The sequence below is a fragment of the Streptomyces sp. NPDC046860 genome (assembly GCF_040645115.1).
In the GTDB taxonomy this organism is placed as follows: Bacteria; Actinomycetota; Actinomycetes; order Streptomycetales; family Streptomycetaceae; genus Streptomyces.
Genome location: NZ_JBEYXQ010000011.1, coordinates 56,257 through 236,971 on the forward strand (window position 1 = coordinate 56,257; position 180,715 = coordinate 236,971).

The 180,715-nt window shown below is 73.3% G+C and carries 146 protein-coding genes and 1 pseudogene; 69 read left to right on the top strand and 78 right to left on the bottom strand.

What is annotated here, in order from left to right; all coding sequences use genetic code 11:
• Positions 1-134 precede the first annotated feature (134 nt).
• Positions 135-560 carry a CBS domain-containing protein gene (locus ABZ898_RS17880; protein WP_361659141.1) on the top strand — a complete coding sequence of 142 codons (426 nt, stop codon included), beginning with the start codon at positions 135-137 and terminating at the stop codon, positions 558-560.
• A gap of 34 nt (positions 561-594) precedes the next feature.
• Positions 595-978: an SRPBCC family protein gene (locus ABZ898_RS17885; protein ID WP_361659144.1), complete on the top strand. Its 384-nt coding sequence runs from the start codon at positions 595-597 to the stop codon at positions 976-978.
• A 2-nt stretch (positions 979-980) separates the two neighbouring features.
• Here the strand turns inward: ABZ898_RS17885 and ABZ898_RS17890 are convergent, their stop codons facing one another.
• A complete protein-coding gene (locus ABZ898_RS17890; protein WP_361659147.1) occupies positions 981-2,345 on the bottom strand; it encodes a DEAD/DEAH box helicase in 1,365 nt (454 codons plus the stop codon).
• 261 nt (positions 2,346-2,606) lie between these two features.
• On the opposite strand from ABZ898_RS17890, the gene ABZ898_RS17895 reads away from it, so the two are divergent.
• Positions 2,607-4,670, top strand: coding sequence for a SpoIIE family protein phosphatase (locus ABZ898_RS17895; RefSeq protein ID WP_361659150.1), 2,064 nt, complete (start codon positions 2,607-2,609; stop codon positions 4,668-4,670).
• A gap of 54 nt (positions 4,671-4,724) precedes the next feature.
• Here the strand turns inward: ABZ898_RS17895 and ABZ898_RS17900 are convergent, their stop codons facing one another.
• The gene (locus ABZ898_RS17900) at positions 4,725-5,210 is read right to left on the bottom strand and encodes a phospholipase (protein ID WP_361659153.1); all 486 of its coding nucleotides are present in this window, start codon (positions 5,208-5,210) and stop codon (positions 4,725-4,727) included.
• 248 nt (positions 5,211-5,458) lie between these two features.
• Between ABZ898_RS17900 and ABZ898_RS17905 the strand changes: the two genes are divergently transcribed.
• A complete protein-coding gene (locus tag ABZ898_RS17905) occupies positions 5,459-6,991 on the top strand; it encodes an amidohydrolase family protein (RefSeq protein WP_361659155.1) in 1,533 nt (510 codons plus the stop codon).
• Positions 6,992-7,076: 85 nt separating this feature from the next.
• Here ABZ898_RS17905 and ABZ898_RS17910 read toward each other — a convergent pair whose 3' ends face one another.
• A complete protein-coding gene (locus ABZ898_RS17910) occupies positions 7,077-8,384 on the bottom strand; it encodes a SidA/IucD/PvdA family monooxygenase (protein ID WP_361659158.1) in 1,308 nt (435 codons plus the stop codon).
• Between the two features lie 98 nt (positions 8,385-8,482).
• On the opposite strand from ABZ898_RS17910, the gene ABZ898_RS17915 reads away from it, so the two are divergent.
• Positions 8,483-9,436 carry a methionyl-tRNA formyltransferase gene (locus ABZ898_RS17915; RefSeq protein ID WP_361659160.1) on the top strand — a complete coding sequence of 318 codons (954 nt, stop codon included), beginning with the start codon at positions 8,483-8,485 and terminating at the stop codon, positions 9,434-9,436.
• A 21-nt stretch (positions 9,437-9,457) separates the two neighbouring features.
• Here the strand turns inward: ABZ898_RS17915 and ABZ898_RS17920 are convergent, their stop codons facing one another.
• Genes ABZ898_RS17920 through ABZ898_RS17930 form a run of 3 tightly spaced genes read right to left on the bottom strand, consistent with a single transcriptional unit; the run spans position 9,458 to position 12,449 of the window.
• Complete coding sequence (locus tag ABZ898_RS17920) at positions 9,458-10,339, bottom strand: ABC transporter ATP-binding protein (RefSeq protein WP_361659163.1); 882 nt, start codon at positions 10,337-10,339, stop codon at positions 9,458-9,460.
• Positions 10,340-10,344: 5 nt separating this feature from the next.
• Positions 10,345-11,421 (bottom strand): iron chelate uptake ABC transporter family permease subunit, encoded by a 1,077-nt coding sequence (locus tag ABZ898_RS17925; RefSeq protein ID WP_361659166.1) that lies wholly within the window; start codon positions 11,419-11,421, stop codon positions 10,345-10,347.
• A gap of 2 nt (positions 11,422-11,423) precedes the next feature.
• Positions 11,424-12,449, bottom strand: a complete 1,026-nt coding sequence (locus ABZ898_RS17930) for an iron ABC transporter permease (RefSeq protein ID WP_361659168.1) — start codon at positions 12,447-12,449, stop codon at positions 11,424-11,426.
• A gap of 358 nt (positions 12,450-12,807) precedes the next feature.
• Between ABZ898_RS17930 and ABZ898_RS17935 the strand changes: the two genes are divergently transcribed.
• The gene (locus ABZ898_RS17935; RefSeq protein WP_361659536.1) at positions 12,808-34,551 is read left to right on the top strand and encodes a non-ribosomal peptide synthase/polyketide synthase; all 21,744 of its coding nucleotides are present in this window, start codon (positions 12,808-12,810) and stop codon (positions 34,549-34,551) included.
• Between the two features lie 48 nt (positions 34,552-34,599).
• Complete coding sequence (locus tag ABZ898_RS17940) at positions 34,600-34,815, top strand: MbtH family protein (RefSeq protein ID WP_361659171.1); 216 nt, start codon at positions 34,600-34,602, stop codon at positions 34,813-34,815.
• A 68-nt stretch (positions 34,816-34,883) separates the two neighbouring features.
• Here the strand turns inward: ABZ898_RS17940 and ABZ898_RS17945 are convergent, their stop codons facing one another.
• Genes ABZ898_RS17945 through ABZ898_RS17955 form a run of 3 tightly spaced genes read right to left on the bottom strand, consistent with a single transcriptional unit; the run spans position 34,884 to position 39,479 of the window.
• Positions 34,884-35,948, bottom strand: coding sequence for an iron-siderophore ABC transporter substrate-binding protein (locus ABZ898_RS17945; RefSeq protein ID WP_361659174.1), 1,065 nt, complete (start codon positions 35,946-35,948; stop codon positions 34,884-34,886).
• A 49-nt stretch (positions 35,949-35,997) separates the two neighbouring features.
• Entirely contained in the window at positions 35,998-37,779 is a 1,782-nt protein-coding gene (locus ABZ898_RS17950) for an ABC transporter ATP-binding protein (RefSeq protein WP_361659177.1), read from the bottom strand.
• A complete protein-coding gene (locus ABZ898_RS17955) occupies positions 37,776-39,479 on the bottom strand; it encodes an ABC transporter ATP-binding protein (RefSeq protein WP_361659180.1) in 1,704 nt (567 codons plus the stop codon). The genes ABZ898_RS17950 and ABZ898_RS17955 overlap by 4 nt, the downstream gene beginning before the upstream one ends.
• A gap of 149 nt (positions 39,480-39,628) precedes the next feature.
• Between ABZ898_RS17955 and ABZ898_RS17960 the strand changes: the two genes are divergently transcribed.
• Positions 39,629-40,078: an RpiB/LacA/LacB family sugar-phosphate isomerase gene (locus ABZ898_RS17960; RefSeq protein ID WP_361659183.1), complete on the top strand. Its 450-nt coding sequence runs from the start codon at positions 39,629-39,631 to the stop codon at positions 40,076-40,078.
• Positions 40,079-40,102: 24 nt separating this feature from the next.
• Here ABZ898_RS17960 and ABZ898_RS17965 read toward each other — a convergent pair whose 3' ends face one another.
• Positions 40,103-40,468, bottom strand: a complete 366-nt coding sequence (locus ABZ898_RS17965; RefSeq protein WP_361659185.1) for a DUF6479 family protein — start codon at positions 40,466-40,468, stop codon at positions 40,103-40,105.
• A gap of 163 nt (positions 40,469-40,631) precedes the next feature.
• Between ABZ898_RS17965 and ABZ898_RS17970 the strand changes: the two genes are divergently transcribed.
• The 3 genes from ABZ898_RS17970 to ABZ898_RS17980 all read left to right on the top strand — a co-directional run bounded on the left by ABZ898_RS17970 (position 40,632) and on the right by ABZ898_RS17980 (position 44,204).
• A complete protein-coding gene (locus tag ABZ898_RS17970; protein WP_361659188.1) occupies positions 40,632-41,021 on the top strand; it encodes a ferredoxin in 390 nt (129 codons plus the stop codon).
• 77 nt (positions 41,022-41,098) lie between these two features.
• Entirely contained in the window at positions 41,099-42,658 is a 1,560-nt protein-coding gene (locus ABZ898_RS17975) for an NAD(P)/FAD-dependent oxidoreductase (protein ID WP_361659191.1), read from the top strand.
• A gap of 52 nt (positions 42,659-42,710) precedes the next feature.
• Entirely contained in the window at positions 42,711-44,204 is a 1,494-nt protein-coding gene (locus ABZ898_RS17980) for a fatty acyl-CoA synthetase (RefSeq protein WP_361659193.1), read from the top strand.
• Positions 44,205-44,220: 16 nt separating this feature from the next.
• Here ABZ898_RS17980 and paaK read toward each other — a convergent pair whose 3' ends face one another.
• Positions 44,221-45,516, bottom strand: coding sequence for a phenylacetate--CoA ligase PaaK (paaK, locus tag ABZ898_RS17985; RefSeq protein WP_361659196.1), 1,296 nt, complete (start codon positions 45,514-45,516; stop codon positions 44,221-44,223).
• A gap of 236 nt (positions 45,517-45,752) precedes the next feature.
• Between paaK and ABZ898_RS17990 the strand changes: the two genes are divergently transcribed.
• The 3 genes from ABZ898_RS17990 (at position 45,753) to ABZ898_RS18000 (ending at position 47,628) form a co-directional block, all read left to right on the top strand.
• Positions 45,753-45,995 (top strand): DUF397 domain-containing protein, encoded by a 243-nt coding sequence (locus ABZ898_RS17990; RefSeq protein WP_361659199.1) that lies wholly within the window; start codon positions 45,753-45,755, stop codon positions 45,993-45,995.
• A gap of 162 nt (positions 45,996-46,157) precedes the next feature.
• Positions 46,158-47,060 carry a universal stress protein gene (locus ABZ898_RS17995; protein WP_361659202.1) on the top strand — a complete coding sequence of 301 codons (903 nt, stop codon included), beginning with the start codon at positions 46,158-46,160 and terminating at the stop codon, positions 47,058-47,060.
• A 70-nt stretch (positions 47,061-47,130) separates the two neighbouring features.
• Positions 47,131-47,628 carry a hypothetical protein gene (locus ABZ898_RS18000; RefSeq protein ID WP_361659204.1) on the top strand — a complete coding sequence of 166 codons (498 nt, stop codon included), beginning with the start codon at positions 47,131-47,133 and terminating at the stop codon, positions 47,626-47,628.
• 29 nt (positions 47,629-47,657) lie between these two features.
• On the opposite strand, the gene ABZ898_RS18005 is transcribed toward ABZ898_RS18000, so the two are convergent.
• Together ABZ898_RS18005 and ABZ898_RS18010 are read right to left on the bottom strand one after the other, a co-directional pair.
• Positions 47,658-49,625, bottom strand: coding sequence for a peptidoglycan recognition family protein (locus tag ABZ898_RS18005; RefSeq protein ID WP_361659207.1), 1,968 nt, complete (start codon positions 49,623-49,625; stop codon positions 47,658-47,660).
• Between the two features lie 266 nt (positions 49,626-49,891).
• Positions 49,892-51,028, bottom strand: coding sequence for an aminoglycoside phosphotransferase family protein (locus ABZ898_RS18010; protein ID WP_361659209.1), 1,137 nt, complete (start codon positions 51,026-51,028; stop codon positions 49,892-49,894).
• Between the two features lie 298 nt (positions 51,029-51,326).
• Between ABZ898_RS18010 and ABZ898_RS18015 the strand changes: the two genes are divergently transcribed.
• The gene (locus tag ABZ898_RS18015; protein ID WP_361659212.1) at positions 51,327-52,820 is read left to right on the top strand and encodes a hypothetical protein; all 1,494 of its coding nucleotides are present in this window, start codon (positions 51,327-51,329) and stop codon (positions 52,818-52,820) included.
• 12 nt (positions 52,821-52,832) lie between these two features.
• Here the strand turns inward: ABZ898_RS18015 and ABZ898_RS18020 are convergent, their stop codons facing one another.
• The 3 genes from ABZ898_RS18020 to ABZ898_RS18030 all read right to left on the bottom strand — a co-directional run bounded on the left by ABZ898_RS18020 (position 52,833) and on the right by ABZ898_RS18030 (position 56,702).
• Complete coding sequence (locus tag ABZ898_RS18020) at positions 52,833-54,125, bottom strand: SpoIIE family protein phosphatase (RefSeq protein WP_361659215.1); 1,293 nt, start codon at positions 54,123-54,125, stop codon at positions 52,833-52,835.
• 300 nt (positions 54,126-54,425) lie between these two features.
• Entirely contained in the window at positions 54,426-54,947 is a 522-nt protein-coding gene (locus ABZ898_RS18025; RefSeq protein WP_361659218.1) for a DUF4232 domain-containing protein, read from the bottom strand.
• A 105-nt stretch (positions 54,948-55,052) separates the two neighbouring features.
• Positions 55,053-56,702 (bottom strand): alpha/beta hydrolase, encoded by a 1,650-nt coding sequence (locus ABZ898_RS18030; RefSeq protein ID WP_361659220.1) that lies wholly within the window; start codon positions 56,700-56,702, stop codon positions 55,053-55,055.
• Between the two features lie 335 nt (positions 56,703-57,037).
• Here ABZ898_RS18030 and ABZ898_RS18035 point away from each other — a divergent pair, with 335 nt between their 5' ends.
• The 3 genes from ABZ898_RS18035 to ABZ898_RS18045 all read left to right on the top strand — a co-directional run bounded on the left by ABZ898_RS18035 (position 57,038) and on the right by ABZ898_RS18045 (position 59,705).
• A complete protein-coding gene (locus tag ABZ898_RS18035) occupies positions 57,038-57,799 on the top strand; it encodes a chaplin (RefSeq protein WP_361659223.1) in 762 nt (253 codons plus the stop codon).
• 196 nt (positions 57,800-57,995) lie between these two features.
• Positions 57,996-58,850, top strand: coding sequence for a GNAT family N-acetyltransferase (locus tag ABZ898_RS18040; RefSeq protein WP_361659226.1), 855 nt, complete (start codon positions 57,996-57,998; stop codon positions 58,848-58,850).
• A gap of 63 nt (positions 58,851-58,913) precedes the next feature.
• Entirely contained in the window at positions 58,914-59,705 is a 792-nt protein-coding gene (locus ABZ898_RS18045) for a GNAT family N-acetyltransferase (protein ID WP_361659229.1), read from the top strand.
• Between the two features lie 15 nt (positions 59,706-59,720).
• Here ABZ898_RS18045 and ABZ898_RS18050 read toward each other — a convergent pair whose 3' ends face one another.
• The 3 genes from ABZ898_RS18050 to ABZ898_RS18060 form a co-directional block, all read right to left on the bottom strand.
• On the bottom strand, positions 59,721-59,987 hold the full coding sequence (locus ABZ898_RS18050; RefSeq protein WP_361659232.1) for a GlsB/YeaQ/YmgE family stress response membrane protein: 267 nt from the start codon (positions 59,985-59,987) through the stop codon (positions 59,721-59,723).
• Between the two features lie 144 nt (positions 59,988-60,131).
• Positions 60,132-62,852, bottom strand: coding sequence for a sugar-binding domain-containing protein (locus tag ABZ898_RS18055; RefSeq protein ID WP_361659539.1), 2,721 nt, complete (start codon positions 62,850-62,852; stop codon positions 60,132-60,134).
• Between the two features lie 325 nt (positions 62,853-63,177).
• On the bottom strand, positions 63,178-63,783 hold the full coding sequence (locus ABZ898_RS18060; protein ID WP_361659234.1) for a sigma-70 family RNA polymerase sigma factor: 606 nt from the start codon (positions 63,781-63,783) through the stop codon (positions 63,178-63,180).
• Between the two features lie 102 nt (positions 63,784-63,885).
• Here ABZ898_RS18060 and ABZ898_RS18065 point away from each other — a divergent pair, with 102 nt between their 5' ends.
• Complete coding sequence (locus ABZ898_RS18065) at positions 63,886-64,899, top strand: MerR family transcriptional regulator (RefSeq protein ID WP_361659236.1); 1,014 nt, start codon at positions 63,886-63,888, stop codon at positions 64,897-64,899.
• Here ABZ898_RS18065 and ABZ898_RS18070 read toward each other — a convergent pair.
• Both ABZ898_RS18070 and ABZ898_RS18075 read right to left on the bottom strand, forming a co-directional pair.
• The gene (locus ABZ898_RS18070; protein ID WP_361659239.1) at positions 64,874-66,250 is read right to left on the bottom strand and encodes a deoxyribodipyrimidine photo-lyase; all 1,377 of its coding nucleotides are present in this window, start codon (positions 66,248-66,250) and stop codon (positions 64,874-64,876) included. The genes ABZ898_RS18065 and ABZ898_RS18070 overlap by 26 nt on opposite strands.
• A gap of 70 nt (positions 66,251-66,320) precedes the next feature.
• Entirely contained in the window at positions 66,321-67,877 is a 1,557-nt protein-coding gene (locus tag ABZ898_RS18075) for an SDR family oxidoreductase (RefSeq protein ID WP_361659242.1), read from the bottom strand.
• A 196-nt stretch (positions 67,878-68,073) separates the two neighbouring features.
• Here ABZ898_RS18075 and ABZ898_RS18080 point away from each other — a divergent pair, with 196 nt between their 5' ends.
• Complete coding sequence (locus ABZ898_RS18080) at positions 68,074-68,241, top strand: hypothetical protein (protein WP_202495896.1); 168 nt, start codon at positions 68,074-68,076, stop codon at positions 68,239-68,241.
• A gap of 25 nt (positions 68,242-68,266) precedes the next feature.
• On the opposite strand, the gene ABZ898_RS18085 is transcribed toward ABZ898_RS18080, so the two are convergent.
• A complete protein-coding gene (locus tag ABZ898_RS18085) occupies positions 68,267-69,298 on the bottom strand; it encodes an acyl-CoA dehydrogenase family protein (protein WP_361659245.1) in 1,032 nt (343 codons plus the stop codon).
• A gap of 99 nt (positions 69,299-69,397) precedes the next feature.
• Between ABZ898_RS18085 and ABZ898_RS18090 the strand changes: the two genes are divergently transcribed.
• Positions 69,398-69,793 (top strand): VOC family protein, encoded by a 396-nt coding sequence (locus ABZ898_RS18090; protein ID WP_361659248.1) that lies wholly within the window; start codon positions 69,398-69,400, stop codon positions 69,791-69,793.
• 78 nt (positions 69,794-69,871) lie between these two features.
• On the top strand, positions 69,872-70,942 hold the full coding sequence (locus ABZ898_RS18095; RefSeq protein WP_361659250.1) for an adenosine deaminase: 1,071 nt from the start codon (positions 69,872-69,874) through the stop codon (positions 70,940-70,942).
• On the opposite strand, the gene ABZ898_RS18100 is transcribed toward ABZ898_RS18095, so the two are convergent.
• Both ABZ898_RS18100 and ABZ898_RS18105 read right to left on the bottom strand, forming a co-directional pair.
• A complete protein-coding gene (locus ABZ898_RS18100) occupies positions 70,924-71,439 on the bottom strand; it encodes a DinB family protein (RefSeq protein WP_361659253.1) in 516 nt (171 codons plus the stop codon). The genes ABZ898_RS18095 and ABZ898_RS18100 overlap by 19 nt on opposite strands.
• 45 nt (positions 71,440-71,484) lie before the next feature.
• On the bottom strand, positions 71,485-72,387 hold the full coding sequence (locus ABZ898_RS18105) for a LysR substrate-binding domain-containing protein (protein WP_361659256.1): 903 nt from the start codon (positions 72,385-72,387) through the stop codon (positions 71,485-71,487).
• A gap of 141 nt (positions 72,388-72,528) precedes the next feature.
• Here ABZ898_RS18105 and mgrA (ABZ898_RS18110) point away from each other — a divergent pair, with 141 nt between their 5' ends.
• From mgrA (ABZ898_RS18110) to ABZ898_RS18120, 3 genes are all read left to right on the top strand, one after another.
• Positions 72,529-73,521: an L-glyceraldehyde 3-phosphate reductase gene (gene mgrA / locus ABZ898_RS18110; protein WP_361659259.1), complete on the top strand. Its 993-nt coding sequence runs from the start codon at positions 72,529-72,531 to the stop codon at positions 73,519-73,521.
• Between the two features lie 413 nt (positions 73,522-73,934).
• On the top strand, positions 73,935-74,345 hold the full coding sequence (locus tag ABZ898_RS18115) for a hypothetical protein (protein ID WP_361659262.1): 411 nt from the start codon (positions 73,935-73,937) through the stop codon (positions 74,343-74,345).
• 151 nt (positions 74,346-74,496) lie between these two features.
• Positions 74,497-74,955 carry an ATP-binding protein gene (locus ABZ898_RS18120; RefSeq protein ID WP_361659264.1) on the top strand — a complete coding sequence of 153 codons (459 nt, stop codon included), beginning with the start codon at positions 74,497-74,499 and terminating at the stop codon, positions 74,953-74,955.
• 205 nt (positions 74,956-75,160) lie between these two features.
• Here the strand turns inward: ABZ898_RS18120 and ABZ898_RS18125 are convergent, their stop codons facing one another.
• Positions 75,161-76,051 carry an RNA polymerase sigma factor SigF gene (locus ABZ898_RS18125; RefSeq protein WP_361659267.1) on the bottom strand — a complete coding sequence of 297 codons (891 nt, stop codon included), beginning with the start codon at positions 76,049-76,051 and terminating at the stop codon, positions 75,161-75,163.
• A 289-nt stretch (positions 76,052-76,340) separates the two neighbouring features.
• Here ABZ898_RS18125 and ABZ898_RS18130 point away from each other — a divergent pair, with 289 nt between their 5' ends.
• Positions 76,341-76,823 carry a VOC family protein gene (locus ABZ898_RS18130; RefSeq protein ID WP_361659270.1) on the top strand — a complete coding sequence of 161 codons (483 nt, stop codon included), beginning with the start codon at positions 76,341-76,343 and terminating at the stop codon, positions 76,821-76,823.
• 17 nt (positions 76,824-76,840) lie between these two features.
• Here ABZ898_RS18130 and ABZ898_RS18135 read toward each other — a convergent pair whose 3' ends face one another.
• Positions 76,841-77,743 (bottom strand): aminoglycoside phosphotransferase family protein, encoded by a 903-nt coding sequence (locus tag ABZ898_RS18135; protein ID WP_361659542.1) that lies wholly within the window; start codon positions 77,741-77,743, stop codon positions 76,841-76,843.
• Between the two features lie 134 nt (positions 77,744-77,877).
• On the opposite strand from ABZ898_RS18135, the gene ABZ898_RS18140 reads away from it, so the two are divergent.
• The 5 genes from ABZ898_RS18140 (at position 77,878) to ABZ898_RS18160 (ending at position 82,886) form a co-directional block, all read left to right on the top strand.
• Complete coding sequence (locus ABZ898_RS18140; RefSeq protein WP_361659273.1) at positions 77,878-78,672, top strand: VOC family protein; 795 nt, start codon at positions 77,878-77,880, stop codon at positions 78,670-78,672.
• A gap of 33 nt (positions 78,673-78,705) precedes the next feature.
• Complete coding sequence (locus ABZ898_RS18145) at positions 78,706-79,404, top strand: ribonuclease H (RefSeq protein WP_361659276.1); 699 nt, start codon at positions 78,706-78,708, stop codon at positions 79,402-79,404.
• 96 nt (positions 79,405-79,500) lie between these two features.
• The gene (locus ABZ898_RS18150) at positions 79,501-80,712 is read left to right on the top strand and encodes an FAD-dependent monooxygenase (RefSeq protein ID WP_361659545.1); all 1,212 of its coding nucleotides are present in this window, start codon (positions 79,501-79,503) and stop codon (positions 80,710-80,712) included.
• Positions 80,713-80,820: 108 nt separating this feature from the next.
• Positions 80,821-82,323: an MFS transporter gene (locus ABZ898_RS18155; RefSeq protein ID WP_361659278.1), complete on the top strand. Its 1,503-nt coding sequence runs from the start codon at positions 80,821-80,823 to the stop codon at positions 82,321-82,323.
• Positions 82,320-82,886 carry a TetR family transcriptional regulator gene (locus tag ABZ898_RS18160; protein ID WP_361659280.1) on the top strand — a complete coding sequence of 189 codons (567 nt, stop codon included), beginning with the start codon at positions 82,320-82,322 and terminating at the stop codon, positions 82,884-82,886. The genes ABZ898_RS18155 and ABZ898_RS18160 overlap by 4 nt, the downstream gene beginning before the upstream one ends.
• A gap of 1 nt (position 82,887) precedes the next feature.
• Here ABZ898_RS18160 and ABZ898_RS18165 read toward each other — a convergent pair whose 3' ends face one another.
• Positions 82,888-83,772 carry a LysR substrate-binding domain-containing protein gene (locus ABZ898_RS18165; RefSeq protein ID WP_361659283.1) on the bottom strand — a complete coding sequence of 295 codons (885 nt, stop codon included), beginning with the start codon at positions 83,770-83,772 and terminating at the stop codon, positions 82,888-82,890.
• Positions 83,773-83,940: 168 nt separating this feature from the next.
• Between ABZ898_RS18165 and ABZ898_RS18170 the strand changes: the two genes are divergently transcribed.
• Both ABZ898_RS18170 and ABZ898_RS18175 read left to right on the top strand, forming a co-directional pair.
• Entirely contained in the window at positions 83,941-84,825 is an 885-nt protein-coding gene (locus tag ABZ898_RS18170) for an SDR family oxidoreductase (RefSeq protein WP_361659286.1), read from the top strand.
• 64 nt (positions 84,826-84,889) lie between these two features.
• The gene (locus ABZ898_RS18175) at positions 84,890-85,378 is read left to right on the top strand and encodes a DUF6328 family protein (protein ID WP_361659289.1); all 489 of its coding nucleotides are present in this window, start codon (positions 84,890-84,892) and stop codon (positions 85,376-85,378) included.
• Here ABZ898_RS18175 and ABZ898_RS18180 read toward each other — a convergent pair.
• The 6 genes from ABZ898_RS18180 to ABZ898_RS18205 form a co-directional block, all read right to left on the bottom strand.
• Complete coding sequence (locus ABZ898_RS18180) at positions 85,375-86,028, bottom strand: DUF2238 domain-containing protein (protein ID WP_361659292.1); 654 nt, start codon at positions 86,026-86,028, stop codon at positions 85,375-85,377. The genes ABZ898_RS18175 and ABZ898_RS18180 overlap by 4 nt on opposite strands.
• 98 nt (positions 86,029-86,126) lie before the next feature.
• Positions 86,127-87,161 carry a hypothetical protein gene (locus ABZ898_RS18185; RefSeq protein ID WP_361659295.1) on the bottom strand — a complete coding sequence of 345 codons (1,035 nt, stop codon included), beginning with the start codon at positions 87,159-87,161 and terminating at the stop codon, positions 86,127-86,129.
• 126 nt (positions 87,162-87,287) lie between these two features.
• Entirely contained in the window at positions 87,288-88,280 is a 993-nt protein-coding gene (locus ABZ898_RS18190; protein ID WP_361659548.1) for a polyprenyl synthetase family protein, read from the bottom strand.
• 5 nt (positions 88,281-88,285) lie between these two features.
• Positions 88,286-89,326: a tetratricopeptide repeat protein gene (locus ABZ898_RS18195; RefSeq protein WP_361659298.1), complete on the bottom strand. Its 1,041-nt coding sequence runs from the start codon at positions 89,324-89,326 to the stop codon at positions 88,286-88,288.
• Positions 89,327-89,502: 176 nt separating this feature from the next.
• Positions 89,503-90,180 (bottom strand): AIM24 family protein, encoded by a 678-nt coding sequence (locus ABZ898_RS18200; protein ID WP_361659301.1) that lies wholly within the window; start codon positions 90,178-90,180, stop codon positions 89,503-89,505.
• 72 nt (positions 90,181-90,252) lie between these two features.
• Positions 90,253-91,458: a serine hydrolase domain-containing protein gene (locus ABZ898_RS18205; protein WP_361659551.1), complete on the bottom strand. Its 1,206-nt coding sequence runs from the start codon at positions 91,456-91,458 to the stop codon at positions 90,253-90,255.
• A 314-nt stretch (positions 91,459-91,772) separates the two neighbouring features.
• Between ABZ898_RS18205 and ABZ898_RS18210 the strand changes: the two genes are divergently transcribed.
• Entirely contained in the window at positions 91,773-93,569 is a 1,797-nt protein-coding gene (locus tag ABZ898_RS18210) for a M4 family metallopeptidase (RefSeq protein WP_361659304.1), read from the top strand.
• Positions 93,570-93,730: 161 nt separating this feature from the next.
• Entirely contained in the window at positions 93,731-94,939 is a 1,209-nt protein-coding gene (locus tag ABZ898_RS18215) for an SGNH/GDSL hydrolase family protein (protein WP_361659307.1), read from the top strand.
• A gap of 7 nt (positions 94,940-94,946) precedes the next feature.
• On the opposite strand, the gene ABZ898_RS18220 is transcribed toward ABZ898_RS18215, so the two are convergent.
• From ABZ898_RS18220 to ABZ898_RS18230, 3 genes are read right to left on the bottom strand one after another with little or no spacing between them, the layout of a single operon-like run.
• Complete coding sequence (locus ABZ898_RS18220; RefSeq protein ID WP_361659309.1) at positions 94,947-95,297, bottom strand: UBP-type zinc finger domain-containing protein; 351 nt, start codon at positions 95,295-95,297, stop codon at positions 94,947-94,949.
• Positions 95,294-96,799: an ATP-binding protein gene (locus tag ABZ898_RS18225; RefSeq protein ID WP_361659312.1), complete on the bottom strand. Its 1,506-nt coding sequence runs from the start codon at positions 96,797-96,799 to the stop codon at positions 95,294-95,296. Before ABZ898_RS18225 ends, ABZ898_RS18220 begins: the two co-directional genes overlap by 4 nt.
• The gene (locus ABZ898_RS18230; RefSeq protein ID WP_361659314.1) at positions 96,796-98,472 is read right to left on the bottom strand and encodes an FAD-dependent oxidoreductase; all 1,677 of its coding nucleotides are present in this window, start codon (positions 98,470-98,472) and stop codon (positions 96,796-96,798) included. Before ABZ898_RS18230 ends, ABZ898_RS18225 begins: the two co-directional genes overlap by 4 nt.
• Before the next feature lie 203 nt (positions 98,473-98,675).
• Here ABZ898_RS18230 and ABZ898_RS18235 point away from each other — a divergent pair, with 203 nt between their 5' ends.
• A complete protein-coding gene (locus tag ABZ898_RS18235) occupies positions 98,676-99,539 on the top strand; it encodes a universal stress protein (protein WP_361659317.1) in 864 nt (287 codons plus the stop codon).
• A gap of 15 nt (positions 99,540-99,554) precedes the next feature.
• Here ABZ898_RS18235 and ABZ898_RS18240 read toward each other — a convergent pair whose 3' ends face one another.
• Positions 99,555-100,301 (bottom strand): MBL fold metallo-hydrolase, encoded by a 747-nt coding sequence (locus ABZ898_RS18240; protein ID WP_361659319.1) that lies wholly within the window; start codon positions 100,299-100,301, stop codon positions 99,555-99,557.
• 64 nt (positions 100,302-100,365) lie between these two features.
• A complete protein-coding gene (locus ABZ898_RS18245) occupies positions 100,366-100,995 on the bottom strand; it encodes an alpha-ketoglutarate-dependent dioxygenase AlkB (RefSeq protein ID WP_361659321.1) in 630 nt (209 codons plus the stop codon).
• 123 nt (positions 100,996-101,118) lie between these two features.
• Between ABZ898_RS18245 and ABZ898_RS18250 the strand changes: the two genes are divergently transcribed.
• The 3 genes from ABZ898_RS18250 to ABZ898_RS18260 all read left to right on the top strand — a co-directional run bounded on the left by ABZ898_RS18250 (position 101,119) and on the right by ABZ898_RS18260 (position 105,035).
• On the top strand, positions 101,119-101,757 hold the full coding sequence (locus ABZ898_RS18250) for a TetR/AcrR family transcriptional regulator (RefSeq protein WP_361659324.1): 639 nt from the start codon (positions 101,119-101,121) through the stop codon (positions 101,755-101,757).
• 5 nt (positions 101,758-101,762) lie between these two features.
• The gene (locus tag ABZ898_RS18255) at positions 101,763-103,436 is read left to right on the top strand and encodes an FAD-binding dehydrogenase (protein ID WP_361659326.1); all 1,674 of its coding nucleotides are present in this window, start codon (positions 101,763-101,765) and stop codon (positions 103,434-103,436) included.
• Positions 103,437-103,622: 186 nt separating this feature from the next.
• Positions 103,623-105,035 (top strand): M1 family metallopeptidase, encoded by a 1,413-nt coding sequence (locus ABZ898_RS18260; RefSeq protein WP_361659329.1) that lies wholly within the window; start codon positions 103,623-103,625, stop codon positions 105,033-105,035.
• A 3-nt stretch (positions 105,036-105,038) separates the two neighbouring features.
• Here the strand turns inward: ABZ898_RS18260 and ABZ898_RS18265 are convergent, their stop codons facing one another.
• The gene (locus ABZ898_RS18265; protein WP_361659332.1) at positions 105,039-106,259 is read right to left on the bottom strand and encodes a saccharopine dehydrogenase C-terminal domain-containing protein; all 1,221 of its coding nucleotides are present in this window, start codon (positions 106,257-106,259) and stop codon (positions 105,039-105,041) included.
• Between the two features lie 141 nt (positions 106,260-106,400).
• Here ABZ898_RS18265 and ABZ898_RS18270 point away from each other — a divergent pair, with 141 nt between their 5' ends.
• Positions 106,401-107,123 (top strand): TetR/AcrR family transcriptional regulator, encoded by a 723-nt coding sequence (locus ABZ898_RS18270; RefSeq protein WP_361659334.1) that lies wholly within the window; start codon positions 106,401-106,403, stop codon positions 107,121-107,123.
• On the opposite strand, the gene ABZ898_RS18275 is transcribed toward ABZ898_RS18270, so the two are convergent.
• Positions 107,089-107,973, bottom strand: a complete 885-nt coding sequence (locus ABZ898_RS18275) for a LysR family transcriptional regulator ArgP (protein WP_361659336.1) — start codon at positions 107,971-107,973, stop codon at positions 107,089-107,091. The two genes, ABZ898_RS18270 and ABZ898_RS18275, sit on opposite strands and share 35 nt — an antisense overlap.
• 66 nt (positions 107,974-108,039) lie before the next feature.
• On the opposite strand from ABZ898_RS18275, the gene ABZ898_RS18280 reads away from it, so the two are divergent.
• Complete coding sequence (locus ABZ898_RS18280; protein ID WP_361659339.1) at positions 108,040-108,657, top strand: LysE/ArgO family amino acid transporter; 618 nt, start codon at positions 108,040-108,042, stop codon at positions 108,655-108,657.
• 102 nt (positions 108,658-108,759) lie between these two features.
• Complete coding sequence (locus tag ABZ898_RS18285; protein ID WP_361659342.1) at positions 108,760-110,061, top strand: MFS transporter; 1,302 nt, start codon at positions 108,760-108,762, stop codon at positions 110,059-110,061.
• 13 nt (positions 110,062-110,074) lie between these two features.
• Here ABZ898_RS18285 and ABZ898_RS18290 read toward each other — a convergent pair whose 3' ends face one another.
• Both ABZ898_RS18290 and ABZ898_RS18295 read right to left on the bottom strand, forming a co-directional pair.
• Positions 110,075-110,530, bottom strand: coding sequence for a cyclic nucleotide-binding domain-containing protein (locus tag ABZ898_RS18290; RefSeq protein WP_361659345.1), 456 nt, complete (start codon positions 110,528-110,530; stop codon positions 110,075-110,077).
• A gap of 261 nt (positions 110,531-110,791) precedes the next feature.
• Complete coding sequence (locus ABZ898_RS18295; RefSeq protein ID WP_361659348.1) at positions 110,792-111,055, bottom strand: hypothetical protein; 264 nt, start codon at positions 111,053-111,055, stop codon at positions 110,792-110,794.
• Positions 111,056-111,264: 209 nt separating this feature from the next.
• Between ABZ898_RS18295 and ABZ898_RS18300 the strand changes: the two genes are divergently transcribed.
• A complete protein-coding gene (locus tag ABZ898_RS18300) occupies positions 111,265-111,645 on the top strand; it encodes an ATP-binding protein (RefSeq protein WP_361659554.1) in 381 nt (126 codons plus the stop codon).
• Positions 111,646-111,753: 108 nt separating this feature from the next.
• Here ABZ898_RS18300 and ABZ898_RS18305 read toward each other — a convergent pair whose 3' ends face one another.
• The 9 genes from ABZ898_RS18305 to ABZ898_RS18345 all read right to left on the bottom strand — a co-directional run bounded on the left by ABZ898_RS18305 (position 111,754) and on the right by ABZ898_RS18345 (position 126,313).
• Positions 111,754-114,012 carry an FUSC family protein gene (locus tag ABZ898_RS18305; RefSeq protein WP_361659350.1) on the bottom strand — a complete coding sequence of 753 codons (2,259 nt, stop codon included), beginning with the start codon at positions 114,010-114,012 and terminating at the stop codon, positions 111,754-111,756.
• Between the two features lie 193 nt (positions 114,013-114,205).
• Positions 114,206-115,600 carry an NAD(P)/FAD-dependent oxidoreductase gene (locus ABZ898_RS18310; RefSeq protein WP_361659353.1) on the bottom strand — a complete coding sequence of 465 codons (1,395 nt, stop codon included), beginning with the start codon at positions 115,598-115,600 and terminating at the stop codon, positions 114,206-114,208.
• 234 nt (positions 115,601-115,834) lie between these two features.
• Positions 115,835-116,272: an ATP-binding protein gene (locus tag ABZ898_RS18315; RefSeq protein ID WP_361659356.1), complete on the bottom strand. Its 438-nt coding sequence runs from the start codon at positions 116,270-116,272 to the stop codon at positions 115,835-115,837.
• A 144-nt stretch (positions 116,273-116,416) separates the two neighbouring features.
• Complete coding sequence (locus ABZ898_RS18320) at positions 116,417-118,321, bottom strand: AMP-dependent synthetase/ligase (RefSeq protein ID WP_361659359.1); 1,905 nt, start codon at positions 118,319-118,321, stop codon at positions 116,417-116,419.
• A gap of 256 nt (positions 118,322-118,577) precedes the next feature.
• Complete coding sequence (gene glgB, locus ABZ898_RS18325) at positions 118,578-120,794, bottom strand: 1,4-alpha-glucan branching enzyme (protein WP_361659361.1); 2,217 nt, start codon at positions 120,792-120,794, stop codon at positions 118,578-118,580.
• Between the two features lie 5 nt (positions 120,795-120,799).
• Complete coding sequence (locus ABZ898_RS18330) at positions 120,800-122,164, bottom strand: maltokinase (protein ID WP_361659364.1); 1,365 nt, start codon at positions 122,162-122,164, stop codon at positions 120,800-120,802.
• Positions 122,165-122,195: 31 nt separating this feature from the next.
• The gene (treS, locus tag ABZ898_RS18335) at positions 122,196-123,914 is read right to left on the bottom strand and encodes a maltose alpha-D-glucosyltransferase (protein WP_361659367.1); all 1,719 of its coding nucleotides are present in this window, start codon (positions 123,912-123,914) and stop codon (positions 122,196-122,198) included.
• A complete protein-coding gene (locus tag ABZ898_RS18340) occupies positions 123,911-125,902 on the bottom strand; it encodes an alpha-1,4-glucan--maltose-1-phosphate maltosyltransferase (protein WP_361659370.1) in 1,992 nt (663 codons plus the stop codon). The genes treS and ABZ898_RS18340 overlap by 4 nt, the downstream gene beginning before the upstream one ends.
• 111 nt (positions 125,903-126,013) lie before the next feature.
• On the bottom strand, positions 126,014-126,313 hold the full coding sequence (locus ABZ898_RS18345; protein ID WP_361659373.1) for a DUF5133 domain-containing protein: 300 nt from the start codon (positions 126,311-126,313) through the stop codon (positions 126,014-126,016).
• A 302-nt stretch (positions 126,314-126,615) separates the two neighbouring features.
• On the opposite strand from ABZ898_RS18345, the gene ABZ898_RS18350 reads away from it, so the two are divergent.
• Both ABZ898_RS18350 and glgX read left to right on the top strand, forming a co-directional pair.
• Complete coding sequence (locus tag ABZ898_RS18350; RefSeq protein ID WP_361659376.1) at positions 126,616-127,122, top strand: pep a2; 507 nt, start codon at positions 126,616-126,618, stop codon at positions 127,120-127,122.
• A gap of 23 nt (positions 127,123-127,145) precedes the next feature.
• Complete coding sequence (gene glgX, locus ABZ898_RS18355) at positions 127,146-129,260, top strand: glycogen debranching protein GlgX (RefSeq protein WP_361659379.1); 2,115 nt, start codon at positions 127,146-127,148, stop codon at positions 129,258-129,260.
• A 97-nt stretch (positions 129,261-129,357) separates the two neighbouring features.
• Here glgX and ABZ898_RS18360 read toward each other — a convergent pair whose 3' ends face one another.
• Together ABZ898_RS18360 and ABZ898_RS18365 are read right to left on the bottom strand one after the other, a co-directional pair.
• A complete protein-coding gene (locus ABZ898_RS18360) occupies positions 129,358-130,170 on the bottom strand; it encodes a VOC family protein (protein ID WP_361659381.1) in 813 nt (270 codons plus the stop codon).
• A 203-nt stretch (positions 130,171-130,373) separates the two neighbouring features.
• Positions 130,374-131,165, bottom strand: coding sequence for an RNA polymerase sigma factor SigF (locus ABZ898_RS18365; protein ID WP_361659383.1), 792 nt, complete (start codon positions 131,163-131,165; stop codon positions 130,374-130,376).
• A 359-nt stretch (positions 131,166-131,524) separates the two neighbouring features.
• Between ABZ898_RS18365 and ABZ898_RS18370 the strand changes: the two genes are divergently transcribed.
• On the top strand, positions 131,525-132,049 hold the full coding sequence (locus tag ABZ898_RS18370) for a hypothetical protein (protein WP_361659386.1): 525 nt from the start codon (positions 131,525-131,527) through the stop codon (positions 132,047-132,049).
• 24 nt (positions 132,050-132,073) lie between these two features.
• Here the strand turns inward: ABZ898_RS18370 and ABZ898_RS18375 are convergent, their stop codons facing one another.
• Both ABZ898_RS18375 and ABZ898_RS18380 read right to left on the bottom strand, forming a co-directional pair.
• A complete protein-coding gene (locus ABZ898_RS18375) occupies positions 132,074-132,850 on the bottom strand; it encodes an NPP1 family protein (RefSeq protein ID WP_361659389.1) in 777 nt (258 codons plus the stop codon).
• Between the two features lie 119 nt (positions 132,851-132,969).
• Complete coding sequence (locus tag ABZ898_RS18380; protein ID WP_361659557.1) at positions 132,970-133,920, bottom strand: ATP-dependent DNA ligase; 951 nt, start codon at positions 133,918-133,920, stop codon at positions 132,970-132,972.
• A gap of 162 nt (positions 133,921-134,082) precedes the next feature.
• Between ABZ898_RS18380 and ABZ898_RS18385 the strand changes: the two genes are divergently transcribed.
• The 3 genes from ABZ898_RS18385 (at position 134,083) to ABZ898_RS18395 (ending at position 135,996) form a co-directional block, all read left to right on the top strand.
• Positions 134,083-134,457, top strand: coding sequence for a hypothetical protein (locus ABZ898_RS18385; protein ID WP_361659392.1), 375 nt, complete (start codon positions 134,083-134,085; stop codon positions 134,455-134,457).
• Positions 134,454-134,915, top strand: a complete 462-nt coding sequence (locus tag ABZ898_RS18390; RefSeq protein ID WP_361659395.1) for a peroxiredoxin — start codon at positions 134,454-134,456, stop codon at positions 134,913-134,915. The genes ABZ898_RS18385 and ABZ898_RS18390 overlap by 4 nt, the downstream gene beginning before the upstream one ends.
• A gap of 106 nt (positions 134,916-135,021) precedes the next feature.
• Entirely contained in the window at positions 135,022-135,996 is a 975-nt protein-coding gene (locus tag ABZ898_RS18395) for a TauD/TfdA family dioxygenase (protein ID WP_361659398.1), read from the top strand.
• Positions 135,997-136,005: 9 nt separating this feature from the next.
• Here ABZ898_RS18395 and ABZ898_RS18400 read toward each other — a convergent pair whose 3' ends face one another.
• Positions 136,006-136,671: a response regulator transcription factor gene (locus tag ABZ898_RS18400; RefSeq protein ID WP_361659402.1), complete on the bottom strand. Its 666-nt coding sequence runs from the start codon at positions 136,669-136,671 to the stop codon at positions 136,006-136,008.
• The gene (locus ABZ898_RS18405; protein ID WP_361659405.1) at positions 136,668-138,026 is read right to left on the bottom strand and encodes a histidine kinase; all 1,359 of its coding nucleotides are present in this window, start codon (positions 138,024-138,026) and stop codon (positions 136,668-136,670) included. Before ABZ898_RS18405 ends, ABZ898_RS18400 begins: the two co-directional genes overlap by 4 nt.
• Before the next feature lie 334 nt (positions 138,027-138,360).
• Between ABZ898_RS18405 and ABZ898_RS18410 the strand changes: the two genes are divergently transcribed.
• Positions 138,361-140,766: a M4 family metallopeptidase gene (locus ABZ898_RS18410; RefSeq protein WP_361659408.1), complete on the top strand. Its 2,406-nt coding sequence runs from the start codon at positions 138,361-138,363 to the stop codon at positions 140,764-140,766.
• A 60-nt stretch (positions 140,767-140,826) separates the two neighbouring features.
• Here the strand turns inward: ABZ898_RS18410 and ABZ898_RS18415 are convergent, their stop codons facing one another.
• From ABZ898_RS18415 to ABZ898_RS18425, 3 genes are all read right to left on the bottom strand, one after another.
• Complete coding sequence (locus tag ABZ898_RS18415; RefSeq protein WP_361659411.1) at positions 140,827-142,023, bottom strand: glycoside hydrolase family 64 protein; 1,197 nt, start codon at positions 142,021-142,023, stop codon at positions 140,827-140,829.
• 146 nt (positions 142,024-142,169) lie between these two features.
• Positions 142,170-142,925 (bottom strand): dienelactone hydrolase family protein, encoded by a 756-nt coding sequence (locus tag ABZ898_RS18420; protein ID WP_361659414.1) that lies wholly within the window; start codon positions 142,923-142,925, stop codon positions 142,170-142,172.
• Positions 142,922-143,566 (bottom strand): L-threonylcarbamoyladenylate synthase, encoded by a 645-nt coding sequence (locus ABZ898_RS18425; RefSeq protein ID WP_361659417.1) that lies wholly within the window; start codon positions 143,564-143,566, stop codon positions 142,922-142,924. The genes ABZ898_RS18420 and ABZ898_RS18425 overlap by 4 nt, the downstream gene beginning before the upstream one ends.
• Positions 143,567-143,826: 260 nt before the next feature.
• Between ABZ898_RS18425 and ABZ898_RS18430 the strand changes: the two genes are divergently transcribed.
• Positions 143,827-145,359 (top strand): helix-turn-helix domain-containing protein, encoded by a 1,533-nt coding sequence (locus ABZ898_RS18430; protein ID WP_361659420.1) that lies wholly within the window; start codon positions 143,827-143,829, stop codon positions 145,357-145,359.
• A gap of 116 nt (positions 145,360-145,475) precedes the next feature.
• Here ABZ898_RS18430 and ABZ898_RS18435 read toward each other — a convergent pair whose 3' ends face one another.
• Both ABZ898_RS18435 and ABZ898_RS18440 read right to left on the bottom strand, forming a co-directional pair.
• Positions 145,476-146,708 (bottom strand): serine hydrolase domain-containing protein, encoded by a 1,233-nt coding sequence (locus ABZ898_RS18435; protein WP_361659423.1) that lies wholly within the window; start codon positions 146,706-146,708, stop codon positions 145,476-145,478.
• 114 nt (positions 146,709-146,822) lie between these two features.
• Positions 146,823-147,929 (bottom strand): PP2C family protein-serine/threonine phosphatase, encoded by a 1,107-nt coding sequence (locus ABZ898_RS18440; protein ID WP_361659426.1) that lies wholly within the window; start codon positions 147,927-147,929, stop codon positions 146,823-146,825.
• 227 nt (positions 147,930-148,156) lie between these two features.
• Between ABZ898_RS18440 and ABZ898_RS18445 the strand changes: the two genes are divergently transcribed.
• Positions 148,157-149,065, top strand: coding sequence for a GNAT family N-acetyltransferase (locus tag ABZ898_RS18445; protein WP_361659429.1), 909 nt, complete (start codon positions 148,157-148,159; stop codon positions 149,063-149,065).
• Between the two features lie 53 nt (positions 149,066-149,118).
• Here ABZ898_RS18445 and ABZ898_RS18450 read toward each other — a convergent pair whose 3' ends face one another.
• The 4 genes from ABZ898_RS18450 to ABZ898_RS18465 form a co-directional block, all read right to left on the bottom strand.
• Positions 149,119-150,009, bottom strand: a complete 891-nt coding sequence (locus ABZ898_RS18450) for a Gfo/Idh/MocA family oxidoreductase (RefSeq protein WP_361659431.1) — start codon at positions 150,007-150,009, stop codon at positions 149,119-149,121.
• A gap of 44 nt (positions 150,010-150,053) precedes the next feature.
• Positions 150,054-151,037 carry an ATP-grasp ribosomal peptide maturase gene (tgmB, locus tag ABZ898_RS18455; protein WP_361659435.1) on the bottom strand — a complete coding sequence of 328 codons (984 nt, stop codon included), beginning with the start codon at positions 151,035-151,037 and terminating at the stop codon, positions 150,054-150,056.
• A 16-nt stretch (positions 151,038-151,053) separates the two neighbouring features.
• Entirely contained in the window at positions 151,054-151,245 is a 192-nt protein-coding gene (tgmA, locus tag ABZ898_RS18460; RefSeq protein ID WP_361659438.1) for a putative ATP-grasp-modified RiPP, read from the bottom strand.
• A 212-nt stretch (positions 151,246-151,457) separates the two neighbouring features.
• A complete protein-coding gene (locus tag ABZ898_RS18465; protein ID WP_361659441.1) occupies positions 151,458-152,324 on the bottom strand; it encodes a fructosamine kinase family protein in 867 nt (288 codons plus the stop codon).
• Positions 152,325-152,686: 362 nt separating this feature from the next.
• Between ABZ898_RS18465 and ABZ898_RS18470 the strand changes: the two genes are divergently transcribed.
• Positions 152,687-153,238: a hypothetical protein gene (locus tag ABZ898_RS18470; RefSeq protein ID WP_361659444.1), complete on the top strand. Its 552-nt coding sequence runs from the start codon at positions 152,687-152,689 to the stop codon at positions 153,236-153,238.
• 111 nt (positions 153,239-153,349) lie between these two features.
• Complete coding sequence (locus ABZ898_RS18475; RefSeq protein ID WP_361659447.1) at positions 153,350-153,988, top strand: class F sortase; 639 nt, start codon at positions 153,350-153,352, stop codon at positions 153,986-153,988.
• A 26-nt stretch (positions 153,989-154,014) separates the two neighbouring features.
• On the opposite strand, the gene ABZ898_RS18480 is transcribed toward ABZ898_RS18475, so the two are convergent.
• The 3 genes from ABZ898_RS18480 to ABZ898_RS18490 all read right to left on the bottom strand — a co-directional run bounded on the left by ABZ898_RS18480 (position 154,015) and on the right by ABZ898_RS18490 (position 157,387).
• Positions 154,015-155,193: a GDSL-type esterase/lipase family protein gene (locus ABZ898_RS18480; protein ID WP_361659449.1), complete on the bottom strand. Its 1,179-nt coding sequence runs from the start codon at positions 155,191-155,193 to the stop codon at positions 154,015-154,017.
• Positions 155,194-155,208: 15 nt separating this feature from the next.
• A complete protein-coding gene (locus ABZ898_RS18485) occupies positions 155,209-155,793 on the bottom strand; it encodes a WHG domain-containing protein (RefSeq protein ID WP_361659452.1) in 585 nt (194 codons plus the stop codon).
• A gap of 139 nt (positions 155,794-155,932) precedes the next feature.
• Entirely contained in the window at positions 155,933-157,387 is a 1,455-nt protein-coding gene (locus ABZ898_RS18490) for a glyceraldehyde-3-phosphate dehydrogenase (protein ID WP_361659455.1), read from the bottom strand.
• 172 nt (positions 157,388-157,559) lie between these two features.
• On the opposite strand from ABZ898_RS18490, the gene ABZ898_RS18495 reads away from it, so the two are divergent.
• The 4 genes from ABZ898_RS18495 (at position 157,560) to ABZ898_RS18510 (ending at position 161,189) form a co-directional block, all read left to right on the top strand.
• Positions 157,560-158,768, top strand: coding sequence for a hypothetical protein (locus tag ABZ898_RS18495; protein ID WP_361659458.1), 1,209 nt, complete (start codon positions 157,560-157,562; stop codon positions 158,766-158,768).
• 62 nt (positions 158,769-158,830) lie between these two features.
• On the top strand, positions 158,831-159,151 hold the full coding sequence (locus tag ABZ898_RS18500) for a hypothetical protein (RefSeq protein WP_361659461.1): 321 nt from the start codon (positions 158,831-158,833) through the stop codon (positions 159,149-159,151).
• A gap of 106 nt (positions 159,152-159,257) precedes the next feature.
• Complete coding sequence (locus ABZ898_RS18505) at positions 159,258-160,094, top strand: PP2C family protein-serine/threonine phosphatase (protein WP_361659464.1); 837 nt, start codon at positions 159,258-159,260, stop codon at positions 160,092-160,094.
• Positions 160,095-160,166: 72 nt separating this feature from the next.
• Positions 160,167-161,189, top strand: coding sequence for an MASE1 domain-containing protein (locus tag ABZ898_RS18510; RefSeq protein ID WP_361659467.1), 1,023 nt, complete (start codon positions 160,167-160,169; stop codon positions 161,187-161,189).
• 28 nt (positions 161,190-161,217) lie between these two features.
• On the opposite strand, the gene ABZ898_RS18515 is transcribed toward ABZ898_RS18510, so the two are convergent.
• The 6 genes from ABZ898_RS18515 to mgrA (ABZ898_RS18540) form a co-directional block, all read right to left on the bottom strand.
• Positions 161,218-161,637: an ATP-binding protein gene (locus ABZ898_RS18515; protein ID WP_361659470.1), complete on the bottom strand. Its 420-nt coding sequence runs from the start codon at positions 161,635-161,637 to the stop codon at positions 161,218-161,220.
• A 247-nt stretch (positions 161,638-161,884) separates the two neighbouring features.
• Positions 161,885-162,058, bottom strand: a complete 174-nt coding sequence (locus ABZ898_RS18520; protein WP_361659473.1) for a CsbD family protein — start codon at positions 162,056-162,058, stop codon at positions 161,885-161,887.
• Between the two features lie 86 nt (positions 162,059-162,144).
• Positions 162,145-162,783, bottom strand: a complete 639-nt coding sequence (locus ABZ898_RS18525; protein WP_361659476.1) for a DedA family protein — start codon at positions 162,781-162,783, stop codon at positions 162,145-162,147.
• Between the two features lie 60 nt (positions 162,784-162,843).
• Complete coding sequence (locus ABZ898_RS18530; protein WP_361659479.1) at positions 162,844-164,088, bottom strand: cation:proton antiporter; 1,245 nt, start codon at positions 164,086-164,088, stop codon at positions 162,844-162,846.
• 5 nt (positions 164,089-164,093) lie between these two features.
• Entirely contained in the window at positions 164,094-164,579 is a 486-nt protein-coding gene (locus ABZ898_RS18535) for a TrkA C-terminal domain-containing protein (protein ID WP_361659482.1), read from the bottom strand.
• Positions 164,580-164,705: 126 nt separating this feature from the next.
• Positions 164,706-165,752 (bottom strand): L-glyceraldehyde 3-phosphate reductase, encoded by a 1,047-nt coding sequence (gene mgrA / locus ABZ898_RS18540; protein ID WP_361659485.1) that lies wholly within the window; start codon positions 165,750-165,752, stop codon positions 164,706-164,708.
• A gap of 282 nt (positions 165,753-166,034) precedes the next feature.
• On the opposite strand from mgrA (ABZ898_RS18540), the gene ABZ898_RS18545 reads away from it, so the two are divergent.
• From ABZ898_RS18545 to ABZ898_RS18580, 8 genes are all read left to right on the top strand, one after another.
• Positions 166,035-167,579, top strand: a complete 1,545-nt coding sequence (locus ABZ898_RS18545) for an MFS transporter (RefSeq protein WP_361659560.1) — start codon at positions 166,035-166,037, stop codon at positions 167,577-167,579.
• A 236-nt stretch (positions 167,580-167,815) separates the two neighbouring features.
• Positions 167,816-168,193, top strand: coding sequence for a Dabb family protein (locus ABZ898_RS18550; RefSeq protein ID WP_361659488.1), 378 nt, complete (start codon positions 167,816-167,818; stop codon positions 168,191-168,193).
• Positions 168,186-169,163, top strand: a complete 978-nt coding sequence (locus tag ABZ898_RS18555; protein ID WP_361659492.1) for a DMT family transporter — start codon at positions 168,186-168,188, stop codon at positions 169,161-169,163. The genes ABZ898_RS18550 and ABZ898_RS18555 overlap by 8 nt, the downstream gene beginning before the upstream one ends.
• Positions 169,160-169,582 (top strand): DUF2000 domain-containing protein, encoded by a 423-nt coding sequence (locus ABZ898_RS18560; protein ID WP_361659495.1) that lies wholly within the window; start codon positions 169,160-169,162, stop codon positions 169,580-169,582. Before ABZ898_RS18555 ends, ABZ898_RS18560 begins: the two co-directional genes overlap by 4 nt.
• Before the next feature lie 89 nt (positions 169,583-169,671).
• On the top strand, positions 169,672-171,093 hold the full coding sequence (locus ABZ898_RS18565) for a phenylacetate--CoA ligase family protein (protein WP_361659498.1): 1,422 nt from the start codon (positions 169,672-169,674) through the stop codon (positions 171,091-171,093).
• Positions 171,090-172,055 carry a branched-chain amino acid transaminase gene (locus ABZ898_RS18570; protein WP_361659501.1) on the top strand — a complete coding sequence of 322 codons (966 nt, stop codon included), beginning with the start codon at positions 171,090-171,092 and terminating at the stop codon, positions 172,053-172,055. Before ABZ898_RS18565 ends, ABZ898_RS18570 begins: the two co-directional genes overlap by 4 nt.
• A gap of 128 nt (positions 172,056-172,183) precedes the next feature.
• Positions 172,184-172,861 (top strand): prephenate dehydratase domain-containing protein, encoded by a 678-nt coding sequence (locus tag ABZ898_RS18575; RefSeq protein ID WP_361659504.1) that lies wholly within the window; start codon positions 172,184-172,186, stop codon positions 172,859-172,861.
• Positions 172,858-173,847, top strand: a complete 990-nt coding sequence (locus ABZ898_RS18580; protein ID WP_361659507.1) for an ornithine cyclodeaminase family protein — start codon at positions 172,858-172,860, stop codon at positions 173,845-173,847. Before ABZ898_RS18575 ends, ABZ898_RS18580 begins: the two co-directional genes overlap by 4 nt.
• A 14-nt stretch (positions 173,848-173,861) precedes the next feature.
• Here ABZ898_RS18580 and ABZ898_RS18585 read toward each other — a convergent pair whose 3' ends face one another.
• Positions 173,862-175,082, bottom strand: a complete 1,221-nt coding sequence (locus ABZ898_RS18585) for an FAD-dependent oxidoreductase (RefSeq protein WP_361659509.1) — start codon at positions 175,080-175,082, stop codon at positions 173,862-173,864.
• 417 nt (positions 175,083-175,499) lie between these two features.
• On the opposite strand from ABZ898_RS18585, the pseudogene ABZ898_RS18590 reads away from it, so the two are divergent.
• Both ABZ898_RS18590 and ABZ898_RS18595 read left to right on the top strand, forming a co-directional pair.
• Positions 175,500-176,354, top strand: a pseudogene (locus ABZ898_RS18590) (glycoside hydrolase family 16 protein); the annotation flags it as partial.
• A gap of 117 nt (positions 176,355-176,471) precedes the next feature.
• On the top strand, positions 176,472-177,683 hold the full coding sequence (locus ABZ898_RS18595) for a beta-1,3-glucanase family protein (protein ID WP_361659512.1): 1,212 nt from the start codon (positions 176,472-176,474) through the stop codon (positions 177,681-177,683).
• Positions 177,684-177,758: 75 nt separating this feature from the next.
• On the opposite strand, the gene ABZ898_RS18600 is transcribed toward ABZ898_RS18595, so the two are convergent.
• Complete coding sequence (locus ABZ898_RS18600) at positions 177,759-178,211, bottom strand: hypothetical protein (protein WP_361659515.1); 453 nt, start codon at positions 178,209-178,211, stop codon at positions 177,759-177,761.
• A gap of 419 nt (positions 178,212-178,630) precedes the next feature.
• On the opposite strand from ABZ898_RS18600, the gene ABZ898_RS18605 reads away from it, so the two are divergent.
• Positions 178,631-180,046: a sugar porter family MFS transporter gene (locus ABZ898_RS18605; protein WP_361659518.1), complete on the top strand. Its 1,416-nt coding sequence runs from the start codon at positions 178,631-178,633 to the stop codon at positions 180,044-180,046.
• A 7-nt stretch (positions 180,047-180,053) separates the two neighbouring features.
• On the opposite strand, the gene ABZ898_RS18610 is transcribed toward ABZ898_RS18605, so the two are convergent.
• Complete coding sequence (locus ABZ898_RS18610; protein WP_361659521.1) at positions 180,054-180,479, bottom strand: ATP-binding protein; 426 nt, start codon at positions 180,477-180,479, stop codon at positions 180,054-180,056.
• Between the last annotated feature and the right edge of the window lie 236 nt (positions 180,480-180,715).

Genomic DNA, 180,715 nt, shown 5'->3' on the forward strand with positions numbered 1-180,715 from the left:
GCCGGGTGGTTCCCCCACCACCCTGACCGCGCGGCCGCGCGTTTGCACCCGGACACCACTTGGGCGGTGCGTGCCGGGGAACCCGGGGTACCCGGAGGGGCGTAGGAGGACGGCCGGACCGAGGAGGACAGGCGATGGACAGCGTGCGCGAGATCATGACGGGGAACCCCACGACGGTGGACGGCCGGGAGTCGGTGACCTCGGTGGCGCGGACGATGCGCGACGACGGGGTCGACGTGGTGCTCGTGGTGGAGGGCGGCAGTCTGCGGGGGCTGGTCAGCGACCACGACCTCGTCGTCCGGGCACTCGCGGACGCGGCCGACGCCGAGGCGATGACGGTCGCGGAGATAGTGCACGGCGGTCTCGTCACCGTCGACATCGACGACGGTCTCGACACCGCCGCCCGTCTGATGGAGGAGAACTCCGTCCGGCAGGTCGCCGTGATCGAGAGCGGGACGCCCGTGGGAGTGCTGGACGCGAGCGACCCCCGTCTCCAGGGCCGCTCGGGCCGCATCGACTCGCCCACCCCGGAACACGCCCGCAAGTCCGACATCCCGTAAGGCATGGCCTGGGGACACCGCTGGGAGGACAGACATGCGGCACACCGTCACGGTCGCGGGCCCCGCGGCGCCCGATGTGGTCTGGGAGCGGTACGCGCGGTACGAGAAGTGGGCGCACTGGGCGCCGCATCTGCGGGCGGTCCGGACGCAGGGCGACGTCATCCGTCCGGGCGCCCGGGGTGAGGTCCTGTTCGCCGGGTTCCTGCGCGGCGGCTTCGAGGTCACCGAGGTCGACCGGCCGCAGGGCGCCTGGACCTGGAAGGTCACGTTCCTCGGCATCCCCGTGCTGGTGGCGCACACCCTGGTGCCGCAGGGCACGGGCACCCGGGTCGCCGTCGATCTCACGGCGCCCCTGCCGGTGCCCCTCGTCTACGCCCCCATGGTCGACTGGGCGCTGCACCGGCTCACCCGCGTCTGACCTCAGCGGCCGCGCCGCACCTGGGCCGCCCGCCGGGCCTCGGCGAGCTTGCGGGCCTCCTCCGTCTTGCGGGAGGGGCGGCCGCCCGTGGTGCCCTTGCCGCTGCCCATGCCGCGGAAGGGAGCGTTCGTGTTCTTGGGCCGTGCCGCCGGACCTCCGTCGAGCGGGTCGCCGGACGGCTTGCGGGCGCCGGTGATCCGGGTCAGCGCGGCCTCACCGGAGCGCACCTTGGTGACGGTCGGCTCGATGCCGGCCTCGGACGTCACCTGGCTCAGCTCGCGCCGCTGGCCCGACAGCACCAGGGTGACGACGCTGCCCGAGCCGCCGCCCCGCGCGGTGCGGCCGGCGCGGTGCAGGTAGTCCTTGGCGTCGGCGGGCGGGTCGACGTTGACCACGAGGTCGAGGTCGTCGATGTGCAGGCCGCGCGCCGCCACGTTGGTCGCCACCAGGGCGGTGATCTGCCCGTCCTTGAACTGCGCGAGGGTCCGGCTGCGCTGCGGCTGGGACTTGCCGCTGTGCAGGCCCGCCGCGTGCACCCCGCTGGCGCGCAGGTGCCGGGTGAGCTGGTCGACCCCGTGCTTGGTGTCCAGGAACAGCAGGACGCGGCCGTCGCGGGCGGCGATCTCCGTCGTCACGGCGTACCGGTCCGGGCCGTGCACCACCAGGACGTGGTGGGCCATCGTCGTGACGGCGCCCGCGGACGGGTCGACCGAGTGCACGACGGGATCGTCGAGGTGGTCGCGGACCAGGTCGGCGACCTCGCGGTCCAGCGTCGCGGAGAACAGCATGCGCTGGCCGTCGGGCCGTACCTGCCGCAGCGCCTCGGTGACCTGGGGCAGGAAGCCCATGTCGCACATCTGGTCGGCCTCGTCGAGGACGGTGACGCGGACCCGGTCCAGGCGGCACGCCTTGCGCTCGATGAGGTCGTGCAGCCGGCCGGGGGTGGCCACGACCACCTCGGCGCCCTCGCGCAGGGCCACGGTCTGCCGCCCGATCGGCATCCCGCCGACGACCGCCGTCATCCGCAGCCCCAGCGCGTCCGCGTACGGGGTGAGCGCCTCGCAGACCTGCTGGGCCAGCTCACGGGTGGGCACCAGGATCAGGGCCAGCGGCTGCTTGGCCTCCGCCCGCCTGCCCGCCGTACGCGCGAGCAGCGGCAGGCCGAAGGCGAGCGTCTTGCCCGAGCCGGTGCGCCCCCTGCCGAGGACGTCGCGTCCGGCGAGGGCGTCGGGCACCGTGGCCGCCTGGATCGGGAAGGGCTCGCGCACCCCCAGTTCGGCCAGCTTGCGCTGCACCGCGGGTGGGAGGTCCAGCTCGGCGAAGGAGACGGCCGGGGTCTGGGACGCGCCGGACTCGGGGTGGTTCATGACAAGCCTTCCGTAGAGAGGACGTACCGAGGAAGGCCCGGTAGGACGCGGAACGGTGACCGGACGGACGGCGTCACCGACCGTCACTACCGTGCAAAAGTTTCACGCTAACACAAGGGGCCCCGGCGGGCGCCCCGGGGCGTGAGCGCTCCCGGGCTCGCGCAGGAGCGCTTCAGGGGCGCACGGCATAGTGGTATGAGCTGACGGAAAAGGCGTGGCCCGTGTGCTCATACCGGGCCGGTCGACGGGAAGGCGACAGGCATGGGTGGCAAGGACCCGCGGGACCACGGGCCGGCCGAGGACCGGTCCGCCCGGGTGCCCGGAAGCCTCCTCGACCTGCTCCATGCCTCGGCCGTGGTCCTGGACGCCGAAGGCCGGATCGTCCTGTGGAGCCCCGAGGCCGAGCAGCTGTTCGGCTACGACGCCTCCGAGGCCCTCGGCCGGCCGATCTCCACGCTGCTGGCGGAGCCCGGGGAGGCGCGGTGCCTCGACGACCTCTTCACCAAGGCGCGGGTCGGGACGAGTTTCGCCGGTGTCTTCCCCGCCCGGTGCAAGGACGGCTCGACCCGTTCGGTCGAATACCGCAAGGGCCGTCTGCACGACCCCGACGGGAACGTGCTCGGGCTGGCGCTCGCCGCCGACGTGGACACCGTGCGCCGGGTGGAGAGCGATCTCGCCCTGTCCGACCTGCTGATCAACCAGTCGCCGGTCGGCCTCGCCGTGTTCGACACCGAGCTGCGCTGGCTGCGGATCAACGCCGCCCTGACCACCGCCAACGGGGTGACCGAGGAGGACGTGGTCGGCCGGCGGCTGGAGGACACGCTGCCGGGCGTGGACTCGCGGGCCATCGAGGCCGCGATGCGGCAGGTGCTGCGCACCGGCGAGCCCATCCTCGACCACCGCACCACCGGCCGGGTCCCCGCCGACCCCGACCACGAGCACGCCTGGTCGGAGTCCTACTACCGGATCGAGGACCGGTGGGGGAAGGTGCTCGGCGTGGCGGTGTCGGTCGTGGACGTCACCGCCCGCCACCTCGCCGCCGCCGAGATCGCGGCGGCGCACAGACACCTGGCCACGCTCTCCGAGGCCAGCGCCGACATCGGCAGCACGCTCGACCTGCGGCAGACCGCGAGGGAGCTGGCGGAGGCCGTGGTGCCCCGGTTCGCCGACCTCGCCACCGTCGACCTGCTGGAGTCCGCCGCCACCGGACGGCGGTCCGCCACCGGCGACGAGCCCGGGTTCGTCACCGTCGCCGTGGCCCCGGCCCGCCCGGACGACGACCTGGGCGGCACCGCGCTGTGGGAGAGCCTCGGCTCCGCCGAACCGGCCCCGATGATGCGGCGCAGCGTCCGGGAGGCCGCGCCGACGATGATCTCCCGCGTGGACGGTGCCGCGCTGCGCCGGATCGCTGGCGGTGAACAGGCCGTCGCGGCGCTCGGCAAGGCGGGGGTGCGCAGCTACCTCGCGGCGCCGCTGGTCGCGCGCGGCACCGTGCTCGGCGTGCTCAGCCTGTACCGCACGGCCGACACCCGCCCCTTCGACAGCCGTGACCTGCAGATGGTGTGCGAGATCGTGGGACGGGCCGCCATCAGCGTGGACAACGCCCTGCTGTACGGCCGTGAGCGGGACACCGCGCTCACCCTCCAGCGCAGCCTGCTCCCGCAGACCCCGCCCGACCAGCCCGAGGGACTGGAGATCGCCGTCGGCTACCGGCCCGCGGGCAGCGGCACCGAGGTCGGCGGCGACTGGTACGACGTCATGCCGCTCGGCGGCGGCAAGGTGGGGCTCGTGGTCGGCGACGTGATGGGAAGCGGCGTCCGGGCCGCCGCCATCATGGGACAACTGCGGACCACCACACGGGCGTTGGCCCGGCTGGACCTGCCGCCGGCCGAACTGCTCGGCCATCTGGACGAGACCGCCGCCACCCTCAGCGAGTCCTTCGCCACCTGTGTCTACGCGGTCTGCGACCCCGGCCGCGGCACCTGCACCCTGTCCTGCGCGGGCCATCTCCCGCCGGTGCTCGTCCAGTCGGACCGCGGCGCCGCGCTCCTCGACATCCCCACCGCCGCGCCGCTGGGTGTCGGCGGGGTGCCCTTCGGCACGCTGGAGGTGAAGCTTCCCGAGGGTGCCCTGCTGGCCCTGTACACCGACGGCCTGGTCGAGACCCGGGGTGACGACATCGATGTCGGCCTGGACGCGCTCTGCCGGTCCCTGGAGGGCGCGACCGGCTCGCTCCAGCAGACCTGCGACATGCTGCTCGACACCCTCGACCGGTCCTCGGCGGACGACGTGGCCCTGCTGCTGGCGCGGTTCGGCGGGACGTAGGGGGAGGGGCTCCCTGGGGCCGGGCGCGCCGTGCCGCGCGCCCGGCGGCGCCGGTCAGGAGCGGGCGGTGTCCGCGCCCTTCAGGCCGAAGATGTCGACCGCGTGGTAGTAGGTCCACGCCGTCGAGTTGCAGGAGGTCTTGGTGGCGCCGGAGTAGTTGTTGCAGACCCGCTTGAGGTCCTCGTAGAAGGCGGAGTCGATGCGGGACTTGTTCGCGGAGAAGGTGCCGGCGGCCTTGTAGTTGCGGTAGCCGAAGTCGTGGCGGGCGCACGCCGTCTGGAAGGGGAACCCGAACGGGTTGTCGGGGGAGGAGCTGCAGTAGTCCGTCGACCAGTCGAACCCGTAGGCCGCCCAGGCGCCCTGGTTCGCCCGCGCGGAGACCCACGCGTTGTAGCTGGACGCGCTGGTCTGGGTCCAGGAGCTGAGCACCTGCGGCTTGTCGGCGGGGGCGGCCGAGGCGTCGCTCGCGAAGGCCAGCACCGCGGGCAGCGCCAGCGCTGCGGCGGCGGACGCGAGGGTGACGGCGTGGGGACGGCGCATGGAAGACCTCCGGAGTGTGGGGCCCAGCAAGCCTCGCGGGGTTTGCGAGGCGGGGTCAGCTTGGCCCAGACCTCCGCCGTATGAACAGTCCATGTCAAAGAATTCTTCGAGTGAATTCAACAAACTGTCAGCCGCATTCCGGCTCAACTCGCCTAAAAAGGCGGGGAGATCGCCAGGTGGTGACGGATGAGTAAGGTAAGGCTTACTTTGGTTCGCGTGAGACTGTCCCCGGTGCGGATGGAGGCTTCATGGCGGACTTCGAGAGCGTGGAACGGGAGCGTCCGGATCGTGTTCCCCGGCCGCGGCGGGCGTGGACGCTCCAGCGGGTGAGGCTCGGCGCGGGCGGACCGGTCGCCCGTGTACGCGTCGCCGACGGCCGGGTGACGCACGTTCACCTCGACGCGCACGCGCACGCGCACCCGGTCGAGGCCGGGGACCGGACGCTCGACCTGGACGGCCGGGTGCTCCTGCCGGGCCTCTGGGACGCCCACGTCCACCTCGCGGAGTGGGCCGCCGCCCGGCACCGGCTCGACCTCGCCGGGACCGGCTCCGCGCGTGCCGTCGCCGATCTCGTGCGCGCAGGCGCGGGCGACGAGGGCACCGCCGTCCTCTACGGATACGGCTTCCGGGACGGCCTCTGGCCGGACGCCCCGCACAAGAGCCTGCTCGACGCGGCGCTGCCCGGCCGGCCGGTGGCCCTCGTCAGCGCCGACCTGCACGCCGTCTGGCTGAACTCCGCCTGCCTCGCCCTCGCCGGCCGCCCCGGACATCCCACCGGCCTGCTCCGCGAGCACGAGGCCCACGAGACGCTGTCCGCCCTGCCTACGGCCCCGGCCGCCACGGTGGACCGCTGGATCGCCGACGCCTGCCGGGCCGCCGCGGCGCGCGGGGTCACCGGCGTCATCGACTTCCAGTACGGCGACACGGTCACCGACTGGGAGCGCCGCTCCGCCGCCCCGCCGGCCGTACGCGTCGCGGCCGCCGTCTATCCGAGCCGCCTGGACGCCGCCCTCGCGCGCGGGCTGCGCACCGGGGACGCCGTCGGGGCGAGCGGATCACTGGTGCGCGTCGGCCCGCTGAAGCTGTTCACCGACGGCTCCCTCAACACGCGTACCGCCCTGTGCCACGACCCCTACCCCGGGCTGGAGGGCACGGACGGCGCCCACGGCATCGAGGAGACCGCCCCCGCGGAGCTGACACGCCTGATGCGGCTGGCCTCGGCCCACGGCGTCGAGCCCGCCGTGCACGCCATCGGCGACCGGGCCAACACCGTCGCCCTGGACGCCTTCGCGGCCGTCCACTGCCGGGGCCGGATCGAACACGCCCAGCTCCTGGACCCCGAAGACCTGCCGCGCTTCGCCGAGTTGGGCGTCACGGTCGGCGTACAGCCCCGGCACGCCACCGACGACCGCGACGTGGCCGACCACCACTGGGCCGGCCGCACCGGCCGCGCCTTCGCCTACGCGGACCTCCTCGCCGCCGGGGCACGCCTGGAGTTCGGATCGGACGCCCCGGTCTCCCCGCTGGACCCCTGGCTCGCCATCGCCTCGGCCGTCACCCGCACCGACGACGCGCGTCCGGCCTGGCATCCCGAGCAGCGGCTGTCCGTGCCGGACGCGCTGGTCGCGGCCGCCCGGGGGCGGCGCGGCATCCGGGTCGGAGGCACCGCCGACCTCGTTGTTGTGGACGTGGACCCCCTGGCGGCGGACGCGGGCACCCTGCGCGCGATGCCCGTGCATGCCACGATGACGGACGGCCGCTGGACGCACGGACCGTACTGAGCGTGGACCGCGCCGGTGACGTGATCCGTCTCCGGCGTGGCCCTTCCGGGGCGGTCGCCGCCGGCCGTCCGCGTCGCCGCCCCGGTCAGGCCGGGACGCGGCCGGCCAGTACGGAACGGTGGATCTCCTCCGCCCGGACCGCGACCGTCGACAGCAGGGTGCTGGTCAGGCCGTGGGTGTGCTCGGTGCCGCCCTGGAGGTAGATGCCCGCAGTGACCTCCGGGGCCGTCTCCACCCGGTGGTCACGGCCGACCCGGATCTCGTCCTCCTCGTCCCGCAGGCACAGCTTGGCCGCCTCGCCGAGCAGCGGGGTCAGATCGCGGGGGCGGTAGCCGGTGGCGAGGACCAGCACGTCGGTGGCGAGCACCTGCCGCTCCCCGGTGGGCAGGAACTCCACGGTGACGTCCAGCGCGCCGTCCGTACCGCCGTCGACCGAGCGGACGCGGGAGACGTTGAGGAAGCGCAGCCGCTCCCGGCCGGACACCTTCTCCCGGTACGCGGTGGCGTACAGCGACTCGATCAACTCCATGTCCACCACCGAGTAGTTGGTCGAGCGGTGGTAGTCGAACAGGGACTGCTTGACCTCGGAGGGCGCCGAGAAGTACACGTCCACCGCCTCCGGGTCGAAGATGCGGTTGGCGAACGGGCTGTCGTCGGCCGGGGTGTAGCCGTACTTGGCGAAGACCGAGCACACCTCGGCCTCCGGGAAGGTGCGGTGCAGGTAGTCCACCGCCTCCGCGCCGCTCTGCCCGGCGCCGAGCACGACCACGCGCCTCACCGGGGTCCCGGAGTCGGTGAGCCGGACCGAGCGCGGGATCAACTGGCTGTTGTGCCAGACCCGTTCACCCAGTTCGAGGCCGGGCGGAACATGCGGCTCCAGGCCCATCGCCAGGCTGATGTTGCGGGCCCGGCGGGTCACCGTCTCCCCGGGACGCGCGGTGTCCCGGCAGGTGACGTCGAAGTGCGCCACCCGGCCGTCGTCGTCGCGCACCGGGTCCACCGCGACGGCCTCGCTGCCGTAGGAGACCAGGTGCGACACCCGCTCGGCCGCCCACTCGAAGTACTCGTGGAACTCCACGCGCAGCGGGAACAGCGTCTTCTGGTTCAGGAAGTCGATCAGCCTGCCCCGTTCGCGCAGGAAGCACAGGAAGCTGTAGTCGCTGGTCGGGTTGCGCAGCGTGACGAGGTCCTTCAGGAAGGACACCTGCATCGTGGCGTCGTCGATCAGCATGCCCCGGTGCCAGCCGAAGCCCGACTGGCGTTCCAGGAACAGCGCGTTGAGACGGCGGCCTGCCGAGAGGCCCGCGTTGTGTTCCTCAACCGCTATGGAAAGAGCGAGATTTGACGGTCCAAAACCGATACCGAGCACGTCGTGGACGACGTCGGAACCCATGCGCGGTGACTTCACCTTGGCATCGCCTCCCTCAGGCAGGCCCATGCTAGATAAGGTAAGGCTTACCTAGCAATGGAGTCTCTGAAGGGAAGGGCTGTATGCGGGTCGTCATGCTCGGCTACCAGACCTGGGGTCACCGCACGCTGCAGGCGCTGCTCGACTCCGAGCACGAGGTCGTCCTCGTCCTCACCCATCCGAAGAGCGAACACGCCTACGAGAAGATCTGGGACGACAACGTCGCCGAACTCGCCGAGAAGCACGGCGTCCCCGTACTGCTGCGCAACCGCCCCGACGACGCCGAACTCCTCGCCGCCGTGAAGGAGTCGCGCCCGGACATCATCGTCGCCAACAACTGGCGCACCTGGCTGCCACCCGAGCTGTTCGACCTGCCGGAGCACGGCACCCTCAACATCCACGACTCGCTGCTGCCCTCGTACGCCGGCTTCTCCCCGATCATCTGGGCCCTGCTGAACGGGGAGGAGCGCGTCGGCGTGACCGCGCACCGCATGAACGCCGGACTCGACGCCGGGGACATCCTGGTGCAGCGCTCCGTGCCGGTCGGCCCCGCCGACACCGCGACCGACCTGTTCCACCGCACCGTCGGCCTCATCGCGCCGCTGGTGCGCGAGTCGCTGGACCTCATCGCCTCCGGCCGGGACGCCGGCCGGTGGATGCCGCAGGACCGCTCCCGCGCCAGCTTCTTCCACAAGCGCTCCGCCGAGGACAGCCGCATCGACTTCACCTGGCCCGCCGAGCGGCTGGAACGCCTGGTGCGGGCCCAGTCGGACCCGTACCCGAACGCCTACGCCTACCACCGCGGGCAGCGGCTGCGGATCGTCTCGGCCGCCGTCTCCGAGGGACGGTACGGCGGCACGCCCGGCCGGATCTTCATCCGGGAGGGCGACGGCGTGGTCGTCGTGGCGGGCGGCGAGGCGCACACCGGGCACGGCCGGGGGCTGCTGGTGAAGCGGGTGCGCACGGACGACGGCACCGAGTACGCGGCCACCGACTACTTCCGCACCATGGGGGGTTACCTCACCTCGCGCCCCTGAGCCGCGAGCGGCGGCCGCCGGTCAGTCGACGGCCGCCGCGACGGCGTCCACCGTGCCGGGGCGGTCGTGGTGGTGCCGCCCCAGCGGGATGACCAGCGGGGTACCGCTGACCGGGTCGGGTGCGATCCGGCAGCGCAGCCCGAACACGTCCGCCACGGTCTCCTCGGTCACCACCTCGGCGGGCGCGCCCTCGGCGACGATCCGGCCGGCCTTCATGGCGATGACGTGATCGGCGTACCGGCACGCCTGGTTGAGATCGTGCAGCACCATCACGACCGTGCGCCCCTCGCGCCGGTTCAGGTCGGTGATCAGGTCCAGCACGTCGATCTGGTGGGCGAGGTCGAGATAGGTGGTCGGCTCGTCCAGCAGCAGCACCGGTGTGCCCTGGGCCACGGCCATCGCGATCCAGGCCCGCTGCCGCTGGCCTCCGGACAGCTCGTCCACCGGCCGGTCCGCGAGAGCGGTGAGCCCGGTCGCGGCGAGCGCCCCGCGCACCGCCTCCTCGTCCGCCGCCGACCACTGCCGCCACCAGGTCTGGTGCGGCGAACGCCCCCGGCCCACCAGGTCGGACACGGTCAGCCCCTCCGGCGCCACCGGGGTCTGCGGCAGGATGCCCAGCTTGCGGGCCAGTTCCCGCGTGGGCACCTCGCGCAGGGCGACGCCGTCCAGCTCCACCACGCCCTGGCGCGGGGTCAGCAACCGGGCGAGGGCCCGCAGCAGGGTGGACTTCCCGCAGGCGTTGGCGCCGACGATGGCGGTGACGCGGCCGGTCGGCACGGTGAGGTCCAGATCCTCCACGACCGTCCGCCCGTCGTAGGCGAGCCGCAGACCGCTGGCGCTCAACTCCGGGCCAGAAACAGGCGACTTGGTCGTGCGCCGGACGCGCGGTTCGGTGGTCGACATGTGCATCAGCCTCCAGAGCCCGCGCGGTTGGCGCGGATGAGCAGCCACAGCAGGACGGGCGCGCCGAGGGCGCCGGTGACGATCCCGACCGGCAGTTCCGTGCCGGGCACCGCCTCGCGCGCGAGGAGGTCGGCGCCGAGCACGGCGAACGCGCCGGTGAGACCGGAGACGAGGGCGGGCGGCGACGAGGTGCCCGCCAGCCGCTGGGCGATCTGCGGACAGGCCAGGGCGACGAACGCCACCGGCCCCGCGGCCGCCGTACCGAAGGCGACCAGGCCCACCCCGGTCAGCAGCAGCGCCAGCCGGACCGGCTGGACGGGGGTGCCGAGCCCGGCGGCCACGTCGTCGCCGAGCTGGAGCGTGCGCATCCAGCGGCCCAGCCCCAGCGTGAGCGGCAGCAGCGCGGCCGTGGCGAGGGCGAGGGTGTCGACCTGCTCCCAGGTACGGCCGTTGAGGTTGCCGACCAGCCAGCCGACCGCCTCCTGCGCCTGGAACCGGTCGCCCCGCGCCACCAGGAAGTCGGTGGCGCTGGTGCAGATCCAGGAGACGCCGATGCCGACGAGGATGATCCGGTACCCGGTGGCCCCGCCCTTCCACGCCAGCGCGTACACCAGCAGCGCGGTCGCCAGCGCGCCCAGCAGTCCCAGCGTCGACAGGCCGAGGCCGCCGGTCCGTCCGAGGACCACCGCGGCGACCACCGCCGTGCCCGCGCCCTCGGTGAGCCCGATCATGTCGGGGCTGGCCAGCGGATTGCGGGTCATGGTCTGGAACACCGCGCCGGACACCCCGAAGGCCACCCCGACCAGCAGACCGGTCAGCGCGCGCGGCAGCCGGAGGTCCTGGACGACGGTGACCGTGCCGGGGTCGCCCGTGCCGGCGAGCGCCCGGACCACGTCGGGGAGGGGCACCGGGTAGTCCCCGAGCGTCAGGCCCCAGCAGAACAGCAGGAACGCGCCGACGGCGACGGCCACGCCGGTCAGCAGCAGCCGGGGGCGCAGCATCCCGGAGACCGGCGGCACGGCGAGCCGGAAGGGCCGGTCACGCAGGACGGGGGACGCGGTGGTCTTCGCGGGGGCGGCCATGCTCACACCTCCGCGAGCTTGCGGCGGCGGACCAGGGCGATGAAGAACGGGCCGCCGAGGAAGGCGACCAGCACACCGGCCTGGATCTCGGTGGGGCGGGCCACCGTCCGGCCCAGGATGTCGGCGGCGAGCAGCAGCGCCGGCGCGATCGCGGCCGACAGCGGCAGCAGCCAGCGGTGGTCCGGGCCGATCCCGGCGAACTGGGCCAGCAGCCGGGCGATGTGCGGCACGACCAGGCCGAGGAAGACCACCGGGCCGATGACCGCCACCGACGCTCCGGTCAGCAGCACCACGGCGGTGACGCCCTGGAGCCGGACGAGCCCGAGCCGGCGGCCCAGTGAAGCGGCCACGTCGTCGCCCAGCGCCATGCTGTTGAGGGCGGGCGCCGAGGCCAGGGCCAGCACGGCACCCACCGCCAGGAAGGGCAGGATGCGCAGCAGTTCGCCGGAGTCCTTGTCGGCCAGCGACCCAGCCGACCAGAAGCGGTACCGGTCCAGCGCGTCCTGGTCGGTGAGCACCACGGCACTGGTCAGCGAGGACAGCATCGAGGTGACGGCCACCCCGGACAGCGCCAGCTTCACCGGCGTGGCCCCGGACCGGCCGAGCCGCCCCAGGAAGAACACCAGCACACTCGCCGCGAACGCCCCGGCGAAGGCGAACCACACATAGCCGTACAGCGAGCCCACGCCGAACACCGCGACCGCCACCACGATCGCGAACGACGCGCCCGCGCTGACCCCGAGGATGCCGGGATCGGCCAGCGGGTTGCGGGTCAGGGCCTGCATGAGCGCCCCGGACATGCCGAGCGCCGCGCCCGTGGTGAGGCCGAGCAGCGTGCGCGGTACGCGCACCGACCAGACGACGTTGTCCACCAGCCGGCTCGGCGGATGCCCGAGGACCGAGCGGACGACCTGGTCGAGCGGGACGCTGAGCGCGCCGAGCGCCACCGACAGCAGGGACAGCAGCAGGAGCAGTCCGACGACCAGGGTCACCAGCGCGGTGGTGCGGAGCCTTCTTCCTTCGGTCACGTACCGGTCTCCATACCGTCGTCCGAGGTGTCGCCGGACAAGGATCTGCGGCCCATCTCCCTTACTCGAAAGCCCAGTTGGGGAGTGTGGCGGCACCCCTGAAGGCGACTTGGGTGAGCATAACCTCAGGCGCCTCGGCGCGGGCCGCCGAATCTCCAAGGGGGACTGTTGAGTTAGGCAAACCTCACCTTACTATGCGAGCGGTCGCGGCTCCGCTGAGCCGTTCCACACCTATGGGGAGGCACGGGCGCCTGTGTCGGACAACTCGCTTCGTTCTCACATACCTTCCTCGGTACCGGACCCCGCCCGGGAGGCGTACTGGCGGGGGAGGTTCGCCGCACCGGCCCCCGAGACCCCGCTGCCGCTCGACCGGCCCCACCCGAACCGCCCGGCCGCTTCGGCACCCCGCGACCGGCGCACGGCCCGACTCGTCACCGGCGCGGGGGAGGACACCCTCCTCGCCGCCTTCGTCGCCCTGCTGCACCGGTACGCGGCGGCACCTGTCACCGAGGTGACGGTCGCCCACGACGGGCTCCCGCTGCGGATCACCGTGGACGGCGGTACCCCCTTCGCCGAGCTGCGCGCACGCGTCGCCGCGGCACGGGCCGAGGCCGAGGAACACCGGCTCCCCACCGCCGCACTGCTCCGGCTGCTCGCCCCCGAACCCACCCGACGTGGCAGGGTGTTGTGCGCCACCGGGTTCGGGAGCGCCCCCTGGACCGACGGCGGCCCGCTGGACCTCGCGCTGTCCGTGGCCGACGGGACGGTGGTGGCCGACCACCGTGCCGACCTGTTCGGACCGGGCACCGCCGACCGCGCCCTCGGCCACTACCGCACCCTTCTCGGCGCCGCCGAGGCCCGCCCGGACACCGCCGTGGCCGACCTCGGACTCCTCACCGACGACGAGCGGCACCAGATCCTGACCGGCTGGAACGACACCGCGCACGACGTGCCCGCGAGCACCTGGCCGCGCATGTTCGCGGACCAGGTCGCCGCCCGCGCCGGGGAAACGGCGCTCATCCACGGGGAAGTCCGCCTCACCTACGCCGAACTCGACGCCCGGGCAGCGCGGTTGGCCCATGCCCTGGTCGCGCGGGGTGCCGGTCCCGAGCAGGTCGTCGCGCTGGCCGTACCCCGCTCGGCCGACATGATCGTGGCGCAGGTCGCCGTCCTCAAGGCGGGCGCCGCCTATCTGCCCGTCGACACCGACTACCCGGCCGACCGCATCGCCTACATGCTCGACGACGCCCGGCCGGTCTGCCTGGTCACCACCGCCGAGGTGCTGCCCGACCTGCCGCCCGGCACCGGCCCGCTCGTCCTCGACGCCCCGGACACCCTCGCCGAGCTGGCGGAACGCCCCACCCACGACCCGGCCGCGGCAGCCGGATTGACGCCCGCGCACGCCGCGTACGTCATCTACACCTCCGGCTCCACCGGCCGCCCCAAGGGTGTCGTGCTCTCGCACGCCGGTGTGGCGGGGCTCGTCGCCACCCAGCGCGAGCGGTTCGGGATCGGCCCGCACAGCCGGGTGCTCCAGTTCGCCTCGCCCAGCTTCGACGTGGCCTTCTGGGACCTGTGCCTCGGCCTGCTCTCCGGCGGCCGTCTCGTCGTCGTCCCCGCCGACCGCCGACTGCCGGGCGAGCCCCTCGCGGAGTACGCCCGCGAGCACGGCGTCACGTTCATGATCCTTCCGCCCGCCCTGCTCGCCGCGATGCCCGAGGACGTCCGGCTCCCGCCGGAGGCAACCCTGCTGGCGGGCACCGAACGCGTCTCCCCGGAACTGGTCGCCCGGTACGCGGGCAGCCGGATGATGTTCAACGCCTACGGCCCCACCGAGGCCACCACCAACTCCACGCTGGGCCGCTGCGATCCGCACACCCCGCCCGGGACCATCGTCCCCATCGGCGTCCCCGACCCCGGCACCCGCGCGTACGTCCTCGACGACCGGATGCGGCCCGTGCCCGCCGGGGTCACCGGCGAGCTGTACCTCGGCGGCGCCGGACTCGCGCGCGGATACCTCGGCCGGCCCGGACTGACCGCCGAACGCTTCGTCGCCGACCCCTTCGGCGCCCCCGGCGAACGGCTCTACCGCACCGGCGACCTCGTGCGGTGGAAGGCCGACGGACGACTGGAGTTCCACGGCCGCGCCGACAGCCAGGTCAAGATCCGCGGCTACCGGATCGAGCCCGGCGAGATCGAGTCCGTCCTGCGCTCCCACCCGGCCGTCGACCAGGCCGCGGTCGTCGTCCGAGAGGACCGGCCCGGCGAGCGCCGCCTCGCCGCCTACGTCGTCCCCGCCCTCGACGGCACCCCCGAAGGCGGCGTCGAGGACTGGAAGGACCTGCACGAACTGCTGTACTCGGCCGCGGGCGCCGACGACTTCGCGGAGAACTTCGCGGGCTGGAACAGCATGTACGACGGGCAGCCCATCCCGCTCGCCGACATGCGCGAGTGGCGCGAGGCGACCGTCGCCCGCATCCGGGAACTGCGGCCCCGGCGCGTGCTGGAGATCGGCGTCGGCAGCGGCCTGCTGCTGTCCCGGCTCGCCCCGGACTGTGAGGCGTACTGGGGCACCGACCTCTCCGAGGAGGCCGTGCGCGCGCTGACCGCCCAGGTGGCCGGGGTGCCCGAACTCGCCGACCGGGTGACTCTGTCGGCACGTCCCGCGCACGACCTCGCCGGGCTGCCGGAGGGGTACTTCGACACGGTCGTCGTCAACTCCGTCGTCCAGTACTTCCCCGGCGGCGACTACCTCACCGGAGTGCTCCGCGACGCCGCCGCCCTGCTCGCCCCCGGCGGCTCCCTGTTCGTGGGCGACGTGCGCAACCTGCGGCTGCTGCGCACCCTGAGCGCCGCCGTCGAGGGGCGGCGGGCCGGGGGCGACGACAAGGAGGCGCTGAGGGCCGCCGTCGACCGGGCCGTCGCCTGGGAGGGCGAACTCCTCGTCGACCCGGACTACTTTGCCTCCCTCGACGGCTTCACCGCCGACATCCGCGTCAAGCGCGGCACCCGCCACAACGAACTCACCCGCTACCGCTACGACGTGGTCCTGCGGCCGGGCACGCCCCCGGCGCACGACGAACCGCCCGCGACGCCCTGGCAGGCCCTCGGTTCAGCCGAGGCCCTCTCCGAAGCCCTCTCCGGCCTGCTCGCCGCCACCGACCGCCCCCTGCGCGTCACCGGCATCCCCAACTCCCGGCTCGCCGAAGACCTCGGCGCCCTCGCCGCCCTGGACGACAGCAGCAGGACCGCCACCGGCCCCCACGACATCGACCCCGAGACCCTGCACGGGATCGCCGCCCGGCACGGCCACCGCGCCGACCTCACCTGGGACGGCGACGCCGAGGACGGCGCACTGGACGCCCTGTTCACCCCCGAGGGCACCCCGCCCGCCCCGGCCCCGTACCGCCCCGGCACCGGCCGGCCCCTGACCAACCGCCCGGCGCCCTTCCGCAACGTCACCGCGCTCATGGCGGACCTGCGCGCCCACGCCGCGGGGGCCCTGCCCGACTACATGGTCCCCGCCGCCTTCGTCCCGCTGGACCGGCTGCCGGTCACCCCCAGCGGCAAGCTCGACGCCGCCGCGCTGCCCGTCCCCGACCGCACCCCCGTCGCCGGGGGACGCCCGCCCGCCACCGCCCGCGAACGGCTGCTGTGCGAGCTGTACGCCCGCGCGCTCGGTGTGCCCAGGGTCGGCGCCGACGACGACTTCTTCGTGCTCGGCGGCGACAGCATCGTGGCCGTCCGACTCCTCGTCCTCGCCCGCCGCGCCGGACTGGAACTGACCCCGCGCGACGTGTTCCGGCACCGCACGGCCGCCGCGCTGGCCACCGTGGCCCGCACCGGCACCACCGGGACGGACGGCGAGACGGTGCCCTGGGCGGTCCCGGCGCCCGAGGAGATCGCGGCCGACCTCACCGTGGACGAGGTCCTCCCGCTCGGCCCGCTCCAGGAGGGCTTCTTCTTCCACGCCCTGGTCGACGGCGCCGAACACGACGCCTACGTGGTGCAGCAGACGATCGAGCTGACCGGCCCGGTCGACGCCGCCCTCCTGCGCACCGCCGCCCAGCGGCTCCTGGACCGGCACGCCCCGCTGCGCGCCTGCTTCCGGCAGACCCCCGACGGGCGTCCCCTCCAGATCATCGCCTCCGGGCTCGCCCTGCCCTGGCACGAGACCGACCTGACCGCCGAGAGAGACCCCGCCGCCCGGCACGCCCGCGCCGACGCCGTCGCCGCCGCGGAGCGGGTGCGGCGCTTCGACCTGGCGCGGCCGCCCCTGGTGAGCTGCGCGCTGATCCGGCTCACGGACGAGAGCAGCCGACTTGTCCTGACGTTCCATCACATCGTGGCCGACGGCTGGTCCCTGCCCGTCCTCCACCGCGAACTGCTCGCCCTGTACGGCGAGAATCCCGAGCCGCTGCCCCAGGTCACCCCCTACCGCGCCTACCTCCGCCGGATCGCGGGCGCCGACCGCGAAGCCGACCGGGCGGCGTGGGCCGACGCGCTCGCCGGGATCGAGGAGCCCACCCTGCTGGTGCGCGCCCCGGCCACTTCCGGGGCCGTCGAACCGGCCCAGGTGAGACTGGAGTTGTCCGAGCGCACCACCGCCCGGCTCACCGCCCGCGCCCGGGAGCGCGGAGTCACCCCGGGCACCCTCGTCCAGGGGGCCTGGGGGCTGCTGCTCGGAAGGCTGACAGACCGTCAGGATGTCGTGTTCGGCACCACGGTCTCCGGCCGGGACGCCGCCGTGGACGGCATCGAGTCGATGATCGGCCTCTTCATCAACACCGTGCCGACCCGCCTGCGCTGGGCCCCCGCCGACACCCTGGGCGAGGTGCTGGACCGGCTCCAGGACGAGCAGAGCGCCCTCCTCGGCCACCAGCACCTCGGCCTCGCCGACATCCACCGCGCGGCCGGCCACGCGGACGGCGGCGAACTCTTCGACACCCTCGTGGTGTTCGAGAACTACCCCGGCGGCGAGGGGACATCGGGGATCACCGATGCGGCCGCGACGATCGCGGTGACCGGACACGCCTTCCACGACACCGTGCACTATCCGCTGGCCCTCGTGGTCAAGCCCGGCCGACGCCTCGACCTCCGCCTCAAGCACCACACCGGGCGCCTCGGCGCCGACGCCGTGCGCGCCCTCGCCGACCGGCTCGCCCTGCTCCTGCACGCCCTCGCCGAGGACCCCGGCACCCGCGTCGCCGACGTCGCCCTGCTGACCCCGCGCGAGCTGGCCCACGCCCACCCGGCGGGGGAGGCGCGCCCCGTCCCGGAGACCACGCTCGCCGCCGCCGTGGCCGCGCAGACCGCCCGTACCCCGGACGCCACCGCCGTCGTGGCCGAGGGCACCACGCTGACCTACGCCGAACTCGACGCCAGAGCCGAACGGTTGGCGGTCCGGCTGCGGGCACGGGGCATCGGCCGGGAGCGGTTCGTCGCCGTCGCCGTACCCCGGTCGGCCGAGCTGATGGTGGCGCTGCTGGCCGTCCTCAAGACGGGGGCCGCCTATGTGCCGCTCGACCTGGACCACCCCGCCGACCGGCTGGCGTACACCCTGGCCGACTCGGGCGCGACCACCGTCCTCACCACGGTCGCGGACGCCGGCCGGCTGCCCGCGGCCGACGGGCTCGACGTGCTCACCGTGGACGGCGGTGCCGAGGAGCCGCCGCCGGATCTCCCGGCAGGGGACCCCGCCCGGCCCGACGACCCCGCCTACCTGATCCACACCTCCGGCTCCACCGGCCGTCCCAAGGGTGTCGTCGTCACCCACCGCGCCATCGTCAACCGGCTGGCGTGGATGCAGGGCGAGTACGGGCTCACCGCCGACGACCGGGTGCTGCAGAAGACCCCGGCCGGGTTCGACGTGTCGGTGTGGGAGTTCTTCTGGGCACTGTGCGAGGGCGCCGCCGTCGTCCTCGCCGCACCGCACGGCCACCGCGACCCGGCCTACCTGGCCCGCCTGGTCGCGGCCGAAGGCGTCACGACCCTGCACTTCGTGCCCTCCATGCTGGAGGCGTTCCTCGCCTCCGAGGAGGTCACCGCCGACCCCGGCTGGGCAGCGGGGCTGCGCCGCGTGTTCAGCAGCGGCGAGGCACTGCCCACGGCCGCCGCCCGCCGCTGGCGCGAGCTGACCGGGGTCCCGCTGCACAATCTGTACGGCCCCACCGAGGCCGCCGTCGACGTCACCCACCACGCCGTCGACGACGCCCCCGGCACCGTCGTGCCCCTCGGCCGGCCCGTGTGGAACACCGGCCTGCGCGTCCTGGACTCCTGCCTGCGCCCCGTACCCGACGGCGTACCCGGCGAGCTGTACCTGACCGGCGTCCAGCTGGCCCGCGGCTACCACCGGCGCCCCGCGCCGACCGCCGACCGCTTCGTCGCCGACCCCTTCGGCCCGCCCGGCACCCGCATGTACCGCACCGGCGACCTGGTGAGCCGCCGCCCCGACGGCACCCTCGACTACCTCGGCCGCACCGACCGGCAGGTCAAGCTGCGCGGCAACCGCGTCGAACCCGGCGAGATCGAGGCCGCCCTGAACCGGCACCCGGCCGTCGCCCGGAGCGCGGTCGTCGTCCGCGACCACCGCCTCGTCGCCTACGCCGTCCCCGCGCCCGGCGCCACCCCTGACCCCGCCGGGCTGCGCGCCGCCCTCGCGGAGGCGCTCCCCGCACCGCTGGTCCCGGAGGCGTACGTCGTCCTCGACGACCTCCCGCTCACCCCCAGCGGCAAGCTCGACCAGGCCGCGCTGCCCGCCCCCGAGGCCGAACGCGCCCTGCGCCGCGAGCCCTCCGGACCGGTGGAGCGCACGCTGACGGAGATCTTCGCGGCCGTCCTCGGCATCCCCGACGTCGGCCCGGACGACGACTTTTTCCGGCTCGGCGGCGACAGCATCAGATCCATCGGCGTCGCCGCCCGCGCCCGCGCGGCCGGGCTGGAGGTCAGCCCGCGCGACGTCTTCACCCACCGCACCCCCGCCGCCCTGGCCCCGGTGACCCGCGACGCGAGCGTCACCCCCTCCGGCGCGCCCCCCGCCTTCACCCTCACCGACACCGAACACGCCCGCGTCCGCGCGGTGGCCGCCCCCGCCGAGGTCGCCGACGTGTGGCCGCTGGCCCCGCTCCAGGAGGGCCTGTTCTTCCACTCGGCGTACGACGCGGGCGCCCTCGACGTCTACACCGTCCACGAGACCTTCGACTTCGCCACCCCGCTCGACACCGGCCGCCTGCGCGCCGCCGTACGCACCCTCCTCGACCGCAACCCCGGCCTGCGCGCCGGCTTCACCAGCGACGGCCTAGACCGGCCGGTGCAGTTCATCGTCGCCGACCCGGAGATCCCGCTGGAGGAGGTCGACCTCTCCCGGCTCACGGCCACCGAACAGGGCTCCCGCATCGCGGAGTTGACCGAGGCGGAGCGGGCCCGCACGTTCGACCTGTCCCGGCCGCCGCTGTTCCGCATGCTCCTGCTGCGGCTGGGCGACGGGCGCGGCGACCGGCTCGTCATCGGCCGCCACCTGATCCTCTGGGACGGCTGGTCCGCCTGGCTCCTCCTGGACGAGCTGTTCGGGCTCTACGAGACCGCGGGCGACCCCGGCGCGCTCGCCCCGCCCGGCAGTTACCGCGACTACCTCACCTGGCTCGCCGCCCAGGACGACACCGAGGCCACCGCTGCCTGGCGCACCGCGCTCGCCGGACTCGACGAGCCCACCCTCCTCGCCCCGGCCGCCCCCGACGGCCTCGCCCCCGTCGTCCCCGACCAGCTCGACACCCGGCTCAGCGCCGAACTGGGCGAGCGGCTGCGGGAGACCGGACGCGCCCACGGCCTCACCCTGAACACCCTCCTCAACGTGGCCTGGGGACTCACCCTCGCCACCGCGACCGGCCGCGCCGACGTCGTCTTCGGCACCACCGTCGCCGGACGGCCCAGCGAGGTCCCGCACGTCGGCGACATCATCGGCCTCTTCCTCAACACCGTCCCCACCCGCATCGTCCTCGACCCCGCCGAGCCGGTCCTCGCCCTGCTCCACCGCGTCCAGGACGAACGCCTCGACCTCATGCCCCACGAACACCTCGGCCTCGGCGTGCTCCAGGCCGAGACCGGGCACCGCAAGCTGTTCGACACGCTGTTCGTGCTGCGCGACAACGACACCGAGGAACGCCTCGACGCCCTCCGCACCCGGCACGGCGCCACCGCCGTCGCCAACGTGGACGCCACCCACTACCCGGCCAACCTCGTCGTCACCCCCGGCCGCCGCATCACCGTCACCCTCACCCACCGGCCCGACCTCGTCCCCGCCGACCGGGCCCGCGCCCTGCTCGACCGGTTCACCCTGCTCCTGGACCGGCTCACCACCGACCTCGACGCCCCGGTCGGCTCCCTCGACCCGCTGCTGCCCGCCGAGCACACCGCCCTGCGCCGCGCACAGGAGGCGAGCCAGGTCCCCGAGCCCGGGGACACCATCGCCGACCTCCTCGCCGCCCAGGCCGCCCGCACCCCCGACGCCCGCGCCCTGGTGTGCGGCGAGCGGACGCTGACGTTCGTCCAACTCGACGCCGCCGTCAACCAGATGGCCCGGCTGCTGATCGAGCGCGGCGCGGGCCCGGAGAGGATCGTCGCCCTCGGCCTGCCCCGCTCCCTGGACACGGTCGTCGCCCTCTTCGCCGTGCTGCGCACCGGCGCCGCCTACCTCCCCCTGGAGCTCGACCACCCCGCCGACCGGCTGTCCGGGATGCTTGCCGACGCCCGCCCGCTGCTCCTGCTCACCACCCGAGCCGTCTCCGCCACCCTCGACGCCGACACACCCCGAGTGCTGCTCGACGACCCCGGCACGCGCGCCGACCTGGCCGCCCGCCCCGACACCCCCGTACGGCGCCGCTTCGGCCTCGGACATCCCGCGTACGTCATCTACACCTCCGGCTCCACCGGCCGCCCCAAGGGTGTCGTCACGCCCTACCGGGGCCTGACCAACATGCAGCTCAACCACCAGAAGGAGATCTTCGACCCGGCCGTCGCCTCGGCGGGCGGACGGCGGCTGCGTATCGCGCACACCGTGTCCTTCGCCTTCGACATGTCCTGGGAAGAGCTGCTCTGGCTGGTCGAGGGCCACGAAGTGCACGTCTGCGACGAGGAGTTGCGCCGCGACGCCGAGGCCCTGGTCGCCTACTGCGAACGGCACCGGGTCGACGTCGTCAACGTCACCCCCACCTACGCCCGCCTCCTGATCGAACAGGGACTCCTCGAAGGCCACGTGCCCCCACTGGTGCTGCTCGGCGGCGAGGCCGTCCCCGAGACGGTGTGGACGGCCCTGCGGGACACCGGCGGGACGTACGGCTACAACCTGTACGGGCCCACCGAGTACACCATCAACACCCTCGGCGGCGGCACCCTCGACAGTGCCACGCCGACCGTGGGCCGCCCCATCCGGGGCACCCGCGCCCACATCCTCGACACCTGGCTGCGCCCCGTGCCCGACGGCGTCCCCGGCGAGCTGTACATCGCCGGGATCGGCCTGGCCCGCGGCTATCTCGACCGGCCCGCGCTGAGCGCCGAACGCTTCGTCGCCGACCCCTTCGGCGCGCCCGGCGAGCGCATGTACCGCACCGGCGACCTCGTGCGCCGTAACCCCGACGGCAACCTCGACTTCCTCGGCCGCACCGACGACCAGGTCAAGATCCGCGGCCACCGCGTCGAACCCGGCGAGATCGAGGCCGCCCTCAGCCGCCACCCCCGCGTCGCCCAGGCGGCCGTCGTTGTCCGCGACGAACGCCTCGTCGGCTACGTCGTGCCCGCCCCCGAAGGCAGCGCCGACCGCACCGCCGCCGAGGCCGCGCAGGTGGGGGAGTGGCAGGAGATCTACTCCGACGAGTACGAGGAGATCGGCACCGCCGTCTTCACCGAGGAGTACGCCGGCTGGGACAGCTCCTACGACGGCCGGCCCATCCCCTTCGAGGAGATGCGTGAGTGGCGCGAGGCCACCCTCGCCCGCATCCGCTCGCTCCACCCGCGCCGCGTCCTGGAGATCGGCGTCGGCTCCGGCCTGCTCCTCTCCCGGCTCGCCCCGGAGGCCGAGGCGTACTGGGCGACCGACTTCGCCGCCCCCGTCATCCGCAAGATCGGCCAGGAGCTGCGGCGGGACCCTGAGTTGGCGGCGAAGGTCGAACTCCGCTGCCAGCCCGCCGAGGACCTGACCGGGCTGCCGGCCGGCTACTTCGACACCGTCGTCATCAACTCCGTCGTCCAGTACTTCCCCAGCGTCGAGCACCTATCCACCGTCCTGCGCGGCGCCCTGGACCTGCTCGCGCCCGGCGGCGCCCTCTTCGTCGGCGACGTACGCAACCTGCGGCACGCCCGTGTCCTCCACACCGAGATCCAGCGCGCCCGGGGCACCGCCGACGCCGACCTGGAACGCGCGGTGGAGCGCGGGCTGCGGCTGGAGAAGGAACTCCTCGTCGACCCCGACTACTTCACCACCCTCGGGGTCGGCGTCGACCTGCGCACCAAGCGCGGCCGCCACCACAACGAACTCACCCGGCACCGCTACGACGTCGTCCTCCACACCGGTCGCCCCGACGTGGACCTCGCGGACCTGCCGACCGTCGGCTGGAACACCGCCCACGCCGTCGGCGGCCTCGTGCGCGGCGACCGCAGGACCGAGGACATCGGCGAGCTGGTCGCCGGCATCCTGGCGACCACCGGGCGCTTCGGCGACCGCCCGCGCGGCACCCGTCCCGAGGGCCTGCGCGTGACCGGCGTCCCCGACGGGCGGACCGTCGAGGGCGGTGTCGATCCCGAGGAACTGCGGCTGCTCGCCGAGGAGTCCGGGCAGCGGCTGCTGACCACCTGGTCGGCGGCCACCGGCACCTACGACGCTGTGTTCCTCACCGCCGAACCCCGCCTCACCGGCGGCCTGTTCCGCCCCGGCGGCGGCACCCCGCCCTACGCCAACGATCCCACCGCCGCCCGCGAGAGAAGCGCCCTGGTGCGCGCACTGCGCGAGGAACTGGGCCGCGAACTGCCCGACTACATGGTCCCGGCAGCCTTCGTCACCGTCGCCACCCTGCCGATGAACGCCAACGGCAAGCTCGACGTGCGCGCCCTGCCCGACGCCGAACCCACCGTCGCCCTCGGCGGCGGACGCGGGCCGCGCACCCGGCGCGAGGAAGTCCTGTGCCGCCTCTTCGCCGAGGTGCTCGGGCTGCCCGAGGCCGGGGCGGAGGACAACTTCTTCGACCTCGGCGGCCACTCACTGCTCGCCACCCGGCTGATCAGCCGCGCCCGCACCGAACTGAGCACCGAACTCGCCATCCGCGACCTGTTCGAGGCGCCCACCCCGGCCCTGCTCGCGATCCGCGCCGACAACGGCAAACCCGCCCGCCCCCGGCTCACCCCGGCCGCGGAGCGCCCCGAACGCGTCCCGCTCTCGGCCGCCCAGCGCCGGCTGTGGCTGGTCGACCGCCTCTCCGGACCGGCCGGGGCAGTGGCGTACAACTTCCCGCTCGTCCTGCGGCTGCGCGGCCCGCTGGACCTGCCCGCGCTGCGCGCGGCCCTCGGCGACGTCGCCGCCCGGCACGAGTCGCTGCGCACCCTCGTCGGCGAACACCAGGGCGAGCCGTACCAGCGCGTCCTCCCGGCCGAGGAGGCCGAGGTGCCGTGCGCGGTGGCCGACGCCACGGAGGACGGGCTGCCCGCGCTGATCGAGGCCGCCCAGCGCCGCCCGTTCGACCTGGCCGGCGAACTCCCCCTGCGCGCCCAAGTGTTCCGCCTCGGTCCCGAGGACCATGTCGTCGCGCTCGTGCTGCACCACATCACCACCGACGAGTGGTCCGACCGCCCCTTCCTGGCCGACCTGGACACCGCGTACGCGGCCCGCGCGGCCGGGGACACCCCGCACCGGGCGCCGCTGCCCGTCCAGTACGCCGACCACACCCTCTGGCAGGAACAGCTCCTCGGGCAGCTCGGGGAACAACAACTGGACTACTGGACGCGGACATTGAGCGGGCTGCCCGAGGAACTCCCGCTGCCGCTGGACCGAGCGCGTCCCGCCGGGCCCACCGGGCGCGGAGCGATCGTGCGCCGGACCGTGCCCGAGCGGACCGGGCGGGCGCTGCGCGAGCTGTCCGCCGCCACCGGGACCAGCATGTTCATGCTGCTCCAGGCCGCCACCGCGGCTCTGCTGCACCGGCTCGGCGCGGGCGACGACATCCCGCTCGGCGCCCCCGTCGCGGGCCGCACCGACAGCGCGCTGGACGACCTGGTCGGCTTCTTCGTCAACACCCTCGTCCTGCGCGCCGACCTCACCGGCGACCCCACCTTCACCGAACTCCTCGGCCGCGTCAGGGAATCGTCGCTCGCGGCCTTCGAGCACCAGGACATGCCCTTCGACCGGATCGTGGAAGCGCTCAACCCGCCGCGCGTGGCCGGACGCAACCTGCTCTTCCAGGTCATGGTGGGCTACCACCACCGCCCCGACGGCGACCCCGCCACCCTGCTCGGCCTGTCCGCCGAGTGGTACGACATGGACACCGGCGCCGCCAAGTTCGACCTGCACTTCACCTTCGTCGACGAAGCCGACGGCATCACCCTGCTGCTGGAGTACGCGACCGACCTGTTCGACCCCGCCACCGTCGGGCACCTCGCGGAACGGATGCTGCGCCTGCTGGAACAGGCGGCCACGGAACCATCGAGGCCCGTTCGGGACCTGGAACTCCTCGACGACGCCGAGCGGACGCGCGTCCTCACCGGCTGGAACGACACGGCCCTCCCGGTTCCCGGCACCACCCTGCCGGAGCTGTTCCGTGCCCAGGCCGCCCGCACCCCCGACGCCACCGCGCTCGTCTTCGAGGGCGAGCGGCTGACGTACGGCGAGCTGGACGCCCGCGTGGAGCACACGGCCCGCGTGCTCGCCGGTCAGGGCGCGGGGCCCGGCAAGACCGTCGCCGTCGCCCTGCCACGCTCGGTGGACCTCGTCGTCGCGCTGCTCGCCACGCACCGCGCCGGAGCCGCCTTCCTCCCCCTGGACCCCGACCACCCGGCGGACCGCCTCGCCCTCATGGTCGAGGACGCCCGCCCGGTGTCCGTGATCCGCGGCGCCCTGCCGACGGGGGCCGAGGCCGACGTGCCCACCGCGTACGACCCGCGGAACCCGGCCTATGTCATCTACACCTCCGGTTCCACGGGCCGTCCCAAGGGGGTGGTGGTTCCGCAGGCGGGGATCGTGAACCGGCTGCTGTGGATGCAGGACGCGTACGGGCTGACCGCCGAGGACCGGGTGCTGCAGAAGACGCCGTCGAGCTTCGACGTGTCGGTGTGGGAGTTCTTCTGGCCGCTCGTGACCGGCGCCACCCTGGTCGTCGCCCGTCCCGATGGGCACCGCGACCCCGCCTACCTCGCCCGGCTGATCCGCGAACAGGGCGTCACCACCGTCCACTTCGTGCCGTCCATGCTGCGGCTGTTCCTGGAGGAACCGTCCGCCGCCGCGTGCACCGGGCTGCGCCGGGTGATGTGCAGCGGCGAGGCCCTGCCCGTCCCGCTCACCCGCCGCTTCCACGAGACGCTGAACGCCGCGCTGTACAACCTCTACGGCCCCACCGAGGCGTCCGTCGACGTCACGGCGGCCGAGATCGGCCCCGGCGCGACCGCCGTCCCGATCGGACGCCCGGTGTGGAACACCCGCGCCTACGTCCTCGACGCCGGACTGCGACCCGTCCCGCCCGGCGTGGCGGGGGAACTGTACCTGGCGGGAGTCCAGTTGGCGCACGGCTACCTGGACCGGCCGGCGCTCACCGCCGAGCGGTTCACCGCGGACCCCTTCGGCGAGGCCGGCACCCGGATGTACCGCACCGGAGACCTGGCCCGCTGGACGGCGGACGGCGCGCTGGAATACCGGGGCCGCACCGACGACCAGGTCAAGGTGCGTGGCTTCCGGGTCGAGCCCGGCGAGATCGAGGCCGTCCTCACCGGCCACCCGTCCGTCACCGGGTCGGCGGTCGTGGTCCGGGACCAGGCGCTCGTCGCCTACGTGGTCCCGTCGGCCGGGACACCGGACCCGGCCGTGCTGCGCGCCCACGCCTCGGCCACCCTCCCGGCCCACATGGTCCCGGCCGTGTACGTCACGCTCGACGCGCTGCCCCTCACCCCCAGCGGCAAGCTCGACCGCCGCGCCCTGCCCGACCCCGACCTCACCACCGGGATCACCGGCACCGCGCCGCGCACCCCGCGCGAGGAGATCCTCTGCGCCCTCTTCGCCGACGTGCTGGGCCTGGACCGGGTCGGGGTCCACGACGACCTCTTCGCCCTCGGCGGCCACTCGCTGGCCGCGATGCGCCTGGTCAGCCGGGTCCGCGCCGTCCTCGGCGCCGAGGTCCCGCTGCGCACGGTCTTCGACGCCCCGACCCCGGCCCGGCTCGCCGCCCGCCTCGACACGGCCCGTACCGCGGACCGGCCCGCCCTCCGTGGCGGACGCCCGCACCCGGAACGGCTGCCGCTGTCCCCGGCCCAGCGGCGGCTCTGGCTGCTGCACCAGGTCGACGGCCCCGACCCCGCCTACAACATCCCGGCCCTGTGGCGGCTCACCGGCACCCTCGACCGGGACGCCCTCCAGGCCGCCCTGAACGACGTGGCCGCACGGCACGCCCCGCTGCGCACCCTGTTCCCGGCCGAGGACGGCGTGCCGTACCAGCGCGTCCTGCGACCGGACGAGGTCCACGTCCCGCTGCTCGTCGGCGGCGACCCGGCCGCCGAGGCCGCCCACCCCTTCGACCTGGCGGCCGAACTCCCACTGCGAGCAGTGCTGTTCGAGCAAGGGCAGGAGGAACACCTGCTGCTCCTCCTGCTCCACCACATCGCCACCGATGAGTGGTCCGAGCGCCCGCTGCTCACCGACCTCGGCACCGCCTACGCGGCCCGGACCGAGGGCGGCGCGCCCGACTGGGCCCCGCTGCCGACGAGTTACGCCGACTACACCCTGTGGCAGCACGAGCTGACAGCGGCCGCCGAGACCGGCCTGCTGGCCCACTGGACGGAGGCGCTCGCCGGAATCCCGGCCGAGCTGAACCTGCCCGCCGACCGCCCCCGCCCGGCCGAGTCCGGCGGCCGGGGCGGCACCGTCGGCTTCACCGTGCCGCCCCGGCTGGAGCACGCCCTGCGCGCCCTCGCCCGCGACCACGGCGTCAGCGTGTTCATGGTGGCCCAGGCCGCCGTGGCCGCACTGCTGCACCGGCTCGGCGCGGGCGACGACATCCCGCTCGGCACCCCGGTGTCCGGCCGCGCCGACGAGTCACTGGAGGACCTGGTCGGGTTCTTCGTCAACTCCCTGGTCCTGCGCACCGACCTGTCCGGTGACCCGACCTTCGCCGGACTGCTCGCCCGCGTGCGGGAGACCGGCCTCGCCGCCTACGAACACCAGGACCTGCCCTTCGAACGGCTGGTGGAGGCGTTGAACCCCGAACGCTCCCTGGCCCGGCACCCGTTGTTCCAGGTGATGGTCGTCCACCTCACCGGCCGGACCGAGGCGCCCCGCATGCCCGGCCTCACCGTCCGGCGCGAATCCGTCGGCCAGGACAGCGCCAAGTTCGACCTCAGCTTCGACTTCGTCGAGCAGGGCGAGGGCGAGGGAATCCAGGGCTGGATCGAGTACAGCGCCGACCTGTTCGACGAACCGACCGCCCTCCTGCTCGCCCGCCGGCTGGAGTCCGTCCTCGAACAGGCCGCCGCCGACCCGGACCGCCGCGTCGGCACGCTCGACGTCCTGCGCGACGACGAACGCGCACGGGTCCTCACCGGCTGGAACGACACCGGCCGGCCGCTCCCCGAGGCCACCCTGCCCGAGCTGTTCCGCGCTCAGTCAGCCCGTACCCCCGACGCCACCGCCCTCGTCTTCGGGGAAACCACCCTCACCTATGCCGAACTCGACCGGCGGGTGGACCGGGCCGCCCGCACCCTGGCCGCGCACGGCGCCGGGGCCGAGACCACCGTGGCCGTCGCGCTGCCGCGCTCCGTGGCCCTGGTCGTCACCCTGCTCGCCGTCCACCGCGCGGGCGCCGCCTACCTGCCGCTCGACCCCGCCGACCCCGCCGACCGGCTCGCCCGCATGCTGGCCGACGCCGCCCCGGCCTGCCTCGTCACCACCGAGGACACCGGCCTCCCCGACACCGGAACACCCCGGCTGCACGTGGACGCCGACGGCACGCCCGACCACCCGGCCGACGCCCCGCTGCCCACCGCGTACGACCCGCGGAACCCCGCGTACGTCATCTACACCTCCGGTTCCACGGGCCGTCCCAAGGGGGTGGTGGTTCCGCAGGCGGGGATCGTGAACCGGCTGCTGTGGATGCAGGACGCGTACGGGCTGACCGCCGAGGACCGGGTGCTGCAGAAGACGCCGTCGAGCTTCGACGTGTCGGTGTGGGAGTTCTTCTGGCCGCTCGTGACCGGCGCCACCCTGGTCGTCGCCCGTCCCGATGGGCACCGCGACCCCGCCTACCTCGCCCGGCTGATCCGCGAACAGGGCGTCACCACCGTCCACTTCGTGCCGTCCATGCTGCGGCTGTTCCTGGAGGAACCGTCCGCCGCCGCGTGCACCGGAGTGCGCCAGGTGATGTCCAGCGGCGAGGCCCTGCCCGCCCCGCTCGCCGCCCGGTTCCACCGCGTGCTCCCCGGCAGCCGCCTGCACAACCTGTACGGGCCCACCGAGGCGTCCGTCGACGTCACCGCCCACGAGGTCCCGGCCGAGCCGGCCACCGTGCCCATCGGCCGCCCGGTGTGGAACACCCGCGCCTACGTCCTGGACGCCGGGCTCAACCCCGTGCCCCCCGGCGTGGCCGGGGAACTGTACCTGGCAGGGGCCCAGTTGGCGCGCGGCTACCTCGGCCGGCCGGACCTGACCGCCGAGCGGTTCACGGCCGACCCCCATGCCGCCGAGCCCGGCGCCCGGATGTACCGCACCGGCGACCTCGCCCGCTGGACCCCGGCCGGTGAGCTGGAGCACCTCGGCCGGGTCGACGACCAGGTGAAGCTGCGCGGCTTCCGGGTCGAGCCCGGCGAGATCGAGGCCGTGCTCACCGCACACCCGGACGTCGCCCAGGCCGTCGTCGTCCTGCGCGAGGAGCGGCTCGTCGCCTACGTCGTCCCGGCCGGGGGCGCCCGCCCCGAGCCCGCCGGGCTGCGCGCGCACACCGCCGCGGCGCTGCCCGGTCACATGGTCCCGGCCGCCGTCGTCCCGCTCGACCGGCTCCCGCTCACCCCCAGCGGCAAGCTCGACCGCCGCGCCCTGCCCGCGCCGGACTTCGCCGCCGAGGTCACCGGCACCCGGCCGCGCACCGGACGGGAGGAGACGCTGTGCGCCCTCGTCGCGGAGGTCCTCGGTCTCGACCGCGTGGGCGTCGAGGACGACTTCTTCGCCCTCGGCGGGGACAGCATCGTCGCCATGCGGCTCGTCGCCCGGGCCCGCGCCGCCGGGCTGGCGTTCAGCCCGCGCGACGTGTTCCGGCACAAGACGGCCGCCCGGCTCGCCGCGGTCGCCACCGAGGCCGCCGGACAACGGCCGCAGGACACCCCGCTGCTGCCCGGCCTCACCGACACCGAGCGCGCCGAACTCGCCGCCCTGCCGACCGGCACCGAGGTCCTCCCCGTCTCCCCGCTCCAGGCCGGCCTGCTCTTCCACGCCGCCCTCGACTCCGGCGACGACGGGCCGGACGTGTACACCGTCCAGGTCACCTACGACCTCGACGGCCCCCTCGACGCCGCCCGGCTGCGCGCCGCCGCGCAGGGCGTGCTCGACGCCCACGAGAACCTCCGCAGCGGCTTCCGGTACCTGTCCTCCGGCCGCCCCGTCGCCGTCGTCCCGCGTACCGCCGTACTGCCCTGGCGGCAGCTCGACCTCACCGACGCGCCCGACGGCGAATGGGAGCGGCTCCTCGGGCAGGAGCGGCGCGGGTTCGACCCCGGACAGCCGCCGCTGCTGCGGATACTGCTGGCCCGGACCGGTCCCGGGCGGCACCGGCTCGTGCTGTCCCACCAGCACCTGCTGCTGGACGGCTGGTCGCTGCCGCTGCTCGCCGCCGAACTGTGGGCACGCCACGAGGGCCGCACCCCGGCCCCGCCCGCCCCCTACCGGGAGCACCTGCGGCTGCTGGCCGCCCAGTACCCGGCGGCCTCCGCCGCCGCGTGGGCCGACGCCCTCGCCGGGCTCGCCGAACCCACCCGGCTGGCACCCGCCGACCCCGACCGGACCGCTCTCGTCCCGCACACGCACACCGTCGAGCTGGACGCCGACCGCACGGCCGAGCTGGAGGCGTTCGCCCGGAGCCGGGGCGTCACCCTCAACACCCTCGTGCAGGCCGCCTGGGGCGTCCTGCTGGGCCGGCTCACCGGCCGTGACGACGTGGTGTTCGGAGCCACCGTCGCCGGACGCTCCCCCGAACTCGCCGGGTCCGAGACGATGATCGGCCTCTTCATCAACACCGTGCCCGTACGGGTCCGGCTCCGGGCCGGGGAGAGCACGGCCGCCCTGCTGGAGCGGCTCCAGGACGAGCAGTCCCGGCTCATCCGCCACCAGCACCTCGGCCTCGCCGACATCCAGCGGGCCACCGGACTCGGTGAACTCTTCGACACCCTGGTCGTGTTCGAGTCGTACCCCGTGGCCGACGACACCCCGGACGGCGCGGCGCTCCGCGCGACCGTCCGCGACCACCGGGACTCCACCCACTACCCGTTCGCCTGGGCGATCGAGCCCGCCGAACGGCTGCGCCTGACCGCCGAGTTCCGCCCCGACCTCTTCGACGCGGCCACCGTGCGCCGCGTCACCGACGCCCTGGCCCGCGTCCTCACCGGCATGGCGGCCGCCCCGGACGGCCCCGTCGGCAGGCTCGACCTCCTCGGGCCACGCGACCGGCACACCGTGCTGGAGCGGTGGAACGACAACGCCCTGCCCGCCGCCGAACGCCTCGGCACGGTCCCGGAGCTGTTCGCCGCCCAGGTCGCCGCCGACCCGGACGCGGTCGCCGTCACCGACGGCCGCACCACCTGGACCTTCGCCGAACTCGACGCCCGTACCACCACGTTGGCGCGCGTCCTCGCCGGACACGGCGCCGGACCCGAGCGCGTCGTCGCCCTCGCCCTGCCCCGCACCGCCGAGCACATCGCCGCCATCCTGGCCGTACTGAAGTCGGGCGCCGCCTACCTGCCCCTCGACCCGGACCTGCCCGAGGCCCGGCTGACCGGCATGCTGGCCGACACGCGCCCGGTCCTCGTCCTCACCACCGAGGACACCGCCCTGCCCGCCACCGACATCCCTGTCCTGCTCCTGGACACCCCGGCGGACGGCCTCCCGCAGGCCGAGCCCACCGCCCCCGCCCCCGACCATCCCGCCTACGTCATCCACACCTCCGGCTCCACCGGCCGCCCCAAGGGCGTCGTCGTCACCCAGCGCGGTCTCGCCAACCTCTTCCACAGCCACCGCCACGACCTGCACGCGGCAGCCCGCCGCGGCACCGGACGCGACCGGCTGCGTGTCGGCCACGCCTGGTCGTTCTCCTTCGACGCCTCCTGGCAGCCGCAGCTCTGGCTCCTGGACGGCCACGCCCTGCACATCGCCGACGACGAGACCCGCCGCGACCCCGAACTCCTCGCCGCCTTCATCCGCGACCACGGCATCGACTTCATCGAGGTGACCCCCTCCCTGCTCGCCCGCATGGCCGACAGCGGCCTGATCGGCCCCGACGGCGACTGCCCGCTCGCCCTCGTCGGCTTCGGCGGCGAGGCGGTGCCCGAGTCGCTGTGGACCCGGCTCGCCGCGCTGCCGCACACCGAGGCGGTCAACCTGTACGGCCCCACCGAGGCCACCGTCGACGCGCTCGTCGGCCACGTCCGCGACAGCGCACGCCCGGTCGTCGGACGCCCCGTCCACCACTCCCGCGCCTACGTCCTCGACACCGCCCTGCGCCCGGTCCCGCCCGGCGTCACCGGCGAGCTGTACCTGTCCGGACCCGGCCTCGCCCGCGGCTACCTCGGCCGCCCGGAACTCACCGCCGAACGCTTCACCGCCGACCCCTTCGGCGCACCCGGCACCCGCATGTACCGCACCGGCGACCTGGCCCGCTGGACCGAGGACGGCCTGCTGGAGTTCGCAGGCCGCTCCGACGACCAGGTCAAGATCCGCGGCTACCGCGTCGAACTCGCCGAGATCGAGGCCGCGCTGGACACCCACCCGGCCGTCGCGCAGTCGGTCGTCGTGGCCCGCGAACCCCGCCCCGGTATACGGCAGTTGATCGCCTACGCCGTCCTGCGGGACGGCACGCCGGCGGACCCCGCCGGGCTGCGCGCCCACACCGCCGCCACGCTGCCCGACTACATGGTCCCGGCCGCCGTCATGGTCCTGGACCGGTTGCCGTCGCTGTCCAACGGCAAGCTCGACCGGGCCGCCCTGCCCGCGCCGGTCTTCACCAGGGGCGGACGCGCCCCGCGGAACGACACCGAGCGCACCCTGCGCGACCTGTTCGCCGAGACGCTCGCCCTGCCCGCCGAGGGCGTCGGCGCGGACGACGACTTCTTCGCCCTCGGCGGGGACAGCATCATCGCCATGCAGCTCGTGGCCCGCGCCCGGAGCGGCGGAGTGCGGATCACCCCGCGCCAGGTCTTCCGGCACCGCACCGTCGCCGCCCTGGCCGCCGTGGCCGTCCCCCTCGACCCCGGTCAGCGGCACCTCACCCACGACGACGGGACCGGCACGGTCCCGCTCACCCCGATCATGCGGGCCCTGGTGGAACGCGGCGGCCCCATCGCCGCCTACCACCAGGCCGCTCTGCTCCGCACCCCCGCCGACCTCACCGAACCCGGCCTGCACGCCGTACTGGACGCGCTGGCCCGGCGCCACGACATGCTCCGCGCCCGGCTCGTCCGCACGCCGGGCCCCGCGCTCCAGGTGCCGCCCGCCACCGACACCCGCCCCTGGCTCACCCGCGCCGACGTGCGGGGCGCGGACGAGGCCGGGCTGCGGGCCGCCGTCGCCCGGCACGCAGCGACGGCCCGCGACGGCCTCGACCCCGAGAGCGGCGCGATGGTCCGGGCCGTCTGGTTCGACGCCGGGCCCGGTCACCCCGGGCGGCTGCTGCTCCTCGTCCACCACCTCGTCGTCGACGGCGTCTCCTGGCGCGCCCTGCTGCCCGACCTCGCCGACGCCTGGGCCGCCGTACGGGACGGCCGGGTGCCCGGACCCGCCCCGGTGGAGATGTCGTTCGCGCGCTGGGCCCGGCTGCTGGAACGCCGTGCCGCCGACCCCGCCACCGAGGACGAACTGCCCTGGTGGACCGCGACCCTGGCCGGGGGCGCGGGGCTGCCCTCGGTCCGCCCGCTGGACCCCGCCCGTGACACCGTCGCCACCACCCGGTACCTCTCCCTGACCCTGCCGGCCGAGATCACCGAGCCCCTGATCGGCCGGGCGCCGGCCGCGTTCGGAGCCGGTGTCAACGACGTGCTGCTCACCGCGTTCGCCCTCGCTGTGGGCGACTGGCGGGCCCGCGTCCTGGGTGCCGACCGCCCCGGCGGGCCGGTGCTGGTCGACCTGGAGGGGCACGGCCGCGAGGAGGAGATCGCCGGGGACGCCGATCTCTCCCGCACCGTCGGCTGGTTCACCAGCGTCGTACCGGTCCGGCTCGACCCCGGCCCGGACACCCCCACCGACGGACCGGAACTGGACGCCGCCCTGGCCCGCGTCCGGGAGCACCTCGCCGCCCTCCCCGCGGCCGGGATCGGCCACGGCCTGCTGCGCCGCGTCAACCCCGAGACCGCGACCCGCCTGGCCGGGCTCGAAGACCCGCAGATCGAGTTCAACTACATGGGCCGTTTCGACCGCCCCGAGGCCGCCGACTGGTCCTACGCGGCCGAGGAGTCCGCCGCCGACCTCGACGCCGACCCCGGCATGCCGATGTCCCACGCCCTGACCCTCAACGCCCTCACCGAGGACCGCCCGGAAGGGCCCGAACTGACCGCCCACTGGGCCTACGCGGCCGGAATCCTCACCGAGGACCAGGTCCGGGACCTGGCCCACACCTGGTTCCGGACGCTCGCGGCGCTGGTGCGCCGAGCCGCCGAGCACCGCCCCTGATCCGTCCCGTCCCACCCCGTCCCGACCGGAAGGCAAGGAGAGCCCGCCATGAGCAACCCGTTCGAGAACCCCGACGGCGTCTACACCGCCCTCGTCAACGACGAGGGCCAGCACAGCCTCTGGCCCGACTTCGTCGCCGTCCCGCCCGGCTGGACGGTCGTCCACGGCCCGGCGTCCCGTCAGGAGTGCCTCGACCACATCGAGACCCACTGGACGGACATGCGGCCCAAGAGCCTGATCGAGGCCATGGCCGACGGAGCCTGAGTATCTGCGAGAGAACGAAGGAGGGGCGGGCCCGTCGCGCGGGCCCGCCCCTCCTTCGCGGCGTCGTCTCAGGACGCCGGCTGCCCCACCTTCGTCGCCGGCTTGCCGTCCGAGGCCGCCGCGAGCTGCGGGACCAGACGGTCCAGGACGTAGGGGATGCTCAGCACCGTGGACAGGGAGACCGCGTTGCCGTAGTCACCGGTCTCCTTCACGAACACCTCGCGGCCCTGCTTCACCACGTCCAGGTCGCGGTAGACCGGGTCCCGGTGCAGCTTGGTGACGGCGGAACCGAGGTCCGGGACGATCCACACCGCCACACCCTGGTCGAGCAGGTCCAGGCGCTCCTTGCTGATGTTGGCGCCGAACTTGTCGCCGATCACCTTGTCCAGGTCCTTCGGCAGGGCGAAGCCGAGGTCCGACAGCAGCCGGGAACGCGGGTCCTGGCTGCCGAAGACGAACGTGCCCTCGTACGGCGTCGCCACCACCGCCGTCGACCCCGCGAAACCCGGATTGGCCGCACGGGCCGCCGCGAACCTGCCCTGCACGCCCGCCACCAGCTTCTTCGCCTCGGCCTCCTTGCCGAGCGCCTTGCCGATCACCTCGGTCTGGCGCTGCCACGGCACCCCGAAGTCGTTGAACTCCTTCGGCTGGGCCACCACCGGCGCGAACTTCGACAGGCTCGCGTACTGCGACTTGGTCAGCCCCGAGTACACGGCCAGGATCAGGTCGGGGCGCAGCGCGGCGATCTTCTCCACCTGCGGGCCGGTGCCGGTGTCCTTCAGGACCGTCGGCGCGGGGGAGGAACCGAGCCTGTCCTCGGCCCAGGGGCCGACCGCGCCCTTGTAGCCGCCGAGCCACTCGGTCGTGCCCACCGGCACCTTGCCCAGCGCGAGCACGGCGTCCTGGTCGGTCAGGCCGACGGTGACGATCCGCTTCGGCTCGGACGCGACCGTCGTGCTGCCGTACTTGTGGGCGATCGTCACCGGGTACGCGGCCCCGGCGGAGCCCTTGGCGCCGGAGTCGGAGGCGTCCGGGCCGGAGTCGGAGGAGCCGCAGGCGACCGCGGTCACCGCCAGCAGGAGGACGGAGGTGAGCAGACCGGTCAGCCGGGAGGCTCTGGTGGCGCGGGGCATCAGGTGATCCTTCTCGTCGTGGTGAAAGGTCCTGCGTCGGTGTGCGGGGTCAGGGGCCCGTCCCGGCGGGGGAGCGGCTGCCCGACCAGGCGTCCCACAGGGCGGCGTACGCGCCCCGGGCGGCGAGGAGTCCGGCGTGCGTGCCGCTCTCGGCCACCCGGCCGTCGCGCAGCACGACGATCCGGTCGGCGGCCGCCGCCTGGCTGAGCCGGTGGGCGACCACGAGCGCGGTACGGCCGCGCAGCGCGCGCTCGGCCGCCTCGTCCAGGACCCGGGCGCCCGAACTCCCCGCCTCCGCCGTCGCCTCGTCCAGCACGACCACGGGCCGGTCGGCCAGCATCAGCCGGGCCAGCGCGAGCTGCTGGGCGCGGTCGGCGGTGAGCCGGTGCCCGCCCTCGCCCACGACCGTGTCCAGCCCCTCGGGCAGCGCCTCGGCCCAGCCGAGGGCGCCCACCGCGGTCAGCGCCTCCCGCAGCTCCTTGTCGTCCGCGTCCGGGCGGGCCAGCCGCAGGTCGTCGGCGAGAGGGCCGGCGAAGACGTGCACCTCCTGGGTGACCAGCCCCACCAGGTGGCCCGCGGCGTCCGGCCCGGCACCGCCGACCTCGACCCGCCCGGCCGTCGGCGCGTGCAGCCCGGCCACCAGCCTGGCCAGCGTCGTCTTGCCCGCACCGGTGGTACCGACCAGCGCGACCCGCTCCCCGGGGCGCACCTCCAGATCCACCCCGTGCAGCACGGGACGGCCCGGCACGTACGCGTGACAGACCCCGGTGAGCTTCACCGACGGGAGGGACTCCGGCCGGTCCGCCCGTCCGGCCCGCGCCGGCGCGGGTTCGTCCACGACACCGACGAGCCGGGCCAGTCCGGCCGTCGCGGACTGGGCGTCGTCCAGCAGCACCAGCGCGGTGTTGACCGGCCCGAAGAGGCTGTGGAAGTACAGGGCCGCCGCCGTGGCCGTACCCACCGACGCCGAACCGGAGCGCACCAGCGCGAACCCGGTCACCAGCACGGCGGCCAGCCCCACGTACTCGGCGATGTGCAGCCGGCTGTAGAAGCGCAGCACCAGCCGCACCCCGCGCATCGTCAGCTCCACAGCCGCCCGCGAACGCGCGGTCACCCGCTCGGTGTGGCCGTCCTGGAGCCGGTGCGCCCTGACCGTCCGGGCCCCGCCGACGGTGTCCAGCAACTGCTGCTGCTGCGCCCCGGCCGCGATCCGCTCACGCCCGTAGAGCGGGACGGCGTTGCGCACGTACCAGCGGGCCGTGTGCGCCTGCACCGGTACCGCGAGCAGCGCGGCCATCAGGAAGCGCCAGTCCAGCAGGGCCAGCGCGCCCAGGGTCAGCACGATGGACAGCGCGGAGCGGGCCAGCTCGGGCAGCGCGCCGCGCACCGCGTCCGCGACCCGGGAGACGTCGCGGGTGACACGGGCGTTCAGGTCGCCGGAGCCGGCCCGTTCCACCCGCTCCAGCGGCAGCGCGAGCGCCCGCTCCACGAACAGCTCGCGCAGCCGGGCCAGCACGGTCTCGCCCAGCCGGGACACCAGCGACATCCCGAACGCGGTCAGCACGCCCTGCGCGACGGCCACCCCGGCCAGCGCGGCCACCGGCCAGGTCAGGGCGCCCGGGGCGCGGTGCCCGGTCACCAGGTCCACGATGTGCCCCAGCAGCGGCTGCGTGACCAGGCCCACCGAGGTCGCCAGGAGCAGCAGCCCGAACCCGGCGGACGCCAGCACCTTGTGCGGGCCGAGCAGTTCACGCACCACGGCCCGGGTACGGGCGGGGGTGGCGGTGGGGAGGAGCGCCGAGGCGTCCGTCCCCCGCGCGGGCGCGGTCATGCCAGCACCGCCCTTCGGTAGCCGTCGTCGGTCCGTACGAGCTCTTCGTGGGTGCCCTCGGCGCCCACACGGCCGCCGTCGAGCAGGACGACGCGGTCGGTGACGGCGAGCAGGGCGGGGCTGTTGGTCACCACGACCGTGGTGCGCCCGCGCCGTGTCTCCCGCAGCCCCCGCGCGATACGCGCCTCGGTCACCGCGTCCACGGCGGTCGTCGGGTCGTGCAGCACCAGTACGGGCGTCCCGGCGCGCAACGCCCTTGCCAGCAGCACCCGTTGACGCTGGCCTCCGGACAGGGCGCGGCCCCCCTCGCCCACCTCGGTGGCGGTGCCGTCGGGCAGGGACCGGGCGACCTCGTCCACCCGGGCGGCGGCGAGCACGCGCTCGGTGAACGGGTCCGCATCGCCCGCCTCCTGATCCGGCGTCACATTGGCGGCGAGCGACCCGCCGAACAGCGCGGCGTCGTGCGCGGCCACCAGGACGGCCGCCCGCAGCGCGTCCGGGTCCAGCCGGGTCAGGGGTACGCCGTCCAGCTCGACGGAACCCGTCCCGGGATCGTGCTCCCGGCCCAGGCAGCGCAGCAGGGCCTCGGCGGCGGCCGGATCGGTCACCGCGATCCCGGTCAGGAGCCCGGCGGGCAGGTCGAGATCGACGCCGTCCGGACCGCCGAGCCCGACCCCGCGCAGCCGCAGCGCACCGCGCACCGGTTCCGGCACCGCGTCGTCGCCGCCGCTCACGGCGGGCGCCGCGGACAGCACCGCGGCGATCCGGGCCGCCGACGCCCGGCCCTGCGCCAGCTCGGCGTTCACCCAGGCGAAGGTCTCCAACGGGCCCAGCAGGAACAGCGCCAGCCCCACCGCCGACACCAACTGGCCGAGGGACAACTCCCCTTCGAGAGCCAGCCGCCCTCCCACCAGGGCGATCAGCGCGATGAACCCGCCCGTCAGCGCCAGCACGAGCCCGGTCTGCCAGGACTCGGCACGCGCCGCGCGCAGCGTCGCCGCCAGCGACACCCGGCTGGCGTGGCGGTACCGCTCGACGGCGGCGCGCTCGGCACCCAGCCCCTTCAGCACCCGCAGGCCGGCCACCAGGTCGGCAGCCACCCCCGAGGCGTGCGCCGCCCGGTCCTGCTCGGCCTCGCTGCGCCGCTCCAGCGGCTTGCCGAGCAAGTGCCCCAGCCACAGCAGCACCGGGGTGCCGATCAGCACGATCAGCCCCAGCGGAACCGAGGTGACCAGCAGCGCGACCGCGCTCACCGCGACACCGGCGGCCGCCCATGTCCCGCTCATCAGCGCCATGTTGACCGCGCCGACCCGCTTGGCGTCCTCGGTGGCCACGTTCGCCAGCTCGCCGGGGAGCAGTCCCGCCTCCGCGCCTCCGCGCGGGTGCAGCACCCGGCGTACCACCGCGAGCCGGAGCGTGTGCGCGGCCTCCTCGGCGGCGCGCTCACCCGAGCGCGCGCCCAGCCGGAAGCTCCAGGACAGGCACACGTACACGACCGCGAGCACCGCAAGCCACAGCAGCAGCCGTCCGGCGTCCTGCCCGGCCACCGCCTGGTCGATGACGACGCCGATGAGCACCGGGACCAGGGCTTCCCCCAGTTGGTGCACGCAGCCGAACCCCGCGCCCAGCGCGACGCGCCGGGCCTGACCCCTGACCGAGCGTGCCAGGACGTCCCGCCCCGACGGTTCCCCTGATCCCACCAGCCACCCTCCGGAAACCGGTAACTTAGGCAAGGCTACTCTAAGTAAAAGTGGTGGCGTCAATCCCATCCGGCCGCATCGCGGGCCGAGTTGGGCGGCGAATTGGGTAGCGTGGGGGCCTGATCAGGCGAAACGAAAAGGGGTGCCCCGTGCGGATCTCCGTCTCCTCCGACATGGACGAACCGGTGGCCCGCCTTCTCGTGGCGGAGCTGCGGGAGCGGGGGCATCAGGTGCGCCCGTACGGCGCGCTGCGCCCGGGGGCGGACCCGCGGTGGGCGCTGTGCTCGGAGGCCGCCGCACGGGACGTCGCGCGCGGCGTCGCCGAGCAGGCGGTCGTCTGCTGCTGGACCGGGACCGGCGCCTCGATCGCCGCGAACAAGGTGCCGGGCGTGCGCGCCGCTCTCTGTGCGGACGCCGTGACGGCGGACGGCGCGCGCCGCTGGAACGACGCCAACGTCCTCGCGCTCAGCCTGCGGCTCACCTCGGCGCCGCTGCTGAAGGAGATCCTCGACGCCTGGTTCGCGGCCGCGCCCAGCCAGGACGAGGAGGACCGCGCCAACGTGGCCCACGTCGAAGCGCTCGACGCGCGGCCACGCTGACACGGTCCCGGTACCGGGCTCCCGTCAGTGGGCGCCCAGGCCGCCTCCGCCGAAGGAGCCGCTGGAGCCCCTGCTCCAGCGCGGACGGTCCTTGTTCTCGCTGGTCTTGGTGCCCATGTTGGTCAGTTCGTACGGGAGGAGCGCACGCCCGCCCTTGGGGGTGCGCGGTATCTCGTCGGGTTCCCTGTTCTCCTGCACCTCCCGCGTCGCACCCTCCGGAGGAAGGTGCGGCTGTTCATCGGCGCTGGGGCGGGGCGGTTCACTGTCCTTGATCCGGCAAGTGATCCAGAAGCCGCCCGCGAGCAGCCCCAGCACGGCCACGGCCACGACGAAGAGCACCAGGCTGATGAGCCCGCTCGGTGCCGCCAACTGAGTCATTGCGCTGTTCATAGCAATGGAGTACCCCCTATAAAAGGTGCGAACCGGCCGGTAAGGGGCGCGAATCGACCACTTTCCGTCGCCCTGCGCGCACTGCATGTGTCCGGCGCGATCCCGCGCCCACCGGGCCGGCACGCGCGCGTTTACGCCGCCGCGCCTCGGCTACCCGCCCCGTGTGACACCTCCGCCCCCATCGCGAGAGCAGCTCTACCAGTTCCTGGAGGACCGGTTCGCCTGCGCCCAGGCGTGCTCCGACTGCGCGCGGGCCTGCGCCGTGCGCGCCAGCCTCGTCGGGTCGTACGGGACCGCCGGGCAGGAACGCGCCCGGCGGCTCGGCATCATGTGCGCCGAGGTCTGCGACACGACCTGCCGCGCGCTGTCCGAGGAGGGCCGCGCGGACGGCGAGGGCACCGAGGACGAGATCAGGCTCCAGCTGGAGTGGTGCCGCTCGCTGTGCGTCGAGGCCGCCGAGGCGTTCGAGGGCCAGCCCGGCGCCGAGAACGCCGCCGCCGCGTGCCGGACCTGCGCACAGGCGTGCGTGGACTTCATGGCGGCCCTCGCCTGACCCTCCGCACCCCGCGCCGACGGACCCCTACCCGGCGGACCCCTATCCGGCGAAGATCATCCGTGCTACCAAGAACCATGCCTGCAAACGAGGGAACCCGGACGTACGACGCCGTCATCGTCGGCGGGGGCCACAACGGCCTGGTCGCGGCGGCCTATCTGGCCCGCGCCGGCCGCTCGGTCCTGCTGCTGGAGCGCCTCGGTCACACGGGCGGCGCGGCCGTCTCCAGCCGGCCGTTCGCCGGGGTCGACGCCCGGCTGTCGCGCTACTCCTACCTCGTCAGCCTGCTCCCCGACAAGATCGTCCAGGACCTCGGGCTGGGCTTCCGGGTCCAGGGCCGCACCGTCTCCTCGTACACCCCCGTCGAGCGCGGCGGCCGGGCCACCGGGCTCCTCGTCGGGGGCGACGAGGAGCGCACCCGGCGCGCCTTCGCCGAACTCACCGGCTCCGAGAGCGAGTTCACCGCCTGGCAGCGCTTCTACGGCATGACCACCGAGGTCGCCCGGCGCGTCTTCCCCACCCTCACCGAACCGCTGCCGACCCGAGCCGCCCTGCGCGCCCGCGTCGCCGACGAGCGCGCCTGGCGGACCCTGTTCGAGGAGCCGATCGGTGTCGCCGTCGAGGAGAACTTCCACGACGACCTCGTGCGCGGCGTCGTCCTCACCGACGCCCTGATCGGCACCTTCGCCGACGCCCACGACCCCTCCCTCGCCCAGAACCGCTGCTTCCTCTACCACGTCATCGGCGGCGGGACCGGCGCCTGGGACGTCCCGGTCGGCGGCATGGGCGCCCTCACCGACGCCCTCGCCGGGGCGGCCCGCGCGGCCGGCGCCGAGATCGTCACGGGGCACGAGGCGATCCGGATCGACACCGACGGCCGCACCGCCGAGGTCACCTACCGCACCGCCCACGGCGAGGGGGTCGCCGCAGCCCGCCACGTCCTGGTCAACGCCTCCCCGCGCGAACTGGCCGCCCTCACCGGCGACATCGCCCCCGAACCCGCCGAGGGCGCCCAGCTCAAGGTGAACATGCTGCTCAAGCGGCTGCCCCGGCTCAAGGACAGCTCCGTCGACCCGCGCGAGGCGTTCGCCGGCACCTTCCACATCGCCGAGGGCTACCAGCAGCTCGCCACCGCCCACGCCCAGGCCGCCGCCGGTGAACTCCCCGCCGCGCCGCCCTCGGAGATCTACTGCCACTCCCTGACCGACCCCACCATCCTCGGCCCCGACCTCGCCGCCCGCGGCTACCAGACCCTCACCCTCTTCGGCCTGCACACCCCCGCCCGCCTCTTCGCCCACGACAACGACGCCGTACGCGAGGAACTGCTGAAGTCCACCCTCGCCCAGCTCGACGCCCACCTCGCCGAACCCCTCGCGGACTGCCTGGCCACCGACGACGACGGCCGCCCCTGCATCGAGGCGAAGACCCCGCTCGACCTCGACCGCGACCTCGGCCTGCCCGGCGGCAACATCTTCCACCGCGCGCTGACCTGGCCCTACGCCCAGGACGGCACCGGCCGCTGGGGCGTGGAGACCCGGCACGCCAACGTCCTGCTGTGCGGCGCGGGCGCGGTGCGCGGCGGCGGTGTCAGCGGGGTGCCGGGACACAACGCGGCGATGGCCGTGCTGGGGGAGTGACGGCAGCGAAGGATCTTGACCTGGGGGGCCGCCGGCCCGAGTATCGGCTCTCATGACACAGGGACACGGCAGCACCGTCGACGGGGTGCTGCGGCGCAGCGCCCGCCGCACCCCGGCCCGCGTGGCGCTGAAGTACGGCGACCGCTCCTGGACCTACGCGGAACTCGACGACGCCGTCTCCCGGGCCGCCGCGCTGCTGCTGGCCGAGGGTCTGGAGAAGGGCGACCGGGTCGCCGCCTACGGCCACAACTCCGACGCCTACCTCCTCGCCTTCCTCGGCTGCGCCCGCGCGGGGCTCGTCCACGTCCCCGTCAACCAGAACCTGACCGGCGCCGACCTCGCCTACCCGCTGGAGCAGTCCGGCAGCGCGCTCACCCTCACCGACCCCGCCCTCGCCGACCGGCTCCCGGCCGGCACCCGCACCCTCCCGCTGCGCGACGCCGACGGCTCCCTGCTCGCCCGGCTGGCCGGCACCGAGCCCTACGACGGGCCGGAGCCGCGCGCCGAGGACCTCGTCCAGCTGCTGTACACCTCGGGCACCACCGCGCGGCCCAAGGGCGCGATGATGACCCACCGGGCACTGGTCCACGAGTACCTGAGCGCGATCACCGCCCTCGACCTGAGCGCCGGCGACCTCCCCGCGCACGCGCTCCCGCTCTACCACTCCGCGCAGATGCACGTCTTCCTGCTGCCCTACCTCGCGGTCGGCGCGACGAACACCGTCCTAGACGCCCCCGACGGCGACCTCCTCCTCGACCTGATCGAGACGGGCCGCTGCGACAGCCTGTTCGCGCCGCCCACCGTGTGGATCGCGCTCGCCGGCCGCCCCGACTTCGCCGACCGCGACCTGGACGGCCTGCGCAAGGCGTACTACGGCGCGTCGGTCATGCCGGTGCCCGTGCTGGAGCGGCTGCGCGAACGCCTGCCCGGACTCGCCTTCTACAACTGCTTCGGGCAGAGCGAGATCGGCCCGCTCGCCACCGTCCTCGCCCCGGACGAGCACAAGGGCCGCCTCGACTCCTGCGGGCGCACCGTGCTGTTCGTCGACGCCCGCGTGGTCGACGAGGACGGCCGGGACGTGCCGGACGGCACCCCCGGCGAGATCGTCTACCGCTCGCCCCAGCTGTGCGAGGGCTACTGGGACGAGCCGGAGGAGACCGCGGCCGCCTTCCGCGACGGCTGGTTCCGCTCCGGTGACCTCGCGGTCCGGGACGCCGACGGCTACTTCCGGATCGTCGACCGGGTGAAGGACGTCATCAACTCCGGCGGGGTGCTGGTCGCCTCCCGCCAGGTCGAGGACGCCCTCTACACCCACGAGGCGGTCGCCGAGGCCGCGGTGATCGGGCTGCCCGACGAACGCTGGGTCGAGGCCGTCACCGCCGTCGTCGTACTGCGGGGCGAGGCCACCGAGGACGCGCTGATCGCCCACGTCCGCGAAGCCCTGCCCGCCTTCAAGGCGCCCAAGCGGGTGCACTTCGTGGCCGCGCTCCCACGCAACGCCAGCGGCAAGATCCTCAAGCGGGAACTGCGCGACCGCCTGGGCTGAGCGCGAGCGCGCCGGGCTAACGCGGGCGCAGGTCCACGATGCGGCGGATCTTGCCGACCGAGCGCTCCAGCGACTCCGGCTCCACGACCTCCACGGACACCGACACCCCGATCCCGTCCTTCGCCGCCGCCGCGATCGACCGGGCCGCCGCCTCCCGCACCTCCGGCGTGGCCCCCGGACGCGCCTCCGCCCGTACGGTGAGCGCGTCCATGCGTCCTTCCCGCGTCAGCCGGAGCTGGAAGTGCGGGGCCACCCCCGGGGTGCGCAGCACGATCTCCTCGATCTGGGTGGGGAACAGATTGACCCCGCGCAGGATCACCATGTCGTCGCTGCGCCCGGTGATCTTCTCCATCCGCCGGAACGCCCGCGCCGTCCCCGGCAGCAGCCGGGTCAGGTCCCGCGTCCGGTACCGGACGACCGGCATGGCCTCCTTGGTCAGCGAGGTGAACACCAGCTCGCCCCGCTCGCCCTCCGGCAGCACCTCACCGGTGACCGGGTCCACCACCTCCGGATAGAAGTGGTCCTCCCACACATGGAGGCCGTCCTTGGTCTCCACGCACTCCTGCGCCACCCCCGGGCCCATCACCTCCGACAGCCCGTAGATGTCCACGGCGTCGATGGCGAACCGCTCCTCGATCTCCCGCCGCATGCTCTCCGTCCACGGCTCCGCCCCGAACACCCCCACCCTGAGCGAGGTGGACCGCGGGTCCACGCCCTGCCGCTCGAACTCGTCCAGCAGGGTCAGCATGTACGAGGGCGTGACCATGATGACGCCGGGCCCGAGATCCTGGATCAGCCGCACCTGCCGCGACGTCATGCCGCCGGAGGCGGGCACCACCGTGCAGCCCAGCCGCTCGGCACCGTAGTGCGCGCCCAGCCCTCCGGTGAACAGGCCGTAGCCGTACGCCACATGGACGATGTCACCGGGCCGCCCACCCGCCGCCCGGATCGAGCGGGCCACCATGTCGGCCCACACCGAGAGGTCGTTGTCCGTGTAGCCCACCACCGTGGGCAGCCCCGTCGTCCCGCTGGAGGCGTGCAGCCGCCGCACCCGATCCCTGGGCACCGCGAACATCCCGTACGGGTAGTTCGCCCGCAGGTCCGCCTTGGTGGTGAACGGGAAGTGCGCGAGGTCGGCGAGCGACCGGCAGTCCTCCGGGCGCACCCCGGCCTTGTCGAAGGACTCCCGGTAGAACGGCACATGGGTGTAGGCGTGGCGCAGCGAGGCGCGCAGCCGCTCCAGCTGGAGCGCCCGCAGCTCCTCGGGCCGCAGCCGCTCGCCCGCGTCCAGCAGGTCCGTCTCCTCCGCCATCGGGGCACCCCTTCGCACACGACACGCAATACGGACGACCGATCATTCGGTCGATCTCGCCGAGGCCAGTAATTCAGGCCATCGGGCCCCGGGCAAGGGGCGGGCCGGGATTTTTCCGCGCGCGGACCGCCGCGCCGTACCCCCACCCGCCCCAAGGTCCCCCTCACGTGGCCTGTGCGCCGCCCCGCACGGTCGCTAGGCTGAGCCGCGGACGCGGTAACGGGAGGAGCACCGACGTGGCCGAGAGCACCATCCAGCAGCAGTCGCTCGCGGGCTGGGACAAGCCGGACCTGGATCTCAGCGGGGCCGAGTGGCAGTCCGGCAGCAGAGGGCTGGGCGATGTGCAGATCGCCTTCGTCGAGGGCTTCATCGCCATGCGCAACGGCCGCCGCCCGGAGAACCCCTCCCTGATCTTCACCCCCGCCGAATGGGGTGCCTTCGTCTCCGGCGCCCGCGAGGGCGAGTTCGACCTCACCTGACCGGCCCGGCGGTCCCCCGAGCCGGAGCCGACCGGGGGTGTTCCGGCCGCAATCGCCGGACACGCCCGCCGCGGCGCCCTTCCGGGAGCGCCGCTGAGCGAGGCTGACCCCGACAAGAGGCCCGCCCCGGCACGGGGGCGTCTTTCCCGGAGGTGAGGAACGATGAGCGCTGCGCCGGTCATCGCCGCGGTCGACGGTTCCGAGGACAGCCTGCGCGCCCTCGACTGGGCCCTGGAAGCCGCCCGCCGCCGCGTCGCCCCGCTGCGCGTCGTGCACGTGCGCCAGTACGCCGCCTGGGGCGAGGCCGACATCCTCGTCGCCGACCCGCCCGACGAGAGCGGCGACCCCGTCCTGGACGAGGTGCGCGACCGGCTCGCCGACCGCTCCGGCCTGCCCACGGTGGAGTACGTCGCCGTCGAGGGCGTCCCCGGCGCCGTCCTGCCCGAACTCGGCGCCGACGCCCAGCTGCTGGTGGTCGGCTCGCGCGGCCGGGGCGGCTTCGCCAGCCTGATCCTCGGCTCGAACTCCCTCGCCACCGCCCGCGACGCCTCCTGCCCGGTGGCCGTCGTCCCCCCTCCCGGCCGCGAGGTGCACGCCGAACCGCCGGCCCGCCCCGGACCCCGGGTCGTCGTCGGACTGCACGTCGACAGCCCCGACGACGGCGTCCTCGGCTTCGCCTTCGCCGAGGCCGCGCTGCTCGGCGCCCGCCTCCAGGTGATCGCCGTCTACCCCTGGCCCGTCCAGACCTGGTCGGCCCCCGGCCAGCTCGTGCCGCCGCCCGTCGACCAGGCCGCCGTCGAGAACGAGACCCGTGTCCTCGCCGAAGGCTTCCTGGACCCGCTGCGCGCCCAGTTCCCCGACGTCGAGGCCGAGGCCGAGGCGCTGCCGGGCGACGCGGCCGGGCAGCTCGTCGCCCTCTCGGCGGGCGCCGATCTGGTCGTCCTCGGCCGCCACCGGCGCCGGCCGCTCGCGCCCGCGCGCATGCTGGGCTCGGTCACCCAGGCGGTCCTGCTGCACGCGGCGAGCCCCGTCGCGGTGATCCCGGCCGCCCCGGCCGGAGAATGACGCCGTACGGGCCATACCGAGCGGGCTCCCGCACGCCGCCGTGCCCGTCCGGGCACGTACCATTGGCGGCATGTCGTTCCTCCGCCGCCGCAGCGCCACTCCCGCCGGACCAGACTTCGACGTGCTGGCCATGGACCCCGGCGACTGGCCCGGCAACCTCGGCGCGGGCCTGCTGCCCGCCCCCGACGGCACCTGCCAGGGCGTCTTCCTGCGCTACGACCTGTTCGGCGGCCGCGGCCCCGCCATGATCATCGGCAACCTCCCCGAGGGCTCCCCGGCCCGTGAGACCGTCGAGGGCGAGATCCCCTTCGAGGTCGCCCAGTTGCTCCTGGCGCTGGACAACGACGAGGAGGTGACCGTGGTCGGCTCCGAGGACACGCCCGTCCTCCAGGGCGACAACCTGCTGATCGTGCGCCGCCTCAAGCTCTCCGAGGGCCGGATCTCCTGCGTGCAGTTCGACCGCAGCGACGGCGTCCTGGTCACCATCGCCGCCTGGGACCGCCCCATCACCGACGACCTGTACGCCCTGCTGAAGCCGCTCCCGGCGGAGCTGTTCCAGCAGGGCTGAGGTCCGCGCCAGGCCCTGTCCGACAGGCCCTAGCGGCGGGCGGCCGACACGTCCACGTCCGCCGCGCGGACGAACCCGACGCGGTGGCCGTACTGGATCTCGTAGTACAGGTCCTTGCCGGTCACCACCTGGTGCGAGTCCTCGGTGAAGGTCACCGCGTAGTAGTACTCACCCGGCATCCGGTCACCGACGACGTACTTCTGCCCGGCCGGGACCGTGTACGGCAGCGGCACCACCGACTGCGCCGGGACGCCCGCCGGGTACGCCTCCTTCTCCGGGTAGGCCCGGCCGTACACCGGGACGCTCGCCAGGCCCGCCTTCGGCGTGATCGTGAAGCCGGAGGCGGGAACCGCGGCCGGCGTCCGGTGCGGGTTCCGGAACCACGCCTTCTGGCCCAGGTACCAGACCGCCGTCCAGTCGCCCCAGCGCTCGGCGACCGCGTACTGCTGACCGGTGGAGACCCGTGAGGACAGGTCGTTGACCCCGTCCGTCGGCGCCGTGCCCAGACCGATGTCCTTGATCAGGGGCGCGTTCACGTCGTGGTCGGAGTACAGCCGCACCTCACCGGAACCGTGCGCCGGACACGGCTCGCCCTTCGTCGTGCAGCCCGTGTACACCGGCTGGTTGGAGGCGTAGTCCGGCAGGATCGTCACCAGCGGCGAACGGCTGGTGCCCGTCCGCTTGAACGGGTGGCCGAGCAGCTCGAAGTAGTGCCGCCAGTCCCAGTACGGGCCCGGGTCGGTGTGCATGCCGGGCACCGTGGAGGCCGTGGGGCCGGGCACGTTCTCGTGGCCCAGGATGTGCTGCCGGTCCAGCGGCACCCCGTAGGCACGCGACAGGTACTTCACCAGGCGCGCCGAGGAACGGTACATCGCCTCCGTGTACCAGGTGTCCGGGGCGGTGAGGAAACCCTCGTGCTCGATGCCAACCGAGCGGGCGTTCACGTCCCAGTTCCCCGCGTGCCAGGCGACGTCCTTCGCCTTCACATGCTGGGCGATCAACCCGTCGGTCGAGCGGATCGTGTAGTTCCAGGACACATAGGTCGGGTCCTGGATGAGGTTCATGACCCCGTCCCAGCCGCCCTCGGTGTCATGGATGACGATGTACTTCACACGCTCGGCGGCCGGGCGCACACCGAGGTCGTGGTTGCCGTAGTCGTTGTCCCCGAACTCCTCGTACGGCGCCGGGACCGACACGCACGACACCGACCTCGGACACTCGACGTCACCGGCGGGTGCGGCGGCCAGCCCCGTGCGCCCCAACTGGGCCTTCTCCGGGCGCAGTCCGGGAGCGGCGCTCAGGGCGACCCGCTGGCCGGCATCGGTGGTGCGGTGCTCACCGGTGCGCAGCACGTCGTACACGTCGTCGGCGTACGCGGCGGCCGTCGCCCGGTCCTCGGCGGCGGAGAAGCGGGCCACCGCGCCGTACCAGGCGGCCGGGTCCGCGCTGAGCGGCTCGCCGAGCCCGCGCTGCGCGTGGGCCAGCAGCGCGGCACCGCCGGCGATGTTGGCGGCCGGGTCGGTGCGCAGCCGCTCGGCCGGCAGACCCGTCAGCTCCGCCGCGCGGCGCAGCGTCGTCAGCCGGGCGGGCAGCTTCGTCAGGGCGGGCGCCGCGGCGCTCGGACGCACGGCGGGGCGGGCGCTGTCGCCCCGGGCGTCCTCCGTGCCGTCCGCGTGGTGCTCGGTCGCGGCCAGCGCGGTACGGGCGTCGGTCAGGTGCATCGGGCCGTAGCCGCCGCTGACGCTCGGCGCGCCCGCGTGCGTGTCCCAGCGGGACTGCAGGTAGGAGACGGCCAGCAGCACGCTCCGGGGCACGCGGTACTCGGCGGCCGCGCTGTCGAACGCGGCCTGGAGGCGGTCGGCCGGGGGAGCGGTGGGCGCGGCCGGGGCCGCGCCGAGCAGCGGCAGCGCCAGGGCGGCCGCGGCGAGCGTGCCCGCCGTACGCCTCAGGCGTCTGGCGCCGGGCGCGGACGACGGGACGGGGGCGAATCCTCGCAATGCGGCCTCCTGTGACGGGCGGGGCGTGGCGGGACGGCCGGCGCCGGGCTGGGTCAGTGGTACCGGCTTGTCGACGATCCGTCAATGATGCCCTCGGGAAGGTGATTTCCCATGTCACACAAGGTCTCGGGCGAGTTTCGCGCTGAGGGGGCGCGGGCCTGCGCGGCGTCAGTGGCATAGACCAGTGACCCCCCGCCCCGCAGGCCCGGCACCCGGAACCGCGGTGCGCCGCCGCTCGGGCGCACCGCGGTGCTGTGGGGCACCCGCTAGCGGGTACCGACCGCCGCGCGTACGGCCCGGCGGGCCATGTGGCAGTCGTCGTGCAGCCTGCGCAGCAGCAGCCGCTGCTCCTCGCCGGAGGGCGTCACGCCCGAGGGGGCGGGGGCCGGGGGAGCGCCGTGCATCGAACGCTGCACGGCCGTCTCGTAGGTCCGGATCTCGCGGGTCAGCACCAGCATGAGGTTCACCAGGAAGGCGTCACGCGAGGCCGGGCCTCCCGACTGCGCGAGCTGGCTGATCTGACGGCGCGCGTCCGGGGCGTCCGCGAGGACCAGCCACAGGGTGGCCAGGTCGTACCCCGGCAGATACCAGCCCGCGTGCTCCCAGTCGACCAGCACCGGGCCGGCCGGGGACATCAGGATGTTGGAGAGCAGGGCGTCGCCGTGGCAGAACTGGCCCATGCCCTGGCGTCCCGCCGCGTGGGCGATGCCGTGCAGCAGCTTCTGGAGGTCGCCCAGGTCGCGGTCGGTCAGCAGTCCCAGCTCGTGGTAGCGGGAGATGCGGGCCGCGTAGTCCAGCGGGGCGTCGAAGGTGCCGGCCGGGGGCCGCCAGGCGTTCAGCCGGCAGATCGCGCCGAGCGCGGCCCGGATGTCGGCGCGCGGCGGCGCCTCCAGGGGGTGCCGACGGTGCGAGGCCACCCGGCCCGGCATCCGCTCGATCACCAGTGCGCAGTTGTCCGGGTCGGCGGCGATCAGCCGCGGGACGCGCACCGGCGGACGGTGCCGGACGAAGGAACGGTAGGCGGCTATTTCGTGCCGGACCCGCTCCGCCGAGGCGGGCGTGTGGTCCAGGAGGCACTTGGCCACCGCGGTGCTGCGCCCGGTCGTACCGACGAAGGTGACGGTGCGGCCGCCGCGGCGCAGCACCTGTACGGGGGCGAACTCCGGGCAGATCCGCTGCACCGAGGCGATGGCCGTGCGGAGCTGGGCCCCCTGCGGGCCGGACAGGTCCAGCCTGCCGCTGAGCGGCTGGGAACCGGGCTGGCCGGGGATGCGTGGTGCCCGGCCCACGCCCAGGAGGGGTGCTCCGGGTCGCGCCGCCGGGTCCAGATACGGTCCGCCGCCCACGGGGCGGGGACGTGGTGGCCGGGGCGGGGCGGACACGGAGGACGATGCTGCGTACATGGGACAGATCCCTTCGTGTGCCTGCTGTGCCTGCCTGTGCGTCGCCTGCGCTGAAGCTTGGTCGTGAGGTCCGGTACGAAAAGGCTTCTGACGGGCTGTGCGCGCCCACCCGTCCCGGTCCTCCCTGGCGCACCCTGGGGAATGTCCCTGGGCGGCCGGGCCGGGGTGGCGCTTTCCTACCTGACACCCGGCGTCCACTGGCACACCATCTGGCGCACCCTGGCGAACCCTGGCGAATAGTCGCCCGGCAACTTGCACGGGGCTACTGTCAACTCAGCCGAGAACCTGGGGGCTTGACGTGAGCGGACAACCCAACACCCGCTTTGCGGACCTGTTCGGCATGGCCGGCTGGTCCAAGGGCGAGCTCGCGCGACTGGTCAACCGGCAGGCGGCGGCCATGGGCCACCCGCAACTGTCGACGGACACATCGCGCGTGCGGCGTTGGATCGACATGGGAGAGATCCCGCGCGATCCGGTGCCGAGGGTGCTGGCGGCTCTGTTCACCGAGCGTCTCGGCCGTGTCGTGACCATGGAGGACCTCGGTCTGGTACGGCACGGGCGTGCGGGGAAACGGCAGGGCGACGGGAAGCGAGACGATCCCGACGGCGTGCTGTGGGCGCCCGAGCGAACCGCCGCGGTCCTCACCGAATTCACGGGAATGGACCTCATGCTCAACCGACGCGGCTTGGTGGGCGCGGGTGCCGCGCTCGCCGCGGGAGCCACACTCAGCAGCGCCATGCACGACTGGCTGCACACCGACCCCACGCTCCGGGCCGACGCCCCCGTCCTCGACAACCCCCTGCACGCGGAACCCGCCGGATTCGACCGGTACGAGGCCGCGCCCATCGGATCCCAGGAGGTCGAGGAACTGGAGCGCTCGGTCGAAGTGTTCCGGGCCTGGGACGCCGCCCGCGGCGGCGGACTGCAGCGCAAGGCGGTCGTGGGCCAGCTCAACGAGGTGGGCGGCATGCTCGCCTACCACCACCCACCCCAGCTCCAGCGGCGCCTGTGGGGCGTCGCCGCCAACCTGGCGGTCCTCGCGGGCTGGATGTCCCACGACGTGGGTCTGGAGCCCACGGCGCAGAAGTACTTCGTCATAGCCACGCACGCGGCCCATGAGGGCGGCGACCGTCCCCGCGCCGGGGAGGCGCTGTCCCGGGCGGCCCGCCAGATGGTGCACCTGGGCCGCCCGGACGACGCCATGGACCTGATGAAGCTGGCCCAGTCCGGCTCGGGGGAGGAGCTCCAGCCGAGAACCAAGGCCATGTTCCACACCATCGAGGCGTGGGCGCAGGCGTCGATGGGCAAGGGCCAGGCGATGCGCCGCACGCTCGGCCAGGCCGAGGACCTGTTCGTCTCCGGCCGCGAGGACGGCCGGCAGCCGGACTGGATGCAGACCTTCAAGGACGAGGATCTGTACGGCATGCAGGCCCTCGCTTACCGCACGCTGGCCGAGCACGACCCGAGCGCCGCCGTGCACGCCCAGCACTACGCGCAGAAGGCGCTGGCGCTCCGGGTCGACGGGCGGGAGCGGTCGAAGATCTTCGACCATCTCTCCATGGCCTCGGCCTGCTTCATCGCCGACGACCCCGAACAGGCCGACCGTTACGCCCGGCTGGCCCTGATGGCCATGGGCGCCAACTCCTCCCGCCGCACCTGGGACCGGCTGCGCGAGATGTACCGGCTCACCGCGGAGTACGCGAGCTATCCGAAGGTCGGCGAACTGCGGGAGGAGATCAGGCAGGCCCTGCCCAGGCCCCGCAGCGGCGAAGGCGGCGCGGCACCGGCGTGACGGGGGGCCGCGCTATCCGGTGACCCTGGCGACGAGCACGCAGCCGTCACCGTGCTGCCCCGCGTCCAGCACCCCGGCGAGCAGCCGCACGCAGTCCCGCGCGGTACGGGCCTCGCTCAGGCGTGGCCCCAGGGCGAGCACGCTGGCCACGGCCGGCGCGTCCAGCCGGTCGGTGTGCAGCACGAGCACGTCATCCGCGCGCAGGGTGATTTCGGCCTGCCCGTACGGCGACAGCGTGCCCGGTGACGGGTCGTCCGGTGCGGTCATCCGGCTGCCCGTCCCGTCGCGGAACAGCAGCGGCACCGGGCGCCCGGACCGCGCCCAGGTCAGGGTGCGGTTCCGGGGCTCGTAACGGCAGCAGACCGCGCCGCGCACGGCCGGGGCGCAGGTGGTCGCCGTCAACCGGCCCAGTATGGCCAGCAGATGGCCGGGAGGGGTGCCCGCGAGGGCCATGCCGTGCACGGCGCCGAGCAGCGTGGCGGGGTCGGGGTCTCCCGCCCCGTCGCGGCCGCCCAGATCGCAGAGGCTCAACAGGGCGGCCCCACCGGGGAGTTCCAGTACGTCGCACCAGTCGCCCTCGGCCGTGGCGGGAGGTGCGCCCGGCAGGTGGTGCGCCGCGAGGTCGAGGCCGGCCGGGCCCCTGAGGGGCCGGCCCGCGGGTCGCTCCGGACGGGCGGGGGCCGGGCCCACCGACCGTCCGTGCAGGCGCAGTTCGCTCACGTCCCGGATCACGGCCCACATGGAGACAGCGCCGCCGTCCGTGCCGAGGACCGGCTCACCCATCATGTGCACGGTCCGTACCGAGTCGTCGGGCCGCAGCACGCGGAACTCGCCGTCGATCGGCTTGGCGTCCACCAGGCAGCCCGTCACCATCGCGGTGAGCCGGGGTCTGTCCTCCTCGTGCACCAGAGCCGGGAGTTCGTCCAGGGTGAGGGCGGGCACCGAGGGGTCCAGGCCGAGGATGCGGTACAGCTCCACCGACCACTCCGCCTCGTCCGTCAGCAGCCCCCACTCCGCCCGGCCCACCCGGCCGAACAGGGTCTCCGCGGGGCTCTCGGCCGGGGCGCGGCCGTCGCGCAGCTGGGCCAGGTGGGCGTCGAGGTCGTCGAGCTGGTGCAGCGCGAGGTCGTACAGGGCGCGTCGCCAGCGCCCGTCGGGGTCCTGCTCCGATCCGTCGCCGCGCGCGTCCCGCCGTACGGCGTCCACGTCGCCCTTGAGCCGCCGCGTCTGCGAGATGAGCGCCTCGACCGGGCCGCCTCCTGGCGGCTGGGCGGCTGGGCGGTCCGCGGAGACTGGGGGCGGCATGACGCACTCCGAGAGGACGGTAGGGCCGGAGGGGGACGGTGAGGACCGCTACGACTGTGGCACAGCCCGCGATGCCCCGTAAGGGATTTGGCAACACACGATACGGGCGTGCTTCAGGCATATGCCAGGGTCTTCCCGGAGTGGTCCGACCGGTCCCGGAGGCTAAGCGCCGCGCCGCTCAAGTCTTAGTCCCGATACGGAACTTGGACCACGCGCGTGGCGTGCGGCGCGACGCTCGGCCAGGTGTTCGGTGATCGGATGTTCCCCTCGTCAGCGAGGTCCGCGACCGGGGCCGGTCCGTCAGCCGAGACCGATGGCCCTGTCCGCCTTCGCGCGCGTCGGCTGCCACCACGTCGTCACCGGCTCCCACACCCGGACGTACCGGCCGGTGCCGAGCTTCGCGGCGGAGAACGTCGAGCCCCACTGGGACGCGGAGGCCCCCACGCTGATGGACCCGGCCCGCCGCGCCTCCGGGTCGGCCGGGTCGCCGATGGTGCGCACCGCCCCGTAGGCCGTCTTCCCGGCCGCCAGCCGGTAGGTGCCCCGGCCGCCCTCGGGGGTCGGCAGCGCGGCCCCGTCCAGGTCCCCGAAGGTGACGGTCGGCACCCGGTCGACGGCACAGGCGCGCGCGCCGCGGTTGGTCACCGAGAAGCGGACCACGGTGGTCTCGCCCGGCACGGCCTTCGCGCGGACGGTCAGCGCCTTCGCGGCGCACCGGGCGGGCGCGTCCTGCGCCGCGGCGGCCTGGCCCGGCTGCGCGGCCAGCAGCAGGGCGGCGGAGGCGGCGAGGACGGGAACGGTGTGGACGGTACGGATACGCATGGAGGACTCCCCCTGTCACGATCGGGTTCGGTCGGCCGGCCGGAGCCGCGCCTACCCGGTCGCACGCCGGTCATGGCCCCGGGAGTTGCGGCACCGCCGCGCCCGTCAGGAGCCGCGCGACATGGTGGAACTCCACGCCTTCCCGTCCGCCGGGCACGAGCTGCGGTCCGGCGGCAGCGAGCCGTACATCAGGAAGTCGTCGACCTTGCGATGCACACATCTGGACGAGGTGTAACCCGTGTGCCCGTCACCCTTGTTGTCGAGCACCACGGCCGAGGGACCCAGCCGCCGCGCCGTCTCCTCCGCCCAGCGGTACGGGGTAGCCGGGTCGCCGCGCGTACCGACCAGCAGGATCGGCGCGGACGGTACGTCCTTGACCGCGTCCCGTATGTAGTCGGTGCCCTTGGGGCGGCCGTAGCACATCAGCAGCTGGGTCAGCCGGTAGCGGCCGAACACCGGCGACGCGGCCTCGTAGGCGGCGCGCAGCTCGGTGAGATCCCGGGTCACCCGGGCGGCGCTGGGGCGGTCCGGGTCGTCCGCGCAGTTGATCGCCATCAGCGCGGCCGTCAGATTGTCCACGGGCACCCGCTGCGGGTCGGTCAGGCCGGTGCTGCGGCCGGAGCCGTTCGCGCGGACGGGCAGCCCGAAGCCGCCGGTGGAGAAGCTGAGCACCCGGCGCGCGTCACCGTCCTCCACCAGGGCACCGAGCGCCCGCTCCAGGGACGGCCACAGCTCCTTGCTGTACAGGCCCTGCCCGATGGCGCCCACCAGGTCCTGGCCGGAGAACGTGCCGCCGAAGTCCGTGGGCACCGGGTTCTCGTCCAGGGAGCGTACGAGCCGCACCACCTGCTCCTCCGCAGACCGCCGGTCCTGGCCGAACGGGCAGGCCACGTCCGTCGTGCACCAGTCCAGGAAGCCCTCCAGCGCCGTCTGCTGCCCCTGGGCGCCGGCCACCCCTTGCTCGGACAGCGGTTCGGTCAGCGTGTCCACGCCGTCCAGCGCCATCCGGCCGACCTTGCCCGGGAACTGCGCCGCGTACACCGCGCCGAGCCGGGTGCCGTACGAGAAGCCGAGATAGTCCAGCTTCTTCTGCCCGAGGGCCTGGCGTATGACGTCCATGTCGCGGGCCGCGTTCACGGTGCCTATGTGCTTGAGCACCGGCCCGGAGTACCTGGCGCACAGCTCGGCGGCCTGCCGGAGCAAGGTCATGAGCTGCTGCGGGCGTCCTATGTCGGCGCTCGCGTCCGAGCCCGCCGAGTCCGACGGGGGTTCCTCGCCCGCGCCGCAGCTCACGGGGGAGGAGCGGCCCACCCCGCGCGGGTCGAAGGCGACCACGTCGGAGCCGTTGGTCAGGTCCATGAACGCCTTGCCCCCGGCGGCGAGCTGGGACACGCCGGACGCGCCGGGGCCGCCGAAGTTCAGCAGCACCGCGCGGTGGGAGGAACCGGTCGTCCGGTAGCGGGCCAGCGCCAGATCGAGGGTGCCCGCGCCGGGATGCGCGTAGTCCAGCGGCACCGTGACCTTGCCGCACTGCAGGTCCTTGGGCATGTCCGGCCCTGTGCAGGCACCCCAGGCGATCCTCTGGTCGTAGAAGCGGGCCATTCCGGGCCGGTCGGCCGGGTCCGCCGCAGCGGCCGCGGGCGCCGCGGCCACGGCCGCCGGCAGGCTCGCGCCGAGCAGCGCCAGGGCGAGCACGCCCGCACCCGCGCCGCGCCGTACGGCGGACCGTCTGGACTGCTTGACCTCGGCCGGCATCGATCGCCTCCCACGGCGCCCGCGCCCCGAACGGGGGCGGCGCCGTCCTCACCATAAGCGGGCCCCGCGCGGGTCGCCTCCCGGCCGTACGGGCGGTGTCCCCGGCTCCGTCCGGCGGGGGCGGGAGCCTCCGCCCGGGTGAACGCTCCACCTATCCGCGTGGTCCGCGTGGCGATGCCTTGACGTGCGGTTCGAACGATCGTGCCCCCCGAACGGGTGAAAGCCGCCGAGGCCATAACCCGAGTGGTCCGGCCGCGTTCTATGTGGTGCGGGTGACTGCCCGCGACGACTCCTGGGAAGGCAGGGAACCTATGAAACGGGCTACCCGAAACGGTGTGATCGGCGTCGCCGCCGCCTCCGGTGCGATGGCCATGGCCATGCCGGTGTCCGCCGCTTTCGCGGCCGGTGGTGCCAGCGCCGACGGCGCCGCGGTCGGCTCGCCCGGCGTGCTCTCCGGCAACACCGTCCAGGCGCCGGTGAGCGTGCCGGTGAACGCGTGCGGCAACAGCGTCGACGTGGTGGGTCTCCTCAACCCGGCCTTCGGCAACTCCTGCGCGAACACCGGCTCCGCCACCGGCGCGGGTACCGGCGCCAGAGGCGGCTCCGGGCACAACGGCGGCTCCGGGCACCACGGTGCCACCGGGAACAGCGGCGCCTCGGGGCACAGCGGGAACTCCACCCGTGACGCCGTCCCCGGCGCCACCGGCCGCGGCGCCACGGCGAACAGCGTCACCCAGGGATCGCCCGGCGTGCTTTCCGGCAACGGCATCCAGTTGCCGGTCGACCTCCCGGTGAACGCCTGCGGCAACAGCGCGGACGTCGTCGGCGCGCTCAACCCGGCCTTCGGCAACAACTGCGAGAACGCTCCCGACACGCCGACCGCGCCGCCGGTGGCGCCGCCCAGGGAGCAGCCCCCGGCCTCTCAGACGCCTCCGGCCCCGCCGAAGACGGTCCCGCACACCCCCGCGGCGCCGTCCGGGCCCAGCCTCGCGCACACCGGTGCGGACTACGCCGCCCCGGCGCTGGCCGGAAGCGCGGCCTTCATCGTCGCGGGCTCGGCCCTCTACCGGCGTTTCCGCCCCAGCGGCCTGCGCTGATCCCGCTCCACCGCACGGCCCCACCGGACCTGGAACCACCCGGTGGGGCCTTTGTCGTGGCTGCGCCCGGTACGGACCCCGGCGCCGCGGCTCCGGCGTGACGCGGAGCCGTCCGATCGGGAAGGATGCGGCGCGTGCGACCGTGCCCACGGCGGCCCGGCCGCGTCCTTCGACCCCACGGAAACGGAGCGCATCGATGACGTCACCGGCCCCCCAGGAATTCACCGTCACCCGGGCCACCCTGGACGACTGGCCGGTGATCAGCGGCTGGGCGGCGGCCGAGGGCTGGAACCCGGGACTCTCCGACGGCCCCGCCTTCTTCGCCCAGGACCCCGAGGGCTTCTTCCTCGGCCGCATCGACGGCGAGCCGGTGTCCGCGATCTCCGTCGTCAACTACGGCACGGACTACGCCTTCCTCGGCTGCTACCTCGTCCGCCCCGACCTGCGCGGCCACGGGTACGGCCTCACCACCTGGAAGACCGCCCTCGCCCACGCCGGGGAGCGCGTCGTCGGCCTGGACGGCGTCGTGGACCAGCAGGACAACTACCGCCGCTCGGGATTCGAACTCGCCCACCGCACCGCCCGCTACACCGGCCCCGCCCCGGCCGCCGAGCCCGTCACCGGGGTACGCCACGCCCAGCCGGGCGACCTCGACGCGATCACGCGCTACGACAGCGCCTGTACCCCCGCCGACCGCCCCCGCTTCCTCGCCGAGTGGCTCACCGCGCCGGGCCACCACGCCTACGTCCGCCACGACGGCGACCGCCTCACCGGGTACGGGGTGATCCGCCCCGGCGCCGACTGCCTGCGCATCGGCCCCCTCTTCGCCGACACCGCCGACGACGCGCGCGCCCTGTTCGCCGCGCTCACCGCCGACCACACCGGCCTGCGGATCGCCATCGACGTGCCCGAGCCGAACAAGGACGGCGTCGAGATGGCCCTCGCCGCCGGGCTCACCCCGTCCTTCGAGACCGCCCGCATGTACACCGGACCGGTCCGCGAGCACGCGGCCGAGCGGGTGTTCGGCATCAGCACGCTCGAACTCGGCTGATCCGGCGGCCCGTTCGGCGAAATCCCGTTGCCCCGCCGTGGCACGGATGCTGGAGTGGCCCGCATGGACCCCACCGCGGTACTCGCCCGCTACGACCTGCGGATGCGGCGCAACGCCCGCCCCGACGCGCCCGGCGCCCTGATCGAGCGGGCCGGTGCCGTGGTGCGCCAGGTGGCGGGCGAGCGGGGCTGGAACGGCGTCGTCTGGTCCGGCCTCGACGCGGCCGGGGCCGACCGCGCCATTCAGGATCAGATCGCCCGCTTCACGGAGCTGGGACGGGACTTCGAGTGGAAGCTCTACGGCCACGACGGTCCGGCGGACCTGGCCGGGCGGCTCACCGCCGCGGGATTCCGGGCCGATGAGCCGGAGACGCTGATGATCGGCGAGATCGCGGAGCTGCCGCTGGAGGAACGCCTCCCGGACGGCGTCCGCGTGGTCCGGGCCGACGACGCGGCGGGGATCGATCTGGTGGTGGACGTGCACGAGAGGGTCTTCGGCACCGACGGCACCGCCCTGCGCGCCCACCTGCTGGCCCGCCTCGCGGACGCCCCCGGCACGGTCCTCGCCCTGGTCGCGCTGGCCGGGGACGAGCCGGTGGCCTCCGCCCGGCTGGAACTGGTGCCGGGCGGTGACTTCGCCGGACTGTGGGGCGGCGGCACCGTGGAGCGGTGGCGCGGCCGGGGCCTGTACCGGGCCCTGGTCGCCCACCGCGTCCGTGTCGCCGCCGCCCACGGCTGCCGTCATGTCCAGGTGGACGCCTCGGCCATGAGCCGGCCCGTCCTGGAACGCCTCGGACTGCACGCCCTGACCACCACGACGCCGTATCTCTACGAGGTGCGACCCGAGGGTCGGTGACGGCAGACCCGAGGGTCAGTGACGGCGCCCCCGCGTCCGGTCCAGGGCGGCGATGCCCACCGCGGCCAGGGCGATCTGGATCAGCCACTCGATCCAGTCCGGCCCGTCGGTGTCCGCGACCCCCAGGCCGGCCGCGATGGCCGAGCCCAGCAGGGCGGCCAGGATGCCGACGAGGATGGTGACCAGTACGCCGATGTGCTGGCGTCCCGGTACGACCAGCCGCCCCAGCACGCCGATCACGATGCCGATGACGATGGCGCTGATGATCCCTGATATCTCCATGTCCACCCCTAGTGGTCTCGGCCCCTGCTGCAGTGGCATGTGCCCGCTGCGGACGGCGCCAGTCCACCCGGCGCCGCCCCCTGGGGACCCCCGTTCGTAAGGGTGCCCGGGAAGGCGGCGGCCGACGCTGCCGGACGGCGTGTGTCAGGAGGCGGGGACCGTGCGCTCGGGGGTGTTCCAGCCGGAGATCCGCACGTGCGGCGCCGAGCCGCGCAGGTCCGCCGTGCGGTAGGTGGCGGTGAGCGTCACCGACTCCCCGGGCCACAGCCCGACCTGGTTGTCCGACCAGCGCACCGGAAGCACCGGCCGGCCCCGCCCGTCGACCAGATGCGCGTCCGTCAGCAGGGAGGGCGTCCGCCCGCCGCCGGAGCGGCGCAGGGTCACCGTCGTGGTGGACAGGGCACCGGAGGAGGAGGTGGCCGCCGTCGCCGCCACCGGGACCCGCGCCATGGAGGCGAGGCCCTTCAGGTCGGCGTAGCCGGTCGTCGGGGTGTGGAACCAGTCGGTGTGCGCCCAGTCGAGCGTGTCGGGGCGGGTGGAGAGCCAGTACACGTTCCGGCTGACCTCCTTGCCGTCCGGGCCGGTCAGCACCAGGCGCAGCAGATGGGTGCCCGAGGTGCCGCCGGCCTGCCGGGGCAGGGTGAACGCGGTGCTGTGCGCGCCGTCGCCGGGCACGCGCATCCCCGCCACGGTCCGCTCGTGACGCGGGGTGCCGTCCGGGTCGAACAGGGTGGCCCGGGCCGTGAGGCCGGCGGCGGGGGTGTGCCGGTCGTTGACGACGACCACCGAGCGGTCGTCGTAGGAGTACTGGACGTGCAGCGGCTCGCCCGCCTTCTTGGCGCCGAAGTAGGAGCCGTTCTGGTCGAGATGGCGGTCGAAGAGCTGCCAGTGCAGCGAGGTCCAGCCGCTGTTGAGCATCCAGTGCACGATCCCCGTGGCGGGCCGGGCGGCGTCGTGGGCGTTGCGCCGGTACGCCTCGAACTCGGCGCGGACGTTCTCGTACTGGGCGAGCTGCGCCTTGCGCACGTAGTCGGCGAGGCCGGTAGGCGTGCCGTAGCGGCCGGTGAGGGCGTCGTTGTAGAGCTTGAGGGTGGAGAAGACCGCCGAGGGGGAGCGGTGGTACTGCCGGGCCGCCGGGTTCTTCCACAGGGTGTCCAGCTCGGCGGGGGTCAGCATCCGGCGCAGGGTGTCCAGCGTGGGGATGCTCGGGCCCGCGCTGGTCTCGGAGTTGAAGCCGGTGGCGCCGCCCTCGCGCTTGGCGTACCAGTAGACGGGCGGTACCCAGTCGTAGGGGCCGGACATCTTCATGCCCGAACGGCCGAGCAGGGGTGAGGAGTTGTCGGAGGCGGCCGGGATCACCGGGACGCGCCAGTCGGCGGCGGCGAGGGCGTCCAGGTAGTTCTTCTCGATCCGGGCGTCGGGTGCGGCGTCGCTGCCGATCAGGAAGGAGATGACGCTCGGGTGGCCGCGCAGCCGGGCCGCCTCCGCGGCCATGGACGACTTCGCCACCGCGTGGTCGGTGTCGTCCCACTTCTCCCCGGACCCGTCCTCGTTGACCTGGCCCTCCCACTTGTCGCAGCACTCCCAGCCCGGCAGCGTGAGCACGCCGAGCCGGTCGGCCAGGTCGAAGAACTCGTCCGGCTCGATGTGCCCCTCCAGCCGGACCGTGTTCAGCCCGAGGTCGAGGACGTAGCGCAGCCGGTCCTCCGCGTACCGGCGGTCCCAGCGCAGGAACTGGTCGGGCGACCACCCGGCGCCCCGGATCTGCAGGGGCCGCCCGTTGATCCGGTACTGGCGGGCGCCGTCCTTGTCCAGGGGGGCCTGGACGTCACGGACGCCGAAGCTCTGGTGCGCGGTGTCGGAGACGGCACCGGCGACGGACGCGGTGAGCCGCAGGTCGTACAGCGGCTGTCCGCCCATGCCCGCGGGCCACCACACCCTCGGGTTCCGCAGGCGCAGGGCGGGCACGTCGGCGGGGGAGAAGGCGACCGTGCGCGACTGGTGCGGGGCGAGTTCCACCCGGCGGGTCAGGGTCGTCCCGGCCACCGAGCCGGTGACCAGCGCGGTGACCGCCCGGTCGCTGTCGTTGCGCACCCGCGTGCGCACCGTGAGGTCGGCACGGGCCAGCGAGGGCACGGCCAGCTCGGTCACCACGTGCGTGTCGCCCAGCGCCACCGGGCCGCCGCGCCGCACGAGGACGTCGCGGACCAGGCCCATGTTCTGGTCCGGGGGCGGCTGGAGCCAGTCCAGCCAGCCCATGCTGAGGTCCCGGTTCGGGTTGTTGGGCCGCACCCGGAAGGCGACCGTGTTCCGGCCGGCCCGCACCAGCGGCGTGATGTCCAGCTCATGACGGGTGTAGGCGCCGTTCACCTGCGCCTGCGTCGCCACCCGCCGGCCGTTCACGTACACCTCGGCACCCGGCACGACCCCGCTGAAGTCGAGGCGGGTGCGCCGGGAGGTGTCCGCCACCGTGAAGTCGGAGCGGTACCACCAGGGCACCTGGAAGTCGGCCTTCGGGATTCCGCTCAGGTTGGTGGAGCGGAACGGGTCCGGGTAGCGGCCCTCGGCCAGGAGCGCGGCCAGGACCGTGGAACGGGGTCCCGCGTGGTGCCAGCCGCGCGTCGGATAGCCGGGGGAGGAGACGGCGGCGGCCGCGTCGCGCACCTCGGCCGTGGACCGGAGGGCGAAGGAGGTGAGCGGTGTCGCCGATCCCGCGCCGCCGGGGACGGGGGTCGCGCCGGGCGCCGGACCGGACGCGGGAGCGCGGTTCTCCGGGCCCGCCCAGGCGGTGGTGGTGAGGGTGCCGATCAGACCGAGGAGCGCGGCGGCCGTGGCGAGACGGCGGCGGGCGGGGCGAGCGGACAGGGCGGACTCCAGCCTCGAGAGGTCACGGAACGCTGTGGTCCGGCTCAAGCTAGAAAGCGCCACGAACCGTGTCAAAGACCCCGCGCAAGGACGCGCCGCCCCGGCATGCGAGGAGGCCGGTCCGCTCCGGCGGACCGGCCTCGCGTCCTTCGTTGTCGTTCGTGGGCTGCGTGCGGTCCTCCTTCCGTCGCACCGAGCGGACTCGACCGCGTCCGGTGGGCCAGCGGTGGAGTGCCGCATATCGCGTATCCGTCTATTCTGCTCCTTTTATTCCCGTATGGGTAGGGGTGTTCGGGAATTCCTCGCACCGGTTTCGCGCCCCGCCTCAGACGCCCGCCTCCACGGGCTCCGGCCGCTCGATCCCGCACCGCAGCCGGTGCAGACCCCGGCGCGCGTGGCTCTTGACCGTGCCCAGCGGCCAGCCCGTGCGCGCGGCGATCTGGGGCTGGGTGAGGTCCTCGTAGAAGGCCAGGTAGAGCACCTGGCGCTGGGCCGCCGGGAGCCGTCCCAGCTCGCGCCGGACCAGGAGCCGGTCGAGCACCGCCTCCGGATCGGCGCCGAGGGCGGAGCGGGAGAGCGTCGCGGCCGCCGCCGCGACCAGCTCGCCCCGCCGGGCCCGGGCCGCCAGCGCGTCGAAGATCTTGCGCCGGGTGATGCCGACGATCCAGCCGCCCAGCGGCCCGCGTTCGGGGCGGTAGCCCGCACGGCCCCGCCAGACCCCGAGGAACACCTGCTGGGTCACGTCCTCGGCCTCGCCGGCGTTGCCGAGCGCGCGCCGGGCGAGCGCGTACACCAGCGACGACCAGCGGCGGTAGACGGCCGCGAGACTGTCCTCGTCCCCCGCGACCAGCCCCCGCGCCAGCGCCTCGTCGCCGTACGGGTCCCCGGCCGCGGGCGGCTCGGTGGGCGGCGGTGTCGGGTACGAGGTCATGACCTGGCTCCTCGGGTGGGACGTCCTGGTCATCGTGGAAGGCCGTACCGGACCGCGACAACTCGCATCGTTTCTGCGTCGTTACCGGCGTACAGTCGACGTATGGAGTACGAAGCGGCGGACACCGGCACGGACCCCGTACCCGGCGCCGGGCTCACCACGGGCGCCCTGGCCCGCAGGCTCGGGGTCTCGCCCACCACCCTGCGCTCCTGGGACCGCCGCTACGGGCTCGGCCCCGCCGCCCGCGCCGACGGCAGACACCGCCGCTGGACCCCGGACGACGTGGCCGTGCTGGAGGCGATGTGCCGTCTGACCTCCTCCGGAGTGCCGCCCGCCGAGGCGGCGCGCGCCGCCCGCGACACCACGCGGCCGCCCGCACTCCCCGCACCCGCCCCCGCGACCCGCTCACGTGCCCCCGGCGCGCTGCCGCTCGGTGACGTGCGCCAGGAGTGCCGGGGGCTGGCCCGGGCCGCCGTCCGCCTCGACGCACCGGCCGTCGAGGAGCAACTCGACGCGGTCGTCAGCGAGTACGGCCTCACCGTCGCCTGGCAGGACGTCATGGCGCCCGCCCTGCACGCGGTGGGCCGCAAGTGGGTCTCCTCGGGCGACCGCTACATCGAGGTCGAGCACCTGCTGTCCTGGCACGTCTCCACGGCCCTGCGCCGCCACACCCCCCGGCCGCGCCCGTCCGGCACCCCGGTGGCCGGCCCCGTCCTGCTCGCCTGCGCCCCCGACGAGCAGCACACCCTCCCGCTGGAGGCCCTCAACGCCGCGCTCGTCCAGCACGGCGTCCCCACAAGGATGTTCGGCAGCGCCGTCCCCGCCGACGCGCTCGCGGCGGCCGTACGGCGCCTGGGCCCGGCCGCCGTCGTGCTGTGGGCCCAGGCCCGCGGCACCGCGAGCCTGCCGCTGGCCCGGCACCTCGCGGCCATGGAATGGGGCGTGCGCGGCGCCCGCGCCCAGCCGCTGATGATGCTCGGCGGACCCGGCTGGGCGGGACACACCTGCCGGGGCATGCTCCGCCCGACCGGCCTGGCCGACGCCGTCGACACCCTCGTCGCCGCCTACGGCACCGGAGCCGGCCGCGACCTCACTCCAGCCCGCGAGCGTGCTTGAAGCGCTCCAGCCCGTCCTTGAGGTCGACGATCGGGTCCGGGTAGTCGCCGATCGCGGCCCGCTCGGACCCGCTCAGCTTCCACGGCTCGTGCACCGCCCGCCCCTCGACGTCCGCCAACTCCTCGACCCAGCGCCGCACATACTCGCCGTCCGGGTCGTACCGCTTGGCCTGGGTGGTCGGGTTGAGCACGCGGTTGGGCCGGGTGTCGGTGCCCGTCCCCGCCGTCCACTGCCAGTTGAGCTGGTTGTTGGCCACGTCCCCGTCGACCAGCAGGTCCAGGAAGTGCCGGGCGCCCACCCGCCAGTCCACGTACAGCGTCTTGGCCAGGAAGCTCGCCGTCAGCAGCCTGCCCCGGTTGTGCATCCAGCCCTCGTGCCGCAGCTGCCGCATCGCCGCGTCCACGATCGGATAGCCGGTGCGGCCTTCCTTCCACGCCTGGATGTCCGCCTCGGCCCGGCTGCCGGTACGCCAACGGTCGCGCCTGGTGCGGTAGTCGGCGTGCGACACCTTCGGACGCACCGCCAGCACCTGCCGGTTGAAGTCGCGCCAGGCCACCTGCCGCACGAACGCCTCCGCGCCCGCGCCGCCCGCGATCCGCGACCGGTGCACGAGTTCCACCGGTGAGACGGTCCCGAAGTGCAGATGCGGGGAGAGCCGCGAGGTGCCGTCCCCGGCCAGGTCGTCGTGCCGGTCCTCGTACGCGTCGATCCCCGAGCGCAGCCAGGCCGCCACCATCCGGCGCGCCTCGGCCTCCCCGCCCTCGGCGAGCCCCGGCGAGGTGCCCGTCACCGCCTCACGCGAGGGGATCTCCTCGGAGCCGAGCCCCTCCGGCACGCTCACCTTCCGTGGCGCGGCCAGCGGTTCCCGCAGCGACTGCCCGGACCAGCGGCGGAAGTACGGGGTGAACACCGCGAAGTGGTCCGAGCCGGCCGGGGTCACCGTGCCGGGCTCGACGGCACCGGTCACCGTGTCGTGGACGTGCAGCCTGCGCCCGTCCGCCTCCAGCGCGCGGCGCAGGGCGTGTTCGCGGCGGTGGGCGTAGCCGCTGGCGTCGGCGGCCAGGTGCACCTCGTCGGCGTCCGCCTCGGCGACCACCTTGCACACCTCGGTCACCAGGTCGCCCGAGCGCACCACGAGCCGGCCTCCGCGCTCGCGCAGCCCGGCTTCCAGGTCGCGCAGGCAGTCGGCGAGGAACGCCAGCCGGTTGGGCGCCGCGAACCCCGCGTCCTCGATGGCGTCGTCGCGCACGAACAGCGGCACCACCTCCCGGGCGCCGTCGAGCGCCGCGCGCAGCGGCGGATGGTCGTGCAGGCGAAGGTCGGAGGTGAACAGGACGACCGAGGTGTTCATCGAACGGCTCCGGAGCAGGGGATGCGGACGGTGGACTCTTCCGGGCGAGGACGCCGTACGGACGCGGCCGTCAACGCCCGGCCCGCGTTTTCAGCCTCCGCTTTCCGGGACGCCGCTTCCCCGTCGGCGGAGCGCCCCCCTGCACCGCGGCCCGCGCGATGTTGCGGGCCATTCCCCCGAACACGATCGCGTGGAAGGGCGACACCGACCACCAGTACGCCTGGCCGAGCAGCCCGCGCGGGTGGAACAGGGCCCGTTGCCGGTAGCGGCTGCGGCCTTCGCCGTCCTGCTCGGCGTACATCTCCAGCCAGGCCAGGCCGGGCAGCCGCATCTCGGCCCGCAGCCGCAGCAGACGGCCCGGCTCGATCTCCTCGACCCGCCAGAAGTCCAGCGAGTCGCCCACCCGCAGCCGCTCCGCGTCCCGGCGGCCCCGGCGCAGGCCCACCCCGCCCATCGCCCGGTCCATCCAGCCGCGCAGGCTCCAGGCGAGCGGGAAGGAGTACCAGCCGTTGATGCCGCCCACCCCTTCGATCACCCGCCACAGCCGGTCCAGCGGGGCGTCCACCAGCGTCTCGCGCTCGTCGGTGTACAGGCTGCCGCCCGCCCAGTCGGGGTCGGTCGGCAGCGGATCGCTGGGCGCGCCGGGCACCGACGCCGAGGACCAGCGGGTGACCACCTTCGCCTCCCGCACCCGGCGCAGGGCCAGCCGGACCGCCTCGTCGAAGGTGAACGGATGCCCGGGCGGGTCCGGCAGATAGCGCCGGATGTCGTGCTCGCGGCACACCACCTCGTAGCGCAGCGACTCCGTCAGCGGCCGGGCGATGGACGCGGGCACCGGGGTCACCAGGCCCACCCAGTGGCTGGACAGCCCCGGCGTGAGCATCGGCACGGACAGGATCAGCCGGTGCGGCAGATGGGCGAGCTGGGCATACCTGAGCATCATCTGCCGGTACGTCAGTATGTCCGGGCCGCCGATGTCGAAGGTCCGGTTCACGTCCTCCGGCAGCCGCGCGGACCCCACCAGCAGCCGCAGCACGTCCCGGACACCGATCGGCTGGATACGGGTGTGCACCCAGCTCGGGGTCACCATCACCGGCAGCCGCTCGGTGAGGTAGCGCAGCATCTCGAAGGAGGCCGAACCGGAGCCGATGATCACCGCCGCGCGCAGCACCGCGGTGGGCACCCCGGACGCCATCAGGATGTGCCCGACCTCGGCGCGCGAGCGCAGGTGCGGCGACAGCTCCCGCTCCGGCACCCCGGCCGGGGTGAGCCCGCCGAGATACACGATCCGGCGGACCCCGGCCGCCTTCGCCTGCTCACCGAAGACATGGGCCGCGCGGCGGTCGGTCTCCTCGAAGTCCTCCCCGCTGCCCAGCGCGTGCACCAGGTAGTAGGCGACGTCGACGTCCCGCATCGCCTCCGCCAGCGACCCGGCGTCCGTGACGTCGCCCTGGGTCACCTCCACGTCACCGGCCCACGGGTGGTCCCGCAGCTTGCGGGGGGTGCGGGCCAGGCAGCGCACCTGGTGCCCGGCGGCGAGCAGTTCCGGTACGAGCCTGCCCCCGATGTAGCCGGTGGCGCCGGTCACCAGGCAGCGCAGGCCGCCCCCGGAGTCGTCGTCGTTCATCGTGTTCCGGCTCCTCGCATCGTCGATCACCCGTGGTCCGCCACGGGCTCCCAGTGATCCCTTCCCGCCCGGCGCCGTTCGTGGATGCGGTTGTGCCGGACGGCGTACAACGGCATGTGCGAGTGATAGCCGGGCAGCCGGTGAGGTACAGGTCTTGTCGTCCCGTCCGTAGCGTCCGCCGGAGGTGTCCGCAGCCATGAGTGCGAAGGTGCTGGAGCGTTTTCCCGCAGGTTCACCGCGCGGCTCCTGGCCGGCGGAGGAGTACGCCGCCGCCCGCCGGGCCGAGGGCGAACCCGCGACGGTCGTCATGGACCTGAAGTCGGACGCCTTCCTGGTCGTCGTCGAGGGCCTCGCGGACGACTAGGCGCCGGGCCGGTCCTGATCCGCCCTCAGCGGACGAGCGCCTCCAGATGTGCCCTGCGGGTCTCGGCCGTCTGGCCCTGGATCAGCAGGAACATCCCCTCGCGGGCCAGGCGTTGGGCCTTCGAGGTCACGGACATCGAGCGGCCGCCGCCCGCCACCACCGCTGCCGTGGTGGCAGCGTTCAGTGCCGCGTAGGCCTCCGCGCGCACCGCCAGGCGTTCCTCCGTCCGGGCCAGGGGGGACGGGTGGTCGGCCAGGGCGTAGGCACGGGCGCGGACGTCCGCCAGCCTCGCCCGCAGCGGGGCCGCCGTCGCGTCGTCCAGCAGTGACAGCGCCGCAGAGGCCACGCCGAAGACCGCCGGGCTGGTGTTCAGGGTCTTCGCCCGGTCGGTGGGGGCCCAGCCCGCGTACGGGACGCGCAGGGCCACGGCCTCCTCGGGCACGCGCAGCCCGTCCAGCTCCAGGGAGACCGTGTGCGCCGCGGTCAGCGCCGCCAGCCGCAGCGGAGCGGAGGCGCTGAGGCCCGGCCGCTCGCGTGCGTCCACGAAGGCGAACACCGCCTCGTCGTCGTCCGTCAGGCCGGCCAGCAGCAGCACGTCGTTCAGCCCCCAGCCGGTGTACCAGGGGACGGTCCCGTCGAAGCGCCAGCCCGTGCCGTCGCGGCGGGCCCGGACCGGGGCCCTCGGGTGGGCGCGGAGCTGGGCGTACGCCACGCCGGAGAGCAGCTCGCCTCGCGCCAGGGGCCCCAGCAGGCGCTCACGGGCGGCCGGTTCGCCCCGGACGAGGATCTGGACCGGGGTGTGGTGCTGCGACTGGACGAACCAGGTCGAGCCGCAGGCGCCCGCCAGGATCTCGGACACCTCCCGCACCACGGCGGGCGGTGCCGCCGAGCCGCCGTACCCGGCGGGTGCCGTCATGCCGGGCAGCCCGGACCGCTTCACGGCCTCGATGTGGCTCGCGGGCACGCCCTCCTGGTCCACCCGTTCCGCCTCGGGCTCCAGCAGCTCCGCGGCGAGCAGGCGGGCACGGGCGACGAGGGGATGGTCGGTGATCGTCATGCGTCACTTCCTACCCCCGAACCCCCGGAGAAGATGACTGGCGCCTCCGTAGTTTTACGTATAACCTCTCCCGCTAACCACCCCCACCGGAAGGCCCCGATGCGCCGCGTTGCCCTGGTCACCCTCGTCGTCGACGACTACGACGAAGCGGTCCGCTTCTACACCGAGGCCCTCGGATTCCGGCTGGCGGAGGACGAGCCCCGCCCCGACGGCTCGCGCTGGGTCGTCGTGGAGCCCGGCACCGGGGCGGGCGCCGGCACCGGCCTGCTGCTCGCCCGCGCCAAGGGCGACGCCCAGCGGGCCCGGATCGGCGACCAGACCGGCGGCCGCGTCGGCTTCTTCCTGCACACCGACGACTTCGCCCGCGACCACGCCCGGATGACCGCCCACGGGGTGACCTTCCTGGAGGACCCGCGCCACGAGCCGTACGGCACGGTGGCCGTCTTCCAGGACCTCTACGGCAACCGCTGGGACCTGCTCCAGCCCGCCGCATGAACGCCGCCTGAACGCCGCCCGAACGCCCGCTCGGGCCCGCCTGAACCCCATCCGCACGATCCGCCGAGGAAGCACGCCATGACCGCGCCCCGCATCGACACCGAGACCCTCCGCCGGCTGCCCAAGGCGGTCCTGCACGACCACCTCGACGGCGGCCTGCGCCCCGCCACCGTCATCGAGCTCGCGGCCGCGGTCGGTCACACCCTGCCCACCACCGACCCCGAAGAACTGGCCGCCTGGTACGTCGAGGCCGCGAACTCCGGCGACCTGGTCCGCTACATAGCCACCTTCGAGCACACCCTCGCCGTGATGCAGAACCGCGAGGGCCTGCTGCGCGTCGCCGAGGAGTACGTCCTCGACCTCGCCGCCGACGGCGTCGTCTACGCCGAGGTGCGCTACGCCCCCGAGCTGAACACCCGGGGCGGGCTCACCCTCGCCGAGGTCGTGGAGACCGTGCAGGAGGGGCTCGCCACCGGCATGGCCAAGGCGGCCGCCGCCGGGACGCCGGTACGCGTCGGCACCCTGCTGTGCGGCATGCGGATGTTCGACCGGGTCGGCGAGGCCGCCGAACTCGCCGTCACCTACCGCGACGCCGGGGTGGTGGGCTTCGACATCGCGGGCGCCGAGGACGGCTTCCCGCCCGCCGACCACCTGGCCGCCTTCGAGCGGCTGCGCGCCGAGAGCGTGCCGTTCACCATCCACGCGGGCGAGGCGTACGGCCTGCCCAGCATCCACCAGGCCGTCCAGGTCTGCGGCGCCCAGCGGCTCGGCCACGGCGTCCGCATCACCGAGGACATCGTGGACGGCAAGCTCGGCCGCCTGGCCGGCTGGGTCCGCGACCGCCGGATCGCGCTGGAGATGTGCCCGACCTCCAACCTCCAGACCGGCTGCGCCACCTCCATCGCCGAGCACCCCATCACCGCCCTGAAGGACCTCGGCTTCCGGGTCACCCTCAACACCGACAACCGCCTGGTCTCCGGCACCACCATGACCCGCGAGATGGCGCTGCTGGTCGAGCAGGCCGGCTGGAGCGTGGCGGACCTGCGCACGGTCACCGTGAACGCGGTCAAGAGCGCGTTCATCCCGTTCGACGAGCGCAACGCGCTCATCGAGGACGTCATCCTGCCGGGCTACGCCGCGGCCCTCTGAAGCAGTCCCTTGACGTAGGCGGCCTGTCCGACGTGCTGGAGATCGTCGGACAGGACGCTCACCAGGCGCACGCCCAGCGTGACCGGCGGCTCCCAGCGCTCGTCCACGACCCGCTCCAGGTCCTTGGCGGCCAGGGAGCGCAGCACGCCGAGGGTCTGGTCGTGCACGGCGTCGTAGTACCCGGCCAGCAGGACGGTCGAGGGCACCCGGACCCGCGCGGCCTGTTCGGCGCTGTGACCGTAGCCGGTGTCCTGGTGCGGCAGGTCCAGGCCGAAACGCTCGGCCCAGTCCAGCGACAGCCACACCTGGTCGAGCCCGAAGGCTTCGGCGACGTGGTCGTCCTGCACCCGGCTGAGATGCCACAGCAGCCAGGCGATGGAGTTCGCCCCGGGCGCGGGGGAGCGGTCCAGATCGTCCGGGCCGAGATCGGCGAGAACGGCGTGGACCTCCTCCCGGATACGGTCGTAGCCCTCGATGAGGATCTCCTTCGCGTACATGTTCCCACCCTCGCGCATCCCCGCGCCCGGCGCGAGGGCGTGACCTCACCCCGGCTCGCGGGGCAGCGCGTCCGGCGTGCCGAGGAGCCCGATCAGCGCCCGGGCGCCCGGACTGGTGGCCCGCTCCGGCGGCAGCAGGACCACCGTCTCGTACGCCGCCTCGGGCATCCCCTTCAGCGGGACCGCCGTGAGCGAGGTCCGCTTGTGCCGGAAGTGCCGGGGGACGACCGCGATGCCGAGGTTCTCGTCCACCAGGTCCAGCAGGCTGTGCACGTCGTTGACCTCCAGCGCGACCGTGCGGCGCACCCCGGCCGCGGCGAACGCGGCGTCGGTGGCCCGGCGCGGCCCCCAGTCGGGGTGGAAGTCCACGAACACCTCCCCGGCCAGCTCCGCCGGGTCCGGCACGGCGCCGAGCGCGGCGAGCCGGTGCCCGGGGTGGCACAGCACGGTCATCGGCTCGCCGGCCAGCGGCAGCGAACGCAGCTGGTCGCCGTCGGCCGGTGTCCGGTAGGCGAAGGCCAGGTCCAGCCGGCCCGCCGACACCCCCTCGGCCAGCGCCCCCGAACCGCTCTGCCGCAGCCGGATCTCCACGTCCGGGTGCTCCCGTCGGAACGCCGCCAGCAGCCCGGCCACGTGCACCCCGGCGATGCACTGCTCGGCGCCCAGCGCCAGCGTGCCGCGCAGCACCCCCTGCACCGCCGCCACCGCCTCGTGCGCGGAGCGCACCTGCGCGAGGATGCGCTCGGCCTCCACCAGCAGGGCCCGCCCGGCCTCCGTCAGCGTCACCCGGCGGGTGGTGCGCACGAAGAGGGGCGCCCGCAGTTCCCGCTCCAGGGAGCGGATCGACGCCGAAAGGCCCGACTGGGACACCATCAGACGCTCGGCGGCTCGGGTGAAGTGCTGGTCCTCGGCGACCGCGACGAAATGCTGGAGGTGACGCAGTTCCATGATTGAGAAGCCTAGCCGCTGAAATCCATCGGATTCTTCTGTTGGACCACTGATCGGGTTCCGGGGAAGAGTGGGGGAGGCTGCCGGACACCCAGGCGTCCGGTGCCGGGAAGACCGAGTGCCAACCCTTATGGAGTCGCGTTGTACACCGCACACCCCGACCGCTACGCCGACCTTCCCTACCGGCGCTCCGGACGCAGCGGACTGAAGCTCCCCGCGCTGTCGCTCGGCCTGTGGCACAACTTCGGCCCCGACCGTCCGGTGGAGACCCAGCGCGCGATCCTGCGCCGCGCCTTCGATCTCGGGATCACCCACTTCGACCTCGCCAACAACTACGGCCCGCCCCCCGGCGCCGCCGAGTCCGCCCTCGGTGAGGCGCTGAAGGCCGACTTCACGCCGTACCGCGACGAACTCGTCATCTCCACCAAGGCGGGCTATCTGATGTGGCCCGGCCCGTACGGGGAATGGGGCTCGCGCAAGTCCGTGCTGTCCTCGCTCGACCAGAGCCTGACGCGGATGGGCCTGGACCACGTCGACATCTTCTACTCGCACCGCTTCGACCCCGAGACCCCGCTCGAGGAGACCATGGGCGCGCTGCACTCGGCGGTCCAGCAGGGCAAGGCGCTCTACGTCGGCGTCTCCAACTACTCGGCGGAGCAGACCCGCGACGCGGCACGCATCCTCGGTGAGCTGGGCACCCCGCTCCTCATCCACCAGCCCCGCTACTCCCTCCTGGACCGGCGCCCGGAGGACCAGGGGCTGCTGGACACGCTGGACGAGCTCCAGGTCGGCTCCATCGTCTACTCCCCGCTGGAGCAGGGCCTCCTGACCGGCCGCTACCTCGACGGCATCCCCGAGGACTCGCGTGCCGCGAGCGACAGCCCCTTCCTGAAGTCCGACGCCCTCACCGAGGACCTGGTCGGCCGGCTGCGCGCCCTGAACGAGATCGCCGGCTCGCGCGGCCAGTCCCTGGCGCAGATGGCCCTAGCCTGGGTGCTGCGGGGCGGCCGGGTCACCTCCGCCCTCGTCGGCGCGAGCAGTGTCCGGCAACTGGAGGACAGTGTCGGCGCCATCCGGAATCTGGAATTCGACGCGGATGACCTGGCCCGTATCGACGCCATCGTGAAGAACTGAACTCGCCGGTACGGCCGTAGCGGAAGGCGGGAGTTTTTCTCGCCTTCACAAATTCTTCGCGTATTCCGGTGCGGGCGGCACCGAATTCCTGCCGCACCACGGAAGCGGCCGGCGGAAGCAGAGCCCAGGGGTGCCTCGCCCCTGGGCTCTTCCCATGCGTGAACTGGCGGGCCCGGCGGCCGGTGCGCCGTCCTTGGTCGATTATCCGCCAAGTAATGGGCGGCACTCCCGTGCGTCACATGATTCGGCCAGAATCGGGGCATCGCATATGCCAGGAGAGTGGCCGGAAAGACATGGTGACAGTGTTTCCGATGTGGCGATACTCGAAATACCAGGGGCACTTCACCGCACAGGAGCCGCACGGAAAAGAGAGGGCCCGGTCGGCACACCGGCGAGGCAACGGGGGAGTGATCGTGCACGATGAATTCCTGTGCCATGTCACCGCGTACGGGATCTGCGGCGGTCAGCGGGTAGGGGTGCCGCTCGGCACCTATCGCGCGCCCACTCTCGCGCTCGCCCTGTGGTGGCTGCGCGACCGCGCCTCCTGGATCGCCGAACGCCTGGACCCCAGCCCCGAGGGGGAGAAGATCCCGGCGGGCGCCCTCGTCCCCGTCGCGGACACCGTGGCCGACGTCCCCACCCTGCTGCGCGCCTGGTGCTCCGACGACCTCCGGCAGGAAATGGTCGCCGACGAACTGGCCGGCGGACGTCTGGTGCGGATCGCGGCGAGCGACGACACCACCGAGTACGAGCTGCTGGCCGAGTCGATCGACGCCCTGCGCATGCAGCGCACCGTCCCCGCCTTCGTCGTCCCGGTGGCCTGACCGCGAGACCCCAGGTGCGAGGCGGTCCCGGCGGACCGGGCGGACGCGTGCGCACGGTGTGTACATCGGGTGGAATGCGCGGGCCGAGCCGGGGTACCAGCATCAGAGGTAACAGGCGACCGGCGGGACCGGGCTTTTCGAGAGAGACACCATGACCGAACACCTGGGCGTGGCAGTGGCAGTGATACCGACTGGTTTCGACGTACCCGTGGAACCCCTTCGGCGTGCGGCGCACTACACCGGAGAGCCGGGCTGCATCGCCGACGCGCGGGCCTTCGCCGCCCGCTTCCTGGAGCAGTTGCGCACCGAGTGGTGCGCGACCGTCGACAGCCGTACGGGCGGGGAGCTGCTGCTCGTCGTGAGCGAGCTGGTCACCAACGCGGACCGGCACAGCGGGGGTCCGTACATCCTGGAGATGGAGGGCACCGACAGCGCGGTCAGCGTCTCGGTGTACGACAGCAGCGTGGCCCTGCCCCGCTTCTACCCCAGGGACCCCGAGCGGGTCGGCCACCACGGCCTGGAGATCGTGCGCGCGGTGTCCTCGGAGATCACCGTGCACCGGGTGCCCGTGGGCAAGTGCGTGCGCGCGCTGATCCGCTTCGACGACTGAGCGACGGCTCGCGCGACCCTGGGGGACGCCGGCCGGTCGACGGTCGGCGCATTCGCATGCCCGGCCCTCTCCGCACGCGTTCCGGAGTCCCCCTGGTGCATCGCCACCCCGCACGGCCGCGCGCGGCCACGGACACGGCGAAGGGCGGCCCGGCCGTGGGCCGGACCGCCCTTTGTCCGAGGCTCAGGACGCCGAGGCGCCGGACTCAGGCGCAGCCCAGCTCGCCGAGCATGCCCTGACGCAGCCGCGCGATGATGCGCTTGATCAGACGGGAGACGTGCATCTGGGAGCAGCCGAGCTTCTCGCCGATCTCCGCCTGCGTGGCCTCCTCCACGAACCGCATGTGGATGATCTGCCGGTCGCGCTCGCTCAGTTCGGCCATCAGCGGGGCGAGGGCGTGGAAGTCCTCCACCAGCCGCAGGCCCTCCTCCTCGACGCCGATGAAGTCGGCGAGGACCGCCTCGCCGTCCTCGCGGCCGTCGCCGGTGAGGGCGGCGTCCAGCGAGCTGGAGTTGTAGCCGTTGGAGGCCAGCTGGCCCTCGACGACCTGCTCCTCGGTGATGTTCATCAGCGTGGCCAGCTCCGCCACGGTCGGGTCGCGGTCCAGCCGGCTCGACAGCTCCTCGCGGGCCTTGGCCAGCTCCACGCGCAGCTCCTGGAGGCGGCGCGGCACGTGCACGGCCCAGGTGGTGTCGCGGAAGAACCGCTTGATCTCACCGACGATGTACGGCAGCGCGAAGGACGTGAACTCCACCTCGCGCGAGACCTCGAACCGGTCGATCGCCTTGATCAGGCCGATCATGCCGGTCTGGACGATGTCCTCCATGTCGTCGCCCCGGCCCCGGAAGCGTCCGGCGGCGAAGCGGACCAGCGACATGTTCATCTCGATGAGGGTGTTGCGCGCGTACTGGTATTCGTGCGTGCCCTCTTCGAGCTCCGTCAGGCGACGGAAGAACTGCTTCGACAGCGCCCGCGCGTCACGCGGGGCCACGGAAGCGGGGTCCGCGATACCAGGAAGGATCTCCTCGTCCGTCCTGTCCTGCGCGGTCTTCCCCGCGACCTCTGCTTGTGACCGGATGCCGACGGCGGTGTCCATTACCTCTCCCAAGTAAGTCACGGTGCTACGACTGCTCCTCGGGCCCCGGCTGCCCGGGGCCGCGGATGTCGCGTGGTCCCCGGTTACCCGGAGATCCCCGCCCCATGCACGTCTTCTCTCACGGGCCGGGTACCCCCGGTCACGCGACGCATGCGGACGAATTTCGACGTGGCTCGAAATCGACGAAGTGGCTTGATCTTATCGCCCCCCGACCGATGAGTCCGGGGGCGGGGCGCGGTCGGTACTGGTGAGCGCGCGACCGGCGCGGCGACCCGCACAGGAGGTCCCCATGACCAACGGTGGTTTCACCACATGTCTCTGGTTCGACGGCCAGGCCGAGGAGGCGGCCCACTACTACGTCTCCGTCTTCAAGGACTCCGGCGTCGGCCGGGTCACCCGCTGGAGCGAGGCCGGCCCAGGTGAGCCCGGGACCGTCCTCACCGTCGAGTTCACCGCCAACGGCCAGAAGTTCGTCGCCCTCAACGGCGGTCCCGAGTTCACGTTCAGCGAGGCCATCTCCTTCCAGATCCTCTGCGCCGACCAGCGGGAGGTCGACCACTACTGGGACCGGCTGATCGAGGACGGCGGCGAGGGCGGCCCCTGCGGCTGGCTCAAGGACAAGTACGGCGTCTCCTGGCAGGTCTGTCCCGAGCGGCTGCTCGACATGACCCGGGACCCCGACCCGCGGAAGGCCGCCCGCGCCTTCGGCGCCATGATGAAGATGGGCAAGCTCGACCTGGCCGCCCTGGAGAAGGCGTACGCGGGCGAATGAACGGCCCTGACGCCCGGTCACGCCCTCTCGGCGAGCACCTCGCCGATCGTGTGCCGGGCGTTCTCGGCCAGCGCCGGATTGGTGTGCCAGTAGTAGGGGAGCTGGACCAGGGCGATGGACAGCGCCCAGCCCCGGCCGCGCGCCCACTCGGCGTCGTCCGCCCTTACCGCGTCACGGAAGACGCCCCGGGCGGAGGCGGGCAGCAGGTTCCAGGCCACGATCAGGTCCACGGCCGGGTCACCCACGCCCGCGCAGCCGAAGTCGATCACCGCGCTCAGCCGCCCCTCGGCGGTGACCAGCACATTGCCGGGGGACAGGTCGCCGTGCGCCCAGGCGGGCGGCCCGGTGTGCGCGGGCGCGGCGAGCGCCGACTCCCACCGGGCCGTCGCCCGGGCGGTGTCGACGCGGCCCGCGAGCCGGGCCAGCGCGTCACGGGTCTCCCCGTCCTGGCCGGGGAGCGGGCCGCCCCGGTAGCCCCGCGGCGCGTCCGCGGCCGGGGTGCGGCGCAGGGCGGCCACGAACTCCCCCAGCTCCGCGGCCAGTCGCTCCGGCCGCCGTACGGCGCCCGCGACCGGGTTGGCGCCGTCCAGCCAGCGGTAGACCGACCAGGGCCAGGGGAAGTCGCCGTCCGGCTCCCCGGCGCCCACCGGCTCGGGCGCGGCCACCGGCAGGCCGGGGCCCAGGCGGGGCAGCCAGTCCCGCTCGTGCGTCACGTCCGCGACCGCGCCCGGATGGCGGGGGAGCCGCACCACCAGCTCCGGCCCGAGGCGGAACATGGCGTTCTCCGTGCCGGACGACCTCAGCCGGGTCACCGGCAGCCGCGCCCACGCCGGGAACCGCCGGGCCACCAGGCGGCGCACCAGCGGCGCGTCGATGTCGATCTCACCCGTACGCATCTTCTGGGAACTCACCGGCCCCATCCAAGGGCCCACGGGTTCCCCCTGTCGACCGGAAAAACCGGGACCACCGAACGGCACACCGTCCCCGAGCGCGCCGACCACCGGGTGGTTAGCGTGATGTTCCGGGACGAACCGTCGATACGAGAGGGCCGACCATGGCCGTGCAATCCGAAGGAACGCCCTGCTGGGCCGACGCGATGTTCACCGACCTGGAGGGCGCCAAACAGTTCTACGGAGACGTCCTCGGCTGGACCTTCGGCGAGTCGTCGTCCGAGTACGGCAACTACACCCAGGCGTACGCGAACGGCAAGGCGGCCGCCGCCGTCGTCCCGCCCATGCCCGGTCAGGAGGGGGCGTCGCAGTGGTGCCTCTACTTCGCCTCGCCGGACGCCGCCGCGACCGCGGCGAAGATCCGGGAGAGCGGCGGCGACGTGCTGATGCAGCCGATGCGGGTGGGCGACTTCGGCACCATGTGCCTCGCCCGTGAACCCAGCGGCGCCGTGTTCGGCGTCTGGCAGGGCGACGCCCACGAGGGCTTCGAGGCGGTCGCCGAGCCCGGCGCCTACTGCTGGGCGGAGGTGTTCACCCGCGAGCCGGACAAGGCGGACGCGTTCCTGTCGTCCGTCTTCCCCTACCGGATGAAGGAGATGGCGGACGAGCACGTCGACTTCCGGCTGTTCGACCTCGGCGCCGACCCGGTGCTCGGCCGGATGCGGATGGGCGAGGAGTTCCCGGCCGAGGTGCCGTCGTACGTCAACGTCTACTTCACCGTGGACGACTGCGACGCCGCCGTGGACCGGGCCGTGAAGCAGGGCGCGGTGCTCCGGTTCGGCCCGATGACCAGCCCCTTCGGCCGGTTCGCGGCGCTCACCGACCCGCAGGGCGCCCACTTCTCGGTGATCGACGTCACCACGACCGAGGGCGCGATGCCCGAGTTCAAGGACGCCTGACCGGACCGGTCCGCCGCCCGCCGCGGCCATGGCATGATCGTGCACATGCGTGAACGTGTGGTGGCCGCGTGCGACGGGGCTTCGAAGGGAAACCCCGGACCGGCCGGATGGGCGTGGGTGGTCTCCGACGACGAGCGGACCCCGGCCCGCTGGGAATCCGGTCCGCTCGGCCGGGCCACCAACAACGTCGCCGAACTCACCGCGCTGGAACAGCTGCTGGCTGCCGTCGACCCGGACGTGCCGCTGGAGGTCCGGATGGACTCCCAGTACGCGATGAAGGCCGTCACCACCTGGCTGCCCGGCTGGAAGCGCAACGGCTGGAAGACTTCCGCGGGCAAGCCGGTCGCCAACCAGGAACTCGTCGTCCGCATCGACGCGCTGCTCGACGGCCGGTCCGTCGAGTTCCGTTACGTCCCCGCCCACCAGGTCGACGGCGACCCGCTGAACGACTTCGCCGACCGTGCCGCCAGCCAGGCCGCCGTGGCCCAGGAGGCCGCGGGCAGCGCCCACGGTTCGCCCGAGCCGCCGCCCTCGCCCGACACCCCGGTCCCGGCCGCCCGCCGCAAGGCACCCCGCCGGACCGCCGGCGGCTCGGGCTCCGGCTCCGCGCGCACCATCAAGGCCAAGTTCGCCGGCCGCTGCCTGTGCGGCCGCTCCTACGCGGCCGGCGAGTCCATCGCGAAGAACGCGCAGGGCTGGGGCCACCCGGAGTGCCGTACCGCGGCCGACTGACGAGCCCCCGCCCGGAGTTCACCGGACCGTCGCACCCCATCGCTGCTACCCTGCGAGGCCGGTCGACTACGTCCGGTGACTTCCAGGGGTGTGCGCGTGAAGGTCGTCTGTGTCGGAGGCGGGCCCGCGGGCCTGTACCTCTCCATCCTGCTCAAGCGGCAGAACCCGTCCCACGACATCACCGTCCACGAACGGGCGCGTGAGGGCTCGACGTACGGGTGGGGCGTCACCTACTGGCAGGGACTGCTGGACCGGCTCCGGGCCCACGACCCCGAGTCCGCGCGGCTGATCGCGGAGAACTCGGTCCACTGGACCGAGGGCGTCGCCCACATCCGGGACTCGAGCACCCGTCAGCCGGGGGACCAGGGCTTCGGCATCGGCCGCCACCGCCTCCTTGAACTCCTCTCCGGCCGCGCCCGCTCCCTCGGCGTACGGCTGGAGTTCGAGAGCGAGGTCACCGAACGCCCGCCCGGCGCCGACCTGGTGGTGGCCGCCGACGGCATCGGCAGCGCGCTGCGCACCCGGTACGCCGACGCGTTCGGCACCCAGGTCGCGCACGGGCGCAACCACTTCCTCTGGCTCGGCACGACCCGGGTCTTCGACGCCTTCACCTTCGCCTTCGTCGAGACCGCCCACGGCTGGATCTGGGCCTACGGATACCCCTACGACACGGGACACAGCACCTGCGTGATCGAGTGCTCGCCCGAGACCCTCACCGGACTCGGCCTGCACCGCGCCGAGGAGGGTGAGGGACTCGCCCTGCTGGAGCGCCTCTTCGCCGGCCTGCTCGACGGCCACCCCCTCATCGGCCGCACCGGCGACGGACCGGGCGTGCCCTGGCTGAACTTCCGCACCCTCACCAACCGCACCTGGCACCACGACGGCCTCGTCCTGCTCGGCGACGCCGCCCACACCACCCACTACTCCATCGGCGCCGGCACCACCCTCGCCCTGGAGGACGCGATGTGCCTCGCCACCGCCCTCGGCGACCACGCGGCGCCGCCCGCCGCCCTCGCCGCCTACGAGAGGCGCCGCCGCACCGAGCTGCTGTCCGCGCAGAGCGCCGCCCGCTACAGCGCCCGCTGGTACGAGAGCCTGCCCCGCTACATCGACCTGCCCCCGCACCGCATGTTCGCCCTGCTCGGCCAGCGCCACTCCCCGCTGCTGCCCCACGTCCCGCCGCAGCTCTACTACGGCCTCGACAAGGCGGCCGGGCAGCTCGAACCGCTGCGCCGGCTCAAGCGCTGGCTCGGCCCCCGCGCCGCCCGCGCCCTGCACGCCGCGCGCACCCCCGACCGCGCCCGCTGACCGGTCGCGGCCCAGCTCAGGGGCCGGGTAAAGGTTGGTGAATGGTCATTCACCGGATAGAGTGAATAGCTATTCACCAGCCACGCACATTCACCCGCAGGAGCGTCCATGGACCCCTCCGCCCCCATACCCGAGCCGTCCGGCACCCTCGCGGCACCGCCCCGGCTGCGGGAGCGCCTCACCATCCCCGTGCTGGCGTCGGGCGGCATCCTCATGGCCGTCATGCAGACCGTGGTCGTCCCGCTCCTGCCCGACCTCCCCCGGCTCACCGGGTCCTCACCGGCCGCCGTCTCCTGGATGGTCACCGCCACCCTGCTCGCCGGCGCCGTCCTCACCCCGGTCCTCGGCCGCGCCGGAGACATGTACGGCAAGCGCCGGGTGCTCGTCTCCGCGCTCGCCCTGATGACGGTCGGCTCCGTGCTGTGCGCGCTCTCCTCCGACATCGCCGTGCTCATCACCGCCCGCGCCCTCCAGGGCGCCGCCGCCTCCGTCGTCCCGCTGTCCATCAGCATCCTGCGCGACGAACTCCCGCCCCAGCGGCGCGGATCGGCGGTCGCCCTGATGAGCTCCACCGTCGGCATCGGCGCCGCCCTCGGCCTGCCGCTGGCCGCGCTCGTCGTGCAGTACGCCGACTGGCACACCATGTTCTGGCTGACCAGCGCCCTCGGCGCGCTCGGCGTCGCGGCCACCTGGTGGGCGGTCCGGGAGTCGCCCGTCAGGGAGCCCGGCCGGTTCGACGTCGTCGGCGCGCTGGGCCTGGCCGCCGCGCTGGTGTCCCTGCTGCTCGCCGTGTCCCAGGGCGGCCAGTGGGGCTGGGGGAGCCCGGCCGTCGTCGGCCTCCTCGCCGCCTCGGCGGTGATCCTCGCGCTGTGGTGGCTTCAGCAGCTGCGCACCGCCCGGCCCCTGGTCGACCTGCGGCTCGTGACCCGGCCCCGGGTGGGTCTGTCCCATGTGGCGGCCCTGCTCACCGGCTTCGCGTTCTACGCCAACTCGCTCGTCACCGCCCAGCTCGTCCAGGCGCCGAAGGCCAGCGGATACGGCCTCGGGCTGTCCATCGTCGCCACCGGACTGTGCCTGCTGCCCGGCGGCGTGACCATGCTGCTCTTCTCGCCGCTGTCCGCCCGGATCTCCGCCCGGCGCGGCCCCCGCGTCACCCTCGCCCTGGGCGCCGCCGTCATCGCCTGCGGCTACGCGCTGCGCATCGCCGACAGCCGCGACCTGTGGATGATCATCATCGGGGCGACCGTGGTGGCCACCGGCACCACCCTCGCCTACTCCGCGCTGCCCACCCTGATCCTGCGCGCCGTGCCGGCCGCCCAGACCGCCTCCGCCAACGGCGTCAACGTCCTGATGCGCACCATCGGCCAGGCCGTCTCCAGCGCCGCCGTCGCCGCCGTGCTGGTCCACCACACCAGCCCGGTCGCCGGAGCCCCGGTGCCCACCCTGCACGGCTACCTGCTGGCCTTCGCCATGGCGGGCGCCGTGGCGCTCGCCGCCTGCGCGGCCGCGCTCACCATCCCCGGCGACAGCACCCCCGCCGACACCACCACCGGCGGGAGCCTCCGGGCCGAGGGCACCACACGGGACGCCCGCGCGCTGGAGGAGGCGTGACCGGCGCGCCCGCACCGGCGCGCCGGGACGCCGGGACCACCAAGGCCGCCATCCTCAAGGCGGCCCGCCACCTCCTGGCCCGGCACGCCCACGCCGACATCACCCTCAAGGCCGTCGCCGACCGGGCCGGGGTCAGCCCGCCGCTGGTGCTGAAGTACTTCGGCAGCAAGGACGCCCTGTTCGCCCGCGTCATGTCCTTCGACACCGACGCCGACGACCTCCTCGACGCCCCCCTGTCCGGCCTCGGGCACCACATGGTCCGGCACGTCCTGGCCAGCCAGCGGGACCGGGGCGCCGACCCGCTGCTGCGCATCGCCTTCGCGCCGCTGCACGGCGAGCGCGGCGACGTCCTGCGCACCAACTTCCGGGCCCAGGTCGTCGACCGGCTGGCCGCCCGGCTCAGCGGCCCGGACGCCGCCCTGCGCGCCGAGCTGGCCGTCGCGGCCCTGATCGGGGTCGGCGTCATGTACGGCATCGCCCGCGGCCCCCATCTGCGCGAAGCCGGTCCGGACGCGGTGGCCGAACGCTACGGGCCGCTCGTCCAGGCCCAGTTGACGCCCTGACTCAGCCCACCGGACCGGTCAGCAGCGTCTGCGCGCAGCGCCGGAAGGCGGCGAGCAGGCGGCCGCTGTCGCCCGCCCGCGTGGCCAGCGCGACATGGCACGGCTCCACCCCGTGCAGCGGGATCGCGGTCAGGTCGGGCCGCGCCGGCATGCCCGGCGCGGCCGCGGCGATCGCCAACGCCTGCCCCGAGGCGACCAGTTCGAACTTGTCCTCGATGTCCCCGATGAACGGCCCGTCCGGCGCGGGCCGCCCGTCCGGGCGCGGGTCGATCCGCCAGAACGCGTCCCACACCGGGTCCGGGACCCGGGGGAGGGGCTCGTCGGCGATGTCGTCCAGCGTGACCGACTCCTTGCCCGCCAGACGGTGGTCCAGCGGCACCACCACCACGCGCGGCTCGTCGTAGAGCACACTCACCCGCAGCCCGTCGGTGGCGAACGGCAGCCGCGCCACCAGCGCGTCCACCCGGTGCCCGAGCAGCGCGTCCCGTGCCTCGTGCCAGCGCAGGTGCGCGGTGCGCACCTCCGCGTCCGGGAACCGGCGCCGCAGTTCCCGCACGGCCGGGGTGACCAGCACCCCCGTGGTGTAGCCGACGGTGATCCGGCTGGGCTCGGCGGCGGCCCGTGCCTCCGTCACCGCCTGCCCCGCCGCGCGCAGCAGCGCCCTCGCGCGCGGCAGGAAGACCTCGCCCGCCTCGGTCAGCCGGGTGCCCTGCGGGGTGCGGTCCAGCAGTTCCACACCCAGTCCCCGCTCCAGCCGCCGCACCTGGCGGCTGAGCGAGGGCTGCGTGATGTGCAGGGCGGCCGCCGCGCGCCCGAAGTGCCGGTGCTCGGCGACGACGGTGAAGTACCGGACCAGCCGGAGATCGAGATCCGCGAAGTCGGACATGCCTTCCAGCCTACGGGCCCCCGACGTTGGCCGTCCTGTCGCGTCACACAGCTCACCTGCGGTGATGCCTGGGGCGTATTGCCCGATGCGAAAGAAGCCTTGGACGCGTGCGTTCCGCCCGGCCGACGATGGAGCCACTTCCAGCGACCGTCCGAGGAGAGCGTCACCATGCGTGTTTTCGTCACCGGGGCCACCGGGTTCATCGGTTCCGCCGTCGTCCCCGAACTGATCGGCGCCGGACACGAGGTCGTCGGGCTCGCTCGCTCGGACGACGGCGCCGCCGCGCTGAAGGAGGCGGGTGCCGAGGTGGTCCGGGGCAGCCTGGACGACCCCGGGGGTCTGGCCCGCGCGGCGGACGCCGCCGACGGTGTGATCCACCTGGCCTTCGTCCACGACTTCGCCGACTTCGACGCGGCCGGTGCCACCGACCTGAGGGCCGTCGAGGCGATGGGCGCCGTGCTGGCCGGTTCCGGCCGCCCGCTCGTGGTCACCTCCGGCACCGCCATCGCCCCGGCCGGACGCCTCGCCGTCGAGACCGACGCGCCCGCGCCGGGAACCCACCGCACCCCCTCGGAGGAGGCCGCCGTCGCGCTCGCCGGACAGGGGGTGCGCGGATCGGTGGTGCGGCTCGCGCCCTCCGTGCACGGGCGCGGCGACCACGGCTTCGTACCGCACCTCGTGCGGATCGCCCGCGAGAAGGGCGTCGCCGCGTACGTCGGGGACGGCGCCAACCGCTGGCCCGGCGTCCACCGCCCGGACGCCGCCCGGCTGTTCCGGCTCGTACTGGAGGGGGCCCCGGCCGGTACCCGATGGCACGCGGCAGCCGACGAGGGCGTGCCCTTCCGGGACATCGCGGAGGTCATCGGCCGCCACCTGGACGTGCCGGTGGTGAGCGTGAGCGCGGAGCGGGCGGGGGAGCACTTCGGGTTCCTCGGCCGGTTCGCCGCGGTGGACAATCCCACCTCCAGCGCCCTCACCCGCGAACGGCTCGGCTGGCGGCCCGACGGGCCGGGACTCCTCGCCGACCTGGACGAAGGCCACTACTTCGTGTGAGTCACACGGTCCGCCCGGACAAGTGACCGGTTTGAAGGAACGTTTGCCTGGTTAATTGGACCGCATGACCGAGGAGGCAGCGCGCAGGGGGCGGGACGAGACGGCGGAAGAGCGGGCCGACCGCAAGTGGGGCGAGCTGATCCAGGAGGTGCGGGTCGCGCAGACCGGCGTACAGATCCTGTTCGGCTTTCTGCTCACCGTGGTCTTCCAGCCGAAGTACGCACAGCTCTCCAGCACCGATCAGATCATCTACATCGTCACCGTCGTGCTGGGCGCCTGCGCGACCGGCGCCCTCATCGGGCCGGTCTCGCTGCACCGCCTGGTCTCCGGACACCGGGTGAAGCCGCAGGCGGTACGGCTGGCCTCGGCGCTCACCTTCGTCGGGCTCGTGCTGCTGCTGGCCACCATGGCCTGCTCGCTGCTGCTGATCCTGCGGGTGGCCACCCACAACGGCTATGTGCCCTGGCTGGTCGGAGCCGTCGTCTGCTGGTACCTCGTGTGCTGGTACGGCCTGCCCATGTGGGCCAGGATCAAGAACACGGACTCCGACTAACGCCCCGTCCGGGCGGCCAGAGCCGCCAGCGAGCGGTCGTGGACCCGGCTCAGCAGCAGCACCGAGAGCACGGCGCCGATCAGGGCGCAGAACATGTCCCACTGGGTGTCCCAGACATCCCCCTGGGTGCCCAGGAAGGCGTCCGCGCCGTGGCCGCCGATCAGGGCCGCCGCCCACTCCAGGAACTCGAAGCAGGCGCTGAAGGCCAGGCAGGCGCACACCGTCAGCGGGGCGAGCCAGCGGCTGCCGCGCAGCGGCGAGGCGCGTACGAGCAGTTCGCGCACCAGGATGGCCGGGACGAAGCCCTGCATCAGGTGCCCCAGCCGGTCGTAGGGGTTGCGGGCCAGATCGAAGGTGTCCCGCACCCAGTCGCCCGCCGGCACCTGCGCGTAGGTGTAGTGGCCGCCGACCGCCAGCACCAGGGCGTGCACGGTGAGCAGGCCGCACAGCAGGCCGGTGAGCGGGAAGCGCCGCCACAGCAGCACCAGCAGCGGCAGGCCGAGCAGCACCCAGAAGGTCTCCAGGAACCACGTCGTACGGTCGCGCGCGCCCCAGGCGGACACGGCCAGACCCACGGCGGCGACCCCCGCGAACACGGCGGGCGGCACCGCAGGGCGAACAGCGGGCCGGTCGGAGCGGACTGCGGTCATGGCGGACTCCTGAGGCTGGGCGACGTCGGCCGCCCCATCGTCGGGCCGGCCGGCGCGCGGGGCATGAGTACCGGTACTCATGCCCCGGCCGGGCGTCCCTAGGGGGTGTCGCCCACGGCGCCGCGCAGCGCGGTGAGGCAGGAGCCGATCGCCTGCTGCAACTCCTCCAGGCGCCGGACCATGTCCTCCTCGTAGAAGTCCTGGGCGTCGTCGAAGGTCAGCTCCTCGAAGGCCCGCGTCGCCTTCTGCAGGCTGCCGTAGAACCGGGTGCGCCGCTCCTGGACGCGCAGTTCGGGATCGGCCTCGACGGTGTCGGCGACCAGCGTCTTCAGCGTGTCGTACGCCTCCACCGCCCACTCGCCGGTGTCCTCGTCGTCCTCCAGCTCGTCGATCAGCGACAGGTGGCGCTCGGCCTCCTCGCGCAGCCCGGCGGGGGCCTCGACGGTCTGCCCGGCGGGGGTCTTGATCTGCCCGGACTCGGCGATCTGCCGGACGTAGCCGATCTTGTCGGCGGCGCGGCTCTCGGTGGCGACGGCTTTCTTCAGGTCGTCGGTGCGCACCACGTCCCGCGCCAGCTCGGCCTGGAGTTCCGGGTCCTCCTTGATCCGGTCCAGCAGGGCGGAGCGGGCCGCGCGGGCGGTGGAGGGGTCGGCCAGGATGGCGGCACGCAGGGCGGTCGGGTTCTCGGCCACCTCCAGCGCCTTGGTCGGGCGGATGCCCTCGGCCTCGGCGGCCTCCGTGATGGCCGTGCCGCGCTCGGACGTCGCGCTGCTGCGGGAGCTGTAGTAGCTCAACCATGCGTCGGAGTCAGGCAGTTCGACGCACTGGCCCGGCTGGAGCGTCTCGAACTGCGGGACCAGGCCGTCGTCGGCGGCGCGGTCCCAGGCCCGGTAGTAGCGCATGACCCGCTCCGGCGAGCAGTCCGCCAGCTCCGCGAACTCCTTCGCGGACACCTTCGGCGTCTCCCCGGCCGCCTGCCCGCCCGGCCGCACACTGCGCGCCACCATCAGCGCGAAGGCCCAGCCGCCGGTGCGCGCGTACACCCCGAACTCACGGGCGTCGCGCGCCACGAGGTCGGACAGCGGCGCCGGGGCGTCGGCGGTCGTCTCGGACGGGTCGATGGCCAGGGTCACGGATGGCTCTCCTCGGTACGGGGCTCGGTGGCCCGGTGCCCGGCAGCCGGGCACCGGAGGCAGCCTATATGGCCCGATAGGCGGTGTTTCGCCACAGCCCATCGGGCCCGGTGAGGGCGGGCCCGCTCACCGTTCGCGGTCCGCGAGGCACTCCAGCAGGGCGTTCAGCTCGGCCGCCGCACCCGGTTCCAGCGGCAGCCCGTCGAGCAGCGCCCGGGCGGCGGCCATGTGCGCACGCGCCTCCGACAGGGCCGCCGCGCGGCCGCCCGCCGCGTCGATGAGCGCCGCCGCCTCCGCCGTACGGTCCGGCGCCCCGAGCAGCCCGCGCAGGCGCCCGCCCTCGGGCGAGGCGAGCGCGGACAGCACCGGATACGTCCTCTTCCCCTCGCGCAGGTCACCGCCCGCCGGCTTGCCGGTCACCTCGGGGCGCCCCCAGACGCCCAGCACGTCGTCGGCGAGCTGGAAGGCCACCCCCGCGTGCCGCCCGACCCGGTCCAGCGCCTCGGCCATCGGGCGCGGCGCCCCGCCCAGCAGCGCGCCGAGCGCGAGGGAACAGCCCAGCAGCGCCCCCGTCTTGCCCTCCGCCATCACCCGGTACTCCGCGGGCGTCACCGCCTCGGGCCCGGTCCACGGCCGCGAGGCGAACAACAGGTCGTCCGCCTGCCCCCGCATCAGATCGGCCAGCGTGCCCGACAGCAGCCGCACCCCGCCGGGCACCTCGGCCAGCGTGGCGACGGCCAGCGCGAACAGCGCGTCCCCGGCGAGCACCGCGGGACCCGTGCCGTACGCCTTCCACAGCGCCGGGCGGCGGCGCCGCGTCTCGTCACCGTCCATGATGTCGTCGTGCAGCAGCGAGAAGGCGTGCACGAGCTCCACCGCGACGGCACCCCGGACCCCGGCGGCCGCGTCGGCGCCGGCCGCCCGCGCGCCGAGCAGCGCCAGCGCCTGCCGCACCCCCTTGCCGCCCGCCTCGGCGCCCTCGCCCCAGCCGAAGGAGTACGCGGCCATCTCGGCCAGCCAGGGATGCAGCCCGGCGACCGTCTCCTCAAGCGCGGGCCGCACCAGCGCGCGGGCCTCGTTGAGCACCCGGGCCGCCGGTACCGGCTCCGCGCGGAACACCGCCGTCACCGGCCGCCCTCCGCGCCCGGTACGAACTCCGCCTGCGCCCGCGCCACCATCTCCCGCGCGTGCCGCAGCCCCGCACGCTCCAGCACCGCCGCCAGCTCGGCCAGCTCGGCGGCCGTCTCCCGCGGATCGCGGCCCAGGCGGGCCAGGGACTTGGCCAGACCGAGCCGGGACAGCGCCTCGCCGCGGGGCTCGTCCATGGTGCGGAACTCCGACAGCGCCAGGCCGTAGAGGTCCCGCGCCTCCTCGTGGCGTCCGGCGCGGTAGAAGACGTTGCCCCGCATCTTGTGGTTGTAGGCGAGCGCGCTGGACAGGTTCATCGACCGGCACGTCTCCTCCGCCCGCGACAGCAGCTCCAGCGCCCGGCCGGTGTCCCCGTCGCGCGCCGAGACGATGTCCGCGAGCCCCCGCAGCGCCCACGCGTGACCGCGCCGGTCGTCCGCCCGCTCCGCTATCTCCGCCGCCTCCTCGAACAGCGCGTACGCCCGGTCGAAGTCCCCGGTGTTGCGGTGCATCTGCGCGATGCCCTCCAGCGCCCACACCGTGTGCCGGGCCTCCCCGCGCCTGCGCGCCTCGGCCAGCAGCCGCTCGTGCAGCCGGCCGACCGCCGCGTAGTCGCCCTGGATGCGGCCGGTCTCCGCGAGCCCGGCCAGCGAGTAGCCCCGCACCACGATGTCGCCGCCGCGCTCGCCCAGTTCGGCCGCCAGCCCCAGCAGCCGCCAGGCCAGCGGGAACGCCCCCCGCTGCCGGGCCAGCGTGCCCCCGCTCCACAGGGCCCAGGCCATCGCCGCGGTGTCCCCGGCCGTACGCGCCGCCCGGTAGCTCGCCTTCCACGCGCGGTCCGCCTCCGCCGTGCTCCCGAGCCGCCGGTGGGCCTCGGCCACCGCGAGACCGCACCGGGCCACCTCGGCGGGGTGCCCGGCCCGCTCGGCCTCGCGCAGCCGCTCGGTGCCCTCGGCCAGCACGTCGGTGAGTGAGGAATTGACGGACAGGGTGGTCAGGGCGCCCTGGTACTCCGGGGCGAAAGCCTTGCCGTACATGCGAACCCTTCTATACACCAGGTGTATACGCGAGGCGTATAGCACCCGGAGGAATCGCCCCGGTCCAGCGCGGGGCCGGGGCGTGGTCGGTCGTCGGTCAAGACGCCGGTACGGCGAAGGGGGTTGCCCGTGCGACGTGGATCACTCCGAGTGGCACGGGCAACAGGAGTGCCGGATCAGTGCTGTTGGGGCTTCTGCGGCGTGGCCTCGCTCGGCCTGACCACCACGAAACCCTCGCCCTGGAGCATGAGCTGGACGGCCTCGCCCGAACCGCCGCGCAGCATCGACCCCATGGACTGCGAGCGGTGCAGCGAGGTCCGCAGATGCGCGGTCCAGCCGACCACCGCGTCCGTGTCGACGTACACCGGCGCCTGCTCCGAGACCGGGATCACCAGCGGGTTGCCCTCGCAGATCAGACCGAGCCGGCCCTGCCCGCTGAACACGCTGTTGAACAGGCCGCCGCCCGCGATGCCGGAGCCCTTCACCGTCCTGATCTCGTAGGACAGCGAGGAGTCGAAGCACAGCACGTTGCGGCCGTTGACGGTGAACTGGTCACCGGGCTCCACCTCGACGATGAAACAGTTCTGCGCCTCGTGCGCGAACCACGCCTCGCCCCGCCCGCGCACCGCCATCAGGGGCAGCCCCTCGCCGGTCATGGCGCGCTTGAGCATGCCGCCCACGCCCTGGCCCTTGCGCTCGAACTGCAGGCTGCCCCGGTGGGCGATCATCGCGCCCTGGCGGGCGAGCATCTCGCCGTCCACCGCGTACTTGACGCACTTGCCGTTCTCGATCGTCATCCCCGGCTCTACGGCCGGGCGGACCATGTGCTCACTGGAAAAGAGGTCACCCTTCATGGGCGCATGGTGTCCCGGACGGTCCCGTTCCGCCAAGATCACGGGACCGACGGGCCGTCCGGGACGGGGAGTTCAGCGCGCCGGAGCGATGTCCGCGTTGCGCTCCACCAGTGCCGGGCCGCGCCGCTGCTTCGCGCTCTTGCCGCAGAACGCCGGCTCCAGCGCACCCGCGAGCGCGTTGAGGACCTTGCCGTTGTTGGACGTGGTGGCGACCGCCGTCAGCGCCCGCTTGCCGTCCTTCGTGGCGAAGGCGTACGTGTAGTAGCCCTGCACCGCGCCCGTGTGCCCGTACACCGACACCCCGCAGGACAGGTCGCGGCGGCGCAGCCCGAGGCCGTACGCGGTGGTCGCGTCCACCTTGGTGAAGCGCTCCATCTGCGCGAGCCGGGCGGGGGAGAGCAGCCTGCCGCCGAGCAGTGCCGCGTAGAAGGTGTTCAGGTCCTTGGCGGTGGAGATGACGGCGCCCGCGCTCTGCGCCCAGGACACGGTCTGCTCGGTCGCGTCGACCAGCGGGTCACCGGCCCGGTCCGGGGTCAGGTAGCCGCGCGCGAACCGGCCGGGAATCCTGGTGTCCGGGTGGACGTAGAAGGTGTCGCTCAGCTTCAGCGGGCCCGTGATCCGCTTCTCGTACGCCTCCTTGACGGGGCGTTTGGTGAGCTTCTCGACGAGCATGCCCGCGACCACGAAGTTGGTGTTGGAGTACGAGTACGCCGCGCCGGGCGCGTTGACGCGGGGCTTCTTCAGGGAGAGCGCGACGAGCTGCGGGTAGGTGAACACCTTCTTCCGCACGGCCTCGAAGCCGGAGACGCTCTGGGCGAACATGTCGTTGGTGTAGTCGTACAGGCCGCTGCGGTGGCTCAGTACGTGCCGGACGGTGACGGCGTCGCTCGGCAGCAGCTTCGGCAGGTAGCGGTTCACCGGGGCGTCCAGGTCCAGCTTGACCTCGTCGGCGAGCTGGAGCAGGGCGACCGAGGAGAACGTCTTGGTCACGCTGCCGATGCGGAACCGGTCGGTGGTGCTGGCGGCGCGGCCGGTGCCCCGGTCGGCGACACCGCGGCTGATCAGATGGCTGCGGCCCTGGTCGTCGATGCGGGCCAGCGCGGCCGGCGCGCCCTGGGTGCGGACCGTGCGCAGCACCCCGTCGACTCCGGCCGTGTCGGGCGCGGGCAGTGCCGCCGCCGCGCCCCGCTCCCCGGTCGCCGCCCGTGCCGGGACCACGAGCAGCGACAGCGCCACCGCCCCGAGTACCGCGCCCCTGCCCACCGTTGCCGAGACCATCAGCTCACCACTCCCGTCCACGCCGTCCTTGATGCGACGTCCGTCACATTCCGGCCTGGAACCTAGGGGATTGACGGCGCGTCTCCCCAGTCGACACACAGTCGGCCACTCGCCGATCACTCCGGGGTGTCCTTTGGGTAAAGGATTGTCCTGGAGAGCAGCGAAATGGATCATTCCTTCTTTACGTGGCCATGACTCATCCGAAAGGGTGATCCCTCGGGGCGCGTCCCGCCTGCCCCGATGGCCGCCCAACGGCGCCATGCGTCACGGCGGCCGGCGTGTCCGGCCGCTGTCGAACGAAGGAATTCCCCCTGGTGCGCAGACCGCACATACGCAGTGTGGCCGTCGCCGTCGCGGTGGCGACGGCGGTCACGGGCCTGGCCGGCACGGCACTCGCCGACCCCGCCCCCTCGAAGGCCCGCACGGCCGTCGAAGCCTTCCGGGCCACCGCCCGCAACGCCTCCGTGGTGACCGCCGCCCGCGCGGCCGCCTTCGCCCACGCCGACGCCTCCAAGGTCGGCGCCGGTGACGAACTCCGCGTGCAGGACGTCATGTTCGACCCCGAGGGTGGACACCACGTCCGTTTCCAGCGGGCCCACCGCGACATGGACGTGCTCGGCGGCGACCTCGTCGTCCACCTCGACCGGCAGCTCGCCTACACCGGCGTGACCACCGCGGCCGGAGAGTCCGTACAGGCCACCGCCACCGACGCCCGGATCACCCCCCGGCAGGCAGCCGCCAAGGCGGCCGACGCCGCCCGGGGCGACGCCGGCACCGCCGAACTCGTCGTCGACGCCCGCGACGGCGACGCCGTCCTCGCCTACCAGGTCACCGTCACCGACAGTGCCCTGGACGCCGCGACCGGCTCCCGCACGGTCGTCGTCGACGCCGTCACCGGCGAGGTGCGCAGCAACACCCCGGACGCCGACGAGTTCCTGTCGCCGAAGCTCCGCAAGGCACTGCGGGCGCGCGGCGAGACCCTCGACCCGGTCACCTCCGCCCCGGCCCCGGCCACCCGCGCGGCCGGTGTCGCCGCCGCCGCGGGCTACCCGGCCATCGCGCAGGGCACCGGCAAGACCCTGTTCGTGGGCAGCGTCCCGCTGACCACCACGCAGACCTCGCGCGGCCACTTCCAGCTCAAGGACCCCTCCCGGTACTACACCGAGACGCGGGACGCCAAGGGCCAGTACACCGAGACCTTCGGCAGCGGCAGCGCGATCACCGGCACCGTCAACACCTGGGGCAACGGCGCCACCAGCAACCGCAACAGCGCCGCGGCCGACGCCCAGTACGGCATCACCGAGACCCTGGACTTCTACAAGGAGACCTTCGGCCGGGCGGGCATCACCGGCAAGAGCACCGCCGCCCGCGCGATGGTCCACTGGGGCCACGCCGTCGGCAACGCCTTCTGGGACCCGGCCTGCGGCTGCATGCTGTACGGCGACGGTGACGGCGACATGATCAAGAAGCCGCTGGTCGTCCTCGACGTCACCGGTCACGAACTGACCCACGGCGTGGTCGACGCCACCGCCAAGCTGGAGCCGACCTACGTCGACCGGTACGGCAACCAGTACGGCGAACCGGGCTCGCTCAACGAGTCCCTCGCCGACATCTTCGGCTCCAACGTGGAGTTCCACGCCGCCAACGCCAAGAACCCGCCGAACTACCTGCTGGGCGAGAAGCTGGGCCTCGATCAGAAGTTCCTGCGCCGGCTCGACCACCCCTCCCTGGACAAGCTGGAGCGGGCCGTCGACTACTGGTCCAAGGCCGCGGACGACACCGAGGTGCACGCCGGTTCCGGCATCTCCTCGCACGCCTACTACCTCCTGGCCGAGGGCAGCGGCAAGAAGACGATCGGCGGTGTCTCCTACGACTCCCCGACCTACGACGGCGGTGCCGTCAAGGGCATCGGCCGCGCCAAGGCCACGGCCGTCTTCTACCGAGCCCTGACCCGCTACATGGTCTCCACCACCGACTTCCACGACGCCCGCAGGGCGACGCTGAACGCGGCCAGGGACATGTACGGCGCCACGAGCACCGAGTACCGTGCCGTCGACCGGGCCTGGGCCGCGGTCAACGTCACGGCCGCCAACACCCCGGCCGGCAGCTGACGCCACCGGCTCCGGCACGGCCCCGTCCCGCCTCAGCGCGGGGCGGGGCCTTCGTGCGGGGCGGGGCTTTCGTACGGGACCGGACACGGACCGTACCGAGGTGCGCGGCGCGGCCGTCGGCGGGACCATCACAGGATGGGCCATACGAAGGAACCGGCCAGGTGAACGGCCGGGGGAGAGCGTGCCGGGCGGCCGCCGTCCTGCTGCTCACCCTCGCCGGGCAGGCGACGGCCGCCTTCCCGGCGACGGAACCGTCCGGCCCCACCGTGCGCGGCTCGGGCATCGTCACCTGGGCGGCGAGCGCCCAGCGCGTCGGCCCCGGTGCCGACCGGTCCTACCGGATGATCGTGCGCGTCAGCGCCGGGGGGAGCGACCTGCGCGTCCGGATCTCCAACGCCTTCGGCGACCACCCGCTCACCGTCGACGCCGCCCACGCCGGGCTCCAGCGCGAGGGCGCCGCCCTGCGTCCCGGCAGCAACCGGCCGCTCACCTTCGACGGCGCCCGGTCCGTCACGGTCCCGGCGGGCGGCGTGGTCTGGAGCGACCCGCTGCCCGGCCGCGTCCCGGCCGGGGCCCGGCTCGCCGTCAGCCTGCGCACCCCGGACGCCCGGGGCCCCGCCACCGGCCACGAGATGGCCCTGACCACCTCCTACCTCGGCCGGGACGCCGACCCCGGCGGTGACGGCGCCGCCGGCTGGGACCGGACCACCGGTTCGTGGTGGTACCTCGACGCCGTCTCCGTACGCCCCGGACGTCCCGGCACCGGCGCGGTCGTCGCGCTCGGCGACTCCATCACCGACGGCTGGGGGTCCACGCCCGGCACCGACCGCCGCTGGCCCGACTACCTCGCCCGGCGGCTGCGCGCGGACGGGGTCGGCGTCGCCAACGCGGGGGTGTCCGGCAACCGGGTCCTGACCGGCCACAGCGGCGTCCCGAGCGCCTCGGGCCGGCTGGAGCGGGACGTCCTCTCCCAGCCCGGCGTGCGCACCGTGATCGTCTACGAGGGCGTCAACGACCTGAAGTCGCGCAGCGGCGTCAGCGCCGCCGACCTCGCCGCGGGGTACCGGGACATCGTCCGGCGCGCCCACGCGGCGGGTCTGTGCGTCGTCGGCGTGACCGTAGCCCCCTTCAAGGGCTGGTTCCAGTGGGACTCCGACGCCGAGGCGGTCCGCCGGGAGGTCAACCACCACCTGCGCACCGGCGGTGACTTCGACGCCGTCGCCGACGTCGACCGCGCCCTGCGCGACCCGGCCGACCCCGAACGGCTGCGGCCCGGGATCGACGCCGGCGACCATCTCCACCCCGACGACGCCGGGATGCGCGCCATCGCCGAGGCGGTCGACCCCGCCGCCCTGGACTGCCGCCGCTGACGCCGGTTCAGCTCAGCAGGCGCGGCCAGTCGGCCGGTACCCGCCCGGCCGGCCCCGGCACCGGCTGGCCGGCCGGATGGCTCTGCGGGGGCGCCAGCTCGGGCCCGGACTCGAGCACCTCCTGCGTGGCGAAGTTCCAGAACCAGTCCTCGCCCGGCTCGAAGCTGCGCAGCACCGGATGGCCGGTGGCGCGGTAGTGCGCGGTGGCGTGCTTGCCGAGGGAGTCGTCGCAGCAGCCGATGTGCCCGCACCGCGCGCAGCGCCGCAGGTGGAACCACCAGCTCCCCGCCTCCTCGCACTCCAGGCACCCTGTACCGCTCGGCGGCACGGACGGGTCGATCGCGGTGTCCTCACTCATGCGCTCTCCTCGTTCGGCTCGTTCGGCTCGTTCGGCTCGGTGGGTTCGGTCTGTTCGGTCGTCTCGGTCCGCGGGACGGCGGTCAGCGGCAGGCGGACCTGGAAACGGGTGTCGCCGGGCGCCGACTCCAGGCGCAGCGTGCCGTGGTGCTTGTCGACCACGATCCGCCGGGAGATGTCCAGGCCCAGACCGGTGCCCGAGCCGACCGGCTTGGTGGTGAAGAACGGGTCGAAGATCCGCTCCCGGATCTCCGCGGGCACGCCCGGCCCGGTGTCCCCGAACTCCACCAGCGCCAGCTCCCCCTCCCGTGCCGTCCGTACGGTCAGCGTGCCCCCGCCGCCCTCCGCGGTCATGGCGGCCACCGCGTTGTCGATCAGGTTCGTCCACACCTGGTTCAGCTCCGCCGGATAGCCGGGCAGCGACGGCAGCGTGCGGTCGTACCTGCGCACCACCTCGACGTGCGGGCCGAGCTTGCCGGACAGCATCAGCAACGTGCTGTCCAGGAGCTCGTGCACGTCCACGGACCGGAACGGCGCCCGGTCCAGCTGGGTGTACTGCCGCGCCGCGTCGACGAGCTGGGAGACGCGGGTGGTCGCGTCCTCGATCTCGTTCATCAGCAGCTCGGTCTCGACTGTGTAGTTGAGCCACCCCAGCGCCCCGCCGAGGATCTCCCGGTCCACCGTCGAGGCGACCCGCTCCAGCCAGTCCGCGTCGAGCCCGGCCTGCACGAAGACGGGCGCGAGCTGCCAGCCGTTCTCGACACCGTGGTCCTCCAGCCAGTCGGCGAGCGCGTCCTCCCGGTCGTACGTCTCCAGCGGGCCGAGCACGGGCGCCTTGGCGACCCGCTCGACCGTGCGGTCCTGGAGCTCGATCAGGCTCGCCAGCGAGTCCCGGGAGAACGGCCCCTCCGCGATCAGCGCCAGCTTGTGCCGCATCCGCGCCACCCGCTCCCGCAGGGTGGAGGTGGCCCGGACGGCGGCCGCCGCCGGGTTGTTCAGCTCATGGGTGAGTCCCGCCGACAACGACCCCAGCGCGAGCAGCCGTTCGCGCTGCCCGATGGCGGCCTGCGCGCTCTTGGTGCCGAAGAACAGCCCCTCCAGCAGATGCACCGCCATGGGGAACCAGGCCCGCATGATCTCCGCGAACACCGGGGCGGGCAGCACGAAGAACCGCGTCGGCACCGTCACCCGCATCGAGTTGTTGTACGCCTGCCGCACCCGGTCCCCGAGATACGCCTGCATCGCGCCGCCGTACACCCCGCGCTGGGAGGTGCGGGACACCTCCACGTCCTCGGTGCCGATCCGGCGCGAGAGCACCACCGTGCCCTCGACCATCACGTACAGGGAGGTCGCCGGGTCGCCCTCGGTGTACACCGGGCCCGGTTCGAACATCTCCACCCGGCCCTCCCGGCACAGCAGCCCCAACTGCTCCGGCGACAGCCGCTCGAACAGGAACAGGTTGCCGATCTCGCCGGGACTGCACGGCATCGACCGCCCGCTCACGACTGCTCCAGATACCGGTGGACGAGCATCACGGCCATGGCTCCCTCTCCTACGGCGGACGCGACCCGCTTGGCCGACTCGGCGCGCGCGTCGCCCGCCACGAACACGCCCGGCACGCTGGTCTCCAGGTGGTACGGCGGCCGGTCCAGCTCCCAGCCCTGAGGCGGTCCCCCCTCCACGGCCAGATCGGGCCCGGCCAGGATGAACCCGCGCGCGTCCCGGCGCACGGTGCCGTCCAGCCAGCCGGTCAGCGGGGCGGCGCCGATGAACACGAACAGCCACTGCGCGTCGACCTCCTCGCGCTCATCGCTGTCCATCCGGCGCAGCGTCAGCCGCTCCAGCCGGTCGGTGCCGTGCGCCCGCTCCACCTCGGCGCGGGCGCGCACCGAGATGTTGGGCGCCTCGGCGATCTGCTGGACCAGGTAGTGCGACATCGACGCGGACAGGTCCGCCCCGCGCACCAGCAGCGTCACCGACTTGGCGAACCGGGAGAGGTACATCGCCGCCTGCCCGGCCGAGTTGGCGCCGCCCACGATGTACACGTCGTGCCCCTGGCAGGACGGCGCCTCGGTCAGCGACGAGCCGTAGAACACCCCGCAGCCGGTCAGGTCCGCGCATCCCTCGGCCGTCAGCCGCCGGTACTGCACCCCGGTCGCCAGGATCACGCTGTGCGCGCCGATCGCGGAGCCGTCCGCGAAGCGCACGATCCTCGCCGCGCCGCTGACCTCGAGGCCGGTCACCTCGCGCGCGGTGAGGATCTCCGCGCCGAACCGGGTCGCCTGGCGGCGGGCGCGGTCGGTGAGCTGGGCGCCGGAGACGCCGTCGGGAAACCCGAGGTAGTTCTCGATCCGGGAGCTCTGCCCGGCCTGGCCGCCCGTCGCCGAGCGCTCGACCAGGAGCGTACGCAGCCCCTCCGAGGCCCCGTACACCGCCGAGCCGAGCCCGGCCGGACCGCCGCCGATCACCACCAGGTCGTAGAAGTCGGCCGTCGGCGTGGTCGCCAGCCCCACCCGGGCGGCCAGCTCCGGCGCCTCGGGCTCGACGAGCACCCCGCCGTCCGGGGTGATCACCAGGGGCAGCCGGAGCCCGTCCTGGCCGGCCGCCGCCAGCAGCCGCCGCCCTTCCGCCTCCTCCACCGAGTACCAGCGGTAGGGCACCTGGTTGCGGGCCAGGAACTCCCGCACCTCCGACGAGCGCGCCGACCAGCGGTGGCCCACCACCTTCATGAACGGCACGGGCCGGTGGTCCCCGGCCCGCCAGGCCGACAGCAGGTCGTCGACCACCGGGTACAGCTTCTCCTCCGGCGGGTCCCAGGGCTTGAGGAGGTAGTGGTCCAGGTCGACCACGTTGATCGCGTCGATCGCCGCGCCGGTGTCCGCGTACGCCGTCAGCAGCACCCGCCGGGCCCCCGGGTACACGTCCATGGCCCGTTCCAGGAACTCGATGCCGTTCATCACCGGCATCCGGTAGTCCGCCAGGATCACCGCCACCGGATCGCCGCGCAGCTTCAGCTCGCGCAGCGCGGCGAGCGCCGACTCCCCGGACTCCGCGCGCACCACGCGGTACGACGCGCCGTAGCGCCGTCGCAGATCGCGCGCCACCGCGCGGGACACGCCCGGATCGTCGTCCACGGTCATCAGGACGGTCCGCGCCGTGTCGTTGGACTGTGCCATGCGTCCTCACCCAGGGCGGTCGGGTGCACGGGACGGTGTCGCTGGTCCCTCGCTCCGGTTCCCGCCCATCGTATGTGCGTTTCGCCCGCTCCGCCCCGGTGTGCGCCGGGCGCCGGGCGGCGTGCGCACAGGGGCGCTGTGACAAGGTCATGGCGACGACGCCGGCTACGGCGGAACGCGCCCGACGACGAGGAGGCCCACGCATGACACGCCCGATCACGGCAGGGGTGGACGGCACCGACGAGAGCCTGGCCGCGCTCGGCTGGGCGGCCCGCGAGGCCGTGCGCCGGGGCGTGCCGCTGCGCGTGGTGCACGCCTGGGAGGAGGCCGGGGAACTGCCCGCCGACCGGGACACCCAGCGCGGCTGGGTCGAGGAGGGCATCGGCCGGGTCGTCGCATCGCTCACCGGACGGCACCCCGGACTGGACGTGCGCCTGGAGCTGACCGAGGACGACGCCGTGGACGCGCTCCTCGCGGCCGGCGAGGACGCCGGGGCGCTGGTCCTCGGCACGCGCGGGCACGGCGCGGTGGTCGGCTTCCTGCTCGGCTCGGTCGGCCTGCGGGTCCTCGCGGAGGCCACCGGGCCGGTCGTCCTGGTGCGCGCCGGGGACCGGGCGGAGGCGGAGGCCGCCGGACGGGAGATCGTCGTCGGCCAGCACGGCACCCCGGAGGACAGCGCCGCCGCGCTGCGCTTCGCCTTCGAGACGGCGGCCGCCCGGGGAGCCGCGGTGCGCGCGGTACGCGCCTGGACCCTGCCGCCCGTCTTCGCCTACAGCCCCGGCTCACTGAAGCTGCTGGACGAGGCGGGCGGCCTCGAACCCTACGAGCGGCAGGCGCTGGCCGACGCGCTCGGGCCCTGGCGGGAACGGTTCCCCGGCGTGCCCGTCGCCGAGCACGTCGAGATGGGCAGTGCCGGTGAGGTGCTGGTCTCGCAGGCCGGGCGGGCCCAGCTCCTCGTGGTGGGCCGCCGGGCGCGCCGCACGGCGGTCGGCGCCCGGATCGGCTCGGTCGCGCACGGGGTGCTGCACCACGCGGGCAGCCCCGTCGCCGTCGTCCCGCAGGACTGACCGGCCGCCCCCGGCTCAGGACGCCCGGTCGCGGGCCCGCTCGACGGCGGCCCGGACCGGGCCCCGGTACAGCGGGCCGTGCCCGGGCAGCAGGACGTCGGCCTCCAGCGCGGCGATCAGCTCCAGCGAGGTCACCGCCCGCTCCGTCTCGTGGTGGAAGAAGCCGTGCAGCATCTGCGGGCCCGGGACGCGGGAGGTCGCGTGCCCGGTGATCAGGGCGTCGCCGGAGACGAGGACTCCCGCCTCGGGCAGGTGGTAGACGCAGTGGCCGTCGGTGTGCCCCGGCGTGTGCACGGGCACCGGGCGCCCGGGCAGGTCGAGGGCGCCCCCGAGCGTGAACGGCGCGGGCTCCAGCACCGGGTTGTGCTCGGTGCCGCCCGCCTTGATCACCTGTACCGCCCACGGCACCACACCGGGCCGCCAGGCGTTGCGCGCCACGTCACCGATGGAGCACTGCTGGAGGAAGTCCCGCCGGGCGTGGGGGACTTCGGCCGGGTGCAGCAGGACGGGCGTGCCGTGAGCCGCGCGCAGGTGCTCGGCCGAGCCCAGATGGTCGTTGTGCGCGTGGGTGATCAGCACCGCCCGCACCGCCTCGGGTGAACTGCCCACGGCCGCCAGGGAGTCGAGGAGCGCCTGCCGGTCGCCCGGGTATCCGGTGTCGATGAGGGTGACGTCCTCACCGTCCTTCAGGATCACCCAGTTGACGTGGTGCCCCCGCACCAGATGGACGCCGTCGGCGACTTGCTCTGCCTGTGCCCGCATGTTCCCCTCGATCCCGGCCGGTCATGTACCGGTGCCAGCCAACCAGACGCCGGTCCGCCGCCGTTCAGCGCACCCCGCGCGGCCGGAACTGCACGCTGATCCGGGGCCCGGTGGCCCGCGCCGACTTGGGGACGCAGTGCTCCCAGGTGCGCTGGCAGGAGCCGCCCATCACGATCAGATCGCCGTGCCCGAGGGCCCGGCGGACCGCCACCGGGCCGCCGCCCGAGGGGCGCAGCAGCAGATCCCGCGGCGTGCCGACCGACAGGATGGCGACCATGGTGTCCTCACGGCTGCCCCGGCCGGTCCGGTCCCCGTGCCAGGCCACGCTGTCCCGCCCGTCGCGGTAGTAGCACAGCCCCGCCGTGGCGAAGGGCTCGCCCAGCTCCGGGGCGTAGTGCGCCGAGAGCCGCGCGCGGGCCTCGTCCAGCACCGGGTGGGGGAGCGGGGTCCGCTCCCGGTAGAAGGCCAGCAGGCGCGGCACGGTGACCACGTTGTCGTACATCCGGCGCTGCTCGGCCCGCCAGGGCACGTCGGCGGCCAGCTGTTCGAACAGGGCGTCGGCGCCGCTCAGCCAGCCGGGCAGCACGTCGATCCAGGCTCCGGTGCCCAGTACGGTCCGGCTCAGCCCGTCCAGCGGGCCGAGGCGCAGCTCGTCGGCCTGGTCGAACAGCGAGCTCTGGAGGTGCGTGGACATGGGGTCAGCGTACTCCTTAATCGAAAATAAGTTCTATTGATGGATCTGCGGCACTGCTTCGGTCCAGACCCTTTCGATGCATCGGTGTATCGGATACATTCCCGTATCGAATTGGAGGTTCGGGTGAGGACAGCTGGAGACGGAGCGCCGCGGGTCACCAGGCGGCGGGCGCGGACGCGGGCCGACCTGCTCGCCGCCGCCTTCGCGGTGTTCGCCGCCAAGGGGTTCGGCCGCGTCTCCATCGAGGAGGTCTGCGAGGCCGCCGGATACAGCCGGGGCGCCTTCTACTCCAACTTCGCCACGCTCGACGAACTGTTCTTCGCCCTCTACCAGGAGCGCGCCGACCTCATCGCCGGCCAGGTCGCCGACGCCCTCGCCCAGGAGAGCCCCGCGCTCGACGTGGCCGCGTCCGTGGACCGGGTCGCCGAGGTGCTGCTGCTCGACGTGGACTGGCTGCTGGTGAAGACCGACTTCCTGGTGCACGCCGCCCGCGACCCGGCCGTCGCCGAGGCCCTGCTCGGTCACCGGGCCCGGCTGCGCGAAGCCGTCGCCGACCGGCTCCGGCGGGCCCACGGACCGGCCGGGCCGCCCGGCGGGACCGACGCCATCGCCCGCGCGTTCGTCGCCGCCTACGACGGAGTCACCGTCCAGCTGCTGCTGGACAAGGACGTCGACGCTGCCCGGACCTGGCTGGGGCACCTGCTCACCGCCCTGCTGACCGGCAGCGGCACCCCCGAACGAGGCGCGGACGGAAGGACATGAGGACCATGGACGCGGACGTCATAGTCGTGGGAGCGGGCCTGGCGGGCCTGGTCGCCGCGCACGAACTCACCAGCCGGGGCCGGAAGGTGGCCCTGCTGGACCAGGAGAGCGCCGCCGACCTCGGCGGCCAGGCGTTCTGGTCCTTCGGCGGCCTCTTCCTGGTCGACTCGCCCGAACAGCGCCGCCTCGGCGTCAAGGACTCCCTCGACCTCGCCTGGAACGACTGGCGGGGCAGCGCCGGATTCGACCGCCTGGAGGACGAGGACTCCTGGGCGGTGCGCTGGGCCCGCGCCTACGTCGAGTTCGCGGCCGGGGAGAAGCGGTCCTGGCTGCGCGGCCACGGCATCGAGCTGCTCCCCACCGTCGGCTGGGCCGAGCGCGGCGACCTGCGCGCCGATGGCCACGGCAACTCCGTCCCCCGCTTCCACATCGCCTGGGGCACCGGCACCGGCGTGGTCGAGCCGTTCGTACGGTACGCCCGGCAGGCCGCCCGGGACGGGCTGCTCACCTTCCACCACCGGCACCGGGTCGACCAGCTGATCGTCGAGGACGGCACCGCGCGCGGGGTGCGCGGCACCCTCCTCGCCCCCGACGACTCGCCCCGGGGCGTCGCCTCCAACCGGGACCCGGCGGGCGAGTTCGAGCTGACCGCCCAGGCGGTGATCCTCACCACCGGAGGCATCGGCGCCGACCACGACATCGTCCGCCGCCACTGGCCCGAACGCCTCGGCACACCCCCGGCCGACATGGTCACCGGCGTCCCCGCCTACGTCGACGGCCGCATGCTCGACATCAGCGCCGGGGCCGGGGTGCGCCTGGTCAACCGGGACCGCATGTGGCACTACACCGAGGGCCTCGCCAACTGGGACCCGGTCTGGGCCGGCCACGGCATCCGCGTCCTGCCCGGCCCGTCCTCCGTCTGGCTCGACGCACGCGGCCGCCGCCTGCCCGACCCCTGCCTGCCCGGCTACGACACGCTCAGCACGCTGCGCCACCTGCGCACCACGGAGGACATCGCGGACTTCGACCACTCCTGGTTCGTCCTCACCCGGAAGATCATCGAGAAGGAGTTCGCGCTCTCCGGCTCCGAGCAGAACCCGGACATCACGGCCAAGGACCGCAGGGCCGTGCTCCGCGACCGGGTCCTGGGCAAGGGCGCCCCCGCACCCGTGCAGGCGTTCCTCGACAGGGGAGAGGACTTCGTCACCGCCGGCACGCTGGAGGAACTCGTCGCCAGGATGAACGGCCTCACCGGGCAGCCGCTCCTCGACCCGGCCGAGGTGCGCCGCCAGATCGAGGCCCGCGACCTGCAGATGGCCAACCCCTACAGCAAGGACTCCCAGGTCCAGGGCATCCGCAACGCCCGCCGCTACATCGGGGACCGGCTCGGCCGGGTCGCCGCCCCGCACCGCATCCTCGACCCCGACGCGGGCCCGCTGATCGGCGTCCGGCTGCGCGTGCTGACCCGCAAGACCCTCGGCGGCATCCAGACCGACCTGGACTCCCGCGCCCTCGGCCTCGACGGCAGCCCGGTCGACGGGCTCTACGCGGCCGGTGAGGTGGCCGGCTTCGGCGGGGGAGGGGTGCACGGGTACAACGCGCTGGAGGGCACCTTCCTGGGCGGCTGCCTGTTCTCCGGCCGCGCGGCCGGAAGGACGGCGGCCCGCCAGACCGGCTGACCCTGACCGGAGCAGGCGTCGGGGCGGGGCCGTCCCCGGAGTGAGCCGGAGCGCCCCGGAGGGTACCGCGGCCCGGCCCGGCGCGCCCTCGGTGGCCGGGACACGACCCCGCGCACAGGACAGCCCCGCCCCGCGCGCCCTAACCTGTGTGCGAAGCGATCAACGACGGCCAGCCGAGGAGCGCCCGTGACGTCACCCCGCCGCCGCACCTTCCCGCTCGGCCGTGAGGCCGTCCTCGCCACCGTCCCCCTCGCGGTCGCCGCCCTCCTCGGTGCCGCCGCGCCCGTCGGGTCCGCCACCACCGGGGCGCCCGGCGCGGGCGACCCGTACTTCCCGCTCAGCGGGAACGGCGGCTACGACGTCCGCCACTACGACCTCACGCTCGGCTACGACCCCGGCTCCCGGCACCTGGACGGCACCGCCGTCCTCACCGCCCGCGCCACCCAGCGCCTGAGCCGCTTCGACCTCGACCTGAGCGGTCTCAAGGTCACCTCCGTGCGCGTCGGCCGCGACGAGGCCCGCTTCACCCGCGAGGGCCAGGAACTCGTCATCACCCCCAAGAGCGCCCTGCGCAAGGGCCAGGAGTTCAAGGTCACCGTCCGCTACCAGGGCACCCCGAAGCCCGTCACCGACGAGGACGGATCGACCGACGGCTGGATCCCCACCGACGACGGCGCCTTCGTCGCGGGCCAGCCGCAGGGCGCCATGACCTGGTTCCCGGCCGACAACCACCCGCTGAACAAGGCGTCGTACGACTTCACGATCACCGTCCCCGAGGGCCGCACCGCCGTCGCCAACGGCGTGCTGCGCGAGCAGCGCACCGCGAAGGGCCGCACCACCTTCCGCTGGCACCAGGCCGAGCCGATGGCCGCCTACCTCGCCACCGCCACCGTCGGCACCTTCAAGGTCCGGCGCGGCACCCTGCCCGGCGGCATCCAGCTCTACGACGCCGTCGACCCCAGGGAGGCCCGCGCCGCCGACCCGGTGATGAAGAAACTGCCCTCGGTGCTGGCGTGGGAGGCCGGGCTGTTCGGCCCCTACCCGTACCGCGCCGCGGGCTCGATCGTCGACCACGCCCCGGACGTCGGCTACGCCCTGGAGAGCCAGAGCCGGCCCGTGTACGACTCGGCGCCCGACCTGGACACCCTCGTCCACGAGACCGCCCACCAGTGGTTCGGCGACTCCGTGTCCCTCACGAAGTGGCAGGACATCTGGCTGAACGAGGGCTTCGCCAGCTACACCGAGTGGCTCTACGAGGAGCAGCACGGCGGCGACAGCGCCCAGAAGACCTTCGACGCGCTGTACGCCCACCCCGCCGACGACCGCCTGTGGGCCTACCCGCCCGGCGACCCCGGCAGCGGCGGCAAGCTCTTCGGCACGCCCGTCTACGACCGCGGCGCGATGGCCCTGCACCAGCTGCGCAGGACCGTCGGCGACCGCGCCTTCCTGCGCATCCTGCGCGCCTGGGCCACCGAGCACCGCGACGGCCACGGCACCACGGAGGAGTTCACCCGACTGGCCGAGCGCGAGTCCGGGAAGAAGGTCGCGCCGGTGCTGCACACCTGGCTGTACAGCGAGGGCAAGCCGGAGAAGCCCTGACGGTCACTGCTCGCGCAGACCCCACGGCGAGCCGTACGCGGTCAGCAGGTCGAGGAAGGGGCGGGCGGGGAAGGCCTCGGGGCCGAGTACGCCCGTGCCCGACCAGGCGCCGGTGGCGAGCAGTTCGAGGGCGACGACCGGGTTGACGGCCGTCTGCCAGACGACCGCCTGGGAGCCGTACTCCGCCATCGACCACTCGTTGTCGACCACGTGGTAGAGGTACACCTCGCGCGGCGAGCCGTCCTTGGTGCCCCGCACCCAGGTGCCCGCGCAGGTCTTGCCGCGCATCCGGTCGCCCAGCGTCGCGGGGTCGGGCAGGCAGGCGGCGACCACGTCACGCGGGGAGACCGCCACCGCGCCCCCGGCACCCGGCACGGTCACCGGGCCGGTGCCGTCCAGCCCCAGCTTGTGCAGCGTCCGCAGCGTCTCGGTGAACTCCCGGCCCAGCCCGTACTTGAAGGTGACCCGCCGCGCGTCGGTCCAGCGCGGCATCAGCAGCACCTCCTCGTGCTCGACGTTCACGCACTCCACCGGGCCGATGCCCTCGGGGAAGTCGAACACCTCCGGCTCGCTGAACGGCTCCGTCGTGAACCAGCCGCGGCCCTCCTCGAAGACCACCGGCGGATTCAGGCACTCCTCGATCGTGGTCCAGATGCTGAAGGAGGGCGCGAAGTCGTAGCCGTCCACCGTCAGGTTCGCGCCGTCACGGACCCCGATCTCCTCGACGGTGTCGAAGAGTTCGTCCGCCGCGTACCGGGCGAACACGTCGGACAGGCCCGGCTCCACGCCCATGCCCACCAGCGCCAGCGCGCCCGCGCGCTCCCAGTCGGCGGCGAGCGCGAACTGCTCGTCGCCGAGCTTCACCCCGCACTCCTCGTACGGGCGCTCGGGATGCGGGCGGGACAGCGACATCGCCATGTCGACATAGGTGGCCCCCGCCTCGCGCGCCGCCCGGAACAGCGGCATCACGAATCTGGGGTCGGTCGCGTTGAGCAGCACGTCACAGCCGTGCCGGGCGAGCAGCGCGGCCACCGCGGCCTCGTCGGCCGCGTCCACCCGCTCGGCCCGGAACCGGCCCGCGTCCGCGCCGAGGGCGGCGACGGCCGCCTCCGCGCGGGCGGGGTCGTGGTCGGCCACCACCATCAGGTCGAAGAACGGACGGCGGGCCGCGATCCGGGTGACGGCGGTGCCCACACCACCGGCGCCCACGAGCAGTACACGCATGACGGAAACTCCCTGCCTGACACGGACGGGAAACGAGAACGGGACAGGCGCGCCTTGCCCCGCATCCAACGCTCCGGCCCGCGTTAAGGTCAATGGCGTTGGCATAAGGGCTGCCGAGCGCCACCAGGGAGGGACCCCGCCGTGCCCAAACCCGTCGTGCCCGAGGACAAGCGCCGCAGACGCCGCCCCACCCGGAGCGGCACCGTGCTCACCGAGGAGCTGATCGTCACCACCGCGCTGCGCCTGCTGCGCGAGCACGGCAGCGCCGGCCTGTCGGCCCGCCGCCTCGGCCTCGCCCTGGACTGCAACCCCAGCACCCTCTACCGGTACTTCCGGGGCATGGACGACCTCACCCTGGCCATCGGGGACGCCCTCATCGGCCAGGCCCTTCAGGGCTGGCGGCGCACCGGGCGCTGGCAGGCCGACCTGCGCGCCATCGGGCGGCGCATCCACGCCGCGTACGTCGCCCACCCCCAGGCCGCCCTGCTCACGGTCAGCCGGGTCACCGGCCGCGCCCACGAACTCGCCGTCGACGAGGCCGTCCTCGACGTGCTCGCCCGCGCCGGGTTCCCGCTGCGCGAGGCGGTGCGCGTCTACCACGCCTTCATCGACCAGACCCTCGCCTTCGCCGCCCTGGACGCCGCCACCCTGGCCCTGCCCAGCGCCTCGCAGCGGGCCGACGAGGACCAGTGGCAGTCCACCTACGCCCGCCTGCCCCGCTCCACCCACCCGCGCATCGCCGAGGCCGCCCCGCTGCTGGCCCGGCAGATGGTGCACAGCGCGTACCCCACCGCGCTGGCGATGCTGCTGGACAGCGCCGCCGCCCGGCTCAGCGGCGCAGCGCCCGCGCCGCCGTCGCGCTGACCGCCTCGGCCAGCGCCGCCAGCGCGGGGGAGTCGAGCCGCCACTGCTGCCAGTACAGCGCCACGTCCTGCCACCGCCCCGGCGCCAGAGGTACGACGCTGCCCGCCGCCAGCAGCGGTTCGGCCTGGGCCTCGGGCACCAGGCCCCAGCCGAGCCCGCGGGCCACCGACTGCGCGAACCCCTCGGAGGTCGGCACGTAGTGCCGCAGCGGACCCGCCCCGGTGCCGCCGAGCCCGCGCACGAAGGAGTCCTGGAGGGCGTCCTTGTCGTCGAAGACCATGACCGGCAGCTCGGCCAGCGCCGCCGCGAGCGGTCCGGACGACAGCCGCGCGGCCAGCTCCGGCGCCGCCACCGGCAGGTAGCGCATCTTGCCCAGCGGACGCACCGAGCACCCCGGTACCGGCTCCGCCGACCCCGTCACGGCCGCCATCACCAGGCCCTCGCGCAGGAGCGCCGCCGTGTGCTCCTCGTCCTCCCGGCGCAGCTCGAAACAGAGCCCCGGCACCACGGTGAGCGCGTCCAGGAACCAGGTCGCCAGCGAATCGGCGTTCACCGCCACCGACACCCGCGTCGGCTCCCCGGCCCCGCTCATCCCCAGCTCGTCGCGCGCGTCCCGCTCCAGCCGGGCGAGCTGGCGGGCGTAGCGCACCAGCACCGCCCCGGACTCGGTCGGCCGCACCGGCTTGGTGCGCTGGAGCAGGACCCGGCCGGTGCGCTCCTCCAGTGCCTTGACCCGCTGGCTCACCGCCGACGGCGTCACGTGCAGCGCCGAGGCGGCCGCGTCGAAGGTGCCCTCGTCCACCACGGCCAGCAGCGTCCGCACCTGTTCCAGGGGAAGCTCGTTCATCACAAGAGCTAATGGTAGGTAAGAATCTTTAGCTGTACGCGCGGTGATCCGTTCCTTAACGTCGATGGCATGAACCACGCGCTCACCGCCGCCGTCGCGGGCTTCGGCACCGGCCTCTCCCTCATCGTCGCGATCGGCGCCCAGAACGCCTTCGTCCTGCGCCAGGGAGTGCGCCGGCAGGCCGTCCTCGCCGTGGTGGGCATCTGCGCGCTGTCCGACGCGGTGCTCATCGCCCTCGGGGTCGCCGGGGTCGGCGCGATCGTCGTGGCGTGGCCGGACGCGGTCCGGGCGGTCGGCGTCGTCGGCGGCGTCTTCCTGCTCTGCTACGGCGTGCTCGCCGCCCGGCGTGTCCTGCGCCCCGGCACCGGGGGCCTGAGCACGGACGGCGAGGCGGCCGGCTCGGTCCGGCGCGCGGTGCTCACCTGCCTGGCGATGACCTGGCTCAACCCGCACGTCTACCTGGACACCGTCTTCCTCCTGGGCTCCCTGGCCGCCGACCGGGGCCCGCTGCGCTGGACCTTCGGCCTGGGCGCCGCGCTGGCCAGCCTGTGCTGGTTCGCCGCCCTCGGCCTCGGTGCCCGGCTGCTCGGCCGCGTACTGGCCCGGCCCGCCGCCTGGCGCGCTCTGGACGGGCTGGTCGCCTGCACCATGCTCGGCCTCGGCGCGATGCTGCTCGCCGGCGCCTGACGCCGGCCGCGGGGCCCCGGGACAAACGGTTCGGCGTTCGCCGGGAGTTGCTGCGATAGTGAGGGCCGAAATCGAAAGATGTATCGAGCAACCAGGATCTCCGTGGACACGAGCGAGAGCAGCGGCACCGACGCGGGCAGGACCGAGGCGCCCGGCGCGGAACCGGCCGCCCGCGGCTGGCGCCGCTGGGCGATGGACACCCGTCCCCTGCGCATACCGGCCTACCGGCGGCTGTGGTCGTCGACCATCGTGACCGCCGTCGGCAGCCAGCTCACCGCCGTCGCCGTGCCCAAGCAGATCTACGACATCACCCACTCCTCGGCCTGGGTCGGCTACGCCAGCCTCGCCGGACTCGTCCCCATGGTCGTCTTCGCGCTCTGGGGCGGCGCCGTCGCCGACACGGTGGACCGGCGCAAGCTGCTGCTGATCACCAACATCGGCATCGCGGTGACCTCGCTGCTGTTCTGGGCCCAGGCCGCCACCGGGCTCGACTCGGTGGCCGTGCTGATGGTGCTGCTCGCCGCCCAGCAGGCGTTCTTCGGGCTGAACCAGCCCACCCGCAGCGCGTCCGTCGCCCGGCTGGTCCCGGCCGCCGAACTGCCCGCCGCCAACGCCCTCGGCACCACCGTCATGCAGACCGGCCTGGTCGCGGGACCGCTGCTCGCCGGTGTGCTGATCCCGGTCATCGGACTGCCCGAGCTGTACCTCGTCGACGCGCTCGCGCTCTGCTTCACCGTGTGGGCCGTGTACCGGCTGCCCGCCCTGCCCCCGCTCGGCGAACCCTCCGCCCGCCGCGCCGGGGTACGGGAGATCGCGGCCGGGTTCCGCTACATCGCCGGGCACAAGGTGCTGCTGCTGTCCTTCCTCGCCGACATCGTCGCCATGGTCTTCGGCATGCCGCGCGCCCTCTTCCCGGAACTGGCCGCGCACACCTACGGCGCCTGGGACGAGGGCTTCGCGCTCGGCCTGCTGTTCGCCGCCATGCCGGTCGGCGCCGTCCTCGGCGGCCTGTTCTCCGGCGTGTTCTCGCGGGCCCGCCGCCACGGCTGGATGGTCATCGGCTCGGTCGTCGGCTGGGGGCTGGCCGTGGTCGGCTTCGGGCTGACCGGCGACCTCTGGGTGGCCGCCGCCTGCCTCGCCGCCGGAGGCGTGGCCGACATGGTCTCCATGGTCTTCCGGGGCGCGATCCTGCTCTCCGCCGCGACCGACGAGATGCGCGGCCGGATGCAGGGCGTCTTCACCGTGGTCGTCGCGGGCGGCCCCCGCCTCGCCGACCTGCTGCACGGCACCGCCGGGTCAGTCTTCGGCCCCCGCGCCGCCGTGGCGGGCGGCGGCGCGCTGGTCGTCGTCGTGATGCTGGCGCTGGCCGCCGCGATGCCCGCGCTGCGCCGCTACCGGATCTGACCGGCGGGCCCCTCTACAGCGGGGTGCTCCGCCGGATCGCGTACTGGTCCATCAGCTTGCCGCGCGTCGTCTCCAGGCGGTGGGCCAGGATCTCGGCGACGGTGCGCACCACCGACAGCCCGAGCAGCGGGTCCTCCACGCACAGGGCGAGCACCGCGGGCCCCTCGAACTGGTAGGCGCGGACATTGCTGAACGCCACCGCCCCGAAGTCCCACTCGTAGGGCGGGAAGAGCCAGGACCAGCCGAGCAGGTCACCGGCGCCGAGCGTGGCCACGGTGACGTACTGCCGGGCGGTCACCTGCTGGTCCAGGGAGACCGCGCCCGACCGGATCACCCAGAACCGGTCGGCGACGCCGCCCGCCTCGAAGACACGGGTGTCCTCCGGGAAGGAGACCTCCTCGGCCAGCTCCATCAGCCGCTCCCGCTGTGCCTGGGGCAGGGCGGTCAGCAATTTGATCGCTTTGGTCATAGGCGGGGCTCCTCACCGGCGGCCGTTCGGGTGGTTCCCTTAAGCCCATTGGAGCCGCTGCCGCCCCGCGGGGCACCTCGAAGGACCGGCACCGGGCGGGCCGTCCCGGCCGCGGGCAGGAAAAAGCCCTGGCCGGACGGGGGTGACCAGCCAGGGCTGTCGGTGCGGAAGCGCCAAGGACACACGGACACCGGTCCGGGTCGCGCCCCGATACCGGTGAACCGTAAACCATGCGTCGGATGCCCCGTGAGGGACCCCGCCTCACGTGACGCGCCTGCCTCCACCCGCCTCCGCCTCCGCGGCACCCGCGTCCACCACATGGCTGCCCGGCGCGACGATCTCCGTCAGCACCCCGGCCACCACCTGGTACGTCAGCGCGCGCTCGGTCGCCTCACGCGCCCGGTCCGGGTCGGTGGCGGTCAGGCTCCGCGCCCGCTCCAGCCACGCCCGCTCCTCCTCCTCGGCCACATCCCGGCCCCGCCGGATACGCCGCAACAGTTCATCCGCGTCCACGACATCGCTCATGCCGGGCTCCTACCCGCTCCGCGCCCGGTGAAGGCCCCCGCACCCAGGGTGTTTGACATCGCCGTGAGGGGTCAGCCGCAAGGGAGAGACCCCGGCCGTCCGGGCACCGCCCCGAGGAGAGACCGGACACCCGCTAGGGAGGGAATTGCAGCATGTGCGAGCCGCTCGCGACCAGCACCCCGGCCGTGCCCCGGCAGAGCCGCAGGACCATGGCGTACCGCCCCGCCGACGCCCGCAGAGCCGTGCGTCGCGTGGTGCGCGAACGCTGCCGCGACCGGGCGCTGACCTGCGCCGACGAGACCCTGGAGGACGCCCTGCTGGTCGCCTCCGAGCTGACCGCCAACGCTATCCTGCACGGCGGCGGCATCACCCGCTTCGAGGTCGACGTCGACACCCGCGGCGTACGGCTCTCGGTGAGCGACCTCAGCGACGAACGCCCCCGAGAGGCGGCCGGCTCCGGCACCGAGGCCGACCGGACCCGCACCGGCGGCCGGGGCTGGCCCATCGTCAGCCTGCTCGCCCGCGACGTACGCGTGGCGGGCCTCCCGCGCGGCGGCAAGTGCGTCACCGCCGTCGTCCCCCTGCGCTGACCCCACTCAGCCCGCCGGCCCCGCCCCCCTGCGCTGCCCCGCGCTCACCGTCTCGCGCTCCACCAAGGCCCGGCGTCGAGCAGAACCTCGCCCAGCGCCCCGCGGCCGTCACTTCTTCGCGGCCTCCACCTCGACCGGGACCCCCAGTGGGCGGGCGAGGCCGGAGACGGCCTCGTCCAGGCGCTGGAGGTGGCGGAGGACGCGGTCGGTCACGCGGCCCCAGCGCGGGGTGGCGAGGGTGCCCGGCTCCAGCATGGAGGCGATGCTCGGACCCGTCTCGATCTCGGCGGGGGAGTGCGGGTCGCGCACGTGGTCGGCGATGGCCTCGATGTTGTGCACGATACGGCCGCACACCCCGCGCAGCCGGGGGTCGGCCGCGATCGACGGATTGCTCGGCAGCAGCTCGGCCGTGGCCGCCAGCGCCCGGCCGTGGTACGCGCACGTCTCCAGCAGCGCCACCACGTACCGGGCGGTGTCCCGGCGGGAGCGCTGCGGGGCGACCGGATGCGTCAGCGGCTGGATCGCGGAGTGCAGATCGGCCAGCGCCTGGTCCAGCTCGCGCGCCTGGTCCACCAGGTCCGCGTGCGGCCGCCCGCTGAGCTGGTCCACGGCCGCCCGCGTCAGCTCCGCCAGCTTGTCCAGCACGTCCACCAGCAGGTCGTTGGTGCGCCGGTCGGTCCGCACCGGCAGCACCACCGCCGCCGTGAGCACCCCGCACGCCGCGCCCAGCGCCGTCTCCTCCACCCGCAGCAGCAGCACCGACATGCTGTACGTGTTCAGCAGGGTGTACAGCAGCCCCAGCGCCGCCGTCACGAAGAACGACATCAGCGTGTAGGACAGGGGGGCGGTGTAGAACATGGCGAACACGCACACCAGCACCAGCGCGAACGCCGTCCACGTGTGGTGCCCCACCGCCCCGGCGAGCCCGATACCGGCCACCACACCGAGGATCGTGCCGACGAGGCGCCGGCCGCCCTTCACCAGGATCTCCCCGGTGGAGGCGGTGTTGATGAACACGATCCAGCAGGTCAGCACCGCCCAGTACCAGCGCTGGTGGGACAGCAGCTCACCGCCCGCGATGGCCAGCGCCGAGCCCACCGCCACCTGCACGGCCGCCCGCGTCGTGGGCCGCCTGAGCCCCGTCCGCCCGGCCTTGTCCGCGTCGCTGTCCTCGCTGACCTCGATCGCCGCGTCCTCCGCGTCCAGCTCCTCGCGCGACCTGGCGGTCGCGGGGCTGTCGTCGGAGTCGTCCTGCGGCCCGTCCAGCGCGGTGCGCAGACCCATCACCGCGCGCGCCGCCTCACCGATGCCCCGGAAGACGTCCTGCACGGCGGGCGACGCCTTGGGCAGATTGTCCTCCTCGCGGTAGCCCAGCAGCCGGTTGCGGACCTGCGCCAGCGCCGTCCCCGAGGTCTCGCCCACCGGACGCAGCACCAGCAGCCGCAGCGCCCGCAGATCCCGGCCCAGCGTCGCCGTCGACTTGTCCCGCGCCGGCGGCAGCAGCCCGCCCGACGGCAGCGGCGCGCCCGGCAGATGCAGGGTGAGGGTGTCCATCCGCTCGGCGCTGCGAGCGGTGAGCAGCATCAGCCCGAGCCGTTCGGCGGCGATCTCCGCGTCCGCGACGCGGCGCTGCAGCAGCCGGGCCATCGCCTCGTCGGAGGTGCCGCGCTCCAGCCTGCCCTGGATCATCAGCGCCGTCTCGTGCAGCCGCGCGGTACCGGTGCGCAGGTCCTCCACGATCTTGTCGACGTCGTCGGGCTCCGCGTCCAGCAGCTCGATCTGGGTGCTCAGCAACTGCCCGAGCCGGGCCCTGAAGGCGCGCCTGAGCCGGTCCAGCGTGCCCGCCTCCGTCTGCGGCATCAGCACGAACCGCGCGAAGGCGCTGCACCCGACCGCCACCGCGATCACCACGTACAGCGAGGGCAGCATCGGCACGGTGGCCCGCACGAACAGCGACAGGAAGTAGACCTGGAAGCCGATCAGCCCGAGCCCCGTGGCCCGCTCGCCGAACCGGCGCCCGTAGACGGCCGCGAAGATGAGCAGCAGGAAGGAGACGTCGCTGACCAGCGGCCACCGGTTCAGCACCGCGCCCAGCGACACCGCGGCCAGCGCCACGGGCAGGCACAGCGCCAGGGTGACGGCCTGCTTGGCACGGTCGGTCTCCCGGACGGCGAACGTCGACGACATCGCCGCCATCGCGCCCGCGACCAGCTGCGGCACCGGGAAGCCCAGGGAGCCCAGCAGGATCAGGGTGAGCGCGATCGCGGCCACCGTGCGCAGCCCCGCGATCAGCCGCAGCAGTCCCGGGTCGGACGCGGCGAGCCTGTCCCACAGCCGTACCAGAAGCGCCCGTCCCCTTGCCTTCACTCCGCCGCGCTCTCTCTCCCGTGCCGGACGATGATCCACTGCCCAGGATGTCACGACGCCCCGCCCGGACCGCCGCAGGTGGGCGGAGATGCGGCCGGGCAGCCCCGGATTCCCGGCGTCCCCGGGCGCGGAGCCGCCGGAGGCCGCCGCCCCCACGTCGGGACGGCGGCCTCCGGCGGCCCGGCTCACCTCGTCAGCCTCCGGTCGCCTTGCCCCGCACCTTGCCCTCCGCCTCGGCCGTCCGCACCTCGCCGCGGACCTGCTCCGGCGTCAGATACGAGTCCGTGTACTCGAAGTCCTTGAGCTGGGCGGGCTTGCGGGCCTGGAAGCCCGTGCGGACGAAATCGTCGCCGGCGACCGCGTTCAGCACCCAGTTCACCAGCACGCGTGCCTTGGCGACCCCGGTGCGCAGCGCCGACCAGTGGTAGCCGCGCGCCACGATCTGGGCCAGGATGCCGCGCAGCTCGATCCCGAGCGGCCGCGACACCGCGTCCTTGCCGCCGAGGTCGACCACCAGACCGAGGTCCTTGTGGACGTACGGCTCCATCGGCTCCCCGCGCAGCGAGGCGATGATGTTGTCCGCGACCTTCGGGCCCTGGCGCATCGCGTGCTGCGCGGTGGGCGGGCAGATCGCGCCCTGCTCGCCCTTGGCCAGGTCGGGCACCGCCGCCGCGTCGCCGAGCGCGAACACCCCGTCGTGCCCCGGCACCGTCATCTCCGGGGTCACCACGAGCCGTCCGCGCACCGTCTCCGCGTCCATCGTGCCGATCAGCGGGCTGGCGACGACACCGGCCGTCCAGATCAGGGTGTGCGTGGGGATGACCCGGCCGTCGGTGAAGGTGACCTCGTCCTCGGTCACCTTGGCGACGGACACACCCAGCGAGACGTCGATGCCCCGGTCGCGCAGGATCTTCAGCGCCTGCTTGCCGAGCCGGTCGCCCAGCTCCGGCATCAGCTTCGGCGCGATGTCGATCAGATGCCAGCGGATCAGACTCGGGTCCAGCCTCGGATACCGGCGGACCGCGGCGTGCGTGAGGCGCTGCAGACAGGCCGCCGTCTCCGTGCCCGCGTAACCGCCGCCGACCACCACGAACTGCAGCCGCGCCGCCCGCTCCTCCGGGTCGTCGCTGGCGTCCGCGAGGTCGAGCTGGGAGATGACGTGGTCGCGTACGTACGCGGCCTCCGCGAGGGTCTTCATCCCGAAGGCGTGCTCGGCCAGGCCCGGGATGTCGAAGGTGCGGGTCACACTGCCCGGCGCCAGCACGAGATAGTCGTACGGCTCGTTGACGATCTCGTCGGTGATGGTGCGGATGACGCAGACCTTCGCCTCCAGATCCACCCCGATCGCTCCGCCCGGGATGATCCGGGTGCGGTACTTCTTGCTGCGGCGCAGCGAGACGGCGATGGACTGCGGCGTCAGCACGCCCGAGGCGACCTGGGGCAGCAGCGGGAGGTAGAGCTGGTAGGAGAACGGCGTCACCAGGGCGACGTCCGCCTCGTCAGGGCCGAGTTTGCGCTCCAGCCGGCGGACGCACTCGACTCCGGCGAAGCCTGCGCCGATCACCAGAATCCTGGGTCGTCGTGTCACGGTGTTGTTCCCTTCTGCGGCTCCCGTCGGTCCGGATGGACGCCGTTCGCATGCCCTGGACCACTGTCACCACACCCGATCCCACCGCGCCCCGGGCCGTTCCGCCAGTCGGACGCGCCCGGCGGGCGGACGGACGTGTGCGCGGCAGTCTGCCCCTCCAACGCACCGGGGTAACCCGATACCGCGCGGGTACACCTCGCGCGGCACCGGCCGGCCGGAGCCTCAGCACTGCCCTCACCACGGCAGGAAGACGTGGATGTCCTTGCCGTCCTCCTCCACCACCACGCTCACCTGGTCGCACAGGGTGTGCACCAGGTGCCAGCCGATGCCCCCGCCGCCCGAACTCGGCCTGAAGGGGCGCGGCTCGGGCACGACCGTGCTGGTGTCGTGCATGGTCACGTGCACGCCGTCGAAGGTGCGCCGCATCCGCATCCCGAACGGGCCCGGCGCGAACTGGATCGCGTTGGCCGCCAGCTCGGTGACGACCAGCAGGATGTCGTCCCAGTACTCCGGCGCCGCCGGCGGTGAGCCGCGGGCCAGGGAGCGCAGGAACCCTTCCGCGGCCAGCCGCGCGCCCGTCACGTTGGGCAGCTCACCGGGAAAGGAGAACGCACGCTCCGGTGCTTCCTCCGAGGGAGGCGGTACGCCCTCCCAACGCCGCTCTGTCGCCATCTCGCATTCCCCGGCCCCGTCCGGCCCGGGGGCCGGGCACGGCCCCCGCGCTCCAGGGCGGTCGTCGTCGCTGGTCAGTTCACCAGGGCGGGTTCCCACCGCCGCGCGGATTACGCGCGAGGGCGCCAACTGACCGGCGCGGGCTCAGCGGAACACGTCGTCCGGCTCGTCCCAGTCCACCGGCTCCGGCGGCCGCCCGCCCCGCGCCGCACGCGAACGCGCCTTGTACATCGCGTCGATCTCGGCCGCGAAGTGCCGCGCGATGGCGTCCCGGCGCAGCTTCAGCGAGGGCGTCAGCAGCCCGTTGTCCGGGGCGAAGGGTTCCTGCACCACCCGGTAGACCCGGATGGACTCGGCGCGGGACACCGTGCTGTTGGCCGAGGCGACCGCGCGGGCCAGCTCCTCGCGCAGCGCGTTCTCCTCCCGGCTCTCCCGCCCCTCGAAGTCGCCCTGGAGGGCCAGCGCGGCCCGCCAGTGCGCGAGGAACTCCGGGTCCAGGGTGATCAGCGCGCCCATGCAGGGCCGGTCCTCGCCGACGACCACCACCTGGTGGATCAGCGGGTGCATGCGCAGTCGCTGCTCCAGCGGCGCGGGCGCCACGCTCTTCCCGCTGGAGGTGACGATGACGTCCTTCTTGCGGCCGGTGATGGTCAGATACCCCTCCCGGTCCAGCCGCCCGATGTCCCCGGTCGCCAGCCAGCCCCCGCGCAGCACGCTCCGGGTGCGCCCCTCGTCCCCGACGTAGCCCTGGAACACCGACGGGCCGTGCACCAGGATCTCCCCGTCCTCGGCCACGCGGACCTCGGTCCCGGGCAGCGGTGTCCCGACGGTCCCCGACTTCTCGCGGCCCAGCGGCTGCATGGTGATCCCGCCCGAGGTCTCCGTCAGCCCGTAGCCGTCGTGCAGGTACAGCCCGATGCCCTCGAAGAACAGCGACAGCTCGCGGCTGAGCGAGGAGCCGCCGGAACTGCCCCGCCTGGCCCGCCCGCCGAGCGCGGCGCGCAGCTTGCGGTACACCGTCCGCTCGTACAGGGCGTGCTGGAGCCGCAGTTCCAGCCCCGGACCCGTCCCTATGCCGAGGCGGCCGCGCTCCTCGGCTTCCGCGAAGTCCCGCGCGGTCTGCGCCGCCCGCTCGAACAGCGCGCCCTTGCCCGCCTGCTGAGCCGTCCTCAGGAACGTCTTGTACATCTTCTCGAACACCGAGGGGACGCCGTAGAGGTACGTCGGCCGGAAGGTCCGCAGTGCCGAGCCGAGGGCCTCCTCCGACGTCTCCGGCTCGTGCGCCATCAGGATGCCGCCGCGCAGGCACAGCGTCTGGATCATGATCCCGTACACGTGCGAGAACGGCAGGAACGCCAGCACCGAGGGCTGCTCCCCGGGCGGTGCGGCCGTGTGCCCCCAGCCCGCGAGCAGCACGTCGCACGGGTAGGCCAGGCCCCGGTGGCTCAGCGCGCAGCCCATCGGCCGCCCGGTGGCTCCGGAGGTGTAGGTGACCGCCGCCGTGGAGTCCGGCAGCACGATCCGGCGCAGCGACTCCACGGTCGTCAGCGGGATGTCCGCGCCCCGCTCGGTGAGTTCCGCCAGCGCGCCCGCGTCGAGCTGCCAGACGTGCTTCAGCCTGGGTAGCGCCGCGCACACCGTCCCGACGGTCATCACCCCCAGCTCGTCCTCGACCGCCACGGCCACGCACCCCGCGTCCCGCAGGATCCACTCGACCTGGTCCCGTGAGGAGGTCGGATGGACGGGGACCAGTTCGGCGCCCACGGTCCACAGAGCCTGGGCCAGCAGGGTCCACTCGTACCGGTTGCGGGCCATCAGGGCCACCCGGTGGCCCGGCGAGATCCCGGCGGCCACCAGCCCCTTGGCCAGCCCGACCACCTCGTCCCGCAGCTCGGCGGCCGTGACCACCTCCCACGCGCCGGAGCCGGGCGCCGCGCGCCGGGCGAGCAGCGGCAGCCCGGGACTGGTCTCGGCTGTCTCGAAGACGGTGTCGGCGAGCCCGCCGGCGGGCAACGGGAAGGCTGCCGGAGCGGAGGCGACGTCGCGCATGCGCTGCTCCTGGAAGTACGGAGGGTGACCCCGCCGATCGGCTCTGTGTCGGCGGTGCACGAATGTAGCGCGGGGAAGCGGGTTCGGTGTGGGGAAGGAGAAAGTCGTGATCCCCTGATGACCTGCGGATGTCCGGTGGGTCCCGGGTGCCGCCGTTCCGTGCGGATATCGGCCCGGCCCCCCGCACGCGGAGAGGGGCGGCCGGAGGTCGCGAGGACCTCCGGCCGCCCCTTCGCCTGGCGCCGGTACGGCGGGCTCAGCGGGCGGGCGTGAGCCACACCGTGGCGAGCGGCGGCAGCGTCAGACGCAGCCCGCCCTCCTCCGGACACAGCTTGCCCGCGTCACCCACCGGAACGCCGCTGCCGCCGTAGCGGACCGCGTCGGTGTTGAGCGCCTCCTGCCAGGCGGGCACCTGCTCGGGCGCCCACAGGCGGTAGTCCTCCCGGACCACCGGCGAGAAGTTCGACACCGCCAGCAGGGGCGTGCCGTCCTCGGCGTACCGGACGAACGCGAAGACGTTGTCGTCGGCCGCGTCGCACATGGACCACTGGAAGCCGCCCGGGTCGGTGTCCCGCTGCCACAGGGCCGGCGCGTCCCGGTACACCGTGTTCAGGTCCCGCACCAGGTCCCGCACGCCCAGGTGGCCGGCCGCCGAGTGGTAGTCGTCGGCGAGCAGCCACCATTCGGGCCCGTGCTTCTCCGACCACTCGGCGCCCTGGGCGAACTCCTGCCCCATGAAGAGGAGCTGCTTGCCGGGATGGGCCCACATGAAGCCGAGGTACGCCCGGTGGTTCGCGCGGCGCTGCCACCAGTCGCCCGGCATCTTCGACACCAGCGCCTGCTTGCCGTGCACGACCTCGTCGTGGGAGATGGGCAGGACGTAGTTCTCGCTGTACGCGTACACCATCGAGAACGTCATGTCGTGGTGGTGGTACTTGCGGTGCACCGGCTCCTTCTGCACGTACTCCAGCGAGTCGTGCATCCAGCCCATGTTCCACTTCAGCCCGAACCCGAGGCCGCCGCTCTCGGTCGGCCGGGTCACGCCCTCCCACGCCGTGGACTCCTCGGCGATGGTCACCACGCCCGGGCAGCGCCGGTAGACGGTCGCGTTCATCTCCTGGAGGAAGGCGACCGCGTCCAGGTCCTCGCGGCCGCCGAAGACGTTCGGCGCCCACTGCCCGGAGTCGCGTGAGTAGTCGAGGTAGAGCATCGAGGCGACCGCGTCCACGCGCAGGCCGTCGATGTGGAACTCCTCGCACCAGTACACGGCGTTGGCGACCAGGAAGTTGCGCACCTCGGTCCGGCCGAAGTCGAACTCGTACGTCCCCCAGTCCGGGTGCTCGGCCCGCCGGGAGTCCCCGGGCTCGTACAGCGGGTCCCCGTCGAAGCGCGCCAGCGCCCAGTCGTCCTTGGGGAAGTGGGCCGGCACCCAGTCCATGATCACGCCGATTCCCGCCCGGTGCAGCGCGTCCACCAGGAACTTGAAGTCGTCCGGCGAGCCCAGCCGCGGGGTCGGCGCGTAGTACGAGGTGACCTGGTAGCCCCACGACCCGCTGAACGGGTGCCCGGCCACCGGCATCAGCTCCACATGCGTGAAGCCCAGGTCCTTGACGTACGCGGGCAGCTCCTCCGCCAGCTCGCGGTAGGTCAGCCCCGGCCGCCAGGACGGCAGATGCACCTCGTACACCGACAGCGGCGCCTGGTGCACGGGGGTGTTACCGCGGTGCGCCATCCACTCCGCGTCGCTCCACGCGTACCGCGAGGACGTGACGACGGACGCGGTGTCCGGCGGGACCTCCGTGAGCCGGGCCATCGGGTCCGCCTTCAGGAAGCGGTGGCCGTACCGGGAGGTGATCTCGAACTTGTACCGGGTGCCCTCGCCGATCCCCGGCAGGAACACCTCCCACACCCCGGACGCGCCCAGCGAGCGCATCGGGTACTGCGTGCCGTCCCAGAACGTGAAGTCCCCGGCCAGCCGCACCCCCTGGGCGTTCGGCGCCCACACGGTGAACCGGGTGCCCTCGACACCCTCGTGGGTCATCGGCTCGGCGCCGAGCGCCTTCCAGAGCTGCTCGTGCCGGCCCTCACGGATCAGGTGCAGGTCCAGCTCGCCGAGCGCGGGCGCGAAGCGGTACGGGTCGTGCACCGTCCGCTCGCCGTCCGCGCCCTCCGTGTACGCCACCACCAGCTCGTAGGCGGGGATCTCCGGGTACGGCAGCACGGCGGAGAACAGGCCGTCGCCCTCCGAGGCGAGCGGCGAGCGCACCCCGTCGGCCAGGACGCTCACGCCGAGCGCGTTCGGGCGCAGGGCCCGGAACAGCACACCGCCGGGCACCGGGTGGGCGCCCAGCAGGGCGTGCGGGTCGTGATGCGCGCCGCCCAGCAGACGGCCGCGCTCCTCGCCTTCGAGGACGACGGCCGGAGCGTGGGCGGGACCCGACGGCTCGGGCAGCGAAGTGTCGCGCAGTGCCATGTCGTTCAGCCTCCCCATTCGGCGAGCCGCTCGATGGCCGCCATCGGGACCGGAAGCCAGTCCGGCCGGTGTCTCGCCTCGTACAGCACCTCGTACACCGCCCTGTCCGTCTCGTGCGCGCGCAGCAGCGCGTGCTCCTTGCGTGGGTCCCAGCCGGCGCGGGCCGCGTAGCCCGCGCAGAATGCCTCCCGGCAGCGGCTCGCCCACTCGGGGCGCCAGGGGCGGCGCTGCCGGGCCGCGTAGTCGAAGGAGCGCAGCATCCCGGCGATGTCACGCACCGGTGACTGCGCTGTCCGCCGCTCGGCGAGCGGACGGGAGGGTTCGCCCTCGAAGTCGATGACGAACCAGTCGTGCCCGGCGCGCAGCACCTGCCCGAGGTGCAGATCGCCGTGGACGCGCTGGGCGGCCGGACCGGAGTCGCGCACCGCCAGCGCCCCGAACGCGGCCCGCAGCCCCGGCACATAGGGCCGCAGCCCCGGCACCGCCCGCACGGCCGCGTCCAGCCGGGCGCACATCGCCTCGGCCGTGGCCTCGTTGTCGTCCCCGCAGGCCGCCGGGAACGCCCCGGCCAGCGCGAGGTGCACCTCGGCCATGGCGCCGCCCAGCTCGCTCGCCTCGGCGGTGAAGTCGTCGCCCCGGGCCAGCGCCCGCAGCGCCAGCTCCCAGCCGTCGATCGCGTCCGGCAGGAACGGCTGGAGCACCCCCAGCGTGGCCGGGCGGGGCGCGGTGGTGCAGAACCACGCCACCGGCGCGGGCACCCGCGCGCAGCCCTCGGCGGCGAGCGCCTGCGGCACCTCCAGGTCCGGGTTGACGCCCGGCTGGATGCGGCGGAACACCTTCAGGATGTAGGAATCGCCGTACACGATCGAGGAGTTGGACTGCTCGGTGGTCAGCAGCCGGGGCGTGAGCGCGCCGGGCACGCCGGCGGCCCCGTCCGTCTCGAAGCGCAGCGGCCCGGCCTTGCCCGGCCGCCGCAGCCGCTCCAGCAGCAGGTGCGCGCAGCGCGGGTCGTGCAGCGCGTCGTACACGGCGAGTCCGGCCAGCGGGCCGTGCTCGGCCCGTCCGATCAGGGCGCGTTCCAGGCCGGGCGTGGGCCGCTCGCGCAGGTCCAGCAGGAGCTGGTAGCAGTCGCCGGGCGGGGGAGTGCCGCCGGGCGTGGGCACCGGCGCGTGCGAGGCGTTCACCAGCAGGTGCAGGCAGCCCGGGAACAGTTCGGTGACGGACAGCACCGACAGGTCGGTGACCGGCCGGTCCTTGCCCGCGAACCAGCGCTGCCGGGGCAGCCATTCGCGCAACAGGGCGCCCAGCGAGGTCAGGAGCCCGTCGACGCCGGTCGTCGCCGGGGGGCTGAGGGTGATGGTCTTCGGCATGGTGACGCGTCCTTTCCTCGGCGCCGGGCGCTCAGCGGCGGCGGCCGATGCGGGATGCGGGTCGGGTGAGCCGGAACCAGTAGAAGCCGTGGCCCGCGAGGGTCAGCAGATACGGCAGCTCACCGATCGCCGGGAACTTCACCCCGCCGATCAGCTCCACCGGGTGCCGCCCGTCGAAGGCCCGCAGGTCGAGCTCGGTGGGCTGCGCAAACCGGGAGAAATTGTGCACGCAGACCACGAGGTCGTCCTCGTACTCGCGCAGGAAGGCGAGTACCGCCGGGTTGGAGGACGTCAGCTCGGTGTAGGACCCGAGTCCGAAGGCGGGGTTCTGTTTGCGGATCTCGATCATGCGGCGGGTCCAGTGCAGGAGGCTGGACGGGGAGGACATCGACGCTTCGACGTTGGTGACCTGGTAGCCGTGGACGGGGTCCATGATCGTGGGGAGGAAGAGGCGGCCGGGGTCGCAGGAGGAGAAGCCGGCGTTGCGGTCGGGTGTCCACTGCATGGGGGTGCGGACGGCGTCGCGGTCGCCGAGCCAGATGTTGTCGCCCATGCCGATCTCGTCGCCGTAGTAGAGGATCGGCGAGCCGGGCAGGGAGAGCAGGAGTGCGGTGAACAGCTCGATCTGGTTGCGGTCGTTGTCGAGCAGGGGGGCGAGCCTGCGACGGATGCCGATGTTGGCGCGCATACGCGGGTCTTTCGCGTATTCGGCCCACATGTAGTCGCGTTCCTCGTCGGTGACCATTTCGAGGGTCAGCTCGTCGTGGTTGCGCAGGAAGATGCCCCACTGGCAGTTGGTGGGGATGGCGGGGGTCTTGGCGAGGATCTCGGAGACCGGGTAGCGGGACTCGCGGCGGACGGCCATGAAGATGCGGGGCATGACCGGGAAGTGGAACGCCATGTGGCATTCGTCGCCGCCGGTGGAGTAGTCGCCGAAGTAGTCGACCACGTCCTCGGGCCACTGGTTGGCCTCCGCCAGCAGTACGGTGTCCGGGTACTGGGCGTCGATCTCGCTCCGGACGCGCTTCAGGAAGGCGTGCGAGGCGGGCAGGTTCTCGCAGTTGGTGCCCTCCTCCGCGTACAGGTACGGGACCGCGTCGAGCCGGAACCCGTCGATGCCGAGGTCGAGCCAGAACCGCAGGGCCGCCAGGATCTCCTCCTGCACTGCCGGGTTCTCGTAGTTCAGGTCCGGCTGGTGCGAGAAGAAGCGGTGGAAGAAGTACTGTCCGCGCACCGGGTCGAAGGTCCAGTTGGAGACCTCGGTGTCGACGAAGATGATCCGGGCGTCCTGGTACTGCTTGTCGTCGTCGGCCCACATGTAGTAGTCGCCGTAGGGGCCGTCGGGGTTGGCGCGGGACTCCTGGAACCACGGGTGCTGGTCGCTGGTGTGGTTCATGACGAAGTCGATGATGACCCGCATGCCCCGCTGGTGGGCGGCGTCCACGAACTCCACGAAGTCGGCCAGGTCGCCGAACTCGGGAAGGACCGAGGTGTAGTCGGCGACGTCGTAACCGCCGTCTCGCAAGGGCGACTTGAAGAACGGCGGGAGCCACAGGCAGTCCACGCCGAGCCACTGGAGATAGTCGAGCTTGGCGGTCAGCCCCTTCAGATCGCCGATACCGTCGCCGTCGCTGTCATGGAAGGAGCGGACCAGCACTTCGTAGAAGACGGCACGCTTGAACCACTCGGGGTCCCGGTCCTTGGCCGGAGTGTCCTCGAAGGTGTCCGGCACGGGTTCGTTGACGGTCATGACGCTGAAGGCCCTCCGATCTGAGACGTCGCCCGCTCGACGCGCAGCACGTGCGCGGGGGCGCGGCCGGGGCTGAGGCACACGTAGTTGGCGCCGCCCCAGTGGTAGGTCTCGCCCGTCAGCTCGTCGTGCACGGACAGGGCGTCGTTCCGGTCCAGGCCGAGTTTCGGCAGGTCCAGCGAGACCGTGGCCTCCTGGGTGTGGTACGGGTCGAGATTGACGACCACGAGGACCGTGTCCTCGCCGGTGGTCTTGCTGTAGGCGAGCACGGAGTCGTTGTCGGTGTGGTGGAAGCTGAGGTTGCGCAGGTGGTGCAGTGCGGGGTGCCGGCGGCGGATGTCGTTGAGGCTGGTGATGAGGGGCGCGATGGTCCGGCCCTCGCGGGCGGCCGCCTCCCAGTCCCGCGGTTCGAGCTGGTACTTCTCGGAGTTCAGGTAGTCCTCGCCGCCCGGCCTCAGCGCCTGGTTCTCGCAGAGTTCGTAGCCGCTGTAGATGCCCCAGGCGGGAGAGAGTGTGGCCGCGAGGACGGCACGGATCTCGAAGGCGGCGCGCCCGCCGTGCTGGAGGTAGCCGGGAAGGATGTCGGGGGTGTTGGCGAAGAAGTTGGGCCGCATGTAGGCGGCCGCCTCCCCGGACAGTTCGGTGAGGTACTCCGTCAGTTCCTGTTTGCTGTTGCGCCAGGTGAAGTAGGTGTAGGACTGCTGGAAGCCGATCTGGGCGAGGGTGTGCATCATCGCGGGGCGGGTGAACGCCTCGGCCAGGAAGATGACGTCGGGGTCGGCGCGGTTGATCTCGCCGATGACGCGCTCCCAGAACACGACGGGCTTGGTGTGCGGGTTGTCGACGCGGAAGATGCGGACCCCGTGGTCCATCCAGTGCCGCAGGACGCGGACGGTCTCGTCGACCAGGCCGTCCATGTCGGCGTCGAAGGCGACCGGGTAGATGTCCTGGTACTTCTTCGGCGGGTTCTCCGCGTAGGCGATGGTGCCGTCGGGGCGGTGGTGGAACCACTGCGGGTGCTTCTCCACCCAGGGGTGGTCCGGGGAGCACTGGAGGGCGAAGTCCAGCGCGATCTCCAGGCCCAGGGCGCGGGCCCGGTCCACGAAGAAGTCGAAGTCCTCCAGCGTTCCCAGGTCGGGGTGGACGGCGTCGTGGCCGCCTTCGGGCGAGCCGATCGCCCAGGGCACGCCGACGTCGTCGGGGGTGGCGGTGAGGGTGTTGTTGCGGCCCTTGCGGTGCGTGGTCCCGATCGGGTGGATCGGCGGGAGGTAGACCACGTCGAAGCCCATCTCCGCGATCGCCTCAAGCCGCTTCGCCGCCGTACGGAACGTGCCGTGCGGCCGGTCGAGGGTGCCCTCGGAGCGCGGGAAGAACTCGTACCAGGAGCCGTACAGCGCCCGCTCCCGTTCCACCAGCAACGGCATCGGGTCGGACGCGGTCACGAGGTCCCGCAGCGGGTACCGGGCGAGGACCGCCCCGACCTCCGCGCCCAGGGCGTCCTTGAGACGGTCGTTCACCGAGAGGGTGTCGTCACCGAGGGCGTGGGCGGCGGCCAGCACAAGGTCGCGCTCCGGGCCCTTCGGCGCTCCGGCGGCGGCGCGCTCGTAGAGTTCCGCGCCCTCCTCCAGCACCAGACCGGTGTCGATCCCCGCCGGGATCTTGATGCCGGCCGCGTGCCGCCAGGTGGCGACCGGATCGGACCACGCCTCCACCCGGTAGGTCCAGCGGCCGGTGGCGTCCGGGGTGATGTCGGCGCCCCACACGTCGCTGCCGGGCGACACCTCGCGCATCGGGGTCCACGGGCCGCGCCGGCCCTTGGGGCCGCGCAGGACCACGTTGGCGCCCACCGCGTCATGTCCCTCACGGAACACGGTCGCGGTCACGCGGAACGTTTCCCCGGCCACCGCCTTCGCCGGGCGCCTGCCGCACTCGACGGCCGGCCGGACATCACGTACCGGTACGCGGCCGATGGCCGGGGTCCTGCGCATGGATCTCACCTCCGCCGTGCGCGAAGCCGGGCACACGGGGCCCGGCTTCGCGGTCCTGGATACGGGCCGGCAGGTGCCGTCCCGTAGGGGAACGCCATGTACGGTGCCAGGTCAGGGGCTTGGCGCCGTGGATCGCCGCTCCGGTGACTGCGCGCGTCGCGCCGTCCGGCCGGGCTGCGGCCGCCCGTCCTGCTCGCTCAAGTAACCGGCCGGGGTCGAGCGCAGATACCGCTCGGCGGCGTCCGCCGCCTCCCTGGCGCAGCGTTTTCCCATCAGCACGCACAACGTGTAGCCCGAGTCCTCGAAGGTGCTCCGGACCGTGCGGTCGTGGGGCGAGGCGAGCATCACGCGCTCCCACGCCCGGTAACGCCGCAACTGCCGGGCCACTTCGGCCTTGGCGGGTAGCAGCATGGTCCCCTTCACCTTCCGGCCCTCGACCGGTCGCGTTCCCGGCGATCGGGTGGCGTCCGCGCACGGGAGGGCGCGGCACCGTTACGGCGATCGAGGCTTTCACTCATGGTGCACGTGTAAATACACTCCGTCCTGTTGGTTCTTCAACCATCCCGCCGTCCGTGGTGCTCGTGTTGCACGAATGGCGTAGCAGCCGCATCGTGGATGGTGACTCAGAAGCGACTGATGTTCACGCTGAGTGTCCGGTGATCCCGCCGGGCGACCGTGGAGTCGGGAGCTTCGCCGGTGAGGAGCAAGCGACAATGGAGACCGCAGTGCCCCGCTACTACCACCTCGACGTGGAAGTCAGCCCGGAACGGGTGGGACAGGTCAGCCGCATCCTGGCCGCCCACCTCAGTCACTGGGACCTCGACAATCTCGTGGACCCGGTCCGCCGCGGCACCGAACTTCTGCTGCGCGCCATCGACCAGCACGCCACCGCCGCCACCACCTCCATCGAGATGTGGTGGAACGGCCAGCACCTCATCACCGCCGTCGGCGGCGGTGACCGCGACCTGTGCCCGGACGAGGGTCTGGGCGCCTGCCTCGCGGATCTCGCTGCCATGAGCGACGGATGGGGCTGCTGCGCCACGGAGACCGGAGCCAGGATCATCTGGTTCTCGCAGCGTGCCCGTGCCGACCAGCGGGTCCCGCTGGTCCCGACCGCTCCCTCGCCGCACATCCGCCGGATGCTGGGCGTACCCCGCGCGGCCCCGGTGCCCGAAAGGGTCGCCGAAGTGCCGACGGGCGCCCTGGTGGGCGCCCGGTGACGGCCAGGAAGTCCCGGAAAGGGGTGCCCGTGTGGAGCGGGCACCCCTATCCGTTGGGCGCCTCCTACGACGGTCAGGGCACCAACTTCGCGCTGTTCAGCGAGGTCGCCGAACGCGTCGAGCTGGTCCTCGTCGACGACGCGGGCGCCGAGACGCCCGTCCCCCTCCATGAGGTCGACGGCTTCGTCTGGCACGGGTATCTGCCCGATGTCGGCCCCGGCCAGCGGTACGGCTACCGGGTGCACGGGCCCTGGCAGCCCTCCCTCGGCCACCGCTGCAACCCGGCCAAGCTGCTGCTCGACCCCTACGCGCGGGCCATAGACGGCCAGACGGACAACGACCTCTCGCTGTACGAGCGGGACCCGCACGGCCCGGCGCCCGCCGACAGCGCCGGGCACTCGATGCTGGGCGTCGTCACCGACCCCTACTTCGACTGGGGCGACGACCGCCCGCCGGGCCGCCCCTACTCCGAGTCCGTCATCTACGAGACCCACGTGCGCGGCCTGACCGCGACCCACCCCGACGTGCCGGAGCGGCTGCGCGGCACCTACGCCGGGCTGGCGCACCCCGCGGTCGTCGAGCACCTGACCTCGCTCGGTGTCACCGCCGTCGAGCTGATGCCGGTGCACCAGTTCGCGCAGGACGGTGTGCTGCGGGACCGGGGCCTGTCGAACTACTGGGGCTACAACACCATCGGCTTCTTCGCCCCGCACAACGCCTACGCCGCCCTCGGCTCGCGCGGCCAGCAGGTCAACGAGTTCAAGGCCATGGTGAAGGCGCTGCACGCGGCCGGCCTGGAAGTCATCCTCGACGTGGTCTACAACCACACCGCCGAGGGCAACGAGATGGGCCCAACCCTCTCCTTCCGCGGCATCGACAACGCCTCGTACTACCGCCTGGTCGACGGCGACTGGGCGCACTACTACGACACCACCGGCACCGGCAACAGCCTGCTCATGCGGCACCCGTACGTGCTCCAGCTCATCATGGACTCGCTGCGGTACTGGGTCACCGAGATGCACGTCGACGGGTTCCGCTTCGACCTCGCGGCCACCCTGGCCCGGCAGTTCCACGAGGTGGACCGGCTCTCGGCGTTCTTCGACCTCATCCAGCAGGACCCGGTGATCAGCCGCGTCAAGCTCATCGCCGAGCCGTGGGACCTGGGCGAGGGCGGCTACCAGGTCGGCAACTTCCCCCAGCTCTGGTCGGAGTGGAACGGCAAGTACCGGGACGCCGTACGGGACTTCTGGCGGGCCGAACCCGGCTCGCTCGGCGAGTTCGCCTCCCGGCTCACCGGCTCCTCCGACCTCTACCAGGCCAGCAACCGCAGGCCCCGGGCCAGCGTCAACTTCGTCACCGCGCACGACGGTTTCACCCTGCGCGACCTCGTGTCGTACAACGACAAGCACAACGAGGCCAACGGCGAGGGCAACCGGGACGGCGAGAGCGACAACCGGTCCTGGAACTGCGGCGCCGAGGGCGACACCGACGTCCCGGCCGTGCTCGAACTGCGCTCCCGCCAGCAGCGCAACCTGCTCGCCACCCTGCTGCTCAGCCAGGGCATCCCGATGCTCGGCCACGGCGACGAACTCGGCCGTACCCAGGGCGGCAACAACAACGCCTACTGCCAGGACAACGAGGTCTCCTGGATCGACTGGGACCTCAACCCCGAGCAGCGCGCCCTGGCCGCCTTCACGCGGCGTCTGATCGGCCTGCGCGCCGAGCACCCCGTGCTGCGCCGGCGCCGGTTCTTCAGGGGCGAGCGCCCGGCCAAGCGCAAGCAACCGCTGCCCGACCTGAGCTGGCTGCGGCCCGACGCGCGCGAGATGACCGACCAGGACTGGCGGCGCGGCGACGCGCACTCGGTGGGCGTCTTCCTCAACGGCGATGCCATCGCCGAGCACGACGCCTACGGCCGCCGGGTCGTCGACGACTCCTTCCTGCTGCTGCTGAACGGCTACTGGGAGCCCGTCGACTTCCGGCTGCCCGCCGCGTCCTACGGAGAGCGCTGGACCACCCTGATCGACACCGCCGACCCCGAGGGCGTCCCCGACGAGCGCGAACGCAAGGCGGGCACCCGGCTCAGGGTCGAGTCCCGGAGCCTGATCCTGCTGTCCCGGCTGTCCCGCGACGGCTGAGCGGCACCCGGCACACGGCCAGGGCGCCCACCGGAATCCGGTGGGCGCCCTGGTCTGTCAGGTCTGTCGGGTCCGTTCGGGCCGTCCTGGTCCGCCGTCAGCGCGGGTCGCGGGAGGTCACCGTGAACTGGGCGCCGTCCGGGTCCCGCAGGACCGCTTCCCGCTCGCTCTCGCTCAGCACACTGCCGCCGTGCTTCTCCGCGCTGCGGGCACAGCGCGCCACGTCCTCCACCGAGAAGTGGATCTGCCAGTGCGGCCGCACCGAGGGGTCCGGGGCCGCCTCCACCGCGCCGGAGTCGATGCGCGCCACCACCTTGCCCTGGCTGCGCAGCACCACCTCGCCGCCCTCGTACTCGACCTCGCAGCAGCCCGGCTTCCCGGTGGCCCAGTCCAGGACCTCGCCGTAGAAGATCGCGGAGTCGAAGGCGTTGCGGGTGTGCAGGCGGATGAAGGCGGGGGCGGAGCGCTGCCAGGACTCCCAGTCGGAGAACAGCTCGCCCTGCCAGACGCCGAAGGTCGCCCCGTCCCGGTCGGCGAGCAGCGCGCCGCGGCCGGGCGGGAAGGACAGCGGGCCCACCGCGGCGGTGCCGCCCCGCTCGCGGACTCTCGCCACCGCAGTGTCGGCGTCCGGGACGGCGAAGTACGGCGTCCAGGCCACCGCCGTCTGCCACATCCCGGCGACCGCGGCGATCCCGGCGACCGGGACACCGTCCGCGAGGGCGATGCGGAAGTGGTCGCCGAGCTTGGCGCCGCGCCAGCGCCAGCCCAGCACGGCGCTGTAGAAGTCCTCGGTGGCGCTCAGGTCGCGGCTGGTCAGGCTCACCCAGCAGGGGGCGCCGAAGACGGAGTGCGTCGAGACGGCGTCCTTCTTCCGCCTCGGTCCACCGCTGACGGATGTGTCGTGGTTCATCACGGTCGCGTCCTGCTCTCGGGGCCCGGCGGCCACCGGTCTCGACCAGTGTCCGGCCGGAAGGGGGTCGGCTGCCTGCCGACTACCCCCGGGAAGGGCCCTGATGTGCGGTGCCGGCCCATGGCCACGCAGCGCGTCCGGGGTGTCACGAAGGTGGGCGGCTCTCGCCCGAAAGAGTGAAGGTTCAGTGGTAGAGGGGCGGCTCAGCCGCTCTCGGTGAGCAGTTCCTCGCGCAGCCGGTCGAAGCAGCCGCTCAGCAGCCGGGACACGTGCATCTGCGATATTCCGAGCTGCTCCGCGATCCCGCTCTGCGTCATCCCGCGGAAGAACCGCAGGTAGAGGATGGTGCGCTCACGCTCGGGCAGGGCCGCGAGACACGGCTTGACGGCGGCCCGGTCCACCACCAGGTCGAAGCCCGGATCGGGCTCGCCGAGCGAGTCCCCGAGGGCGTATCCGTCCGTCCCCGCCACGTCGGCGTCCAGGGAGAGCGCGGAGAAGCACTCCAGCGCCTCCATGCCGGTGCGCACCTCGTCCTCGGTGAGCCGGGTGTGCGCCGCCAGCTCGGCGACGGTGGGCGGACGGCCCGGAATGGTCTGCGCCAGTTCCTTGCCCGCGCTGCGGACCCGGTTGCGCAGGTCCTGCACCCGGCGCGGCACGTGCAGGGTCCACATGTGGTCCCTGAAGTGGCGCTTGATCTCCCCGGTGATCGTGGGCACCGCGTACGCCTCGAAGGCGCGGCCGCGCTCCGGGTCGTAGTGGTCCACGGCCTTCACCAGGCCCAGGGCGGCGACCTGGTACAGATCCTCCAGGGACTCGCCGCGGCCGCGGAACCGGACCGCGATCCGCTCGGCCATGGGCAGCCACAGCCGCACCAGCTCGTCCCGGAGCGCCCGGCGCTCGGGACCCCGGGGCAGAGCGGCGAGCCGCTCGAAGGCGAGGGCCGTGTCGGGGGCGTCGTCGTGAGGGTGGGTTTTCGTGCTGCCAGTTACAGACATCGCGTGCACTTCTCTCGCGGGCTGGGGCGACAGGCACACCGTGGGCACTGCAGTCCCTCCTCCCCAGTGTGCGGCAAAAACAAACAAACATGCCAATAAGGGACGAAACCCGTGTCGGTCTTGACCCGGTTTTGGACTGGGTGGCTCCATGGACGCGGGCCGTGAGAGGCGGTCGCCCGGAGTGATGTGCGGCACGCGTGCGAGCGCGGCCGGCGCGTGCCCCCGGACGGTTTCTCCTGGGCACGGCTTGATCACCGAGCGAAGCGGGCGAACCGCCCGCCCATGTGGCATTCCGCTCATTTGACAGTGTGCTGAGCACACGGATAGACAGCAGCTCGCGGATGGTCGAGAGGGGCACTGTGTACGAGCCGAACGTGGTCGGTGACTGGCAGGAATGCGGCGAGCACGCCGGTCTGCGGGTCCGCGTCCACCGTCTGGAGACGGCCGAGCCGCCTCGGGGACGCGACGACGCCGCTGCCGGGCTGACGTACTTCAGCGTCAGGGTGACGATCGAGAACCGGGGCACCCGCCCCTGCGCCGTCCAGCTGGAGGACGGTCAGATCGACATCCGGGTCGGCGCCGACGGAGAGGGCGCCTTCATCGACTGGCGGAACTCCCAGTTCATCGAGGGCTTCGACGTGTACCCGCTGCGCCGCGCCACCGCCGTCGTGCACGCGGCGGCCGCCGAGTCCGCGCTCACCCACGTGGACGTCCAGGTCCATCTGCGGGTGGACGACGAGTGGACCGACCGCAGGCTGTGGGCCGGCGGCATCGGACTCACCGAGACGGCCCAGGTGGCCACCGCCGCGGCGACCGGGCCGGAAAGCCTGGCGCACCAGCTCACCGCGTACCTGGAGGGGCGCGCCGAACCCGGCACCGCCTGACGGGCGCCGGGCCGGCCGCGCGGGTCAGGCGTTCGGGTCGAAGGGGATTCCCGACGGCTTCGCCGACGCCAGGTGCGAGGCGAAGCTCGCGTCCTTCAGGCCGAAGTTGGCGCTGCCGAAGTCGTAGGTGCTCAACTTGTCGCGCAGGCCGGGCGGATAGCCGTCCCAGCCGACCAGCGCCGGGTACTGCCAGGTGTGCTTGTGGTTCTCCGGCGGCTCGTCATTGCCGTTGGCCAGCCGGAAGCAGTGCGTGCTGATGCCGTCCTTGTGGTAGACGACCTTGGCGTGCGTGCCCTCGAAGCGGACCTCGGAGACCGGGTGCACGGTGAAGGAGCCGTGGTTGGACGTCGACACGTACCGTGTCTGCCCGTCCTGCACCCACACCACCACGTGCTCCCAGTCGTTGCGGTGGCCGCCGAGGCTGCTGCCGGGCAGCGCCTGGTCCTTCTCGAAGTACAGGCCGTAGAGATAACCGCACCAGCCGTTGTTGCACTTGGCCCGCGAGTAGCCGTTGGTGTTGTCCAGGTCCGAGGCGTCACGGCAGTTGCCGTTGAGCGCGCCGGTCGGGTTCAGGCCGGGGTTGACCGTGCCGTCGGTGCCTATCGCGGGCGTCGAGTAGCAGCCGTCGGTGTCGTAGTCGAACGCGGGCTGGTACCTCAGCTCCTCGGCCGTGGCGTTGACCGGCAGGGCGAGCGGGGGAGCGGCGAAGGCGACGGCCGGGAAGGCGATCACGAACGTGGCGGCGCCGGTGAGCGTGGCGAGCCATCTGCCGCGCCGTCGGCGGGACGTGGACGAACCCACTTCAATCTCCAACTGCGTTGGGGGACAGGGCAGTTCAGCATCCCGGTCGAAGGGCTCGCTGTGAAGCCGTCCCACCTGTCACACAGGTGAAATCCTGTCAGCCGTCTCGCCCGCGCCGCTCAGGGAACATCCGGCAGATCCGCCGCCGACTCCTCCGGGGTGAGGTCCGGGCGCAGCCGCAGCCAGCTCGGCTGGCGCAGCAGCCCCGCCCGTGTCCGCGTGCTGAAACCGACCTCGCCCACCAGCCGGGGCAGCACCCAGCGCGCCCCCGGAATCCGGGGCACCGGGTCGAAGGGGCACCGCTCGCTCGCGGCGGCCGTCAGCAGCGCGGCGAGTTCTGCGCGTTCGCCCTCGCTCCAGCCGGTGCCCACCCGGCCCGCGTACACCAGCCGTCCCCCGGCGCGCAGGCCGACCAGCACCGCGCCCGGCAGCCCGGACAGACGGCCCCTGCCGGGCAGCCAGCCGCCGACGATCACGTCCGTGCTCCGGACGTTCCGGATCTTGACCCAGTTCCGCGAGCGCGTCCCCGGCTCGTACACCGAGTCCAGCCGCTTGCACACCACCCCCTCCAGGCCGTGCTCCCGCGTCATGCGCAGCGCCTGGGCGCCATGGCCCACCACCGCGCCCGGCATCGACCAGCGCGGACCGTCGAGGCCCAGCCCCGTCAGCAGTTCCCGGCGCCGCGCGTACGGGGTCGCCCACCGCGGTCCGGAGAGGTAGGGGACGTCGAAGAGGACCAGATGGACCGGCGAACGGGCCGCCCGGTGCGCCGCCAGGGCCGGGGTGTGCGCGAGGCCCATCCGGTTCTGCAGCGCCTGGAAGTCGGCCCGGCCCTCCGCGTCCAGCGCCAGCACCTCGCCGTCCAGCACGGCGGGCGTGGCCCCGAGCGCACCGGCCAGCGGCGCCAGTTCGGGATAGGCGGCGGTGATGTCCTCCCCGGAGCGGGCGCGCAGCAGCAGCGTCCCGTCGCCCGGCAGATACACCATCACCCGCTGCCCGTCCTGCTTGGTCTCGTACGCCCAGCGGTCGTCCAGGGCGGGCGGCGGCAGGGTGCCGGGGGTCGCGAGCATGGGGCGGACGAGGGGCAGCGGGACGACGGTCACGGCAGAAGATGTCGACCGCGCCGGACCCCGCCACGCCCTCCCGGCCGCCGGTTCCCCTGAACGGAGCCGGGCGCCGCCGGTGATCCACCGTCGGGTAGTGTCCGGCGCCAGGCCACCCAAGGAGAAAACGTGCCCCCACGCTCGCCCCTGCTGCTCGCCGGTCTGCTGGCCTCGGCCGGGATCGCCCACTTCGCCGCTCCCCGGGTGTTCGACCCGCTCGTCCCCCGCGCGCTGCCCGGCACCCCCCGTACATGGACCCGCGCCAGCGGCATCGCGGAACTCGCCCTCGCCGCCGGGGTCGCCGCGCCCGCCACCCGGCCGCTGGCCGCGAAGGCCGCGGCCGCGTTCTTCGTCGCGGTCTTCCCCGCCAATGTGAAGATGGCCGTCGACTGGCGCCACCGGCCCGCTCCGCAGCGCGCCGCCGCCCTCGCCCGGCTGCCCCTCCAGGTCCCCCTGGTGCTGTGGGCCCGAGGCGTCGCACGTGGACCGAAGGGACAGTCATGAGCCTGCGAGTGGGCGACACCGTCGAGGACTTCGCGCTGCCGGACGAGACCGGCGCCGAACGACGGCTCACGGAACTGCTGGCCGACGGGCCCGTGGTGCTCTTCTTCTACCCGGCCGCCCTCACCCCCGGCTGCACGGCCGAGGCGTGCCACTTCCGGGACCTGGCGGCCGAGTTCGCCGCGGCCGGGGCGCGTCCGGTGGGCATCAGCGGTGACAGCGTGGAGAAGCAGCAGGAGTTCGCCGGCCTCCACACCCTCGGCATGCCGCTGCTCTCCGACCCCGACGGCGCGATCCGGGAACGCTTCGGCGTCAAGCGCGGCTTCTCGCTCGCACCCACCAAGCGCGTCACCTTCGTCATCGGGCAGGACCGCACGGTCCTGGAGGTCGTCCGCAGCGAACTGCGCATGAACACCCACGCCGACCGCGCGCTGGACGCGCTGCGGGCCGCGAAGGGCTGAGCACTGTCTTTGCACGGCAGATGCCACCGGCGGCGCTCGCCAAGGGCGCCGTCCGGCTGGCACGATCGCGGTCTGAAGCCCGTACGACGACCCCGGGAGCGCGGACATGACCACGGACAGCACCTCGGCGGAGCGGAACGGGCGCGTCGAGGGCGTGACGGTGCGGCCGGTCGCCGGGCACATCGGCGCCGAGATCACCGGAGTCGACCTCGCCGCGCCGCTCGACGACTCCCTCGTGGCACTGGTCAGGGAGACGATGCTGCGCTGGAAGGTGGTGTTCTTCCGCGACCAGCGGCTCGACCACGCCGGGCACGTCGCCTTCGCCCGCCGCTTCGGCGAGCCCGTCGTGCTCCGCAAGCGGGGGAGCGCCTCACCGGAGGGTTTCCCCGAGGTGGAGACCACCGCCGACCGCCTCGAACTGGGCGGCCGTTTCGGCATGGAGCACGAGGAGTGGCTGCGCCGGCGCCGGCACACCCTGCTGCGCGGCTGGCACTGCGACCACGGCGCCCGGATCGACCCGCCCGCCGCGACCGTCCTGCGCGCCGAGACCGTACCGCCCTACGGCGGCGACACCACCTGGGCCAACCTGGCCGCCGCCTACGCCGGGCTCTCCGCCCCGGTGCGGGCCTTCGCCGACGGGCTGCGGGCCGAGCACCGGCTCGGCGTCGGCTACCAGCCACGGCCCGGCGACGACGCGTACCTGCGGCATCTGCTGGACCACCAGGTCGCCTCCGAGCACCCCCTGGTGCGGGTGCACCCGGAGACGGGGGAGCGGGTGCTGTTCGTCAACGGCTACTACCTGGAGCAGATCTCCGGCGTCTCCCGCCCCGAGAGCGCGGCCCTGCTGGAGATGCTGCTGGAGCAGGCGGTGCGGCCGGAGTACACCGTCCGCTTCCGCTGGGAGCCCGGCAGCGTCGCCTTCTGGGACAACCGGGCCACCGTGCACCTGGCCCCCGGCGACACCGCCCACGTCGGCCACCCCCGGATCATGCACCGGGTCATGCTCCAGGGCGACGTGCCCGTGGGCGTGGACGGCATCTCCTCCAAGCCGCTGGTGGGGACGGAACCCGGGCGCTGGTAGCCCCGCCCGTCATCCCGGCGTGACCAGCCGCGCCTCGTACGCGAACACCGCGGCCTGGGTGCGGTCGCGCAGGCCCAGCTTCACCAGGATGCGGCTCACGTGGGTCTTCACGGTCGAGTCGGCCACCACCAGCCGCCCGGCGATCTCCGCGTTGGACAGGCCCTGCGCGATCAGCACCAGCACCTCCGTCTCCCGCTCGGTCAGCTCGCCGTAGGCCGCGTGGGCGGCCGGCATCAGGCGCGGGGCCTCGGACAGCCGGGAGAACTCGTGGATCAGCCGCTTGGTGACGGTCGGCGCGAGCAGCGCCTCTCCCGAGGCCACCACCCGCACACCGTCGGCCAGTTGGCGTGCCGAGGCGTCCTTCAGCAGGAAGCCGGAGGCCCCGGCACGCAGCGCCTGGTACACGTACTCGTCGAGGTCGAACGTGGTGAGCACCAGCACCTTCGCCGCCGCGTCCGCGGCGATGATCTCCCGGGTCGCCTCGATGCCGTTCATCTCCGGCATGCGGATGTCCATCAGCACGACGTCCGGGGAGAGTTCCCGCACCCGCGCGACCGCCTCCCGGCCGTCGACCGCCTCGCCGACCACCTCGATGTCCGGCATCGCGTTCAGCAGCACCGAGAAGCCCTCGCGGACCATCATCTGGTCGTCGGCGACCACCACCCGGATCGTCATGCCGCGCCCTCGGCGGGGGAGGCGGCCGGGACCGGCAGGAAGACGGCGACCTCGTAGCCGCCCCCGGCCGTAGGGGCCGCCGTCATCTCCCCGTTCAGCATGGAGACGCGCTCCCGCATCCCGGTGATGCCGTGCCCGGCGCCGGGGGAGGGCTTGACGAGGTCCGGCGCGGGCGGCGCGCCGTTGACCACGCGCAGGCCCAGGCCGCCGAGCACGTACCCGATCTCGACCCCCGCGTCCGCTCCGGGAGCGTGCCGGAGCGTGTTGCTGAGCGCCTCCTGCACGATCCGGTACGCCGACAGCTCGACGCCCTGCGGGAGTTCGCGCACCGCGCCCGTCACCGTCTTGGTGACCCCGAGCCCGGCCTCCCGCACATTGGCGAGCAGGCCGTCCAGGTCCGCGAGGGTCGGCTGGGGCGCGTCGGGTGCCTCGTAGTCCTGCGCGCGGACCACGCCGAGGACCCGGCGCAGCTCCGTCAGGGCGGCCACGGCGTTCTCCCGGATGGTGGCGAACGCCTGCTCCAGTTCCGGCGGCGGGTTCTCCACCCGGTAGGGCGCCGCCTCCGCCTGGATGGCGACCACCGACATGTGGTGGGCGACCACGTCGTGCAGCTCGCGGGCGATGGTCGTGCGCTCCTCCAGCAGTGTGCGGCGCGAGCGCTCGTGCGCGGTGACCGTCTGCTGGACGCTCACCTCGCGCCGGGCCTGCCGCACGGTCTGCCGGACCGCGACGATCAGCAGGGCCACGCCGGCGAAGAACAGCATCGGCCCCAGGTCGGACCCGCCGAACTCGTCGCCCCAGCCGAACAGGCCGTCGGCGAGGAACCCGTAGAGCGCCGTCAGCCCCCACATCCACGCGGCCGTACGGGGCCGGGTGCGGGCCGCCACGACCGTCAGCACCGTCAGGTGCGCGAGGAAACCGCCGGGCGGCCAGGGGGACTCGCCCGAGCCCCCGCCGACGACGAGGGCGACGGTGTTCGCCCCGAGGCTCGCCCAGAACGCCCCCACCGGACGCACCAGGGTCAGCAGCACCGGCGCCCCGGCCAGCAGCCCGCACAACAGGGCGGCCAGACCGGCGCCCTGAGTGCTCGCCACGGCGAGGAACACCGCCATCCCGGCGAGGGTGAGGACCACCGCGTGCGGTGCCCAGGCGCCGTACTCCCTCATGCGCTCGCCGCCGCGGCGGGTGAAGGGGCCGCCGGGTGCCGTCGGCGGCAGCGGGCGGTAGGCGAAGGCGTCGTGGAACAGATCCCGGCGCAGCCCGCCCAGGGCGTCCGCGGCGAACCGGGCCTCGGGGCTGCGCTGCCGCGCGGTCCCGCCCGGTGGTATCGGCTGCGTGTGTGTCGTGTCGGTCACGGAAGAGACGGTAGGCCGACGGCGCGGGTGGAGTCGTCCCCTCACAGGGGGGTTCTCGGGGGTCCGTCTCAGGGAGGAGACGAAGGGAGGAGACGAGGGGAGGAGACGAGGGGACTCGGCCGGGGACCCGACGAGGGGGCATGGCATTTTCTTTGTCCTGCTGTCAAAAACCTTTTACACAGCGAGGTTTGAGGTCACGTTCGAACGGCGTTGCCCGGACGGGCCCTTAGGGAAAACCCTCGCTTGAACCGTCGCCTGGTGACATGACCTAGTCAAGGTGCCATTCTCGCCCCGTACGCGCATCCTCCCCACTCCCTTCACAGAAGGAGTACGAGTGAGACGCCTTCCCCACAGACCCCCGTCCCGCAAGACGGCCACGGCCGCGGCCGCCCTGCTCTCCACGGCAGCCCTCCTCGCCGTGGCGGTCCAGGCGACTCCCGCGGCGGCCCGGCCCGCGGCCCCCCACGCCAAGCTCCGTACCGGGGGCCTGGAAGCCAGGCTCAGCCCGGCGCAGCACGGCGCGCTGCTGAAGGACGCCAGGCAGCACACCGCCGACACCGCCCGCTCCCTCGGCCTCGGCGCCGAGGAGAAGCTGGTCGTCCGGGGCGTGGTCAAGGACAACGACGGCACCGTGCACACCCGGTACGAGCGCACGTACGCGGGCCTGCCCGTCCTCGGCGGCGACCTCGTGGTGCACACCCCGCCCGCCTCCCTGGCCAAGGGCACGGTCAGCACCACCTTCGCCACGAAGCGCGCCATCAAGGTGGCCTCCACCACCGCGGCCGTCACCAAGTCCGCGGCGCAGGCGACGGCGCTGAAGGCCGCCAAGGCCCTCAAGGCGGACAAGCCCGCCGCCGACAGCGCGCGCAAGGTGATCTGGGCCGGCTCCGGAACCCCGACCCTCGCCTGGGAGTCCGTGATCGGCGGCTTCCAGGACGACGGCACGCCGAGCAGGCTGCACGTCGTCACCGACGCCACCACCGGCAAGGAGCTCCACCGCTACCAGGCGGTGCAGACCGGCACCGGCAAGACCCAGTACAACGGCACGGTCAGCCTCAACACCACGCTGTCCGGCTCCACGTACCAGCTCTACGACACCACGCGCGGCGGCCACAAGACGTACAACCTGAACAAGGGCACCTCCGGCACCGGAACCCTGTTCACCGACGCCGACGACGTGTGGGGCACCGGCGCGGGCTCCGACCCGCAGACCGCGGCCGCCGACGCCGCCTACGGCGCCCAGGAGACCTGGGACTTCTACAAGAACACCTTCGGGCGCAGCGGCATACGCAACGACGGCGTCGCCGCCTACAGCCGCGTCCACTACAGCAACAACTACGTGAACGCCTTCTGGGACGACTCCTGCTTCTGCATGACCTACGGCGACGGCTCGGGCAACACCCACGCCCTCACCTCGCTCGACGTCGCCGGCCACGAGATGAGCCACGGCGTCACCTCCAACACCGCCGGGCTCAACTACTCCGGCGAGTCGGGCGGCCTGAACGAGGCGACCTCCGACATCTTCGGCACCGGCGTGGAGTTCTACTCCAACACCGCCACCGACCCCGGTGACTACCTCATCGGCGAGAAGATCGACATCAACGGCGACGGCAGCCCGCTGCGCTACATGGACAAGCCGAGCAAGGACGGCGCGTCCAAGGACAGCTGGTACTCCGGCATCGGCAACCTCGACGTGCACTACTCCTCGGGCCCGGCGAACCACATGTTCTACCTGCTCTCCGAGGGCAGCGGCACCAAGGTCGTCAACGGCGTCACCTACAACAGCCCGACCGCCGACGGCGTCGCCGTCACCGGGATCGGCCGGGCCGCGGCCCTGCAGATCTGGTACAAGGCGCTGACGACGTACATGACGTCGACCACCAACTACGCCGGTGCCCGCACCGCCGCCCTCAACGCAGCCTCCGCGCTCTACGGCACCAACTCCGCGCAGTACGCGGGCGTCGGCAACGCCTTCGCCGGGATCGCCGTCGGCGGCCACATCAACCCGCCGGCCGACGGGGTGACCGTCACCAACCCCGGCAGCCAGTCCGCCACCGTCGGCAAGGCGGTCAGCCTCCAGATCCAGGCCTCCAGCACCAACGGCGGCGCGCTGAGCTACAGCGCCAGCGGGCTCCCGGCCGGGCTGTCGATCAACGCCTCGACCGGCCTGATCTCCGGCACGCCCACCACCGCGGGCTCCTCCAGCACCACCGTCACCGTCACCGACTCCACGGGCAAGACCGGCACGGCCGCCTTCTCCTGGACGGTCAGCGCCACCGGCGGCGGCTGCTCGGCGGCCCAGCTGCTGGCCAACCCCGGCTTCGAGTCCGGCAGCACCGGCTGGAGCGCGAGCAGCGGCGTCATCACCAACGACAGCGGGCAGGCCGCGCACGGCGGCTCGTACAAGGCGTGGCTCGACGGCTACGGCTCCTCGCACACCGACACGCTGTCCCAGTCGGTGACCATCCCCGCGGGCTGCAAGGCGACCCTGACCTTCTACCTGCACGTCGACTCGGCCGAGACGACCACCAGCACTCAGTACGACAAGCTGACGCTGACGGCCGGCTCGACCACCCTGGCGACCTACTCGAACCTCAACAAGGCCACCGGGTACGCCCAGAAGTCCTTCGACCTGTCCTCGCTGGCGGGCTCGACGGTCAGTCTGAAGTTCACCGGGGTCGAGGACTCCTCGCTCCAGACCAGCTTCGTCGTGGACGACACCGCCCTGACGACCGGCTGATCCCCTCCCCGCACGACAAGGGTCCCGCACACGGGTGTGCGGGACCCTTCGCGTTCCCCGTCAGTTCATCGGGTCCAGCGTGAGATACGCCTGCTGCGGGTTGCCGTCGTTGACCAGCGACTCGTGGTTGCCGACGTCGTCGAAGGCGAACGCGTACGCCTTGCCGTCGGCCATCTGGGCGTGGATGGCCTTGGCGTACTGGTTGGTGACCCCGTCCTGGTAGAAGCCGGCGTTCGAGCTGTCCGGCTGGTTGGGGTTGCTCAGCAGCGTGGAGCGGTTGTAACCGGCGCACAGGGTGCGGGAGATGGGGCCGCGCACCTGGTCGTTGGGCGCGTCCAGCAGTTTGTGGCAGCCGAAGATGCTGGATGCGTCCGGCTTCTGGAAGCTGGTGACGACCGCGCCGGAGGAGTTGGTGAAGTTCATGACGTTGCCCGAGACCCGGCCGAAGTACTTGGTGTTCGGCTGGTCGGTGAACGGCGTGACGGTCAGGGTCTGCGAGGAGTACTTCGACCAGACCCGGTTGACGTAGTCGTCCATCACGTTCGCGGGCAGCGCCCCGGTCTCCACGCCGTACAGCGGGGACAGGGCGCGCAGCACGGTGCCGTCCGAGCGGGTCTGCACCAGGCCGGACCAGCCGGACTTGCCGCGCAGGGAGTTCATGACGGCCGAGTAGCCGCCCGTCTTGAGGTGCCCGATGGTGGCGACCTGGCCGTTGCCCCGCTTGACGCCGACCGCGTAGGGCGCCGAGAACATGTCCACCTGGGTGCTGTTGAGCCAGAGCCCGGCGTCGTTGAGCGTGTACTCGGACCAGCTGAACAGGATGTCCCGGTTCGGGTCCGAGGGGTTCTGCACGGCCGGCTGCACCAGGCCGCCGGTGGTCAGGCGGAAGTCCAGCTTGCGGCCGTAGGAGAAGTAGATCCGGCCGGAGAACTTCGGTATCCGGATGGTCGTCGTCTGGCCCGGGCCCGGCCCGGCGATGGCCGCGTCCGGCGCCGGGGTCGGCGGGTTGCCGCCCGCGGGCCAGGCGTGGAAGGTGCCGCCCGCGTCGGCCCAGCCCTGGCGTCCGGAGGACAGCTGGGTGCCGAGGTCGTAGATGTACACCGGCTCGGAGCGGCCGGAGTTGTTGGTGATCTGGAGCGGGATCGTGTCCGGCACCGCGGCACTGGCCGTGCCGGTGGCGCCGAAGGTGAGGACCGATCCGACCAGGGCGGCCGTGGCCGTGGCCGACAGCGCGGAACGAGCGATTCTTCGAGTCAACTCTCCACCTCCGTGTGGGGGTTCGGGGCGGCACGGACGCTGGTCCGGACCTTTTTGAGAGCGCTCTCAGAGTGCTTGTGTGTCACGGACGTGTCAATCAGTTGAACCGAACACGTTCCGTGACGCCGCGCGGGCCGGAGCCGGCGTCAGAAAGTGCGCCGCAGCAGGGATTCCAGCGCCGCCCAGTGGCGTTCCGCGGCGGCTCGGTCCCAGGAGGAGGTGTCCTTCTGGGTGTAGCCGTGCGGCGCGCCCTCGTACACCTCGCTGGTGTGCCGCACCCCGGCCTCCGTGAGCGCGTCCTCCAGCCGCCGCATCTGCTCCGCGGGCAGCGAGGGGTCCTGGTCCGCGTGGCCGAAGTACAGCTCGGCCGTGATGCGGCCGGCGCCCCGGTGCGGGCTGTCCGGCGCCTCGGTGGCCAGGTTGCCGCCGTGGAACCCGGCGGCGGCCGCCACCCGCCCGGGATGCGTGGCCGCGGCGCGCAGCGCGAGCCGGGCGCCCATGCAGTACCCGGTGACCGCGACCGGCCCGTCCGCCACCAGGGCGGACCCGGCCATCCACTCCAGGTATGCCCCGGTGTCCCGCTCGGCCTGCTCCGGCGTGAGCGAGTGCACCAGCGGGCCGAGCCGCTCCCAGATCGTCGGGTCGGACGGCGGGTCGATGAACTCGGGCAGCTCCACCACGGGGGCCGGGCCGTGCCGGTAGAACACGTTGGGCACCAGCACCGCGTACCCGCCGGCGGCCAGCCGGTCGGCCATCGCCCTCAGCCAGGGCCGCAGCCCGTACGCGTCCTGGTAGAAGAGGACACCGGGACGGGGCCGCCCGTCGGCGGGACGGGCGACATAGGCGTCGGCGGCGCCGTCCGGCGTCGGGACGGTCACATCCGTCCCCAGTACTTCGGTCATGACGAGCTGACGTTCCTCTCCTGCTCGAACCGCGCCGGGTCCCCGGCGCCCACCCGCACGATCTCCGGCTCGCCGCTGGAGAAGTCGACCACCGTCGTCGGCTCGGTGCCGCACTCCCCGGAGTCCACGACCGCGTCCAGCACGTGGTCGAGCCGGTCCTTGATCTCCCAGCCCTGGGTCAGCGGCTCCTCCTCGTCGGGGAGCAGCAGCGTGCTGGACACCAGCGGCTCACCCAGCTCGGCCAGCAGCGCCTGGGTGACCACGTGGTCGGGGATGCGCACCCCCACCGTCCGCTTCTTCGGGTGCAGCAGCATGCGCGGCACCTCGCGGGTGGCCGGCAGGATGAAGGTGTAGCTGCCCGGCGTCGCCGCCTTCACCGCCCGGAACACGTCGTTGTCGATGCGGACGAACTGCCCGAGCTGCGCGAAGTTCTGGCACATCAGGGTGAAGTGGTGCCGGTCGTCCAGCTTGCGGACCGACCGGATGCGCTCCATGCCCTCCTTGCTGCCCAGCCGGCAGCCCAGCGCGTAACAGGAGTCCGTGGGATAGGCGATCAGCGACCCCGACCGGACGGCGTCCGCGATCTGCGCCACGGCGCGGGGCTGCGGGTTGTCGGGGTGCACGTCGAAGTACTTGGCCATCCGCCGAGCTTAAGCCGTCACCGTCCCCCGCCCGCGCACCCCCACCGGCCAGGCGTACGACGCTCCGGACAGGGCACCCGCACACCGAGGCACCCGGAGCAGGCCCCCCGCTCCGGGCCCCGCCGTCCCCGCCGGTGGCCAAGGCCCCCCAGGCCACCGGCGGGGTCCTCGCACGTCCGATCCGCGACGCGCGCGGGGGGTGTCGGGTAACGTCGACCGTCGAACACCTGGGCCGAGACGGGGACGAGGAGAAGCGCGACGTGGCCGCCCGAGCCGATGAGGGCACCCACGCCCCACCGCCGCACGACACCACCGCCACCTGGGCGGAACAGCTCCTGGACCAGTTGCGCCCCGCCGTGCGGCACCCGCGCCGGACCGTCGACTGGCTCGCCCGCACCGTACGCGCCGACGTCGGCCTGGAGAGCGCCGACGGCCGGCTCCTCGCCGGCCGGCACCTTCCCGTGGACGCCTCCTCGCGCGCCGACGTCGCCTCGGGCCGGATCTCCGCCGCCGCCCTGGAAGACGCCGGACGCCACGTCCAGCTGGTCGGCATCCGGCACCCCGGCCCCGGACGCGCGGCGCGCGCCGTGCTGACCGTGGCCCGGAGCGAGCCGTTCGACCGGCGCGCCGCCGAGATCGTCCACCGCACCGCCTCGGTCCTCGGCCTGCTGCTGCGCGCGGGTGAACTCGCCCGCTCCGCCCGGAGGTTGCGGCGCGCCTCCGCCGATCTGCGGCTGGCCATCCTGCAACTGCTCATGGTGGAGGACGTGGTGTCCGCCCGTCGGGTCGCCGCCGGACTCTGGCCCGGCCTCCTCGAACAGGACACGGCCCGCGTCTACGTCGTCGAGGTCGCGCCCGCCGGACGCGAAGCCCTCGCCGAGGAATGCGCCGACCTCACCGAGGGCCGCGCGCTCGTCGTGCGCTGCCCGGCCATGGACGGCCACCTCATCGTCGTCAGCCCCGCTCCTACGGCCGGGGACCGGCTGCGCGGCCTCGTCGCCGACCGCCCGGGCACCTACCTCGGCGGCAGCCTCCACCAGCGCCTCGCCCGCACCGCCACCGCCTACGGCCAGGCCATCAGCGCCCTCGCCGTCGCCCGGTTCAGCCCCGGCCGCAGTGCCGTCTACGCCGAACGCACCCACCCCGAACGCCTGCTGGACCCGGCCGCGCTGCGCACCTGGTCCGCCCGGACCCTGCGCCCGCTGGACGCCCTGCCCCACCACACCCGTGCGGAACTGCTGGCCACCACCCGGCTGGGCCTGGACTTCACCGCCGTCAGCGCCGCCAAGGTGCTCGGCGTCAGCCGCAACACCGTGCGCGCCCGCATGGACCGGTTCCAGACCCTGCTGGACACCGACCTGACCGACCTCACCACCCGCACCGTCCTGCGCCTGGCCCTGCTCACCGAGGCGGCGCACGGCCCCTACGACCCCGCCACCGGGCACCCGCATCCCGGGGTCCGCTTCGCCGACCTGCTCGACTCGGCCCCGCTGCGGGACTGGGCCGGGGACCTGCTGGGCAGGCTGGACGGGGACGGCCGCGACCTGCGCGGCACCCTGCGCGCCTGGATCTCGGCCGGTGCCAACGCCGAACGCGCCGCCAGGCAGCGGGGCATGCACGCGCAGACCGTCCGCGACCACGTCCGCGCCGCCGAACCCGTACTGGAACGCCAGCTCCTCGCGGGCGGCGGCGACCTGTACGAGGTGGTCCTCGCCCACCTCGCCGACGGCACCCTCGCCGCCCCCGAGGCCGGAGCGAACCGGGACCAAGCGGACGTGTCTGTGCACAGGTGAGTGCTCAACGGCGCGAACCGGGCAGTACTGCGATGGCCATCGCCCGGCCCCGCCGTTAGGTTCGGCGGTCCGAGGGGCACGACCGGAGCGGGGGACCGGTCGTGCCCCTGATCCGTCTAGTGGCCGGCGTGCTGTGCCGGGAGTTCGAAGACGTGGTCCGGGGAGATGACCTCCGTGACGGCCTGTCCGACCAGCGTGCTCGGCTCCTGGCCGTCGTGCGTGATGTCGGTGTTCAGCAGCACCACCAGCGAGGTCCGCGCCGCGGGCAGATACACCGTCAGCGACTCGTACCCCGGCAGCGAGCCGTTGTGGCCGATCCAGCCGTGCACGTCGAAGATGCCCAGGCCGTAGCCCGTACCGGGATACCCGGTCGGCGGCGTGGTCAGGCGCTCGCGCTGGGTGGCGGGGGAGACCATCTGCTCCCCGTCGGGGAAGCGGCCCGTGGCCACCGTACGGGACCACGTCCGCAGGTCCTCCAGGTCGGAGACCATCGCACCGGCCGCCCAGCCCCAGGACGGGTTCCAGCCGGCCGTCTCGGCGACCTTCCCGTCCGCCGTCTGGTTCGTGTACCCCTGCGCGTGCGGCTTCGGGAACTCCGCGCCCTGCGGGAAGGACGTGCGGGTCATCCCGGCCGGGTCCAGCACGTGCTGCTGGATGTAGTCGCCGAGCGCCTGCCCGCCGCGCTGCTCCACGACCAGACCGAGCAGGATCAGATTGGTGTTGCAGTACGAGAACTTCGCGCCCGGCCGGAACTGCACCGGATGCTTGAAGGAGTAGTCCAGCAACTGTTGCGGGGTGAAGGAGCGCGTGGGGTCCGAGGTGAGCGCCTTCACGAAGTCCGGGTCCTCGGTGTAGTTGAACAGGCCGCTGCGCATGTCGGCGAGCTGACGCAGCGTGATCTTGTCGCCGTTCGGGACGCCGTCCATGTACTTGCCGATCGGGTCGTCGAGGCCCACCTTGCCCTCGTCGACCAGCTGCAGCAGCGCGGTGACGGTGAAGGTCTTGGTCTCGCTGCCGATCCGCATGTACAGATCCGGCGACATCTCGCGCCGGTCGCTCTTGTCGGCGACGCCGAAGGAGCGGACGTACTCGCCCTTGTCCGGGGTCCACACTCCGACCGTGACACCGGGGATGCCCGCCTCGCGCATCACGCGCTGGACGGCGTCGTCGAGCCGGCCGGTCACCTCCGGGGTGAGGGCGTGCACGGCCGGGCCCGAGGGAGAGGGGCTGGGGGACTGCGCCACGGCGGTCGCGGCGAGGGAAGGGGCGGCGCCGAGCGGGGCGGCGAGCGTGCCGAGCGCGACGGCGGCGACGATCCCCCGGCGCAGGCGTGCTGACGAAAGGGGCATGGGCTGACTCCAAGCACGTGAGAGCCGGACCTGCGGCGGGCCTGACGTCGGGGCCTGTTCCCACAGCATAGGAGCGCGTGTCGCGCCCCGCCCGTCGGCCGTTCGGGTGAGCGCTCAGCACGCCGGCCGCTCCGGGGCCAGGACCAGCACACTCGCGTCGTCGTCCACCCGGTGGCCCAGCCGCCGTACGTCCTCCCACAGCGCGTCCGGCAGCCCGGCGGTCTCGGTGCCGGCGAGCGCGGCCAGCCGCTCGGGCAGCGGGTAGAAGCGGCCGGCGGCGTTCCGGGCCTCCCACAGACCGTCAGAGGCGATCAGCAGCCGGTCGCGGGAGTCCAGCGTGACCGTGACCTCCTTCGGCGGATCGGCGCCCAGCAGCCCGATGCCCAGCGGCGGACACGACGTGACCGTCAGCTCCCTGGCCCGCCCGGCGCGCAGCAGCACCGGCGGCGGATGCCCGCAGGCCACCACGCGCACCGTCCGGGTGTCGGCGGAGAACTCCAGCAGCACGGCCGTGGCGAACAGCTCCGCGTGCCGGACCCCGGAGGAGTCCACCACCAGCCTGCGGTCCATCCGCGCCGCCACCGCCTCCAGCGTCCGCTGGTCCAGCGCCGCCTCGCGGAACGCCCCCAGCAGCGCCACCACCGTCCGGACCGCCGACAGCCCGTGCCCCTGCACGTCCCCCATCACCGCCCGCACCCCGTAGGGGCCGTCCCGTACGTCGAAGAAGTCCCCGCCCAGCAGCGTCCCGTCCTGCGCGGCCCGGCTGAACCCCACGCACCGGACACCGCCGACGCGCTTGGGCAGCGGCGGCATCACCGCGCGCTGCACCGCCTCGCCGATCGCCCGCTCCGTGTCGAGCTGGGCGTCGCGGTGGCTGCGCACGAAGGAGACGAACACGCTCAGCAGGGACACGAACGCGATGGTCAGCAGATCGGTGTCGCCCGGCCGGTCGAGATGGGTCACCGGCACGATCAGCGACACGATCACCAGCGCGCACAGCGCCGCCGTCGCCAGCGGCCCGTACGACAGCACCGCGAGCGGCGGGATCGCGCCGAGCAGGAAACCCAGATCGCTCGCGTGCGGCGTGACGAGCGTGGCGAGCGTGACCGCGATCAGGAGCAGGACGGGAAGCACCCGCACCCACAGCGGCGGCGGAGCACCCCGGAGCCAGCCGCGCCGCTCCCGCGCTCGCCCCGGTGACCAGCCACGCAGCGATCTCACACGCCCACGCTACGCCGGGCCCGCCCCCGCCGCCCGCCCCGTAAATCCCTGGACGCGCGCGCCGGCGCTCCCTACTGTTGCCGCAGCACGCCCGAGACGGACCAGGAAGGAGGCGAGCGACATGCACATCCCCATCGCGCGCTCCCTCCCCTCCGTCATCCGGGTGTGCCACGCCTGACCGGACCGGGAGCGCCGCCACAGCGCAGGCTCATCTCCCGGAGGACACCTTGACCGCACCGGTCATCCGCACGCTCGACCAGAGCAGTGCCCACCTGTTCGACACCCTGCCCGACCCGCTCGGTCTGGCCGAGCGGCACCGCACCACCCTCTACCGCCCCGACTGGCAGCGCGTCGCCCTGCGCGACGGACGCCCCGTGGCCCGCGCCGCCTGGTGGGCCCGCGCCGAGGACTCCGCACCGCTGCTGATCAACTGGTTCGACGTGGCCGAGGGCGAGGAGGAGGCGGGCGCCGAGCTGCTGCGCACCGCGCCCTGGACCACCCCCGAGCTGGAACTCGACCTGCCCCCCGGCTGGCGGGACGAACCGGCCCTGGCCGCCGCCGTCGCCACCCGCGGCGCGGCGGCCCGCCTCGCCGGGTACGAGCCCCTTGTGGAGCGCTTCGTCTACCGCTGGACCCCCGACCTGGGCGTGCCCGAGCAGCCCGGACGCCTGGAGTTCACCCCGGAACCGGACGACACCGTGTTCCTCGACGCGCTGCGCCGCATCCACTCCGTCACCCTGGACGCCCACGCCCTGCGTGCCATCGCGCGCGGCGGTGTCGAACTGGCCGCCCGAGAGGAGCTGGACATCTTCCACTGGTTCCCCTCGCCCCGGCAGTGGTGGCGCGTCGCCCGCACCCCGGACGGCGAACTCGCCGGCATCCACATCCCGGCCCGCAACCCCTCCGGGCACTGCGTCGGCTTCATCGGCGTCGTCCCCGAGCAGCGCGGCCACGGCTACGCCTACGACCTGCTGGCCGACTGCACCCGGTTCCTCGCCGCCGAGGGTGCCGACTTCGTCGCGGGCGCCACCGACCAGGGCAACTTCCCCATGGCCGCCCACTTCACCCGGGCCGGCTACCCCGTCGTCCGCGAACGCGTCAACTTCCGGGCCGAAGGGGAACCGGCCACCGGGTGACGCCCCCTTCCGGATCAGGCCGGCTCGGGTCGGCAAGATCCGGAAGAGAGGCCCTAGTCGGCCGGACCGGCGTCGAGCCGTGCCTGCGCCGCCGCGAGGATCTCGGTGACCCTGAGGCCGAACGCGGCGTCGCAGGCGTGCCGCCGCCCGGTGCGGGCGGCGGCCGCCAGCGCGTCGGCCGCACGGGCCAGGGCGGGCACGGCCCCCTCCGCGCTCCGCGGCAGCAGCGTCACCCCCGGTTCGCCCCGCAGTTCGACATCGGCCCCCGCCGCCGAGGGAGGCGCCGACAGGCTCAGCGTCAGCGTGCTCGACGCCCCGGTGGCGTGGTCGAGCACCAGATGCACGGTGTCGGCGGGGCCGTGCGCGGCCGCCAGGACCTGCCTTACGTCACCGAGCACCGGGAGCAGCACCGACAGCGCGTGCGGGCCCACGTCCCACAGGGCGCCCTTCTCCCGCCGCCAGGCCGAGGCCGCGAACGGGCTGTCGCTGGTGAACACCGAGCCCAGCCACTGCGCCCTGGCCGTGAACCAGCCCGCCTCCGCGGCCTGTTCCTCGATCCACGCCTCCGGCTCCTTCTGGAAGCGGGTGGTGAAGAACACCACCGACGCCACCCGGGCCCGCTCCGCCGCCTCGGCCACCGCCCTCGCCTCGGCCACGCCGACCGCCAGCGGCTTGTCCAGCAGCAGATGGCGGCCGGCCCGCGCCGCGCGCACCGCCAACTCCGCCTGCAGGGCGGGCGGCAGCGCGATCGCCACCGCCTCCACGTCGGCCAGCAGCGCGTCCACGTCCGGGTACGCCCGTACCCCGTGCTCCCCGGCCAGCGCGGCCGCCGCCTCCGGGCGGCGCCCCCACACCCCGGCGAAGTCCACCCCGGGGTGGCCCGCCAGTGCCGGGGCGTGTGCGGTGCGCGCCCAGGGGCCCGTTCCCAGCAGTCCGATGCGCATCGCGCGCTCCCTTCTCCCGGCCCTCCCGGCCGCCGTCCACGACATCAGGGCAGGACGCCCCTGTCCTCGCGGGTATAAGGATCAAGCGGCCGGTCGTCTCCGGCCAGCCAGTGTGCGATCGTCTCCGCGATCGGCTGACCGGTCTCCAGCTCGACGAAACCGAACTGGCCCGACTGGTTGCACTCCAGGAACCACCAGGTCCCCTCCGCGTCCTCCGCGAAGTCGAAAGCGCCGTACGACAGTTCCGCGCCCCGCAGGTAGCGGCGGACCGACGCCGCCACGCGCGGGGGCACATCGGTGGCGAGCCAGGGGGAGACGGACGGGGCGAAACGGACGTCCACGTGGTCGGGATGGGCGTCCGGGTCCACCGCCTTGCGCGCCGCCAGCAGCCGGTCCCCGACCGCCGTGAGCCGGATGTCGGCCCGCTTGTCCACCCGCCGCTGCAGCAGCGTCGGGCCGAAGGCGACCGCGCTGAAGTCGGTGCCCGGCGCCACCCGGCTGGTCGGCACCGCGCGCGGCGGCTCCTGCGGATGCGCGCCGGAGACGGGTTTGACCACCACGTCCCGGTGCCGCTCGGCGAACTCCCGTGCCGTCTCCGGGAACGTGGTGATCAGGGTGGCCGGGACCGGCAGCCCGCTGCGCTGGGCGAGCCGCAGCTGCCAGGGCTTGTGCCGGGCTCTTCGCGCCGCGTCCGGGTGGTTCATCCAGCGGGCGTCGCTGCACCGCAGCATGCCGTACAGGGCCTGTGCCGACTCCTGGGTCAGCCAGGAGGACGGCCGGGCGGCACGCGCGGCCGCGTCGCCCGGCCTGCGCACCCAGATGGAGCGCAGGCCGCTTATCCCGACCAGACGCCCGCCGACGGACAACTGGCCGCCCAGGCCGTCCCCCGCGTACTCGCCGGTGAGCGCCACCCCGTTGGTGAGATCGGCGGGGTCGAACCGGACGACGCGCACGTCCGCCTCGCCCAGTCGCAGGACCACCATGTCCGCCGTGACGTCCTCGTCACTGGTCAGGATGAGCACGGTCATCGTCCGGGGCCCGCGATCAGTCGTCGAAATGTGTCTTGGAGCCTGCCGTGGAGGTGGTCGTCCCCAGGGCGAGCAGGATCGCGTGGTCGGTGGCGGCGATCCGCCCGTCGGGCAGGACGTTCAACTGCAGAGCGGAGTCGTACGCGTACGGCGTGGTGACATCCAACTGCCCAGCGGGTCGCGCGTAGTTGAGCGTGAACGGTTGCATGGTCTCTCCCCTGTTTCGTCCTTCACGTCCTTATACGAATCGAACGATTGGTTGGTTTCCTCACACTCCGTGACCATAGTCCGGAGGGAGGCACCATCGGCCGGCGGGTCAGCAGGAAGGACGCCGTGCGGCGCGCGGTGGCTGCGCTCCACCGCGGATTCGTCCGCCCGGCCGGCCCGCCGCGCCCCGAGTACGGCCCGCGCGGCCCCGGTTCACCCGCCCGGTACGGTACGGGCGGCGGCCAGGGCCTGTTCGGCGTACCCCCGGCCGAACAGCACCGCGTGCACCAGCAGCGGGAAGAGCTGATGCAGCCCGACCCGGTCCCGCCACCCCGGTGCGAGCGGGCTCCGCTCCTCGTACCCGGCCAGCACGAGCTCCAGGTGGGGACAGCCGAACAGGCGGAGCATCGCCAGGTCGGTCTCGCGGTGGCCGCCGTGCGCGGCCGGGTCGATGACATGGACCTCGCCGTCGGCGCCCCACAGGACGTTGCCCTGCCACAGGTCGCCGTGCAGCCGGGCGGGCGGCTCCGCGGGACCCGCGAGCGCGGGCAGCCGCTCGCACACCGCCTCGATCACCGCGGCCTCGCCCGGACGCACCGTCCCCGCGTCGGCCGCGGCGCGCAGATACGGCAGCACCCGGTGCTCGGCGTACCAGGGGGCCCAGTCCTCGCCCCGTACGTTCCGCATCGGTGCGCGGCCGATGTACGCGTCCTCGGGCCCGTCCGGCGGGGCGGCGCCGAAGGCCGGGGCGCCCGCCGCGTGCAGGGCCGCGAGCGCGCGGCCGAAACGCACCGCCGCTCCGGGTGCCGGGCTGTCGGTCGGCACCCGCTCGACGACCAGTGACCACGCGTCGTGCCCCAGCACCTCGGGCACCCTGACCGCGTGCGCGGCGGTGAGCCAGCGCAGCCCCGCCGCCTCGGCGGCCGCCGCGCCGGGGCCGTCGCCGCGCTTGACCATCACCGTCGTGCCGTCCTCCAGCGTCACCTCGGCGGGCGACCCCGGTGCCACCGGGCCGCCCGCGACCCGGCGCCCGGTGAGCCGGGACGCCGTCAGCCCAGGATCTTCGACTCGCTCGACCACGGGCCCAGGGTACGGTCGGCAAAGGCCGGACCACGTCAGTTACTTCGAGCGTTGCTACGACGGTTTTCGGCCAAGTTTGCCCGGAATGCGGGGCGGTGGCGGCCGCCGCGGTCGGCGTCCCCGGCCGCCTCCCGGCCGACGGCGGCGGCCGGTGGCCGCGAGCGGGCGGCCGGACGGGTCATCGGCTGGGCCGTCCGGGGGCCGTACCGGCGTGTCGCTGCGACAGACGGGTGGAGACCTGACCCGGCTGGACGGCCTGAATGGTGCCCGGCGACAGCCTGTCCGACGGTGGATCATGTCGAGGCCGGGTCATGTCAGCCGATGAGGAATCCGCTGCCCGGCCACGGCGGAAGGACACCGATATGCGTTCTGCCCGCATTCTTCTCGCCACGGCGGCCGCATCCGCCGCCCTCGCCCTCGCCACCCCCGGCGCCGCGCTCGCCGGGGACGACGGAGGCCGGGACGACTCCTCCTACAACAAGGAGCAGAACAGCGACTCCGACCGGGACAAGGGCTCGGGCGACAAGGAGTCCGGAGGCAAGGACTCCGGCGGCAAGGACTCCGGCCGCGACTCCTACGACTCCGAGAGCGACGGCCCGCGCGGCGGCGTGCACACCGGCGGCGGCGCCCTCGCCGCCGTCGGCAGCGACGACTGGAGCTCCGACTCCGGCGACGACAGCCGCTTCGACCCGGAGAGCTACAAGGACAAGGGTGACGGAGGCGGCAGCGGCGGCAAGGACAGCGGCGGCAAGGGCGACTCCGACAGCGACGAACCGCGCGGCGGCATGCACACCGGTGGCGGCGGTCTCGCCGGCTCCGGTGGCGTGACCACGGGCGGCGTCGCCGTCCTGGCCGCCGGTGCCGTGGGCGCCTACGCGCTGCGCCGCAAGAAGGCCGCCGGGTCGGCCTCCTGACCGTCCCCGCGCATCAGGGGCCGTGGCCGCCGTCGACGCCCAGCCGCGTCGGCGGCCCGCGCCCCACGATCCCGATCCCCGCGCTGCCGTGCCCGAACGAGGTGGTGTCCGATGGCAGCAGATCCCTCCTGCGGTGAGAACGCGGGCCGGGGAGGCCGGCTGACGCTGTGGGTGGTGGCCATCGCCGTCCTCGCGCTCAGCGTCTTCGGCGGCCATCACGGCACCGGCACCGGCGCCGGTCCCGGCGTGACCCGCGCCCAGAGCGCCACGGCGGGCGGCGTCGAGGCGGGCGGTGCGCTGCCCCGCTCGGCCCCGACCCGGCTGCGCATCCCCAAGATCGGCGTGAACGCCCCCTTCACCGCCCTCGTGCTCGCCTCCAACGGCCAGCTGGAACCGCCCCCGGCCAACAACACCAACCTCGTGGGCTGGTACAGCAAGGGCGTCTCACCCGGCGAGAAAGGCACGTCCGTCATCGCCGGGCACGTCGACACGACCACCTCGGCCGCGGTCTTCGCCGACCTCGACGAACTGGCGCCCGGCGACCGCTTCTCCGTGGAGCGGGCCGACGGCAGCACGGCGGAGTTCGTCGTGGACAGCGCCGACACCTTCGCCAAGGACGACTTCCCCAGCGAGCGTGTGTACGCCGACGCCGAGCGCCCCGAGGTCCGGCTCATCACCTGCGCCGGGGACTACGACCACTCGGCCAAGGACTACACGGAGAACCTGGTCGTCTTCGGCCACCTCGCCTGAGGGTCCGCTCACCGGGCGCGGGCCGCTCATCGGGCGCGGGCCGCCAGGGGGCCGTCGGGGGAGAAGGCGATCCGCGCGAAGCGCTCGCCGATCCGCCGGTGCGCGGCGCCGTCCGGGTGGAGCCCGTCGGGCAGCGGCAGTTCCGCGAAGTCGGCCTCGCCGTACAGCTCGCGTCCGTCCAGCAGATGCAGGTGCGGGTCCTCGGCGGAGCGCCGCGCCACGATCCCGGCCAGCTCCTCGCGTACGGCGTCCAGCGTCAGCTTGCCCTGGCTCCGCTCGGCCGGGTCGCCCGCGGCGCGGAACGCGAGGCGCCCCTCGGCCAGCGCGGAGAGGTCCGGCATGGTCGGGCCCGGGGTGTCCTCGTGCATCGGGCACAGGATCGGCGAGACCACGAGCAGCGGCGTGCCGGGGTGGCCCTCGCGGATCGTGTCGAGGAACCCGTGCACGGCGGGCCCGAACGCGCGCATCCGCATCACGTCGGTGTTGACCAGGTTGATGCCCAGCTTGACGCTGATCACGTCGGCCGGGGTGTCGCGCAGCGCGCGGGCGGTGAACGGGTCCAGCAGCGCGCTGCCGCCGAGCCCCAGGTTGACCAGCTCGACGCCGCCGCGCGAGGCGGCGACGGCGGGCCAGACCCCGGTCGGGCGCTCGGCGTCCGAGCCGTGGCTGATGGAGCTGCCGTGGTGCAGCCACACCGGCCGCCCCGGCTCCGGCACGGGCTCCACCGGGGCGTCGGTGCGCAGGGCGACCAGTTCGGTGGTCTCGTTGTGCGGCAGCCATATCTCCACGAGCTTCGACCCGGCGGACAGTCCGGTGAAGCGGGCCGTGCCCGCCGGGCCGGGGACGCGCTCGGCGGTGCCGGTGGACATGTCGATCCTGAGCGTGTCGCCGCCGGTGACGGAGGCGCTGCCCGCCGGGCGGCCGTCCACGAGCAGGTCGTAGACGCCGTCCGGGCGGGGCGGGGCACCCAGGTAGGCCCGCTTGGTCGGCAGGGTGTCCAGCTCGATCGCGGTGGCGCGGGTGCGGAACACCAGGCGTACGCCGGAGGGCTGGGACTCCACCAGGTGCAGTTGCGGGTCGGCGCACTGGGCCCGCGCCCGGGCGGGCAGCCGGTGCGGGAGCAGGCCCCGCTCGGTGCGCTCCAGTTCGGCGGCGCCCCGGACGAGTTCGGCGCTGAGCGGGGTGGTGATCCAGGCGGTGGTCATCGGTGGCCTGTCGGGTCAGGGGGCGGGCGGGGGAGTGGCGGGCCAGTTCCGCAGGAGGGCGTCGAGCGCGTCGAGCACGCGTTCCCAGGACTCCTGCGAGCCGGGGGCGCTGTGGTCGAAGCCGCCCGCCGACTCCAGGCCGACGAAGCCGCTGAACACGCTGCCCAGCAGACGCACGGCATGGGTCTGGTCCGGTTCGGCGAGGTCGTAGCCGCGCAGGATCGCCCGGGTCATCTGGGCGTGCCGGACACCCGCGCTCGCGGCGGCGGTCTCGGGGTCCAGGCGGTAGCGGGCGGCCTCGAAGCGGCCCGGGTGCTCGCGCGCGTAGTCGCGGTAGGCGTGGGCGAACGCCGTCAGGGCGTCCTTGCCGGCCCGGCCCGCCAGCGCCTCGGCCGCGCGGTCGGCCAGCTCCTCCAGGGCGACCAAGGCGATCTGGGTGCGCAGGTCGTGGGAGTTGCGCAGATGCGCGTACAGGCTCGCGGTCTTCACACCGAACCGCCGGGCCAGCTCGGACACCGTCACCTGCGCGAACCCGGCCTCGTCGGCCAGCTCCGCCCCGGCCCGGACCAGCCGTTCCGTGCTCAGACCCGCGCGCGCCATGGGACCACCTCTCGAAGAACCTGACCGATTATGTATTTACCTAAAGGGTTTAGGCAAATGGGCATCAGGTGCAGCCGGGAACGCGGACGGCCGCCGACCGGAGTGCGGTCGGCGGCCGTCATGGCGCGGCGAGGGGCGGTCAGACCTCCGGGGCCGGGTAGGTGGGGTACTCCACGCCCGACACGTGCTGGACGACCCGCACGACCTGGCAGGAGTAGCCGAACTCGTTGTCGTACCAGAGGTAGAGGATCGCGTTGTCGCCGTCGACCTTCAGGGCGCCGCCGTCGACGATCGAGGCGTTGCGGGAGCCGATGAAGTCGCTGGAGACCGCGTCGGGCGCCGTGGTGAAGTCGATCTGGCGCTTGAGCGGGGAGGTCAGCGACACCTCGCGCAGGTGGTCGTGGACCTCCTCGCGGGTGGTCTCGCGGCCCAGTCGCAGGTTCAGGATGGCGATCGAGACGTCCGGCACCGGCACCCGGATCGAGCTGCCGGTGATCGGCGCCTTCAGCTCCGGCAGCGCCTTCGACACGGCGGAGGCGGCACCGGTCTCGGTGATCACCATGTTGAGCGGCGCGGACCGGCCCCGGCGCTCGGCCTTGTGGTAGTTGTCCAGCAGGTTCTGGTCGTTGGTGAAGGAGTGGACCGTCTCCACGTGGCCGCGCAGCACCCCGTACTCGTCGTCCATCGCCTTCAGTGGCGGGACGATGGCGTTGGTGGTGCAGGAGGCGCAGGACAGGATCTGCTCGTCCGGCTTGATCGTGTCGTGGTTGACGCCGTGCACGATGTTCGGCACGTCACCCTTGCCGGGCGCGGTCAGGACGACCTTGTCGATGCCGGGCCGCAGGTGCTGGGACAGGCCCGCGCGGTCGCGCCAGTTGCCGGTGTTGTCGATGAGGATGGCGTTGTCGATGCCGTACTCGGTGTAGTCGACCTCTGACGGGTCGCCGGCGTAGATCACCTTGATCTCGTTGCCGTTGGCGATGATCGTGCTGGTGTCCTCGTCCACCGTGATGGTGCCCTGGAACTGGCCGTGGATCGAGTCGCGGCGCAGCAGCGAGGCCCGCTTGACCAGGTCGCCGGCGGACTTGGCGCCGCCGCCCCGGACGACGACGGCACGCAGCCGCAGGCCGTTGCCCGAGCCGGCCTTCTCGATCAGCAGGCGGGCGACCAGGCGGCCGATGCGGCCGAAGCCGTAGAGCACGACGTCGCGCGGCTCGCGGCGCTCGATCTTCTCGGCGCCCGTGGCCCCGGCGACGGCCTCGGCGGTGAACTCCGCCACGCTCAGTCCCCGGTCGTCGGCCTTGTAGGTGGCGGCGAGCATGCCGAGGTCGATCTGGGAAGGGCCGAGGTCGAGGGCGGTCAGCGCCTGGAGGAACGGCATCGTCTCGGTGACCGACAGCTCCGCGCCCGCGATCTGCCGGGCGAAGCGGTGCGTCTTGAGGATGCTGACCACCGACTTGTTCACCAGGGAGCGGCTGTGCAGCAGGACGGTCACGTCCCGCTCGCGGTGCAGCTTCCCGATGATCGGGATCATCGACTCCGCGATCTCCTCGCGGTGCTTCCAGTTCGTGAACGAGTCGTCATTGACAGTCACAGATCTATCTTTCGAGCTAGGCGGCGCTCATATGGTAGGCACACACTACTTTGATCACCAGAGGCGCCTGTCAGCGGGTCCTCCCCGCCGCCGTTCCTGAATCAGGGTGGAAGAGCGCGCGACACCGTTGATCCGCATTGCACCGCGCACGCCGCGTGACCATGGTCGGAGCGTGATCACGTCTTCCGCCCCCCGGCCCGGAGCGGCCGCCCCCGCCCGCGCGCCCCGCCGCCGCGTACTGCCCCGGATCGTCCGCCACCGCGCACCGCACGGCGCCCTCCTCGCCCTCGCGCTGTTCGCCGCCGTCCGCGTGGCGGGCATCGCCGCCGTGATCTCCGCCAACGCGCTCACCGGCCGTCCCCTGGTGCGCAGCCTCGCCCACTCCTGGGACTCGCGCTGGTACCTGAACATCGCCGCCCACGGCTACGGCCGCCTCATCTGGATCACCCCCACCGGGGGAGTGCAGAGCGACTGGGCCTTCTTCCCGCTCTACCCCGCACTCGTACGCGCCGCCGATACCGTCCTCCCGGTCGGCCTCGCGGCGGCCGCCCTGCTGGTCGCCTGGACCGCGGCCGTCGTCGCGGCGTACGGCGTCTACCTCATCGGCCACCACCTGTACGGCCGCGCCGCCGCCACCGCCCTGGTCGCCCTGTGGGCCGTGCTGCCGCACGCCGTGGAACTCACCATCGCCTACACCGAGTCCCTCTTCGCCGCCCTGGCCGCGTGGTCCCTGTACAGCGTGCTCAAGGAACGCTGGCTCTGGGCCGGCGGGCTCGCCCTGGCGGCGGGCCTCGCCCGGCCCACCGGCTTCGCCGTCGCGGTCGCCGTCATCGCCGCCGCCGCGCTCCGGCTCCGCCCGGGCCGCGACCGGGCCGCCCCGGCCGTGTGGGCGGGCGCCGCCGTCGCCCCGGCCGGGTGGCTCGGCTACGTCCTCTGGGTCGGCCACCGCACCGGGGACCTGACCGGCGGCTACTTCTCCGTGCAGGGCGCCTGGGGCTCCCGTGTCGACTTCGGCGCCGGGGCCGCCCGCTTCGTCGGCGCGCTCCTCGCCCACGGCGGCCAGGTCGTCTACCCCGTCGCCCTCGTCGTCGTCCTCGTCGGCGTGGTGCTGTTCGGGCTGCTCTGCGCCGAGCGCGCCCCGCTGCCCCTCGTGGTCTTCGCCGGGGTCCTCGTCCTGCTGGTCGTCCTCGGCTCCGGCTCCTTCTCCTCCAAGCCGCGCTTCCTGCTCCCCGCCTTCCCGCTCCTCATCCCGCCCGCCCTCGCCTTCGCCCGCGCCTGGCGCACCCGCCCCGTCGCACCCCTCCTCGTCGGCGGGGCCCTGGCCCTGCTCTCCGTGCTGTACGGCGCCTACGTGACGGTGGTCGTCCATTCGCCGCTGTGAGCGACGGCCGGTGCGAAGAACGGGAAAGCGGGTAGGCGGGGGGCTTCGAGGAAAGGACGACCATGACGACCTACGTGATCACCGTGCCCGGCACCTTCACCGAGGACATCGAGGCCGACACCCGCGCCCGGCTCGGGCGGGCCCTGCGCCCCGCCGACCCGCACGGCACCGACCTGGGCATCGCCGAGGACCTCGACACCCTCAACGTCAACGAGGACGGCACCTTCACGCTCCACCTCACCGTGGAGGCCGACAACAACAAGCACGCCGAACAGGAGGCCCGCCGCCTGGCCGGCGAAGCACTGCGCACGGCCGGTCTGGACGAGAACACCGCGCCCCTGGGACCCGCGGTGATCACCGGCATCGACTCCCAGGTGAGCTGACGGCCCGCGGCGTGCCCCGGCGGGCCGCTCCGGGACGCCGGATGCACCCGGACAGGTAAAATCCAGACAACGGCCCGCCAGGTTCACCGCCCACCGGATGTGAACGATGTTCCGCAAGCGCCCCACGGACGAAGGTGACGAGCTGCTGGCCAGACTCGGCTCGCTCACCGCCCAGGCGCGTGAGCGCGCGGAACAGCAGCGCAGCCAGGTCGAGCTGGCCATCGCTCTCCAGCGCGGCATGCTCCCGCGCGACCTGCCCAGCCGGCCCGGACTCCATCTCGCCGTGCGCTACGCCCCCGCCAACCAGGGCCTCAACGTGGGCGGCGACTGGTATGACGCCTTCGCCATGCCGGACGGCCGGATCGGCCTGACCATCGGCGACGTCCAGGGCCACAACATCGAGGCGGCCGCCTTCATGGGCCAGGTAAGGGCCGCGCTGCGCGCGCTCGCCTCCGTCACCAGCGAACCCGGCGAACTCCTCGCCCGCACCAACGACCTGCTCCTCACCCTCGGCAGCGACCTCTTCGCCACCTGCACCTTCCTCCGGCTGGACCCCGCCACGGGGGTGCTGGAGAGCGCGCGGGCCGGGCACATCCCCTTCGTCTGGGCCACCGCCGACGGCAAGTCCGGCGTCGTCCACGACATGGGCGGCCCGCCGCTGGGCATCCAGCCCGGCATGGACTACCGCGTCACCCGCCACCGGCTCTCCACCGGCGGCGTCTTCGTGCTGCTCACCGACGGCGTCGTGGAAGGCCCCTCGCTGCACGTCGAGGACGGTCTCGCCCAGGTCGTGCGCCTCGCCGGCATCGCGGCCGTCGCCGGACTGAAGGCGCACGCGCTCGCCGCCGCCGTGATCAAGGGCGCCGACCACGTGGGCCACGACGACGACGCGGCCGTGCTCGTCGTCGGTCACGACGCCCCGGTCACCGCGCCGCCGCCCTAGCGGCCCCATGCCGTTAGGCCATAGGCGCCGTCCACCGCGCCGAGGCCGCGTGAGCGGTGTGAGAGTTGCCGGGTGGTGGCCTTCCCGGAAGCGCGGCGGCCCGGCGGTCATGTCGCCGTGGCCCTGGCCGTCGCGGTCTGCTACTTCGCGGCCGGACGGCTCGGCCTGCTGTGCAAGCTCAGCGTCGACGGCGCGGTCGTCACCCCCATCTGGCCGCCGACCGGCGTCGCCGTCGCCGCCCTGCTCGTCCTCGGGGTGCGCTACTGGCCTGGCGTCACCCTCGGCGCCTACCTCATCGTGCTGTCGCTGGACACGCCCGTGCTCTACTCGCTCGGCTACCTCGTCGGCAACACCCTGGCCCCGCTGGTGGCGGTGTACCTGCTGCGCCGGGCCGGGTTCCGCACCGACCTCAGGAGGCTGCGCGACGGGCTCGCCCTGGTGTTCCTGGGCGCGCTGGGCTCGATGCTGATCAGCTCGACCCTCGGTGTCGCCCTCCTCGTCGTCACCGACCGGATGCCGGCGCACAGCTTCTGGACGGTCTGGCTCGCCTGGTGGGTGGGCGACGCCATGGGCGTCCTGCTCGTCACCCCGATCCTGCTGGTGCTCAGCCACGCCCGGAGCCTGCGTCCCCGGCCCCGCCGGTGGGAGGCCGCCGCGCTGGCCGTGGTCGCCGCGTGCGTCGTACCGCCCGCCGTCTTCAGCCACTTCAGCCTGCTGTTCCTGGTCTACCCGCTGATCATCTGGGGCGCGCTGCGCTTCGAACTGCCCGGCAGCATGCTGTGCGCGCTGGGCACTTCCGTACTGGCCGCCGTCGCGGCGAACGACGGGGAGGGCGCCTTCCGCGGGCTGAGCCGCGTCGAGATCATGGCCAAGCTCCAGGGCTTCAACGGCACCATGGCGCTGACCGCGCTGCTGCTGTGCGCTGTGATCAGCGAACAGCGGCACACCCGGCGCTCGGTGGAGCAGGCGTGCGAGGAACTGGTCGAGGTACTGGAACACCTCACCGCGGGCGAGGCCCCGCCGCCCCGGCCGGCACCCGAGGACGCCGACCCCCTGCTCCGGCCGGGCGACGACGCGCCGCCGCCCGGCCGCTGAGCCGGCACAGCGGGCGGAACCGCGCCCGTCAGGCCAGTGCGAGGGTGGCGGTGACCCGCTTGCCGTGTCCCAGGTGAGTGACCTCCAGGGCGCCGCAGAGCAGGCTCACCAGGCGCAGGCCGTGTCCGCCCACCCGCTCGGGGTCCGGCGGCCGGTGCATGGGCGGCCTGGGCGAGGCGTCCGTGACGCTGATCCGCAGCGCCGCCGCGTCCGGCACGACCTCCAGACGCACCGTGAACGGCCCGGGTGCGTGCTTGAGCGCATTGGTGACGAGCTCGCTGGCGACGAGCTGGGCGTCCTGCACCGTGCGCGGGCCCGGTGCGGGGCGCAGCCGTGCGAGGAGGTCGGCGACCGCGTTCCGGGTGTCCGGCAGGGACGCGGGGTCGGCGTCCCAGCCGCGGCAGTAGCGCGGAGGGACCGACGCCGTCCGCGTCGGCGCGTCTGCCATGAGGGGGAGGTCCATACGGAATCGCCCTTCTCCCGTGGTGGCCGGTTCCGGCCCGTTCGTGCGATCTCGGTGGATCGTCCCTTCTCAGGACCGGCTACCCCCTGTCGCGCCGGTCAAGGGGCGAGACCCGGTGAATCCCCCGGACGTGCGAAGGAGAAGCCGTGAAAGAGCGTGCGACGAAACAAAACAGCGGGCCCGGAAATCCACGAGGGATTTCCGGGCCCGCCCGGCACGGCATCGCACCGAGTCAGTGTTTGAACGTGTCCTTGGCCTTTTCCTTGGCCTGCCGGGCGTCACCCTTCGCGCCTTCGGCGCGGCCCTTGGCCTCCATGCTCTCGTTGCCGGTGGCGCGGCCCATGGTCTCCTTGACCTTGCCCTTGAGCTGCTCCGCCTTGGCCTTGGCCTTCTGGTCGCCAGCCATCGGGTTTTCACATCCCAACGTTTTTCGGTGCGTGGTCGACATCCGGCTATCCCCATCGGCACGGCCCAAACCGAAAAAGTCGGGATTCATGAATCCTCTTCCTCCCGGCGGGCGCGGCGCCGCCGGACCAGATACCGGACGGCAAGGGCCGCCACCAGCACTCCGGCGGCGATGAGCACGTAACGCTGGTAGCGGACGATCTCGTCGTACACGGCCGTGATGTTGCTGCCCGCGAGGTAGGCCAGCGTCGACCACAGGCCCACCCACAGGGCGGCGCCGAGGGCGTTGAAGGCGAGGAAGCGGGGCCAGGCCATTCCCGTGGTGCCCGCGATGATCCCGTTGGCCTGGCGCAGTCCCTCCACGAACCGGGCGACCGTGACGATCTTGCCGCCGTGCCGCCGGAAGAACGCCTCCGCCGCCTCGAAGCGCTTCGGGGTCAGCAGGATGTACTTGCCCCAGCGCTCCACGAACGCCCGGCCGCCGGTGCGGCCGATGAGGTAACCCACGTTGTCGCCGATCACCGCCGCCGCGAAGGCGATGGCCGCGACGGCGATGATGTTCAGCTCTCCCGCACCCGCGTAGACCCCGGCGGCGAGCAGGATCGTCTCGCCCGGGGCGGGCACCCCGAAGTCCTCCAGGAAGACGACCGTGCCGACGGCCCAGTAGCCGTACTGGCCGAGCAGCGGGGCGAGCGGTGCCAGCGGGCCGGGCAGGGGAGGCGGCATGGCATCACCGTACGCCGCGCCGCACCCCTGCCTTGGTCGTGACCTGCGCGAAGAGCGGCGTCAGGACCGGCCGACCGCGTCCTGGTCGCGCACCGCCGCCGGGGCGGCCGGCTCCTCGGGAGCCCGGTCCGGGACCGTACGGGCGCGGCGGCGCCCGGCGACCGCCATGGCGATCTGGTCGGTGTAGCGCGCGGTCAGCGGGCCGACGACCACCAGGATCAGCACGTACGCGGTGGCGAGCGGGCCGAGCCGGGAGTCGATGCCCGAGGTGACCGCCAGCCCGGCGATGACCACCGAGAACTCGCCGCGGGCCACCAGGGTGCCGCCCGCCCGCCAGCGGCCCCGCACCGAGATACCCGCGCGCCGCGCGGCCCAGTAGCCGGTGGCGATCTTGGTGAACGCGGTGACGACCGCGAGGGCCAGCGCGGGCAGCAGCACCGGGGGGATGCTCGCCGGGTCGGTGTGCAGGCCGAAGAACACGAAGAACACGGCCGCGAACAGGTCCCGCAGCGGTGCGAGCAGGTTGTGCGCCCCCTCGGCGACCTCGCCGGAGAGCGCGATGCCCACCAGGAACGCCCCGACCGCGGCGGAGACCTGCAACTGCTGGGCGAGCCCGGCCACCAGCAGGGTCAGCCCGAGCACCACCAGCAGCAGCTTCTCCGGGTCGTCGCTGGAGACGAAGCGGGAGATGACCCGGCCGAACCGCAACGCCAGCAGCAGCACCAGGCCCGCCACGCCGAGCGCGATGGCGAGCGTGATGCCGCCCGCCACGAAGCCCGTACCGGCCAGCAGCGCGGTGACCAGCGGGAGGTACACCGCCATCGACAGGTCCTCCAGCACCAGGATGCTGAGGATCACCGGCGTCTCCCGGTTGCCGATCCGCCCCAGGTCGCCGAGGACCTTGGCGATGACGCCGGAGGACGAGATCCAGGTGATGCCGGCCAGCACCACGGCCGCGATGGGGCCCCAGCCCAGCAGCAGGGCCATCACCGCGCCCGGCACCGCGTTGAGCGCGAAGTCCACCAGGCCGGCCGGGTACTGCGTCTTGAGGTTGGAGACCAGATCACCGGCGGTGTACTCCAGCCCCAGCATGAGCAGTAGGAGGATCACGCCGATCTCGGCGCCGATCGCCACGAACTCCTCGCTGGCGCCCAGCGGCAGCAGTCCGCCCTCGCCGAAGGCCAGACCGGCGAGCAGGTAGAGCGGGATGGGGGAGAAGCTGAGCCGGGCGGCGAGCCGCCCCAGCAGGCCGAGGGCCAGGATGATGGCGCCGAACTCGATGAGGAAGACCGCGGAGGAATGCATCCCGATCACTCCCTGCCGAGGATGCCGGCGGCCGCGTCGACGCCCTCGCGGGTGCCGATCACGATGAGCGTGTCGCCGCCCGCGAGCCGGAAGCCCGGACCGGGGGAGGGGATGGCGTCCGCGCGGCGCAGCACGGCCACGATCGACACGCCGGTCTCGGTGCGCATCCGGGTCTCGCCGAGGAGCCGTCCGTTCCAGTGCGAGGTGGAGGGCAGCGAGACGCGTTCGGCCACCAGACCCAGCTCGGTCGTCCAGAGCAGGCTGGCGCTCCGATGCGTCGGCATGAGCGCCCCGGCGACCGCCTCCGCCTCCCCGCCGCTCAACTGCACCGACAGCGCGCACGCGTCGGGATCGTCCTCGCGGTAGGCGCTCAGCGTCCGTGCCCCGTCGCGGTGGGCCACCACCGACAGGCGGCGGTGTTCGCGGGTGGTGAGGTCGTACCGGACGCCGATGCCCGGCAGCGGTGTCCTACTCGTGCGTGCGGTTCCCATGGCAACCCCCCTGGGTTTCTTGACCGTTTCTTGGTGCAATCATTACCGAGCACCCTAACCGGGCCGTGCGCGGCCACCGGAGGAAGCGGTCGTCCCAGGGGGGTTACGTCATGGTTTATCCGCCTGTCAGCCGCCGAGGTTGCCCTGGCGGGCGTCGCGCCACAGGTCGACCCCGCCGTCCGTGGCGTACTTGTCGATCTCGGCCAGCTCCTCGGCGCTGAACTCCAGGTTCTGAAGGGCCGCCACGTTCTGCTCCAGCTGCTCGGTGCGCGAGGCGCCGATCACCAGCGAGGTCACCCGCTCGTCGCGCAGAGCCCAGGCCAGCGCCATCTGGGCCAGGGTCTGGCCGCGCCGGGCCGCGATGTCGTTCAGGGCGCGCAGCCGGCCGCGCATGTCCTCGGTCAGCCAGGACTGGTCGAAGGACTTGCCCGCCGCCGCCCGCGAGTCCTGCGGCACGCCGTCCAGGTAGCGGCCCGTCAGCAGGCCCTGGGCCAGTGCCGTGAAGCCGATGACCCCGAACCCCTCCTCCTCGGCCGCGTCCAGCAGGCCCTCCGTCTCGATCCAGCGGTTGAGCATGCTGTACGACGGCTGGTGGATCAGCATCGGCGTGCCCAGCTCGCGCAGGATGGCCGCGGCCTGCCGGGTGCGCTCGGCGTCGTAGGACGAGATGCCGACGTAGAGCGCCTTGCCCTGGCGTACGGCGGTGTCGAGCGCGCCCATCGTCTCCTCGAGCGGCGTGCTCGCGTCCAGCCGGTGGGAGTAGAAGATGTCCACGTAGTCCAGGCCCATGCGCTTCAGCGACTGGTCCAGGGAGGCCAGCACGTACTTGCGCGAGCCGCCGCCCTGGCCGTAGGGGCCGGGCCACATGTCCCAGCCCGCCTTGGTGGAGACCACCAGCTCGTCACGGTACGGGGCGAGGTCCTGCTTCATCAGCCGGCCGAAGTTGATCTCCGCCGAGCCGTAGGGCGGGCCGTAGTTGTTCGCCAGGTCGTGGTGCGTGATTCCCAGGTCGAAGGCGCGCAGCGCGATCTCGCGCTGGGACTCGAAGGGCCGGTCGTCGCCGAAGTTGTGCCAGTAGCCCAGCGACAGCAGGGGCAGGTCGAGCCCCGAGCGGCCGGTGCGCCGGTAGCGCATGGTGCCGTCGTAGCGAGCGGGGTCCGCGACGTGGTTCATCGGGTGGTCTCCGGGTGATGCCGTAGGGGTGTCCCGGGATGCGGGACTGATCCACACTGCGCCTTCGGCACGGCGAAGTCCAACCGTCGTACCGCATGGGATTGAGCTGCCTTGTTTCTGAATCACCCCGCCGCTGACCTCGGCGTTCGCCCATGTGTACGTGGCCGGTGTGACGTGTGGGGTGTTGGGCAGCAGGATGGGACACGGGGCTGATGCCCGGTGCGGCCGGAAAACAGCGCAACCGGCGAACCGACGGCGAAAGGAGCGGCAGTGAGCGATGCTCTGTCCGACGGAGAGCGGCCCTCCGGCACGAAGAAAAAGGCCTCACAGGCGGTGCTGGACCTTCCCCACCAGGTCCGCGAAGAGCTGACCAGCAGGCTCAGGCGCAACAGGGGCGCCTTCCGCAAGGACGACGTCCAGGTCGTCGAACCCCCGCTGCTCAAGCGAGCCGTCGGCGCCTCGGCGCTCGGCAACTGCATGGAGTGGTTCGACTTCGGCGTCTACAGCTACCTGGCCGCCACCCTCGGCAAGGTGTTCTTCCCCGGCGCCTCCCCGGCCGCCCAGGTGATCTCCTCCTTCGCCACCTTCGCCGCCGCCTTCGTGGTGCGCCCGCTCGGCGGGCTGGTCTTCGGACCGCTCGGCGACCGGCTGGGCCGGCAGAAGGTACTGGCCACCACCATGATCATGATGGCGGTCGGCACCTTCGCCATCGGTGTGATCCCCAGTTACGCCACCATCGGCATCGCGGCGCCCATCCTGCTGCTGCTCGCCCGCATGGTGCAGGGCTTCTCCACCGGCGGCGAGTACGGCGGCGCGACCACCTTCGTCGCCGAGTACTCACCCGACCGGCGGCGCGGCTTCCTGTCCAGCTGGCTCGACTTCGGCACCTTCGTCGGGTACGCGCTCGGTTCCGCCCTGGTGACCGTCCTGAACCTGCTCCTGTCGGACGCCGAGATGCTCTCCTGGGGCTGGCGCATCCCGTTCCTGGTCGCGGGCCCGCTCGGCGTGATCGGCCTCTACATGAGGCTCAAGCTCGAGGAGTCCCCGGCCTTCCAGCAGCAACTGGACGAGCACGAGAAGAGCCTCGCCCAGGAGTCGGCGGGCAGTGAGTTCAAGGACATCATCAAGAACCACTGGGGCGCCCTGCTCATCTGCATGGGCCTGGTGCTGCTGTACAACGTCACCAATTACATGGTCACCGGCTATCTGCCGACCTACCAGACCGAGACCCTGCACCGGTCGGCGAGTTCGGCCGACGTGCTGGTGCTCATCGGCATGGTGTGGATCGTCATCCTCATCACTTTCCTGGGCAGGCTCAGCGACCATGTCGGCAGGCGGCCGCTGTACGGCTGGGCCGCCGCCGCGATGATCGTGCTGGCGATCCCCGCGTTCCTGCTGATCAAGGCGGAGGGCACCTGGGCGCCGATCCTCGGCGTGCTGATCCTGTCCACCCTGCTGGCCTGCTTCGCGGCGCCGAGCGCGGCCACGCTGCCGGCCCTGTTCCCGACCGCCGTCCGCTACGCGGCCATGGGCATCGGCTTCAACTTCGCTGTCGCCGCCTTCGGCGGCACGACCCCGCTGGTGACCGCCGCCCTCGTCGACATCACCGGCGACGACCTGATGCCCGCGTACTACCTGATGCTGGCCGGCGTCATCGGCCTGGTGACGGTGAAGTTCCTGCCCGAGAGCGCGCAGGTCCCCCTGCGCGGTTCCCAGCCGATGGTCGGCTCCCAGGAGGAACGGCGCGAGCTGATCACCACCTCCAAGGAGCTGTACGCCCTGGCGAAGGACCGCACGGCGGCCAACCCCGGCCAGCCGCCGACCTGATCCGGACGACCTTCCCGGCGGACCTCCGGGACACGGAAAGCGCGCCCCCCGCGGCCAATACGGCCTCGGGGGGTTTCGCGCGCCCGGGAGTCCCTCTGGGGCAAGGTGGTTTTCGGCCGTCCGCACCCTCACCAAGATCTCGAATAGCGGACGCGGGTTGATCACGGCGACGACCGGATGCTTGTATCGCGACTCGTTGAATCCGCTCAGTTCCTCGCCGTCACGGAAGGCTTTTCATGGGGGTCCGTCATGTTGTGCTGTTCAAATTCAAAGACGGCGTCAACTGGTCGGACCCGAGAGCGGAAGAAGCGGAGGCCGCGACGCTGCGGCATCCGCGGCACATCCCCGAGATAGTGAACTGGAGCTGCGGCAGGAACACCGCCGCGCGTTCGATCGCCCACGACTTCGCCGTCATCGGAGACTTCGCCGACCAGGACGCCGTCCACCGCTACCTCGTCCACCCCGACCACGTACGGGGGGTCGAAAAGTGGCGGGCCATCGCCGACTGGTCGGTGGTGGACTTCGAGCTGGAGACGGAAATCCCCGGCGTGAGGGGAATTCACGCCGGGACGGCCGCGAATCGTGCCGCGATCCACGGGAGAGAACATGGATGAGAACGGCGTCTTATCGCCCGGTGAAAGGTCCGGACCGCCCTGGGCGGCGCTGCTGGCCATTGTCGCCGCGGCGCTGATCTGGAGCACCTCCTTCGCCGTGACCAAAGTGGTCCTGGACAACGTGCCGCCGATGACCATCGGCGCCATCAGATTCTCCGCCGCCGCCCTCGTTCTCGCCATTCTCGCCCGGCTGCAGAAGGGCTGGCGCCCGGCCGGACGCCGTCCCGCGCTGGCCATGGGCGGAGCCGGACTGCTCGGAATCACGGCGTACTTCGGGCTGGAGAACATCGGCGTCGACATGGCGACGGCCGCCGACGCCGCCGTCATCGTCGCGGCGTTCCCCATCATCACCGTCGTCCTCGAAGTCGCCGTCCACCGCGAACTGCCCTCCCTCATCCGGGTGCTGGGCATGGTCCTCGCCGTCGGGGGCGTGTGGCTGATCGTCCGGCAGAGCGCGAGCGACGGGGGCACGCACCGGCTGCTCGGGGACATCGTCCTGCTGGTGGCCGGCATCGCCTGGGCCGCGTACAACGTCGTCGCGCGCCGCACCAGCGCGGGGTACTCCCCGCTGACCATCACCTACTACCAGACGGTCGCCGGCGCGCTCGGCTTCGTCCTCGTCAGCCCGCTGGAGTACCGGGACTGGGAGATGCCCACGGCGGCCGACGCCGGCCTGCTCGCCTTCCTCGCCGTCATGTGCTCCATCGCCGCGTTCGTTCTCTACAACTACGGCCTGCGCGAGGTGACGTCGAGCACCGCCGTCAACGTCCTCAACCTCGTCCCCGTCTTCGGCCTGGTCTCCGCGGTCGTCGTCACCGGCGAGAGCGTCGGCGTCGTCCAGGGCGTGGGCTGTCTCGTCGTCATCGCCGGAGTCGTGCTCGGCGCGCAGGCACGGCCCCGCCCGGCCCGCACCGAACTCCCGGAACCGCACGAAGTGTCCCTGCAACAGCACGAGTTGGAACCGAAATGAGCCAGGACATCCAGAACAGCAAGTGCGTGATCGTCGTGAACGGCGATCTGCCGGCCGGCCTGACCGCCAACGCCGCCTCCGTGGTCTCCCTGACCCTCGGCCGCAGCGTCCCCGAACTGATCGGCCCGGACGTCAAGGACGCCGACGGCGACGCGCACCTCGGCATCACCTACATCCCGGTGCCGATCCTCAAGGCCCCCGCCGAACGCGTCGCCGAGATCCACCGGCTCGCCACCGCCGACCCCGAAGCGGTGGTCGTCGGCTTCAGCGACCTGGCGCAGTCCTGCCGGACCTACGACGAGTACATCGAGCGCATGTCGCAGGCGGCCCCCGACTCCCTGACCTACTCCGCGATCGGCCTCTTCGGCCCCCGCAAGCAGCTCAACAAGTGGACCGGCAGCCTGGCCCTGCTGCGCTGACCGGCCCCGAGAAGAACGGGTGCCCGCGGCTCCTACCCCGCAGGCACCCAAGCCCCGTAGCCCACTGATCACAAGCACAGGCTGGGACCATGTTCACTATATTCGACGACCGTCTCGACGCCTTCGCGCGCCGAACCCTCGACGACCACCGCCGGTTCGACGCCGGCGGATGGGGCCCCGAGGAGCTCGCCGGGCACCAGCTCCGCGCCCTCGGCGAGACCCTCCGCTACGTCACCGAGCGCTCGCCCTTCTACCGCGAACTCCTCGGCACCGCAGGCGATCCGGCCCTGACGGACCTCACCTTCGACACCTTCGCCGACCTGCCCTTCACCACCAAGGACGACCTGCGCACCCGCCTGCACGACGTGCTGTCCAGGCCCGTGCACGAGGGCTGGATCTTCTACGAGACCACCGGCACCACCGGCCGCGCCACCCCGTGCCCCCGCGACAACGTCGACTCCCTCGTCAACAACACCGCCCTGTCGGTCTGTTACGACCACGTCTTCCGCGCGCACGGCGACCAGCACGTCATCGGCGTGATGGGCCCCAACGAACTGCACTCCACCGGTGACACGTTCGGCGACGTGTGCCGCAACCTCGGCCACGCCCACGCCAAGATGTGGCCGCACTCGCCCGTCGTCGGCTTCCGGCGCGCGCTCGAGGTCCTTCAGGAGATCTCCGTCACCGGCGTCTTCTGCACGCCCAACGTCGCCATGTCGATGGCCAAGGAGGCGGTCCGGGCCGGGCTGGAGCCGAAGGAACTCGGCATCCGCTTCTTCATGTTCACCGGCGAACTGGCCACCCCCGGCCTGCTCGCCAACATCGGCGAGCTGTGGGGCGCGACCGCCTACAACTGCCTCTACGCCTCCCAGGAGGCGTCCATCCTCGGCGCGGTGCACGGCGACGGCCGGCTGCGCACGGTACCGCTGAACGTGTACTACGAGCTGATCGACCCCGAGACCGAGCGCCCGGTGGCCGCACGGAACGGCTACCGGCAGGGCGAGCTGGTGGTCACACACCTCTACCAGGGCAGCAAGCCGCTCGTGCGCTACCGGACCGGAGACCTGGTCCGGCTGTATCCGGCGGACACCACCGAGGGCGGCTACCCCTCCGAGGTGCTGCTCCCGCTGGGCCGCGTCCGCGACCTCATCGACCTCAACGGCCACAAGGTCACCGCCTACGAACTGGAGTCCCTCATCCTGTCCCGGCTCGCCGGAGCCATGGACTACCAGCTCGTCATCGACCGCGTGGACGGAACCGACACCCTCACCGTCGAGGTCGAGACCCGCGACGGCGTGCCACTGCCGCCCGCGAACGCCGAGGACCTTCTCACCGCCGCGCGGGACGCCTGGGGCTGCCCGCTGGAGATCACCTACGGACAGCTCGGCGGCGTCACCACCACCGGCGCCATGGTGAGCTGGAAGGCGGCCCGTGTGCACGACCGCCGCCAGGAGCCGGACGCCGAGCGGCAGGTCGCCCTCGCCATGGCCGGGCGGAGGTCGGGCCGGTGAACGCGGCTCCGGGGGAGCGCTGGGTCTTCCACCAGGGCGAGTTCGTCCGCGCCCGGGACGTGGCACTGGGACCGGGCACCCAGGGCCTGCACTACGGCACCGGGGTCTTCGAGGGAATCCGCTCCTACGCGGCCGCCGACGGCGGGGACGCGCTGCTGTTCAAGGCGAAGGAGCACTACGAACGCCTCCACGCGTCCTGCCGCCTGCTCCGCCTCGACCTGCCCCACAGCCCCGGTGAACTCGTCGAGCTGAGCCGCGAGCTGATCCGGCGCAACGGCCTCACCGGCGACGCCTACCTCAGGCCCCTGGTGTACAAGCTGGCACTGGAGCCCGGCACCCCCTTCGGCGTCCGGCTCAGCGGCGTGTCCACCTCGGTCACCGTCCTCGCCATGCCCATGGGCGACTACAGCCGGGCCGAGGGCATCCGCTGCGGCGTCAGCTCCTGGCGCCGGGTCCCCGACGCCTCGCTGCCCGCCCGCGCGAAGATCACCGGCGCCTACGCCAACAACGCGCTGGCCGTCGACGAGGCGACCGCCGCCGGGTACGACGACGCGATCATGCTCAACCAGCGCGGCACGGTCGCCGAGGCCAGCACCGCCAACGTCTTCGTCGTCCGCTCCGGCGAGGTCGCCACCCCCGGCCCCGACTCGGACATCCTCCTCGGCCTCACCCGGGCCACCGTCATGCGGATCATCGCCGACGAGACGGGCGCCTCCGTCACCGAACGGGCCGTCCCGCGCTCCGAACTCCACACCGCCGACGAGGTGTTCCTCACCGGCACCGGCTGTCAGATCGTGCCCGTGACCGAGATCGACGGCCGCCCGGTCGGCGACGGCACCCCCGGACCCCTCACCACCCGCGTGCGCGAGGTGTACCGGCGCGCCGTCCGCGGCGCCGACCCGCGCTACCTGCACTGGACCACCCCGGCCGGCCTCGGCTCCCCGGCCGGCGCACACGTCTGACGAGTCCCCTTCCCGGCCGGACCCGTCCGGCCCGGCGGCCGGGCATGCCCCGCCGCGCGCCCTCACGGCCCGGCGGCGCCCCGCCACGACTTCTTCGCGTCCTCACCCTGCCCTTCCCTGGAGGAACTGTGATCAGCAGGTACCGCTCCGACGTGTCCGACGGCCAGGAGATCACCGATGTCGCCCTCTTCCGGCTCCCCCTGACCGCACCCCTGCGCATCACCTCGCTCGGCCCCGCCGGGACCAGCAGCGAGCAGGCCTGCCGCGCCCTGCAGAGCCGGCTGCTCCAGCGCGGCCACGAGAGCGTCCGGATCGACCTGTGCGACCGGTACGAGGAAGCGGCCGACCGGCTCGTCTCCGGCGCCGGTGAACTCGCCGTCGTCGCCAACGCCTATGCCGGCATAGAGCGCTTCTACATGGACCCCGCCCTCCGCCTCGCCGCCGTCTTCGTGAAGGACACCCCGCACTACGGCATCGCGGCCAGGCCGGGCGCCAAGATCGTGGGGAAGGCGTCCGTCGTCACCCACCCCGCGCCCCGCGCGCTCATCGGCGAACTGCTGCCCGACCGCATCGACGTGGCCGAGGTGGTGTTCGCCTCCTCCACGAGCGCGGCGGCCCGCTCGGTCGCCGAGGGAGAGGTCCCGCTCGCCCTCACCACCGCCCCGGCCGCCCGCCTGCACGGCCTGGAGTTCCTCTCCCGTACCCGGCCCATCCGCATGGTGTGGTCGGCGTTCACCCGGGCGGACCTCCTCGACGAGGACCTTCCCGGCCGCCCCGCCCGGTCCGCCCGGAGCCTGGCGTGGTGAGCGCCCCGGTCTTCATCGGCGACGCCGAGGTCCGCGCCCTCCTGCCCGCTCCGACGGCCGTCGCCGCCATGCGGGAGGTGATGCGCGCCTTCTCCGCGGGCGAGGTGACCCAGCCGGTGCGCACCGTGCTCCGCCCGCCCGCGCGGGACGGCGAGGAGCCGGGGCTGTTCGGGTCGATGCCCGCCCACGTGCCGTTCGAGGGACAGCGCTGGTTCGGCATCAAGTCCGTCGTGGTGCGCGAGGACAACCCGGCCCGCGGCCTGCCCACCCACGTCGGCACGGTGACCGTCTTCGCGCCGGACACCGGACTGCCCGTCGCCGTGCTGCCCGCCGACACCGTCACCGAACTGCGCACCGCCGCCGTGTCCGCCGTGGCCGTCGACGCGTTCGCCCCCGCCGGCCCGGTCACCCTCGCCGTCGCCGGCGCGGGCGCCCAGGCACGCGCCCATATCACCGCCCTCGCGGCGGTACGGCCCCTGCGCGGCGTGCGCCTGTGGAGCAGGCGACCGGAGAGCGCCGAGAAGCTCGCCGAGTGGGTCCGCACGGAGCACGGGCTGCCCGCGCGGGTGTACGGCACCCTGCACGAGGCGGCCCGCGAGGCCGAGGTCGTGTGCACGACCACCGCGGCCAGGGAACCCGTGCTGGACGAGCCGGACGTGGCGCCGGGAGCCGTCGTCTGCGCGGTGGGCGCCTGCCAGCCCGGCGAGCGGGAGCTGTCCTCCCGGCTGGTCGCGGGCTCGGCCGTGGTGCTCGACAGCGCCGAGGCGGCCGCCCAGGAGGCGTCGGAGCTGCTGGTGCCCCTGGCGGAGGGCCTGATCGGCCCCGGTCACGCGCGGGGCGAACTCGGCGCCCTCCTCGACGGCCGGACACCGGTGCGGCACAACGAGCGGGAACGCGTGGTCTACCTCTCGCTCGGACTCGCCGCCCAGGACATCGCGGCGGCCGTGCTGGTGGCCCGGGCCCACGCCCGGCGGACGGGGGCCTGAGACTCCGTACGGACTCAGTGCGTCTCGTAGATGCCCTGGTAGTGGGCGAGCGCCGCGTCCTGGACACGGCGCTCGCTCCACGTGGCGAAGCGGTCGGGCGCCAGACGGGCGGGGTCCACGAGGAGATCACCCTCGTCCAGCAGCATCCGGGCGAGCTGGTGGCCCACCCCGCCGGCGTGGGTGACCCAGGACGCCTCGGCGAACCACAGCCCCGGCACCCCGGCGGCGGGTCCCACCAGGGGCAGTTCGTCGGGGGTCATGGCGAAGACACCGTTGAGCCGCCGTCCCCGGGGCGCCGTACGGAACGCGGGCACCAGTGAGGTCGCCCGGTCCAGAGCGGCGCCGAAGTTGTCTTCCGGGAACGGGAGTTCCGCCGAGCTGAGACCGGCGGACGGCGTCAGCGGCAGGGGAGCGTGGGCGTAGCTGCCCAGCCCGTAACGGCGGCCGTGGCGGCGGGTGTAGACCGAGTGGTCGGGGTAGCGGACGATCGGTGTGTCCGTGAACGTGTCGTCCAGGCCGGGCAGTTCACGCGTGTACAGGTACGGGTGCTGGACCGCGGTCATCGGCAGCCGGACCCCGGCCCCGGCGGCGAGCACCGGCCCCCAGATGCCCGCGGCCAGGACGACCCGCCCGGCCGCGACCGGCTCGCCGTCCGTGCCGGCCCGTACCCCGACCACCCGCCCCCGCTCCGCCTCCAGCGCGCCCACATGGGTCTTGAACCGGAAGCGCGCCCCCGCCCGCTCCGCCTCCTCCACCAGCAGCCGCGTCAGCAGTACCGGGTCCACCGCGCCGTCGGACGGGACGAACAGCGCGCCCAGCGTCCGCTCCGCGTCGACCAGCGCGGGAGCCATCCCGACCGCCTCGGCCGCGTCCAGCACCCGCGCCTCCAGCCCGAGCCCGGCGCCGTGCTCCACGTCGCGGTGCGCGCGTTCCAGCCGCTCCGGACCGGTGGCGACCTCCAGACAGCCGACCTGCCAGTACGCCTTGCCGCCCGGCAGCGAGGCGTACTGCGCCACGCTGTCCCGCGCCAGCGCGCTCAGTTCCCGGCTCGCGCTGAGCTGCCCGACGAAGCCGGGAGCCAGACCGGTCGAGCCGGGCAGTTCCGTCCGGCTCCGCGCGTCGAACACCACCACGTCGTCATGGCCCAGCCGGGCCAGATGACAGGCGACCGACGCTCCCACCACCCCCGCGCCCACGACCACCACGCGCTCGGACGCCCGCTGTCCACCGCTCATCACGCACACCTTCCTGCCCACGCCGACCGGGGCACCAGAGTCCACCCGCGCCGACGGTGCGTACAGAGCCGCGGCCGCTCCGTGACAACGGCGACGGGGCCTCCGGGGTCACTCCCGCCGCGCGCACCGGCCGGGACTTAAGCGCGGGTTAATCGAGCATTAAACGTCGTTCGACAACGTTGTTGTTTGTTCAGATACCCGCTGCCCATGGGCGATTTGAGGGGATGTCGGGGCGGTTGGAGCCGGTGGGGGCGGGGCGTATGGTCGGGGCTTGCCGGAGGTGCCCGCCCCACGTGAGAGCGCTCTCAGACCCAAGGTCCGGTGTGTGCGGTGTGCCTCTCCGGCGCTCGTCCCTTCCCCCACGGCCGAGGGCGAGCCCCGTACGTCCCCCCACAGAGAACAGGGTGTGTTCTGCTCATGGCTGGTCATCGTTTACGCCGCTGGTCCGTCCGCGGTCTGGTCTGCGGGAGCGCCGCCGCGCTCGCCGCGGGCGTGCTGATCAACACCACGGGCCCGGGTGCCCACCGCGCCGACGCCGCCCCCGTGGCGCTCAGTTGGTCCGACGACTTCGACGGCGCCGCCGGCAGCGCGCCGGACAGTTCCCGCTGGACCCTGGAGACGGGCGGCGGCGGCAACGGCAACCACGAGCTGCAGTACTACACGAACAGCACCGACAACGCCGCCCTCGACGGCAACGGCAACCTGGTCATCACCGCCCGCAAGAACACCGACCCCAACCTGAACTGCTGGAACGGGCCTTGTCAGTTCACCTCCGCACGGCTGAACACCGCGAAGACCTTCACGCAGAAGTACGGCCGCTTCGAGGCGCGCATCAAGATCCCGCGCGGGCAGGGCATCTGGCCGGCCTTCTGGATGCTGGGCGACGACCTCGGCAGCACGGGCTGGCCGGGCAGCGGTGAGATCGACATCATGGAGAACGTCGGCAAGGAGCCCGCCACCGTCCACGGCACCATCCACGGCCCCGGCTACTCCGGCGCGGGCGGTATCGGCGCCGCGTACAACCTGCCCGACGGCAAGCCGTTCGCCGACGACTTCCACACCTTCGCGGTGGACTGGAGCCCGTCCGGCATCACCTGGTCCGTGGACGGCCAGAACTACCAGACCCGCACCCCGGCCGACGTGAACGGCAACAAGTGGGTCTACGACCACCCCTTCTTCATCATCCTCAACCTCGCGGTCGGCGGTGACTGGCCCGGCAGCCCCGACGCCGGCACCTCCTTCCCGCAGACGATGACCGTGGACTACGTCCACGTCTCCGCCCAGAACTGAGGTCCCGGGGCCGGGAGTCGCCGGACCCCGGCCCCCCGACCCTCCCCGTGTTGTCCCGGCCCCGGCCGGGTGCGTCCCCCACTGCAAGGAGTTCCCCGCATGTCGCCTCGTCACCAGCGCAACCTGACCCGCCGCAAGCTGATGTTCGCCCTGGGCGGCGCGGCCGTGGCCATACCCGCGGGCGCCGCGATCGCCCCCCTCGCCCTCGCCGACCAGCCGGGCGACAGCGGCGGCAACAAGACCCGCGCGGCGTCGGGTTCGCTTCCGGTGACCGTCGTCAACAACAGCGGCTCGTTCGCCAACGGCTCCGTGAACGTCTACGTCGTCGGCAACGTCGACGGCAAGCAGGTCCGCCTCAGGCAGGACGGCACCCTCGCCCCCATCGCCGTCTCCGACAACGGCGCCGACGGCTTCACCGACTACGCGATCCCGCTCGCGGGCAGCGGCGAGACCAAGCTGTCCCTGCCGTTCATGTCGGGCCGCATCTACGTCTCGCTCGGCGACAAGCTGAAGATGAAGGCCGTCACCGACGGCAACGGCAACGCGGCCCTGCAGTTCCCGGCCGGCTGGGTCGAGTCCGACCCCAACTTCGGTGTGCTGCACGACTGCGCCGAGTTCACCTACAACGCGGCCGGCATGTTCTGCAACACCACGATGGTCGACATGTTCAGCGTGCCGATGAACATCCGCCTCACCGGTGAGAAGGACCAGACGACCGGCAGCATCCGCGACGGCGGCCGCGCGGCGGCGTTCGCCGCGGTCAAGGAGGTCGCGGAGTTCTCCAAGCTCGTCGTGGACGACAAGCGCATCATCGCCCCCGGTCACGGGCTGGACGCCGGCCTGTTCGCCAAGGACTACTTCGCGCCGTACATCGACGAGGTGTGGTCCACCTTCACCGGCAAGGACCTGAAGATCACCACGAACGCCGGCACCTTCACCGGCCGCGTCCGCGGCGACCGCTTCACCTTCGACGGCCCGGCCTCGGTGTCCTTCGCCAAGCCCTCCACCCGTGACGTCCTCTTCTGCGACGGCAACCTCGCCGCCCCGAACGACGGCACCACCGGCCCCGTCGCCGCCGTCCTCGGCGCCGGCTTCAACCGCTCGACGCTGCTCACCGACACCGCGCAGCCGAGCACCGACCCGGCCGCCTTCTACCAGGGCGAGCTGACCAACCACTACTCCAAGGCCATCCACGCGGCCACCAAGGACGGCAAGGCGTACGGCTTCGCCTTCGACGACGTCGCCGACTTCGCCTCCTTCATCCAGGACACGGCCCCCTCGGGCTTCACGCTCACCCTGACGGCCTTCTGACCGGACCGGAAACTGGGACCGCTCCCCGCCGGCCGTCGAAGGCGGCGGGGAGCGGTCGCGTCGCGCGCGGTCGGCTCAGCAGGGGCGGATGTGCCAGACCGGCGTCCAGGACGCCGTCCCGCTCTGCGGTGCCCGGCTGCTCCAGCGCTCGGTGCCGTTCTCGTTGTAGAACTTGGCCACGGTGCCGCTGGACTGGTTGTTGTTGAAGTAGCCGTCCCCGAGGCCGTAGAAGTCGTAGTAGCCGCAGTAGTAGTAGTCGTAGAGCTTGCCGTTCCCGTCCTGGATGCACAGGTGCCCGGAACCGCAGCTGATCGCGGCCGAGCGGGGAGCGGCGAAGGTCACCGTGCCGCCGGGCATGGTCGCCTTGTCGGCGGCGGTCTGCTTCTCGCCGGGGTGGGCGGCGAGGTAGCTGTCGATCTGGCCCTGGACACCGGCCGCCGGTGCGGCCGAGGCGCTGCCGGCCAGCAACTGACTCCCCGCCAGCGCGACAGCGGCCGCCGTCACGGCAAGGACTTTGCGCACGCTCATGCTGAAACTCCCCGTGGTTGCGCACTCCGGCTGTCGCCACGGACGGCGGCAGTCCCGAAGGCGTGATCCATCGTGCCGAGGACGCGAGCCCGTCATGAAGGGTCAATCAGGTCAAACGGTGCGACAGGGGTTCCGTCAGGGGCGCACGCGAACGGACGGGAACGGGTCCGTGCACCATGAACCGTTTCGGCACCGTGAACCCGAAAGTTGCTCCGCAAACCCCGGTGAACGTCTCCCGCGCCCCAGGGGCCTCCTGTGCCCCGCGACCGTCCGCGCGCGATGACTGGTTGACGACGTCGGTGCCGCCGGGGCCCCGCTCGCCGAATCGCCCGCCGACGCGAGCCGTCCGGGCCACGGGACCCCCTGCGACGTACGGTTTCGACCGGTGGGGGAGTCACCGACGTCGCCCTGGAGGAACCATGACGCACGCCGCGGGTCAGGCGCCCCGCACCACCAAGGGCCTGAACGGGCACATGCTGATGGCGGCCGTGGTGTCCGCGATCAGCGGCCTGCTGTACGGCTACGACACCGGCGTCATCTCCGGCGCGCTGCTCCAGATCTCCGAGGAGTTCCACATCGGGAACACCATGAAGGAGGCCATCGCCGCCGGAATCCTGCTCGGCGCCGTCATCGGCTCCCTGAGCTGCAGCCTGCTGTGCGAGCGCTTCGGGCGGCACCGCACGATCCTGCTGATCTGCTGCGTGTTCATCGCCGGCAGTCTGACCTGCGCGGTCGCCCCCTCCGCCGTCGGACTCGCCCTCGCCCGCGTCCTGCTGGGCTTCGCGGTCGGCGGCGCCACCCAGACCGTCCCCATGTACGTCGCCGAACTGGCCCCCAAGGCGATCCGGGGGCGGCTCGTGCTCTGCTTCCAGCTCGCCATCGGCGTCGGCATCGTCATCGCCACGATCGTCGGCGCGAGCGAGGCCGTGTCCTGGCGGGTGTCGATCGGCGCGGCCGCCGCACCGGCGCTGCTGATGCTCCTGGGCCAGCTGCGGCTGCCCGAGAGCCCCCGCTGGCTCATCCTGCGCAAGGGCGACGCGGACGGCGCCGAGCGGGTGCTGAAGCAGCTGAGGCCCGAGGGGTACGACATCGGCTCCGAGCTGGACGAGATCACCTCCCTGGCCCGCCGTCAGCAGCGCACCGACCGGAGCCATCAGGGCTGGCGCGGGCTGCGGCGGGCGTGGGTGCGTCCGGCGCTCGTCGTCGGCTGCGGCATCGCCGTCTTCACGCAGCTCTCCGGCATCGAGATGATCATCTACTACGCGCCGACCATCCTCACCGACAACGGCTTCCCCCGCGCCGACGCCCTCCGGGTCAGCGTCGCCCTCGGCGTCGTCTACCTCGTGATGATGATCGTCGGGCTGTGGATCGTGGACAAGGTCGGCCGCCGCAGGCTCACCCTCGTCATGGTGCCCGGCGCGGCCGTCAGCCTCTTCGTCCTGGGCGGCTTCTACATCACCGGTCACAGCGGCCGCGCCTACGTCCCCGCCATCGTGGCCTGCCTGCTGGCCTTCATGTTCTTCAACGCCGGCGGACTGCAGCTGATGGGCTGGCTCACCGGCTCCGAGATCTACCCGCTGTCCGTGCGGGCCGCCGCCACCAGTGTGCAGTCGGCCACCCTGTGGAGCACCAACCTCCTGATCACCCTGACCCTGCTGACCATGATCAGCGCGTTCGGCGTGGGCCAGGTCTTCTGGATCTACGCCTTCTTCAACGTCGCAGCCTGGCTGTTCGTGTGGTGGAAGATGCCGGAACTGACCGGGCGCAGCCTGGAGGACATCGAGCAGCACCTGAAGGACCACGAGTTCCAGCCGGAGGACTTCGCCCGCTCCTGAGCGCCCCTCAGTGCGTCGGGCGGAAGCAGGCGGTGACCTCCTTGCCGCGCGGGCACGGGTAGGCGCCCCAGCTGTCGGCGAGGGCGTCCACCAGGAGCATGCCCCGCCCGCCGGTGGCCTCGCTGGTCGCCCGGCGCTGTTCGGGCAGCTCCGGCGAGGCGTCGTGCACGGTGACGTGCAGGCACTCGCTGTCCCAGGTCAGCACGAGCTGCGCCGTGGCCCGGGCGTGGACATGCGCGTTGGTCACCAGCTCGGACACGGTCAGCAGGACCGCGTCCACGGTGTCCGGCGCGCTCCGCGACCACGCCAGGCTCTCCAGGTGCCCGCGCGTCCAGTCGCGCGCCGCCTTCACCCCGCTGCTCACGGGGAGCGAGCGAGCCCAGCCCACGGCCCGCAACGAGGATTCACTCGGTCGAATTCCGCCCACGTCCATGACATCCGCCTTCCCCGGGATCGCCCCGGCACCCGTGGCAGCCGCCGGTTGCGCCCGGACCGCTGCCCCCGGGCCGACGAAGCGGGCCCCGGTGCGGAGGACTTCCGTCCGCACCGGGGCCCGCCATGTCACCGCGGACGCGCTAGGCCGTGTCCGCAAAGTGGCGCCTGGCTCGCGACGCCTGGCACGCACGCTCGCGGCGTTGTCGGGATCGCCCTCGTACATCCAGTACGAGG

Coding starts and splice junctions, on each gene's coding strand:
- ABZ898_RS17880 (WP_361659141.1), top strand. CDS start 135: ATGGACAGCGTGCGCGAGATCATGACGGGGAACCCCACGACGGTGGAC.
- ABZ898_RS17885 (WP_361659144.1), top strand. CDS start 595: ATGCGGCACACCGTCACGGTCGCGGGCCCCGCGGCGCCCGATGTGGTC.
- ABZ898_RS17890 (WP_361659147.1), bottom strand. CDS start 2,345: ATGAACCACCCCGAGTCCGGCGCGTCCCAGACCCCGGCCGTCTCCTTC.
- ABZ898_RS17895 (WP_361659150.1), top strand. CDS start 2,607: ATGGGTGGCAAGGACCCGCGGGACCACGGGCCGGCCGAGGACCGGTCC.
- ABZ898_RS17900 (WP_361659153.1), bottom strand. CDS start 5,210: ATGCGCCGTCCCCACGCCGTCACCCTCGCGTCCGCCGCCGCAGCGCTG.
- ABZ898_RS17905 (WP_361659155.1), top strand. CDS start 5,459: ATGGCGGACTTCGAGAGCGTGGAACGGGAGCGTCCGGATCGTGTTCCC.
- ABZ898_RS17910 (WP_361659158.1), bottom strand. CDS start 8,384: ATGGGTTCCGACGTCGTCCACGACGTGCTCGGTATCGGTTTTGGACCG.
- ABZ898_RS17915 (WP_361659160.1), top strand. CDS start 8,483: ATGCGGGTCGTCATGCTCGGCTACCAGACCTGGGGTCACCGCACGCTG.
- ABZ898_RS17920 (WP_361659163.1), bottom strand. CDS start 10,339: ATGTCGACCACCGAACCGCGCGTCCGGCGCACGACCAAGTCGCCTGTT.
- ABZ898_RS17925 (WP_361659166.1), bottom strand. CDS start 11,421: ATGGCCGCCCCCGCGAAGACCACCGCGTCCCCCGTCCTGCGTGACCGG.
- ABZ898_RS17940 (WP_361659171.1), top strand. CDS start 34,600: ATGAGCAACCCGTTCGAGAACCCCGACGGCGTCTACACCGCCCTCGTC.
- ABZ898_RS17945 (WP_361659174.1), bottom strand. CDS start 35,948: ATGCCCCGCGCCACCAGAGCCTCCCGGCTGACCGGTCTGCTCACCTCC.
- ABZ898_RS17950 (WP_361659177.1), bottom strand. CDS start 37,779: ATGACCGCGCCCGCGCGGGGGACGGACGCCTCGGCGCTCCTCCCCACC.
- ABZ898_RS17965 (WP_361659185.1), bottom strand. CDS start 40,468: ATGAACAGCGCAATGACTCAGTTGGCGGCACCGAGCGGGCTCATCAGC.
- ABZ898_RS17975 (WP_361659191.1), top strand. CDS start 41,099: ATGCCTGCAAACGAGGGAACCCGGACGTACGACGCCGTCATCGTCGGC.
- ABZ898_RS17980 (WP_361659193.1), top strand. CDS start 42,711: ATGACACAGGGACACGGCAGCACCGTCGACGGGGTGCTGCGGCGCAGC.
- paaK (WP_361659196.1), bottom strand. CDS start 45,516: ATGGCGGAGGAGACGGACCTGCTGGACGCGGGCGAGCGGCTGCGGCCC.
- ABZ898_RS17995 (WP_361659202.1), top strand. CDS start 46,158: ATGAGCGCTGCGCCGGTCATCGCCGCGGTCGACGGTTCCGAGGACAGC.
- ABZ898_RS18000 (WP_361659204.1), top strand. CDS start 47,131: ATGTCGTTCCTCCGCCGCCGCAGCGCCACTCCCGCCGGACCAGACTTC.
- ABZ898_RS18010 (WP_361659209.1), bottom strand. CDS start 51,028: ATGTACGCAGCATCGTCCTCCGTGTCCGCCCCGCCCCGGCCACCACGT.
- ABZ898_RS18020 (WP_361659215.1), bottom strand. CDS start 54,125: ATGCCGCCCCCAGTCTCCGCGGACCGCCCAGCCGCCCAGCCGCCAGGA.
- ABZ898_RS18025 (WP_361659218.1), bottom strand. CDS start 54,947: ATGCGTATCCGTACCGTCCACACCGTTCCCGTCCTCGCCGCCTCCGCC.
- ABZ898_RS18030 (WP_361659220.1), bottom strand. CDS start 56,702: ATGCCGGCCGAGGTCAAGCAGTCCAGACGGTCCGCCGTACGGCGCGGC.
- ABZ898_RS18040 (WP_361659226.1), top strand. CDS start 57,996: ATGACGTCACCGGCCCCCCAGGAATTCACCGTCACCCGGGCCACCCTG.
- ABZ898_RS18045 (WP_361659229.1), top strand. CDS start 58,914: ATGGACCCCACCGCGGTACTCGCCCGCTACGACCTGCGGATGCGGCGC.
- ABZ898_RS18050 (WP_361659232.1), bottom strand. CDS start 59,987: ATGGAGATATCAGGGATCATCAGCGCCATCGTCATCGGCATCGTGATC.
- ABZ898_RS18060 (WP_361659234.1), bottom strand. CDS start 63,783: ATGACCTCGTACCCGACACCGCCGCCCACCGAGCCGCCCGCGGCCGGG.
- ABZ898_RS18065 (WP_361659236.1), top strand. CDS start 63,886: ATGGAGTACGAAGCGGCGGACACCGGCACGGACCCCGTACCCGGCGCC.
- ABZ898_RS18070 (WP_361659239.1), bottom strand. CDS start 66,250: ATGAACACCTCGGTCGTCCTGTTCACCTCCGACCTTCGCCTGCACGAC.
- ABZ898_RS18075 (WP_361659242.1), bottom strand. CDS start 67,877: ATGAACGACGACGACTCCGGGGGCGGCCTGCGCTGCCTGGTGACCGGC.
- ABZ898_RS18080 (WP_202495896.1), top strand. CDS start 68,074: ATGAGTGCGAAGGTGCTGGAGCGTTTTCCCGCAGGTTCACCGCGCGGC.
- ABZ898_RS18085 (WP_361659245.1), bottom strand. CDS start 69,298: ATGACGATCACCGACCATCCCCTCGTCGCCCGTGCCCGCCTGCTCGCC.
- ABZ898_RS18090 (WP_361659248.1), top strand. CDS start 69,398: ATGCGCCGCGTTGCCCTGGTCACCCTCGTCGTCGACGACTACGACGAA.
- ABZ898_RS18095 (WP_361659250.1), top strand. CDS start 69,872: ATGACCGCGCCCCGCATCGACACCGAGACCCTCCGCCGGCTGCCCAAG.
- ABZ898_RS18100 (WP_361659253.1), bottom strand. CDS start 71,439: ATGTACGCGAAGGAGATCCTCATCGAGGGCTACGACCGTATCCGGGAG.
- ABZ898_RS18105 (WP_361659256.1), bottom strand. CDS start 72,387: ATGGAACTGCGTCACCTCCAGCATTTCGTCGCGGTCGCCGAGGACCAG.
- ABZ898_RS18120 (WP_361659264.1), top strand. CDS start 74,497: ATGACCGAACACCTGGGCGTGGCAGTGGCAGTGATACCGACTGGTTTC.
- ABZ898_RS18125 (WP_361659267.1), bottom strand. CDS start 76,051: ATGGACACCGCCGTCGGCATCCGGTCACAAGCAGAGGTCGCGGGGAAG.
- ABZ898_RS18130 (WP_361659270.1), top strand. CDS start 76,341: ATGACCAACGGTGGTTTCACCACATGTCTCTGGTTCGACGGCCAGGCC.
- ABZ898_RS18135 (WP_361659542.1), bottom strand. CDS start 77,743: ATGGGGCCGGTGAGTTCCCAGAAGATGCGTACGGGTGAGATCGACATC.
- ABZ898_RS18140 (WP_361659273.1), top strand. CDS start 77,878: ATGGCCGTGCAATCCGAAGGAACGCCCTGCTGGGCCGACGCGATGTTC.
- ABZ898_RS18145 (WP_361659276.1), top strand. CDS start 78,706: ATGATCGTGCACATGCGTGAACGTGTGGTGGCCGCGTGCGACGGGGCT.
- ABZ898_RS18155 (WP_361659278.1), top strand. CDS start 80,821: ATGGACCCCTCCGCCCCCATACCCGAGCCGTCCGGCACCCTCGCGGCA.
- ABZ898_RS18165 (WP_361659283.1), bottom strand. CDS start 83,772: ATGTCCGACTTCGCGGATCTCGATCTCCGGCTGGTCCGGTACTTCACC.
- ABZ898_RS18170 (WP_361659286.1), top strand. CDS start 83,941: ATGCGTGTTTTCGTCACCGGGGCCACCGGGTTCATCGGTTCCGCCGTC.
- ABZ898_RS18175 (WP_361659289.1), top strand. CDS start 84,890: ATGACCGAGGAGGCAGCGCGCAGGGGGCGGGACGAGACGGCGGAAGAG.
- ABZ898_RS18180 (WP_361659292.1), bottom strand. CDS start 86,028: ATGACCGCAGTCCGCTCCGACCGGCCCGCTGTTCGCCCTGCGGTGCCG.
- ABZ898_RS18195 (WP_361659298.1), bottom strand. CDS start 89,326: ATGTACGGCAAGGCTTTCGCCCCGGAGTACCAGGGCGCCCTGACCACC.
- ABZ898_RS18200 (WP_361659301.1), bottom strand. CDS start 90,180: ATGAAGGGTGACCTCTTTTCCAGTGAGCACATGGTCCGCCCGGCCGTA.
- ABZ898_RS18205 (WP_361659551.1), bottom strand. CDS start 91,458: ATGGTCTCGGCAACGGTGGGCAGGGGCGCGGTACTCGGGGCGGTGGCG.
- ABZ898_RS18220 (WP_361659309.1), bottom strand. CDS start 95,297: ATGAGTGAGGACACCGCGATCGACCCGTCCGTGCCGCCGAGCGGTACA.
- ABZ898_RS18230 (WP_361659314.1), bottom strand. CDS start 98,472: ATGGCACAGTCCAACGACACGGCGCGGACCGTCCTGATGACCGTGGAC.
- ABZ898_RS18235 (WP_361659317.1), top strand. CDS start 98,676: ATGACACGCCCGATCACGGCAGGGGTGGACGGCACCGACGAGAGCCTG.
- ABZ898_RS18240 (WP_361659319.1), bottom strand. CDS start 100,301: ATGCGGGCACAGGCAGAGCAAGTCGCCGACGGCGTCCATCTGGTGCGG.
- ABZ898_RS18245 (WP_361659321.1), bottom strand. CDS start 100,995: ATGTCCACGCACCTCCAGAGCTCGCTGTTCGACCAGGCCGACGAGCTG.
- ABZ898_RS18255 (WP_361659326.1), top strand. CDS start 101,763: ATGGACGCGGACGTCATAGTCGTGGGAGCGGGCCTGGCGGGCCTGGTC.
- ABZ898_RS18265 (WP_361659332.1), bottom strand. CDS start 106,259: ATGCGTGTACTGCTCGTGGGCGCCGGTGGTGTGGGCACCGCCGTCACC.
- ABZ898_RS18280 (WP_361659339.1), top strand. CDS start 108,040: ATGAACCACGCGCTCACCGCCGCCGTCGCGGGCTTCGGCACCGGCCTC.
- ABZ898_RS18290 (WP_361659345.1), bottom strand. CDS start 110,530: ATGACCAAAGCGATCAAATTGCTGACCGCCCTGCCCCAGGCACAGCGG.
- ABZ898_RS18295 (WP_361659348.1), bottom strand. CDS start 111,055: ATGAGCGATGTCGTGGACGCGGATGAACTGTTGCGGCGTATCCGGCGG.
- ABZ898_RS18300 (WP_361659554.1), top strand. CDS start 111,265: ATGGCGTACCGCCCCGCCGACGCCCGCAGAGCCGTGCGTCGCGTGGTG.
- ABZ898_RS18315 (WP_361659356.1), bottom strand. CDS start 116,272: ATGGCGACAGAGCGGCGTTGGGAGGGCGTACCGCCTCCCTCGGAGGAA.
- ABZ898_RS18320 (WP_361659359.1), bottom strand. CDS start 118,321: ATGCGCGACGTCGCCTCCGCTCCGGCAGCCTTCCCGTTGCCCGCCGGC.
- glgB (WP_361659361.1), bottom strand. CDS start 120,794: ATGGCACTGCGCGACACTTCGCTGCCCGAGCCGTCGGGTCCCGCCCAC.
- ABZ898_RS18330 (WP_361659364.1), bottom strand. CDS start 122,164: ATGCCGAAGACCATCACCCTCAGCCCCCCGGCGACGACCGGCGTCGAC.
- treS (WP_361659367.1), bottom strand. CDS start 123,914: ATGACCGTCAACGAACCCGTGCCGGACACCTTCGAGGACACTCCGGCC.
- ABZ898_RS18340 (WP_361659370.1), bottom strand. CDS start 125,902: ATGCGCAGGACCCCGGCCATCGGCCGCGTACCGGTACGTGATGTCCGG.
- ABZ898_RS18345 (WP_361659373.1), bottom strand. CDS start 126,313: ATGCTGCTACCCGCCAAGGCCGAAGTGGCCCGGCAGTTGCGGCGTTAC.
- ABZ898_RS18350 (WP_361659376.1), top strand. CDS start 126,616: ATGGAGACCGCAGTGCCCCGCTACTACCACCTCGACGTGGAAGTCAGC.
- ABZ898_RS18360 (WP_361659381.1), bottom strand. CDS start 130,170: ATGAACCACGACACATCCGTCAGCGGTGGACCGAGGCGGAAGAAGGAC.
- ABZ898_RS18365 (WP_361659383.1), bottom strand. CDS start 131,165: ATGTCTGTAACTGGCAGCACGAAAACCCACCCTCACGACGACGCCCCC.
- ABZ898_RS18380 (WP_361659557.1), bottom strand. CDS start 133,920: ATGCTCGCGACCCCCGGCACCCTGCCGCCGCCCGCCCTGGACGACCGC.
- ABZ898_RS18390 (WP_361659395.1), top strand. CDS start 134,454: ATGAGCCTGCGAGTGGGCGACACCGTCGAGGACTTCGCGCTGCCGGAC.
- ABZ898_RS18395 (WP_361659398.1), top strand. CDS start 135,022: ATGACCACGGACAGCACCTCGGCGGAGCGGAACGGGCGCGTCGAGGGC.
- ABZ898_RS18400 (WP_361659402.1), bottom strand. CDS start 136,671: ATGACGATCCGGGTGGTGGTCGCCGACGACCAGATGATGGTCCGCGAG.
- ABZ898_RS18420 (WP_361659414.1), bottom strand. CDS start 142,925: ATGACCGAAGTACTGGGGACGGATGTGACCGTCCCGACGCCGGACGGC.
- ABZ898_RS18425 (WP_361659417.1), bottom strand. CDS start 143,566: ATGGCCAAGTACTTCGACGTGCACCCCGACAACCCGCAGCCCCGCGCC.
- ABZ898_RS18435 (WP_361659423.1), bottom strand. CDS start 146,708: ATGCCCCTTTCGTCAGCACGCCTGCGCCGGGGGATCGTCGCCGCCGTC.
- ABZ898_RS18450 (WP_361659431.1), bottom strand. CDS start 150,009: ATGCGCATCGGACTGCTGGGAACGGGCCCCTGGGCGCGCACCGCACAC.
- tgmB (WP_361659435.1), bottom strand. CDS start 151,037: ATGACCGTGCTCATCCTGACCAGTGACGAGGACGTCACGGCGGACATG.
- tgmA (WP_361659438.1), bottom strand. CDS start 151,245: ATGCAACCGTTCACGCTCAACTACGCGCGACCCGCTGGGCAGTTGGAT.
- ABZ898_RS18470 (WP_361659444.1), top strand. CDS start 152,687: ATGCGTTCTGCCCGCATTCTTCTCGCCACGGCGGCCGCATCCGCCGCC.
- ABZ898_RS18475 (WP_361659447.1), top strand. CDS start 153,350: ATGGCAGCAGATCCCTCCTGCGGTGAGAACGCGGGCCGGGGAGGCCGG.
- ABZ898_RS18480 (WP_361659449.1), bottom strand. CDS start 155,193: ATGACCACCGCCTGGATCACCACCCCGCTCAGCGCCGAACTCGTCCGG.
- ABZ898_RS18485 (WP_361659452.1), bottom strand. CDS start 155,793: ATGGCGCGCGCGGGTCTGAGCACGGAACGGCTGGTCCGGGCCGGGGCG.
- ABZ898_RS18500 (WP_361659461.1), top strand. CDS start 158,831: ATGACGACCTACGTGATCACCGTGCCCGGCACCTTCACCGAGGACATC.
- ABZ898_RS18505 (WP_361659464.1), top strand. CDS start 159,258: ATGTTCCGCAAGCGCCCCACGGACGAAGGTGACGAGCTGCTGGCCAGA.
- ABZ898_RS18515 (WP_361659470.1), bottom strand. CDS start 161,637: ATGGCAGACGCGCCGACGCGGACGGCGTCGGTCCCTCCGCGCTACTGC.
- ABZ898_RS18520 (WP_361659473.1), bottom strand. CDS start 162,058: ATGGCTGGCGACCAGAAGGCCAAGGCCAAGGCGGAGCAGCTCAAGGGC.
- ABZ898_RS18525 (WP_361659476.1), bottom strand. CDS start 162,783: ATGCCGCCTCCCCTGCCCGGCCCGCTGGCACCGCTCGCCCCGCTGCTC.
- ABZ898_RS18530 (WP_361659479.1), bottom strand. CDS start 164,088: ATGCATTCCTCCGCGGTCTTCCTCATCGAGTTCGGCGCCATCATCCTG.
- ABZ898_RS18535 (WP_361659482.1), bottom strand. CDS start 164,579: ATGGGAACCGCACGCACGAGTAGGACACCGCTGCCGGGCATCGGCGTC.
- mgrA (WP_361659485.1), bottom strand. CDS start 165,752: ATGAACCACGTCGCGGACCCCGCTCGCTACGACGGCACCATGCGCTAC.
- ABZ898_RS18550 (WP_361659488.1), top strand. CDS start 167,816: ATGGGGGTCCGTCATGTTGTGCTGTTCAAATTCAAAGACGGCGTCAAC.
- ABZ898_RS18555 (WP_361659492.1), top strand. CDS start 168,186: ATGGATGAGAACGGCGTCTTATCGCCCGGTGAAAGGTCCGGACCGCCC.
- ABZ898_RS18560 (WP_361659495.1), top strand. CDS start 169,160: ATGAGCCAGGACATCCAGAACAGCAAGTGCGTGATCGTCGTGAACGGC.
- ABZ898_RS18565 (WP_361659498.1), top strand. CDS start 169,672: ATGTTCACTATATTCGACGACCGTCTCGACGCCTTCGCGCGCCGAACC.
- ABZ898_RS18585 (WP_361659509.1), bottom strand. CDS start 175,082: ATGAGCGGTGGACAGCGGGCGTCCGAGCGCGTGGTGGTCGTGGGCGCG.
- ABZ898_RS18595 (WP_361659512.1), top strand. CDS start 176,472: ATGTCGCCTCGTCACCAGCGCAACCTGACCCGCCGCAAGCTGATGTTC.
- ABZ898_RS18600 (WP_361659515.1), bottom strand. CDS start 178,211: ATGAGCGTGCGCAAAGTCCTTGCCGTGACGGCGGCCGCTGTCGCGCTG.
- ABZ898_RS18605 (WP_361659518.1), top strand. CDS start 178,631: ATGACGCACGCCGCGGGTCAGGCGCCCCGCACCACCAAGGGCCTGAAC.
- ABZ898_RS18610 (WP_361659521.1), bottom strand. CDS start 180,479: ATGGACGTGGGCGGAATTCGACCGAGTGAATCCTCGTTGCGGGCCGTG.